Origin of the sequence: Photobacterium chitinilyticum (assembly GCF_004104355.1) — a bacterium.
In the GTDB taxonomy this organism is placed as follows: domain Bacteria; phylum Pseudomonadota; class Gammaproteobacteria; order Enterobacterales; family Vibrionaceae; genus Photobacterium; species Photobacterium chitinilyticum.
Genome location: NZ_RJLM01000001.1, coordinates 633,580 through 864,265, shown reverse-complemented (window position 1 = coordinate 864,265; position 230,686 = coordinate 633,580). Strand labels below are relative to the sequence as shown.

The following is a 230,686-nucleotide window of genomic DNA, read 5'->3' as shown; positions in this document are numbered from 1 at the left end:
TTATGCGCCATAGGCATAAATGCATACTTTACGGGAAAGAAAAAGCCCACTTGAGTGGGCTTTTTGAAAGTCGGATGCGTTAGGCCTATTTAGACATAAATTGTATCACTAGGATGATGGTTTCGCATATAAGCAAGGCTCCCCTTCAGGGCGTGTCTTAAAACGACGGTGAAGCCACATGTATTGCTCAGGCGCTTCCATGATTGAACGCTCGACGGCTTTATTAATATACACCGCTGCAGCCTGTTCATCTTTATGAGGAAAGGCTTCCAAAGGCTCGTGCATTTTCAGTGTATATTGGCCGGAATCTGTATTTCTGACGATTGTAAACGGAACAATTGCACATTCAGACGCATCGGCTAGTAGACTTGTGCCCGTTGTCGTGCAGGCATTCTCAACCGCAAACAGCGGTGCAAACGTTGAGCGACGTCGACCATAATCGTGATCAGGTGCATACCAAACAACTTTACCGGTACGCAAAGCATGGATCATTCCTTTGACATCTCTGCGGTCTATCAATGTGCGGTTTGAGCGAGAGCGCCCTTGATACTGAAAATAATCAAAGCAGGGATTGCTATTCGGGCGATAAACACCCATGCCAGCCTTCGTGATACCAAATGCTCGTGCCCCCAACTCCAGGTTCATTGAATGAACCGCCATCATCAGCATCCCTTTCCCTTCGCTTTCTAGCTTGTATATATGCTCCATTCCTTCGAGGGTCACGTGACGACGAACACGCAGATCAGGCCAAAACCAGGCCATTCCCGTTTCAAACAATGCCAGTCCTGCATTCCTAACATTCATTTCTACCAAGCGGTTGCGTTCCTTTTCTGTCATATCAGGAAAACAAAGCGATAGATTCTTCTCTATTGTCTGGCGGCGTTTTGGCATCAGCCGCATAACCCCCTGGCCAATCCATTGTCCTAGGCGAAACTGTATGAAATAAGGCAGCCAGCTAAGCAGATACATGACCAATACCATCACTAATGTCGGCCAGTAGCGAGGGAGGAGAAATTTATAACTAAAAGATGGTGCTTCAGATTTACTCATAGAGTTTATTGTTCGCTGTTGTTCGCAGTGCTGTTTGTTTTTGTACACACTGTAAAAACAATGGATACCCATACTTAGAGAAGCACAACATTTTATTCCCTTCCTATTACGAGTAATAGCTATATTTCTATTTCCACTCGATAATTGACCAGATATCACCTTTTATTGAGTTGTTCGGAAACATACTGCCACTTTTGACTATTTTTCGCACAAGATGCAGCTTTGCATAAGCGGAAATATCCTTCCGTTGACGCAAAATAAAGCGGGTAACAAGGAGCTTGTTACCCGCTTTACAATAACTCTGTAGGTTTAAGATGACCACGCTTCACAACATCAGAAACCTTCCACGCCATGCATATCCGGCAGCTTGTGAGCGATACCTTTATGACAATCGATACATGTCTTAGAGCCATCTGCCAATGCCGTCGAGTGCTGGTTTGACGCCCGCTGTGACTGTCGCGTAAAGTCCATATAAACAAATTCATGGCAATTGCGGCATTCCAGTGAGTCGTTTTTTTTCATCCTCGCCCACTCTCTATCAGCCATATGCCGACGCCTGTCATTAAACTTATCCATAGTCGAAATCGCACCGGTTATCCAAGCATACACTTCTTTCGATGCCTGCATCTTACGCGCCATTTTGTCTGTCCAATCATGGGGAACATGACAATCAGAGCAGATCGCCCGCACCCCAGTACGATTAGTAAAATGAATAGTACCTTGAATTTCCTGATAGACATTATCTCTATGGCAACTAACACAGAATGGTTCACTATTGGTAAATTCCATACCCGTGTTGAACGCCCCCCAGAAAATAATACCGGCTATAAAACCACCCAAGGTTAAAAACCCCAGGCTAAAGTGTTTCGGCGGGGAGCTGACTAATTTCCACCATTTCTTTATCCAGTTCCACATGCTGGCTACCTCCTCACAGCTCTTGATCAATCAAGGTGTCAAGATCGGTGAAATCAGTACCAACCAGTTGCTTCGCATCGGTTTGTACCACATGGCATTGCTGGCAGAAGTACCTTCGCGGAGAAAGCTCTGCCAAAAAGTTACCATCGCGATCCATATAGTGGGTCACACTGATCATTCTCGCCTGCGTTTCTTCTACTCGACTTCTAGCATGGCAAGACATGCACTTATTCACATTCAGATCCACTTGATAATTATCTATCTTGTGGGGAATAAGCGGAGGCTGCATCGGATAGCTGCGTCTTGGAATATGGTCAGTATTCAAGGGATGGCTCATCACCGGTGGCTCAGGCTGAATATTGAGCGGAGACTTGCGCAGCGTTGCCAACTCATCGTCAACAACAGCCGTCGCAGCAATCACCACTGCAGCTGAAAGCGACAAGGTTGCCGAGAGCAATAGGAGTACGGACATTAAACCCTTCATTATTCGGTCTCCTATACTTTCATTATTTTAATGGCGCATTTCTTGAAGTCAGTCTGCTTAGACAACGGATCCGTCGCATCCAAGGTGACCTTATTAATAAGCTGACTGGCATCAAACCAAGGGACGAATACCAAGCCTTTAGGTGGCTTATTCCGTCCTCGCGTTTCAACCCGAGTAACGATCTCACCACGCCGTGATACAACTTTGACAGCATCACCACGTCTTAAACCACGTGATTTGGCATCCTCAGGATGCATGAAAACCTGCGCATTCGGATAGGATTTAAATAACTCAGGAACACGTTGTGTCATTGACCCAGAATGCCAATGCTCAAGAACTCGCCCAGTCGATAGCCAGAGGTCATATTCTTTATCCGGACTTTCTGCTGGCGGTTCATACGGCAGGGCAAAAATAATAGCTTTGCCATCAGGCTTGCCGTAAAACTCAAAGCCTGCGCCTTTTTTTACATAAGGATCAGTCCCTTCGCGGTATCGCCATAAGGTTTCCTTGCCGTCGACAACAGGCCAGCGTAAGCCCCGAGTTTGGTGATACATTTCAAACGGTGCCAAGTCATGACCATGCCCCCGGCCGAACTCAGCGTACTCTTCAAACAAGCCTTTTTGAACATAGAAACCGTACTCTGTCGCCTCGTCGTTTATCTGGCCTTCAGGCAAGTCAGACAACGGGAATTTATTGACGTTGCCATTAATGAACAGCACATCAAACAGCGTTTTTCCTTTGTAGCCAGGGTTAGCATCAAGCAGTTCTTTCGGCCACACTTCCTCTGTTTTAAAACGCTTTGAAAACTCCATTAGCTGCCACAGATCTGATTTTGATTCTCCGGGCGCTTTTACCATTTGATACCACAACTGAGTACGACGCTCAGCGTTACCATAAGCGCCTTCCTTCTCTACCCACATTGCTGCAGGTAATATCAAATCTGCTGCTTGGGCTGTAACTGTTGGGTATGAGTCCGAAACAACAATGAAGTTATCCGGATTTCGATAACCCGGCAGAGTTTCCTCGTTAATATTAGCGCCGGCCTGCAGGTTGTTATTAACCTGAATCCAATAAACATTGATTTTGCTGTCTTTCAAAAGGCGACTTTGCAATACAGCATGCGCCCCGACTTTGCCCGGAATAGTTCCATCCGGCAGCTTCCAGATTTTTTCCGCCGTTTTACGGTGTTCTGGATTGGCAACAACCAAATCAGCAGGCAAACGGTGAGCAAAAGTACCGACCTCGCGGGCAGTACCACAGGCCGAAGGCTGGCCTGTCAATGAAAACGGACTGTTGCCGGGAGTCGAGATTTTCCCGGTCAGCAGGTGAATGTTGTACACCAGGTTATTGCACCACACCCCACGTGTATGTTGATTGAAACCCATGGTCCAAAACGAAACAACCTTGGTATCCGGATTGGCATAAAGCTCTGCTAACTCAATAAGTTTATCGGTTTTAACCCCTGACAGCTCACTGACTTTTTCTACCGTATACTCCGATACAAACTCTTTAAATTCTTCATACGTCATTGGATCTGACGCACCGCTATCCGGATTCTTGGCTTTTTGCTGCAGCGGATGCTCAGGCCGCAAACCATAACCAATATCTGTCGCACCACGGCGGAAATTCACATGCTTACCCACAAAGTCTTGGTTTACCTTGTTGTTGGTAATAATGTAATTAGCAATAAAGTTCAGGATGGCGAGATCAGACTGAGGAGTAAAAACAATAGGAACATCTGCCAGCTCAAAACTTCGGTGTTCAAACGTCGATAAGACAGAGACTTTTACATGTGGATTAGACAAACGGCGGTCTGTCACCCGTGTCCATAAAATGGGATGCATTTCAGCCATGTTCGAGCCCCAGAGAACAAATGCATCAGCAGCTTCGATATCGTCATAACACCCCATTGGCTCATCGATACCAAAGGTTCTGATAAAACCAACAACAGCAGAGGCCATACAATGGCGGGCATTCGGTTCAATATTGTTAGACCGGAATCCCCCCTTCATCAATTTGGAAGCGGCATAACCTTCATATACTGTCCATTGGCCTGAGCCAAACATACCAATGCCTTCTGGCCCTTTCTCTTTCAGGGTTGCCTTCCACTTCTCAGCCATGATATCGAAGGCTTGATCCCAGCTCACAGGGGTAAATTCACCATTCTTGTCATACTTGCCGCCTTTCATTCGCAGCATAGGTTGGGTTAAACGGTCATCACCGTACATAATCTTGGAGAGGAAGTATCCCTTCACACAGTTCAATCCTCGGTTAACCGGTGATTTGATATCACCATGGGTCGCGACGACTTTGTCATCTTTTATCCCAACGTTAACCGAGCAGCCTGTTCCGCAAAAACGACAGGGTGCTTTCTGCCATTTAAGCTGAGTCTGCGATGCATCCGTAACAACGTTACTGGCCTTCACCGGAATAGTCATACCAATGGCCGCTGCCGCAGATGCTGCTGCCTGCGCTTTAATAAATTTACGTCGTGAACATTTCATTACGACCTCTCTACATACTTTACTATTCAACCATCTCTGTACGCGGCCTGTTCCATCTGGTTATTAGCCTGTAACCACCTGTAAAAACCACACCAAAAAGCCATACCCCCCCACCACGGCTACAGCAAGGATCGGAAACATAATTACGGTTATAAAAAGGAAAGCTTTGAGCTCAGCTTGACGTTGATTGTCATCTTCCATCCGCCCACTCCAAGACTATTGGGTTAATGTTAACTCTAGTCAGCTTCTGAGAAATTGATAACTCTATCAGCTATGAAGATCGCCATATTGCCAGCAAATCGAATAAGCGAATGACGAAAGAGAGCGTTGGGGACTTTCACCTAAGTCAGTGGCACTCTCTCAGTTTACTGTTGCCTACAGTCCTTTAGTGTTACCCTCAAATGATCAAGGATTATTAAGATGGATTTAACCAAACTGCTATGCCTATCAGTAAAACAAAGAGCAGCTTTTATCGCCGCTTATATATTGCACACCTTATCGACAGCGGTGTTTCGACAGTTCCCGCTATTCTTGAATATACCGGCATGCCAAGACGAACGGCGCAAGACACAATTAAGAGCCTGGCTGATCTAGATATCGTTTGTACCTTTGTTCAAACCAAAGGGGAACGGAACCGCAGCGGCCACTATAAGATCAGTGACTGGGGAGCCATTAACAAACAGTGGATCACCGATAATCTGACCGAGATAAAATCGGATCTCGATTACCCGTAAAGTAGCCCTTCATGTAACTAAATGTGTTGGCCCTCTTTACGTACCGGTGGTTGGAAAGCATAATCGCGTTCTTATTGTTACCCCTGTACAGACGGAACTTTTCTTGGAACTACTATCTATTGATTTTCTTGGCCAGCCACTGCGACTGGAAGGGTCGATGGCAGGCTGGCAGCAGCTATTTTGGAATAACACCCTGGTGTCGCAAATCAGTGCCAATGCCGACCATAACAACCAGCATGTCCATGAATTTGAGCTAAGCAACGGCGAAGAAGTCATTCAATGCCGCGTCGACGTATTACTCAGCTGGCAGCCGTTCTTGGTCGAATATCGTCTCTGTGCCAACGAACAGCTCATTGCAGACGGTTCAAGAAATACCAAAGATATCGAACAGCAAACCCCTTCAGTTACCCCCGAATCTGAGCGTAAATTTAGTTTGATTGGTATAGCTTCGCTTGGCTTGAAGCTGCTCAAGAGTGCCAAGGTAATTAAAGGGGTATTAGCCGTCGCCAGCCTAGCTGCCTATTCTTGGCTATTTTCGGTTCAATTTGCCCTGGCATTGGTTGCCTGCTTAGTTTTTCATGAATACGGCCATATCAGGGCAATGAAGTACTTCGGGATGAAAACCAAGGGGATCTACCTGATACCGTTTCTCGGTGGACTCGCGCTGAGTGATGAAAAGATAAATACCCGCTGGCAGGATGTAGTGATTTCAATTATGGGGCCGTTATTTGGCCTCATCATGTCGCTCGTTTGTACCCTTGCTTACTGGGTGAGCGGTGAAATGTTCTTTGCCGGGCTGGCGGTGTTCAACGCCCTGCTGAACCTATTCAATCTGCTTCCGATTCTACCGCTCGATGGCGGTCATGTGCTCAAAAGCATCAGCTTCTCGATGAATAGCAAAGTTGGTATCACCCTGTGCGCTTTGGCTGCCGTAGGCGGTGTCATGCTGAGTTATTCCCTGGGGCTGGCATTATTTGGTTTTTTGCTCATCATGGGATCCATCGAGATCTTGATGGAATGGAAATACCGTCACAATAGCCACCTGCTACCGCTTGATCGCTACGGTCAAGTCGTTTCCTTCATATGGTATGTTGGGCTAGTTGGCGCACTTGTGGGGATCATCTGGTACTTTGCCGGCACTGGCGATGCAATGCTGGGGCTACCATTGCAGGTGTTGGGATCTTAGATTGGAATACTCCTCCCTCTTTTCAAGGGGGAGACTGGGAAGGGGGTTAACATAACAACCCCACCCTAGCCCTCCCCTTAGTAAAGGGAGAGAACAAATGTCTGCTCTTTCCTACTTCTTCTTATCCATCATTGCCTTCAAATCAGCAAATGGATTAAACGTCGCTGCTTCGTGATCATCTTCACCAGCTTTGATCACACTGCCGGTCTGCTGATCATGCTCGGTATATTTTTCGTGCTCATGATCATGGCAAAACAGGCATAGCAACTCCCAGTTGCTGCCGTCTTCCGGATTATTGGTATGATCATGATCGACATGGTGTACCGTTAGTTCACGAAGATTAGAATAAACAAACTCTCTTGTGCAACGACCGCACACCCACGGGTAAAGCTTCAGCGCTTTTTCACGGTAGCCTTGCTCTTGGCGGGCATAAGCGGCACTAGTGCCGTAATAATCTGATGACATAGTTCAACCTGATGGTTTGTTAAAGCAATTACCTAAATCTACCGCAAGTCTACCCAAAAAACACCGCAAAAACCGAATAAACTACACATTACTATCATTTTGTTCTACGCCACAAAGCAGCCCCACCGTGTTCTACCGCATAAATACGCAGCACTGCCCCCTGGAATCATCATGATTCGATTCATTTAGCAAATGTAATAATGGAATACTGACAAAGTCGTGAAAAATAGACTAAAAATGAAAGGAGCAATCAAAGATTTCATGAATCGTCGTATGCGCATAGTGGAATAACATTCAGGCTTAGCTACAATGACAGAGTTATGTCAACCCCTTGATTGGTTGCAAATTAATCTAAGGCAACAATTCTTGCAGTATTTGAAGTAAAAAAATGTCAGCCCTAGATGTAATGCAGGGTGAGTATGTTAGTATTCAGCCCAAATTGTTCATAGTGAATCGATATTTCACTGTAAAGAGAAGACGGATATGGCTTTTGATTTTTCTAAAATGACTGTGGATTTATCGGCAATGCCGACAACAATTGATATGGGGCATGCTTGGTTAGGCGGCCTAGTATTAGTGTTACTGGTTTTATACATCGCCAAAAAAGGCAAATCAGTTGAAGTCGAAAAGATTGTCGAGAAAGAAGTCGAAGTAGAGAAAATCGTTGAGGTTGAAAAACCTATAGAGAAGATCGTTGAAGTTGAAAAGATCGTTGAGAAAATTGTTGAAGTTGAACCGAAGCTGAAAACAGCCACACCGGATGCAGCTCTTCAGCTACTTTCTTTGCTTCAGCAAGAAGCCCGTTTTATTGATTTCATGCAGGAAGACCTAAAAGGTTTTGCCGATGCTGAAATCGGCGCTGCTGCACGTGTTATTCACGAAGGTGGCCAGAAAGTCCTAAACGAATATTTCAGCTTCGCCCCTGTTCGTTCTGAAGACGAAGAAACTCGCATTACCCTGCCACAAGGTTTCAATGCCTCTGAAGTGCGCCTAACGGGTAATGTAGTTGGCGAAGCACCTTTCACTGGAACCCTTATCCATCGCGGCTGGAAAGTGACCGACATTAAACTGCCTAAACTGGCAGAAGGTCATGATGCAAGTATTGTTGCCGCCGCTGAGGTAGAACTGTAATGCAAGATACACAAGAACATCGTTTTAGCGTTGGTATCGACTTAGGTACCACTCACTGCGTACTGTCTTATGTCGATCTGCAAGATGAAGAAGCACAAGTCAACGTCATGCCGATCGCTCAACTTACCACTCCGGGTAACGTTGAAGAAAAAGATCAGCTGCCATCATTCATGTATCAGGCACACGAGTCTGAGCTGGCCGAAGGCGATACCGCCCTGCCGTGGAATGCGCAGCCGAATGCTATCGTTGGTGCCATGGCACGAACAATGGGTAGCAAAACGCCAATCCGCCTTATCGCCAGTGCGAAAAGCTGGTTATGTCACGGCGGTGTTAACCGTCGTGATGCCTTCCTGCCGCTAAACAGCCCGGAAGAAGTTGCAAAAGCATCACCCGTTGATGCAACCCGTAACTACCTTGAGCACCTGGCGGAAGCCTGGAACAATCAGCATCCGGACAGCCCGCTGTTTGATCAGGATGTTACCATCACAGTACCGGCTTCATTTGATCCGGCAGCACGAGAGCTAACCGCTGAAGCCGCTCGTAGCGTCGGTTTCAAGCATATGACGCTGCTGGAAGAACCACAGGCAGCTGTATACAGCTGGCTGAAGAACAACGATGACACCTGGCGTGATCAGGTTTCAGTCGGTGATGTGATTTTGGTCGTAGATATCGGTGGCGGTACAACTGACCTTTCACTCGTTGCAGTAACCGAAGAAGAAGGTAACCTGACTCTGAACCGCGTCGCGGTCGGTGATCACATCCTGCTCGGTGGTGACAACATGGATCTGGCGCTCGCTTATCGCCTTAAGATGAAGCTAGCTCAGGAAGGTAAGCAACTTCAGCCTTGGCAGATCCAGGCAATTACTCACGCTTGTCGTGATGCCAAAGAAGCCCTGCTAAGTGATGCAGAACTTCAGGCTGTCCCTATTGTTGTCCCTAGCCGCGGCTCGAAGCTTCTTGGCGGCACGCTGCAAACAGAGCTGACACAAGAGGAAGTGCAACAAACACTGGTAGAGGGTTTCTTCCCTCGCAATAGCGTTGACGAGCATCCTGTAGAAATGCAGCGTGGTGCCCTGACTCAAATGGGTCTGCCATATGCGCAAGATGCAGCGGTATCTCGCCATGTTGCCGGCTTCCTAAGCCGTCAGTCATCCGCCGTTGACGAGTTATTCGAAAAATACGACCAGCTACATGAAAACTTCATTCGTCCAACCGCAATCCTATTTAACGGTGGCGTACTAAAATCTGAGCTTCTGTCTGACCGCCTGCTTTCGATCATCAACAGCTGGCTAACTACTGGCGGTAGCAATGAAGCGAAGCTGCTGGAAGGCCTGGATCTTGATCTGGCGGTTGCCAGCGGTGCCTCTTACTACGGTTCTGTACGTAAAGGGAAAGGTGTTCGAATCCGCGGTGGTATCGCAAGCAGCTACTACGTGGGTATCGAAAGTTCTATGCCGGCAATCCCGGGGATGGAACCACCTTTAGAAGCACTATGTGTCGCACCATTCGGTATGGAAGAAGGTACTCACGCCGATGTACCTAGCCGCGAGTTTGGCTTGGTGATCGGTCAGCCGGTACAGTTTAAGTTCTTCGGCTCGACGGTTCGCCGCGAAGACCCTGCCGGTACTCACCTTGACTGGTGGCAACCGGAAGAACTGGAAGAGTTACCTGCCATTCAGGTAACGTTGCCAGTTTCTGAAGGTCGTACTGCAGGTGAGGTTGTCCCTGTTCGCCTCTCTTCCCGTGTTACTGAATTAGGCACCCTTTGCCTTGAAGCCATCCCTACGGATGGCGGTCAGAAATGGCAGGTCGAATTCGACGTTCGCGAAAAGTAATCCCTACCCTGTTACGGCGCATCCATGATGCGCCGTAATTTTAACGGAGTAACCAATGTCTTCCCCTCGCTATCTAGTCGGTATCGATTTAGGTACTACCCACACTGTTGTCGCTTATACCCCTATCACCGACGAGCTTGAATCCAGCCCCATCAGTATTTTTGAAATTGACCAGCTTATTGCGCCAGGAGAAGTTGCGCGCAAGCCTCTGTTGCCTTCATTTCGCTATCATCCGGCGGACGATGAAATAAGCCCGTCTGAACTGGTATTACCTTGGGATATCCAGCCAGTAAAAGGTGATTTCAACAATGCTATTATTGGTGAGTTTGCCCGTGAGTTAGGTGCAAAAGTTGAGGGCCGCCAGGTTGTCAGCGCCAAGAGCTGGCTCTCGCATACGGGCGTTGATCGCAGTGAAGCTATTTTGCCATGGTCTTCGAATAGCAGTGTAAAGAAAGTATCACCGGTTGTAGCAAGCGCCAGTTACTTAAACCACGTTCGTCAGGCATGGGACTATCACCACCAAGATGCCAAATTAGCCGACCAAGAAGTGGTGGTTACCGTTCCGGCATCATTTGACGAAGCTGCACGGGCGCTAACATTAGAAGCTGCCGCTATGGCCGGATTACCGAAGATCTTGCTGCTGGAAGAACCTCAGGCAGTCTGCTACGACTGGTATGCAAAAAACAAACAAAATGCCGAAGCACAACTGAAAGATATTCCGCTTCTGATGGTATGTGACGTTGGCGGTGGTACGACAGATCTCAGTTTGATCAAAGTCAGCACAGACAGTGACAAACTCACGTTGGATCGTATCGGTGTCGGTGATCACCTCATGCTAGGTGGTGACAACCTGGATTTGGCTCTGGCTCACAAAGCAGAACAACGCCTGCACGGTGGCACTAAAAAGCTCAGCGCAGCAGGCCTGTCAAAGCTTATCCAGCAAACCCGCAAGGTCAAAGAACAACTCCTTTCAGGCAACGCCCCCGAAACCGCCAAGGTCACGTTATTGGGTAGCGGCTCTCGCCTTATTGGTGGTTCCAAGAGCATTGAGCTCACACGTGAAGAAGTTCATAGCATTGCGCTGGACGGTTTCTTCCCTCAAACAGAATACACTGATCAACCAAGCCAACGTCAGGCCGCTGTCGTTGAATTCGGCCTGCCATATGCTGCCGATCCGGCAATCAGCAAGCATCTGGCTCAGTTTATCGATTTGCATGACACGGCTTGCCGGGATGCACTGTTAAAGAGTGGAACCGATCTCGCCCCAAACTTACCAGCGATTCCTGCCGCTGTACTTCTAAATGGCGGTGTATTCAATAGTCCGCTACTGGCGGAACGTGTACTAACCACCTTCTCATACTGGAAAGGTGACGCTGTCACTGAACTCAAAAACCCTCATCCAGATCTTGCCGTCGCCTATGGAGCCGTTGCCTATGCCAAAGCTCGTCATGGCGCGCAACTAAAAATAGGTGGTGGCTCGGCGCGTTCGTTTTTCCTGACTCTGGAAGACAAGAAAAAGGCCAAGCAAGGGATCTGCATCCTGCCTAAAGGGATTGATGAGGGCACAGAAGTTCATCTAACAGCACGCAAGTTTGCACTGACACTCGGCGAACCAGTCCGCTTCAACCTGGTATCATCTACCGATGACAACCACACTGAAGCCGGTGAACTATTTGCTATCGACTCTGATAGCTTCGTCACCCTCCCCCCGTTCATTGCAACACTGGACAGTGATCGCGATCGTGCCGAACTTGCGGCAAACCAAAAAGATCGTGAAGAAGTCACCTTGGCATGCCAGCTTACTGAAGTCGGTACGTTACAAATAGAATGCGTCAGCGTGACTGATGACAGCAAACGCTGGAAGGTAGAGTTTGCCATCCGTAAAGATCTCGCCAAGCTCAATCGAGGCAGCGATGACTCCACCATGGCGGAATCCATTCTTCCGGCTCGCATCGATGAGGCAATCAGCGCAATTAAACAAGTCTATGGTGGCAGCACGAAAAATGCTGACAACAAAGCTATCAAGACGCTGCGCACTAGCCTTGAAAAGATGCTGGGTAAACGCGACAACTGGGAAACCCCTTGCCTGCGTGAACTCGCCAATGCTCTGCTTGAGAGCAAAAAGCGCCGTAGACGCTCTGATATTCACGAGAGAAACTGGCTAAAGCTCACTGGTTTTGCCATGCGTCCAGGGTTTGGTTACCCTTCTGATGACTGGCGCATGGATCAGATCTGGGCACTGTATCAGCACGGGATCCAGTTCGATATCAAGACTCAGACATGGAGCGACTGGTGGACATTCTGGCGGCGTGTCGCTGGTGGGCTGACCCAAGAGCAGCAGCTCGTCATTTTCAAAGATATCGCTAAGTACATTAGTCCGGGGGCAACACGTAACGGTAAGCTGAACAAAGAACTTCAGGAGCGCAGTTATGAAGATATGGTTCGTCTTGCCGCCTCGCTGGAACACTTACCGTTCGACAAAAAGCTTCAATTAATCGAGTGGATTTTTGGACGCCTGCAAAAGACACAATACTCTCAGGCGCACTGGTGGGCGATTGGGCGTATCGCAAGCAGAAGTCCGTTTTACGGTAGTGCTCATAACCTATTAACACCGCAGCATGTAGCCTACTGCCTGCCTGAGTTAATGGAGTATGACTGGCGGAAAGAACCGAATATCGCTTTTGCTGCCGTTATGATGTGTCGGATGACCGGTGACCGTACCCTTGATATCGATGAGCAAAACCGGACAGAAGTGATCGCCAAGCTTAAATCAAGCAAAGCACCTGACAGCTGGGTTCAAATGGTATCAGAGGTGAAGATCTTAACAGAGGCAGAAACCAAGCGTGTCTTCGGTGATGCGCTTCCGACAGGGCTACGGCTAATCGATTAAGCTTCTGTTAGGGTTCGGCTGGTAATCTCGTTTTATAAAAATATTCCTTATTCTCTGCCGGAGTCTTCCCGCAGAGAACGTAATATAGCTAGTGAGTATTACCATGAACCGTACCCAATATAAGATAATTGCTCATCGGATTTTTAAATCAGAAAATCAACGTGTCGCTGTAGAAGCAGTGGTTTTCGATGGCTTATCCAGCTATGAGGCTGAGAAGCGCTTTGATGTACCGAAGGGCACGCTTTCTCGTAATGTAAGAAAGTACAAAAACGAGGTTGATTACTTACACAACATAGTGGCAGCGTAATCTCGGCTATGTATACCTAGGCTAATCAACAATCAAAAACGGAGAGCATTGCTCTCCGTTTTTTTTAAGTCCGGTGCCAATTTCTGACTAGATAACTAAAAATGCGATCATCTGTCGATCTCTGTTTGCTGCATAAGTAAAACAGAGCGGCGCCTAACAACAATAGAACCAGATGGGTCATAACGCCTAAACTCAGGTATGCTTCAAACGGGTTATCACTGGTCAATATCGTTAGTGGTAGAGAATAGACATCACTCATGAAGTCACCTACTGCACTGGTTCCTAATAATATATAGGTCATCACTTTCGTTGCGATAACCGTCACCACAACAGCCACCATCGGGTAATTTATCAGCTGAGAAACGAACAACAATAAACAGGCAAGCGGCAATAATGACAAGCTAATCATCACAGCTCTTCCGATGAAGCTCATCCAATGCCAAAGCATCGCAGGAAACGTAATAGAAAAGGACACCATAGTGTCATCTGCCATCCACCACTTAGCCAATAGCCAAACAAGCCCATCAGAAAAAAGCAAAAGCAGTGATGTAATTAAAGGGATAACAACAAGGGCAAATAACAATTTCGCCGTAATGGCCAAATGATCGGAAACCGGTACCGCACGCCAAAACATTAAGCTGCCTTCACTGCGTTCTTTACGTAGTGTCTTGGGTATATACACAATAAACAGCGATAGAAAAACAAAACCAGCAACAAGTTCATTGAGCTTACCCACATAGCTGGCAAAACCAGACGAAGCTAAGCTGAATCCCCACTCTCCGGCTCCCGATGTCTGTACAAAAAAACTGACATTGTCACTGCTCATTACCAATGTAAAATTTAAGACGGCAAACAAAGCAATAAAAATCGGGAGCTTTACGACGATTCGATATTCGAGCAATTCTTTTTCGAGCAAATGTAATAGAGGCCTCATAACTTTACCCCCTGCTGTTTGGCAATAAATATATCGGCAAGGTTTGCCTTCGACACCGGCCCTAACGACTCAAGACGAGATCGTTCAGCCCCTTCAAATAACACGACATGATTTTTGCTGCCTTGTCTGTAGTAAAGCGGCGACAAGGCTAATGCATCATCCAATTTCTCCGAGCTAACTGTCAGCGTTGAGAAGCGGGACTCAAGCTCATCGATATTTGCCTTTAATACCGCCTTCCCTTTTCTAAGTACTAACACATCAGTGAGTAAATGCTCTATCTCTGCCACCTCATGACTTGCAATGATCAGGGCGCGCTCGCCTTCTCTGAACCACGACATCAAACTACTATAAAATACCTGACGATACATCAAGTCTAAGCCGAGTGTTGGTTCGTCAAGTATAAGCACTCTGACATTTGTCGCCATCACAATAGCTAGATGTAACTGTACTTTCATCCCTTTGGATAAGCTGGCTATCTTAGCCGATAATTTAATATCTGTTTTTTCCAAATATTGATTGGCTTGGCTTTGATCAAATGAAGGGTGCACCCCCGACATATATTTCACAATCTGCTTTACCGTCATCCACTCGGGCAATACTGCGACGTCCGAAATATAAGCAAGATCACTGACAACTTTTACACGATCCCTTTGCGGATGAAGACCAAATACGGATAATTCACCATCAAATGCCTGTGCACCAAGAATCGACTTGATTAATGTCGACTTTCCAGCCCCATTATGCCCCAATAAGCCAAGGATCTGACCGGCTCTAAGCTCAAAACTAACATCATGTAGCGCCAAATGTTGCTGATACGACTTTTCTAGCCGTTCAGCTTTAATCAATATTTCCACGAAATTTTACCTATTGCGGATTGAATGTATTCACTGTGAAAATGATATCAAACGTGGGGCATTAATAATAAGCGTCAACTGAGTTGCTGACGCATATTTCGAAGAGTATTTAACAGAGGCCGTATAAGATGAGGACAAAGCACGTCATTGAAGTCCTGATACAGGTACTTTTAACATACATAAGGCTAAGCACATACAATCGATACTGAATAAAGACTTAACAATGCTTTCTCATTAGAGCTGAAGTTTCAGAAAACAATACTAAAGGCTAATTGCACTTTTCAATGAAGGGCAATGTTGTTCATGTTAGTTATCACTTTATTCAAAAGAAAGAAAGTTTATGCTTCCCCTGTCAATGGTACTTTTTATGGGCACTATTTCACAATGTCTGATATGTGGCTTTCTTTTTAAAGAGTAAAAAAGTCCTACCACTCAGAACCTCTTGCCGAGTGACTTCTGAATGCCGGATTAATGCCTCACTCGGTACTCGAGCGGTTATGTGTTTTGTTTGATAAATATTTTAACGTTTATTTATGAATTACTCTTCTTTCTCAACGAGCTCTTCTGGGTGAACGCCGTCTTTTTCCATCAACGCAAGGATTTCTGTCATACGAACTTGTCGCGCTTCATCCTTAAACTCATGCAATACCGCAATCAAATCATTAATCTTTTGTAGCGGAATACGTTTAATTACGGCTTTCTGACGACCAGGCACTTCATCAGCGAAATCAATTAGCATCTGACGATAATCAGCACGTTCTTCCTTAATCGTACCTGTCGTTTTATCAACATTCTTTAACATTGCGGTCAGTGCTTTTTCAGCAGCTGCAAAACTATCCATGAAATATACCTCTTAAATCATATACCAGCATGTTATTACTCAGGCCTCTGTATGAAAATCCAATACTAGATTTATTAAGCCTATAAGCAATAAGCCGGACAATTGAAACTTTCAGCTCAAAAAAGAAAACAACCTCAAAGGAATGGTAGAGGCCGACGACTGTCTGTCAATTAACATCAGTAACGATTGCGATATCTATTCACACTCTAATTGTAATGGAAATTGATGGCACTGTGGCCGGCAAGACAGTCTAACAGGCAGATAATACCCCTAGAAGACGATCTTGTGAACTCTAATTTAAACAAAAACATCAATTCCGCGAGCGAAAAGTCTTATCGCAAAGCTGCTATTCAGACTTACTTAGATATTTTGGTTCAACAGCAACAAATTATCAACAGCCACTATTAATAAAAATCACATTTTGACACTAACCAGACATTACGCTTAAGGGCTCATAGAAACGATAATAGTCAGCTATATATAGAAGAAGCCGCTTACGAATAATGCGGGATGCTATAAACCAGATCCAGGCACTGCCCTTTTCTTGTTTCTGTTATACCGGTCAAGCTTTTGATTTTGCGTTGAAAGCACTTTGTTGTTAATCTTACTGCTGTCAATAAGCTCATGAATACAATGGCCTTTTGGCGGACATTAGCGCAGCTTGGTAGCGCACTACTCTGGGGGAGTAGGGGTCGCTGGTTCGAATCCAGTATGTCCGACCAAAAGGTCTTTTTTTATTCTGTATAAAGCACTACCTATAACGAAGACCTTCTCCCTAAACCAGATAAAACCCTCTAACACTTCCACCAACATTCTGTTTGTATATTTTTCAAGTAATTATTGTGTGCTAGCCGTCAAAAACTTGCGATGAATCCAATTTTCTATTTTACAAGATATGCAATTGATCTAACTCACAGTAATATACTTTTGTACGGCTTAGAGGAGATAATAATGATGATCAATCCAACTTGTAGTAAATGTGGGCAGTCTGATGAATTTCTTGTTTCTGAAGATGATACCTATATCTGTATTTGTGGTCACAAGTGTGAAAAGGTTGGCGAGGTTAGCAGCGGTCAAGTCCTTCGGTCTGCCGATGAGCATTATCAAAACCTAGAAAAGCCAACATATGCCCATTAGTAATACTACTATGCTATATATAAGCTGCATGCACCAGTATGAACTCAACCGCTCATCTTAACTTTTCAGCTCCCAACCAGGGAGCTAATCGCCCCATTTAGCTCTTCCTCCTAATCACTATGTCTATTTTATTCACTCACTAAAGCCTACTTTCTAGAGTGTTAACTCGTTAATCGCGCTCAAAAAATAAGCAATTGTTAAATTATCATGAATTTTAGCCGCAATGAAACAGTTAAAATTTCTGACTCTTTCGTTAAATTTGGGTTAATTCGCTGTTTTTGCTCAATTGTACAGCGTGCACAAAAAGAAATTATTCCTGAGACCCTCGCAATCATAAGCTATTGAATTAAAGGGATTAAGTTTGTAAGACAAAATTCCAAATCATGGGCTTACACAAATCTCATTCAAAAAACGTGAGCAAGATCACACTGCACTGGAAGAATTTCATGCTAACTTGCACCGCCTTCATTAGGCAAAACATCCGATTCTATGTTTCACAATTGTAAATGCAACAAGTTACAGATACTGATGCATTTGTGAGCAACAAAAAATATAAATCCAGAATCGTATTCAAGAACTGTCACTTAAATGGACGTTCCGGTTCGCTCAGCCTGTTCTAATTGGTTGAGCCTGATATACAGGAAAAATTTATGAGTGTTACTAACGAAACTTGGTTGACATCGCTAAACGATAGTCTGATGACTGTTATTGGTGCTGTTAATGGTGTTCTTTGGGGCTGGCTACTTATTTACCTGCTGGTTGCAGTAGGTGTATACTTCACTTTACGGCTAGGCTTCATTCAAATCCGCCAATTCAAGCATGCTGTTGCCGTACTTAAAAGCGGCAGAGATGTCGATAATGGCATCAGTTCATACCAGGTATTTTGTACTTCAATGGCTGCCCGTGTCGGTACGGGTAACATGGCAGGTGTTGCCGTAGCCCTAACCGTAGGTGGTCCAGGTGCGATCTTCTGGATGTGGCTTATTGCCCTATTCGGCATGTCAACGGCTTTCATCGAATCGACACTGGCTCAGATTTACAAAACCAAAGACGTTGACGGTCAATACCGCGGCGGCCCGGCATACTACATGGAGAAAGGCCTGGGTATGCGCTGGATGGGTTCACTGTTCTCGGTATGCCTGATCATTGCATTTGGTCTTGTATTCAATGCTGTACAGGCAAACACCATCACCGATGCCCTGAATCATTCTTTCGGGATCGATGAAACTGTAATGGGCGTAATCATTGTTGCCGCATCTGCATTCTTCATCATGGGTGGTTTGCGCAAGGTTGCAGCAGCCTCGGCACGAATTGTTCCGGTAATGGCAGTTGGCTACCTAGCTATTGCGTTGGTCATCGTTGTCATGAACATTACTGAACTTCCGGCAGCACTATCTTTGATTGTTAAGAGTGCATTCGGCTGGCAGGAAGCAGCGGCAGGTGGTGTAGCGTACACAATTGCACAGGCAATGCAGAGCGGTATTGCACGAGGTTTGTTCTCTAACGAAGCCGGTATGGGTTCTGCAGCTAACGTAGCTGCAAGTGCGACGCCAAACCCGAACCACCCAGCTTCTCAGGGCTTTGTTCAGATGCTAGGCGTATTTGCTGATACACTTGTTATCTGTACGGCTTCAGCTGCAATGATCATGTTGTCAGGTGTTATGGATCAACCAGATGCAGCATCAGGTATCGGCCTTCTGCAGCAAGCGCTAACCAATGAGCTAGGTGGCTGGACTACTTACTTCATGGCAGCTGCGATTCTATTGTTCTGCTTCTCGTCTATCATTGCGAACTACACATACGCAGAAACAAACATCATGTTCCTTAACGGTAATACGAAGAAAGGTCTGTTCGCATTCCGTCTAGTCGTTCTTGGAATGGTGATGTTCGGCTCAGTGGCTTCCCTACCTGTTGTATGGAACCTTGCTGATGCTTCTATGGGTATGATGGCGCTTGTTAACATCGTGGCTCTGCTACTGCTTTCTCAGCTGGCAATCAAAGTAATCAAAGACTATGAAGTGCAGCTAAAAGCCGGTAAGACACCAGAGTTTGACCGTTCTAAGTTCCCTGAACTTGATGAGCTAGACGGCGCATGGCACCCTGAAGGTACCGAGCCAGTTGCAGCAGCTGTAACGAAATAACCTAATTTGATAAGATAATTTAATCTTACTTTGAAGACAAAAAAGCCAGCATCTGCTGGCTTTTTCTTTTCTTGTTAACAGCTAATTGGTATCAACTACTCAAACAACACCGTTAGGTTTATTTGTTGCTCTACCGGTAGAGCCGAGCTCTCGATTAGCACCCTGCTCTCTTGCTGTTTCCACCCCGTGATCGCCTTGCCATTGAGTTCCACAGTCTTGACCTTGCCTTCCAAGCCAAACCATTCAATATTTATCGGCCGTGACTTGGGCGCATTTGCATAGTCACCTTGAGAGTTAATCGCTAGCTGAACACCATTGGCTATCTCTTTGGTCGTCAAAGTCGTCTGACGCATTTCTCCCTTAAGATAAGCATTGGTGGCACCATCATCTTCATAGAGCGTAAACTCTCCACCATTGCCATATACTCTAGCAGCTATAACAAGCGGTACGTCGCTAGATAACGGCATTGTCAGCTGTGGATTAACCGGGATAATGGCACCATCACGGGCAAACAATGGCAAGGTAAGTACCTCATTTTGAACAACCGCAAGCTGCTTGAGCCACTGCCCTTTACTGACAATTTGCTTACCGGTGCGATAGTCGAACCACTTTCCACTTGGTAAATACACATCCGTCGCTGTTTGGCCCCGTTTCGCAATCGCGGCACCCATCAGATCTTTACCCATCATTTTCTGGGCTGGAAGGTTAAGAGCCATTGGGTCGTGACCAAAGTAATAATCCATTGACGGGTACACAGGTTCCGCTGCAAGATTTGCACGGTGAGCCAATGAGTACAGGTATGGAATTAACTGGTAACGCAACTTGATACTTGCCTTGTTGCTCGCAAGATCACCGACTCGATCCGGCGCTGTTTCTTTGCAGTTGCACAAGTTTTCTGTATGCGGCCTCACAGGCACCTCAAACAGTGAGCTATAGGCGAACCACTGCGTATAGGTTTCATTTAGAGCCGCATCACGTTCTTCAGGAAGAACACTGAGAGCACGACGATGGAAACCACCGATATCTGAGCTGTAGTAATCAATTCCAGACAGAACCATGTTTGGCTGCATACTGAACTGAGTTGCCAGGCTCTCAAGGTTGGTACCGATATCTGCCGACCACATGGTTGCGCCAAATCGTTGGATGCCCGGAGCACCCGAGCGGGACATCATAAATGGACGTACGTCAGTATCATTACGCTGATAGCCGTTGTAGATACTTTGAAGCCATTTGTAATTGTAGATATTGTGAACATCATTCTGTTTTTTTCCACCGGCATAGACACTCAGTGGGTTATACATCTCTGGCTCGCCCAAATCAGTCCAGTGACCTATTACACCCATTTCAATAAGCGGCTTGCGCTTCCAGTCATGCCACTGATCACCCGCTTCGCTGTTGGTCCAGTCAATCATGCCGCCCTTGCCCCACCAGTAACCATAACCGTTGGGGTCTGAATCAATCGGCTTCCCGGTTTGAGGGTCCTTAACCAGGTACCCGCCTTCAGCGAGTGGGCCAAACTCTTCCAAACCATCGCTGACATAGGATTCTTCAATCAGCATCATGCCAACGCCTCGATTCTTCAGCTCCTTAATTTTTTGCTCAGGTGCAGGAAAGTTTTCTAAATCCCATGTCAGAGTTCCCATCTGGCTGGTTGGGCTAAATGCTTCGACATTGCCGAACCATTGCAAATCCATTACCACACCATCAATAGGAAAGTCCTGTTGCTTCAGCGTCGCAAGCTTGTCGTCAAGTTCTTGCCAGTTGTCAAAGCCGTACTCCGATAACCACATACCAAACAGCTTACGTGGTGGTACCAGAGGATTTCCCACCAGTGCCATGTACTGCTTTCTCAGATCAGGCAGATCATCTCCAGCCATGAACAGAAAGCTTGGCTCGCCGTCTAATTGTGATACTTTCCAAGGTGCCTTTGTGAAATCCCAGCTAGCTGAATACACCGTATCAAGATATAGCGCATAATTTTGTTGTTGCGAGTTCAGTGCATACAAAATAGGGAACTGGGTATTGCCTGTTCCACCACCTTGATACCCCTCCATCTTATTGCCGCCCTGACGTTTAAAACCAAGCCAGTTAGCATTGAGCTTGCCCGGATCATGAAACTCCTGACCCAAACCATTTAGCTGATAATCTCCCTCTGAATTGAGGGTGAAACTGTTATTCTTTTCAGGACAAATTTCACTAAGCCGACCTTTCTCTTTTGATTCGATGGTCATGCATAGGCTTTGCGGATTAATCGCGACCTGAAGATTGGTTGTTTCAAAACCATCTTGGGTTTGGTGTAGTGCCGTCGGGCCTTTGAACTGAGCAAGGCTTATCAGCTCAGTTGTTGGCAGTGCCTTGTTGCTTGGCTGTGCCTTAAATGCGACCTGCAATACATCGTCACTAAGCACATCAACAGCCAGATTGCTTATCGGCAGACGTGCTTTATCGAGAATCTTCGTTTGGTGCTGTGCTAAAACGTCATCACCAAGCTGCTGTGTCAAAGACGAAAGAAAAGCCTGCTGGCTGTAATACGTTTTACCGATAAGAGGCTTTAGCGCTTTGCGTAAATTCACCTCAGGAATTGCCTTTCGCATTCTGAATATCTGAGCAGCTTCTAACCGATAGCTTTCACTGTTCTGGTAGCGAAAATGTGCCACCTCTGCATACGCCGAACAGCTAATCGCCAATAGGCTAGGCACAGCAATCCCCAACATCAGATGCTGTAGTGATTTCTTTCCTGTCATGGTTTTTCCTTCAAATGCTACCAGGCAACAAATCACGCTTAACCCATACTGTCATTGGTTATGCTGATATCAGTGCTCTTGGTATTTTTCAATATAATTATCGGGAATATACGTCGCGGGGGTACACCTGAAAAGTAGTTATTATCAATAGTTTATTTGTTTTGACTGCGTCACTAAATGTGCAAGTAAAAGTAAACCGCAGTCACAGAATGTGATGACGGATATGGTTTATGCTCAATAGCGGGTGAGAACAATTAAAAAAGCCAGCACTCTATGGCACTGGCTTTCAAACAAGAACTATTTCATTCTAGGGCATTAAAAACCGCACAGCTGGCTATTAACTCGCTCTTTATCCCATGCTTTAGGATCAAAATCTTCATCATCCCATCCGCTCCATTCAAGAAGCTCTAAATCATCATCACTACGTCTTTTTAATGCCTTCAGCAGCGTTTCATAACCCGGGATCCCACCACAGTCTTCTGGCGGGCAGCATCTGCTACCGGCTGTCACTTTCGGTGTTAAGCATCTTTTCTTCTGTACCTTCTCCAAGGTAATAGTGTGTGCCCAATAATCACCAAAATCATAAACATATTGCAGCTGATCACCCGGTTCTCTAAGCAACATCCCGACCATTATGTCCTCAAGTTGCTCATAGCCACTTTCTTCATCACCAGCAGGATAAGACTCGTCCCCAGACTCAAATTGGAAAAGATGGCTATCATCCCAACCCATCGCAATCTGAATCATAATATGCAAATCAATTAACGAGGTCTTGCTGCTTATATTTAGCCGACGCCACACCATTGGGCGAGTATGATCCAGTTCGACTTTTACCACATAGCCTACATCGGGTTCAGCCATAACCTCTATTGCCGCAAGCATATTCTGTTCATGTTTTACGGCCTCCAGCGATCGCTTAGCCAACACCTGCAACAATGGCAGCTTCTTGCGAGAAAAGCTGTTGTTCAGAATGTCATAGGCATTCAACAAGAATATTTCCTCATGCTTGCTGATACCTTCTTCTTTTGTTGCAAAATGGCAAAGCAAGCCGCTAAAGACCATTCGCTTGGCCAGAACAGTTCTGTCTTCGAGAAACACCTTATTGATAACATCTCTTGGTGTTTTACAACCCGTTGGCAGTGATGCTTCAAACCATGTATTAACTGCCGGGTAAATCAATAGCGAATCACTAATGGAACGCGCATGTTCAACAACTGAGGTATCTGGATGACCCAATCGGTTGTCAATAATATCGCTCAGTTTAGCAGGCTGAGGCTTGGCCCATTCGGCGGGTAACATGGTTAAAAAAAACAGAGCAGATATATCGAGAGGCGTTTGCGACTTCTGGTTTATCGTCAGCATCCACGGAAGCACATTTTTGATAAATACCGGTTCAACGGCATAAGCATCTGCATCTGCCATTATTTTCTGCTTCAGCGACTGCCATTCAGCTTTAGTGTCCAAAGGTCGATAAACACTTTCCGCAATCCCCATATCCAAACGGATCATCCCATTCCATACCGCATAGCCACTATTATCCTTAACCAAGGCCGTCAGTATGGTTCCTCCGAGTCCATCAGGCATCGTTGCCAGCACTTCAACAACCGATGCTTTCTGTACTTTCGGTTTGTGATAGCGCAAGACTTGACGCTGCCAATAATCAATTTGAGTTTTCAACTCATCGGAAACAAAATGGCGTAAAACAGTTAGATAGCCACTGTTCGTCAGCTTACCCCACTCCTTATCTGGCACACTGGCTAGAAATGACTGCGCTTGCTGCACTAAAACGGGCTCATGATGAGATAGCAGCATAACAGCTGCATCGATGTACCAGTCAAAAGCCGAAAGTGCTTCCAGCATGTTTTCAAGACCAGGAGCCGGGAGCATCGCTAATTCTGCTTCCATCATGAAAACAAAATCTTGTGCGTTATGAATACCCGATGAGCGAATGCCCTGTAACATCGCGCTTGTTAGCTCTTCGACATTGATATTCTCATCTTGGGCAGGCTCGTAATGCACGTGAAGCCATTCCATCACCAGATCGGACACTGGAATTTGCTGGCCCTTCAGGGTTCTTACAACCGCGTACAATTGTTCAGGATCGATCTCCTCATCCTCTACAGCGAAGATAAGACCATCAGAAATTTGTTCTGCAAACTCATTGAATAGCGCAGGATTCATTCGCTTCAAAGGCGCAAAATTTATCGCCGATATCTCCAACCAGCGCAATAGCTCCTGAAACTCATCAGTTTCAACTTCATAAGGGCACGAGATCCCCATGCCTACCAAGGCATCTAGCGCCTGGGGGGTATCTATCAAGTCTACAATCTCATCCGGCAACTCTTCTGGTAACAGTTCATTCTCACCGTCCAAGTGCTCTTCTAGATAGCCCTCAAACACATCAATTAAAGTTGATAATTCCACTCAAATAACCCCTTGTATAACCTACCGTTAGGATACTAACCTACTCATAGCGAACGAAGCTATACTCTCTATTTTGTCGGCTGCCTCACATTATTATCGGCTTAACCGCCCCTTCTCTGTTACCGGCAGCCAATCTGTTCAAATTATCAGCTATCTACACAACAACGACGATAATGTTTGAGTCAATCATAATGCAACTGTATGTATTTGCTAATTGCCCACTCTATCAATCTTGGCTATAGTGCGCTTGCCTCGCTATTTGCGGGGCATTTCTTTATCAAAGTTTTATTTTTTAGGTAGTTATATGACCTTTTCAAAGCCTCTAGTCGCTTTATCCGTCACGCTGGCTCTTGCTGGCTGTGCACAAACATCTATCCAACCGGACAATGCCTTCACACTGACCGTTGCTCATATCAACGACACGCATTCAAATTTTGATCCGGTGAAATCTAGCTTCAAAGCCGACGATACGCTGGTTTATAACGAGTTTGGTGGCTTCCCTCGCCTCCAAACTATGGCAGAAGAATACAAGCTGGCTGCCAAGCAGCAAAACAACAGCTTCCTATTCCTGCACGGTGGCGATGCATGGCAAGGCAGTGCCTATTTCAAACTCAATGAAGGGGCTATGAATGCCGAACTATTGAGCAAAATGGGCCTGGATGCCATGGCACTTGGCAACCACGAATTCGATCTCAACAACACAAAACTGAACCAGTTCATCAGTGATATCAACTTCCCAGTTGTTGCTGCCAATATCGATACCAGCAACGATGCGGATCTTAAAGATCAAACTAACCTGAAACCATTTGTGATCTTCGCATTCGACGGCAATAACAAAACCGTTGTCGAAGACCTGAACAATCTACCTCAGGATAAAGATCTGGTTGCTGTCTTCGGTCTCGCACTCGATGACATGCCAAATCTGGCACCAAATACAGGTAACGTAGAATTCCACGATATGGTGGATTCCGCTCAGGCAACTGTCGACATGTTCAAATCAAAAGGGATCAACAACATTGTTGCCCTCACCCACATTGGCAATGCTGTGGATGTGGACATCGCGTCGAAAGTTAATGGTATCGATCTGATTGTTGGCGGCCACTCGCATACGCTGCTTGGCGATTTCACCAATATTGGCCATGATCACAACGGAACTTATGCACAGATGGTGCAAAACCCGAATGGCCAGAACCAAACATGCGTCGTTCAGGCTGGCCAGTATGCTCAGGCAATCGGCCAACTCGCAGTCAGTTTCGATACCAACGGTGATGTTACTGCCTGTAACGGTCTAAATATCCTGCTAAGTAATGACGAATACTACCATTCGCCAACTCGCGAGACTGAAAGCAAATTCAACTCGGCTGATACTGTCAAAGTGGTTGAGTTCATTGATAGTGAAGAGAACATCACTATCACCGAAGAAGAAGCCGCGATGCGTGGTCTGATTGACAGCAAGTACAAGCCAGCCGTCGACCAAGCCTACGGCAGCGTGATCGCTCAGGTTGCTGACGAGATCACTCACGAGCGCCGTCCGGGTGATCGTGGTACCGACAAACACGGCTCAGATGTTGCCGCCATCATTGCTGAAGGCCAGTACTACTGGACAAATACGGAAGAAGTTCAGCAAGTAACCGGTATGAAAGTGGATTTTTCACTCATTGGCGCAGGCGGGATCCGCACGAATATCGAAGCGGGTGAATACCGTGAAGGTAACGTTGCTCTTGAGATGCTGCCATTCTCTAACTTCATGTCTGTATTGCCAGTCAAAGGAGCTGATATCAAAGCGCTGGTTGAAGGTGCTATTACCGCCACGCTACCTGAAGGTTCTCATGCCGGTAAATTCCCTTACGGCGGCCATATTCGCTACCAGTTCACCGAGACCGCAGCAAACCAGAGCGGCAAGCTAGACTATGTTGAGGTGATGACAGGCACAACAGCGAAACCAGTATGGACTCCGCTTGAAGACAACAAGACCTACCACGTTGCAATCAACAACTACAATGCAACCGGAAACGATGGCTGGACGCCGCTGTTCAAGGCCCAGCAAAACAATTCCGGCCGCGTTGACCTTGCTTATGTCGATGGCAAGCTGACTGGTTTTAACGTGAAGAACATTGAAGAAGTTGGCGGAAAATATAAAGTTCGCTACGAGACTGAGGGGCCGAACTGCAAAGCGGAAAACACCCGCTGCAATACTGATGCCCAGTCTGTCATCGACTACATTTCCAACGAGCGACCGACTCTGACCCCACTTGACTATCAGGTGGTGACTTTCGAGCGCACGCACTAACCTCTATACCGTATAAAGCTATTCCTAATAGGCAATGTTCTGGGGCTTTCTTTTCGAAAGCCCTTTTCTACCCTGCCGCAACGTAACCCTTAGCAGTAACCATGGCTTCTTTTCCAGCTGTCACTCATCTTATCGAGTACACAAGCTGGAAGTGGGCGGTGTGCCCTGGCTGGCTGGGTTGCGATGGTACGATAGCCCGCGGCAATTAAGCGTAAATCGAACGCCTTGTCGATCGGCATTCCAGCACGGCTTAAATCCCAGCGAAATACTCTCAGTGACATGTACTCATGCGGTGCCAATTCACCGCCATATGGATACTTCAACACTTTCCCGTAGGCTTGTTTTGCCAGTTCGAAGTTAACTTCAATCATAAGCGCCCCCAAACACACTGGTTATAATAACAGTAGTTCGTTACAGGGTAGCTTGCAAAAATGATTTGATAAAACACTACCTAGGTCATAAAAATACAGTTATCAACAGCAAATAAATGCTGCATCACCTCCTTATCTACCAACCTATTGGGGCTATTTCGTTTCAATCCGTGATTTATGAACATCTTCTCCTATGCTTAGGCTATGACAAATTAATGCTAACGAAGCAGTGAAGGGACGCAATTTGTTTGTAGATACGCTAAGACGTCATGGTGATCTTCCCGCTATTATCACTGATACGGGCTCAAAACTGAGTTACTCCGAACTTGCTGATCAAGTTGACGCTTTTGCCCACGATTTAGGATCTCGACGTCAATTACTGATCATTGAAACCCTGAATGAAGTCAGCCCTTTAATTGCCTACCTTGGCGCCATGCGTGCGCGTCACCCTGTAATATTGGTAGCGCCAGGAGCAACAGCCAAAGACACCAATATCCTTGATACCTTCGCGCCTTATGCCATATACCGGCAAAACAGCATCAACCAACAAGACAGTACCGGCCAACAGGACAATAGCGACCAGCATGGCTATATCAGCAACTGGACGCTCGAACTGAATCCAGAGCATCGGGAAGTTGCCCTTCACCCCGATCTCAGTGTCCTATTATCAACATCAGGCACTACCGGCAGTGCTAAACTGGTTAGGTTATCGCAAAGTAACATTGATTCGAATGCCCGTTCCATTGCCCAATATCTAGAATTGGATACACACCAAAAGGCCATCACAACACTTCCTTTTCATTACTCCTTCGGTATGTCTGTTATCAACTCGCACCTTGCTGTTGGTGCAACGGTACTGCTAACGGAACACTCAGTCTCTCAACAGGCATTCTGGGCGTTTTTCCGTCAGGCTGAAGCCACCAGCCTTTATGGCGTCCCCTATACGTTTGAGTTGATGGAAAGAATGGGCTTTAGAGACAAGCTCTTTCCTTCACTGCAATATATCGCCCAAGCTGGAGGACGGCTTTCGACAGATATTATTACCCACTATCTCGGCTGGGCTGAGCAACAACAAAAGCGCCTGTTTGTGATGTATGGCCAAACTGAAGCCTCACCGCGCATGGCCTATGTGCCACCGGAACAACTACAGCAAAACCGGGACTGTATTGGAATACCGATACCGGGAGGAAGCTTTAAGCTTATCGATCAGCAAGGGGAGGAAATCGGCGGCCCCGAGCAAAGCGGAGAGCTTGTCTACCAAGGTCCCAACGTTATGATGGGATATGCCACATGCCCGCAAGATTTGGCTAAAGGCAAAGACGTTAAGTTATTGCACACGGGCGATCTGGCTAGCCGTAATTCTGCGGGACTCTACCGCATTGTCGGCAGGATGAGCCGGTTCTGTAAGCTTTTCGGCCTGCGTATCAGCCTTGACGAGGTTGAACTGTTCCTACAACAATCAGGCTTTACCACGGTAGTTGTCGGCAACGATTCCGCACTGCTCATTGCAACATTACAAAAAAAGTCTACCCCTGCGATTGTTGAGGCTCTCACATCCCGTTATCAGCTTGGTTCAAGCGTATTCATCGTCAGAGAAATGGAAGAATATCCACTACTCCCATCAGGAAAAGTAGATAACCGGACCCTGTTATCACTCCTTGAGCCTGGCAAGCAAACAAACGCACCCACACGCTATGGCAACCTCTTCGAGGCTTATAGCACCATCTTCGGCAACAAGGATATCCGTGAAGAGGATAGTTTCTTAAGTCTAGGGGGGGATTCTCTCTGCTATGTTGCTACCTCTGTTGCAATTGAAGACTACCTGACATTTCTCCCCGACAATTGGGAAGCCATGACTGTCGGACAGTTAGAGAGTTACTCAATAACGTCTCAGCAGTCACAGTCACACCGACAACGCGAACCCAGAGCCTGGCTGACTATCTCTTTCATTATTGGCATTCTATTGGTTGGAGAAATCTTCCTTCAGGCCCGTACCTATATTAAAACGGGACGTAACGTATTATCACTACTGACTGATGAAAGTGCCGTCGTGTTCAATAAAGAACTTCAAACACGCACTTATCGTCCAAATCTCATTATCAAAGACACAGAGACCCGGCAAGACCGCATGGTCATTAACTCACACGGCCTGCGCAGTCCGGAAATACCGCTTGAACGTCAATCGAATGAAATTCGCTATGCCGTTGTCGGTGCCTCTACCGTTGCTGGGATCTATGCGGAAACCAATGAACGCACTTTCTCTCAACTTCTCGCCTCGGTTCTAAAGGAAAAGTACAGCCATCGTCCGGTCAATATCATCAATGCCGGAATTGAAGGCAGCTCGTTAAGTGAAACACAGCAAGTCACCGAAAGTATTGTCTATAAGCTGTCGCCTTCCGCCGTTATTATCTATCCCGGATTTAACGATATTAGCCTGCTATGCCCTAACGAAGGTTCCCCAAAGGGCCCCACAGAAACTCAGACGACTGACAAGACTGACACAACTAGCACACGACAGGCGCTGGATTATCCCAAGTTACCTAACTGGCTAATGAGCAAGGATATGATCCAGAAAAATACAATATTTCTCAGGACACCGAAAGTAACAAAAATCAACTCGATAGATCCGGAAACCATTAATCCCACCGATTATAGAGATAGAATTGAGTCTCTGGTGAAAAGCATTATCGCACAAGGGATCAAACCGGTATTGGTTACCGTTGCCCGCTCTTATATCAACGTGCCGAAAGAGCAGCAAGCCAGTCTCGCAGCCACTTCGTTGTATTATTATCACTGCCTCGACTTAAACGGCATCATCCATATCGGAGAGCTCTACAACGATCAAATTCGCTCTGTTGCCCAGCAGTACAACACACCTTTCGTCGATCTCGCAGAAGCAATGCCCGGTGGCAGCCAATACTTCGTCGATGGAGGACATTTCACTTTCAAAGGTGAACAGTTTGTCGCTGAAACACTAAACAACGAATTAACAAGCCAGTTAATGGAGCGATAAAATGGTAATTACCTCCCTGTCCTATTTTATTTTTGCACTCTTTGCTTTGATCGGGTGTGCGGCATTGCAGCACCACAACGAGCACAAAAAAAGCTTCCTTCTGCTTATTAGCTATTACTTTTATATGACGTTCGACTGGCGCTTCTCTGCCCTGCTTATAGCCCTTACTGGAATGAACTATATTGCCGGGCACATTATAATTACCCACCCGCGAATGGCAATCAGAAAACTAGCCCTAGCGGGAGCTATCGGCTTTAGTTTACTCATTCTGTTCTATTTCAAGTACAGCAACTTTTTCATCGACTCTTTGTATGATTTTCTGCATATGTTCGGAGTCTCCGGCCGCAGTCCATTTGTCGATGTGATCCTACCGATTGGCATATCCTTTATGACCTTTCAGGCCATTACCTACCCAATAGACCTCTATCAGCAGCGATTAACAAAATCTTGCACCATCAAAGATTTCGCATTGTTCATGGCGTTTTTCCCCCAGTTGCTCTCAGGCCCTATCGTCAGAGCCTCCTACTTTATGCCGCAGCTGGAATCAAACAAGAAGCTATCCGGTCAGGCGATGATGGAAGGCCTGACACTGATTATTCGCGGGCTAATCAAAAAGATCATGATTGCCGATATTCTCGCGCTGCATATCGTCGACCCGGCCTTTAGCGAACCGTCTGAATTTTCCTCGCTCTTTCTCGTCATCGCATTGTTCGCCTACAGCTTTCAAGTCTATATGGATTTAAGCGGTTATACCGATATTGCCATTGGTGTCGCTAAAATGATGGGCTTTAAATTGCCCATCAATTTCAACCGGCCCTATATGGCAACCAGTGTGGCCAATTTCTGGCAACGCTGGCATATCACCATGTCCTCTTTCTTTCGCGATTACTTATACGAAGCGATTAAAAACTGGCACTGGAGCAATATCTATTTCAACCTACTGCTTGTGTTTGTGGCCATCGGTATCTGGCATGGTGCAGGCTGGAACTTCGTCTTATATGGTGTGATCCACGGCAGCCTTGTCAGTATCGAGCACTACCGCAGCCTCATTAGAGAAAGAAAAGGTCACCCCCCGCTAATATTCCGCGGCATAACCCTAGCCGTACGTATTCTGCAAATTTTCACCATCATTACCCTCACCCGCCTACTCTTCAGAGCCGAAGATCTAGCAGCCAGCTGGCACTACTTACACGCTATCGCCAATGCAACAACCAGTGACTTACCGATCTCGCCCATAGCAGGCGGTGCGCTTTTCCTTGCCGCCTTACTTCACTTCACGCCGGTTCGCTGGCGTGATCGGTTAATGCAAACCGCCGTCAGGATCCCTGAATACGGCTACGCGACAGTAACAGTAACGCTTATTTACCTGATGGCGGCCTTGGGCTCTGATAAGGCTGCATTTATTTATTTCCAATTTTAAAGGGCTAGCAATAATCCTATCCAAAGCCATAAACGTTTACTTTTTGCTCAGCCAACCACCAGAGTAAATGTTATGGCTTTAAACTCACCCGTCGCTCCTTTACTATTCCCTCTCCTCAAAACCCCAAGGACAAACACCCGATGCAACAAGTAAACATCGCTCCAAATCCACAAATCGCTGTCATCTTCAAAGGTTGGGCTGCTGACTGGGCAAAAGAAAGCCAGGCAGACAAGAAAGACATGGCAACGAAGTTTCATACTGTTTATAGCATTGCGACTAAGGTATTTTCCGAGGGCGGTGAAGTAGAGATGACATTCCTTTCTGCACTGTTTCAAGACTGTAAGCAGAAGCTAGAAATGGCCGAAGCCATGAACGAAAAAGTAAAGGCTAGCCTGAAAGATGATGACGAACGCGCACAGGCTATCATTGCCAAGGTAAACAGCGCCGCACAAGACGCTGCACATGTTGTTCGCTACCTAGGTCAGCTGTTGATGCCAGCGGCATAAGGTCACCATCCGAATAACCATACCCAAACCACTCAAGGTGCTAGTTTCAGCAATGACGGTTTGGGTATACGTTATCTCATTTTGAATATTTCGGTATGAAAGCGCTCGCTACCTATACCTACAGAGGCTAAATCCGTACGCAAAGAATCACCAAATGCTGCTGGCCCACAAAAACTGACATCAAACTCTTTGCTGCTTGTTGTGCTAACTATCTGCTCTGCACTTAGGAACTCCCCTTTATCAGCATCGAGAACTTCAAGTTCAATGCAATCTAATTGTCCTAAAATAGCGAGGATTTCCTTTTCAAAGAACGCTTCCTTCCTCGAGTTGACACAATAGAAGAGGTGGATTTTTTTATACTTAAGATTTTCCTTGCTGGCTTTTCGCTCTAGCCAATACAACCTGGAAATAAATGGAACAATACCTATCCCTGCCCCAACCCAAACTTGCATTGCTTGCTGCGGTATCTGGAAATACCCATACCCACCTTCAACAGTCACACTTTGACCAACCGTTAATTGATTAACCATTTGATGGGTATAATCGCCTAAATCTTTAATACCAAACTCGATAAACTGTGTTTCCTCATCGTAGTCTAAAATTGAGAAAGGATGCGGGGCTTCTCCATCATGAAAGTTCAAATAGGCGAACTGGCCTTCTTTATAATGAATTGTTGAATCTAATTTAATACCAACCCGAATGACGCTATTACTTTCTGTACCGGCTTTAAATCGCTCAGCCGACACCACCTCTCCCGTGGATTTATTACTGGCGCCAATTTTCCCAGTTAACGACAAGTAGCTGCACCAAATACCGACAACAGAAACACCAGCAATGGCAATATTCATCAATATTGACTGGCTATTCCAATCAAGTAATAAGACAGTATGGATAACACCGGCAATAACCAGCAAGCCACCTATTTTATGCGTGAATTTGAACTTCTTATAGCTAATGGCCTGTACCAAGCTAATGACGCTAAAGAGTAAGAAGATATAGAAAGTAATCTCTCCTATCTCACTGGCAATATGGTGCCAGTTAACCCCTTCAATTGCAGGTCTGCTTCCGTTGGGCCTGGCTAGCAGCCCCGCTTGTACAAGCCACTTTGCACTTTGTACACATAGCCAGTGCAAAACTAAAACCACCGTCGCACCTATACCGAGGTTTTTATGCAACGCATAACCTTTATCTAACCCATTCAACCGGCTCTCAACCCAGCTAAACCTTGCAGCGATCAGTACGGCAAAGCTCATATACCCAAGTCCAATTATGCCCGTCAACATAGTTAGCTGATGACGCCAAAAAAAGAAGTCACCCATTTCGTCATAGCCCATCAACAGGGCTGGGGACCATAGCAATACGAGTATCAGTGTAAATTTCAACATAGCGGTAGCTTCTAATAGTAAAGTGAAAAACAGTCATAACCTGTACCTATGAAATACATGATATTCGCTCTCCAGCGTTATAAAAGCGACTTTACTTAGCTTCAAACAAGTTTACGCTTGTTTACATAACCACACGTAAACAATGGCTATATTACATCTGAAAACACCCCACTCTTACTATGCATTATGACGATCGCAACCATCACCTTACCAAGGTGCATCAATATACGATGTGCAAATTACATCTTTTTCCATAGAAATCGGGCAGTTTTGACATTCCCCTGAAATTCACCGCCTCAAAAAATGATTAACTATCCTCATAGACAGATATCACTATGCATCTTTATCAACGTTAATCGGCGAGGTAACTATGGCTCAAGTACTAGAGGATCAAGCAAGCGGACTCAGAGATGCTTTCTTACGGCAGCAATGTCTCAGCCGGGTTAGAAACTACCAAACCAGAGTCCGTAAGGCCATAAGCCACAACAGAATAGACGATGCCTCGTTCTTGCTGACACGGCTGGAAATCGCACAGCAGCAGCTTGAGGCAACATATAAGTATATATAAGGCTCGCTATACCTTTCCAACAGCACTATCTATTTGGCATGAGTAGACAGTATAATGTGCGCTGATCCCGCCACATGCACCTGTTTTAGGAATAGCAATGCTAGAAGAACAACAAAATAACCCGCTACACGGCCTTAAGCTAGAAACGTTACTGACCGAGCTTGTCGATTTTTACGGCTGGGAGATACTCGATACTGCATTGCGTTTAAACTGTTTTCATACGAACCCTAGCATTGCAGGCAGCCTTAAGTTTCTTCGCAAAACAGAGTGGGCCCGAGAAAAACTAGAAACGTTTTATTTGTCCCGTTTCAAGCGTATGCCAAAGCCTAGCGAAGAAGAGCTAGAATTACCCCCTCGTAAACGCACTTTCGCTGTCGGTATTGTGCCACGGGAGCCAATGGAGCTGACCGTTGAATCTATTCTGCTTTCTCAGGCAAAAGCGGCATCTGCCTATAAAGCAAGATCATCACACAAGCACCCTCGCCGCCGATAGGCGTTTAACATATAACCGCTGTAAGGTTTGAACAAAAACACTTGCTCGGGAGGGTGAAGGCTCTTTGCTAAATCACCACTCCCTCACCAGCAATCGACTCTTCACTCCTTTGACTTGCAATCCCATTGCATCAAAAACATCATCAAAGTTTCGACATTGTGGCGGAAGGTTTGGCAATGATAATACAGCCTCATCGAAAAAGCGGGTTTGCTCTTGATCGCTTTGCCAGGCAGTTTGCCACCAGTCCAAAATCAACTCCCTTGAATCATGAAGACGTTTGGATGTCGGTAGCCTGTCTTTCTTTTCCTGGTTTTCGTTAGTCGTGGTTGGTAACAAGTTCCATCGATCATTATTTGGCCAGTATGCGAACGGCAGGCAATGATCCACATGATATTGATTGCGCAATTTTTTCCCACTCCAGACACTGTGTATTTCAGTGCCACACTGGCGCAGGACATCTACTTTTTTTCGCACCTCACGAGTATCATGATCTTTATCTATCCAAATCAAGCAGTCATGGTAAGTCTCTAACGAAATATTTCGCTCCACATTTCGACTGTAGCTTTGCATCTCCCTAATCCATTGATTAACTACCAATGGCTCAATCCATGAGTGGTATAGCCGGAAGCAATCCCATAAGCTCTCATCCAGAACCAACTCACCATAACTCGCAAGAAACGCTGAATCGAGTAGCAAAGATGATTGCTTTCGTTTAGTTTTACGAGCAACGCCAAATATACGATTATCTTTATTCCCAATATAAGTAAACTTTATCGGATTTTGAATAATGGTATCTAACGTGTCCTTAAGTGTTTCCTGCAAAACAATTGCGTCTTCACCGGTAAATAAAGAACCAACGGACAAGTCATCTGCCCCCAGATGTTTAAGCTTGCGCCAACCGTTAGGCTTGACAAAACCAAGTCCCAAATTAGGATTGGAATTCTGTTGAATATCACCAATATCAATTAAACGCTTAAACTGACGAATCCAATATAGTCCGACAAGACCAAGTGGAATAGCTATCTTACCGTCTGTTCTATCCAACACAGCACCGGGATGGGCGTCAGCAATTCGCAGCAAAGTTCGCAGTAGCGCTAATTTGTAGGTCGCAGATTTACTGTCATTGACAATGATATGGCGAACTTTCGTTAAATCTCCCGAACCATCATCCGGCAGGTTGAAAACTATTGTTTGCCACTGGACATCGTCTCGCCCCATTGCATCTTTACTAAGTTCACTTTTGTAGCAAACATGTAACGCATGTTCTGTCGCAAGCTTCTCAAGTTCCTCAACAGAAACACCATGGGTTGTGCGGCCATCATCAAAATCGCCATGACGCAGTGAGATAACTAATTTTCCATTTGCAGCCAGTAAATTAGCCAACTTTCGGAATGCTCGTTTACGCTTAGATATCGCTAAATGCATCCAGACCGCAGACACAAGAATCAAATCAAAACGCATCCCCAAATCAGTCACTTTCTTCAACTCAGGAAGAACATCATCCAGCCAAGTCACCTCTAGAGCGTCTGTATACTTACGACCTAAAAGACTCAAGGATTTAGCAGGTTCAATTGCAAAGACCTCGCAACCGCACTTGGCAAACCATCTAGCATCACGGCCAGAACCGGCTCCCACATCCAAAACACGAACAGGTGGCTGTCCATCACCCGCCACTGGCCAATATGGCTTCCAGTTTGCGTGGACATCTTCAAAGGAAAGCTGCTGATAACTATCAGCAAGGCTTGAGGCATTTTGATGGTAAAAGTCAATATTTTTGTTCACAGCAAGTACGCTTACTTTATGCAATGGCGCTCATTTTAATCCCAATAATTATTAATTGCATCAAAGAGATAGAGAGAGCTTTAACAAGCGCACACTTTAGCCCTGCCGCTGTATAAACAGAGGAAGATGACAGATGGGATATAAATACAACTTGAGAGTAACCTACGCCACACCCAGCAAACCATCATGACAGCAACCACATACCTGCTCGTCATCAAGATAGCCTGCAGGTCGAATCGTGTTACAGGTTTTACACGGGTTGAAATAGGCTCCGTTGCTGAGGGTTTCCAGTAGTACGTGGATAGCACTAATAATATCATCACATCGATATGTGCCAACCGTGTGCCAGCGATGAACGGGTTTATGACCACCTTGGAGAACAGTACAGACCTTCAGACTAATAGGCTTGAAGTTTTCATCATTGCAGGCCGTAATTAAACCTAGGTTGTCAGCGTTGAAAAAGTCGATAGGCATGTAGGAGCCCATACAAACATAAGGGTAATGGCTGTGAAGATCCTCAAGCGACAGATATTTGTCTCGTTGAATACCCTGCTCTAGCAACAGGCTTTCAATATAAACCAATACGCCCTGTCGCAAATTGTCATCAAGGCACACGACTCCCTGAATCAACACGTCATACGCCCGCGCCAGCTGTTTTTTTGAAAACGTCACTTTCTACCACTACCTAATCTACCGCGCCCTCAATAACCATCTCTATGGTATAAAGGCAATTGTCTACATATCACACTGTTTGTTTACGTCGTACAGCAATGAATCTCATTCGCCAGCACATTTTCCATATTTACAGCAGTATTTCACTACTCATCTGACTTTTATCTCAAATACTTCGACGGCATCGACTGCGATTATCCAACTGACGACACGACCTGTACGCTCACAATGCAACTGAACTCACAAAGAGTCGCTGCATAATATCTACTGATTGTGAGTATGTAAAGCACCCAATTTGAACTGCCGTTGATTTGAATATCTATGCAGCCATACATCAAGGAGAAATTATAAGCATTTGATAATCTGCACAAATTAGAAAATTCGCGTTCATCATCACCTAAGAAAAATGATGAATGGTGGTTTCAGGTCTTGCTTCTACTTATTTTCGCGATATATTAGTCTGCATATGGAATACTGGATAAATAACCATGTCTTTACATCAAAACGATCACATTGCGGATATAACAAAGAAGCTGGACGCTATCGGTTCGGCCCAGCGCGAACGGCTTGCTTTCATCGACTTTGCACTCTATTTCCTGGGTGAGCTAACCCGCAAAGATTTGATTGATCGCTTTGCTGTCGGACACGCGGCAACCACACGAGACTTTGCTTTATACAAAGAGATTGCACCAGACAACCTAAAGCTGGACATGCGTTCGAAGAAATATTACAAGCAGCCGGCATTCAAGCCGTTGTTTAATCTGGACCTGAAAAAAACACTCGCCACTGTATCACTTGGTTATGGTGATGGCTTTTCAGGTTTCCAGGAGTTTCCAATCAGCTGCGAATCACCGGAACCGCTTACCATTCCGAAAACGGCCATTATGGCGGTACTGTGCGAAGGGATTTATCGAAACAAAGCGGTCGAGGTGGAGTACATATCAACCTCTAGCGGAAAAGGTACCCGTGAAATCGTGCCACACAGCTTGGTAGATTCGGGGAACCGCTGGCATGTGCGTTCCTTTGATCGCAAGAATGCACGGTTTATGGATGTTATCTGTAACCGAGCCGTTTCAGCGCGTATTCTCGACGATTCCCCAAGCAGCCATGAGCAAGCGGGCGAAGATCGCCAGTGGCAAAAATTTATTGAACTTGAGCTGATCCCCCACCCTCATCAAGAGAATCCAGAGGCGATTGAGCTTGATTACGAGATGAAAGGCGGCAAAAAAGTCATCGAAGCCCGAGCTGCACTTGCAGGCTATCTATTGCGCAAATGGGAAGTCGATTGCAGCAAAGAAAGGCACTTGCACAAATGTGTCGGTTACCAACTGGCATTGGCCAACCCGCAGGCGCTCTATCAAGTCAATAGTGCCCAGCTGGCACCGGGCTATGAAGTTAATTGAGTTCAATTGAGCAGACCGGAGTAATGCAAGGGTTTACGTTGGATGTTTCGATCAAAAACGCCCTGTTTGTTTACACTGACAAACAGGGCGATTTAATTCATTTTGAAGCGACAAGTAAGCAGTCCCAATGTTACCTATTTAGGGATATTAAAGCTTTTCTCATCCTTGCAGGTAAATGTGTAGTAGTTACTGCGCTCGTTAAATACAGAGAAACCTTTGCCATAGCAATATGCACCGTTTAACTCGTTCATATAGGCTAATGTTTCTTTGTCCTTCACCAGGAAATAACTGTCATTGTCACAAATTACCCTAATCTTGCCATCATCGCCCTGAGAGTATGTTTTTACTTTGGCGCCACACAACGTGAAGCTCAAATCAACATATTCATCGGCACGCTCGTCCACTGATTGTGAACAGCCAGCAAGAAGCAATGGTAGTAAAATAATGCTCAGTAATGGTTTCAAAGGAAATCCTTGACAAATAAAGTTTTATTATCACTGTAATAGCAATATTATGCTGAATTATAGCACTAACTGCAATACACTTCAGAGAGTGATAATGCTTACTTTGTCGATATACTTCGAAGAACTTCCATTCACCGTTTTTTCTTGCGCGGTTTCTCATCAATGCGACGACGATGCCAGATAGAGTAATGCCGTAAACCCGCAGGCCCATGAGCAATCAACACCGACATCAATAAGATTGTGATAAACAACATCGGTTTATGTTGGGGAATAATAAAGAACGAGCCTAGCAACGTCAGCTTAACAAGAGTGAGCACACCTTTAAGCTGAATCAGCCATAGCTTTGATCGACTGATTTCCAGTGTCATCAAAATAACACCTGTAACCATTGCCAAAATCCACCAGTTGAGCCATAACTCACGCTCTACCCCATACAGGATACCGCCAGCAGAGCCTGAAATACCCAAAATATGCAGGGCTCTAACCCCTGTTTTACTTAAGCGCTGGATCCAAAATCGGGTCTCCGAAATAGGATATTGCTCTTTCGAGCTTAGGCTTTGCTTGGAATGCTTTTTTGCGGAGTGTACTTGTTCCAGTTCTGCTGCAGATTTCTTCATGTTGCCATCAGGGTATTCATTCAATGCAAGGAAGAATACCCTTTCTACACACAGGTGTAATCTGATTCTTTTAGTGATTATTCGCTTTCGTTAAAGTTGTGATCTCGCCATCAACCACCAGCACACAATCCATTCCGGCGGCCAGTGCGGCCGTTTTTCCCAACTCCGTATCTTCAAATACCAAACAGTGCTGTGGCTCCAGCCCAATCCGCATCGCGGCCTGAAGGAATGTATCTGGGTTGGGTTTGTGATTATCGACATCGTCGGCTGTAACCAGTGCATCAAGCAATGGTAAAATTCTCGCTTCATCAAGTAACGGCAACGCATTCATCTGGCGACACCCGGTACCGACTGCAATTTTCTTTGACGGTTTGTTATCGACAAGAATTTGATATGTTGAGGGGATCACACCGCCTTTGAAGTCCAACGTCTCAAAGAACTCACTTTTAGTGTTGGCCAAACGCTTGGTATCTAAATTCTGATGGTAGCGATGGTTAATCGCCTGCGCCGTCTTGATGGTAGGCATACCACCTAAGCTATAAAACCACTTTTCATCGAACGGAATCTCATATAACTCGCATGTTTTCTTCCATGCCTGTACATGGGCTGGCATTGAATCTATCAATGTACCGTCCATGTCGAAGATTAGTCCTTGATAGGCTGATAAGTCCATACTGCTCCTTATGTTAATGAATTCAAAAGCTATATTTTGATTTCAAGCTTTTGATCTTCCCTGAAACCTATCAAACCACCATGTCATTTTTATTACACATGTTCAACTGTGTAACTCACCAAACACTATCTATTACAATAAGCAATCGTTTCAATAACAATCTAGCGCTATCAATTAGCGGATATCAAGCTTAACCAGCCCCCACTTTCTGGCAATACGATCAAAAAAGCCCTGAGTTTTCTTTAACTCAATCCAATGATTAATGTAGTTAATCCAAATCTGATCTTCCTTTGGGAGTAACATGGCCACAGGTGTCGGACGTCGCATGCCTTTCACTTTGGCAACCGTAAGCTGGGGAAATCGATTCGTTATGGTGGCAGCTTCAATATTCGATGTCACAATCACCGTCGACTTATTGGCCAGCAATTGCTGATAACCACGAACCGGGGCCTGAATAACATTATGGCGGGCGTTGGGAAACAGCTCTTTTACCATCGATTCCTGAACCGTCCCCTTGGCCGATGTGATAGTGACAGTGCTGGAATTAAAATCACTCCACTTACGAAATCGTTTGAAGTTCTGTTTTTGAATAACCGGTACAAAGGCCAAATTAAAATAAGGCTGACTATATCCCGCTACTCGTGCTCGCTTCATATTTAAAGCCGCACTGCCTGTCATATCATATTTATTGGTAACAACACCGCTGACCAACGCCTTCCAGTCAGTTGCAACATATTCAACGGTAACACCAAGATCTTTTGCCAGCTCGGTGGTGATATCTATGTCAAAACCTTTGTAAAAGTTCGTGGCCGGATCACGGATGGTCATTGGATTCCAATCACCCGTAGTGCCGACTCGAAGCACTCCACGATCAATAATTTGCTGTAAGCGACTGGGGGCTGCGAAGGAGGGACTAGAAAACACCGACACCAAAACAACAACTACAATGATAATACTCTTCAGGGCGTACAACGCTCTCATAGATACCTCTCCCCCAATATACCTGCATACACAAGTGTGTACGTTTAAAGATAGCAGTTATTTATCCATGCATTTCGCAAAGAAGTGATATGGGGGATTATGGCGGTTGCCGAACACAAAGCGAAAATTGAAGGCTTCCTAGGCGATCTATAACCAGATCAAGCAAATAAAAAGGCACAATCTTGTGCCTTTTTTATTAAAATGTACAAATCTGCTCTAGGCGTTGGTATGCATCAGCAAACCCTTCGTTCGGGAAATACTCCCTGTTAATCAGTAAGCTCTTGCTCTCTGCCCAGTTACCGGCAAATGAACCATTGCCATAGGGAATATTATAAACGAGAAAATGACGCTCCTTGCGGTCGAAAATCAAATTTGCTGCCAGTCGCCCCGAGCGAAGATTTGAATTGCGGTAGTACTGAAATTTTGTATCGCAGCCTTTAACAATATAGGAGCCCTTCTCACTGCGTACAGCAATGTAAGGATGATTCTTGTCTTCAAAATACCGAAGCTGCCATACACCGACTGTTCGCTCTAGCAGGATGCGCTGGACGGGCTGAGGCTTATCGGGGGCCGCACTCACTGTCAGCACAGCAGGTTGGTCTGGTGATTGGAGGTTATCATCCGGGTGGCTATTTAAAATCGTGACCCTAACCTCTGGTTCCGGCTGTGGCTCGTCAAACAACGCCAAGATAGCAAGCCAAGGCTCTCTGCCTAAAGTAAATAGCAAACCAACAATAAGCATCGGTACCATTAACATGAAACCAATACGACGTAGATTAATTCCACCAATCGCTTTTATCTGACTGATGACCTTGGGAGATATCTCACCCAATGGTGAAGATACATCTTCCCTATCAGGTACGGCAGATACCGTTCTATTGGTATCGCTCAATTTCCAACGCGCTTCATCAAGCTGTTTAGTCAATCGTCGATTCTCTCGGCGCAACCATTTCAGCTCATCTTCCGAGGCGCCCATATAACGCTCGCTTTCCTCGGCTAATAACCTGTTTTTCTGGAGTTCAAGCTTATACTGCCGATCAAGTTCTTCGTTAGCGCGCTTGAGAGCCAGACAATCACGTTCAAGCTGTTGTAATTTCTGCTTGTCACTTTCTGGAGTGGCACTTTTGGAATAGACAGTGCGAACGGCTTCTTCATGTCCCTTGCCCTGACTTATCTTGTCATAAGCTTGAACAAGCAATTGCATGATCGCTTTTGAACCGCCTTTATCGGGATGAAGCCGACTTGATAGTAACTTATAGCGACGCTTTATATCAGCGCCTGACGTGTTTTTATCTGTGCCTAAAATATCGTGAAAAGATGTCATTCTATCTGCAGATGCCGTTAACTACTTATTGTCTGCGCTATATCGCGCACGTCCTGATCAGTGTGCCGCTTATCTTGAACCATATGCAGTTAATATAGTATAAATGCATCAATGTGAACTAATAATATACAGGCATGCAAACCGTATGTAATTTGTTATCGGCAGATTTCTGTTAACTTGATACCTCTAGTGTATAAATTTGATTAAAAACAAAAATATAATTCTCTACTCAAACGCTTTAGGTATTGAGATTGTGCTTTCTCATCCTAAATTCTCCCGGTGAGCACCCCATATGCTTCTTAAATACACGAGAGAAATAAGACACGTCTTTAAAACCAGCCGAATTAGCAACCTGAGAGATTTTTTCCCTATCAGAGCTCAGTAGACCGCAGGCTAAATCAAGCCGCTTTTTAATGATGTATTGCTTTAACGTCACTCCCATTATGCTGTGGAACAACCGGGAAAAATACGTCGGCGAGTAATGACAGGCATTGGCGAGATCTTCCTCGCGCAGTGGCGCACTTATATTTTCATCAATAATCCTCAATGCAGGTCTAATCGAAAGCTCACGGTGCTCAAGTCCTGTATCTACATCACTCTCCACATGGTGGGTATGCAAACGACTAAAACACTCATCAAGCTCTTGCCTCGTCGCACTGGCTTCAATCACATCTTCCCCACCGGCCCGAAGTACATTCAGCGCCAAATTGGCATCTAGGCTGTGATACACAACAACAACCTTAGCTAGCGGAAAACGGGTTTTGATAGATCGCAATAGCTCAAAACCTTCCGATGATGAATCAACAACTTCGAGGAAAATTAATTCCTGTCCTGTCATTGTCGAAAGTAACTCAAAAGGCGAAACATCAACGACGCTATGTGATAACTTAAGATTCTCTCTGGCATCTGCCAATTTGTCATAATGACTGCAACTAACCCAAATCACAAATTCACCTTACTACTAGTGTCATAAGTACATACAAAAACTCTGTATGATGTGGTGAAACACTCCTTGTCGATGAATGCATAAGCCTTTATAAGAATTGTTATGAAAGCAACGTCAAAAAATTGACTTGCTATAAATAATTAACGTTCAGAAACCTAAATAAATCCAGCACACCGCTTTTGTTTCAAATTTAAGCAATAACTTTTAAATTCTATGCTAGCTTAGGTACATCAATGAGTTAGTCGAATGTGATGAGTAAAAATACTTTTCTGATATTACATATGGGAATTAAAATCGTTTTTTAATTTCAATTTATTCTATATTTCCTTCGCCTCTGACTGCCTACAAAATAGTATAGGTGAGCATAAAAAAATAACACTGCAACATTTTAGCCTTCTTTTGGGGTAGGACGAGAGTGGGAAGTAATGTGATTATGGTGCCACTCATTAGTCAACTAAATGTCACGCCTTCATTTCTATAAATGTTTTTATCTTTTTTGTGTGAATTTTTTGCAGACAATCACATTTTTATCATTTAGTATGTCGTTCGAAAATGAGTTCCGATGAAGACAGCAGGAGAGTGGCAAGATACGTTATTGTATCCGCCCGCCGAAGAAGTAAGCAGTTCAACTAACTAGAATCTTTCAGTTATTGAGTTGTAAATCTTTCAGGCACCGCAATGTCAGTTCCTTGAATTGACATTATGGTATGGACTGTTGTTGGAGGAGCCTCTGGAGAGATCCGTTAAATCGGACGCCGAAGGAGCAAACTTTCCCCTATCTGTCTCAGGCAGAAACGGGTGAGTGAAACTCTCAGGCAAAAGGACAGAGGAGATAAGATCAACAGCTCAGAAAAAATCTGTAACCAGCTTTTCTGTAACACCACATTTCTGTTGTTTTTTATCTCTTCCTTTGATGTTTAAGGGGAGAATAATGAATCCACTACACAATTTACTACAAGCTATAGATAACCTTATTTGGGGACCACCCTTACTGATCCTACTGGTTGGTACAGGTCTTTACCTAACCGTTCGCCTTGGGTTTATCCAAATTCGTCACTTACCGCTAGCACTGAGCTATGTGTTCTCAAACAAGAAAAATAGCAATGGCAGCGGAGATGTTTCCAGTTTTGCCGCGCTATGTACTGCCCTTTCGGCCACAATCGGTACCGGTAATATTGTCGGTGTCGCCACTGCAATCAAGCTCGGCGGACCGGGTGCCCTACTCTGGATGTGGCTGGCAGCACTGTTTGGCATGGCAACCAAGTACGGCGAATGCCTACTGGCAGTCAAGTACCGAGATACTGACTCAAATGGCCAGATGATTGGCGGCCCAATGTACTACCTTGAAAAAGGTGTCGGAAGTAAGTGGCTGGCAAAACTCTTCGCTATCTTTGCACTTGGTGTTGCCTGCTTCGGTATTGGTACTTTCCCGCAGGCCAACGCGATTGTCGATGCTGCCTATCTGTCGTTTGAAGCACCACGAGAACTAACCGTGATTATTCTCACCGTGTTAGTAGCAACAGTGACCCTCGGGGGCATCAAGTCTATCGCAAGCGTGGCCAGTAAGGTCGTTCCGATCATGGCTGGTTTCTATATTTTGGCTTGTCTCACCGTGCTGACCACTCAGGCCGAAGCACTGCCTGCGGCGGTCGAACTTGTGATCACCTCTGCTTTTACCGGTCATGCTGCAGCAGGTGGCTTTTTCGGTGCCGGTATTATGCTGGCTATTCAATCAGGTATTGCCCGCGGTGTATTTTCAAATGAATCTGGCCTGGGTAGCGCACCTATGGCTGCCGCTGCGGCAAAAACAGATTCTTGTGTAAAACAAGGCCTGACTTCAATGACAGGTACCTTTTTCGACACCATTATCATTTGTACCATGACGGGGCTAACACTGGTTGTTACCGGAGCATGGCAAAGTGAATATGCCGGTGCTGAAATGACGACATTTGCATTTGCAAGTGGTCTGGACTCAGCTTACTGGGGACCGTTAATGGTGTCTGTGGGGCTTATGTTCTTCGCTTTCACGACGATTCTTGGCTGGAACTATTATGGCGAACGCTGTGTTACCTACCTATTTGGTGTAAAGGCAATCCTTCCATATAAGCTGTTCTTCCTGGTTCTTGTGGCTGGCGGGGCTTTCCTAAAGCTGGATATGATCTGGTTGATTGCAGACATCGTCAATGGGTTAATGGCTGTTCCTAACCTGATAGGCTTGATACTACTGCGGGAAGTGATAGTTACAGAGACTAAGCAGTTCTTTGAGCAACTAAAGCTCTCTCACGCTCAAAGCGCTCAAACTGCCTAAACGTGTAGTTATACAAAAGGCATATTGCTGAAATCACATGAAAGCGGTATCTTCGGATGCCGCTTTTTTCAGTTCTAAACATAAAGACAATGCTAATCGAGATATCGCGTTAGCTGTTGGTACAAATCAAAGCTGCTGTCTTCCAACCAACAGTCAGTAATCTTTCCTTGTTCTCGCTTAAAAAATACCATCCCAGTCATCTTTACATTCTGCTTTCTTGCTGGAATTCTTGCCCAACCGCCGTTATAGGTAGCGCTGCATTGATAGAGAGCAACAGTCTTCTCGCCGTCATTTATCACATCCTTAATAGTAAAATTGACGTTCTTAAAACGCTGGCACCAGATAGTAATAAAATTCAGGTACTCTACATGACTAAGACTTAAAATCCTGCCTCCGGGCAGGTAAAAATTAAAAGGATCAGCAGCATATTCCGCGAGCAAACTTCCATCCGCCCTCCCCCAAACATCTTTAAACCAGCGAACAACCCATTCATTATCATTCATCATGCGCGATATCACTCCAACTGCACTTTCATGCGCTTTCATAAGCAAGATTAGACAAAAAAATGACACTTTGCGTCCATCTTGCTAAATAATGAATGGATAGCCCCTGCCCAGCGGCACAGACTATCAATTTAGGAGTGGAGGTGAGTATTAAGAGCGGTTACTGCAATGCCAACTGAGAAAAAGCTGCCTGATAGTGGACCAAATTGGGAATGTGATGGTGGTGCTGGCCATTATTACCCACCTCAACAAAATCGTAACCCAGCTCTTGAGAAGCATGCTTGTTCCACACGCCATGACCAAACAGAACACGGCGATCGAAAGTGACACCTGAGTCTTGCTTGGCACGAAACGCCGCCAGCGCCATGATTTCAGTTCGGCTCATGGCGTCAGAAGATGAGGCAAATGTCATATTGGTGATATCAATACCCGCTGCACGCAATTTCAGCTTCGCTGCAGATTCCCACCCGCCAGTAGCAATCGCAACATGCGTATCTTCACGACTACGCATTTGCTCAATAAACTCTTTGGCTCCCTGAATTTGACTGACGTCCGTCGGGTGTTTTGCCAAATAATCCCGAATCAATTGCAGATAACGGCTTTCAACTTGTCGGTGGATCAGTGAACGACTAGCAATGATCTGATGCTTAGTAATGATTTCATCAAGTACTCCGGAATCTGTGACATTCTGATATTGGCTCCAATCAGCCTCAATATGAATACCCAGAACATCTTGTACAGCCTGGGTGTAGCATTCTAGATCTACAGTTTCCGAGTCAACCAGAGCGCCATCAATATCGATAAGAAATAAATTCATTTTCTCGACCTTTGTTATTTTCATCGTTGGTAAAGCGGTCATAGCATGCGCTTGTAAATAAGATGTTGCAACAGCATGAGCGCTATAATATGTAATTTTTTTGCTCAGACTCAAACCTTTGACAGTCAAAGACTTAAAGTTGCCGTTACCATGACTGCGTTGTTGGGAAATTGTTAATCTTTGTAATCCATTGCAACCCTGTCTGGGCTTTCCTACCGCCAAACTGTCTTTGGGCTAACTATTTACAACCATTCGCAAAAAGAAAAATGACGGCAGGCTATTTGCCTTCCAAACTTAGGAAGCCAACTTTGTTTGGCTTCGCTGAACACTGATGTGCGGCCTCTCATCTTTAGTAAACAGCGTGAAAATAACTAAAAAGCAATGTCGATTAATACAAGAGGAAGTAGCAATGAATGATCAATCGAGTAGAAGAAGGTTCTTAAAGCTCAGTGTCGCGGGTGTTATCGGGATGACGTTGGGTGGGAAGACACTGGTCAATCCAGCTCAAGCATCAGATCTCCCCCACCTTGAAGAGGATGATGCGCAAGCATCAGCGCTCAAATATACCCATAAATCACCTTATGAGGACAGAAACTGCTCTACTTGTGTCTTGTTACAAGGTGAAAAGGGTGACAGATGGCGTCCATGTCAATTATTCCCAGGGAAGTTAGTCTCTTCCAAAGGCTGGTGTTCAGCCTGGGCTGGCTAATATAAAGGCTCAGAGAAACTAGCTCAAACCGACTAACGATAACAAGCCCGCATATAACGGGCTTATTACTACTAAGCGGCTTGTTAAGCAAAACAATGCTCGGCCCATCTAGCCAAACCAGCGGTAACCGAACCAAAGTAGCTGCCACTGACCACAGGTACATCCGGTAGTTGTTGTTCAATACAAGCTCTTAGAATCGGTGAACGGGCTGTTCCGCCAGTCATGTATACAACATCGGGCTTTATACCACTTTGCTGTATAGCCTCTGTTACGAGTTGGCTCATTTTGACTCTCGGCGACTCAATGGCCGCAGCCATATCTTGCTGCGTGACCGAGACTTCAAGTAGCTCAGACAAACCGTCAAGCTCAACATGGTAAGAAGCTGCATCCGACAAGGCAATCTTGCACTCTTCCGCTTTCCTGACAAGTTGGTAACCCAGCGTCTCATGATAAACCCGCAGTAAATGAAGCAACTTCTCCGGATCTGCTGCATCACGCCGAAGCTGATCAAGCGCTGAAAAGTTGGAGGCACTGTAGAACTCGGTCTGGGCAACGATATTATTGATAGCTATCGGGTTCCAAAACTGACTGATTGGCATATCAATACCTTTATGGGTTTTGCTACCAAGGCCAAGCATTGGCATCAGCTGACGGAATGCAAGATGGATATCCAAATCATTACCACCGACCCGAAGGCCACTGTGGGCGAGCAAACTTGCCTGACGATCCGCTTTCCCCTGCCAGTCCGGCCCCATTTCAATAACAGAGCAGTCTGTCGTACCGCCACCGATATCAACCACCAGCACGGTTTTGTTCTCCGTCAGCGTGCTCTCATATTCAAGACCGGCTGCTACCGGCTCATACTGAAATTCAATATTCTTAAATCCAGCCCGCTTTGCTGCCTGAGTCAGAATCATCTCAGCCTGCTGGTTGGCCCTTTCTCCACCAGTCCCCTGAAAGTTAACCGGGCGACCTATCACTGTACTACTAATCGCCTTGTCCAATGAGCGTTCTGACTGGGTTTTGATGTTACTCATCATGGCGCAGACTAGGTCTTCAAAAAAACTAATTTGAACATCGCGTAAGCCATTTGCACCCAGAAAGGATTTCGGCGACTTAACGTAATACACCTCTTCCGGATCCTCAAGGTATAGGTCAAGCGCAGCCTGGCCAAACAGTAGGTCACCTTTCTCGACAGGAATATCTTCTTCACGGTTAAGAGAAATGGCTCGACGTAGGACTTGCTCCCCAACCTTGTCTCCCGGTGTTACTCCCATATGGCGATATAGGTATTCGCTAACAGCTTCCCGCGTTGGTGCGCAAAGTGTGGATGGTATGTACTGATTGCTATTTTCTAACGATAGCAACTGCGGTTTTCCATGCTCCATCATGGCAACAGAGCAATTCGCGGTTCCGTAATCAAAGCCTATGTACATACTGTTCCTCCACCCAGAAAAAAGCTGGTCATCATACAGAAATTAAATAATTCTTCAAATACTTAAGGATGAATCTAGCAATTGCTCATTAATCACTCTGCAGAGGTAAAACTATGTAAGTTTTGACTAAATACCACGAATTTTTCCAAGCACTCAGCCATAATTAAGGGCAATTATTACTAGATAGTGTCTCAAGCATGTTTAAATCCATAGTCCCTCTATTTATTGCTCTACTTGCTCTTGTCGGTTGCAACGATGCCTCCACTCCGAAAGAAGGCGACAAATACAAAGTTGTCGCTGAGGCTGCCGATGCTGCACCGGTCGTTGAAGTGTTTTCATTGGCTTGCGGCCACTGCCGTAGCATGGAAACGATGTTGCCTGAAATCAAAAAAATCGCCGGCGTTGAAATCGACAAGGTCCACGTAACCTTCAACCAAAGCGCTCAGGTTGCTGCCTATATTTTTTATACCGCGGCAATTCAGACAAACGGGGCGCCTGAACCTGCGTTGATGGAAGCATTATTTGCCTATGTACAAGATACAAGTGACACTGTCACTGAGGAAGAGCGTAAATCCCAGCTGACTGGTATATTCAAAACGTACAACTTGGCGAGCCCTTATGAACTAACTGAAGATCAACACAAGCAAATCTACCAAAAGCTTAGCGAAGCCGAGCAGTTAGTCTCCAGCGCCGAGATTGCATCGGTTCCCGCTTTCTTGGTTCAAGGTAAGTATCTGGTTGAAAGCAGTGCTCATGAAAGTATTGAAGATATGGCAAATACCATCAGCTACCTTTCAAAGCTAGAAAGCAAATAAACCTTCTGCAGCAAAGCCTGATAACCTTAATGACAGCCTCATACGGGGCTGTTTTTGTTTCAGTTAATTATCTCAATCTACATAGAAATTCGATCATTCTTGCGACTACAGTTCAAGTTTGAAGGGGCATCGTAGATTTAGTTGCTGAGCACATCAGAAATAGATAGACAAATCTAGCTCTGACCGAACAACCAATACGTTTACTGTTGCCTTATCCCAGTTCTCCTGCCTCATGAAATTGGTTTTCAAACCATTGCAAAACAACTTTCACACATCTCGATCTTTATACTTAACACTAAACTTACATAGGTAGATAATGTAGCTGTCAAGACTTGAAGATCATCATATATAGTGGTTTGATCTGCCACTTGCCACAACATGTTACGTATACGCTCACTTTTCGTGATATGGATATAAGGCAGTTTTTTATGAATCTGAGTTATATCAATCGTGCTGGAATAAATGACAAACATTAAGGTGCATTCATAATGGCGAAAACCCCAACAGCTTCTGAAGTCTCTCAGGCAATCGATATTGCATACCAGTCTACCTCGATGGAGATCTGGGACAGCAAGTATCGCCTCAAGTCAAAGCATGGAAAAGCTATTGATGTGACGCTTGACGATACCTTCAAACGTGTTGCTCGCGCGTTAGCTGATTTAGAAAAAGATAAAGTCAAAGAATACTGGTACAACGAATTCCTATGGGCTCTTCGTAACGGTGCTATCCCGGCTGGTCGTATTACCTCCAATGCCGGCGCATTCGAACACAAACCCGCAACGTCGACGATTAACTGCACCGTTTCAGGCACTATCCAGGATTCAATGGATGATATTCTCGGCAAGGTTCACGAGGCAGGGCTTACGCTGAAGGCTGGATGTGGTATCGGTTACGACTTCTCTACCCTGCGTCCACGCGGTGCATTCGTATCAGGTGCAGGTGCATACACCTCCGGTCCGCTGTCGTTCATGGATATCTATGACAAGATGTGTTTCACCATCTCGTCTGCCGGTGGCCGCCGCGGCGCACAGATGGGTACGATGGATATTCGTCACCCTGACATTATCGACTTTATCCGCGCCAAGCGTGAAGATGGCCGCCTGCGTCAGTTCAACCTCTCACTGCTCATTACCGAGAAGTTTATCGAAGCGGTTAAACACGATCGTGAGTGGCAACTGATGTTCCCTGTTACGGCAATTGAAGCTAGGCAGGATGGTCTTGACCTCTACAATAACGAATCTATTGTGTGGGCTGACTGGCCGACAAAAGAGGATCTCGTCGAAGACAGCGAAGGTCGAGTTGCATGTAAGGTATTCCGCACCATGCCGGCTCGCAACTTGTGGAACGTCATCATGACGTCAACCTATGACTACGCTGAACCTGGCTTTATCCTGATCGATAAAGTCAACCAAATGAACAACAACTGGTTCTGCGAAGAGATCCGGGCAACCAACCCATGCGGTGAGCAGCCGTTACCGCCTTATGGTGCCTGCCTGTTAGGCTCTGTAAACCTGACCAAGTTTGTCCGTGAACCATTTACGGATAATGCTTGCTTCGACTGGGATGCCTACCGCCGGGTTGTGGCTATTTTCACCCGCATGCTTGATAACGTCGTTGAAATCAACAAGCTTCCGCTCGAAAAGCAGCGCCATGAAATCGAGCACAAACGCCGCCATGGAATGGGCTTCCTGGGGTTAGGCTCTGCAACAACCATGCTGAGGCACAAATACGGCAGTGCTGCTTCTGTCGCTTTCACTGAGCAGATCGCCCAAGAAATGGCAATCACCGGCTGGAAAGAAGCACTTAGCCTGGCCAAAGAGAAAGGCGTAGCACCTGTGATGGACGAAGTATTTGAGATCACCGCTAAAATGATGCGTCTACGTCCGGAAATGGCAGCAGACGGTATCAAGATAGGCGACAAGGTAAAAGGAAAGATACTGCACGCAAAGTACAGCCGTTACATGCAGCAAGTCGCAGAAGTTGAGCCAGAACTCGTAGAGGAGTTGGCCAAGCACGGGGCTCGTTATACTCACCACAGTTCAATTGCACCGACAGGCACAATTTCACTGTCTCTGGCTAACAATGCCAGCAACGGTATCGAACCAAGCTTTGCCCACCACTACACCCGAAATGTGATTGTGACGGGTAAAAAGTCAAAAGAAAGTGTTAATGTTTATAGCTTTGAACTACTTGCCTATCGTGAACTCATCAACGATAAGGCTATGCCGTACAGCACCGAGGAAGAATCCAGACTACCGGAGTATTTCATCACCGCCGATGATATTACCCCAAGCCAACATGTCGACGTTCAGGCTGCTGCACAGCGTTGGATCGACTCTTCTATCTCTAAAACGGCAAACGTACCGACGGACTTCCCGTTTGAAGACTTCAAAGACATTTACATGAATGCCTACGACAAAGGTCTGAAAGGCTGTACTACATTCCGCTTCAACCCTGAAGTATTCCAGGGCGTGTTAGTTAAAGAGCAAGATCTTGAGAACACCACTTACGTGTTCAACTTGGAAGACGGCACAACATTCGAAGCCAAAGGCAACGAAGAGATCGAATATGACGGCGAAACCCATACTGCTGCGAACCTCTATGATGCGCTGAAAGAAGGTTACTACGGTAAATTTTAAGGTCTAAAACAGGTTAAAAAATCATGGTCAAAAAAATTGACAGTAAAATTGTTGGTTTCAAAGTGAAAAACCAAGAGCAAGATGCCCAACCGGAAGCGCCAGCAAAAACTGAAGTTGAAGTTGTGTACATGCATGAAGATATGCCGCGGCCAGAAAAGCTGCTTGGTACAACTTACAAACTAAAAACCCCAGAACATATTTCTGAGCACTCGCTGTTCATTACCCTCAATGATGTTGTTTTGAACGAAGGCACTGAACATGAGGTTCGTCGTCCGTTTGAGGTGTTCATTAACTCCAAAAGCCTTGAGCACTACCAGTGGATTGTTGCCCTGACTCGGATAATGTCAGCCGTATTCCGCAAAGGCGGTGATTGCACCTTCTTGGTAGAAGAGCTGCGTTCAGTTTTCGATCCTCGTGGTGGCTACTGGAACAAAGGCAAATACGTACCTTCTCTGATTGCTGAAATTGGCAACGTCATTGAACAGCACCTAACGGGAATCGGCATGTTGGGAAAACCTGAAGTTGATAAGCACCAGCAGGCCTTTCTTGATGCCAAGAAAGCCGAACTAGCGGCATCTGAAACAAAGGAAGAAGATACCGGCAACTTCCCGCCAAGTGCTACCCTTTGCTATAAGTGCCACGCCAAGGCAGTTATCGTCAAAGATGGCTGCCAGACCTGCCTTAACTGTGGAGACTCCAAGTGCGGCTAACTTGCCCACAGTGATGAAACAGTAATATATAGCTGGAAAGCTAACGGCTCACACTGTTCTACATAGGAATAGTGTGGGCTGTCTATCAACCAAGGTTAATCAGCAGTGCAGATTGCGCCAACACACCCAGAATAAATACTTGTCGTTTCACTTCCTTCGATAAATACTCACGTATACATAAATATTATTTTGTAGAGCCAACTCGCAGAAATAATTTATTTTCATCACTCAAACCCTTTTAATTTTATTATTAAGATGAGCTAACTAAATTATCTAGTTATCTTATGAATATGCTTCGCAAAATTACATCCATCATTGTAATTAACAATTATGATATTAACCAGTTCAACGGACATACACTATCTCTGAAGCACAGAAAACTAATTAAGACCTATTCTCAACATTAGAATTCTTTGTTTAACAATAATCATTTGATGCAGCTATGAGCATTGCTTGCCATGCATTTGTCACACAATTATTACCCATGATTAACAAACACTTATCGTCATAATTCTTTAATCAGGCGCACTGCACACTTTTGCGTATTGGTTGTTAAATCCTTATTTCATTTAAGGTATTACTATTTATCAAGTTAAGGCAACATCCCCAAAGGGCATACTACATCGATAATTCTAATCGTACAAAAATACACAATTCGATTTCTCAATGTGGTATGAAAAAATGAATACGATGAGATTCCACCAGCTGTAGACAATACTCCCTAACCACTCCTTTCGTTATCTGTTACGAAATCAGTCTTTACTGAGTCCATTAGCCTACCCCTGGCGTTACAATACCGTCCCTACGGATTGTTGCCACACACCGAAATAGGTGGATAAAGATTTTTTATTAATCAGGAGACTCACCATGAGTGACATTGCGCTCTCTATCAGCATTCTTGCGCTGGTAGCGGTGCTTGGGCTATGGATTGGGAATTGGCGCATCTATGGCGTTGGTTTAGGGATCGGGGGGGTGCTGTTTGGTGGCATTTTCGTCGGTCACTTTACCGGTACCTGGGGCATCGATCTTGATTCAAACACCCTGCACTTTATTCAGGAGTTTGGACTTATCCTCTTTGTTTATACAATCGGGATTCAGGTCGGGCCGGGCTTCTTCGCTTCCTTGCGAAGCTCGGGGCTTAAGCTTAATGGCTTTGCCGCCCTTGTCGTATTGCTCGGCTGTATTGTGACAATTGCCTTGCACCACCTCTTCGATGTGCCCTTGCCTGTTATTCTTGGCGTCTTTTCCGGCGCGGTCACCAATACACCGTCACTCGGTGCCGGACAGCAAATTCTTTCAGAGCTTGGTGCCCAGGAAGGTATGTTGGATCTTACCGGTATGGGTTATGCCGTTGCCTATCCGTTCGGGATCTGCGGCATCTTGCTAACAATGTGGATCCTCCGCCTCGCCTTTCGCGTCAACGTTGATAAAGAGGCCGATGAGTTCGAAATCCACAACGGCCACAAGAAGGAAAGCCTTCACACCATTAATGTGGCGGTCAAAAACCCCAACCTAAATGGACTGAAACTCAAAGATGTGCCGGCACTCACTGAAGGCGATATAGTGTGCTCGCGTTTAAAGCGCGAAGACCACTTGTACGTCCCGAAGCAAGATACCCATATTGAAACCAATGATCTGCTGCATTTGGTGGGTGATAAAGCCGCTCTCGAAAAAGCACGCTTGGTCATTGGTGAAGAAGTCGATGCTTCTCTATCTACCCGAGGTACGGAACTTCGTGTTCAGCGTCTGGTGGTTACCAACGAGATCGTCCTCGGTAAAAAGATCCGTGATTTGGATTTGAAAGAGAAATACGATGTGGTGGTATCCCGTCTCAACCGTGCCGGTGTCGAGCTGGTTCCGACCAGCCAATCTACCCTGCAGTTTGGGGACATTCTCAATTTGGTTGGCAGACAGGATGCAATAGAAGCGGTTAGTGGCATCGTGGGCAATGCCCATCAGAAACTCCAGCAGGTTCAGATGCTGCCAGTCTTCGTTGGTATCGGCCTTGGCGTATTATTAGGCTCGATCCCTTTTTATCTCCCGGGTTTTCCGGCAGCAATCAAACTTGGCTTGGCTGGCGGACCGCTGATTGTCGCCCTGATCCTCGCCCGTATCGGTAGTATCGGCAAGATGTACTGGTTCATGCCACCGAGTGCCAACCTTGCCCTACGGGAGATCGGCATCGTCCTTTTCCTAGCGGTAGTCGGCTTGAAGTCCGGAGGCGGATTTATCGATACCCTTGTCAACGGTGACGGGTTAAGTTGGATGGGATACGGAATCGTGATCACCGCGGTCCCGTTGATCACAGTTGGTTTCATCGCCCGAATTTTCGGCCAGCTAAATTACCTCACCATTTGCGGAATGTTAGCCGGATCGATGACCGATCCACCGGCTTTGGCCTTTGCCAATGGCCTACACCCAACTAGCGGCGCATCGGCACTATCCTATGCCACTGTCTATCCGCTTGTAATGTGTTTGCGGATCTTATCTCCTCAGCTTCTCGCCATACTCCTCTGGGCGATGTAGCACTCCGGCAAGCCACTCTACCGAGTGGCTTGCCGTTTTTTACCTATCATTCACAAAGCATGACTCGTCTACTGCGCTATCAGCCGGATAGTATCACCGTCAACAACCCGCAGAGCATCTGCCATTTCAGGTGAAATACGCGCAAGGGTACGATCGGTGTTCACATCAACCGTACCTGCAACTGCCCTGAAGTTACGAAACTCAGTATTACTGATCAAATACTCATGCGAGCTGGTATGTTCGCTTACCTCAACTGAACAATGAAACGCCTGGTAGACAGATTTAATATTGACTACATCGCACTCAACTGTCGGGCCTGCATCGAAAATAGCGACATATCCACGATTGGTAAAACCTTCCTTTTCCAGCAGGCGAAGAGCCGGTCGAGTTTTTTCATGCACCTGCCCAATAACCTCCTGCGCTTCGCTACTCAGCAAACTGACATATATTGGCAACTTCGGCATAAGATCAGCGATAAAGCCTTTATGGCCAACGCCCACCAAATAATCGGCATGTGTAAATTCAATCGAAAAGAAATGATCTTTAAGCCACTCCCAAAACGGAGAGTGGCCTTCTTCATCCGAAACCCCGCGCATTTCTGCAAACACCGTTTTAGAAAAACGCTGCGGATACTCGCCCATCATCAAAAAGCGGCATTTAGACAATAGGCGCCCATTGGCCCCCTCGCGCCACTCCGGGCGAAGAAACAAAGTACAAACCTCACTGCACCCTGTGTAGTTATTGCCGAAAGTTAACAGCTCAACGATGTTATGCACCCCCAGCTTACGCGAAGCGTGTACAACTTTACTGATATGGTAACTGTAAAACGGCACATCGAGCCCGACCGTGGCTTCAATGCCTGTGGTACCAACCACTTCTCCTGTTTCAAGATCCTCAGCAACCATCAGGTAACCTTCCGTACCGGGAGAGCTTACCTCTTTGGCAAAGCTCTCTACCGAATGGTGAATTTTTCCTCGGATCAGTTTTTCGTTTACCGGAAGTGAAGTGAATCCATGACCTGATTCTTCCGCACAACGCATAAGCGCCGGATAATCAGCCTCGGTAATAGGACGAATTACTAGCATCGAACATCCCTCCTGATGCAGGTAGCGGCCTCCTGGCCACTATTTTTTGGCGAAGCGCCTTTCATCAACTTACACAACAATAGTCACGAGATATTAACAAGCCAGGCGTTTACGGTCTGTTATGTCCATTGCACATTTATGACACCACAGGCCATCACCAGACCGTATAACCTATCCTTCCACTATTTTTGCCTGCATTTCTTTGCTTTCACTATCAACAAAGCACACTAAATGTGAGCTTCAGCCCACTTCCTATTAACAACAGTATAAATAACGTAACACTCGATAAAGTATTCATCATCATCGCCGACACACTATTTGGGAAGATTGTAAAAACCCAACATTATAATTATGAATGTAGAAGAGTCCGAGTCGTTATGAATAGATTACAGTTGAAGAGCAAACTACTGCTACTGAGCATATTGCCGGTGTTTGTCATTATGAGTGTTGCGATAGGGATTATTGTAACGCTTGAGAATAAAGCCGTTGATGAAGAGGTTATCCTTTATAAAGAACGTCTGATACATGAACGAAAAAGTCAGCTTAAAGATGCTACAACCATCGCCCAGCATGCTGTTGACGGCGTTATAGCAAACAATACCAACCCTAGCGTTGCACTAGATAAAATCCGTGCACTGCTTACTCCCCTTAGGTTTGCAAACGATCGCTCAGGTTACTTTTTTATCTATGATATGAAAGGCACCAATCAGGCGCATGCAACGGCTCCTGCCAATCATAACCAAAACCGACTTAACAACACTGATGTTAACGGTGTCGCCTATATCAAGGGCTTAATCAAGGCGGCCCAGAGCGGCGGCGGGTTTGTTGCCTATAGCTACCCCAAAAGCAGTGGTGGCCAGCCACAACCTAAATTAAGCTATGCTGCCAGTGTTAATGACGGCAAATGGTTTATCGGCACTGGTTTGTATATTGATGATATTGACACCCAGGTCGAAGCTTACCATACCCAGGCAGCAGCAAGCATGGCCGAAAGATTTAAGCTTGTATTGCTAAGCTCTTTGGTACTGGGCGCGCTTTCTATTCTTTGTATCTTGTTCATTGCCAACCGTATGACGCGTCCAGTGCAGAATATGGCGAAGACCCTTAACGAAATTGCCGATGGTGAGGGTGATTTGACCCGCCGTCTGGAAGTTCAGGGACATGACGAAATTGCCCAGCTTGGTGACTCGTTCAACCGCTTTGTTGCCAAGTTACAGGGCATTATCACTCAGGTTTCCGATGTGACCGATAATGTTACTGGTGCGGCCAACAATATTCATGACCAGACTATCCGCCTGACTCAGCAGCTTCAGGAGCACAACAACGAGACTGAACAGGTTGTTACCGCTGTAACTGAAATGAGCTCAGCAGCTAGCGAAGTGGCCATGAATGCCAACGAGGTTTCCACCGCCACCAGCAACGCCAGTGAAGACTCTCATGTTGCTCAGCAGCGTGTTGATACCTCAGTGGTCTCCATCACAGCTCTAGTTGATGAAGTGGACCAAGCGGCTCAGCACATTGATTCTTTGAATCAACAGTCACAAAAAATCGATAACGTTCTGAAGGTCATTGGTGAAATTGCCGAACAAACTAACCTGCTGGCACTGAATGCGGCCATTGAGGCAGCACGAGCTGGTGAACAGGGGCGTGGTTTTGCCGTTGTTGCCGATGAGGTACGCGGGCTTGCTAGCCGTACCCAATCCAGCACCAAAGAAATCAAAGAAATGCTTGATGAGCTCCATACCTTAGTTTCTCAGGCAGTATCGTCAATGACCCATAGCCAATCGACTTGTAGCGAAGCCGTTGGTGCCGCTAATTCGATCACCGAAAGCCTGTCATCTGTTACCGGCGCTGTTGAAGCCATCAATGATATGACCAGCCAGATTGCCACGGCAGCAACCGAGCAAAGCTCAGTCACGGATGAAATTAACCGCAACATGGTGGCAATCCAAGATATCGTTACTGATCTGATCCACTCCAGCAGTAGCTCCGAGCAAGTTGTCAGCGAGCTAAACCACGCCGGAACCGAGCTAAAGCAGCTGGTCGGTCAGTTTAAAACTAGTTAATACCCTCGCCTCGGCTCTATTAATACTTCAACAACGGCTACCTAGGGAAAGGTAGCCGTTTTACTTTCATAAAAAACTAACCTTATTTACATCACTAATTGCTTGCTGATCACAGGTTTCAATACTATTGAGAGCCGCAACTACTTTGTCTTTATTTGATAGGCTATGCGTTTTTCCCCTGCTGAAAGATGGCTTGTGCACGCCGAGCATACAAGCACCGTTGTAGCCAATACGGTAGTTAGTCCTTTTTTCATGTCGTTACCTCTTTACTCTGGGAGGCAAACAAACACCTTGATATTACTTGAGGATAAATTGCTTCTGAAATCGAGAAGGTGTAATTAGAGTATGCTTTTTAAAGTACTTTACAAAGTTACTGGCATCCTCAAACCCTAACTCATAAGCAAGTTGCTGGGTGGGCAATCCGTCTAACACCAACCGCCTCTTTGCCTCCAGAATGGTGTAGGCATCAATCAATTGCTTCGCTGTTTGATTGGTCGCCAATTTACAAATCAGGTTCAACGTTTTATAGGTTGAATGTATTTTATCGGCATAATGCGTGGCATCGCGGGTACGATGAAAATTTTGTTCCAGCAATTCAACAAAACGTGAGAACTTTCCTAGCTGATCTTTGCTTAACCTATCATGGTGATTTTCGGGCATCACACGACGCAACATCAGCGACAGAGATGAAAAAAGAAACATAACAATTAAAGAGTTGGATTCCGGATGCCGCAGCTCTTTGACTATCTCGGCAAGAAGCTGTTGTGTGCTGCTCAATACTTCAGGCGTGGGAACAAAAACGGGCTGATAGGTATCGCCTAAATGAACAGGGCTAAATTCAGGCAATCGCATATTTGCCAAAGCCTGATCGATAAAAGTCTGGGTAAAAAGCAGTACTTTTCCTTTCGGCTTGTGACTAAAATCGAATGCGTGAACCTGGTTCTTTTGGATGGTAATGAATGCACCGGATTGATAAGAGTGACTGACAAAGTCAATCAAATGCTCCCCTTCTCCTTCTTCAATATGAATAAGGAGATAGAAGTTGACACGATGTGGCAAGGTAGGTGTATGGTTTAGAGATTCTTTACGCTGGTAAATCTCTTCTAAGTCAATAACCTCTATTTCACGGTTTGCCGTTTTATTGTGATTAAAACCCACTTCAGGAATATTCATACAACCGAAAACTTCTAATAATTTCGTTAGCTAGAAGTTTAATTTAGCTTAATTAAATACACTACATATTTAACGTCTGGCAAAGAAACCGACCACAAGGTAGAACACGAACGACAACAAAGCCACTGTCAAAGTGTAAGGCAGCTGAGTAGCAAAATGTTTTTCTGGGGAACAATCTGCTGCCGATGACGCGACGATCACTGAGTCTGATATGGGCGAGCTTTGATCGCCAAACACGGCTCCGGATATCATAGCAGCAATCGCAATCGGAACCGCAACACCAATACTAACAGCCAATGAAACAACAATCGGAGTCATGATACTGACAGTCGCGCCCGAACTACCCGTCGAAAATGAAATCAATATACAAAGCACAAATATAGAAACAGGAACAAACGTCAGAGGGAGTTCACTTGAAAAAATACTGGCCAGATATTTCCCCGTGCCAAGCTCGCTTGACACTCGACTTAATGAAAAAGCCAATGTCAAAATGATCACCGCTGGCAACATATCCTTCATACCCTGTATGCACCAATGAATATATTTATCTACAGTTACTTGGTTTAGACGAAAATAAACACCCGAGCCAATCAGTGAGATAAAACCGCTTAAGTACACCGCTGAGCTAATATCGCCTGAGAAAATATCACCATCACCCGTGACGTAAGTAATGATACCGATAGACACTAATAGAATCAAAATTGGTACTAACATGAAAAGGCCACTAGCTTGCGGGTTAGTTTCAGGCAAGTGATTCCGACTCTCATTTTCCGGTTTATTTTTAAGCAGGTCGAAACTATCCTTTTTTTTAAAGGCAAGTAGCGGAACTAGAGCAAGTATAACAATCGTATAGAATTGATACGGCAAAGCACTGAGTACATAACTCATTGGCTGATCTGGCAGAGTACCACTTTCAACCTCAGATGCAATTAGACTGGTAAGAAACACCCCTGCACCACTGAAAGGCATCAACCAGGCCAGAGGGGCACCGGTACAATTTGCCACCAATGCCAGTTTTTCGTTAGAAAGGTCAAACTTATTGAAGAGTGGCCTGCCAATCACACCGACGAGCATCATCGAACCAATACCTTCTAGACACATTAAAAAACCGAAGCCGAACGTCACAAGCTGGGCACTCACCTTCGATTTCACAATATTTCGTTGTTGGGAAAGATAATGGATAAGCGCCTCTACCCCGCCAGATTTTTGCATCACGTTGATAATTGCACCGATCATCAAGATAAAAATCAGACTTTTCACCGCACTTGGTGACTGAAAAGTTTCGGCAATGGCATTGAAACTATCTGCCATACCATTTGATACGCTCTGCGAAAGTAAAATTGAGCCCGTCATGATTCCGGCAAAAATGGCCACATAAACTTGCCGTGTAGTAATCGCAAGCAATATTGATAAACATGAAGGTAATAAAGTTAGCCAGGAGTCCATAACACGACCTGTTCAGAGTAAATCGGTGACAAAAACACAAAGAGATAACCCGGAAGTTATCTCTTCGTCATCAACTTAAATTAGAGGCTCAGCCCTCAAAAACAAATTGGGCGTCGCTCAACACTTCTTCTGGTCGTTTGCAAACATAATCAGGATATAGCTCGCTGGTACGTAAGGTTTGCTCGTTAAATACGGCAAGTTTACCAATCACATAAATAGCGTAATTTATCCCCCAGCGTTCTTTGTCTGTTTCTGAGCCTTTTTTCGCCGTAACCTCATCGCCGGCACTCTCTTTCATAGCACTAATATACTCAGATGAGAAATGCTCATATTCAAACGAATAATCAGGCCAGTTACGCTTAAGCTGAGCCAGCATTTCATGTTGGGAAAGGGCATTGTAATCAACTTGAACGCACATGTTCAGCGTACGATCATCAGTTACCGCCAAGGCAGCAAGGTAGCCGATATCGTCAATATCATGAGTATAAATTGGCAGGTCAAGATCACCAAAGGTGGTGATTTTTCGGAAATAACGCAAGTTCGGCAGAAAGTAATCAAATATTCCACCATTGTAGAATAGCGTCCAGCCTATGCCTGAGTTCATTAACAAATCGTGAAAACGTTTCTTATTATCAAATACTTCACCATCCCCCATTTCAATTGCCTGGGTATGACAACCAAACTCTGTCGGGACAAATCGCTTTACCCCGGCTTTCATTGCAGCGTTCAGCCAAATTGGTTCAGATTGTTCAATGATTGATTTTGAAGCCGGCACACTGGCAACCAAGGTATCAACACCTTGAAGAATATCAGCCATTAGCTCTGTATCGTGCATATCGGCGCAGAATGAAATCTTGGCGCCAAGCTGTTCAAAGTCCGCCAACGTCGTATCTTGTTGCTTCTTACGAGTAATAATTGTGACATCATGCCCTAGCGACAATAAACCTCGCGTCAAAGGCACCCCAACTTGGCCTGCAGCACCAATGACAGCAACGTGTTGTTTTCCCATATCAAGCTCCTTTAGCTTCATAAGATGCAATTTGATAGGAAGGGAAATTCAATCAGTTCAATTCGTTTGAACGAAACCCAGCCTGTCTCTACTGGCTCAATAGTAAATACGCCAAGATTACATTTCATGGTCAGAGCCTGTCTTAAAATGGTAAATATCGAACCTTCAATAGTCACTAGGCGAATCGACGTAACCGTTACACGTAACGGACGACAGCTTTCAATGTGCTTCTATAAAGAGGCTATAACAGGCTTTGGCTTTCGTTTATAAAATACTATTGCCTATACGTATAAGGCTGTTTATTCTCCCAAGATGAATTCCCCGATAACAACGATAATCTAAGGCAAAGTAATGAGCAGTTCACACCGTTACCCAATTGGAATCTCTGGACAAAAGTGGAGTGATAAGGAAAGAGCGACATGGCTTGATCAAGTCACCATCAAGCGCTCTTATCAAAAAGAAGTGGTCACGAAACTCACCCCGCTTGGGCAGCATTTTGACTTGCTCCAGTACGGCGCACTTTCTTATGACACCGAAAGGTACCCTCTCTTTGCCATTAAAACCCGCAACTGGGATAGCAACAAACCGACAGTCTTAATCACAGGCGGTGTACATGGCTATGAAACCAGCGGTGTTCATGGTGCCATTCAGTTTGCCGCAACCGAGGCTGATAACTACAGCGACACGTTTAATATCGTTGTTGCTCCCTGTGTCAGCCCTTGGGGGTACGAGACAATCAACCGCTGGAACCCCAATGCCGTTGATCCGAACCGCTCTTTCTATCAAAATAGCCCTTCGGAAGAATCTGCTGGGTTAATGCAGTTAGTCGAATCGCTGGGTGGCGATATTCTTGCCCACATCGACCTGCACGAAACAACCGATACCGACGAATTGGAATTCAGACCAGCCCTAGCGGCACGTGACGGCATAGACTACGACAAAGGCATGGTACCGGATGGCTTTTACCTCGTAGGCGATACCGACAACCCTCAAGATCAATTCCAGAAAGCCATCATTGAATCGGTAAGAAAAGTCACCCACATTGCACCACCGGATGGGGAAGGGAAAATCATTGGCGAAGCAATCACCCAAGAAGGTGTGATTAATTACCCAACCAAGAAACTGGGGCTGTGCAGTGGTTTAACAAATTGTACTTTCGGTACCACGACTGAGGTTTATCCTGATAGCCCACGAGTCACTGCACAAGAGTGCAATGATGCACAGGTAGCAGCAGTAAAAGGTGCGCTTGATTACATGCTGAGCGTAACGCAACGCCAATGAAGCTATCCCAACTCAATGCATTCAAAGCGATTGTCGAATGCCAAACTGTCACAGCAGCGGCTGAACGACTGAACCTTAGTCAACCAGCGGTCAGCCGATTACTGTCTGGACTTGAACAACGTCTGGGTTTTAACTTATTTATCCGTAAGGGGAACCGGTTAGTACTAAGCGACGAAGGACAGGCATTCTATCTGGAAGTCGCCAAAGTATTTGACGCGGTTACCGGCCTTGACCATGCAGCCGAATCTATCAGATCCAGCCACTTCGGTAGCCTGAATATTGCGGCAATGCCGTTGCTGTCAAATGCCTATCTCCCGCGCATTCTGGCTACGTTCCTCAAGAATGCACCGAGAATGAAGGTGGGGTTTAAGACCTATCGTTCCGAAGAAGTCATTCGTCGCATTCAGAGCCAGACAACCGATATTGGTTTTGCCTTTGTCGATGAATACCTAGCCGGGGTAAAAGCCCAGAAAATTGAGTGTGAGTGTGTCTGTCTGATCCCCGCTGACAGCCCGCTAGCCAAACGCTCGGTGATAGATATTTATGATATCGCCGACCAAATGCTGATCCGTCATGAGAAAGATGCCATCCAGCGGCGTATTGACGCCCTGCTACGCCGCTACAACCTATCAACCGTTGAACAGATTGAGGTTTCGCTGGCCAGCACTGCAGCAGCTCTGGTACGGGAAGGGATCGGAATAGCCATTACAGACCCTTTTACCGCTCATATGGAAAGTGAGCATCCGCAGGTTGTAATGCGTCCGTTGGTATTTAGCCTCCCCTTCGAGTTCGATATTATCTACCCGGCACTCAAGCCTATTCATCGGCATGCTGAACAATTTATCGAGCAGTTCCTGCTCCTTGCCGACGAACTGGATATTTACCTAAAAATCGGCCCGATGCGTGACCTTGATGAAGACACAGATGCGTAAGCTCACAGATAGCCAGAGACTGGAAATAATGTAACAAGAAGGTATTAATCAATAACTATCAATAATTTAAACCATGCAAAAACAGAGAGTATGATATTTTTGCATGGTAGTTTGCATCTTCGTCATTGGCGCTGAAATCAGGTTCTTCCTTAATCTGAAAACACGAAAACACGTTACAAAAAGGAAGAACTATGACATCTCGTGTATCTGTTATCGGCTCAGGAAATGCCGGACTAACAGCAGCATATCACTTCACGCTTCATGGGGCCGAAGTCTGTTTGTATGGCGCACCAGGATTTGACCAGCCTTTGGCGGATATCGAAAAGCGTGGCGGTATCGAAGCACTACCAAGCTTTAACGATGTGCCGCTGACATATTCAGGTTTTCAAACTATCGATAAAATTAGCCGCGATCTTGAAGAGACCATCGGCTATTCTGACCTGTTAGTCCTACCAGTGCCTTCGTTTGCTCAAGAGCCGTTATTCACTAGCATGTTGCCGTATTTACGTGACGGTCAGATCATCATGCTGATGCCCGGCAACTACGGCTCACTAGTATTAAACCGAATTAAAAACGAACAAGGCTACGGCGATCTTAAGCTCACCTTTGTCGATGCTATTTCTATTCCCTGGGCAACCCGAATTGTCGGTCCTGCCGAACTGGCCATTCTTGGTATGAAAGAGTACCTGCCGGTATCAGCCTTTCCTGCCAGCCAAACTAATAAAGCTATCGAAGCATTGCAATCGGTTATGCCACTACCACTGACACCGCTGGGCAGTGTCATTGAAGCCGGACTGGAAAATATCAATTTCGGTGGTCACCCGCTGCTGACAACGCTCAATATGGGATTGCTAGAAAACTTTGACGGCCAGTTCAACTACTACAAAGACTGCTGTTCAGTCTCGACAGCCAAGGCCGCTGCAGTTATGGAGCAAGAACGCCAGGCAATAGGACAGGCATTTGGCGTAAGTTTGCTCCCGGAGCTAGAGGCGATGAACGCCCTGTATGCCATGGACTGCGAGAGCGTCTACGAGGTAAACCGTACCTCGGAAACACACGGAAAGCTAAACAGTGCCCCCAATTCGGCCAGCAACCGATACATCACTGAGGATGCGGCCTACCTGCTGGTGCCATGCTATGAGCTTGGCCAGTTGGCAGGAGTTGAAACCCCGCTGATCACATCCTGCCTGCATATTGATAACGCCTATAACGATACCGATTATTTTACCAGTGGCAGAACACTGAAAAAGATGGGACTGGCCAATCTGTCACCACAAGAAATTATCGACTTCGTGGCTTAGATTACGTTGCACAGCTTTCGTTGCATCTATTAGAGGTGGTTACCACCCGCACATGGGGCATTTTGCCCCATCTGAAAAGGACATCTGTATGACTAGAATAAAATTTCCCTCTGCCTACACCATTTTGATGTTGCTTACCGTATTGATGGCAGTGCTGACCTGGGTGATCCCGGCAGGACAATATCAAATGGAAAACAACGAAGTACTGGGCCGCATGGTTCCATTGGTGGGCTCATACCAAACTGTCGATGCCAACCCGCAGGGGATCGTTGATGTACTGATGGCCCCCATCCAGGGCTTCTACGATCCGGCAAGCTATGCGGCACGCGCAGTCGATGTCGCCTTGTTTGTCTTGGTTATCGGTGGCTTCTTGGCCGTGGTAACTGAAACCGGTGCGATTGATGCGGGAATAGCGGGCACCATGAAGCGCCTTGCTGGCCGTGAGAAGTGGATGATCCCAATCCTGATGGGTCTGTTTGCCCTCGGCGGTACAGTTTACGGTATGGCTGAAGAAACGATCCCATTTTATGCCTTGTTGATCCCGGTGATGATTGCAGCAGGCTATGACAGCATAGTCGGTGTAGCCATCATCATGGTTGGGGCCGGTATTGGTTGCCTGGGCTCAACAATCAATCCCTTTGCAACGGTTATTGCCTCCAACGCTGCCGAGATCAACTTCATGGAGGGCTTCGCGCTTCGTGCCATTATCTTGGTTCTGGGCTGGTTGGCGTGTGTTATCTATGTAATGCGCTATGCCGAGAAAGTAAAACGAGATCCGATGCAGTCCATTGTCGCTCATCAGAAAGATGAGAACCTGAAGCATTTCCTCCACAGCAAGGAGCAGCAAGCCCCTGAACTTACCGGAAAACGCAAGGCGGTACTGGCTATTTTCGGACTGACCTTTGCTGTCATGATGTGGGGAGTCTCCCTTGCAGGCTGGTGGATGGCTGAACTATCGGCACTGTTTATCGGCTCCAGCATTATTGTCGGCTTCGTTGGTCGACTCTCGGAAGTTGAGATCACCGACAGCTTTGTTAACGGTGCCCGTGACTTGCTCGGAGTGGCCTTGATTATCGCCATCGCCCGCGGTTTAGTCGTCGTAATGGATAACGGTAATATTACCCATACCATCCTCAACTATGCAGAAGGTCTGCTTGGCGGGCTGCATGAAGTCGCATTTATCAATGCTATCTATTGGGTTGAAGCTGTTCTTTGCTTAGTTGTTCCATCGTCTTCGGGTCTGGCAGTCCTGTCGATGCCGGTACTTGCTCCGCTCGCTGACTTTGCCGGCGTGGGACGAGAACTGGTAGTAACAGCATTCCAATCAGCTTCTGGCCTACCTAACCTCGTTACTCCAACTTCTGGTGTGGTAATGGGCGGGCTGGCAATTGGCCGAGTCTCCTACTCTTCCTGGCTGAAATTTATTGGCCCACTGCTTGGCTTCCTGACCGCAATGGTAATGGTATTGCTTAGCCTAGGTGTTGTCTTCAGCTAACAGAGAACCATATACAAGATCCACAACAAAGACTCCACAACGATATTCAAAAGGGTAAACCTCTTTCAATATCAAAACAAAAGCCAGACGATAAGTCTGGCTTTCTCACTCATTTAAGAAGCAACTGGTATCTTTATAGACACCCAATATCTTAACGCTATTTAGTTGTTTTTAATAAAGACTCAATACCATAATCCTTGCCGTAATTCTCTACGACAAAATCAATGTCTTTATCACCCCGGCCCGACAAGTTAATCAGTATTGCCCCTTTCTCACCCTGTTTGGCCAGTTTCAATGCATAAGCCACGGCATGGGCAGATTCAATCGCTGGAATGATCCCTTCACAGCGAGAGAGTTCGAAAAAGGCATCAATGGCTTCATCATCATTCACGGTGCCATATTTCGCCCGACCCGTATCTTTAAGATAACTATGTTGCGGGCCAACTGACGGATAATCCAAACCACTGGCAACCGAGTAGACTTCCTGCGGCTCACCCTCTTCGTCCTTGAGCATATAAGACTTAAAGCCATGCATTACACCCGGCTCACCCAAAGTTAACGTTGCTGCGTGCTCACCTTCTTCGGTTAACGAGCGACCGGCAGGCTCGACGCCATGAAGTGCAACATCGGTATCACCTAGAAATGCGGTAAATAACCCCATCGCATTTGAACCACCGCCAACGCAGGCAACTAAGTTCTCAGGCAGGTTGCCTGTCATTTCCTGAAACTGAACGCGAGCCTCGTTACCGATGATTGACTGAAAATCCCGTACCATCATTGGAAACGGGTGAGGACCAACAACAGAACCTATCGCATATAGCTGATTAATTGGATCTTTAAGATAAGCCTCAAACGCTGCATCTACCGCTTCTTTTAATGTCTTTCGACCGTGGGTGGCCGGAATTACATTGGCTCCGAGGATCCGCATTCGGACGACATTAGGATGTTCTTTGGCAATATCTACCTCTCCCATGTAGATATCACATTCCAGCCCTACCAAGGCTGCGGCGGTAGCAAGAGCCACACCATGCTGACCGGCCCCCGTTTCCGCAATGAGTTTCTTCTTGCCCATTTTTTTAGCAACCAAGGCTTCACCCAAGCAGTGGTTAATCTTATGGGCACCGGTATGGTTAAGATCTTCACGTTTCAGGTAAATAGGGGCGCCATATTTAGCTGACAAGTTTTCTGCATGAAATATCGGACTCGGACGCCCGACAAAATGCTTATATAAGCGTGCAAGCTCGTCCTGGAAAGCCGGATCCTGACGGCACTCGTCATAAGAGGCTGTGATCTGAAGCATTATTTTCTGTAGTTCTTCAGGAATGAAACTACCGCCATATTCACCAAAATAGCCTTCTGCATTCGGCAGAGCATGGTCAAACGTATTCTTCATGGCATTCCTTGTCCTATTCAATGAGTACACCCACCTATCATAAAGGCTTACTGTTACTGATTGAATAGAAACCATACGAGCATCAAGGATAAATGTGATCCCTGTTATTTAGCCTGCTTCGATTAATCTTTCAAACTCTTTAATCTGAGCAGAGCCCGTATCACGCAGCAGCGCTTTGTCGTCAGCATAGAATTGTTTGCCCTTTACAGCTCGCTGGGCATAGATGCCCTTACTAAACAGGTAACCCAAAAGATACGGATTAACCGCTTGCTCAAATTCCGAGAATAGCTTGTCTACTTTTCCGGCTAGCTTTAAAGTCATATAACCACTTCTATCAGTTGAGCAGTCTAGATTGCTCGAAAAAAACAGAGTGCTGCAATTGGTGAAAATGATGGTGTGATTTCTGAACATTTGCCAACTCCTGCATCCAGTCAGCATTTCTCTGCGCAACACAGAAGGCACTGATATGACGAAACAGATCTTCGCTATGATTATGCAATACTGGGTTTATTGTATTCACTATCACATGAGATTCCAGGGCCAGGAATTGAAAGTAACTGTAAGTATGTGAGAGCAACGTGAACGCTTCTTCCTTTCTTCCCAAATTATTCAATATTTCAGACTGATTAATGCAAGCATTACGAAAACCATCCAGCATACATCTGAGCTGACAAGGTCTTGTCCTCTCGCAACTTACAGCATTCTGAATATGGGCGGGTAAATGTGACAACACATCACTATACAAGTAGTGCGCCTCAGGCCAGTGGCCTTGCTGAATCAGTTCTTCTGCCTTTATATAGTGCGACCAACATTGTTCGAGTTTCATCTTTACACCCATCTCTATTACAGAAAGGTATTATTTAAATGAAAATAGCCATAAATGCAAATGATTATCAATCGCCAACCTGCAAGGTAACAACATCCGCCTGTGCCGCATTGACGCTAAACCCCGCGGATAATTCTAGCAACGGATCGCCAACAGCAAGGTTTTGCTGCGCGTAGCAATTTGAAGTACTTGCGCCGTTTGTTGGAAGTTCACACCCTCAGTGGTACTAATACCCAATATCATGGGTGAAACAATATATAGATGAAGGCGTTAAGGCGGGATTAATATAATCGCGTTATTAATCACGCACTAATATATTCAACAAAAGGAATAACACTTAACTGAGTATGAGTAAATTAGAATCTGATACTATTTGTAATAGTAGCTACAATTGTTAATTGCTTGTAATGATTATTAATTAGACACAATATATTAGAACTCATCAATACTATATTCCATTCAAATTAATTCGCAAAACCCAAACAATAAACCACAACCAAAACAGATACCCAAATAATCCTCCACCCACTTAGAAACAATCACCACACAGCCCTTACGTTAACAAACGGTTACCAACACATTACCGGCCAGTTACTCACCATTAGTTTGCACAATTAAAACAAGCAACTATGTAAAATATAAATCATTCAAACCTTAACAAGATAAAAAATAAAACATTTGTAATATAAAAGTTTCTTATGCGCATTCTGTATATATGTTTACGTTGATTATGAGACTTATGTCAAATTACACATCTAAATATATTTCAATGTATATGTAAATATTTCAGACTTATGAGACACCTCTTTAGTAATATAATCATCATTAGCACTACGGTGCATATATCTTATTAATTTTTTGGAGTTGACATGAGTGTAGATCAAGAGACCTACAAACAACGCCGTAAAAAATCTAGTGAATTTGAATCGAGGGCCGCTTATTTAGAGCATGAGCTCTCTATTATGGATCTTAAGCGCTGGCGAGTTCATTTGCCCTTTCGCGATTTTGGTATCGAGATTGAAGACTGGGTACCGGCCATTGCCGCCACCATAGGTAAAGTTGTAATGGTTACCGCCATGGTCGCCGCATTTGCAGCACAATTTGGCCTATCACAAGAATTTGTTGCTGAGAATGTCCGTTTTGAATTACTTATTGCAGGACTTATTTTTGTTGTTTTCTTTTCTGCTATTTTAAATCCATTATCTAATTTAGCAGGCACTCATGGACCAATGATCCCATTGATACCTTTAATTGCAGCAGCTGGAGGGCACCCTCTCGCGTTAGGTATTATGGTAGGTATATTCGGTTTAATATTAAGTGCAACCAAAGGCGGTTCAAGACTCGTTAATTTAACCGGTGAAGGTGTTCGTGGCGGGCTATTAATATATCTCGGTGCTGTTGGTCTTATTGGACAGCTAAATAAATTTGAATCTTGGTCGGTAAGTTCCGGCTTAGATGCGGTTTCATTTATTGTTATTCTTACAACTATTGTTATTTATGCTTATTTAGCTAAAGTAGAGAAACGTTGGCTAGCCATTCCACTTTGCTCATTAATAGCTGGTGTCGTTGCATATATAATGGGTGTACCTTTTGAGTTTGTGACTGAACCAGGTTTACCTAATATGAGTCCATTCTACTGGTGGGGAGAAAATACTGGCTGGCAACTAGGGTGGCCTCAGTTAGAGCATTATATTGCAGTTATTCCTTTTGCAATTCTAGCTGTTGCGATGTGGTCTCCTGATTTTCTAGGCCATCGAGTATTCCAAGAATTAAATTATCCCAAAAGTGCTAAGGGCGCACTGATGAACGTGGATGACACAATGGCTGTGTGCTCTATTCGTCAGATGATCGGTGCGGGCCTAGGGGGCGGTAATTTAGCCTCATCCTGGGGTACTTACATGATCCCGGCAGCCATTGCTAAACGTCCTATTCCAGGAGGCGCATTATTAACTGGTTTGCTTTGTGTCGTAGCAGCAGTATTAGGTTTCCCAATGGATCTCGCCATGTGGGAACCGGTTCTGCGCGTTGCGCTATTAGTCGGCGTGTTCTTGCCTTTGCTGGAAGCCGGCATGCAAATGGTGAAATGCTCGCGTAATTCCCAAAGCGCAGGCATCTGTATGTTTGCCTGTGCACTAGTCAATCCTGTATTTGGCTGGGCGCTAACTATGCTGCTGGATAACCTAGGATTAATCGGCAATAAAGAACGAGCTGAATCTCTGTCACGAACTGATAAACTGATTATTCCAGCCACAGCAGTGATCGTTTGTGTCGGTGCCCTGGCCCTTGTGGGGCAATTGCCGGGTATTCCTGCGCTGTTAGGTTAACCAATACTATGACGTGCAATAGATCAATACACCGATCTATTGCACCTCACGCACTAGAAGCACTGAGAAACACAACAAGCACAAATAAGCATTAAAATGCTTTGAAGCTTTTACACACCTCAGTTGATTAATATGTCCATTTATCTCGGTTAATAATATGCGATTGACAGACATGGATTCAAACCATGCCCTGAGAATACCTAAACAAGGATTGTATTCTTTACTCTTCAACCTAAAATCTTTTTTCTTTCTCATCTACCCGATGCTGCAACTACTGTGCGGCCTGGGCATTGGTATTGGCCTTCTACTCAACTATACGTCTTCTGATGTAACAACAAGCGGCTGTCTTGTTGGACTGGCATTCACCAGTTTTAGCCTGTATTTGTATTTACAAAAAAAATACTACCAGAGCCTTTTAGCATGGTCAGATCCCCGCACAAGCAACGTTGTGAGAATAAACAATAATTCCGCCTAATCGGTAAACAGCAAGCAAGATTTCCCGTCATGCTCAATACGCTGTACACGAGTCACAAATATTTTCTCAAGCTGATCTACTGTCATGACATCTTTAGGCCTGCCTATAGCCACACATGAGCCATTGTTCAATAACAGCACTTTATCAGCTTCTCGCAAGGTACGATTCAAATCATGATTGGCCATCACAACAGCAATCCCCTGTTCGGCCATCATGCGGATCAGCTTGTACATTGCCGCTTCTTGACCAATATCCAATGCCGCAGCAGGCTCATCAAGTAATAACAATTTTGCTTCAGGGTTCAACGAAGGCCAAACTTGGAGACACGCCGCAGCAAGACGCACTCGCTGCCATTCCCCGCCAGATAACTGCTGAGTATTTCGGGTCAACTTATCGGCTATGTTCAAAGCGCTACACACTTTGTCCAGTGCTGCCTGAACAGTATCGGTATCTAGTTCACCAAGTGCTGACAGTGCCAGGGAAAGGTAATGGTAGACGCTGACAGAAAAAGCGGGACGGTCTTGTTGAGCCAAATAACAGCGTAATTTCGCCAATGATTGCAAATCATAATCATCCAAGGATTTACCAAGGAACAGCACTTCGCCTTCTCCCGGAAATAATCCGGATAGCATCGAAATGGCCGTACTTTTACCGCTGCCATTAGGGCCTATCAGGTGAACAATTTCCCCAGCTTCAATCGAGAATGAAACCGGCAGTAATCGTGGTGGCATGGCCAAATTCTTAGCATCTAAAATCATCACACTCTCATTTATTGCTTGTTCTTCTGCTGCCATGTTCTTCTACTATATGGTCTTCTATTACATAGATCATCATCTGGCCGGAGGTTAATCAATTTGAGAACGCAACAGCATCCAGATGAAGACCGGAGCGCCGATACTTGTAATAACAACGCCTACAGGAAGTTCGGCCGATGGCAGGATAATTTTTGATAAGGTGTCGGCAATAGCGAGCAACAATGCACCGCACATAGCTGCCAGCGGCAGCAGAAAGCGATTTTCGGTACCAAGAGCAAGGCGCAATAAATGCGGAACCACAAGACCAATAAACCCGATGACTCCTCCCAAGGCAACAGATGCCCCAACCAGCAGAGAGACAATCAAGATCAAACGCCATCGAAAGGCTGAAACATCGAGCCCTAGCTGCTTTGCCTGCCCTTCGCCCAGCATAAGAAGATCGAGCTTTTTCCCCTGCGAACACAGCCATAACAGTACGGGCAACACCAGCAACAACAATGAGAGCTGTGACCAACTCACGCCTCCAACGCTGCCCATCAACCAGTACATCAACTGCCTGAGGTTGAGATCGTCACTAAAGTAAAAGGCCCAAGTCACTACCGCCCCCGATAAGATCCCAAGAGCTACGCCTATTAGCAGTAACCTTGCCGTTGAAACCTTTCGTCGCCGGGACAGACCAACCAGAATAAGCGTAAAGCACAGCGCTCCAAGCATAGCGGCTAACATTGTCAGCATCGGATTAGGAGCAAAAGGCAAGACAAATAATAAAACAACCAAGGCGAGGCTGGCACCACCGGAAATGCCGAGTACTCCAGGCTCTGCCAATGGATTACCAAGCAAGACTTGCAATACCGCCCCGGAAGACGCCAGAGAAGCGCCTATTGCCAATGCTGCCAACAATCGAGGCATACGCAGCTGGAGTAATAACTGCTGTTCCAAGCTGCCATCAGGCGACCATGGCCAGATAAAGATTTCGCCCACAGAGAGAGAGAAAAAACTAGCAGCCAGCAGCACTATCGTGATCAGAATAAAACTGAATTTCCACCTAGCCTGCTGGCGTAAAATAAGGTCATTTAAATGCATGGGACGAACACGGTAAAAAGAGAGCGTTTACAATACCTTTTCACCAGAGCAATGAAAAGAAGGCCACCGAAAGAATAATCGATAAATAGCCAAACTATCCAGCCTCATTTAACGGTGACTTGTTCACCAAAGCGAACCTCTGTCTTTTTGACCAATAGGCATGCTCGCTGGCCACGCGCAACATTCGGATTAGGGAACACTACCGACTCCCCGCCCTCCAGCGAGAAATACTCAACGCCCTCGTCACTCCCTAGCAATTTACCCTGTTCAAAATAAGTGAAGTTAGCTTGGTTCGCAGGAAAGGTAAATCGGAAAGCATCGGTGTGTTTTACCAAGGTGCGTGTCACTTTATAAACACACAATCTGTCACCTTCCCATTCCATGGCAAGTTCTGGCTCAGTGACTAATGACAACATCGCAGCACTAAAAGCATTGAGGCGTTCTAGATCATTCTCACCAAACTTAGCCACTTTACCGAGCTCCATCGTAAAAGCCTGCGCCCCGAAATATTCCGCGCTATACCAACTGAATGTCGGTGATGGAGAGTTAGACAATAGTGCGGCTTCTATTTTTGCACGCTGCAAAAAAGCAAATAACCGATTACTCCGGGTAGGATTATCACTATGCGGACTAACAGCAAACGTATAGTGATCAGAATCTCGAATGGCGCAATGAAGGTCTAAATGCCAACGATCTTTCGTGCTGGCTTTAGAGCCGGAATAGAAAAAGCTCACCGCCTTTTGCAGTTGGTTGGCAACGATACAGTCAACGTTGCGCTCTTCATTGTGCCCTTTAAAAAGGCGGTTCATATTCTCATCAATAAAGCGAGTATGTGCGTTGATTGCCTCCGGGTGAGCGATGATTAACAGCAAACGATGCGCAGGAATAATATCTCCTTTTACAATTCCTTCTGCCAAACCCTGGATCAGTTCAATAGGGCTGGTTTCATCGCCATGAACGCCTGACGACAGCACGATATCTTTTTTGTTACCGCTTAGGTCTGCCGGTGTCACCTGAAGCACACCACGCATTAACAGCTGGCAATGAACACCAGATGCCATAGTCCATTCACCACGCTCAAATGCTAACGATAAATCAAGAGTCGCTTCAAGAAACTTCCCTTCTTTCACCTGCTGCAGAAACGCCATTTACAACCTCCGTGTCTATACGATTAAACGGTGAGTTGCTGCACAGCACTAAGAGACTTAATCATTTGATATAGAATCAATCGCAGTGGAACCCACCACAACCAATATACAAGCTAGCTACATATTTGTAACGAACTTGTTTCAGAAGAAGATCGCAAAAAAGAACAAACAGAAAGATGTAATGTATGGAAAGCAAATTGTTACAGCGGAAAGGGCCGTGGTCCTTTTAACCCCCTTAAAAAAGAAAACCCAAGTGAGTCTACACATCTCACTTGGGTTCTTTTATCTTACTTAAAACTGCTACTTTTCGATTTCGATACTTTCTACGCGAGCTTTAAGTTTTTGACCTGGGCGGAAAGTAACAACACGGCGGGCTGAAATTGGAATATCTTCGCCCGTTTTAGGGTTTCTTCCTGGTCGCTCATTCTTGTCACGCAGATCAAAGTTACCAAAACCTGATAGCTTAACCTGTTCGCCACTTTCAAGAGCTTTCCTGATTTCTTCAAAGAAGACTTCCACCGTATCCTTGGCGTCCCGTTTGCTTAATCCAACATTCTCAAACAGGTTCTCAGCCAGATCGGCTTTTGTGAGCGCCATAGATAATTCCCTCAAGACTATGTTGAATGGATAACAGATATAAACCAATTTATATCTGCGCGAATTAGTTACGTAAGGAGTAAGCTATTTATCAACGAATCTGTATGCATTTTATATCGCATAACAAATGCCCTTCCTTAACTAGAGACAAGTTTAAGCCAACTTGCTGATTTCCGCCAACTTTTTTAATTAAAGTTATCATCAAATTATTGATTTTTAGTAGCAAGAAAAGGCTAATTGCATGCATACTGTTGTGCTTCAAATTCACACACCCCAAAAATAAGTACTGTTAAATCATAGTGATACCGGATAACTCTCTAAAATAAGACAAAGAATCAGTAAATACCGCTATCTATCAGAATGTTAGATATTTTTAGATATAGATCAAAAAAAAGCAGCCGTTTCCGGCTGCTTTCATAAAACAATGACTTAAATAACAAAAAACTGCCTACCTAAGACATGCCGTTTATCAGTTAGTCACGCAGGCTTGCACCAAAACGATCAGCAAGAGCAGCAACGATCGCTTCAACTGCATTAGCAATATCTGCTTCTTCTAGCGTGCGTTCAGCTGATTGTAGTGAAAGCGCGATAGCAAGGCTCTTCTGACCTTCCTCGACACCTTTGCCACGATAAACATCAAACAGGTTAACACCCGTTAGCAATTCACCACCGTTTGCACGACAAGCATCTACAACATCACCAGCAGCAACATCGTCGTTGACTACGATTGCGATATCACGACGGTTCGCAGGGAACTTAGAAACAGCAACGGCTTCAGGAAGTACACGAGTATTAATCGCATCCCACTCAAGTTCAAACACAACAGTACGGCCGTTAAGGCCAAACTTGCGCTCAAGCTCTGGGTGAACGGTACCAATGACACCAATCTCTTTGCCATCAACAACAATAGCTGCTGTTTGGCCAGGGTGAAGTGCTGGGTGCTTCGCTGGTTTGAAACCAAATGCTACATCGTTAGCTGTTAGTTCAAGAACAGCTTCCAAGTCGCCTTTTAGATCGAAGAAATCAACAGTGTTGCTTTCAATGTCCCAGTGCTCGTCACTACGGTTACCCGCTATAACACCAGCAAGCATAGGTTCTTGACGCATGCCATTTTCAGCAGTTTCACAAGGAATGAAACGTAAACCGTATTCAAATAGACGAACACGTGGTTGCTGGCGCTTCTGGTTGTGAACAACAGTATTTAGCAGGCCTTGGATTAGACCAAGACGCATTGCTGACATGTCTGCCGAAATTGGGAACGGCAGAACAAGAGGCTCAACACCAGGAACAATCAGAGTTTGCTGCTCTGGCTCAACGAAGCTGTAAGTGATCGCCTCGTGGTAGCCACGATCAACAAGAAGGTCACGTACACGCTTAAGCGGTAGATTAGCTTCTTTATGATCGTTCATGCTAAGTGCAGCAACAGGTGCTTGATTTGGAATATTGTCGTAACCATAGATACGGCCAACTTCTTCAATCAGATCTTGCTCAATAGCAATGTCGAAACGCCATGTTGGTGCTGTCGCAGTCCAACCGTCCGCTGTAGTTTCAACAGTCAGGCCTAGACGCTCTAGAATTTCGACCACGTCAGCATCAGCAATATGGTGGCCTAGCAAATTGTCTAATTTAGTACGACGCAGCGCAACGTTGTTCGGCTTAGGCAGCTCAGCTTCAGACTCTACCGCCACAACCGGTGCCACTTCACCACCACAGATTTCAACGATCAGCTGAGTTGCACGCTCCATTGCACTTGTCTGCAACGCATAATCCACACCACGCTCGAAACGCATTGAAGAATCAGTGTGCAAGCCATAGCTACGCGCGCGCCCACGGATGTGGTCAGGAGCAAAGAAAGCACACTCCAGCATGATATCTGTAGTACCAGACATAACACCAGACAGCTCACCACCGAAGATACCAGCGATAGCCAGTGCCTTGTTATGGTCGGCAACAACAAGTGTATCTGCATTTAGCTCAGCTTCTGAACCGTCTAGAAGAGTCAGCTTTTCGCCCTGCTCTGCCATACGGACGACAATACCGCCTCCGATCTTAGAAAGATCAAATGCGTGCATTGGCTGACCTTGTTCTAGAAGAACGTAGTTAGTGATGTCAACAACAGGATCGATAGAACGAATGCCACAACGACGCAACTTCTCTTGCATCCATAATGGCGTTTCAGCTTTAACGTTCACATTCTTAACGACGCGGCCAAGGTAGCGAGGACACGCAGCAGGCGCTTTAACTTCAATCGAAACAGTATCGTCAATTGAAGGCGCAATAGCTGCAACAGATGGCTCTGTTACGTCCACGCGGTTCAGAACGCCCACTTCACGAGCAAGACCACGAATACTGAAACAATCAGCACGGTTCGCCGTTAGATCAACGTCTACAGTCACGTCGTCTAGCCCAAGGAATTCGCGGAAATCCGTACCCAGTACTGCGGTTTCTGACAGCTCAAGGATACCGTCAGACTCAACATCGATACCTAGCTCAGAGAAAGAACAAAGCATACCGTGAGATGGTTGACCACGCAGCTTCGCTTTCTTTATTTTGAAATCGCCCGGCAATACTGCACCAACAGTCGCAACTGCGACTTTGATACCAAGACGGCAGTTAGACGCGCCACAAACGATGTCTAGTAGCTCTTCAGCACCAATATCAACTTTAGTTACGCGCAGCTTGTCGGCATCTGGGTGCTGTTCACATGAAACAACCTGACCCACTTTAACGCCAGTAAATGAACCAGCCACAGGTAGTACGTCGTCTACCTCTAGGCCTGCCATTGTAATTTGATGTGTTAGTTCGTCAGTAGTAACCGCAGGGTTAACCCACTCACGAAGCCATGATTCGCTGAATTTCATTGTGATTAAACCTCTGGATTACTTGAACTGTTTTAGGAAACGAAGGTCGTTCTCGAAGAACGCACGTAGGTCGTTTACGCCATAACGAAGCATGGTTAGACGCTCAACGCCCATACCAAATGCAAAACCAGAGTATTTCTCAGGGTCAATGCCGACACTGCGAAGTACGTTCGGGTGAACCATACCGCAGCCAAGAACTTCTAACCATTTGCCGTTTTTGCCTTTCACGTCTACTTCTGCAGAAGGCTCAGTGAATGGGAAGTAAGACGGGCGGAAACGAACTTCCACTTCTTCTTCGAAGAAGTTACACAGGAAATCGTGCAAGATACCTTTTAGCTGTGCAAAGTTAACGTTTTCGTCAACTAGCATACCTTCCACCTGGTGGAACATTGGCGTGTGTGTTTGATCGTAATCATTACGGTAAACACGGCCTGGTGCGATAAAGCGTAGAGGCGGCTGGCTTTCTTCCATAGTACGGATCTGAACGCCAGAGGTGTGCGTACGAAGCATCAAATCTGGGTTAAAGAAGAAGGTATCGTGATCCGTACGAGCTGGGTGATCTTCAGCAATGTTCAATGCATCAAAGTTGTGGAAAGCATCTTCAATCTCCGGACCAGCTTCAGTGGTAAAACCAAGCTCACCAAAGAAACTTTCGATACGTTCGATCGTACGAGTAACAGGGTGAATACCACCGTTTTCGATACGACGACCAGGCATAGTCACATCAATCGTTTCTGCAGCAAGCTTTGTTTCAAGTTCAGCTCGTTGTAGTGCGTCTTTACGCTCTACTAGAAGGGCCTGAACAGCTTGCTTCGCTTTATTGATTTCCTGGCCAGCGGCACGACGCTCTTCTGGTGGTAGTTTACCTAGCTGTTGTAATTGAAGGGTTAGGTGCCCTTTTTTACCTAGGTACTGAACTCGGACTTCGTCCAGAGCGACTAATGAATCAGCCTGCTCAATAGCTGCCGTTGCGTTGGCAATGATCTCGTCTAGATGTTGCATCATTTCCTCATCCACCCACAGGTGGCGTCCATAAGGGAGATATAAATTCGCGTAACGATACATACTAAAGAAACAAACGTCTAAATCCAAATCGAATCGCAATAAAAAGAGGGAATTGAACAAAAATAATGCCGCTTCGTTAATAGACGGCTTAACACCGTCATAAACAAGCAATCAATCGCGTGAAGTAATGAAAAATGATGAAACATCATGTTCTGGCTTGAATATGAAAAGCAATAAACTAATTATTGCGAACAATATGAAACAATTAGCTTAACCAATGTAAATTGAGTCACATTTAACAAGTTATACAAACCTGACATTAACCATTACATAACCCGAGATTGCGAACTTAGCGGAGTACACAATGAAAAGAGTTTACGCATTTGATAGCCTCAAAGTACTGGCTATCATGGCAATATTCGTCATTCATTACCCAATTTTTTATGCTTACGGTGGCGAAGTCGAAAATTCTATTCATCTCAGTCTGAATATCCTTGCTCGTTTTGCCGTACCGTTTTTCTTTGCCGTTGCAGGCTACCTTTATTATTTCCAAAGCATAAATAACTGTAGAAGTTACACCACACGCTACCTTACCAAACTGAGCAGGATGTATATCAGCTGGACCATGATCTATCTGCTTATTACCGGTATGGTCTACCAATCCTGGTACCCAGTTACATTTTCAGCTCCTTTTTTTTACGCCACTTTCTATCACGGAAATTTAGGTTCTGAGATCATGTGGTTCATGCCAGCACTTATAATTGCTGTACTACTGCAATTTGTTGCCAAGAAGTTCAATCTAAGCTCCGCGTTGTTTGCAATTGCCTGCGCCCTTCATCTTATCGGCCTAAGCGGTCAATCCTATCAGCCCCTCGTTCCATTTGAGATTTTCAACCCGGAAACAAACACCTTCTTTATCAATTCCCGTGATCCGCTCTTTTTTGGTCTTTTCTATGTGACCCTCGGGTACCAACTCGCAAGAGTCAATGCCGTTAGTCTCATCAAGCGGTTTCCATGGCCGGTATATCTGGTAGGGGTAATTTTATTTTCCGGGCTATCGATAGCTGAAGGCATATGGCTCGTCAAAGGATACGGTGGAATTGTTGCCGACTACTATTTAATGACGATACCTGTCACACTCTCATTCATGGCACTCGCTTTAACATTGCCTACGGTAACAAAGCCATCTATTTTCGCCAAAACCGGAGAGCATAGTGGAGAGATTTACCTCAACCATGGCGTACTAAACATTGCCGTAATGTCAGTATTCTGGCATATGGGAGTCTATTCCGATCCCAAAATAAGTGCTTTGGTTGATAATAATTTTGCACTACAAGCTCTTCTCGTCCCTCTCGCTTTTGCGATCAATTTAACGTTATATTTCTCTATCCGTGGCATTTTCCTTGGTTGTTTTGGCAAGCAAACTCTCAGTAACTTCCGTGAATCTGCAATAGTGACCGGTGCATTCTGGTTGCTATTCATTTATACCAAAAACGACCAGGGCGAAAACTTATTCAACAGCCAGAACCCGATGACACTAATTGCCGCCACATCGGTATGCTGCATGGTTTATTATACTTTTCTTCGTTTTCTGTCCTCTTCCCGCGAACAACAGTCAATTCCTATTCTCAAGCATATTATTGTCGGCACAGCAGTTTCTGGTTATTGGATCGCCCTTTCTGCAAGCGGAATTCTGGATTTTCTTACAGGAATTTATCAAATAGAAGCAAACCCGTATATTGCTGTACTGTCTAGCCCATTAATGACTTTTAGCCTGATCTTTATTGTATCAACAGGCATAACGCTAGGCCTTCAAAGGTGGGTATATACGCCAAGCGTAGAGGCAAAAAAACAAGCAAGCCATTACTATTAGAGGCCGTTCAACAACTTTATTCGCTATCCCTTACGGTAGAATTGAATTTAACGCTGAATTAATAATATTAAATTCGGCATGAACTGGAAGAACAAGCCAAGCATCATCTTGGCTTGTTCCGTTTCACTATCGCTGCGAGCCATAACATCATTAAAAGGCTACACAGTTACTTGGGACAAGTCGCTAGACCTACTTCTTGCCAAACACCCCATGATCCAGACTCTGACGGGTTATCACCTTGAGTCCACCACTGTGCTTGCCACACCTTGCTGGCCCAACTGACTCGGTCACCACTGTTGTACACCTTACTTGGCTCCCATGTCCCTTCACACGTACCAGGCGTTCCAGATGCTGAAACGACAGCACTTACATTAGCGGTATATACCGTCGTCCCCTTATCTGTCGAGAAGTTTAAGGCTACCTGCGCCGTTCCCGCAGCGGATGCTCCAAACTCAATAGCAACAGAGCAACTTTGCCTAGGACTTAATGTTGCTACTGAACATGTATCTGTGCTGATAACAGGTCGCTGGGCTGTACCACTGTAGGCTAAATCAATATCAGTTAGAGTAAAGCTTGTGGTGCCGGTATTATTAATGCTGAAGGTATGGGCTTTTATCTCGCCGACCTTAAATCCTGGCAATATTTGGCTTTTGATATAACCCACAGAAACATTGCCGGCCGGGTTGGCAACTATCCCATCAACCCAACGACGTAAGGCCGCTATATCGCTATAGACACCGTATTTTCCAGGCCTGGCACATCCGATTCCCCAGCTGACAATCCCCAATTGTGTAACCGTTCCGGAGCGGTTTAGCACAATAGGGCCACCACTATCTCCCTGACAGGAATCTTTGCCTCCCTGTGGCAATCCGGCACAGAAAGAAACTTCACCGACGTTACTATAACTACCACCAACAGCACGGCATGTCGCATCCGAAATCAATGGCACGTCCACCTCCATTAATACTGAAGGTGTACTTCCTCCTTCTTTAATCCGACCAAGCCCAGCTACAGCTAACCAGTCACCGACAGTAGCATACTGAGTCAATGCACCTTGAGCTATCTCAACCGATTGAGCACCGACAGGCGCATGGTCAAGCTTCAATAGTGCAATATCGTTAGCCAAATTTTGGGAATTGAAGTTCGGGTGTACATAAATATTTGTCACATTGGCTCTTTGACCATCAGTGCCGTTATATTTCATCCCACCAATTTTAACCGCTATTTGATTGGGTGAATCACCATTAACACAATGTGCCGCTGTTAGCACATAGCCGTCGCCCAAATAACTCGCGCCACAATATGAACGGTTACTGTTTCGGCTGACTATTTGGGTATAGAACCCCCAATCAGCCGCATTGGCAGGCTTACCGCCAACAATACGAGGTTCGTTTTTCGGAGAGACACCATTCCCATGCTCAGCAACAGCCGGTACAGAAAACAACATCGCAGCAGCTAACGTTAAACTTCCTATTGATTTCAATTTGTCGCCCTCTTGATTAGTGATTGATATGTAAATAATTCAATTGCTTACACCACATAACAAACCAAGCAGATAAATGTGAAATTCCAAATATGAAACTAGCTAGCCACAGAAAATATCGAGAGAAATCCCATTAAAACATTCGGCTGTACATCAATTATCAAACAAAAGTGACACACATCATCATGATTTCTTGGCTGATATCTAACAACAAATATCAACATAGGGAAGAGACAGGAAGGTAGTTTGCTTAACGAATCATAACGTCATAGAGGGAGGGACGAGACAAAACAGCACATAAAAAAAAGGAGAGCCGAGGCTCTCCTTTTCCATCAAACTGGACTGAAATTACAGTGCAGCTTTCGCTTTTTCAACTAGTACTGTGAAAGTAGCTTTGTCGAATACTGCGATATCAGCAAGGATCTTACGATCGATTTCGATAGATGCTTTCTTAAGACCGTTGATTAGACGGCTATAAGACATGCCATTCTGGCGTGCTGCAGCATTGATACGTGCAATCCAAAGTTGACGGAAAGTACGTTTCTTGTTGCGACGGTCACGGTAAGCATACTGACCAGCTTTAGTAACAGCCTGGAAAGCTACGCGGTAAACACGTGAACGTGCTCCGTAGTAACCTTTAGCTTGTTTAAGAACTTTCTTGTGACGTGCACGTGCTTGTACACCACGTTTTACGCGAGGCATAGGAGACTCCTAACTAAATTAAAATATAAAACTAAAAACTATTAAGCGAACGGAAGCATACGTGCAACTGCTGCAACTTCACATGCTGGAAGAATCGCATTTGGACGAAGCTGACGCTTGTTCTTAGTAGTACGTTTAGTAAGGATGTGACGCTTAGTCGCGTGCTTAAACTTAAAGCCACCAGCAGTTTTCTTGAAACGCTTAGCAGCACCTTTGTTGGATTTCATCTTTGGCATGATGAGACTCCGCATTGTTGATAGTTAATAAACATAGTAATCAGGCGAACAAAAGCGCTGCCTAAGCAGCGCTTTTAGCTACTTGAATGCCGTAATTACTTCTTCTTTGGAGCAAGCATCATAGTCATTTGGCGACCTTCAACTCGGTTCGGGAAGCTCTCGCAGACCGCTAGGTCTTCAAGCTCTTTCTTAATACGGTTCAAAAGTTCAATACCAAGATTCTGATGGGCCATTTCACGACCACGGAAACGTAGTGTGACTTTACCCTTATTGCCCTCTTCTAAAAAGCGAGTCAGGTTGCGCAGTTTTACCTGATAATCGCCTTCGTCTGTACCAGGTCGGAATTTAACTTCCTTGATCTGGATTTGTTTCTGCTTTTTCTTTTGCTCTTTAGCAGCCTTCGCCTTTTCGAACAGGTACTTGCCATAGTCCATCACACGACAAACAGGTGGCTCGGCATTCGGGCTGATTTCAACTAAATCCACACCAGCTTCATTAGCAATACGAGTCGCTTCATCAAATGAAACAACACCAATTGATTCACCATCAATTCCCGTTAGACGCACTTCGTTAACACCGCGAATTTCACCGTTTAGACGATGCGCATTTTGTTTAACTGGTGCTTGAGTTCTTCTTCCGCCTTTAATACCTTAGTCCTCCAAAACATTAAGCGTACGACTGCTAATCTCTTGCTGCAAGAATGCAACAAGGTCATCAATCTTCATTTTACCCAAATCTTTACCCTTGCGAGTACGAACTGCTATTTCGCCTGCTTCGACTTCTTTGTCGCCGCAAACAAGCATGTAAGGCACTCGCTTCAAAGTATGTTCGCGGATTTTAAAGCCAATCTTCTCATTTCTCAAGTCCGCATTGACTCTAATTCCACTTTTTTGCAGTTTTTCTACTACTTCTTGTACATATTCTGACTGACTGTCAGTAATATTCATCACGACAGCTTGCTGAGGCGCCAACCATGTAGGGAAGAAGCCTGCGTATTCTTCAATCAAAATACCGATGAAACGCTCTAGTGAGCCAAGAATAGCACGGTGGATCATAACAGGAGTGTGACGTTCGTTGTCTTCACCCACGTATGTTGCACCTAAACGCTCAGGCAGAGCAAAGTCTAGCTGAACAGTACCGCACTGCCAAGCGCGATCTAGACAATCGTGCAAGGTAAATTCGATCTTAGGGCCGTAGAATGCCCCTTCGCCCTCTTGAATCTCAAATGGAATTTCCATCGACTCAAGAGCTAGCGTAAGGTCAGACTCCGCTTTATCCCACATTTCATCAGATCCTACACGCTTTTCAGGGCGAGTAGATAGCTTCACAACAATGTTGTCGAAGCCAAATGTCTGATAAGTATCATAAACCATTTTAATGCAAGATGTAACTTCTTCTTGCACCTGGGCTTCAGTACAGAAGACATGAGCATCATCCTGTGTGAAACCACGTACACGCATAATGCCATGTAGTGCACCTGATGGCTCATTACGGTGGCACGAACCAAACTCAGCCATACGCAATGGCAGATCACGGTATGACTTCAGGCCTTGGTTAAAGATCTGAACGTGACCCGGGCAGTTCATCGGCTTGATAGCATATTCACGGTTCTCGGAGCTTGTTGTGAACATCGCTTCGGCGTATTTGTCCCAGTGACCAGAGCGTTCCCAAAGAACACGGTCCATCATTAATGGGCCTTTTACTTCCTGGTATTTGTATTCCGTCAACTTCTGACGAATGAACACTTCTAGCTCACGGAAGATAGTCCAGCCATTGTGATGCCAGAACACCATACCCGGTGCTTCTTGCTGCATGTGGAACAGATCAAGATGCTTACCAATCTTACGGTGATCACGCTTTGCTGCCTCTTCAAGACGAGTAAGGTGCGCTTTTAGCAACTTCTTATCTTGGAAAGCTGTACCATAGATACGTTGAAGCATCTTATTATCGCTGTTACCACGCCAGTACGCACCAGCAACACTCAGCAGTTTAAAATGCTGGCAGAAGCCCATGTTAGGTACGTGAGGACCACGACACATATCAATGTATTCTTCGTGGTGGTACAGACCCGGACGATCGTCTTTAGAAACGTTCTCGTCTAGAATTTCAATTTTGTAAGTCTCACCGCGCGCATCAAACGTATCACGCGCTTCTTGCCAACTTACCTTCTTCTTAACAACGGCATACTTCGTTTTCACAAGCTCTTTCATGCGCTTTTCGATCGCATCAACGTCTTCTTGTGTCAAAGATTGCTCAAGGTCAATATCATAGTAGAAACCATTGTCGATCGTCGGACCGATCGCCATTTTGGCTTCAGGATAAAGTTGCTTAATAGCGTGGCCCAGAAGGTGCGCACAAGAGTGACGGATGATTTCCAAACCGTCTTCGTCTTTTGCAGTGATGATTTCTAGGCTGGCATCATTTTCAATCAAATCGCACGCATCAACACGCTCACCGTCAACACGGCCAGCAATACATGCTTTCGCAAGACCCGGACCGATTGATAGTGCAACATCCATAGTTGATACAGCATTGTCGAATTGACGTTGGCTGCCGTCAGGAAGAGTAATTACAGGCATGAATATGTCCTTTCACAGTGGTGCCACACACCAAGTAGCACATGTTGAATTTATATAAGCTTTGAGAAGCTTAGATGAATGAATAAAAGCTTCTGAACCGGTTCCGCAATACAGAGCAGCACAGTGAACAGAAACGAAGGCGAAACTATATCAAACGGTTGTGGCCGATTGCAAAGGCACTGACAAAATTAATTGCTATATCAGGAAATAACCTGCACCTTCCTCTCAACTCTCCCCTTTATCCCGCAATATTAGTTCTACAGCCCTTTTGTACCCGATTGTAACGGCAGGAACGACATTCTCTGACAAAGCGTTGCTAGAGATCACAAAATTTATTTTGTACAGTGTGCACAATCTAATCATTTATACCAAAACAACTACATAGACGGATTTCAACAATGAAAAAGCTAGCACTGGTAATCGCCGTATCCCTTCTTTCAAGCCAAGCTCTTGCAGGCGAAACTTACATTCGCAATGGTAATATTTATTCTAACGAGGGTGACGGTTTTGTAGAAGCTGGCGTTGTTAGCGGCAGTGAACTATATAAAGGGCAAGATAAAACAACAGCCATCGTTCTAAATGGTGGCTATCACGGCGAAGACTTCAACGTTGACCTTAGCGGTATTAACTACCGCTTCATCGGTAGTAACAGCGACTTTGTTAACATCAGTACTTATTTTACAGCAGGCGGTATTAGTTACGATGCAGGTGATGCGGACGCACTAAAAGGAATGAAGGATCGCAAGATGAGTGGCGATCTTGGCATCAACGCTGACTTCCAGCTTGATCAAGGTACTGTATCAACCTACTTACAACACGATGTAACTGGCGCTTATAAAGGGTTCATCGGCGGCGCGAAGTATTTCCATGTAATGGACTTCGGGGTTGCTGACTTCGTCCCATTCGCTGGCGTTAGCTATCTGAGCAAAGACTTTGTCGACTATTACTATGGCGTGAAAGCATCAGAAGCGACGGCAACGCGAAAAGCATACTCTGGTGAGGGTGATTTTGCTGTAAATGTCGGCTACAAGCTCGTTGTTCCAGTCACCACAAATATCGACATAACTCAAAGCACGGCCTACACCCGTTTAGGTTCAAAAATTTCTGACTCACCTATCGTTGATAGTGCTAACCAATGGCTGATCGGCGCAACTGTCGCTTATCACTTCTAAGCCTCTGCTTGTCACTGATTATGAGCAGCGTCCAATACCGCGGACGCTGCTCTTGTACGCAATAAAAAAGGAATCTTCTCCACTTTTAGATGTTTCTTATCATCCCAGTTAAAACAAACTTGAAATGCTGAGAAAAAATTGCTTTCATTTGTATAGGCAATTATGGAAAAACAGCAATGGCTCAGTCACCGCGATATCTTCAGATCAAACACTATCTCAGCGAAAAAATTCAGTCTCGTACTTGGCCTCCCGGCTTCAGGATCCCAACAGAAATTGAATTATCAGAACAATTCTCTGTTAGCCGTATGACGGCAAACAAAGCTATACGCGATTTGGTCAAAGATGGCTTCTTGGAGCGGACACCTCGCTTAGGAACCTTTGTCTGCCAAAAAAAAGCTGAGTCCCCTCTAATGGAAATTCGCAACATTGCTGCTGAAGTAAAGAATCGAGGCCATGATTACGCCACTAAGGTGATAAGCCAAATAATGGTAGAAGCCAATGATGACATTGCACTTCAGCTCGGAGTGCGCCACGGAACCAATGTTTACTTTACCCAAATCGTCCATTTTGAGAACGATGCTCCCATTCAACTAGAGGAACGATGGGTAAACCCTGACTTTGTACCCGACTATATTGAGCAAGACTTTACCCGCCAGACCCCAAACGAGTACTTGGTTCAAACCTGCCCACTCAGTGATATTGAACATACTGTCGAGGCCATCTTGCCGACTAAACGGATTTCAGACCTGTTGAGGATGGCATCCAGCTCCCCATGCTTGCTGTTAAACCGCCGTACCTGGAGCGATAAAAACCTGATCAGCACCGCCCTGCTGTATCACCCGGGAGACAAATATAAGTTAAGTTCAAGAAGCAAAGTTTAAGATCGAGGAAAAAGAAGCTTATTGAGCATCCTAGAAACTATGATCTAGGCACTCGTTGCTTCTTTTTTATGCTTCTTTTGCATAGTACCTCAAAGCCGCAATACCACTTCTAATTACGATCTTTCCAAAGCAGATTCTTTCTCGAGTCTAGGGCTTTATTATCTAAAAGCCGACTTTTGTCTTCCCGATCAAACACCAACTTTTTACCCACTGTCAGCTAATAATTACAATTATGATCACATTTTCTTTACATACCGTCTTGAGTTTCACGCCATAATTGGCTATTTATTTGTATATACATAATCAGCATTGAAGATGAGCGTCCATGGATCGAGTACTGACAAATCTAAAAATGGTCACCATGCAGCCAGGCACAGATTACCTAATCATAGAAAATGGAATGATTGGCATCCAAGACGGTAAAATCATGCTGGCCGGTCATGCTAGGTACGATGATCTGCACGGTCACCCTGATGTCGTCGACTGTCAGGGAGCGTTAGTCACTCCGGGGTTGATCGATTGTCATACTCACCTCGTGTTCGCAGGCAACCGTGCCAACGAATTCGAGCAACGTCTCAACGGCGTTCCATACGAAGAAATAGCCAAAGCCGGTGGCGGCATTATCTCGACAGTTCATGCCACACGGACAGCGTCGGAGGATGAATTGTACGAGCTGGCGGTGCAGCGCCTGAATGGACTAAAGCAAGACGGTGTTACTACCATAGAGATTAAATCTGGTTATGGCCTTACTCTGGCCGATGAGCTAAAAATGCTGCGTGTCGCCCGTCGAATTGGTGAAATGGAAGACATCAAGGTATCTACAACCCTGTTAGCCGCCCATGCCTTGCCACCTGAGTATGCAGGCAGAGCTGATGATTACATTGATTTTGTTTGCCGAGAAATCATTCCTGCCGCCACCAAGGAGAAACTGGCGGATGCAGTGGATGTTTTCTGCGAAGGTATCGGCTTTAGTACTGAGCAATGCCTGCGAGTTTTTACCGCTGCGAAACAACATGGCCTGAACATTAAGGGCCATACCGAACAACTTTCCAACCTTGGTGGAAGTGCGTTGGCAGCCCGGATGGGGGCAACCTCGGTTGACCATATTGAATACCTAGACAGCGAAGGTGTAACAGCACTCGCGACAGGTAATACGGTAGCCACCTTATTGCCAGGTGCCTTTTACTTCCTGCGCGAATCGCAGCAACCGCCTATCAAACTGCTGCGTCAGAACAATGTACCGATGGCCATCGCCACTGATTTTAATCCGGGCACCTCTCCGATTGCTTCGCTGCGCACCGTAATGAACATGGGTTGCACCCTATTTAGGCTAACTCCCGAAGAGTGCTTACGGGGCGTCACCGCCAATGCTGCCCAGGCTCTAGGACTTCATGACACCCGAGGTCAAATTCGCGTTGGCATGGAGGCAGATCTTGCTATCTGGAACCTCGAAACACCTGCCGAGCTGTCATACCGCCTTGGTGTTCCCGACCTTATAGCCCGTGTCGTAGACGGCCACCTATTTCCTTCTAGCGGAGAGAAGCATAATGCCAATTGATATGAGCTCATGGCAAGGGCGTACAGATCCCGAAGACGGCGATCTGGGTCTACGCTGGCACCAGAAAATACAACCGGCTGATCAGGCTAACGAAGAAGGGATCATGTTACTTGGTTTTGCCTGTGATGAAGGGGTTTCTCGCAACAAAGGGCGTACAGGTGCTTACGGGGCCCCGGTGGCTATTCGAAAAGCACTGGCAAACTTAGCCTGGCATCATACCGGCCCAGTCTATGATGGTGGTGATATCGGCTGTAATGATGGCAATCTCGAGCTTGCACAGCACCGCTTGGGCGAAGATGTCAGCAAAGCACTGCGCCAGCGTCATAAAGTCATCGTTTTCGGTGGCGGTCATGAGGTCGCATGGGGAACTTTCCAAGGTATTGGAAGCTACTTGGTACAAAAGCAGTACGTCGCCAGTCCAGAAGATGACTCAAGTTTAAATGAGCAAACTGCCGAGCCGGCACCAAACGTAGGAATCATCAACTTTGATGCTCACTTCGATCTCAGAAACCCGCCTGCCGGCCAACAATCAGAGATGGGTAGCTCGGGTACCCCCTTTCATCAGGCGGCCCGCTTTTGCCAGCTACAAGGCTGGCCGTTTAAATACGCCTGCCTTGGCTTGAGCCGCACAGGCAATACTCAGGCGCTTTATGCAAAGGCAGATAGCCTTGGTGTGCTCTATAAAGATGATACCGAGCTCACTCACCAGCAAATAGAGCAAACAGTAACTGAGCTACAACATTTTATTGATCTGTGTGACTACCTCTATCTCACTATTGATCTTGATGTCTTTCCCGCCACCGTTGCACCAGGTGTTAGCGCACCAGCCGCACGCGGGGTTCCTTTCGATATCGTCGAGTTGCTGCTTGAGCCAATACTTGCAGCCAAAAACCAGAAAGGTGAGTCAAAAATTCTGGTCGCGGATCTCGCCGAGTACAACCCTCGTTTTGATATCGACAACCAAACAGCACGGCTAGCCGCAAGGTTAGCCTGGACAATCGCCCGTGCCATTCGATAACGAATCGGTACTGCAAGGAGAGCCAAATGACGCAACCTACGTCTCAACACCAGTCAAACCCACGTTTAGATGAAACCAGAACAGTTAAAGCCCCTACCGGGACACAGCTAAACGCCAAGTCATGGTTAACAGAAGCTCCGCTTCGGATGCTGATGAACAACTTGCACCCGGATGTTGCCGAGCACCCTCATGCGCTTGTGGTATACGGCGGTATTGGTCGCGCAGCCCGTAACTGGGAATGCTATGACAAGATTGTTGAAGTATTGCAACGTCTGGAAGACGATGAAACGCTACTGGTTCAATCCGGGAAACCTGTAGGGGTATTCAAGACTCATAACAACGCGCCGCGAGTATTGATTGCGAACTCAAATCTGGTTCCGCACTGGGCAAACTGGGAGCATTTCAACGAGCTCGATAAAGAAGGCCTGATGATGTATGGCCAGATGACAGCGGGTAGCTGGATCTATATCGGCTCACAAGGCATTGTTCAGGGTACATATGAAACTTTTGTCGCTATGGCTCGTCAGCATTTCAATGGTGATGCCAAAGGTCGCTGGATCCTAACTGGTGGCTTGGGTGGTATGGGCGGCGCTCAGCCTCTGGCTGCAACGATGGCTGGATTCTCTATGCTTGCTGTCGAGTGTGATGAATCGCGCATTGATTACCGTCTGCGTACTGGCTATATCGATTGCAAAGCGACCAGCCTTGATGAAGCGCTGGCCATTATCGAAGAATCGAAACAAACCGGTAAGCCTATTTCTGTTGGCCTGTTGGCAAATGCTGCAGATGTCTACCCGGAACTAGTTGAACGTAACATTGTTCCAGATGCAACGACTGACCAAACATCCGCACATGATCCACTCAATGGCTACCTGCCTAAAGGCTGGAGCATGGAGTATGCCGCCGAAATGCGAACCAAAGACGAGCCGGCCGTCATAAAAGCGGCTAAGCAGTCGATGGCTATTCAGGTACAGGCGATGTTGGATCTGCAAAAAGCCGGCTCGGCAACAGTTGACTACGGTAATAATATCCGTCAGATGGCATTTGAAGAAGGCGTAGAAGATGCCTTTGATTTTCCGGGATTCGTACCGGCCTATATCCGTCCATTATTCTGCGAAGGCATTGGTCCATTCCGTTGGGCGGCACTATCTGGTGACCCGGAAGATATCTATAAAACCGATCAAAAAGTGAAAGAGCTGATCCCAGATAACCCTCATCTTCACAACTGGCTGGATATGGCACGCGAGCGAATTCAGTTCCAGGGGCTACCGGCTCGTATTTGCTGGGTCGGCTTGAAAGATCGAGCCCGTCTAGGTAAAGCATTTAACGAAATGGTCAAAAATGGCGAGCTGAAGGCACCAATCGTCATCGGCCGAGACCACTTGGATTCAGGCTCTGTTGCCAGCCCTAACCGCGAGACCGAAGGCATGATGGACGGTTCGGATGCTGTATCTGACTGGCCGCTACTGAATGCGATGCTAAATACCGCATCAGGTGCAACCTGGGTATCATTACACCACGGTGGTGGCGTTGGTATGGGCTTCTCTCAGCACTCGGGGATGGTTATCGTGTGTGACGGTAGCGACGAGGCTACAGAGCGTGTCGGTCGAGTGCTTCGAAACGACCCTGCAACCGGAGTAATGCGCCATGCCGATGCTGGTTACGACATCGCCATTAACTGTGCAAAAGAGCAAGATCTTGACTTGCCAATGATCACCTCCCCGTCAGCATCAAAATAATCAACGGTAGCAAGAAGGAAGTTGTATGTACCTATTAGAAATTAATCCGGGAAAACTATCTCTTAAGCAACTCCGTGAAATCAGCCGCCAACCTGTCGAGCTGTCTCTGCATGAATCAGCGCAGGAAGGCATGCTGGCAAGTACCCAGGCGGTTGAGCAAGTTATTGCCGAGGATCGTGTTGTTTATGGTATTAACACCGGTTTTGGTCTGCTCGCCAATACCCGTATCGCCGTTGAAGATCTTGAAACATTGCAGCGCAGTATCGTTCTGTCACATGCCGCCGGTATCGGTGAATTTATGGACGATGCAACCGTACGCCTAATGATAGCTCTGAAAGTAAACAGCCTTTCTCGTGGCTATTCAGGCATTCGTCCATTAGTCGTGAATGCGCTAATGCGGCTTGTTAACTCAGAAGTTTATCCGTGTATACCCAAGAAAGGCTCTGTCGGCGCATCGGGCGACCTCGCCCCTCTAGCCCATATGAGTACGGTGTTGCTAGGTGAAGGTCAGGCCCGCTACCAAGGTGAAGTCATTAGCGGTGCGGCAGCACTAAAAATTGCAGGCCTGGAGCCTGTTACGCTGGCACCGAAAGAAGGGCTGGCTCTGCTCAATGGTACGCAGGCTTCTACGGCCTTTGCTCTCGAAGGCTTGTTCGCCGCAGAAGATCTCTATGCTTCTGGTACGGTATGTGGTGCCATGTCCGTTGACGCGGCCCTAGGAAGTCGCCGTCCGTTTGATCCTCGTATCCACCGTGTACGTGGTCATCGCGGCCAGATTGATGCCGCAACGGCATACCGCCATATGTTGAATAAAGACAGCGAGATTGGTCTGTCACATCAGCAGTGCGAAAAAGTACAAGACCCTTATTCGCTTCGCTGCCAGCCACAGGTAATGGGTGCCTGTCTGCAGCAAATCCGCAACTCTGCTGACATTTTGGTAATTGAAGCCAATGCTGTTTCGGATAACCCGCTGGTATTTGCCGACGATGGTGACATCATCTCGGGCGGTAATTTCCATGCAGAACCTGTCGCTATGGCGGCTGATAACTTAGCCCTGGCCATTGCTGAGATTGGTAGCCTTTCCGAGCGTCGTATGGCACTGCTTATCGACAGCGCCCTCAGCAAACTACCCCCTTTCTTGGTTGATAATGGCGGCGTTAACTCTGGCTTTATGATAGCTCAGGTTACATCAGCAGCGTTAGCCAGCGAAAACAAGACACTGGCACACCCCGCTTCTGTCGATAGCCTGCCAACATCTGCCAATCAGGAAGATCATGTCTCTATGGCAACCTTTGCTGGCCGGCGCCTGACAGACATGGCTGAAAATACCCGTGGTATCTTGGCCGTCGAACTACTGGCTGCTGCTCAAGGGCTAGATTTCAGAAGCCCGAACAAGAGTTCTGAGCGTATTGAACTGGCCAAGGCTCAATTACGTGAGCGTGTTAGTTTCTACGACAAAGATAGATACTTCGCCCCGGATATTGAAAAAGCAAACCAGCTGCTTAAAGAGGCTACACACAACACACTAATGCCAGCGCAGCTACTACCAAGCGTATAAAACTTGCCAAATCAAAAGCCGGAAGAGTTTTTTTCCGGCTTTTTCACTATTTTGTCATCATTTTAAATCATCTTTTTAATATTGATTTGACTATTATTTAAGTGTCGTCACCTGTTCGGACAAGCTAAAACCTTGATAAGCGCACAGTAATTTGTGCAATAAATAGACTAAGATGTTGATGAGACAATTATAAAGTTTCATCTCGTACTATCTTGATCAGCCGTGGAGGGTGCTATGTGGCAAGCGATTTCTCACCAGCTTTCAGACGTTTTAGGTAAACCATTCAAAATCACAGAAAAGGAACCTCTTGAAGGCGGTGATATTAATGAATGCTACTGTATTGGCGATGACAATGATCGCTTCTTCTTGAAGCTCAACGATCGTGACTTGCTCATGATATTCGAGACTGAGGCCGAAAGCTTGCGTATCCTCAACGAGGCTGATTGCATTCAGGTACCTCAATTCCTTCATCTCGGGACCAGCCGAGACAAGTCCTTCCTGGTTTTAAATTACCTACCGACAAAAGTTCTCGATAATGATGCGGCTTATACGCTCGGGCAAGAGCTTGCCAGATTGCACTCATGGGGAGAGCAAGCTGAATATGGCTTTGATTTAGATAACTACATCGGGTTGACCCCGCAACCGAACAAGTGGCGTCGCCGCTGGTGTCGTTTCTTTGCCGAGCAGCGTATTGCCTGGCAATTGCAGATCTGCCAGGAAAAAGGCATAGATTTAGGCAATATAGATACGATTACCAGCCGTGTTATCGACATTTTGATGCACCACCAGCCTAAACCTTCCCTACTACACGGTGATCTCTGGCATGGCAATACCGCCGTTACTGTGACCGGCCCTATTATTTTTGATCCGGCCAGTTACTGGGGTGATCGTGAGTGTGATATAGCGATGACCGAACTCTTTGGCGGCTTCCCTCAAACGTTCTATGATGGCTATCAATCTGTTTGGCCCTTGGATGAGGGTTATCAGGAACGTAAAGAGCTTTATAACCTCTACCATGTACTGAATCACTGTAACCTGTTCGGCGGAAGTTATATTTCCCAAGCCGAACACTCAATAAAGAAACTCGGTCTGCTTAAGTAACGAACACCTTCAGGGTTACTCTCAACCAAGTATCTATGGTATCTTCGGTGCAAAATAACAAGCTGAGCATTTAGCTAATAATCCAGCTAAGTGCTCAGCTTGTTATTGTTAATACTTTTGTTGAGATAAAGCGATGTTACAAGCTGCTGTTTTTGATATGGATGGCCTACTGGTCGATTCAGAACCCTTCTGGCAACGCGCCCAAGTTGATATTTTTTCTTCGATCGGTGTACAAATCAAGCAAGAAGATACCCTGCAAACCATGGGGTTACGTATCGACCAAGTCGTTGAGTTCTGGTTTGCCAAGCAACCTTGGCAAGGAGCTGACTGTGCCACGGTAACGGAAATGATTGTTGCTCGAGTAGAAGAGCTGGTCAAAGAGCACAAACCAATGCTACCTGGTGTGCTAGAAGCTTTAGCAACCTGCGAGCAGTTGGGTTTAAAAATTGCCCTAGCCTCGTCTTCCCCAATGCGTCTGATTCGGGCAACGCTGGAAGCACTATCATTGGAAAGTAAATTCTCTGCCGTGCTCTCTGCCGAGCACTTGCGTTATGGGAAGCCTCACCCCGAAGTCTACATTAATGCCGCCGACGAGCTAGGCGTCCCGCCACAAGCTTGTGTGGCTTTTGAAGACTCGGTTAATGGCCTACTCGCAGCCAAAGCGGCTCAGATGAAAGGGATCGCAGTACCGGAAAAAGCCTATGCCGATGATGCGCGCTGGGCGATTGCCGATAAGAAACTTTCCTCGCTTCACGAAGTAAATCAACAGCTAATCTCTAGCTTATAGCACGCGAGTTATACTCAAGTGAGATGAAGACAAACCGACTTGTCTTCACCTCTCGTTTTGTATGTGCTTTCTTGGTTGAAATGAACCCAATCCAGCATTTTATCGAACAACGTAGATCTTATAAAATAAGAAATATCCAACCAATAAATAACATCCCTAGCAAATTATCTATTATTTATCCAAAACTTCATGCTCAATCAAACTTTACAGTTAATTCTCTGCAAAAACGAATACACGGCGCTAAAGTTTAGGTATATCGATTATTCCAATAAATCAGTAAATATGACTGTTTTATGTGCTCGGCACCCTACAGGAGTACAAAATGAAAAACTATTCAGAACAAGGTGTTATCTGCCCTCATTGCGGACATCATATCAGAATTACACTCGATGCCAGTGCTGGAAGCCAAGAGTTCTACGATGATTGTCCGGCATGTTGCCATGCCATACATTTAACGATGGAAGTTGATGAGCTGCATAAAACGATTAATTTGTTTGTCGACGCTGATGACGAGCAAATATTTTAATCAATAACATTGGAATAAAGCAGACTAACAGCTGAACATAATACCCCTGCTGTTTTAACCGCAGGGGATACATTTCTAAAAACGTCAATAGTTACTCTGTTCTGGCCGCCAGTACACGCTCCACCGTATCAACGATCGCCTGAGTCTGGGGATCAATTTCTATATTGACGATATCTCCGACTAGACGCTGACCAAATAGAGTCCGATTCAGGGTTTCAGGGATCAAATGCACACAGAAACTATTTTCTTTCACATCCCCAATCGTTAATGAACAGCCATCAATACCGATATACCCCTTACGTAAGACATATTTGGTGTAAGCTTCTGGCAATTGAAACCAGATTGTACAATTGTTAGGTGTCGTAATGACATCACAGATTCCGGTTGAGAAATTGATATGCCCCGACATTGAATGGCCGCCTATTTCATCGCCGAATTTTGCTGCGCGTTCAATGTTAACGGCATCACCGATTTCCAGCAGGCCAAGGTTGGTGACTTTCAGCGTCTCCTGCATCAAATCAAATGATACCTTGTCGTCATTGAACTCGGTTACGGTCAAGCAACAGCCGTTATGCGCGACTGATGCTCCGATCTCAAGCCCAGACAGCAACTGCGAAGGCATCCGGATAACATGAGTCTGAAAATGCTCCTTCTTAATGAGCTCGATGACTTCTGCAGTCCCCTGAACAATCCCGGTAAACATAATTTCTCCTATATACTTTTTAGACGCCACATAATAAAGGCATTGCATACGCATGCCGTAAATCATCCAGAAAGCCCTACAACTGAAGCAAAAACCTTATAAAACACTGTTATAACATTTGTAACATCCAACAGGAGGATATATCCTTCGATGCATTCAATGTCGGTATGCCTATTCCTTAAAAGTCCAAGGAAATAAAATGTTAAGCAAGTTATCTAAAAACCTTGGCCTTCGAATTCAGTTAACCTTGACTCTGCTTGTATTATTAACAGCGGTTCCTATCGGCCTCTTATGGTATCACAGCTCGGAACAGGTCCGTTTGCAGACCGTCGAAAAACTGTACCGCCACTCCAGCGAAACCATATATAACCAACTGGACAGTTTCTTTTCTGAGGCTAAAATCGTCTATCAACACCAACAAAGAATAGAGAAAGATCTCCCCGATATTGTTCAGGATCGTGACCGACTAATTGCTCACCTGGCCAATGTTTTAAACCACCACTTTAATATCGATTATTTCTATTTCGCCAATACAGAGGGAGGACTTGTTTCTCTTGGCCACGATTGGGACAGGCACTTCATACGACTAGAATCTGATGATAGTAGTGCAGGTATGTTAACCAGCTATGAAGCACAGTATGACGGAAAAGGCGGAAATATTACTGCACAGGCAGAAAATTTTGATGCACGAAATAGGCAGTGGTACCAAAGTGCACTAAAGTCAGAGCAACCAGTATGGAGTGACATTTACTCAGGCGCTATCGATCACAATCTACTTGGTATTACTCTGTCTAAAGCCCTACGAGATGAAAAAAATCAGGTTATCGGGGTATGGGGGCTTGATATCACTCTCACCAGTGTTGCCAAAGAGCTAATAAAAGCCAAGCCAAGTGAAAATAGTACTGTCGCACTAGTTAATGAAAAGGGGCAAATTCTTGCTAGCAGTAACCCCCAACATAGCCCGAAACAAGGGATGCTCGTTACTGTTAATTCATCACAAGCGCACGCATTAGGTAAGCTGTGGAAATTAATAAAACCACATGCAAACCAATCCCGTAACGAACAAGCACATGATGTGACTCAAACCTTTCAGTTCCAAGGCCAATCTTGGCTTAGCTACCATACTCAATACCCACTGAGTAAAAGCCGTCAAATGCGAATCGTGATTTACTCGCCAGTATCAGATCTTACTCAAGACTTCCTGCAAGCTAAGCACTATGCCATCATCATTACCGTTTTGATGATTGTCCTTGCAGCATACTATGGCGCAATAGGAACCCAATATACGTTAACCCCCATCCGCCAGCTAACCAAAATTGCAGAAGAGATTAGCCAGGGAAAGTGGAACAAAAAAATTACTGTCGAACGAGATGATGAAGTCGGTCAACTTGCAAAGTCATTCAATAAAATGACAACACATTTGGAATCGACCATTCACCAACTAGACCAGCAGCAACAGGAAACCAAAAGGTTAAATGCGTTACTCGAAGAGCAAAACTCTCGGCTGGAAGAACGGGTAAAAGCCCGTACCGAAGAATTGAGCCAACTCAACAAACGACTCCGTCAGCTCGCCGATATCGATCCTCTCACCGGAATAGCAAACCGCCGTCTTTTTTGGGAACAATTCGAGAATACCATCGGAGATACCCACGGATGGTTACTGATCCTCGATATTGATAATTTTAAACAGCTAAATGATAGCTATGGCCACATAACTGGTAATCTAGCACTTCAACACTTTGCCAAACTCTGCCAAAACTGCTTGTCTGATAATGATTATATCGGCCGAATTGGTGGAGAGGAATTTGCTATCTGGTCTGAAAGCAGCAGCGTCAAACACGTACAACAACTCACTGAACACATTTTTGATACCCTCAAAAAATCACCACTGAACATACAAGGAAAACCAATTTTCATCACTACCAGTATTGGTGGTACTAACTGCTTCCCAGGGAAATTGAGCTGTTACGCCATTGCTGATAGGATGCTCTATAAAGCCAAACAGACTGGCAAGAATAAAGCCGTTATCGACACTAGCTTAACTCGCCTAACCTGATTGTAATTTCATCGACAGCAATTGTATCCGCGCCTCGAAGCGCTATAATCCACGCTCGTTCCATTTGTATTACTATTCTCTGCTTCAGGAGCACTCTGTGCATAATTACAGGCGTGAAACACGCCACTTACTAAAGCTCGCAATACCTGTTCTCATTGCTTCTGTCGCTCAGACATCCATGGGCTTTGTTGATACCGTCATGGCTGGCGGTGTCAGTGCCACCGATATGGCTGCAGTTTCTGTGGCAGCAAGTATTTGGCTTCCCTCGATCCTATTTGGTGTCGGCTTGCTTATTGCTTTAGTCCCAATCGTAGCAACGCTTAACGGTTCAGGTAAAAAGCAGAAAATCCCATTCGAAGTACAGCATGGCTTTATGTTGGCAGCAATCGTATCCTTCCCAATAATTTGGGTGCTATACAATGCAGGCTCCCTTATTGACATGATGGATGTAGAACAAGCACTGGCTGAGAAAACTGTTGGTTATCTCCATGCAGTATTGTTTGCTGTTCCTGCCTTTCTCTTTTTTCAGACTCTTAAAAGTTTCTCTGAGGGCTTGTCACTCACCGTACCAGCTATGGTTATTGGCTTTATTGGCCTTGCCGCTAACATTCCGCTTAACTGGATCTTTGTTTATGGTAAGTTCGGGGCCCCTGCATTGGGTGGCGTCGGTTGTGGCGTCGCAACAGCCATCGTATATTGGCTCATGTTCTTCTCCATGCTGATATACATTAAGCTGAACAAGCGACTAAACTCGATTGGACTGTTTGCCCACTGGCATAAACCGCAGCTTTCTGCAATTTTACGCTTGTTCAAACTAGGGTTACCTATTGCTGCATCTATCTTCTTCGAAGTATCGCTGTTTGCTGCTATCGCACTACTGATTTCGCCACTGGGTTCAATTACCGTCGCAGCCCATCAGGTTGCCAGTAACTTTTCTTCATTAGTCTTTATGATCCCGATGAGCCTTGGTGCAGCATTGAGTATCCGTGTGGGCCACTTATTAGGTCGAAAAGATCTTGAAGAAGCTAAGATTGCTTCTCACTGCGGTTTGCTTGTCGGACTGATCATTGCCATGTTCACAGCACTGGTGACCGTAATGTTTCGGGAACAAATTGCGCAAATGTATACGGACAATCCCGAAGTTATTCTTATCGCAGGGCAACTCCTGTTCTTAGCTGCTATCTACCAGTGTACCGATGCTATCCAGGTCGTTGCGGCAGGAGCGCTACGCGGGTACAAAGATATGCAGGCAATATTTGTTCGCACCTTTATTGCTTACTGGATCCTTGGCCTGCCTATTGGCTATACCTTAGGAATGACGGACTGGATTGTTGAACCAATGGGGCCTCATGGCTTCTGGTACGGAAATATCATTGGCCTGACATCTGCCGCCATTATGCTGGGAGCCCGAATGCACTGGGTTCACAAGCAAGATGATGAGTACCAGATCACTATGTCACTGCGATAAGGCTGGCACAGTATCTCATGGACAAAGGCGACGATAAGTCGCCTTTTCTTTTTTCCATCACATTCACCATAATAAGAGAAAACAATCAGCCAATGTGATGCCTTATAGACAGCTGTTAGTAGTCATACTCGTTTTCACTTTCCTCGCTCTTATAGGTTGCGAAGATAACTCGGCCGAAGATAGCCTGAAAACGTACAACGAGCGACTGGCCAATGTGTTGGATGTTTCACCTTCGCAAGCGCCTGACACTGACATCCCTCAGCTAGCCAAAACTCGGGAGTTGGCTCTGCCGATTGAAGATATTCGTATAGGCTTGCTTGATGCCTACGAGCTGCGGAAATGTGGCTTATTTCAGTTAATCGCTGAGCGAAACTCGGTATTGGGCAAAGTACAAGATAAAACTCACCGTTTTCGTTACGAGCTTCTGTTTATGGACGGTCTAGAAAACTGTTTAGAAACTCTGCCTCAAGACGCTGATATTCTTGTAGATATCAAACAACTTCATCAGCTCAAGCAGCAACAGTTGCCAATTTACCTATGGAATATGCTTACCACCGGTGAAGAATGGCGAAAGCAGTTCCGTATCTATCGCCGTGCTTTTACTCTGGGGAATTTTCCGGGTTCTGTTGAAAACCAAGAAGCAATGCGATACTTGCTAGCCATTCATACCGCCCTCATGAATGGTGAAACTGTCCCTCCGAAGCAAGCTGAACGTTTGCTAGTCTTTCAACAACAAATCCATACCCACCGCTATTTTGGGCAACTCGTCTACTCTATTGCACGATCTCGAGATTGGCTGAATAGCTCCACTCGCCTCTTGGAATCCAACGAATCACGCATCATATGCGGCACTAATCGCAACCAACAAAAAGCGATTTACCTCAGTAATGTCTTTCACCGTTTTTTTGCCAGCGATATTCAGCCCTATTTCGCAGAGCTAGACTCCCAATACCGACAGATTCAGATTTCGTTGCAAGTACTGCTACAACCACCATCAGCTGTATCAACCAAGTTTGCACCTTATTATCAAAGTTACATTGCAGGCGAGCTTCATTCCAGCTTCAGGGAAGCTATCATTAACCACGTTAAATTCTGGCAGCGAACCTTCAAACGATGCCAAATCAAATTAGGCGTACAAATTGAGTAAAAGCACAGTATTCAAATAGAATCATACTGTTAATTCACCTCAATTGGCTCTAAGATGAAGCCTTGGTAATACCTATTCGCTAAGTTCATCCTGCTGTGTGAACTTAGCAAATCCGTATTGCAAGGAGCAAACAATGAAGAAACACAAAAATGAAGCCAAACTGCTTAAAAAAGCTCTTGAGCTAGGCATGGCGTTTGCTAAAAAGCAAGGATATGGCGATCTCGATAAAACTGTCTCGCCGAAAGATAAAGTCGAATGCATTTACCGCCTTCTGGTTGATGCGAAGCAAATCACCCCGCTTGCGACCAACCAGGAAGATGGCCCTAATATGAAGCACAAGTTAGTGCTGTGGATTTCAAGATTACTACCTTCGGATCACGAGTTACTTAAATAAGCATTGCGACTCATAATAGCGTCATGTAACGTATTCTAAATACACATATTCCAAGGTAGGAAACAATGCGTCGGGTAGTATTCAATCAAAAAGGCGGAGTGGGAAAATCAAGCATAGCAACAAACTTGGCCGCTTTGAGTGCAGCAAATGGCTATAAAACATTGTTGATTGACCTCGACGTACAAGGCAACAGTAGCCATTACCTCGGTTATGATATTAACAGTGAGAGCAATAGAACTGTTGCCGATTTACTCAGTCAGACTGTTGGCTGGTTTTCTGTCTCAACACCAGTAAAAGACTTTCCGCAGCCGACACCTTTCTCCAACCTGGAGATTATCCCTTCTAGCCCGAAACTAGAAAAGATTGAATCAGAGCTCGAGCGACGTTACAAGATCTATAAACTGAGAGATGCGTTAGATGAACTGGAGAAAAGCTATGATCGTATCTACATTGATACCCCACCCAACCTGAATTTCTTTAGTAAAGCCGCTCTGATAGCCGCCAAACGTCTGTTGATCCCCTTTGATTGTGATAGTTTTTCTCAGCAAGCTCTTATCACTCTTCTCAACAATGTGGCCGAGCTCCGAGAAGATCACAATCCCAAGTTGGAAGTCGAAGGTGTGATCGTCAATATGTTCAATGCTCAGGCCAAGTTCCCTTCTCAAATCATTGCCGATCTGAGTGATCTCGAATTACCTATCCTGGAACCTTATCTCCCCCTTTCGATCAAAATGAAAGAGTCGCACTACCATCAACAACCGCTAATCCACTTACTGCCAACTCATAAGCTTACTCAAACTTTCGAAAGGCTGTTTCACACCCTCGAAAATACCACAGAAACAGCAGTGGAAACTGAGCAATAACAACCAATTATATTCGCACTAACTAACAATAAGTTAGTGCGGAAATCACTAAAAACTGCCGATTCGACTCGCGCTTTGAGCAAAGTGTAAGCAAACAATCTCTTTTTTCTGATTTTATGGATACTTGCACTTGCACCGTTAGAATGAAGTGTTTAATATCAGTTTTGTTCTCAGGAACATTCAATAGTACGACCGTAGCTCAGCTGGTTAGAGCACCACCTTGACATGGTGGGGGTCGGTGGTTCGAGTCCACTCGGCCGTACCAATTCTCGAATGAGAAATAGTAATAATTTGCCCGCTTAGCTCAGTTGGTTAGAGTACTTGCATGACATGCAAGGTGTCACTGGTTCGAGTCCAGTAGCGGGCACCAAAATTTAGACGATATGCAACAGCTTATTGTCACGCAATACAATTTGCTCGCTTAGCTCAGTTGGTTAGAGTACTTGCATGACATGCAAGGTGTCACTGGTTCGAGTCCAGTAGCGAGCACCAAATTTAGACAATGCGCAATAGCTTATTGTCACGCGGTACAATTTGCTCGCTTAGCTCAGTTGGTTAGAGTACTTGCATGACATGCAAGGTGTCACTGGTTCGAGTCCAGTAGCGAGCACCATATTAGAAAAGCCTGTTCTCACGAGCAGGCTTTTTTGTTTTTCCTAAACAATAGAAATTCAACATCATACTAACAAACTACATATTTAATCATGTTCGATATGGCTCTCAACTTCACTTAAAATAGTCGCTCTGGATATAGAAAATTACCATCTTATAAGTCAGGAAAATCTAGTATTTCAAATACAAATAAATCTCGATTCCTCTTTCCTCTATAAAATTTTTTCCTAAGCTTCGCGCCATTAGCCTCAAAAGTAACAAGTAATCCACTGACTTCATACATTTCCCTCTGTAATTCGTATTATCAACCGATTTAAGAAGAGAATCTTCAGTTACGTTAACTAAGCAGCATATGCACCAGATGGAAATGCTAATACTCATACGAAGTGGAGAATAGGATGCCTCATGATCAAAAGTACAATTTACAATTAGGAAAAGCACAATTTGAAAATGCACATTTCAAAGAGGACTTTAACGACATAAATCAATGGGGGGAATTTTTATCCTCTCAACAACCTTTGATGTCTTTGGCCGAAATCACTTCTCCCTCAGTAGCCCCTCCCCCTATCCTTGGTAATTCTGTTGCGATAAAAAAAGTAAAAGATCAAATTAGGAAAGCCGTCAAATCACAATTTCCAGTCATCATTTATGGTGAACCAGGGTGTGAGAAATTCACTGTCGCAATGAATATTCACGCCTCCGAACTATCAAGGCCTGGCGAATTTATCGAAGTCAGTGCACAAATTAACAGCGATAAAAGATTTCAACGCAATCTAGCCTATGCATTAATGGCTGCTAAGGATGGTACGTTATACCTCAGTAATTTAGAATATCTCAACAAAGAGAAGCTAGACATCCTGATTACACTCTTCACATTAAAAGGTTTAGGAGACCAGTTAAAAAGCAATAATATACGTTTGATATTATCATCAATTGAAGACCTCAACTATCGTGTGAATAATAAATTCTCTTCCAGCCTTTCACTCTACCTCCCTCACATTTTGGATATCTACATTCCACCTCTTAAACAAAGAAATCATGATATCAACATTCATGTTAAATATTACATTGAGAGTAATAGCCAAGGGGTCTCCCCTACAAGTATCTCTGTTGATGCAGTAAAACTCCTAAGTAACAAGCAATGGCCAGGCAATAGCCAAGAACTTGAACGCTACATTGTCCGCTTAATTACATTTTGTGACAAACAGCATATTGGCAGCAATGAAATTATTGCTTTTGACCCAACATTAAAAAAGCAAGAAAAAAAAGATAATAATATTGCCATATCAATCATAAATGGCGATATCGATAAGTTTGAGCATACCCACTTAAGCGTAAAAAAGGCCATTGAGTATATCTCCTATAACTACCACCGAGAAATCACGCTCAATGAACTTGCCGAGAGTTCCTTTGTTAGTGCTTCTCACCTGTCATTCCTATTCCGAAGCATATTGAAGAGAAGCTTTAAACAACTATTAACAGAAGTTCGTATTGAAAAAGCAAAGTCTATTATCAACAACAAACCTTTATCAAAAATAACAGATGTCGCTTATAGCGTAGGGTTTGGTGATCTGAGTCACTTTGAGAAAAAGTTCAAACAACTAACCAAATTAACACCAAGACAATATAGAGACAGATGTAGAAAAGAAAACCAGCTGATTGAATAAATAATTATGCACAGGGTCAACACTCTGAAATTACCGTATTGTTCCGATTTAAAAAATGAAATTAATTTAAATCACCTTATAAAACATATTTTTCGCCAATTTATAGCAATAGCAAATCACTATGATATTCACATACCAACAACAAGGGCTTTAAAGAAACGTCGGCACCACGCTGTACGTTTTTTGAAGAAACAACTGCAAAGCAGTTTCCACGATGAAAAAGGAGCATTTTATGCCTGTTAATGATCAAGTCACGGATTCCGTGACGCAAGTGAATACCAAAGTACTCGGTGACGTACCGGCAATGGCTGGTGGCAACTTATTGATGTCTACCAGCCAGGCTCTCAGCACCGCCGCGCTGAATGTCACATCGGCTAACCAGCAGGCAGGGTTAGTTATGCAGGCGGCGACAGTACAAGGAATCAATTCAATTATGGCAACTGGCACTGCTGTAATCGGACGTGGCGCAGAAGCCATTTTGCAGAAAGGTTAATTTATTCATCTGGCAATAATTAAGGAGAAATTATGCCTGTAAATGAGCAAGTGACCGACTCGGTCACACAAGTGAACACCAAAGTCGTTGGCGACACACCAGCAATGGCAATGGGCAACTTATTGATGTCCACCAGTCATGCACTAAGTAATGCGGCACATAATGCCACCGCAGCACAGCAGCAAGCCCATATCACGATGCAAGCGGCAACAGTACAGGGGGTGAACTCCCTGATGTCGATTGGTAGTTCCATCGTCGGACGAAGCGCTGAAGATATTATCGAAAAAGGCTAATCGCACTAACTCAATTTAAATAATAATCAATGAAAGGAAATAACTATGCCAGTAAATGAGCAAGTAACAGATTCTGTCACTCAGGTTAATACTAAAGTTGTTGGTGAAACACCTGCGATGGCAATGGGTAATCTATTAATGTCGACCAGCCATGCTCTGAGCAATGCGGCGCACAATGCCACCGCAGCACAGCAGCAGGCTCACATCACGATGCAAGCCGCAACTGTTCAGGGAGTCAATTCCCTGATGTCGATTGGTAGCTCCATCATCGGACGCAGTGCCGAGGGTATTATCGAGAAAGATTCGAAATAATATCGCTTACCCCAGTAGCCTTTGTCAGCCCCCTGGCAAAGGCTTTAATCTCGGTTAGGAGACATGTATGTCGCAATATAATAAACCACCAGAGCCTGAGTACTCTGCGGCAAATACCGCCCAACAGTCTATAGCTCAATCCACGGCTTTGGCGCTATCAGATGCCACCGATAACTTGCGCAATATAAATACACTGAGCACAACAGCTATTGGGGTTGCCCTTAATCAGCTGCTTGAAACTGGCGATCCAAAATACTATAACGTTATCGAGCAAGCCCAAAAACTTGTTGCAAATGGTGCAGATAACTTCGGTATTGTCGGTGAAAAAATAGCGACTGTACTTCAGGATGAAAGCAATAACTGACCTTTAGGGAAGTTAGGTGCTTCCCGTTATAATAACCTCAAAGAGTTCTGCATTTCATCGCTATTCACTTTATGTCCATAACACCAACTATTATCCAAAATAAACCCATTCATCATTTCAACGGCAATAAAGCGTAATTACTCCGATTCGAAACCCTAGGCATCCTTTAAGCTGGATATATTCTTGTTATTAACCCAACGTAAAGGTATCCAATATGAGTACAGATCAACGTAACACCATCGAAAATGAGGGGCCTCTAACCACACAGCAGGCCTTCTCTTCCCAACCGACAGAGTTAGTTGAAACGACATTTGCTGAAACCATCGGCTTGTCAATGCACAATGCCGTCGCCAACCAACAGCAGTCACAAATGACAACAGCAGCATCAGTCACCAATGCCTGTGCACGTCTTTTGCAATCCCAAGCCCAGCCTTCAGCTTCCAATATTAAAGATGTCGCGCCTCCTAGCATTACAGATGTTCCATCGCCTCTTGCAAACCGTGACATTGAACCAATCTACGTCGAACCACAGAACGGCCAAAGCGTCCCTAGCAACAAGAAAAGAAAGTTAAATATCTTCAACTTTTTACGACGGAATAGCGACGGAGAGAAGAACGAATGAACAAACTTGACGATGTGGCGGCTCAGTCACGCGATCAACTCGCATACATCGAAAAATTCACACAGGACAAGCAGCTTGAGGTCGCTTCTATATTTGAGCAAAACCAACAACAGCTAAACAACCTTGAGCCTTTTCAAAAAGCCAGCGAAATTGAAAACCAAGTGAGCGAGATGATGGATTCCGTCAGTAAGGAGCTTGCTAGCGCGATGAAAGCCATCAACCAGCAGATCTCCGATCTATAACCCTTCCGATTGATAAAGGAGCACCAAATAGACAATCTTTTTCTGCAATGGAGCAAGTGAGCAAATAAAGTGCTGGCACTCACTCTGTATACAAGGAGGCAAGCGTGGAAGAAAATACTGCTATCACCGAAATAATTAACCAACTTAGCGAAGCCGCTATGGCCGATTCCGTCGGATTGCTTATGCAAAACGCTGTCGCAATACAGCACGGGATGCAAGCTGTCAGTAACGGATCTACATCCTGCTCGCTGATCTTACGCCACTCTGGTGGCTAAGTAATCATTGTTATGGTCAGTGATGCCGCAACCAATAAAGCAAGACAATCGGTCGCTCAATCTACTGCCATTGCAGTTCAAGATGCGACCGATAACCTTCGCAACCTCAATACAATCAGCACAACGGCTATAGGCGTTGCCTTATCACAGCTGCTGGCTACCGGTGATCCTAAATACCTGGAAGTTATAGAGCAAGCACAACAGATTATGGCAAAAGGCACCGACAATTTCGCAACGCTCGGTGAGAAAGCAGCCATGGTAGCCAAGCAATTTGAATAATCAAACGAGCAAGCCGCTATTGTGAAGGATTAGTCCCGGATCGTTCCCCTTTAGGTAGGGAGCGCTTAACGCTATCAATAATGCGATCTAGCAAGGCAAAAAGCAGTTCGATGCTATAACCGGCAACAAAGGCAATCGCCATTGGAGATAGGGTTATCACTTCCATTGCGGCATCTGGTTTAAACAGCCAGCCTGTGATCATGCCCGCAAGAGATCCTAGCGTCAGCCGTAAACGAAACCCTACTTCTCGAGCGTTTGTGTAGGTCAACGATTTGATTTGTTGTAACAGATTACGTAAAACAAAAATAAAAGCCCCTAAAAGGCCATATAACAAAGGAAGCAAGTAGTTTTGCAGCATAGTCAGCACCGCTTCGGCAGCTAAGACATGGGCAAAAAAAGCGATTCGAAACTGGTGAAGTTTTTGTTCCGGCAAATCAATTGATAGTGTTCCACCCAAAGACCATATTCGATTCCACTGTTGTAATAGCCGATAGTTCGCATCCAGCCTTTGGTCAATCTGCTCAAACTCTAGTTGTTTCTTCCTCTCGCTCGTATCAGTAGCCTGCTCCAAGGCCAATTGAGCCTGGGTCCTTGCTTCAAATGCCGTGGTTAGGTTGTGTTTAATATCATGCCCAAATAAATAATACACCTGGAACAACAGTAAAAAAATTAGAGTGGCAACAGTATACCGCCGATACCACGCAACAACTTTTTCTGCCTGAGTTTTGTTGCACTTTGTTTGGTCTGCTCTAGGAACAACCGCTTTGATGCTTTCAACCGTGACAGGATAAACATGAGTCGCCAGACAATCGAAACTAACAAGAAGGGCTACCTCATCCTCAACAGACCAATCTCCCCGAGCTATTTTATCCTGAGCATCAATGATGATTTGAGCAGCGTCGGAATCTAACCTTTGATGACCATGGCGAGCAACGAAGTGCAATAAGCGTTGACCATCTTCGACAATCTGCAGAACCTCTTGAGTCGCAACAACCTTCTGGTGGCTACTATGTTGTGGATCCTTTAGACGTTTCATTCTCACAATCAAAATACCATCACAATAGAAAAAGGGGGAAATCCCCCCTATAAACACATTGAATTACCGACTAATAATTGTGACTCAAAGCCACGATTCATCGCTGCGGCTCAAAGCCGTAATGGTATTCCGATACTATCATCTGCAGGTGATCAAGTAGGTTTCCTCCCCCACCCGTGTTGTTCCATATCGCACGCTTGCAGTTAAAACTTAGCTCATTGGCATTGAGATCCTGCTTATTGGTATATATTCGAAGCTTACCGTTAGGCTCAATATAAGTACCAACATCAAAAGTAAAACTGTTTCCACTTGAGGCGTTAATCTGCCAACCGCTGAGATCGACACGATGTTTACTGAAATTTGTAAGTTCGATATATTCGTCGCCTTCGGATCTCTCCTGCTCACCATCAACATTAATATACGAAATATCAACATACTGGTGCGCCTTGTTTCCATAACACCAGGAACTTACGAGCTCCATATTGTGATCATAAAGCAAAGCCTCATCACCACGATTATTCCAAATTGGCCTCTCACTACCGAAATAGTAGCTGCCTCTCTGAGCGGTGTAGATCCGTATCATCGATAGAGGCTGGATCAACGAACCAGCAGGAAAAACAAGGCGCTGATCTGGCGAACCCGCTTCTAATGTCCAGCCGCTAATATCCAAGATGGCAGGCCCTTTATTAAATAATTCAATAAACTCGTCATTAAGCTGATCATCACCTGCATAATTAAGAGCAGAAATTGTCATTTGTAACGGAGCAAAAAGATTAAAGCTCTTTTCCCATATTTCGGACAATCCCAAACCTCGATCCGCCGCATCTCCTTTGAACAAGTAGTTTTCCAGAGTTGCTCTCAGCTCATACAAATTCGCCTGCGTGCCTGCGTCTGCGATTTTTTCCCTGATCATATGTATATTTTCCATGTCATTTCTCCATCATCGTAATTAAGCAATCGAGTGTTTCTCATAGGCTTGTCGCAATTTTTCATCATAGTGATTGGTTTGATATGAAGGGCCGTTGTAATGCCTGGCAAAAGCTTCCCATTGATGGTTTTGAATTGCTGATAACAAGTGTCGATCTGACTTGATGAAGTATACAAATGCGATCAGGTGATTGCGTTCTGACTCAAACATCGCTTGAACATAGCTCTCTACATCGAGGTATCCTGCACTTTTATGGTTGAAGCCCATAATTTGATAGCGCCCCCACGAGGCAGACTTCAATGCCGCCGTTCTATCAAGCTGTATTGCTTGTTTTAGACGAGGATATTCCGCCTCGCCGCCCTTATATAGACTGCGATTCCACTTGCGTGATGAAATAGCAGGTTGACTGCTATCGTATTGGTGATCAGTAAATTTGGAAAACTGATGGGCTTCAAATAAAATACACGGCAACCCATCAGGCAAGAACCCCTTCCCCGCCGACTCTACGTCCGATACCGCTTTAATGGCTGCAATATCACAACTTAGCAACTCGGCTGCATGTTGATAATCGCTTTCTGCCAAACCAACCTGAGGCTCAACCTTCGAAGGAAAAAACCATTCAGCTTTATTATCACTCCCCTGAAGAAGTTCATTAATCGCCTTATGGGTACTTTCCCAGCAATCGACACGCCCATCCGGCCTTGAAAACCCCATGATTTTACGTTGAAAACTACAGATAGCCTTCACCGTATTCGAGTTCGACGGAACCTGACCAAGAGAACCATCAACACTCAGCAATTCACTCAAGCCAATGTGATTTTTCAGGCAGTTCAACGCCTGCTGGATTGCACGAATATCTTCCTGTTTATTGACGCCACCGTCGCCGACAGAGGCTGAAAGTGCTAATTGTTTCATCCTTCACTCCATATTCTTGTCTTTATGTTGATGGGTTAATTACCAATTTAATCAGTAAAAGCACCGCGTATTACCATCAACACAGAATAGAAAGTTAGCCAGGAAAAAACTCATTCCTATCAACTTAATATACAGGCAGATAGATGAACAAAAATCTGAGCACTTCCCCTATACATTCAGGTTATATTTACTGAAGTAAATTAAGATCAATGCCGCAACTAATAGAACAATCAATAAGAGGTGAGTATATTAGGTTTTTATATAACCTGAACGAATGGAGCAAGTTGGATGAAAAAAATTTGAACCCTGCTGGAGTTTCAGAAAAATCATTAAGTCTAAAATGCTTATATTCTAATAATAAGAAACCTAAACCAAATACATGTTCATACTGTTAATTTATCAATCGTGAACAGTTACACATCAACGATTATACAACGATGATAAAATAACCAACAACAATACAGCTACTGAGCAAATATTACGGCAGTTAATATTCAACGTTACTATTGCCTCACTCGCCATACAAGGATTGCGATACATGATTTCAGTTCGCCGGTTTCTTTCTCAAAAACCTTGGATCATCTCGGTTGCCATACTACTGTCTATTGGATTATGGCTGCTCAGTGGTGCATCAGATAGCGAAAATGCACTCCAGCATGAGGAGGAACAACAATCAGCGCCGCTTGCCAAGGTGATTGTAACCAACTTTAAATCACAGCCTACACACCGCTCCGTATCACTATACGGACGAACGGCCCCGGATAGACAGGCAAACTTAGGCGCAGAGGTATCGGGAACCGTGGACAAGCTCCTTGTTCGTAAAGGGCAGCGTGTCACTGAAGGCCAAGCTTTAATCCGACTCAACAAAGCTGACCGAGAACTGCAACTTAAACGCGCCGAGGCATTATTGCGAGTCCGTGACAAAGAACATAAAGCGGCCAAATCTCTTCGAGAGCGTGGTTTGCAGGGTGAAGTCGCATTAAGCCAGGCAGAAGCGGCGCTGATCGAAGCCAAAGCATCAGTCAGGAACCTGGAGCTGGCACTGGAAAATACCCTTATCAATGCCCCTTTCGATGGGATTGTCGAAACACTGCACGTTGAGAAAGGGGACTACCTGGGTATTGGAGATCCAGTTGCGACAGTTGTGGACCTTGATCCACTAGTGATCAATGCCGATGCCAGTGAGCGCCACATACAGAAAATCCATACCGGACAGAAAGCACATATTACCCTACTAAATGGCTTTAGTACCGATGGTAAAATCAGATATCAGGCAAGCGTTGCCTCTGCACAGACCAATACCTTCGCAATCGAAGTCGAAATCCCGAACCCAGGTATGAAAATGACGGCCGGGATCAGTGCTGACGTCGAGTTAAGTCTTGATAAACAATCGGCTATCAAGGTCACACCTTCGATGCTTGCTCTGGATGAATCAGGAAACTTGGGAATTAAAACCCTTGGTAATAATGATCGTGTTGCTTTCGTCCCAATCGCTATTGTCAAGGTAGAGCCCGACGGTATATGGCTTAGCGGTGTGGGTGATCAGGTTGATGTCATTACTGTCGGTCAAGGTTTTGTGCGTGAGGGAGATAAAGTCATTCCTGTACACCAAACGGAGAATGAGTAATGTTCGCTATTATCAATGCGGCATTAAGTCGCTCCCGGACCATGATCACCTTGTTAATACTCCTCTTGATCGCTGGTGCCATCATGTATCAGGTAGTACCTAAAGAATCTAATCCTGATGTCACTATTCCGATTATCTATACATCTGTTTCGCATGAAGGTATCAGCCCCGAAGACTCAGAGCGTTTGCTAGTTCGTCCTCTCGAAAAAGAACTGCGTTCAATAGAAGGCATCAAAGAAATGAAAGCAACTGCCGCGGAAGGCTATGCCTCTGTGGTACTTGAGTTCACTGTCGGCGTTGATCTCAAAGAAGCGCTGGCTGACGTTCGTGAAGCTGTCGATATAGCCAAAACAAAACTGCCTGCTGATAGTGACGAACCAATCGTAAAAGAGGTCACCATTGCAAGTTTTGACCCTGTTCTATCGATGGTACTTTACGGCACAGTTCCTGAAAGAACAGTGGTGCAAATTGCCAAACAACTTCAGGACAAGCTCGAGAGCTACCGACAAGTACTCGAAGTTGATATTGCCGGGGATAGGGAAGATGTCGTCGAGGTTGTCGTCGAACCCCTGCTGATGGAGAGCTATGGCCTCGATCAAAACGATGTATTCAATCTTGTTTCCCGCAACAACCGTGTAGTTGCTGCCGGGTTTATTGACAGTGGATACGGCCGTTTTTCAGTAAAAGTACCCTCGGTTTTTGACTCGCTGAAAGACATTCTCGAACTACCTATCAAAGTAGACGGAAACAAGGTCATTACCTTTGGTGATATTGCGACGGTACGTCGCTCGTTTCGTGATCCCAACAGTTTTGCCCGCCTCAACGGCCAGCCCGCAGTTGTCCTGGATGTAAAAAAACGAAGCGGTGAAAATATCATCGAGACCGTTGAGATCGTAAAAACGGTGGTAAAAGAAGCGCAGCAGATGGCAATGTGGCCTGACAACCTACTGGTTGAGTACACGCTAGACCAGTCGAAAGAAGTCAAAAGCAACCTCGTAGACCTGCAAAACAACATCTTATCGGCGATTATCTTGGTGGTGGTGGTTATACTGGCAATACTTGGCTCCCGTACCGCCTTTCTAGTCGGAATATCGATTCCCGGGTCTTTTTTGACCGGTTTGCTCATACTCGCCATCAGCGGGCTTACCGTTAATATTATTGTCCTGTTTGGTCTGATCATGGCGGTGGGGATGCTTGTTGACGGCGCCATTGTGGTCACCGAGTATGCCGATCGCCGGATGCAAGAAGGAATTCACCGCAAGCAAGCATATCAGGAAGCCGCAAAGCGAATGGCATGGCCTATCACGGCATCTACAGCAACAACATTGGCAGCCTTCGCACCAATGTTATTCTGGCCAGATATCACTGGTGAGTTTATGCGCTACCTACCTCTGACCCTGATCGCCACGCTAAGTGCCTCCTTGATTATGGCGCTGTTATTTGTACCGGTTTTAGGTAGTGTCATTGGCAAACCTCAACAGGCCAACAAGGAAGAACATCAGCGTAAATTGGCACTTGAAAGAGGACAGTTCGACCAGGCCAAAGGGCTTACTCGGTTATACCTTAATAGCCTTGCCATCGCTATTCACCATCCTCTGAAAATTCTTGTTGGTGCCCTACTGTTCGCTGCCCTGGTTGCTTTTGGCTATGCAAAAGCCGGGTTGGGCGTTGTTTTCTTCCCAGAAGTTGACCCTTCCCACTTTTCGTTAAAAGTCCGCTCACACGGTGATCTGTCTATCTATGAAAAAGATAAGCTGATGCGAGATATAGAAACGAGGATCATCGGAACAGAAGGGATCAGCAGTGTTTACACCCGTACTGGCGGTGATGACCAAATAGGCTATATCCAGCTTAATCCGCTAGACTGGCAATATCGCGCCCCTATCAAAGATATCATTGCTGAACTACGCACAAAGACACACGACTTGGCCGGTGTCGAACTGGAGTTCAAGTTTCCGGAAGCGGGTCCTCCGAATGACCACGACCTTATCATCGAGGTAGCCGGCACAAGTAATGATGAAATGTCTAACGCAATCCAGCAAATTCGCCACTGGGTTGAGTCTCAGGCTGCCTTTACCAATATTTCAGACTCAGGCAACAAGCCTGGGATCGACTGGGAAATCAACATTAGTCGCGATGATGCGGCCCGATATGGCGGTGATGCGACACTAGTTGGCAATACCGTCCAGTTCGTGACAAATGGACTCAAAATTGGCGAATATTTACCCGATGATACCGACGAAGAAGTCGACATTCTTGTCCGCTACCCTCAAAACAAACGGGACATCGGACGCTTTGACGAACTCAGAATCAAAACCCAGTATGGGTTAATACCGATTACCAACTTTTCCAGTATCGCCCCAGCTCCCAAGCAACACACGATCAGCCGTATTGATGGAAAACGAGTACTAGAAGTCATGGCTGATGTGGCTCCCGGCTACAACCTAAGTCTTGAGCTTCCCAACGTTCAGGCAGCTATAGATAGCATGACGATGGCTGATTCCGTCAATGTTAGACTTCGCGGACAAAACGAAGAACAAGATAATTCTTCCCGCTTTCTCCAGTCGGCATTTATTGTTGCACTGGCTGTAATGGGACTGATCCTCGTGACTCAGTTCAATAGCTTCTATCAAGCCTTATTGATACTAAGTGCCGTACTCTTTTCTACAGTCGGCGTCTTCTTGGGTCTACTTCTATTCCAGCGGCCATTTGGCATCATTATGTCGGGAATTGGTGTCATCGCCCTTGCTGGCATTGTGGTGAATAACAACATTGTATTAATCGATACCTATAACCAATTACGGCAAAAAGGCTACGAAAAAACGGTAGCGATTATGCATACCGGCTCCCAGAGGTTACGTCCCGTTATGTTAACGACAATCACTACAGTATTGGGGTTAATGCCTATGGTACTGGAGATGAACATTGATCTTATCAGTAGAAAAGTCGAGTTTGGTGCACCAAGCACCCAATGGTGGTCACAGCTTGCAACAGCAGTTGCCGGCGGCCTTACCTTTGCTACCTTATTGACTCTTATTCTGACACCTTGCCTGCTTATGCTAGGGCGCGATCAGCCCCCCAAAAAACAACAGAAAGCGACTTTCAAGCCAGTAGATAATCTTGAAATTTTGGAAGAAAGTACGATGAAAGAAGAAGTCTAGTCATTTTTCAGCTCTTTTTTCACCATCAAGCACCTTGTCACAGTTAGGTGCTTGATAATTACGGGCTAGAGGTTAGCCAATGTTCAATACCCAACGGAGCAGTAACGAAACCAACGTTTAAAGCATGGATTGACCATCAGTGGTAACCCTCACCTTCATTTAGCATGCAGCGGAAAACCCAATACGAGTATGCCGTATAGGCAATAATGATATACATCCATGGATAGAGTTGAGCTGAAACACATAATAAAAGTACAGCTAAGCAATACCTTCGACAAAAATAATCGGGTCCTGGTAGCTAATCGTCACCCCTTCGTCCATTAACTCCTCAATGACATCGTCGTTCATTTCTACAAATGCCTCGCTTAAAATATCACAGATCGCCTCGCCCCCGGGAGTCAATGCCAACGCTGAAAACCAAGGTTTAAGCCTTATATTTGCCTCTAGCAGCAGGTGGTGGAGCTGAGTCATATCTACACGAGCTATATTAACAATACTATTGGCCAAGCATGTCGCGATCCCCATACCACGGAAATCAGGCGCCACATACACAGTATGGAGAGAGAGTTCATAGCAAAGCTCCGACAGATGAAACGGAAAACGATGATCTTCGATATAGCGGCTAAAATATGCTGTGGCAATCAGCTCATCATGGCAATACACCAATAAAGCAACATCATTATCCGAGTGTTGATGGCGAGTAAACGGAGCCTCCAATACACTGGACTTCATTGCAAGATCCGTCGTAATGCTAACCTGTCCGTTTAGTGATTGGATTTCATAGCAGGCCTCCGACAGCGGCTTTAACACCATCACACCATCCGTTATTGCCAGAGGTTCAATTGCCCCCTCAAGCGTTAAAGTGGATAGCGGTGATAACTTCACTTGCTCATAAAGGATTCGAGCAAGATGGCCTGTCGCTATCAGACTCCCTGAATCATCGACTCGAAAGATATCTTCGCAATTACAATCAGCTTGTGTATCAACAATGTACGCTTTCTTTTTAGTATTCAGCGGCTGCCTCAAAGCAAATTCAACCACCTCTTGCCAGCAGCTGTAAGATTGAGTCAATTTGAACGATGTGTCTTCTTGACGATAAATTTGGTAGCGATTATGTAGCATGAATTAGAACCTTGCCAATAAAAAAGCAATCACTTGGTTGCGTATATAATATCAAACTTACTCAAATTCAGTGTAAGCGAGTATCTAAACTTGTGACGAATGAATTATTCGGTAAGACAGATGTTCTGGCTTATTGCCTATTTGTCGTCAAAATGACGTCAACATTTTGACGACAAAAAAGTGACGAAATAAAACACATTTGTAGGCAAAATAATTAATATATTCATTTCAATACATTGAAATTAAAACACTGAATTTGGGATCAACATCACCTCATAAAAAGCACAATCAAGGTTGATAATTAATATTGTATTGACTAAAGTCAGCCATGTCAGAGCAATGTCAAAAACGATAAAAACATATGCAAAGCTAATTCAATTTCACTCGTAATAATGGCGGCAAGGATGCTTATGAAGTAATGAAACATATCTCTTATTCGTTATTTAAGACTTCAATTAATTTACTCAATAAATATATAACAATATTAAGCAGTTAATGAAAACTTTACTTTTTATATTATTAGTTATCGCATCTCAGAGTGTGATGGCATTCAGTGATAGACCTACCGCCGACCTTGTTCTGGTAAAAAAGTCTGAAAGAAAGATGTTCCTTATTAAGAATAATACTGTGTTCCGAGAATATAGTATCAGTTTGGGTAAGCAACCTGTTGGACATAAACAACAAAGAGGAGACTACCGGACTCCTGAAGGATTATATACAGTTGATTTTAGAAATAGAAAAAGTCGATATCACTTAAGTTTGCATATCAACTATCCCAACCAGCAAGACAAACTCAGAGCACAGCAGCAAGGTGTTGATCCTGGTGGTGATATTTTTATACATGGCCTGCCAAACGGAAAAAATTTGCCTCTCGTATATAAAGGTGTCGATTGGACCCGCGGTTGTATTGCCGTCAACAACCCACAAATTAGAGAAATAGCCCAATATGTATCAGATGGCACCCCAATACGGATTGCCCCATAAACGATACCGGTTATTGGATTAAAACAACAAGTTTACGTTTCTATTGCCCGTCTTACTGGATCACCAAATGGATGGGCTTTAACCTGTATATCCGACTAATGCAGCTTTCAGGCTCTCTTGATAAGACATTGGTGTATAAAAATAATACCCTTGAAGCTCTTCAACATTTAGTGCCTGCAAGGCGAGTTTTTGCTGTTCAGTTTCAACGCCTTCGGCAACCATTTTGAGCCCCAATGCTTTAGACATACTAACAACACTACTGATCAGTATCTCCCCCTGATAATCGACACCAATACGCTTAACAAAGCTCTGATCTAACTTCACCACATCCAACGGAAACTCACACAAAGAATTCAAAGCAGAATAACCGGTTCCAAAGTCATCCAGTGCCAACTTAACTCCCATATTCTTTATTACCTGCATGCGGTGAATAACCTGTTTTGTAGAACCGATCAGCATACTCTCCGTAATTTCAATTGTCAGATTCTCTGGTTCAATCTGATGCCGAGTAAGTGCAGACTGAACTTGGGGAAGCAACTGGGAATGCGAAAAATGAGGACTAGACAAGTTCACATGTACGGATAGAGGCCCTAGCCCAACTTCCCGACGCTGACTATTTACTTGCGCCAAAAACTCACAAGACTTATCCAAAATCCTGTTCCCCAGTGCAATTATCAGCTCTCGTGATTCCGCCATTGGAATAAACTGGGCCGGAGACACTTCCCCCAATTCCGGATGATACCATCGAGCCAATGCCTCAAAGCCAGAAATTTCTTCCGTGGTACCACAAATAAGAGGCTGGAACTTTGGATAAATACTTCCATCACGGATAGCATTGGATATATCTCTCTGAATTAGGATATGTTTCTTTTGTTGTTCCGCTATACGGTCGGTAAACAACTGAATCCTTGACGTTTTCAATCCTGCACAATAAGTCGCATACTCTGCCGCATTCATCATCTTCTCAGCTGATAAGGCCTGCTTTGTTGTTAACACCAACCCCACAGAAACACTCAGGCGGACTTCGACACCTTCAACCAATATAGGTTTATCTAAAGCCTCAATTATCGCCTTGGCATAACGATAAGGAGTAAATCGGCTTCCTTCCGTTAATACGAATGCAAATTCACTATCCGCAACTCGCCCCAAGCTTCCTTTGCCCACGACACGCTTCAGCTCTCGAGCAATCGCCACCAGCACCTCATCAGCCATTTGATGACCAAATGCGCCTGCTACAATATTAAATCGTTCTATCCTGATGTAGAGCAGCGATGGCGAGGTAGATGTAAGATATTGTTTATCAGTCAGTTTATACTCTAGCAATTTAAACAGCGTTTGACGGTTCACGAGCCCCGTAACCGTATCGTACTTTTCCAGTTGCTTAATCAACCCTTCCTGCATTTTCTGCTGACTGACATCTTTAACGGACAACATCAGTGCCTCACCATTTTGCTGCTTAATTGGCGTCACTTCCAATTTACAGGCAACCCAGCTACCGTCTGCTGCTAACATGTCGGTATCAAAGTGCCTTTGCCCAGCTAAAACAGCCTTATACATGGCTTCGATCTTACAACTCTGTTCACCGGATTCCGGACAGAGATTCAAAAGAGGCTGGCCAATAAGTACCCTGCCCGACGGATAATGTAATATAGAGGCTAACGTATCATTTGCATCAACAATCTGGCCATCAAGCACAATGACTAAACCAAGATTGCTCGTGCTATACAGGGCTTCAAACTTTTGGGCTACATCATTGAGTGCAGAATCGGTATGGGATGACTTAGTCAGAATTTGGTTAATCACCTCACCCACCATCGAGAACTCATCGTTACCATCAACAACCATACGCGTGCTGTATTCATCTCGAACCAGTGCTTCTAGCCCTTTTTCCAAAGCAATAAAACGACTTCCCACTTTTCGTCGAAAAGCAAGCAATGTCAGGATCCCTGTAAAAATGGCTGCAACCAGCATAGCAACGGCCAACCAGCTAATAAGCTGATTCCCCTCCTGGAAAATAGTGCGTGCTCTACTGCTCTTCAAAATAGCCAACGGCTTGCCATTGAAATCATTCAGAACAACGCATGCAGCCAGGTCTTTCCCGTCATTCTCGATCTGGGTTAGCGGTATAGATTTACTCTCAATGCTGTCTTGAGGTGTTACTGCAACCAAAGTATTTTCTGCGGAAAGTACCTCACTATAGTAGCTAGGGAAAACAGCTGAGAGATAACGCCCCCATATTAGCCAACCGCCAACTGGGCTATCTGAAAGACTATTTCGAATTGGTGTGACGCTGACAATTAAGACTTTACCGGAGACCGAAATAAAACCGGACTGAGCCTGAACATCTGGGATTCGACCGCTAATAAGATCATTCAGGTACTCACCAGTGCCTTGCAAAGACAATATCTGCTCAATAACTTCTGTCTGTATGGATGAAGAGTGCCCTTGCGCTGTAGCCATCGAACTTTCGATAACCTCTCCTTCTCGATTCAGAAAGAGCATCATATCAAGGTCTAGATTCTTCAAACCATCATAGTAAAGGTTTCGATCTCGATAGGCTTCATCACCTTTAGTTACTAGGTAATAACTCTCGTCCCAGTTAGCCCAATCGTACGAACGCTCCCCCTGACTGTGAACGAGTATGTCGATGATGGCTCTAGCTTGGTGACTGTGCTTAAGAATTTGCTGTTGCTCAATATCATTGAGATTCATCAGAAAAAAATAGCGGGCACAAAACAAACATATAGCAGCAATAGCAAAAAGACCGGCTCCAAACAAAAGAGCTGTTCTTGTACTTAGCTTGGCAGGAGCAAGATTCTTTATTCTCATTATCCACTAACAGTCACAGTTTCATTCCATCAAAGAATATCAATTTACCCTTTGTAGAAGCAACAAATCATGAGTTTTACTAGCAGAAATATAGATTTTAAATCTACAATCGGGATCTGCAACCACAGCATTCAACTTTAGCATGTGACGAGTTTAAAACCATTTCTGCCTGCCGATTTAACACTGTACAGCGCTTTATCAGCGGCAACCAATATCGACTCCCATTCACTTTCCAGCTGTTGCGGAGACCGGATGAAAACCGCTCCCATTGACACTGTCACTGTTACCTCTCCGACATTGGTTAAAAAAGGAGTTTCGGCTATCGCCAAGCGTAAACACTCCAGCACGCTATCAGCCTCATACTCAGTAGTATTGAGAATCAACACAAACTCCTCGCCCCCCCAACGAACGTTCAGGTCTCCGTTGCATGATGCATTTTTCAGACGCTGAGCAAGCAAGATAAGCACCTGATCCCCCACATCGTGTCCCAGTTTGTCATTAATTGATTTGAAATGATCTATATCGAGCAACACAGCCAAAGTCGTTTTCAGTGCTGGTTGTGACGAGGCTGTTTTCAGCCACTTTTCTAGATAACGACGATTATAAAGACAGGTCAAGGGATCTTGCATTGATTGAGTGGCTAACTCAGCATTCGACAGCTCAAGTGCGACATTATTCCGGCTAATACTTGTGTATCGACGATAAAGAAAATACAAAATAAACAGAATAAATGCAGTACCAATCTTAAGCATATTTTCACTGGCCTCCTGCTCTGCTAACCGTGCTGATTTTAAGGAGTTTTCCGTTTTCAATAGAATAATTTCGTGCTCTTTTTCCTTTGCTTCAAACCGTTCTTGCAAATCAAACAGTTCTTTCCTGCGTACATCAAACAAGTATTCTTTGCCATCCACCGCATACTGTTTGTAATACTTCAGCGCCAGCTTGTAGTCTCCCGTTATCTCATAAATATCAGCAATAATGTTGCTAACATAGATGTAGCGTTTACGGTTTCCACGCTGCTCATAAGTATCCAATGCCAAAAAAGCATGCTCCAGAGCTTTATCCGTTTGATTTAGCTGTAAATAAGATTCAGCAAGACTTTCATTACAGTTCGCAATTCCCCGAGGTTCATTGAACGATTCAGCCAATCTTAAACATGCTAAAGAACTCTCGAGTGCCTTCTGCGGTTTATTATGGTCAAGCTGTGTCGCCGCTAAGTTCATCAACGCCGTCAGTTTTACTCTATAGGAACTGGTTTTGGCAGCCAGTACCATCGCCTCACGGATATGTGCTAAGCGTTTCTCAGGCCTCTCAAGGTACTTATCGATAACACTTGCATTGATATGGAGTATCGCCTCGGCAAATGGGTTTGAAAACGCCTGTTCATGATATAAATCAATCGCTTGATTGATGTAATGATCAGCCTTTGACCACTCTTCCATACGAATATAAACAGTTGATATATTTGATAATACGCGAGCGATTTGCAACTTGTCGCCACAACTAGAAAAAATCTCGTACGCGTTCTGATAACTTTGTAACCCCAGCTTGTAGTCTGAACGATCAATATAAATATTCCCTTGCCACTTTAGCGTCCGGGCCAACAACGAGTGATAACCTATCTCCCGAGCTAAGATCTCGACACGTGATAGCATTGATTCTGCCAACTCATAGTTGCGTTTATCTACCAACTCGGCGGCTTCGGCCAATACCGCCTCAGCAATCATCCATTTACTGTTGGTCTGCTCGCCAAGCTGTTTCAACTGACTGATATAACCCATTGCCTTAGCATCATTATCCCCTTCGGCTTGTTCAATGTTGTACTGAATCAACAGATACAAAGCCTGTCGAGCAGTTGAGTGGGCTGGGTTTACTTTTCTTGTCAGGGATAGCAGTCGCTTTTTTGCTTCATCGGGAGTAATTACAGACTGTATATACAAGTCTAACAACGGTTGATCGTTATCTGCCGCAATAGACTTCAAAAACTGAATGCATGGCTGGTAACTCGTTTGAGCAGCAACAGAACTGTATGGAAAAGTCACAGCAGTGACTAGTAGTAGTGCTCTCAAAAAACACATGATCAACTTGGGAGGTTTAGGCATAAAACTCTTTGCAGGTTAATAATCGTAGTGGGGCCCTGACGACATTCCATCGCGGCTATTAGTACCAGATATTATCTTACAAATACAATATCAATCGTATTTATTTATACGTCAATATTCAGAATATGCTAATAACATCATTGACCTAATACCTTAACATCATAAAGTTAACCAAAATAGAATAATCACCCTAAAAACACCCTTTCTAACAACATCAAGAGTAACGGAAAGACAGCAACACTGATAAATAGTAATCGTTACTTAAACTATACAGGTTGCTAATAAAACAACTCAGTACTATCAATTAAAGATATTTAATTACCCCTAGATTCATAACTCACACAGCAATTTTCGCCATTTTAATCAGCGAGAATAATCAAACACGGGTGTAGATTGTCATAATACCTAAGATATTAAAAATGCCCGCTAAAGACGGGCATTCGCTATTGATAATATTGTAGGGCGAGAGACTGTTATTAAGCAACCATGGCTTCTTGATCTTGATAATTATGGGCAATGTGCACAAACTCTTCTTCACATTCTAGAAAAGCCTCAACCACTTGCGGATCAAAGTGCGTCCCGTTTCCTTCCAAAATAATCGACTTCGCTTTCTCATGACTAAATGCAGGTTTATACACTCGCTTCGAGATCAGGGCATCATACACATCGGCTAATGCCATCAAACGACCAGATAGAGGGATTTCCTCGCCAACAAGCCCTGCCGGATAACCGCTTCCGTTCCACTTTTCATGATGAGTTAATGCAATTTCGCGGGCTAGAAACAGGAAACTAGAACTGCCCATTTGTTTCTCGGCTGTCGCTATCGACTCAGCACCAATCAAGGCATGGGTCTTCATTGTTTCAAATTCTTCATCCGTCAACTTACCTGGCTTAAGCAAAATCGCATCAGGAACACCCACTTTGCCTATATCATGGAGCGGAGCGGATTTATACAGCAAGTCAATCCTCTCTTCTGTCAGGTAGTCACTAAAAGCATCACAATACTTGAGCCGATTGGCTAACGCGCGAACATACTCCTGGGTACGCAGTATATGAGCACCGGTTTCATTATCCCGCGATTCTGCCAAGGCTGATAACCCAACAATAGCGACATCACGAGTCAGGTTGACTTCATCGTAGCTCTTTTCCAGCCGGATCAACATTTCATTGGTGTAATGCGCAATCGCGCCCATCTCCCCGTGCTGAACAACAGGCACCCGAACAGACAAGTCTCCTTTTGCGGCATCTTCTAATACCTGCTGCTGATTTACCAACAATAAACGCAATAACTTTAGCCACTGGTACATAATAGAGACGGTATAGGCGACAAGTACAACGGCAACATACGCAAACTCTTTAACGATACTGACTATCGCTGACTGCGGGCCCGTAACAGTAATATTCTCAGCCAGCCAACGTACATCTTTGAGCATGATCATACCCAATATTGTTGTCAGTAAGACAACAACAAAGATCACCATTGCTGCCATTTGAAATGCCAGAGAATGGCGGTAATTCTGGATACCAGCCAGCTCCGAGGCATTAATCTGCTTAGGGTAATGCAGGATCTGACTATATAAAGAAAGATCCAGGCTGATCAATACCCCAAGGCTGCCTATACCAAACAACACCTTGAAACTGCTCTCGATAGGAAAATCATGGAAAAGGTTATACCAAACGGACAAGCCTATCGCCCCTATGGCAAAAATCGCCAGGTTTTTCACGACAAAGTGGATGCTATCACCACTTTTTATCCAAAGTGAGCGTAATACAAACATCAGCGAAAAAGTCACAAATGCGTAAAATCCGGCCTGCCAAGCCGAAAGCGTATCGAGAAACGGGCATACTCGCCCGCCATACAGACTAAAGATCCCGGCAGCAAGAAGGTAATGAAGCGCAGCCCGTTTTGTCAGTTGCTGTTCTGTATTCATCGTTGTTTATTATTAATATGAGATTGATTCAGTTTAACTAAATGTTGGAAACATTTCATTTACTTAAATCATCTCGAAACAACACAGCATTCACAACAACAATAAAATTTAGATGCCACCCATCAGCATATATTTTACTTCGACATAATCCTCGATGCCATAACGAGAGCCCTCGCGCCCTAGGCCTGATTCTTTGACCCCACCAAACGGAGCAACCTCGGTCGAAATGATACCTTCGTTGATCCCGACAATACCGGACTCAAGCCCTTCAGCTACCCGCCAGACTCGGCCAATATCCCGAGAATAGAAATATGCCGCCAACCCGGATTCAGTAGCATTTGCCAGCTCTAACACTTCCTCTTCCGAACTAAAACGATAACAAGCCGCTACCGGGCCAAATGTTTCCTCGCTGGCGATGCGCATCGCATGATGGGCATTGGCAATCACCGTCGGCTCGTAGAAGTTACCGCCTAACGGGCTGTTCTTACCGCCCACAAGTACCACACCACCATTAGCAACCGCATCCTGAACATGACTTTCGACCTTCTCTAGTGCCAACGCATTAATTAACGGTCCTTGCGTCACCCCTTCTTCGAAGCCACTTGCAACCTTGAGATTGCTCACCGCTTTGGCAAGCTTGGTTGTAAACTGTTCATAAACACTGTCCTGAACATAAAAGCGGTTGACACATACGCAGGTTTGACCGGTATTGCGAAACTTCGAGGCCATCGCTCCCTGCACTGCGGCATCAATATCCGCATCATCGAACACAATAAATGGCGCGTTGCCACCCAGCTCCAAAGACAGCTTCTTCACCGTATCGGCAGCCTGACGCATCAATAGTTTGCCTACACGAGTCGAGCCGGTAAACGAGATTTTACGCACTGATTTTGCAGCCATCAGTGCGCCACCAATTTCGGCAGCATTCCCTGAAACCACGTTAAAAACGCCGGCAGGAGCACCCGCCTTCTCGGCCAAAACAGCCATTGCCATCGCGCTCAGCGGTGTTTCTTCCGACGGCTTCAATACCATAGTACAGCCGGCAGCAATCGCTGGACCGGCCTTGCGAGTGATCATTGCCAAAGGAAAATTCCACGGGGTAATCGCCCCTACAACACCAATGGGTTCTTTGGTCACAAGAATTCTCGAATCTGGCTTGTGGGTCGGGATCGTTTCACCATAAATACGCTTCCCTTCTTCGGCAAACCATTCAAAAAAGCTTGCCGCATAACCGACTTCCCCAAGCGCCTCAGCATAAGGCTTACCTTGCTCGGTTGTCATAATAGTAGCGAGGTCGTGCTGATGCTCCATCATCAGCTCCCCCCAACGGCGAACCACCTGCGAGCGCTCTTTGGCGGTTTTCTTTCGCCATAGTTTGAATGCAATAGTTGCTGCATCAATGGCTGCACTCGTTTCCTGCTCACCGGCTGAGGCCACATCAGCAATCTTTTTATTTGTTGCGGGATTTATGACAGCGTAACATTTCTCATTCTGCAGCCAGCTACCGTTAATGTAGAAACCGGTCTGAAGTAAATCAGTTTGTTTAATATCCATCTGTGTTCCTGCTAAATCATTCGTTCAAAATCAAAGTGAATGCAATTACGAAAAAATGATGGACAACCTCTGTGCTGCCCATACCGTTTGATTTCTGCTTTAAAGTCCAAGTATAAGAAAATACTTACAAAGCAAGCAAACATATAAATAGCTTCCTCTTTGCCGAGGAGAGCAACAGAAAATGAAACCTATTTGATAACAGCATATATCTGTATCATTCACTGTATATACATACAATAATCATTGGAGATAATAACTTATATGTACAAGTTGTATTACTATCCCAACAATGCCAGCCTCGCTCCTCACTTTCTTCTCCACGAAATGAAACTCGAGTATGAGCTACTACTTGTCGACCGAAAATCAAATGAACAGAAATCCTCGGAATATTTGAAACTGAATCCCGCAGGACGAATACCGACCTTGATTGATGGTGAAATCACCTTATTCGAAAGCCCTGCGATCTGTATTCATCTGTGTGAACAGCACCCTGAAAAAGGCCTGATCCCACCATTAGGAAGCCAAGCAAGGCCTATGTTCTTTCAATGGCTAACGTATTTGAACAACACGCTACAAGCTGAACTCATGGTTCGCTACTATCCGCATAAACATACAACAGCTGAAAGTGCAATTCCGGCGATTGCTGAGGCTCAGGATGAACGTATCGCTGAGTCTTTGTTAATTATTGATGAAGCATTAACCGACAAACAATATCTTCTCGGCGATAAGATTTCAGCCTGTGACTTCTTCTTGTTTATGCTTTTGAAATGGTCTCTCGGCGTTAAAAAATCACCCATGTCATTTCCTCATTTAAACGCGTATTTGAAACGCTTGGCACAATATCCAACTATTCGTGAGGTCTGTGAGTTTGAGAAAATAGACCTTCGCCCCTTTGAGTAACGACTAAAAATCATTGTAAACAAAGACAGTTCAGAGGAAGGAGGAAAGTGTGTATTTAGAAGTTCAGCTTTAGCTTTTGATAGAGAGCTTGTATGAATCGGTTTTTTGCGGTGAGCAGGGACGACCTTAACAACAGAAACCGGCAGTACTTTGCCGGTTTTGTTGCACTATTAAGTCAAAAGAAACTTGCTGAATAATCAGTAAATATAAACTGCACCAGCATTAGGCCATGAACGGTCACTCCAATCGAGCGTAGGATCCGACGGATGACCAGGAGCCCCTACGGCCAAAGTGTTAGTGCCAGGCTTAAATTTCAAGGAAGCACCGAACTCTTCATTTACACCAGAGACACTATCTCCGGTAATCGCTCCTTCCCAAGCATAATTACGGTTACCGTAATCATTCAAGCGATAAATATAGACCGCACCATCAAGGTCACCACCTCGTTCCAATGTATCTGCACTGGTGTGGAAACCAAACCCACGCCATGGCGCTGACGGTGCCGAAACAGCCAAGAAACCTTTATCACTGAGTGCCAACTGGCTGCCAAATTTCTGCCCTGCCGAGGCCTTCACCGGAGTAATTGCATCAATTTCACTCCAAAAGCCTCTCTGCTCATCGTATTTATAAGTCAACACACGATCTATACCCGGTGCACCAACCAAAACAAGGTTCGCAGCCTTATTGATCACAACAGAACTTCCAAAGCCACTGTTCTCTTTTGAATAGCCATCAGGCAAAGTCAGTACCGTTTCTAGCTGCCAGATTTCATTATAATTTCTTGGTGCTAATGCCTTACGATACACATAAACTGCGCCACCATGCTTAATTTCACTTGCTGAACCTTTAAGCAACGAATCCATCGGAGCACCAACGACCAATACCTCATCCTTGGCAATTGCAACACTAGCACCAAATTTTGCATCTGCAGCCAAATCATTCGGACGGTTAACTTTAAACTCACCCGGAGATGAAATGCTCTTCATATATTGCTCAGGGGCAGCAGGAAAACTCAGGTCTTTAAAGAAATAATATGAAACCTCACCGCTCGTATTTTTCGTCGGGTGCCCCATCATAATCATGCCACCATCTTCACCTGAGCTGGCCAATGCTGCACCATAGCTGTCGCTCACAGGCCCACGCGGCGCTGTATGCCCTTGAAGCCAGCGCTCAGGGTTACCGTTGTTCATAGTGTCCATTGTTTTGGCCATATAAACAAAAGCTTCATCTTTACCTTGCTCACTTGGAAGCGTGGCCGCTGCAAGGAAAAAATCATCAAAGCTGCTGCCAGCTGTCACTATACTATTTGCTCGAGTTGCGTGACGGTCGGCTGTCCTTAAATAGGATTTACGCAGCAGACTCTCATCAATCTGATACTGCCCGTCACCTTGAGCAGAATAAAGCTGAACAATACCATTTGAATCATCTGTTATATTGGTAACAAGATAATCCTGTTGCCACGCGACAGCACTACCGAAACGAACACGATCAGAATCATAGCGATTAAGGTTAGTTTTTACTTTACCGATAGCTTGTTCCAAGTTTTCAAGTCGGAATTTTGCCGATTTAGTGAAGCAATAATCTGAGCTATCACATGCTAATAGCTCATAATCTGCTGTAGCGGCATCCATATCAACCAAATCAAGAACCAGATTCAACGAAGTACCAGTTACGTGAGTCGCGACTACTTCATCAGTCAAACGCTGCCTTGTCTGACGATATCTAAGTAATTTGTAATGATCTGCACCACTCACCTGATTCCAACTAAGAGCTATAGCTCCTCCTTTCTGTACCGCTGGTGTAACCGTAACAAACTTACCTTTCTCCTGAGCGGCAGGTGTTGATGAAACATCGCTTCCGCCACCACTGCCGCATGCAGACAAACCCACAGCAATACATAAAGGTAACAACAGTTTTTTAGTCATTATTAAACTCAACAGATATTTGATCATAAAACGAACAGCGCTGCAAATGAACGCTGTATTTTTGCAGCGGAGTGTACCCGGCGTAACAAAATATTGCAAATCAAGAATAAAATTACATAACTGATGCTGCTTGGGAATTTATTGAGGAGCATCGAATGATGCCAGCTTCTTCATGTTTTACACAAATAAAGGCGTTGCATACTTACAGAACGGTTTGGCTGGCATACAGGCTTTAAGAGAGTTTGATTCTGCTAACCAAAAAATCAATAAAAACGCGCACTCTTGGACTTAATGCCCGCTCTGAATAGAACACGGCATTAATGGGTATATTCTCTTTCTCCCAAAAACTCTTTAGCACCGGCTCAAGTAAACCGGACTCCAGCTCCTGTTGAACAGTAAAATTAGACAAACAAGCGATCCCCAAGCCATTTACCGCCATCTGTTTTAGTGTTTCACCACTATTACTGCTCACCTGCGGAGAAATACACAATCTTTCGCCGTTATCATCCTTAAGCGGCCAAATATTAAGAGATTTATATTGGTCAAACCCCAAGCATTGATGCTTGGATAACTGTGTAATGCAATCTAGGTAACTAACACGCTTAAGGTAACTCGGGCTTGCATATAATCCGCGTTGAGTCACTCCTAACTTGCGAGCCTTGAGCGTCGAATCACTAAGCAGCCCTACTCTAATCGCGACATCTACCTTTCTTTCGATTAAATCAGAGATTGAGTCATTGCTGACAAGAGTCACTTCAACATCGGGATAAAGCTGAGTAAATTCCGCTAACAAAGGGACTATCGCATGTAGAGCGAATGATGATGCCGCATCTACGGTTAAACGTCCTCGTGGCTGTTTGTGCTTCTGAGTGAAATGGTGCTCGATAGCAACAACATCCTCAGAAACATGTCTTGCTTTATCAAGAAGCCACGCACCTTCACCCGTTAAGGTGACACGTCGTGTCGTTCGATTAAACAAAGTTGTTTCCAAGTCAGCTTCCAGCTTTTTGATGCTCCTGCTTACCACCGAGCTTGCGATGTCCAGCCTGTCTGCCGCTAAGTTAAAGCTGCTGGACTCTGCCACTGCGACGAACACTTCCAATTCACTGAGTTTAAGTTTCACGACGCCTTCCCAATTAATGCAATTTTGCTATTAGTTACTTAGCAAAATGTACATTTATGTCAACAAAGGAAGTTCCTATATTTGGGTCATGCACGTATTTACCCTAATCACCGAAGGATCTTCACATGTCTCGAGTCAATATCTACGCAACTCAGCCTGAAGCATACAACGCGATGTTTACCTTAGAAAAATACATCAAAAATAGTAAGCTCCCACCTATTCTTGAAGAACTTATCAGGGTTCGCACTTCTCAAATTAACGGCTGCGCCTACTGTATTCAGATGCATACTAAATCAGCATTGCAACAAGGCGAGACTCACGAACGGCTATTCTTGCTATCAGCATGGAAACAGTCGTCACTGTTCACCCCTGAGGAGCAAGCGGTACTTGCACTGACAGAAGAGGTGACACAAATCTCAAATGACGGCGTCAGTGATACGACATACAAACAGCTGGAGGAGCACTTTGACAGGAAACAAATTGCCCAACTTATCATGTTGATATCAACAATGAATATATGGAACCGGATAGCCGTTGCGACCAACGTTCACGAGTCTTAACTTATTACACATTCTCTCTAGATACACTCTCCAGATATACCCTATAGAGATACCACCGAGCACCGCTGCAACCAGTCACTTTACGTGACTGGTTTTCTCTCGCAATGAAGTTGATTTTCACCCGTCAAAATACATTCAGCACAAATAATTAGAGATCAAAGCATTTGATCAATCCCAACCCCTGCCAGAACCAACCCAACCACTAAAAAGTCATGCCAAATGAAGGAATTTAAACACTCACTTGTGATAACCCTGCTCTAATGTTAACATTTTGCCGATTTTTTTAATTTGAAGTCTAAGCATTTTTCATTTCAGCGCTGTTTTACTGATATTTATCAGAAGAAAATACTTAGAGGACAAAACGTTTGAGAGTTACTATGGATAGCGTATTTAATAAATACAGCATAAAAACAACGGATTACGAAGTTGGGCAAGACAACGTTCAAAAATGGGGGTTTGACGTTCACAACCCTGTTTTTGGTATCAGTGCAGGTCTTATTATTCTATTTTTGACCGCACTATTGCTTGTTGACCCAAGCACTGCCAAGGCCGCTCTAAATGGCCTCAAGGTGCAAATTATTGAAAACTTTGACCTTCTATTTATGTGGTCTGGGAATATTTTCCTGATTTTTTGCCTTGGTTTAATCATCTCACCACTTGGCAAAATTAGACTTGGTGGCATCAATGCCAAACCTGAACACTCCAATATTTCATGGATAGCAATGCTCTTTGCTGCTGGCATGGGGATTGGTCTTATGTTCTGGGGAGTGGCAGAGCCAACCGCCTACTTCACAGGTTGGTATGAAACGCCATTGGCCGTTGAGGCATTTTCCCCTGAAGCAAAAAAGGTTGCTCTGGGTGCGACTATGTTCCACTGGGGGATTCACGCATGGTCTATGTATGCGGTTGTAGCCCTTTCTTTAGCCTTCTTCACATTCAACAAAGGGTTGCCACTTTCTATTCGTTCCATTTTCTACCCTTTGCTCGGCGATCGAACTTGGGGATGGTTTGGGAACGCCATTGATATTATGGCAGTACTTGCCACCCTATTTGGCCTTGCAACCTCGTTAGGGCTTGGTGCACAGCAAGCAACCAGCGGTATCAACCATGTTTTCGGCACCGAAGGTGGCCTTGGCATGCAGCTAGCTGTCATTGCTTTTGTAACAGCCCTCGCAGTTATCTCTGTTGTTCGAGGCATTGAAGGCGGCGTTAAGGTATTAAGTAACATCAACATGCTATTTGCTGTTGCTCTTCTTGTCTTTGTTGCCTTGGTTGGGTTTGCTATTGCGAAAGGCTCCCTCCCTGCAACCTTGATGGGCTACATCGAAAACATCATTCCACTGAGTAACCCTCACGGACGCGAAGACGTTGCTTGGATGCATGGCTGGACAGTATTTTACTGGGCATGGTGGATTTCTTGGTCACCATTTGTAGGAATGTTTATTGCACGTGTCTCTAAGGGCCGAACCGTTAGAGAGTTCTTGATCGCCGTTATCTTTATCCCAACATTGATTACTCTGATTTGGATGTCTGTTTTCGGTGGCATTGCTATCGACCAGGTCGCAAACAAGATTGGTGAATTAGGCGCAAATGGATTAACCGATATTTCCCTGACACTATTCCATGTATTTGATGCAATGCCATTTGGTTCGGTTATTTCCGTTTTGTCGATTGTGTTGATAATGGTGTTCTTTATCACCTCATCAGATTCTGGCTCTCTCGTTATTGATAGCATAACAGCAGGCGGTAAAGTCGATGCTCCTGTCCCGCAGCGTATCTTCTGGGCAACGGTTGAAGGTGCTATTGCAGCAGTAATGTTATGGGTTGGTGGAACTGAGGCCATTCAGGCCCTACAGGCAGGAACCATCACAACAGCCCTGCCCTTTACCATTATTCTTCTGTTAATGTGCGTGAGCCTAGTTAAAGGTTTGAGTACGGAAAAAAGTCTGTATAAAAAAGCGTAACACTACAAATAATGCACTCAACAAAAATGGTCAGCTCAACGCTGACCATTTTTATACCCATCCAATAACGCTGAGAGTATTAGCAACTATTTAACAGCTACTGCCCTTCGGGGATCACATTACCGTTTTCATCATAGGCTTGCACGTTGAAGTGGTACTCGACACACTTCTCATAGTCACCTTTAAAGAATGCGTTAAATGCATACTGATAAGGTACGAGCTTACATGCAAAACTATGATTCCCTGGTGTATTTGGATTCCAACCCCAATCCTTGTCCCAGGTGATCATCAGTGCTCCGGCACCATCGGTATCAAATGGCTTCATATCTGCACATCCCAGCTTCTCGCCGGTAATATCAAGGTTCAGCTCTTTAGCAAATAAGCGGTAATAATCAATCCGATTTTGCGCTAGTGCGGTTTCAGCGCCTTTATTGCACTCATATGCGCCATTGATGATCTGAATCGTCGCACCAAATCCAGATTCGATTCCAGCGGCCTTGTCCGACGCATTCGGCTGCCAGGTACCATCAATAACATGCAGCATGCTTGGCTTCGGTGGCTGAGGATAGACGTAGAAAAATACCGCTGAAGCAAGGTTCAGCCAAGTATCAGCAACCAGTGCTGGATTTTCCAGCAGAATACTTTGATCACCGAACATTGCCTCCGAGAACGGGCCATAGTTGTAGTTCCAGCTCAATTGCTTCGCACCACGACCAAAATAACTTTTGCCCGGAGCACAAGGCCACTTCTCACCTTGCCAACCACTACATTTACTATAAGTACCGTCAGGTTTATCTTCAGACTTATACATCTCGCGGAGGTAATACAGTCCCTGCCGCCACTCAGGCACACCTTTCGATGTCTCCCAGCTTGGTGCATGAGCTCCAGTTTCCTGAGTAAAGTGGGCAAACATCGTAGTAATAGAACGCTTACAAATATCGTCTGAGTTGCGACCATCATTATACGTTCGGCAGAAAGCCGGGAACTTAGCAATTGCTTGTAGGAAGCGAGTATAGGTATACATTTCGTTACGCAGCGGGAACAGGTAGTTCCACATCGCTTCATTTACGATTGACTCGACACGGCGAACATTGTCCGGATTGCTGATACTGAGCGGAATAACGGCCTCAACCAAAGCATTATCAAGAGTCGCGACATCAGAACGTATTAACTTGAAAAGATCCGTACTGGTTAGCTTAGTTTCAATCGCTTCCAGCTCGCTACGTGGCATTAAGTAGCCGCCTTTACCATCAGGAATAACGGTAAAGCCAGGAGCAGGGTTAGGATTAGGAGTTGGCCCCGGACCTGGTACTACAGGGCCCGTAGTACAATCAGATAGCTTCCAAAACCAGGATGACGATGCCGACGGTGTATCCCATACTCCTGGATTATTCTGGGCAACAAAACAGCTTCCGTTATAACTAACCAAATCACCATCTACGACCGATGTTTGGCCTGGGACCCATTCAACTGGCTGGACATTAGCAAACGTTGCCCCACTCACACAAACACCGAGCGCAATACCAATTAAGTAGCCAATTTCTTTCGCTTTAGTTCTGTTCAACATAAATAACTAGCCTCCGTTCTATATTCGGGTTCTGGTTATTATTTGTTCAACTAAAACAAGCTGCGATGTGATTCAAAAACATATTGGCAAGCACTCGAGTGTAATCACATAATTTTTGATACTGAAATTATTCCGACCACAAATAATCGATATCGCTCGAAGTAATTACCCACCTCTCGAACAAGAGAAACAGCGCTAAGAAAAAAGCGCTTACCGCCTTACTCGACTTCTTGCATTGGCAGCAACAATCAATCGGTTCACCAGTACTTTTTTCTTAGTCTCTGACGCTGCACCCAATTCCCGAATCACCCGGCTAATTTCGGAATCAAGGTACTTGGCCGTTTTGGTGCGGACCATCGCACTAATAACCTTATCCGCATTAACGGGTAAAGGTTGGCGTAACGCCCACTGATAGCTGTAGTTCGAGTTAGTGTCCGAACCAATACCTGAATCTATATCGTTGATGTTTATTTCCAATGGGGCTTGCACATCTTCTTCACGCCCCAGCTTTTTATAGTACTCACAGACAATCGGTGAGCGGTGATGAGGTAGCTCGCCGCTTTGATAAAGTTTAGGGCCCAGATCTTTGGCCAGTTCAGCCTTAGCCTCCAGTACAAACCTACTGGCATTGGTTGCTTTGGCCGACTTTTTCTCCGGTTCGGTAAAATAGACCCTCGCCTGTTCCTTTGCCCGCGTCAGACCGACATAAGCCAACCTGCGCTCTTCTTCAACATCAGCAGCAATACTTCCCGCCGACTTATTCATATAAGGAAAGGCATCCTTGTCCCAAAACGGTAGGTGGACACAATTATATTCACAACCCTTGGCACGGAAAATAGTGGTTAACTGCACTCCAGCAGCCTCATCGTTCGAGGCGGCAGAAAGCTGGGTCGATTTCTGGGCCGATTTTTGAGTGTAGTATTCAAAATATTGCAACGCCTTATCGCAATTTTGATCCATGGATTCAAGCACTGTCGCGACACTATCGAGCCTTTCAACCGACTCTTCAATTTCTGTCGCAGTAGCTTCCGTCTTCCAAATCCAGCTATCAAGTCCGCTTTCATTTCGATATTGGTTATAGACTTCAAGCGCCTTAAAGCTACCTTTTCGCTGTAGCCTCACCAGCAATTCTAATCGCTCAATAAGATTATCCAGCTTCAGGCTACTGTTTGCTTTGTCATATCTGGTGATGAACACCAACCAATTTGACGTTTCCATTCCAGCCAACTGATCACAGAGCGGACGCAGCGCTTTATTCGGCACGTAACAATGAGGAAAACAGAGAAAATTAAACAGCAGCAATGACTTTTGCTGCTGGGGCATCTGCTCATATCTGCCCGTTGCCAACGACATCAGCTCAATTAGCAACTTGACTTCACGGCTGTTGGCCAACACCGAAGGCACCGGCATTTGGTAAGGCACCTGCTTGCTCAGAAATGCCAACTCAAACAGCAACGTTTGCGACCAGCGCCGCACCAAAATAGCAACTTCCGACGGATTTCCCCCTTCGTCAATATATTGCTGTACCGACTGGGCTATTTCTCCGACCTGCCGCGAGGTGCCGGACACCTCAATTGCAGTATCGCTAATGCCTTCGTCAGAAATAGTCAGGAAATCACTGAAACGTTGCTTGTTGTTGGCAATAAGGTGGCTGGCAGACAAAGCCAGGCTATGACCGAACCGAAACGTTCGTGACAATGTATAAGTACTGGCAGGTGCAAAATCATTGTCAAAATCAAGCATGAACTGCGGCGCACTGCCACGCCATTTGTAGATGCACTGATCGACATCCCCGACAGCCAACAATTGCGTCTGTGGCCCCAACAACTGCTTGATCAAGCGGTATTGGGCAGTGTTAATATCCTGAAACTCATCGACCACCACAAGCTTGCAGTGCTGATGGTAATGCTGTCGAATAGCATCTGAGCCTTCCAGCATTTTCACCGACTCCACTAGCCAGTCGTCAAAGAACAAGATCTTGTGCTCTTTGCGCAAGGTTTCAAACTGCTCGTAGGCATCAAGGATAAACAAATAGTCACGGCTAATTTCCGACATCTGAAAAACTTCACGCGGCGGCAGCATGTACGCCTTAACAAGACCGGCAAAGCTCAGCAGCAATTCGATAGTCTTGGGATCCTTAATCATTTGCTGACGCTGAAAGCTTTTCTCCTGCCCGGCAACGGTCCGCAGCACTGTTTTCACCAAAGACTTATCACTTTCTCCACTTTGATAGTCGACACGGAACCCTGTTTCGCGAAGAAAGCCGGTTTGGTTAAGTAGCTTTAGGCAAAAGCTATGAAAAGTATGTACCGGCACATTTTGCTCGATTCCCGTTGCCTGCAGTTTCTGCTGAAAATCGGTGCGAATATCACGGTTGAACATCATCACCAGCATCTCTTCGGCGGGTACCTGAGCTAGCTTTTTTTCAATCAAACCAACTAAGGTCGTGGTTTTTCCCGTACCGGCGCCAGCGATGCAGAGTGCGTTACCTGTTTGGTGATTTATAAATGCTGTCTGCTCGGAGGTATAGCGCATCATAGTGGGAGTTGAACCTGAAAAGCCGAAAGGACGATGATTTTGCCACAACTCGCCCCTCTTCGCTTCTCAAAATCTACAGTAAAGCGTTAAAACCAAGTTCTCTCGACCATATAGGTAAAATCAAATTACGCAAACGTTTGCTTTATTTGCTGAAAGCTGCAATCGCTTCTGCTATTATCTGCCTCAGTTACAGGCTGGGCCCCTGTTTTGAATACAAATACGGCTTAGCCTGCATGGTTTTATCTTTGTCTCGACTTTTGAAATAGGAATTCACCATGAGCCTTGCTGATCAAGTTCTCGCTGTAAATGACGACCTCCCAATCCGTACTGACAAACCCGTTCATAGCGGAAAAGTACGTTCTGTGTACTGGTTGACTGAAGCTGACAGCCGCCGTCTGATCAAAGAAAAAGGCTATAACGTTCAGCCTGATGCCCCATTGGCCATTATGGTGATCAGTGATCGTATCTCTGCTTTTGATTGCATTTGGCATGGCGAAGGCGGGATGAAAGGCGTTCCCGGGAAAGGGGCCGCACTCAATGCTATTTCTAATCATTGGTTTAAGCTGTTCCGTGACAACGGGCTGGCTGATAGCCATATACTTGATATTCCTCATCCCTTTGTATGGATTGTGCAAAAAGCCAAACCGGTAAAAATCGAGGCAATCTGTCGCCAGTACATCACAGGTTCAATGTGGCGTGCCTACGCCAACGGTGAACGCGAATTCTGCGGAATCAATGTCGCAGAAGGCCTCGAAAAAGATCAGAAACTGCCAGAGCTGCTAATTACCCCGTCTACCAAGGGGATCTTGGAAGGTATTCCGGGCGTTCCTGCTGTCGACGATGTCAACATCAGCCGCCAGAACATCGAAGACAACTTTGCAGCGTTTAATTTCAGTTCACCTGATGACATTGCGCGCTATGAAACGCTTTTAAAAGAAGGGTTTGGCGTAATTAGCGAAGCGCTTGCAAAAATTGACCAGATTTTTGTCGATACCAAGTTTGAATTTGGCTATGTGACCGATGCGCAAGGCAACGATAAACTTATCTATATGGATGAAGTGGGGACACCAGATTCGTCTCGTATCTGGGAAGGAGCCGCTTACCGTGAGAATAAAATAGTCGAGAACTCTAAAGAAGACTTCCGACAGCTATTGCTTAACCACTTCCCTGATCCGGATATTTTGCTCAACAAAGACCGTATGGAAGAACGTTCGGCACTTGCTCGTAACAATGCCCTTCCTCAAGATGTACTGATGCAAGTGTCCAAGGTATACACCAGCATCGCCGAAAAAATCACAGGCAAAAAAATCATACTGAGTGAAAACCCTAAAGCAGAAATAATTAATATTCTCCGAGAAAAATATAATTTAATTGTCTAACAAAATAATACCGTATATTAAAAGGCGGCAATCCAGCCGCCTTTTTTAGTCATGCAAATTAAAGATAGTCATTGGTGTTATAATCACCATATTCAACTCGGCTTATATTTAACCCACTATATTTATCCATGTTTCATAATGAAAATTTTATAAACTTAATAAACAGCAAAAAAACACATTTCTCGATCACATATTTACACAACCACTATTAACAATCCTGTTACCCAGCCGACACAATGACTATCAAACCTATAAATATACGTGTGCTTGTCGAGGTCTCATAATATGAAGTTCAGCCATAAAGTTGTCGCCACATCATCCGCGATATTGCTTGCAGCATTAGCACTGCTTTCTGCCAATCAATATTTCAATACTAAGTCCCAGATCCAGTCTTTGGTCATGCAAAGCATCGATGAGATCGTATCGGGGATGGGTAATACCGTAAATGCTGAGATTAGCAGCCGTAAAGCGCTTGCCAGCTACGCAACAAGCTTGATTGAACAAGATCTGGCGCTAGACAATATCCAAACCGTCATTAATCAACCTATCATTAAAAACGCATTCCTCCTGACCGGCCTTGGCTTTGAAAAGGATGGAAGCTATACCAGTAATGACCCAAGTTGGGATCCAGGCAGTAGTTGGAACCCGCGAGCTCGTCCTTGGTACATAGATGCAAAGCAAGCTCGTGAACTGATCATCACCGCACCGTACGCCGATTCAGCCACCAAGGAAATCTTGGTGTCAATAGCAACTCCTGTGTTTGCTCATGGAGAGTTTACCGGTGCTATTTTCTTCGATGTTAGCCTTGGCGGCCTGGCAGAACTTGTCAATCAAGTTTCGCTATTCGATGCGGGCTACCTGTTTATTGTCGCCGGTGACGGTACCGTTATTGCGCATCCGGAAGAGAAATACAATGGTAAGCCAATGTCTGAATTCCTTGGTAATCAGACATTATCCAGCGAAATGGTGACGACAGAACTCGATGGCAGGGCTGTTAAACTCTCCTTTACCCAAGTAGAAGGCCAGAACTGGTATATCGGTACGGTACTTGACGAAAGCCTAGCATTTGCCGCAGTCGATAAGTTAAAAACAGATTCCATTATCTACTCGGTTGTTGCACTCTTTGCCGGCATTATTGCCCTGCTCCTGCTGATCAAAATCTTGATGCGTCCACTGCAAGACTTAAATATCGCAATTCAGGATGTTGCATGTGGCCAAGGTGACCTAACCCGTCGGTTGGAAACCAACACCGATGCCGAGTTTGCCGAACTAGCAACAGGATTTAATGCCTTTACTGAAAAACTACAGAGCCTCATTATCCAGTCCAAATCGCTGAGTCATGACATCATGCAGGGTACAGAGATGACAGCTGATGGTGCGAAACAATCTGCCAGTGCAATGTCCTCACAGTTGCAAGAGTTAGACCAACTCGCGACGGCAATGCATGAAATGGCAACGACATCTTCTGATGTGGCTGGCAATGCGCAGGGAGCCGCTTCTGCCGCTCAGGCAGCAGATGTCGCCGTCACAGAAGGTAGTAACGTTGTGTCTCATACTACTGGAGCCATTTCAGATCTGTCAGAACAAATCGATGAGGCCGTTGAGGTTGTTAGGCAACTTGAAACCGCGACAGGCAACATTGAATCCATCCTTAAGGTTATCAATGAAATTGCCGATCAAACTAACCTGTTGGCATTGAATGCAGCAATTGAAGCGGCCCGTGCTGGCGATTCAGGCCGTGGTTTCGCCGTGGTTGCAGATGAAGTCCGTACCCTTGCCCAGCGCACTCAGGAATCAACAACAGAGATCCGTCAGATGATTGAGCAACTACAATCAGGTGCCAGCTCTGCGGCGAATGTAATGGGCCTCAGCAAGGAAACAGCAGCAAATACAGTGGTGAAAGCCCAGGAAGCTGATGAAGCCTTGGCGCGTATTAGTAACGCCATTCAGCAAATTAACGATATGAACCTACAAATTGCTTCCGCGGCTGAAGAACAGAGTTTAGTCGCGGAAGAAATCAATACCAACACTCTCAATATTAAAGAGCTTTCGGTACAAGTTGCTGATGCAGCCAATGGAGCCAACGAGGCTATGGAAGTACAGATCAATAAGGTACGCGAACAAGACAGTGTTATGAACAAGTTTGTTGTTTAACAAACTCAGCTGCCTTTAACAGACTCCAAGTCCAATAGAGCACACATCAAAAAAAGGGTTAGCTGATGCTAACCCTTCGTCCATTATGGCAACTTTTGCTATTGTGATATTGAACTACTAACTAGCTTCAAGTTTAAACTTTCTCACAATGGCAGAAAGCTGGGTGTTTGCAGAGGCCAAAATTTGGCTACTCGCTACATTTTGTTGGCCATTTTCAGCAAGCGTGTCTGCCATTTGCCTGATAGAAGCCATGTTCTTACTGATTTCTTCAGACACTGAGCTTTGCTCTTCGGCAGCCGTTGCGATCTCAACCGCCAAGTTATTAACTTCAGTGATCGAATCTGCCATCGTATCGAGATCCTGATTTACCTGTTTGGTATTATCAGCTGTATGATTACAGCTTTCCTTAATCACATTCATATTGACGACGAGGCCGTCAGCACCAGAGGTTAGCTTATTCAACATTTGCTCAATTTCAGACGTACTCTGCTGGGTACGTGCAGCCAATGCACGAACCTCATCAGCAACAACGGCAAAACCTCTCCCCTGCTCTCCCGCACGGGCCGCTTCAATTGCGGCATTCAGCGCTAGCAGGTTGGTCTGATCAGCGATATCACCAATCACTTTTAATACACCTGCAATATCAAGGCTATTGCGATTCATCTCGTTGATATTGTTTGCCATCGATTCTACGTCATCAACCAGAGCCGATACCGAAGAGACCGCATTAGAAACAATCGTTTTCGACTGCTGTGCTTGATCATTGGTGTTCTGAATATGCGAAGACGTTTGCGCGGCGTTTGCCGATACCGTTTCAGCGGTAATGCTCATTTCATGAATAGCAGTGACGACCTGATCAGCCTCATCGACATGCGATTGCAATACAGTCGCATTTTGCTCCGACTGCGAGCGAAGATCTTCGACACTGCTTGAAATATGGTTCGTTGCCTGAGAAACCTCTAGCATCATCTGTTGCAGGTTACTAATAAAAGTATTGATCCCGTCAGCAATTTGCCCCAGATCATCATGGCTATTCACCTCCAGGCGGCGAGTTAGATCACCATTACCCGCAGAAAGATCAATAACCGTTTCTTTCAGTGCAACAATAGGACGGTATAACTTGTTCAGGACCACAATAACGATTAACAAGGCAAAAGTAAGTATGGTCACAGATGTAATAATCGCTTTGTTAAATGCCGTTTCGATATCAGCATACACTACCGACTTGTTGACCCCGACATACAAATACCACTTATTACCATCAACTAAGGAAATATCTGAAAAATAAGCTCTTTTATCGACACCTGCCCATTGGTAATCAGCCGCTCCTGATCCTTGAGCTGCCATTTTTTGTTCCAGCTCGGGAAGATCGAAATAAATGCCTAACTCATCACTCGGATCCGTCGAGGCCAACTGAGAGAAGTTTTCGCTGAGGATCAAAATGACAGCGCCAGGGAAATCAACACGCCGAATCGTTTCATTAAGACTGTTTAGTGACACATCGCCCACAACCACGCCATCATTGTTAATTGGCGTCGCAATGCTCACCATCAGATCACCTGTCGTTGCATCACTGTAGAAATCAGTAAGTATCGTTCTCTTTTTTGCCGAAGCCAGCTGATACCAATCCCGGGTTCGCGGATCATAATCACTGACATCAAAGACACCATTGTCACCACCTGAGTCACCGTATGCACGGCCATCACTGTATCCTGCAGTGAAACTTGCATAGTTAGCTGCTTTGGTAATCATTTTAGCAACTTCTACATACTCACTATCAGAACGTGAACCCTGGTAGAAGGCTTTAGTCGACTCAAGCGCATCCACGCCCTTTTGCATGGAAAGTTCAACCTCTCGCTTGGCACTATCAACGATGAGTCGAGACTTCTGTTCAATTGTTGCTATTTTGTCATTTTTGAAATTGTTGTAAGACAGCCAATTGGTGATCGACAGTGCAACCGCAACCAATACAGCAACTGTCATGATGATGCGCTGCTTGAAACCAATACGTTGTAATGAAAGGTGCATGATCTTTGTCTTATATGATAAAAGTTGAGTATTAGATATTTGTTCAGCGTCAAGTCTAATCATGCAAATTTGGAATGTGGAGAGTAAATAAATTGACAGGCGCGTCTAAAAGTTGACGCAATGAAAAAGTAATCTAGCAGGCTATCTGGCTAATAGCAGACCAATTTGCTCTTATTTCGTGTTTTATCCCTCTTTGAGCAGTAGTTTTGTACACAACATGAATGCAAGAGAAAAGATACATTTACGCAGCAGATGAAAATATATTTAACCAATCTGCATATCGCATCATACTGTGATTTTTCTTTCAACATCTGTATTTGTGACAGCTATCACATGCATATATACAATAGAGACATAAGGAACCTGCTTTCGATGCCAAAATCGAAAAAGGGTTAGCCTAAACTAACCCTTTGGTTTTTAATTTCTACAAAATTCTGTTAGGCCATCGGTTTAACCGGCTCACCTTCAACATCATCCAGTTGAGCTGCTGGCTTACCAGAAGACTTTAGCCGCTTCTCCCAGTAGTCCGCATTTTTAATACCTAGCTTCACAGGGTCAAAAGTAAACTCTGTCACACCCGCTTTCTGCTGCTCTTCATAATCTTTCAGTGCTTTCAGTGCAGGTTTTGACAGGAAGAAGATAGTCAAAATACCGACAATATTCAGCCATGCCATCAGACCAACACCCACATCACCCATTGCCCAGGCAAGATTTGCAGCTTTTACTGTGCCGTAGAAGACTGCCACTATCAGTACAACCTTCAGTACGAACATCATACCCGGCATTTTTAGCGAGCGACGGATGTAAGCAATGTTTGTTTCCGCAATGTAGTAATAAGCAAGAATAGTGGTAAAGGCAAAGAAGAACAGCGCAAATGCGATGAACGGCTTACCGATACCAGGCATTGCACTCTCGATTGCCATCTGAGTAAACACAGGACCGTTTGCACCAATATCTGCTGCTAGGTTCTGTACCAGGAATGTACCTTCCGCGCCACCGTGAACGTTGTAAGCACCAGTGATAATAATCATGAATGCTGTTGCAGAACATACTAGCAGTGTATCAATGTAGATAGAGAATGACTGAACCAAGCCCTGTTGTGCTGGGTGATCAACATCTGCCGCTGCAGCTGCATGAGGACCCGTACCCTGACCGGCTTCGTTCGAGTAAACACCACGTTTTACACCCCAGCCGATTGCAGCACCAACACCAGCCATAGGTGTAAATGCATCACCAAGAATCATACCGAAGACCATTGGAACCTGGTTGATGTTCAGTAGGATAATGATGAAAGCGATGATGATGTAAGCCAATGCCATAAATGGAACGACAATCTGGGTAAAGTTTGCGATACGCTTAACACCACCAAAGATGATGAATGCCAAGATAATCGAAACAACGGTACCTGTTACAATTTTAGCCAGACTGATAGTACCGATAGTCGTTTCAATCATGCCACCTGTACCAAACGCAGCTTCAACTGCATTGCCGATACTGTTTGACTGAACACCAGGAAGAAGAACACCGCAGGCAAAGATAGTTGCAATGGCAAAAATCCATGCATATGCCTTATTACCCATCGCTTTTTCGATGTAATAAGCCGGACCACCACGGAACTGGCCGTCTTCATCTTCTTCTTTATAAATCTGTGCAAGTGCGGATTCGCTGTATGCAGTCGCAGCGCCCAAGAAGGCAACAACCCACATCCAGAATACCGCACCTGGACCACCAAAACCGATTGCTGCAGCAACACCCGCAATGTTACCGGTACCTACACGTCCTGATAAAGAAACGGCTAGTGCTTGAAAAGAGGAAATACCTTTATCAGAACTCTTACCTGATAACAGCAGGCGCCACATTTCTCTGAAGTGACGAAGTTGAACAAAACGAGTGGTAATGGAATAAAACAGACCAGCACCAAGGCACAAATAAATCAGTACCGGGCTCCATATTATTCCGTTTAGAAAATCTACTAACGACTGCATTAAAATCTCCCTGTCTTATAGATTATGGTTAATGCTCGGGCAGTATAATAAGCAGATTGTAAGTTAAATGTTAAGAGTTTTATTTCATCAGTCAATTAACCGTGAGCAATGGCACATAGCAGCAACAACAAATTAACATCTGGTTGATTCATCTATTCGTGCTCACGATGCATAGTTATTCACACTGTTAGTTACTTACTTGCCTCACCTTTGTTGAACAACAAACGGACAAACAAGCCAATATTTATGTTAGTGGTCACACATTTTGCGGGATAATGAAGCAGACATATTCAGGCACGCTAACGATAGCGCTTAATTATTCACCAATAAATAAAGCTAAGGTGGATATGTATTTCATATAGAAAAAGTTTTAGCACGCTTACTAACCGGAGTTATTAACAAGTCGAGCACCTCTCACTGTCCCCTTGTCAAAGTTAACAAAACATTAACCACTATGATAACAATGAACCAGAAGCAATAGCCAAGAAGCAGTAACCAATAATATGATCTACTTAATATCCGCCAGAGGCTGACTCTATCCCCCTTTTATCCAAAAAGAAAACCAGCTAGACCGATGACAGGTTCACTAATTCACGGGTATAGGCATGCTGTGGTTCGCTAAAAATTCGCGCCGTGTCTCCTTGTTCAACCACTTGGCCATTTCTAAGCACTAGGGTGTAATGACACAAAGATTTCACCACATGCAGATCATGACTAATGAACAAATAACTGAGTCCATACTTCTGCTGCAAGGATTTTAGCAAACTCAATACTTGAAACTGCACCGTTCTATCAAGTGACGAGGTTGGCTCATCCAGCAAAATAAACTCCGGTTTGAGTACCAATGCACGAGCAATTGCAATTCTCTGTCGCTGTCCGCCAGAGAACTCATTGGGGTATCGGTGGCGAGTTTCCGGATCCAATTCCACCTCACGCATCGCCTCACAGATGACATTTTCCTCTTCCTCCGGTGTCAGCGACTTGTGGATTTTCAATCCTTCGCCAATTATCTGTGCCACTGACATTCGTGGGTTAAGCGCGGAAAACGGATCCTGAAAAACCACCTGCAACTTGCTCCGATACGGAAGCATTTGCTTGCGGCTAAGATCCGAGATATCGATACCATCAAAATAAATGCGCCCTTCACTATTGAGCAGTTTCAATACAGCCATACCGGTTGTTGATTTTCCGGAGCCGCTCTCTCCTACCAGACCGACACTGTGTCCTTTGCGCAATATAAAGCTGACATCGGTTACTGCTTTAATATGACCTTTTACCCGTTTAAGTATCCCGCCAGTAATTGGAAACCATACTCGCAAATCATTAATATCGAACAAAGGCTCGGCATTGGATGCGACAGGCACCGGACTTCCGCTGGGATCAGAGTTAATCAGCTTAATGGTATAAGGATCGGAAGGATTGGTAAAAATCACCTCCCGGGTATCTGTCTCGACCAATCTGCCGAGCTGCATCACTGCCACACGGTCGGCAATACGGCGAACAATACTCAAATCATGGGTAATGAACAACATTGCCATGCCCATCTCCTGCTGAAGATCTTTGAGCAGCTCGAGAATTTGCGCCTGCACCGAAACGTCCAATGCTGTCGTCGGTTCATCCGCAATCAATAACTCAGGTTCATTTATCAAGGCCATCGCAATCATTACCCGCTGACGCTCACCACCCGATAACTCGTGCGGGTAAGCCGTCAGGCGCTTCTCTGCATTACGAATACCCACCTTTTTCAACCAGCTCAAAGCGCGCTTTTCCGCTTCTTTCTGGCGTGTCCCACGATGGATAGCCAATGTTTCACACAATTGACGACCAACCTTGTGCAACGGGTTGAGTGACATCATTGGTTCCTGAAATATCATCCCAATCCGATCACCGCGCATCCTACGCATTTCACGTTCACTACAGGTCATCATATCAGTGCCATCATACATGACATGACCACCAATATACCGAGTGGACGACTTCGGCAACAAGCGTAATATCGCATTGGCCGTCACCGACTTACCTGAACCACTTTCTCCCACCAGCGCCAGTGTTTCTCCCCGGCGAATGGCAAGGCTTACGTCATACGTTACCTGGTTTACACTCTCGCCACTCTGAAAGCCAACCGATAAGTTTTCAATTGTGAGTATTGGTTTAACCATAACTTATCTCTGATGATGGGGATCAAACGCATCCCGGACTGCTTCACCAACAAACACCAGCAGGCTTAGCATAATTGACAATACAACGAAGGCAGACAGCCCGAGCCATGGTGCCTGCAAGTTAGTTTTACCCTGTGCCAACAACTCACCTAACGAAGGCGAGCCCGCAGGCAGACCAAAACCAAGAAAATCAAGAGAGGTTAAGGTCGTCACCGAACCACTAAGAATAAACGGCATCATAGTGAGCGAGGCAACCATGGCATTTGGCAACATATGCCGCAGCATAATGCGACTGTCGCTAACACCCAGTGCCTGTGCCGCACGGATGTAATCGAAATTTCGGCAACGGAGAAACTCTGCACGTACCACACCGACAAGCCCCATCCAGCTAAACAGCACCATGATCCCGAGTAACCACCAGAAATTCGGCTCGACAAAACTGGATAAGATAATCAATAAGAACAGTGTCGGCATACCCGACCACACTTCGATAAAGCGCTGTCCGAATAAATCTACCCAGCCTCCGTAATAGCCTTGGCACGCCCCAACAATGACACCGATAATGGTCGAGATAACGGTCAGTGCAAAGCCAAACAAGACTGAGACCCGAAAACCATAAATGATCCGGGCCATCACATCCCGTCCCTTATCATCAGTACCCAACCAATTGACCCGATCCGGGGGCGATGGTGCCGGTCCAGTCAGATCATAGTTAATGGTATCGTAGCTAAAACGGATGATCGGCCAGAGAGTAAAGCCTTTAGCCTCGATCAGATCTGCGACATAGGGATCGGTATAGTCCGCTTCAGATTCAAACTCCCCACCAAACTCCGTTTCTGTATATTGCTCAACAATCGGAAAATACCAGTTGCCGTCAAAGCGGATCAGCAACGGCTTGTCATTGGCAATCAGCTCAGCGAACAAGCTGATAAAAAACAACAATGCAAAGAGCCATAATGACCAGTAACCCCGTTTGTGTGCACGGAACCTCGCCAGCCTCTCCTTTGTTAACGGATTCATTTTCACTAGCGCGCCTCAAAATCAATGCGTGGATCAACAAAGGTATACGTCAGATCCGAAATAATATTCAGCAATAATCCCAGCAACGTCATTATATACAGTGAACTAAATACAACCGGATAGTCACGCTGAATCGTCGACTCAAAGCCCAGCAAGCCAATCCCTTCGAGCGAGAACATTACCTCTATCAGCATCGCGCCGGTAAAGAAGATACTGATAAATGCGGCAGGGAATCCGGCAATAATGATCAGCATGGCGTTACGGAATACATGGCGATAGAGAATGCTGCGCTCATCAAGCCCCTTGGCTCTGGCAGTGACGACATACTGCTTGTTTATTTCATCTAGGAAAGAGTTTTTGGTCAACATCGACAGCGTCGCAAAACCACCGATCACCATCGCCAAAATAGGCAGAGTCAGATGCCAAAAATAATCGATGATCTGCTGATACCAAGTCAGCTGGTCGAAATCTGACGAGACCAAACCACGAAGTGGAAACCAGCTAAAATAGTTACCGCTAGCAAAGAAAATAATCAGCAAAATAGCAAACAAAAAGCCAGGAATGGCGTAGCCGACAATCACCAGGGCACTACTCCAAACATCAAACCGAGAACCATGGTTAATAGCCTTGGCGATCCCAAGCGGAATGGAAACAAAGTAGATAATCAGGGTGCTCCATAGCCCTAGAGAGATAGATACCGGCAAACGGTCGATAATAAGGTCAATGACATTACCTCCCTTAAACAGGCTTTCGCCGAAATTAAAAGTGGCATAGTCCTTCAGCATATCGACATAACGCTCAAGCAGCGGTTTGTCGAACCCAAACTGGACTTTAATAGCTTCAAGCACTTCGGGATCCAACCCGCGTGAACCCCGATAACCAGTACCATTATCTCCGAGCTCAACGGCCTGTACTTCTTGCCCTCCGCCGGTAAAGCGCTCCATAATTCCGGAAGAATGCCCTTCAAGCTGGGCAACTGCCTGTTCCACCGGCCCTCCCGGAGCTATCTGAATCACAAAAAAGTTAATTGTGATAATTGCCCATAGTGTCGGGATAACCAGTAACAAACGACGAATAATATAAGCTGACATCTTTCCCTATGCCTTATTGATACTTCCCAAGGCGAGCTCGTATTAACGAAACTCAGCGCTGGATGCTTAGTGATAAGCACTACTTGCTAGCGGCGCTTTTCCGGCAACTTAGCGGCTTTAACCGGGTCAATCCACCAGGTATCTTTGCCGAGTGTATATTTGGGCCTTACCGTCGGGCGCGAGAACTTGTTCCAGCTGGCAACACGAAACTGGCTGATATGCCATTGCGGGATCACATAAAAGTTCCACTGCAGTACCCGATCCAATGCTCGACCATAGTTCAGCAGTGCCTCTGGATCTTGTTGGTTTTCTGCGATCTTTTCGGTCAGGTAATCAATCGCAGGATCTTTGACACCTGCCGTATTGTAGGTACTGTCAATAAAATTACTGTTCCAGGCAATCAACAGGTTAGGCTTCGGGTACGGGTTGGCTCCGTAACCTGCTGAAACCATGTCAAAATCACGGTCACGAAGCCGCTTAATGTACTGAGTCGTATCAACGGTACGGATCTTCATATCGATCCCCATTAATTTAAGGTTCTTCTGTACAGGAATTGCCAAACGCTCGGTTGTCGGGCTGTAGATCAACAGCTCGAATACAAACGGCTCTCCGGTTTTGGCATTACTCATTACCTTATTTTTCAATACCCAGCCAGATTGTTTCAATAACGCGATGGCTTTGCGCATCTGGTTTCGAATTCGCCCCGAGCCATCGGTGACTGGTGGCTGGTAAGCCTCAGTAAATACTCTGGGCGGCACTTTGTCTTTAACCGGCTTAAGTACTTGCAACTCGGCGTCAGAAGGCAGACCGCTTGCTTCATACTCGGTGTTCTGGAAATAGCTTCGAGTTCGCTTGTACTGGTTATAGAACAAGCTTTTATTCATCCATTCAAAGTCCATCGCATAGGTCAGCGCCTCACGGACTCTGGCATCTTGAAAATATGGGCTTTCAGTATTAAAGACAAAGGCCTGCATCGACTGCGGGATCTGGTGAGGGATTTCTTCTTTTAGAATATAGCCCTGCTCAAAATTCGGCCCCTGGTACATGGTGGCCCAGAACTTGGCAACATTCTCTTCTCGAATATCGTATTCTCCTGCCTTGAAGGCTTCGAGGGTAACGGTTTCATCACGGTAGTAATCATATTTAATGGTCTCAAAATTATGACGACCAATATTCACCGGCAGATCTTTGGCCCAATAATCATCAACCAACGCGTAAGTCACGCTCTGACCTGACTTATAACCAGACACTTTGTAAGCGCTGCTTCCAAGCGGTGGCGTATTCAGCGGCTCACTAAGATTCTTATCTTTCCAGTAGTGCTCCGGTAACACGATCATTCCCTGTACGAGAGAGAACAGGATTTCACGATTTGGTCTGATCATATCGATACGAGCGGTGAGCTCAGATTTGGCTGTCACCGACTTCACGTCTTTATAATAAACCTTATATTGTGCTACCCCTTCCTTTAGAAACTTATCAAACGTAAAAGCGACATCAGTCGCCAAGATGGGGTGGCCATCATGAAAACGGGCATTGGGATTGATGTCTACTTCCATCCAAGAGTAATCATCGGCGTAGCGGACTTTTTCTGCAATGAGCGGATAATGACTGTCAATTTCGTCTGAAGAAGCAATAAACAACGTATCGTAAATAGCATCAGCACCCGCAGCCGACACTCCCCTGCTGGCATAGCGATTAAAGCTATCAAATGTGCCTACCTGGGCATAGGTAACTTGCCCGCCTTTAGGCGCCTGAGGATTTACGTAGTCGAAATGCGAGAAATTACTGGAGTATTTTGCATTCCCGAACCCAACCAGGCTGGTCGACTCAATAACCTCGGCAGCATGAACATCAGCGACTTGAATCGTACCGATAGCGAACAACATTGCCACGAGAAGTGGCACTTTTTTATTCATTAGCATCTCCCTGCTTACCCTCGGATTCCCAGCTTAAGGATAAAAATGTTCAAATTATCATTATTCTACGATAGGACAGTAATCGCCATTCGACAATGTCGTAACCTCGGCTACATCATTATGTGTTCAGCACGCCTAACGTTCTCAGCACGTTGAACAAAGCTTGTTCACTGGGGTGGTCTATTACTTGCAGGCAGCAAGGTTAGCCGTTAACATCCCCTCCCTCTCCGCAGGTGCGGAATACGTTATTCAGGATTCAGTTATGTCTAAATTTTTCTTTAAAGGCCGCATCGAGAAAAAGCCCAAGCATGAAAGCTTTGGCTACAACACCAAACGAGCAGCCAAGCTAGGTACCGAAGCCAACCCACTTCCGCTTACGGTAGCCAGCAACGAACGTAAAGCCGAAGTTGAAGCAATCCTTGCCGAAAACCAGTTATTTGCAACGATTACGGTGAATGTTGAAGCACAAGAAGATCTGGTTGAACTGGATACTATCCTGAACAAGCCGACAACCACTGTGTTTGAGAAGACGCCAAACCGTAACGATCCATGCTCATGTGGCAGCGGCAAGAAATACAAAAAATGCTGTGGCTAACACCGCATTCCACAACAGCCGTATTACCCCAATAGGGCTGTTGTCTTATCTATATACCCAAGCTACCCGCATTTTTTGCCACTGCAATTTTATAGAAAAATCCGTATAATCCCGCCTCAATTTTAATTTTGAAGATGTGCGTGATATGAGCAAAGGTTACTCCTGTGTAGGGTTATTCAACCCCAAGACCCCTGAAAATGTTGGTTCGGTGATGCGTGCAGCTGGCTGCTATGGCGTGAACTCGGTGTTTTATACAGGTACACGTTACGACCTTGCCAAGAAGTTTTGCACGGACACCAAGAATGCCTACCAAGACATCCCTCTCATTGGGGTGCAAGAACTAAAAGACATCATTCCGCATGGCTGTGTACCCGTTGCGGTTGATTTGATTGAGGGCGCGAAATCACTGCCGGACTACAAGCACCCTAAGCGTGCCTTTTATATTTTTGGCCCAGAAGACAACACGCTAAAAAAAGAGATCACTGACTTTTGCCGCGAAACCATTTATGTTCCAACCAAAGGCTGCATGAACCTGGCCGCAGCCGTAAACGTTATTCTTTATGATCGTATGGCGAAGGGTGAAAACTTTTCTAACCACAAATAAATGATATAGAAGACCAATCGTCTGCTTTATATAACAAGCGGAATAACGCCTTATCCAACTCGTTATTCCGTTTGCTAATTAATTACTGCTCAAGAGGCACTTTCCAAGCTAACCGGACAACTTCCTTGGCATTTTGGTCGATTAAATCACCATGAGAAATAATCACTCGCTCAAAATTCCAACCAAGTATTTGTAATAAAGACTGCCTTGCCGCAACTTTGTCCTTCCATCCCAACTGATACTCAGGTGCAGGTTTCGGCCGATTCCACATCCGAAACACCAGCTTCCACCAGAACTTCAATCCCCAACCGACTCCTCTCGTTTTATCGCCAATGTTTTCAATCAAATCGACTAATATAAGGGTCCGGCTTGGTTTATGGAAAAAAGCCACCTCCCACATGTATTTCGCCCCTCTGACCAAAACGAGATCAAAGTCATCTAACCAGCTGTCAGGCACCTTGTCGCAAAGGAACTCGCTAAACTGTAAGTCAGGTGCTTTCTGTTCGACTCCCGGGCAAATCATCGTTTTTGCTAGCGGATAGGCATCTTGCGCCGAGACAACATGGAAGTAATGATACGAACCCGGCGCTACGATATACGCCACTTCCCCCACCCGGTCTAACTGCTCTTTCATGGCTTGGTCGATATGACACGGAGAATGCAGAAGAAGCCTATTATCGATGAGCCGAATGACGGTCATCCTAGAGAAGAAATCTAAACCGGCATAATGCACCGGATAATCAGCAATCCATATCATACCCGGGGTATGTTCGGTGAGTAATGGGCTCATATCACTTCTCCGGTTTATTAAGGAAAAGTCTAGCACTTATGGCACCTATCAAGCTCAGCACCTTGTGATCGTTGTAAAATGGAAGGAATTGTCAGGTCATAACTCTTGTTGCAAACAGGACCAGAAAATATAAGCTCACTACTGGTGTGTAAGGCCTAACCGGACTAGACTTAACCCGATTTAAGTCTTATATAACATCTCCAGAGCCAAACAAAGTTGAGGACAACCTCAAAATTGTCAGCCAACAATATGACCCTTCACGGTGAGATAAGCATCTTATGCTTGGACGATTTCCAAGCAGATTACCTTATCAGCTTGTTAGGCCTGTGGTTTTATTGTGCGTTTGGCATAGAAATGAAGAAAAGGCGAAGCAAAAACAAGCAAATGTGTATTTTATAGTGCATGGGCTATGTAATCTTTGTTTGAATCAGTGATATACTCCCGCCCTAACATGTGACCGTAATTGTTGATAGAGAAAAACAATGACAGATTTATCTAAGTACAGAAACATTGGTATTTTCGCGCACGTTGATGCGGGTAAAACCACAACGACTGAGCGTATCCTTAAGCTTACTGGTAAAATCCACAAGACCGGTGAAGTTCATGATGGCGAATCAACTACTGACTTCATGGAACAGGAAGCTGAGCGCGGAATAACTATCCAGTCAGCAGCAGTAAGCTGTTTCTGGAATGATCACCGTTTTAACGTTATCGATACTCCGGGACACGTTGACTTCACAGTAGAAGTTTACCGTTCTCTTAAAGTACTTGACGGCGGTATCGGTGTATTCTGTGGTTCTGGTGGTGTTGAGCCTCAGTCAGAAACTAACTGGCGTTACGCGAACGACTCAGAAGTAGCACGTATTATCTTCGTTAACAAACTGGACCGTATGGGTGCAGATTTCTTCAGCGTTGTTGACCAGATCAAAAAAGTACTGGGTGCTGTTCCACTAGTTATGACTCTGCCAATCGGCCGTGAAGACGATTTCGTAGGTGTTGTTGACGTACTAAGCCGTCAAGCTTACGTTTGGGATGACACAGGTCTTCCTGAAAACTACGAAATCAAAGAAATCCCTGCGGATATGGTTGATGACGTAGAAACGTACCGTGAAGAGATGATCGAAACTGCTGTTGAGCAAGACGATGATCTAATGGAAGCGTACATGGAAGGTGAAGAGCCTACTATCGAGCAAATCAAAGCTTGTATCCGTAAAGGTACACGTGATAACTCGTTCTTCCCTACATACTGTGGTTCTGCATTCAAAAACAAAGGTATGCAGCTAATCCTAGACGCAGTTGTTGACTACCTACCGTCTCCAACTGAAGTTGACCCACAGCCGCTAACTGATCCAGAAACTGGTGAGCCAACGGGCGACGTTGCTACAGTATCTGTTGATGAGCCACTAAAAGCGCTAGCGTTCAAAATCATGGACGACCGTTTCGGTGCCCTTACTTTCATCCGCATCTACTCAGGTGTTATGAAGAAAGGTGACACAATCCTTAACAGCGCAACAGGTAAAACTGAGCGTATCGGCCGTATGGTTGAGATGCAGGCTGATGAGCGTAACGAACTTACAAGCGCACAAGCGGGTGACATCATCGCTGTTGTTGGTATGAAGAACGTTCAGACTGGCCACACTCTGTGTGATGTTAAGCACGAATGTACTCTTGAAGCAATGATCTTCCCAACTCCAGTAATCTCAATTGCTGTTACGCCTAAAGATAAAGGCGGTTCTGAGAAAATGGGTATCGCGATCGGTAAAATGGTTGCAGAAGATCCATCTTTCCAAGTTGAGACTGACGAAGAAACTGGCGAAACCATCCTTAAAGGTATGGGTGAGCTTCACCTAGACATTAAGGTTGATATCCTTAAGCGTACTTACGGTGTTGACCTAGTTGTTGGTGCTCCTCAGGTTGCTTACCGTGAAACAATCACTCAGCCTGTTGAAGATAGCTACACACACAAGAAGCAGTCTGGTGGTTCTGGTCAGTTCGGTAAGATCGACTACGTGATGAAGCCGGGCGAAGTAGGTTCAGGCTTTACGTTCACATCATCTGTTGTTGGTGGTAACGTTCCTAAGGAATTCTGGCCTGCAATCGAGAAAGGCTTCAAGGGCATGATGGATACTGGTGTTCTTGCTGGTTTCCCTGTTCTTGACGTTGAAATCGAACTTCTTGACGGTGGCTTCCACGCAGTCGATTCATCTGCAGTAGCATTTGAAATCGCAGCGAAAGGCGCATTCCGTCAGTCTATGCCTAAAGCTGGTGCTCAACTTCTTGAGCCTATCATGCACGTAGACGTGTTCACTCCAGAAGATCACGTTGGTGATGTTATCGGTGACCTTAACCGTCGTCGTGGCATGATCAAAGACCAAATGGCTGGTCTAACTGGTTCACGTATCAAAGCTGACGTACCACTTTCAGAAATGTTTGGTTACATCGGTCACCTACGTACTATGACTTCTGGTCGTGGTCAGTTCTCTATGGAGTTCTCACACTACGCACCATGTCCAGCAAACGTTGCTGAAGCAGTTATTGCTGACGTTAAAGCAGCTAACGAGAAGAAGTAATTCTTCCCTGAGCTTTAGCTGATAATAACCCCGATGATGTAAATCATCGGGGTTATTTTTTTACGCTACACTCCGTGAGATAACGCATAATACCGTACTGTCGCAACCACCTGAGTTGCTCAGGCCGTTTTACCAAAAATCGACCGCTGTAGTTAAGCGCATTGGCAAATACGCCCTCAATATTATTGACTGTTCTCGGTACCACCAGCATCCACCGCGCTGTAAGTAAGATATTGTATGGGAGACACTCGCCCTCACCATCATCCAACGCCAATGAATCTAGCGCATTAAGATAGCACTGATACAGATCGGCACTCTTCAATTCTGAAAATAAAGAAAGACAATGCCTAAACGGCAACGAGCCTGAGTTGATCACCGACTCCAATGGGATCTCAGCTTTTACTACCTGCATATGACGATGCGGCTGACTGGCCCCGGCAAGCGGACCACTATTATAAAAACCAAGTACGTTGCTATCGTCGAAACCAAGCAACCAGGCATCAAAGTCAACTTTACACAATCTGGACGACTGCGAAACAAAGGTCTTTGAGCAGATCAGCAGGTGAGGAGACAATACAGGAAATTTGTTAAGCAGGCAGACATGCCTCTCTCCGGCCTCGCCGACATACATCGACGGCTCGTAGGGAAGAAACGGATTCGCTTGAGGCGTCTCTGCTATCGGTTTTTTACTGGCATTGGCGGTAACGATATAGCCGAGGTAACTCACATTCTGCTCCGTCATCACCTCGGCCTCTGTTGTTATCGGCATCAAGTAACCATCAACAAGTGCTTGCCGAGTCACCCGCGCTGCATCATTCCAAAACATCAACTCTTCCTTTTCCTGAAAACCAAGACGGATGTAACCAACGAGACTACAGCAAACTGCCTACTTTTCAATCATGTGTATTATCTAGTTTACACTTCAAATCAGATACTGATAACCATGAATACCGTGGTTCTATAGCCGAACACAAAGAAAATTTGTATGATCAACCTGTTGAATGAGTACGGCTTCCCCCCCCTATTCCCTTGTTTTACTCCAAAGGGAAGCTGGAGATATCTTTGTTCGGTCAATCAAAGTTTATCAGCTCAGAGCACTAGCGTTCGGTCAAACAATAATGCTCCTTTCAAGTTCAACAATTATCTCTGGAAAAGAAAAAGGCGTTTACCCCTCAGGTAAACGCCCTTTTGTCGTCGACAGAATTAGTCTCTGCTGAATGAATTATCGCCGGTAAACAGCCTTACAGCTGTAAACTGCTCATATTCAAGTTAGCCTGATTAAACCAACTCTGCAGCCAGCAGAAAGCAACCGAACAAAAAGCTCATCGCCAATGCAAGTTGGCCACCGCCTACCTGATAGCACTCAGCACCAGCTCCTTGGACAGAATCCTGATTATCCTGCTGCTTACGTACCTTGATGGTCATTGCCATCGGAACAAAAATAGCGAGGAAAACCAATATAATACCGGCGTATCCCAGAACAGACAGGAATTGATCAGCAGCCCATAACGCTCCCATCAATGGAAAAATAAACGTCAGCACATATGTTACGGCACGATTTTGTTTAAAGGCATCGGCATTTTGGTCAAATAGCGCCATCGCGACTCCCAAAAACGAAGTCAGTAGGGCAAGGCCAGTAAAGACTGATAGTACAACGTTGATCATGCTGTGGTTCGCCCCCAGCGCAGCAATCAATTCAGAAACATTGGCAAACGTCACCATTTGCTCAGATGATAAGTTACCCATCGCAGCATATAGCCACAGAAGATAACAAACCAAAGGAATGCATGAACCACCGATAATCATATTACGTAGCTGCTTATGCGTTACGCCCTCGTTGTAAGTCACCAGTGAAGGAATGACAACAACAAAACCGAAACTTGTAAACAGAACAGAACTTGTTTTGATCAGATCGAGCTTACTATCACTGGATGCCTCTAACAGGTTATCGACAGAGATAGTCGGTACCAGGGATACCAATGTCAAACCCAGCATTACAACCATAATGGCAAATAGCGCTCGATTTAGCTTATCCACCGCAGCAGTACCTGCCGAAACGACAATACCGGCAATAAGGGCAAAGGCGATTTGACACTGCATCATGGTCAACTCAATACCTAGGCCACTCAGCATTTTCTTAACCAAATCACCAGCACCGATGATGTAAGCCATCAACAGACAAACAAGCAAGGCATATAAAAGGCCGTTTGTAACTACCTGACCGCCTTTCCCCAGTGTTTTACGGGCAATGGTATTCATTCCCAGACCACCACCGGCTTTAATACTGGCTTCTAACAACAACAAGGCCGCATAAGTCGTTCCCGACCAAATGAAGAGCATCATTAAAGTGCCCCATAGCAGCCCGAATTGTGCCAATACCATCGGAATTGCCAGCATTCCCGCACCCAGCGCTGTACCCGCAACGATCAGCGCACTTCCTAATAACTTCAAATTCAAAACAATTATCTCTGAAAAAATAGATTTTAATCTGCTTCTCGGCTTCACCTTGGGCTTGGTCCGCAAACAGAAATGGAGCATTTGTCTATAAAGCGATCTAACTCAGTATCAGCTGTGGTCAGCAGCAAAAATAGTAAAAAAACAGTCTATGAAGAAAGATCGTCCTCAAAGGACAGACAAGAATTAATAGCTAAAAAAGCTAAATCGGAAAAAGGCAAAAAAGCCGTAATACTGAGAGGCAAAGGCAGGAGAGCTGGCAGAATATTGGTGAGTGGTTTTCGCAGAGCTTAACACCTGCGATAAGCAGTTTACGGCTGAATGTGGCAGCCCTGCTAAATTAAGTTTCATTTATCGTACTCCAAAAAACGATATTTCCCTGCTAGTAAGGATAATCATCCATTAATTATCCTGTTTTTGTTCGGTCATTTAGCAACTTAAAGTTCTAGCAGATAAATCACAACAACCATATCTGGAATCTTTGATCTCATATTTGATAGCTGGATTTACACAGAAATATTAAGAGCTAATCCCTGCCAGATAACGGTGCTCCAAGAAGGCTCCCGTCATCAAACTGAATACCATCATAATAATCAGCCCCCCCAAGACAAACACACACAATAAACAACCCATTGCATTTGCAACCAATCAAACGATCGCATTTATTCGTAATATTCCTTCATTTAATATCACGCAAAAATCACAACTCAACCATAAGTTATTGATATACAGAGAAATACCACTTTAGAGGTATTTGATAGTGTAGTTGATTTACGTCATATTTATTCACAACCTGTCTTATTACTATTGCCGCAGATTTAACGCCTGTTGTTAAGAGGATCTTATGAGCAAAGTCAGAGTGGCGATTATCGGTAACGGTATGGTCGGCCATCGCTATATCGAAGAATTAGTCGATAAAGCAGACATGGAAAACTATGAAGTAACTGTTTTCTGTGAGGAACCAAGAATAGCCTATGACAGGGTCCACCTGTCTTCATACTTCTCCCACCATACTGCTGACGAACTTTCTTTAGTCAAAGAAGGCTTCTACGAAAAACACGGCATCAAGGTTCTTCTCGGTGAACGTGCAATCACTATCAACCGCGCTCAAAAAATCATCCACTCCAAAACAGGCCGTGAAATTCAGTATGACAAGCTCATCATGGCTACCGGCTCATATCCTTGGGTTCCACCCATTAAAGGCAATGAAGGCAAGGACTGCTTCGTATACCGTACTATAGAAGATCTAAAAACCATCGAGGCAACGGCGAAACGCAGTAAAAGCGGCGTGGTTGTCGGCGGTGGTTTACTTGGCCTTGAAGCTGCCGGCGCCCTTAAAGCCCTCGGTGTAGAAACACACGTTGTTGAATTTGCGCCTGTACTAATGGCCGAACAGCTTGACCCGCAAGGCGGTGAACAACTTCGAAAGAAAATCGAAAAGCTCGGCGTTAACGTTCACACTGGCAAAAACACCAAAGAAATCGTAGCGGAAGGCACCGATGGTCGTAACACCATGCACTTTGCAGACGGTACCTCGCTAGAAGTTGATTTCATTGTTTTTTCTACCGGTATCCGCCCGCAGGATAAGCTAGCTATGCAATGCGGCCTGGCTACTGGCCGCCGAGGCGGGATCGCCATAAATGATCATTGCATAACCTCTGATGAAGACGTTTATGCGATAGGCGAATGTGCTTCATGGAACGAGACGTTCTATGGCCTTGTTGCCCCTGGCTACAAAATGGCTCAGGTCGCTGTAAGCCACCTGATTGGCGGTGACAACACCTTTGAAGGTGCCGACATGAGCGCCAAGCTCAAACTACTGGGCGTCAAAGTAGGCAGCATTGGTGATGCCAACGGTCGCACGCCTAACTGCAAGAGCTATGTCTATCTCGACGAAAACGAAGAAGTATATAAGCGCATTATCGTCTCTGAGGACGGTAAAAAACTACTGGGTGCAGTGTTAGTTGGCGATACATCTGACTATGGCGATCTACTTCAGCTGATGCTGAACGAAATCGACCTGCCTGAACACCCTGATACTCTGATCCTTCCGGCCCATGCTGGCGCTGAAAAACCGGCTCTCGGCCCAGATGCTTTACCTGAAAGTGCTGTGATTTGTTCTTGCTTCGACGTCACCAAAGGCAAGATTGCACAGGCTGTCGCTGATGGTCACCATACACTGGCAGACATCAAAGCCGTCACCGGTGCAGGTACTGGCTGTGGTGGATGTATTCCTCTGGTCACGTCTGTACTCAATGCAGAACTGGCAAAAACAGGTATCGAAGTGAAAAACGATGTCTGCGAACACTTTGCCTACTCTCGTCAGGAGCTGTTCCATCTCATCCGTATCGAAGAGATCAAAACATTCGATGAGCTGCTTGAAAAATACGGAAAAGGCTACGGTTGTGAAGTCTGTAAGCCTTTAGTTGGCTCGATTCTCGCCTCTTGCTGGGGAGAGCACATCCTCAAGCCACAGTTGGTCAAACTGCACGATACCAACGATAACTTCCTAGGCAACATCCAGAAAGACGGTACCTACTCGGTCATTCCACGTATGGCCGGTGGTGAAGTGACACCACAAGCACTGGCAAAACTGGCCAATGTAGCTGCGGAATACAACCTGTACACCAAGGTAACAGGTGCCCAGCGTATCGGCTTGTTCGGCGCCCAGAAAGATGACCTGCCTGAGATCTGGCGCAAGCTCATCAATGCTGGCTTTGAAACTGGCCAAGCCTACGCTAAAGCCCTGCGCATGGCCAAAACCTGTGTCGGCTCGACCTGGTGTCGTTACGGCGTGCAAGACTCTGTGGGGCTGGGTTCATATATCGAAAACCGTTACAAAGGCATCCGTACGCCGCACAAAATGAAATTCGGCGTATCGGGCTGTACCCGTGAATGTGCGGAAGCTCAGGGGAAAGACCTTGGCATTATCGCCACCGATGCAGGCTGGAACATGTATGTATGTGGTAACGGCGGTATGAAACCTCGCCACGCTGATCTTCTGGCCACCGATCTGGATCAGGAGACGCTAATCAAATACATCGACCGTTTCATGATGTTCTACATCCGCACTGCTGCACCACTTCAGCGCACATCAGTATGGATGGATAACTTGGAAGGCGGTGTGGACTACCTGCGTGAAGTTATTGTCGAGGACAAACTTGGCATCAATGCTCAGCTGGAAGCCGATGTTGCACGTCTGGTTGATGAATTCCGCTGTGAATGGAAAGACACGATTGAAGACGAATCCCAACTGACCCGCTTCGCTCACTTCATCAACTCAGATATGCGTGATGATAACGTTGTGTTTATTCAGGAGCGTGACCAGCATCGTCCGGCAACGTTCACCGAGAAGCATCCTGAGGCTAAAGGCGACATCCTGCACGTGGAACTGGAGAACTAATCATGGCTTTTGAACAAGTTTGCAATATCACCGACATCGCCCCGGGTACTGGCGTTTGTGCACTTATCCAAGGTCAGCAAGTAGCGATTTTCCGCCCAAGCGAAGCAGAGCAAGTCTTTGCCATCAGCAACATGGACCCATTTGCCCGCTCTAACGTGTTATCACGCGGCCTAATTTGTGAGCACCAAGGTGAGCTTTGGGTAGCCAGTCCGCTAAAAAAGCAGCGCTTCAATCTGGTCACTGGCGTATGCATGGAGGATGAGCGTTTCAATATCAAAGCGTTCAAAACTCGTGTTACTGACAGCAAGGTAGAAATTGCTGCCTAAGGTGTGACCCTTAAAGTGGCATACGCCGAGATTTAATAGCTAAAAGGCTTCTTGCTCCGAACTAATTTTTACGGAGAGAAGGTGAGGTACAGGGAGCCTTTGTCTATTCAATCTTAACTTTTAATTTATAAACTTTGTGTAATAAGGATTATTATGTCTTACAACAAACCTGCTGAATTCGTTCAGACGATGATCGACACTGGTGAAGCAAAAGTGCGAACATCTACACGTGACCTGATCTTACGCGGCACGATGGCAGGTATTATTCTTTCTCTAGCCGTTGTTGTTGCGATTACAGCTATTGTACAAACAGGTGTTGGCATTGTCGGTGCTTTAGTCTTCCCTGTTGGTTTCTGTATTCTAAGCCTGATGGGTTACGACCTGCTTACCGGTGTTTTCGGGCTGGCGCCGCTGGCTAAATTTGAAAGCCGCAAAGGCATAACTTGGAGCAGTATCCTGCGCTGTTGGGGTTATGTTGGTCTAGGCAACCTTCTCGGCTCTCTACTTGTTGCTTTCCTTATTGCTCTCACATTCACAATGAACTTCAGTGTAGAAGCAGGTGCAGTAGGCCAAAAATTCATTGGCGCGGCAACAGCACGTACTGTGGGTTACGCGGAACATGGTATGAATGGTTGGATCACAGTGTTCGTTAAAGGCATTCTTTGTAACTTGATGGTTTGTCTGGGTGTTATTGGTAACATGACAGCGCGTTCTGTAGCAGGCAAAATTGCAGCGATGTGGCTACCAATCTTTATCTTCTTCGCACTAGTGTTTGAGCACGCAGTCGTCAACATGTTCCTATTCCCATTAGGAATGATGTTAGGTGCTGATTTCAGTATCGCGACTTGGTTGAATTGGAACCTTATCCCAACAGTTCTGGGGAACTTAGTTGGTGGTCTTCTATTTACGTGTGTTCCTCTGTACCTGACTCACACAAAAACGGCTCCTGCAATTGACGTTGAAAACGATGCTGAAATTTATGCTGAACCAGCACTAAGCACTAAATAACCATCTTGTCTGGCCTCTGTGCAAAAAGCTCGGGGCCAAATTTGAACAAATAGGCGTTGCTATGACCACCAATCACACATCATTAAACCGCGGCTTTGTTTCTCTTGTTGGTGCAGGTCCGGGGGATCCCGATCTGCTTACAGTCAAAGGCCACCGCGTAATACAACAAGCTGATGTCGTGGTCTATGACAGGTTGGTATCGCCAGAAATTCTGGCATTGGCAAGCCCTGAGACAGAAATGATTTATGTTGGTAAACAGCTCGACTTCCACTGTGTACCGCAAGATCAGATTAATCAGATTCTGGTCGATAAAGCGCAGGTCGGAAAACATGTCGTTAGGCTAAAAGGCGGTGACTCGTTTATTTTCGGGCGTGGTGGTGAAGAGCTGGAAGAGCTGGCCAATTATGGCATCAAATATGAGGTTGTACCGGGTATTACAGCTGCCGCAGGAGCCACTGCCTATGCAGGGATCCCGCTCACTCACCGTGATCATGCACAAAGTGTTCAATTTATTACCGGCCATGTGCAAAAAGATGGCCGGGAAATTAAGTGGCCCTCATTGGCACAGTCAAACAATACACTGGTGTTCTATATGGGGTTAAAGCAAAGTGGTTACATTAGCGACAAGCTCATCACACACGGTTTAGCCGCAGACACCCCTTGTGCCATTATCGAAAACGGCACTCGCAAGGAGCAACGGGTACTCACAAGTAGTTTGGCTAACCTACCAGTAGTAGCAAAAAGCGCCCAAAGCCCTGCTTTGATTGTTATCGGCAGCGTGACGACATTGAGCGAATCATTGCAGTGGTTCAATCAAGAGTAATCGAGTTAGTTTGTTAATTTAAGGGGCACTTAATTGTGCCCTTTCACTGGCTTCTATACCGTCTTAGCTTCGTGCGGTGACTCCAACCTTTTCTGGCTTAGTCTTTCCGTACTTATTGACCGCTAAATTAGCAATCACCATACCCAACAGCATTGCAGCGATAAACACCAGCATCGACGGATTCAGCCCTGATATTGATGTGACAGCAGGCCCCGGACATATCCCCGCAATCCCCCAGCCTAAACCGAACAATACAGCTCCACCCACCAGCTTCTTATCAATCATATGATTATTGGACAACCTGAAGCGTTCGCTACACACAGGAGCAGTACGTTTTTTTATCACCAATAAATAGATGGGCATAAATACTGCCAGTGCCCCGCCCATCACAAACATCAAACTCGGATCCCATGCGCCGGTAATATCTAAAAAACCAAGAACCCGGTTCGGGTCGACCATACCCGAAATCATCATCCCCAAACCAAACAAGGTTCCGGACACGAGTGCTATTAACTGTGAGGTAACTACCTGTGACAAGTTTTTCATTATCAATCTCCGAGTAAAGGTGAATTAGAGCAAATGCAAACGGACAAACACGGTTGCAACAGCCACGGCCATAAATACGCATGTGGCAACAATCGAGCGTCCTGACAAACGCCCCATTCCACAAATGCCGTGTCCGCTGGTACACCCGTTACCGATTTTCGTCCCTATCCCGACCAATAGCCCTGCGATTCCCACCCAAAAGAAAGAAGAGACAGGTAGTGACTGGGGTAATTCAAAACCCAACTTGGGAGCCAACAGTGCGCTAAAAACCATGCCGATAACAAACAAGACTCGCCATAACACTTCACCATTTTCTGGCTTCAGCAGGCCTGAAACAATACCGCTGATCCCGGCAATTCTACCGTTTAACAACAACAACAGGCTTGCGGACAGACCTAACAGCACCCCTCCGAACAAAGCATCCCACGGAATTTCAAACTCCATCACACTCTCCTCCTGTTTCGCTTTATACAATTAAAAAGCGCTCTTTAAATTAGAGATTACTAAAGTATGATTTTTAGTCAAGAGTAAATTAGATAAAATTAAATTAGACTTTGCTAATTAATGGTTTTATAGTGATATCTATTGCTAAAGCACAAGGCAAATTGTCACTTTTCCAGCCCAGCGCTATTTCCAGCATTATCAATTCTTACAGGAGAGTGTAATGACCAAAATCCTCATCGTCGGTGGCGTGGCTGGCGGCGCGTCAGCAGCTGCACGCGCTCGTCGTCTCAGCGAAGATGCACAGATCATCATGTTTGAACGAGGCAACTTTGTGTCGTTTGCAAACTGCGGCTTGCCTTACCACATAGGCGGCGACATCAAAGATCGAAGCAAACTGCTGCTTCAGACTCCAGAAAGTTTCCTAGCCCGCTTTAATGTTGATGTTCGGGTAATGAACGAGGTAGTTGGCATTAATCGTTCTGAAAAAACGGTAACTGTCCGCAATACCCTTGATAACAGTGAGTATGTTGAAGCTTACGACTTTCTACTATTAAGCCCCGGTGCCGCACCTATCGTTCCGCCAATTCCAGGTATTGATAACCCGCTTACCCACTCCCTACGTAACATTCCAGACATGGATAAGATCCTTAAAACGATCGAAATGAATAAGCCTGAACACGCAACGGTCGTTGGTGGCGGATTTATTGGCCTGGAAATGATGGAAGCATTTCACCAGTTAGGCATCAAAACATCGCTAATTGAAATGGCCGATCAGGTAATGACGCCAGTTGATAGAGAAATGGCAGGATTTGCGCATCAAGAAATCCGCGATAAAGGCATTGATCTTCGCTTAGGTGTCGCTCTTGAATCTGTCGAATACATCCCTAGCGATTCTGTCGCCAACGAGGATGCAGGTGAGAGCGCCGAACATCAGCACCTATGTGGTGAGCTTACGCTTAACCTGAATAATGGCGAGTCATTCAACACCGACATCTTAATCATGGCCATCGGCGTACGCCCTGAAACCACATTAGCTTCTGAAGCGGGATTAAAGATTGGTGAACTAGGCGGTATCTATACCAACGAATCAATGCAAACCAGCGATCCCTCGATTTACGCGGTGGGTGATGCCATAGAAGAAGCCGATTTCGTGACCGGCAACCCAACTCTGGTTCCGCTTGCAGGTCCGGCAAACCGCCAAGGGCGTATGGCGGCCGACAACATGCTTGGTCGCAACGAAACCTATCAGGGCACACAAGGAACCGCAATTTGTAAGATCTTCGATCTGGCCGTTGCCTCAACCGGTAAAAATGAAAAGACACTCAAGCGTGAAGGCATCCGCTTTGAGAAGGTTTACGTTCATACCGCAAGCCACGCAAGCTACTACCCTGGAGCTGAGATCGTATCGTTCAAAATGCTGTTCGATCCAGAAACAGGCAAGATCCTTGGTGCGCAGGCTGTTGGTAAAGATGGCGTAGATAAACGCATCGATGTCATGGCCGTTGCCCAACGTGCAGGCATGACCGTAGAGCAACTTCAGCACCTTGAGCTGACTTACGCGCCTCCGTATGGCAGTGCGAAAGATGTGATCAACCAAGCTGCATTTGTCGCAAACAACATCATCAAGGGTGACGCAACGCCAATCCACTTTGATGAGATTGATGAATTATCTGATAACCAATTACTGTTAGATGTACGCAACCCAGCTGAACTTGAGAATGTTGGTTACATCAAAGGCTCAATAAACATTCCGGTCGACAGTCTGCGTCATCGCATGCATGAGCTGCCTAAAGACAAAGAAATCATTGTGATTTGCCAAGTTGGGTTACGCGGTAACGTCGCCTATCGCCAGCTCGTCAACAACGGTTATAAGGCACGTAACTTAATTGGCGGGTATCGAACCTATAAGTTTTCGAAAGCATAAACATAGAAAATATTTTCAATAGACACCATTGCTGTGCTCCAGTCGTACAGCAATGGTGGCGAGTTCATTACCACTTAGTGCAAAAACGTATCCTTTTCACTGGCACTGAACGCAGTTAAATCACCTGCAGGGTTTATAAGGTGAGGCAGGATTTTCGGTAAGGCCAGTTCAATATCTTCATCTTCTACCTGATTGATTGTCGCGTTATACCATCCCAGCAAGCCAAGTACGGCATAACCGATTGCATCATCGCTATCACGGTGTTCAAGGATAGTCTGCAAGAAGCGTAAAATCGTTTTATCGTTGGATTTCGTCTGTTTAAGAGCCTCGTTGTAGATAACCGATGCCTCGTCCACTAGCCCTTCAAATTCAGTTTCAACCGCGACCTTGAAGGAGCCACCATCAACAGAAATTTTCATATCAATATCACCAGAATAAATCGTGGAACGATAGTAACTAAAAAGTGGAAAATTGTCGTTCTAAGTACTAGTAATTGTTTGATAAAAGCCTAAAGCAAATTGCTTTAGGCTTTTTTAAACACAGTTCCACCAATAAATGCTAGCGATTAGCGCCAGTAGCCAGAGTGAGAACCATAACCTTTATGTTTGTCTGAGCTATCATCCTCATCTTTCTCATAATCGTCCGATGAATCGCTGTCATCCGATGAGTCATAATGACGGTGACTATGATGCTTCCAGTTGTAATCTCTTCCGTAACGTTCTTTGTACCAGTCATACCAATACGGACGCTTGAACTCTATCTTTTCCAAGTTAAGGACAAATAGGCAATCAAAGAAAATAGGTTCTCCAACTCCCCCACCGAAATCAGTTAAGTTCACCATTCCCGACAACCTAACGGTACCTTGGTACCAGGCGAAGTCACCTGACGTTTTGATCACCGCGTTCTCGTCACTGGATGCACCTGTAATGTGTGTTATTTTCTCACCATCCGGTGTCACTATCGGCTCGTTTGCTTGTTGGACCGTTGTGTTACCACGGGTCACAATTTGGCCATTGGGGAAATTAAAGAAAGTAGTCCCAACAAGTTGAAGCCCCCCGTTTGGACCGTTATCAATGTTGGACAAACAATCTGTTGCCGTACCCACAAGCTCACCCGTCGCGATTTCTTTCAAATCGACATCAAAACAAAATGCAGGATCTGGCTGCTCGTCTCCATCAATGTCGGGAACATCCATTTCGTACATTTCACCCTTACCTACCAAATTCAGGGCTAAGCGCTGTTTACTGTCTGCGTCATCTTCATCACCAGAATGCTCTTTCTGCTTGTAGTCAGAATGTTCATCCTTGGTGTCATACTCTGTATTATCATCGCCTGCATCGTCTTCATCTTTATAGGAATCATCAGAAGAGTCTTCAACAGATCCATCATAAGAGTTGTATTCATCACCACTATCATTATCAGTATCGGTGTTCGTATAGCTGTCACTTTCATATGACGAGTAGTCATATGAGTCATATTCATCATCTGATGCGACGGCAAAACCAGAAAAACCAATACATACCGTCAGCACTGACAATGCTACCTTATTCATTTTCATCACGATTCTCCACGAACCTCTAGTGATATCTTTGATATTTATATGGCCAACTAAAATAACAAAGCGACGCCATTTAACTCCTTGCCATTAATCTACTTTTTCAGAAAAAACCACTCCTCCTCCAAACACAATAATATGGAAGTAAATAGGTTAGCTTTGTTCAGACTAATTGTAGATGTAATTGAACCATCTGATGATGTTCTATATTAGGGGCGATTTTTTACAACGCACTGAATAAACTAGTCATTTGCTCAGATAGAATAAAAATAGATGCTAACTATCTATTCTCAGTTCTCATTATTAAGAATGACTAGATATAAACAACTGAATTACAAGCAATAATTAAAACCTGATAAATCCGAGCCTTCCCCCTACATCACTTAATTACGTTCAGTGCTACAACATATACTTTTTTGATTGGATAATAGAACCACCCCAGTGAAGAATAATACCAAATATGAGTACAAAAAAGACTAAAAGCTTATATAAGTGAACTAGAAATAAAAGTTAAGCATTATCACGGCATAAGCCGACTGCGCTTTTATATTCCTGGTCAGAAAGCATCTGCTTCTTGACGCTGGAATCTGCCAATTAAAAGCACTAGTGACTATCTATAGTAATGGGACACTAACAGCAAAACTCTGCACTCCAGACAAGTCTCCCTTGGGGATCTATGAAAGCCAATCGACTGTTGATGCCACAACAAAGTGCTCATACCTTAAACTGCCCAACGGAATCAGAGTCAATATCCTTAGGGTTTAATCCGTATTCATTGCTGCCGGGATGGCTGTCCTGAGCAAAGAAATAAATCAGTACCAACGCACCGATCAGCGGGATCAAACCAAGCAACATCCACCAGCCATTGCGCCCTGTATCATGCAGACGTCGTACTCCTACTGCAATGCTTGGAATAAGGATAGCCAAAGAATAAAACGTACCCAGAACGCCGGCTCCCTCACCCGCACCTGGATTCCCCATCGCATTATCGATAAAGGCAAGAGCAATACTGATAATGATGTTGATGAGGAAGAAGTACCAATATTCTTGCCTGCGTGCCCTTCCCCTAAACACGGCATAATTTTTCAGGACATGGAAATACCAATTCATGATTCAACCTTCATATAAATAATTACTGAAAGTATATCCACTGCTTTCAATTCTGTTTTCTCTGATATTGAACAAACCCCTTATGACGTAGTCCTAAACTTAGAGAGGACAGATATAAGGAGCTAACTTGTGACCATGAAATTACTCGCTACTGCAACACTGATTTGTTGTACATATTCTGCTGAAGCTAATACCAAGCTTGACGAGCATATATTCTCCCCTGATCAAGGCGTCATTTGCGATCACAAAGCGGGATTCTGCGTCGACAGTTACGGTATCTCTATGGCCTTCACCAAAGAGTTTCTCGGACAGGCAGCACAAGACAAGATGATGAAAATGATCAATGACGTGGGCACGAAGAATTTCGATACCAGTCGGTATTCATTAAGCAATAAGGTCTATTGCGACTCCGCCCAGAAAGCCTGTTTTACCGATCGGTACCAAAAGCAGCCACAAGAGAATTACAGCCAAATCCTGTTCAATTAGTCATGATTTGCGAAAATCACTGGCGACTAGATACATCTTTAAAAGAACTGGCTCATCGACAAGTAACGATTACGGATGTGATCTATCAGCAAGCGGATCTTCTGCGATGGCTGGCGGGTATACGGGTAGACAGCATAGATCCCAAGCTTCTTTCCTACCTTGTCAGGAAAGAGATCAAGCAACTTACCGTCAATCAAATCGTGGTAAACCAGACAACGGGGAACATAGGCAATGCCATACCCACCTAATGCAGCTTTACGGAGTGCCGTGGCGTTATCGGTCGAAAAATTACCTTTAACATGCAAAATGTAATTCCCCTGCTCACCGAGAAACTGCCACTCCGCTGCACCTGTCGTCTGATAGGCATATTGAAGACAATTATGGTCAACCAAATCCTCTGGCTCCATCGGCCTGCCCAGCCGGGCAACATAAGCCGGGGCTGCACATATAACCCATTGGGAATCGAGTATATGCCTCGCAATCAAGCTTGAGTCTTCCAGATAACCAGTACGGATCACCAAGTCATAACCATCTTCGACCAAGTCAACAAAACGATTATTCAGCGACATATCAACCGTCATACCGGGATGAAGCGTACAGAATTCGGCCACGGCATCAGCCAACAAGAGGTCTCCGGAGATAGTCGGCACTGACATTTTGACATGCCCACTGACTTTTTCACCGTAACCACTGACCGCGTCAACGGCTTCTAATGCTGCCTGCTTCACATTTTTAGCACCGAGGTAAAGTACTTTCCCCGCTTCACTAACGGTTAACTTTCTGGTTGTCCGGTACAAAAGCTGCACGCCAAGATCGTCTTCTAACCTTGCGATACGCTTGCTAACCACTGAGTTTGTAAGGGAATTTAATTCAGCGACTTTGCTGAATGACCCACATTCCACCACTTGGGCAAAGAGGATCAAGTCATCGGTTTTAGCCATCATTTATCAACTTTTGGAATTAATCTTTTTCATTATTTCCCTATATCAAAAAAAAATAAAGGGTTATTGTCACACGACATTAACAAACACCCTACAATCCATAACAAGACCTGAGAAGGTCTGAAACGAAACAGCTGTACGAAGGATGTACTACCATGAATGATACCCTACTTGCGTTACTCGCTTTTTCACCCATAGTGGTCGCTGCAGTTTTGCTGGTCGGCCTTAACTGGCCAGCTAAACGAGCTATGCCTGTGGCCTTTCTGCTCACTGTCGGCATTGCCCTTTACTTCTGGGATATGTCTGCCAACCGAGTTTTCGCTTCAACCCTACAAGGACTTGCTATTACCGTTGCGGTACTCTGGATTGTCTTTGGTGCCATTTTCTTGCTTAACACCCTTAAGCACACTGGCGCTATAGCCACAATCAGGAGTGGCTTTACCGATATTTCAACCGACAGGCGTGTACAGGCAATCATCATCGCCTGGTGCTTCGGTTCATTTATTGAAGGCGCCTCTGGTTTCGGTACACCTGCTGCTATCGCCGCCCCTCTTTTAGTTGCTATCGGTTTCCCGGCACTTGCTGCAGTTGTTATGGGTATGATGATCCAATCTACTCCGGTTTCTTTCGGTGCCGTCGGTACCCCAATCATTGTCGGTGTGAACAAAGGTCTTGATACGCACAATATCACCGAGAGCTTAGTTGCAAACGGTTCAACCTGGGATGTTTACCTTCAGCAAATTACCACCAATGTTGCTCTTATCCATGCCACTGTCGGTACATTAATCCCAGTGTTCATGGCAATGATGCTGACCCGTTTCTTTGGTAAAAATAAGAGCTGGAAAGAAGGTCTAGAAATTCTGCCATTCGCCATCTTTGCCGGTCTAGCGTTTACTATTCCTTATGCACTGACTGGCGTGTTCCTCGGTCCTGAATTCCCGTCTCTAATCGGTGGTCTGGTTGGTCTGGCTATCGTAGTAACTGCTGCCAAGAAAGAGTTTTTGGTACCGAAAAACCATTGGGACTTCGAGAGCGAAGATAAGTGGCCTTCCGAATGGTTGGGCTCATTGAAAATGGATCTGACTGCCAGTGAGAAAAAGCCGATGAACATGGCTCTTGCTTGGGCACCATATGTTCTATTAGCCGTCGTACTTGTTGCTAGCCGTGTAAATGCAGACTTCAAGAACTTCCTGAAAAGTGTCAGCCTGTCCTTTGGTGACATCCTCGGTGAAGCTGGCGTTAGCGCTGCAATTCAACCCCTATATCTACCAGGTGGGATCTTGGTATTTGTTGCCCTATTAGCTGTACTACTTCAATCTCGCCAAGTTTCACCGCTAGTGAAAGCCTTTGGAGAATCAAGCAAAACGTTAATCGGTGCAGGTTTCGTATTGGTATTCACCATTCCAATGGTACGCATCTTCATCAACTCAGGCGTCAATGCTTCTGACCTTGCAAGTATGCCGGTAACAACAGCAAATTTTGCATCAGGTCTGGTTGGTGAATTCTTCCCGGCGCTAAGTGCAACTATCGGTGCTCTGGGTGCGTTCATCGCAGGCTCGAATACGGTATCAAACATGATGTTTAGCCAGTTCCAGTTTGAAGTAGCACAAACGCTAACCATTTCGAGCGCAGCCGTTGTAGCATTGCAGGCAGTCGGCGCTGCGGCAGGTAACATGATTGCAATTCATAACGTGGTCGCCGCTTCGGCAACCGTAGGCCTACTGGGTCGCGAGGGTGCCACCCTACGTAAAACAATCATCCCGACATTCTACTACCTCATCGCTACCGGACTGATTGGCCTTGCCATCGTCTATGGCTTCCACATTACCGACGCGTTGATGACGAAGTAACTCACTTGCTAATTAGTACACGGATAAGTCACTAACGACCAGCAATACAGCTATTTCATTCGGCGCAGTGAGAAAGAGACGCTTCCCAGGGCAATCTCTCGCTGGACCGGATGGAATAGCTAACTGCTTTCAAGGAGTTCATGATGCGAATCTACCCTGCCAAGCCGGAGAAAGTTTATTTCTACGCAACCTGCCTGGTCGACATGTTCGACCCAGAAGCCGGTCTTGATGCCATTACGCTGTTGGAACAGCAGGGAATCGAGGTTATTTTTAAAAAGAAACAAACCTGCTGCGGCCAGCCAGCCTATAGTTCAGGCTATGATAGCGAAGCCAAGCAAGTCGCCCTCAGCCAGATGGAGCTATTTGAGGAGCAATGGCCGGTCATCGTTCTTTCCGGTTCCTGTGGCGGAATGATGCACCACCACTATCACCGCCTATTCAAGGGAGATGAAAAACAGCAGCAAGTCGATAGCTTCTGTGACCGCGTTTTCGAACTGACCGAGTTTCTGGTGAATGTCTGCCGTATCAAACTCAATGACCACGGAGAGTCAACCTCTGTCGTCATGCATACCTCCTGCGCAGCTCGTCGCGAAATGAATGTCCATGTTACGGCAACTCAACTGCTCAATCAGCTTAAAAATGTAAAACTGCGAGAGCAAGACTACGAAAGCGAGTGCTGCGGCTTTGGCGGCACCTTTGCCGTTCGTCACCCCAACATCAGCCAAGCTATGGTTGAAGACAAAACCCTCCACCTTTCAAATACCCAAGCCGAAGAACTGGTCAGTGCCGACTGGGGTTGCCTTCTGAATATAAACGGGGCGCTTGAATACCAAGGCAAGCCAATGCGCGGCCGTCACCTCGCCAGCTTCCTGCTGGAAAGAACAGGAGGGAAATAATCATGAAACAGGAAAACGCGCAAGGACCCGAATTCTTCCATCCCCAAGCCAAAACGGCATTGGCCGATCAACAGCTGCGACAAAACTTCCGCGGGGCGATGGATTACCTGCGAGACAAACGTAAGACTGCATTTGCCAATAGCAATGAAGAAGAAAATATTCGCGATCTGTCCGAAGCTATCCGTCAACGTTGCCTAAGCAAGTTACCTGATTTGCTCGAACAGCTCGAAACAAACTGCAAGCGCAATGGGATCCAGGTGCACTGGGCCGAAGATGCCGGTGAAGCCAACCGCATTATTGCCGACATTGCCCAATCCCATAACGCCAGCACCATCGTCAAAGGGAAATCCATGGTCAGCGAAGAGGTCGAGCTGAACCACGAAATGGAAAAACTGGGTATCGAATGCCTTGAGAGTGATATGGGTGAGTATATTGTCCAGCTAGATGGTGATAAGCCCTCTCACATCATCATGCCGGCTATTCACAAGAACAAGCAGGAGGTGAGCGATACCTTCGAGCACAACCTTGATGATTTCACTCCGACCGTAGACGTCGATGAATTAATTCAGACCGGTCGCAGCAGACTACGTCAAAAATTTCATGATGCCGATATTGGCCTGTCCGGCGTCAACTTCGCTGTCGCCGAAACGGGGACACTATGCCTGGTTGAAAATGAAGGCAACGGCAGGATGTGTACCACAGTACCCAAGGTACATATTGCGATTACCGGTATCGAAAAAGTCGTCGAGTTTCTGTCTGATGTACCACCTCTTTACAGCGCACTGACTCGGTCGGCAACGGGCCAGGCGATCACAACCTACTTCAATATGATAAGTTCACCACGCCGTGAAGGTGAACTGGACGGTCCGGAAGAAGTTCACCTTGTTCTGCTCGATAACGGCCGCTCGCAAGCTTACCGCGACGAAGAGATGCGCAAAACGCTACAATGTATTCGCTGCGGCGCATGTATGAACCATTGTCCCGTCTATACCCGGATTGGTGGCCATGCCTACGGAACAGTTTATCCGGGGCCTATCGGCAAGATCATTTCCCCACACATGATGGGACTGGAGAAAACCAAGGAGCTCGTCACTGCATCCAGCCTATGTGGCGCTTGCAGCGAGGTTTGCCCGGTACGTATACCTATTCCCGAACTACTTCAACGACTGCGCCATGAAGCCAAAAACCCGCCCAATAAAGGTACCGAAGCCATTGACGGCCAGCAAGCGGCTGCCAACAAGGCAGAGAAACTGGCCATGCAGGGCTTCGCCTATGCCGCTACCCATCCAACGCTTTATCACACCGGAACGCTTGTAGCGACAAAACTCAAAGCACTGATGCCAAGCAACCTCGGGGCCTGGACCCAATGCAGAACCGCCCCTAAACCGGCGGATAAAACCTTGCATCAGTTGCTTAAGTCGCGCAAGTAAAAAGAGGGAGAGAACAATGAGCACAACACGTAATTCAATTTTATCTCGCCTTCGAGGAGCTGAAGCAAGCCCGAAAGGGTCTGATGAGTATATCTATCAACCTTGGACAACAGCGTCAAAAGGCGAGCTCCAACAACGGTTTATCGAAGGCATAACGGCCAGCCATGCCGACGTCATCAAAACAAATACCGAGCAACTAGGCGAAGTATTACAGCAACTGATCGCAGACAAGCAGCTCAATCGCATTGCGGTTGGTACTGACGGTGAGTTTCAGCCAGCCATAAAGCAGGCGACGGAACATGTCGAGCCCGTGGCCTTTGATCGTGATATCAGCGAATGGAAAACCGAGCTATTCGATCAAATCGATGTCGGTATCACCCACTGTCTGGCAGGTATTGCCGATACCGGTACTCTGGTACTCTGGCCTAATAGCAACGAACCGCGTACTTTGTCACTGGTACCGCCAACACATATTGCTCTAATCAAGCGCTCCACTCTGGTCAGCAACTTTGTCGAACTCATGATAAAACAAGCCTGGCATATCGGCATGCCGACCAACGCTATCTTAGTGTCGGGACCATCAAAAACCGCAGACATACAGCAGACACTGGCCTACGGTGCCCACGGGCCAAAAGAACTGGTTGTGATACTGATTGAAGATTAGGGTAAAGCTATAGTTGCAGACGAAATAGCGCTCACCTCAATTACAATCATCAACTTTGGTCATCGTAATTGAGGGAGTTAACCGTATACCGACTCTGGCAGCCAGGTAGCCAAAGACGGCCAGTATGCCAACATTCCAATCACAAACAATTGAATCACTATAAAGGGAATAACACCGCGGTATATTTGCTGGGTTGAAATGGTATCCGGGGCAACGCCACGTAAGTAAAATAGCGAAAAGCCAAATGGCGGCGTCAGAAACGACGTCTGTAGATTCAGTGCAATCATGATCCCCAACCAGATCGGGTTCAGATCCATACTGAGCAATATCGGTGCGACAATCGGGATCACAACGAAAGTGATCTCAATAAAATCGAGAAAGAAGCCCAATAAGAACATGACGATCATTACCAGCAGTACAGCACCAAATACCCCACCCGGCAAATCAGTCAAAAAATCCCGAACCAGATCATCGCCACCGAATCCGCGGAACACAAGCGAAAACACCGAAGCGCCAATCAAAATCATGAAGACCATGGCAGTCACTTCAGTTGTGCTGTGCATGACATCACGTAAAATTTGAATGGTGAAGGTTTTCTTTATCCAGGCAAGAATAATCGCTCCGACAGAACCAACAGATGCCGCTTCGGTCGGGGTCGCGATTCCCCCGAGAATTGAACCTAACACGAGTACGATCAGTAAAATAGGTGGAAACAACACGGTTAATACCTGCATCCACAGCTCTTTTCTGACCTTGCGCTCTTCTTCGGGAATTGGCGGCACTTTTTCTGGGGCGACAGCCGCTATTATGATCAAATAAACACAGTACAAACCGACCAATATAAATCCTGGGATCAAGGCACCAAGGAACAGATCACCGACGGTAATGCTTTCCGGAGCGAAGATCCCCTGATCGAGCTGTGCCTGCTGATAAGATGACGAGATCACATCACCAAGCAAAACAAGTACAATCGACGGAGGAATGATCTGCCCTAGAGTACCTGATGCACAGATCGTCCCCGTCGCGACCTCCGCAGAATACCCCCGCCGCATCATCGTCGGCAGGGAGAGCAATCCCATCGTCACTACTGTCGCCCCAACGATCCCGGTGCTGGCCGCCAACAACATCCCGACCAGAGTCACAGAAAGTCCGAGCCCTCCCGCCAAACCACCGAACACCTGCCCCATGGTATCAAGCAACTCTTCAGCAATTTTAGACTTCTCGAGCATCACGCCCATAAAGATAAACAGCGGTATTGCAATCAACAGCTCATTGGACAATATACCCTGAATCCTATTGGGTATTGCTTCAAGAAAGACAGGATCAAATGTCTCGGTAAAATAACCTATGGCAGCAAAGATAAGAGCCGAACCCGCCAGAGAAAAGGCGACGGGGTAACCGGCTAGCAAAACAATAAAAACCACAATAAACAGGAGTAATGGCAGTAGTTCAATCATAATCCGTGCTCCTCGACATGTTCATCTAAAGCAGCAACAGCCGACTCATGACCACTGAGTACCAATACACATTTCAAAGTTTCTGCGCCCCCTTGCAAGAGCATTAAGGCAGGCATTAGCAATATTGATGTTTTGAACAAATAACGGGCATCGATTCCCCCGGCCTCCTGGGAGCCTTCCAGCATCTGCCACGAAAAAGCCACATACTCCCACGAGATGTAGAATATAAAACAGCAGGTAGGAAGCATTAGGATAAAGAATCCTAGCAAATCAACCCAAGCTTGCTTCCGGACGGATGCCGGGCGATAAAAGATATCAACCCTGACATGTGCTCCTTTGAGCAGGGTATAGGCAGCTCCCAGCATAATCACGTAATTATGAAAGTAGGTAATTGACTCTTGCATGAAAACAGAGCCGATATTGAAGATATAACGCATCACGACCACGACAAATGTAATTAGCACGATGGCCAGTACAAACCATGACACGATCCGCCCGGTTATATCGGTAAAACGATTAATGCCCCGAATAAGGCCTATCAAAAAAGGAGAAGGTGTATCCATACAACGCTCACCTAGTTATTGAATTTCCAAGCCTGTCTTTGTTATTCTGGATTTCTTGAATTCAGGTAAGATTGTTCCGAAATCTTATGCCAATCAACAGCTTGCTCTCGGAAAGTTGTATATGACGCATAGACTTTCTTGCTCATTGGATCTTTTTGAGCTTCCTCTTTAACTACCTGTTCAGAAAGACTCTTAAGCTGTTCAAGTACCTCGGTAGGATACGGGCGCAAATCAACCTTGTGCTCCTTAACCAAGCGCTCCAAAGCCGCATTATTTCGAGCCGTATATTCTGCCAGCATGTTCGCATTGGCAACACGAGTGGCATTCAACACGATAGACTGTAGATCCTTAGGCAGCTTATTGAAGGCTTTTTTGTTGATTAATGCCTCCAACGTTGTTCCTGGCTCGTGCCAGCCCGGATAATAGTAGTATTTTGCCGCCTTGTGCAGGCCAAATGCCATATCGTTATACGGGCCGACCCACTCTGTCGCATCTATTGCGCCAGACTGTAGCGCTGGGAAAATCTCACCACCGGGTAGCAATACTGGAGTCCCTCCAGCACGCTTGAGCACTTCGCCCCCCAAGCCGGGGATTCGCATCTTCAGCCCTTTTAAATCACCTAATGAATTAATTTCTTTATTAAACCACCCGCCCATCTGAACACCAGTATTACCACCTGGCATAGGTATGATGCCAAATGGTGCATAGGCTTCTTGCCACAGTGCCAGTCCACCACCACTGTATATCCAGCTATTCATCTCCTGTGCTGTCAGACCAAAGGGGACGGCAGCAAAGAACTGCCCTGCAGGTACTTTCCCTTTCCAGTAATACCCTGCACCATGGCCCATCTCTGCGGTACCTCTCGATACGGCATCGAATACTTCCAACGCCCCAACCAGTTCTTTGGCACCATAGACTTTCACCTGAATACGACCATTACTCATATCACCAATCAGCTTTGCAAGATCATTGGCACCGGTACCTAGGCCCGGAAAATTTTTAGGCCAAGTTGTTACCATCTTCCATTTGTATTCGGCTTTGGCTGCATTGGCAAAAAAGGGGGGTAAAAGCGCACTGACAATCGTGACTGATATGACCAGCGTCTTGACGACATCCTTGAGATACATCTTCCTCTCCTTGCATGATTATCACTCTATAGTTGTAACGAGTTTGTTAATCAGCTTTTACTATAGATTCATTTCAAGGTGGGCTTCATAAATTATTGATAAGTTTGAGCCCGCTCATAAAACAACCAAGGGGATTAGCGTTATTACGAAGAGCCCAAATACACTCAGAATGACTAAGACAAAAGTTCTATTGCGCATGGTTATAGCTAAAACTAATCTACTAGATGCGGGAGTAAGAAGAAGTATACAAAATACAAGGAAGGACACCTGTTATGTCGACTAAATTACCCGGAACCAACATTCATTCCATTCATTTTTCTGGAACGTGTAAACATTGTGGCAATGCGACCTTATTACACACTATTGAACTCAACATCCATTCATGTGCTTTTTGCCATCAGTCAGAACCTGACATCGCCACTACTTTTAGTCATCAAAAATCGAGTCATGAAAATGTGCTCATTTCAAAAGCAAGTTAATAAAGCTTAATACGAACCACTTTCATCACTTCAATGTCAAAACCAGCAACAACCTCAACTGTTGGGTAATATGTCATATTCACCTTCGCCCCTTTCAGGCTCTTGTATTTTTTCTTGCGCTTAAACTTAAACGGCGCATCACAACCTTCAATCATCAAAGTATGCAGTACCCACTCTTCCTCTCCGTCGCCATCTTCGCGCTGAGTGTGGGATACGACTTTCACCCCCTCAGAATGGACAAGGTTATCATGGCTGTGCAGTAACTTATCAACGGGCGACTTCATGGTTTGTCTCGATAATGTGTGATACAGAAATGCTAAATGAATTTACAGATGCAAGCAACTATACTCGCTATCAACGATTATCTGATAATAGTTTTTAAGACAGCACCTTATATAGTTCAAAAGGTTAAATGAAATACGACTAACACCCATTCAGTATCAATATTAAGACAAAGTCGCCATAGTCATCCCACTACTATTAACTTGTCCTTAGGTCTTAAATACAGTTTCAGAGTAATTCTGCTCAGGTGGTTTTTCTTTGAATACTTGTTTCAATGTCGCAAACAAAAACAGAGAGCTAATGCTCTCTGTTTTTGTGCGTTCTTGGTAAATTCGTTAGAACGATAAGAAAATACCGGCTAACGTTGCACTCATTAAGTTTGATAATGTTGCTGCGAAAATTGCCTTCAAACCAAGGCGGGCAATATCAGGACGACGACTTGGCACCACCCCTCCTAGCCCACCCATCATCATGGCAATAGACGTTAGGTTAGCAAAACCACACAGTGCAAAAGTAACAATCGCTTGCGAATGTTCACTCAGCTGGTCTTTCACGGCCATCAAATCAGCAAATGCTACAAATTCGTTAACCGCAATCTTTTTACCAATCAGGCTCGCAGCCACTGTTGCTTCTGACCAAGGAACACCGATTAACCAGGCAACAGGAGCAAATAGATAACCAAACAGCAATTCCAAGCTCAGATTCTCGATGCCGACCCAGCTACCAACATGAGCAAGGCCACCATTGAGCAATGCAATCAAGCTGATGATAGCAAGCAAGCTTGCACCGACAGCCATCGCAATTTGTAGACCACTAAGTGCCCCCTGCGACGCTGCATCAATAATATTAACAGGTGCAGTTTCATCTTCCTCATCGACTTGCGGCTCATCGCTCAACGTTTCGGTTTGTGGAACCAGAATTTTTGCCATCATCAGGCCAGCAGGTGCAGACATGAAGCTTGCTGCAATCAGATAACTGATATCAACGCCAAGACCGGCATAACCCACCAGCGTACCACCCGCGACGGATGCAAGGCCGCCCACCATAACAGCAAACAGTTCAGAACGGCTCATTTTGGCAAGGTAAGGACGTACAACAAGTGGTGCTTCAACGGAACCAACAAATATATTGGCTGTTGCTGACATCGATTCGGTACGGCTAGTACCCAGCAGGCGCTGGAGTCCACCGCCCAGACAGCGGATCACCCATCCCATAATGCCAAGATAATAAAATACAGAGATGAGGGCGGAAAAGAAAACAATCGTTGGCAACACATTTACGGCAAAAATAAAGCCAATTTTGAACTTAGCCAAATCACCAAAAAGGAACTCAGAGCCAATCCGACCATAGCCAATAACACCAGAGACGGCAGTAGACACCGTATTCAGTACTTCACGTCCAACAGGGACATACAAAATGAAGCCTGCGAATAAGATTTGAATAGCAAACGCACCGCCTACAGCGCGCCAGCTTATCGCTCGGCGATTTTCTGAAAATAGTATAGCAACCGCAAATAGCGAAAAAATGCCTAAGATGCTGACCAAATGGCCCATGGTCATTCTCCAATGTTAGTCTTTTAGTAAACGATTGCGGCGGCATTGTAGGGACTTTAAAAACTGTGACAAGGATCAAATTGTTACACCTATTTACACTTAAGAAACACTATTTGAGAAAGTTGCTGCCTTTCTCATCAAAGCAAACGAAATCGGCAGATTAGTTCCCTCTGCGGATACAGTTATTACTATGCGTGACAATGATAGCTAAATAACCATGAACTTTATGCAACTTTCCTCCCCATAGTTTTTCATTCATCTTCTACACTTGTCACTACGGTACTCATTCTCGAGTTGTCATCAGCAGGTTGGCACAGTGTTTATACGGAGTGATCTTCCATGAACAGCCATAAGATACTAACAATGTTAATTATCGTGTTTGGACTCGTCGGTTGTGAACAAGCATCTACAGGCTTTAGCCTACCCGTAGGCGATCCGACACAGGGCAAAGACGTATTTCTGAGTATGCAATGCCTAAGTTGTCACGAAATGGAGGGGTTCGAGCGACCAGATGGGACAGAAGACAAGCTGTCGGTCACGCTCGGGGGAAAGGTTCAAAGTCTTAAGACCTATGCCGAGCTTGTGACTTCAGTCATAAACCCGTCGCATCAGCTCGCTAAAGGCTATGCGCTGTCAGAAATCCAAGCCTCGGGAAAATCTGTTATGCCTGTTTATAACAACATTATGACAGTAGAACAGCTCATCGATCTCATTACCTTTCTCGAATCGCAATATGAACTGGAGCCCTATACTCGGACTGAGTACATAATATACCGCTAAACAGATCGATTCTGACATCGCCACTGTATGTTCAAATCGTTCATACATTGGCGCTATCAAAACAAGTCGCGATCCCAGACTGCAGGCTTTCCGATATGATCCCGCACAAAATCGATAAATACCTTTACCTTGGCTGGCAAAAATTTATGACGGGGATAAATGGCGTACAGAGGCATCTGCTGACTAAGCTGCCAATCTGGTATTAGCCGGATCAGCCGCCCTTCCCTGAATTCATTTTTAAGCAGATACGTAGCCAGGTAACCAATCCCGTTCCCGGCCAGCGTCGCATCCCGAATAGCATCAGCAGAGTCGACTCGATAGTTACCTCTGACTTTCACTTGCAAGTCGCCTTGTTCGTTACTAAAGCGCCACGAGGTATCTTTGCGCTCACGGCTGTAATAGGTAATGCAATTGTGCTGCTTCAAATCTTCCGGATGGTAAGGTACACCATGTTTGGCCAGATAATCAGGGCTAGCCGCCAATACAAACTGGCAGTCGGCCAAATGCCTTGCGACAAACCCTTCCGGCGGCGACGCCATGATCCCAATCCATAAATCCAACTGTTCAGTAATCAGATCGACCCGATGATCAAACAGGCTCATTTCCAGATCCAGCTGCGGATATTGCTCGTGAAACTCTGAAATATAGGGGCCAATATGGTTAAGGGCAAAAGACTGGGCAATACCGACACGTAGAGCACCGTGCAAGGTGTCTGCATCAAGCACCAGCTCGCTCTCGGCTTCATTGATCTCGTTAACAATATTGGCACAATGAACGGCAAACTGACGGCCAGCTTCAGTAAGAGCAAATGAGCGTGTTGTTCGTTGGACTAGCTGTACCCCCAGCCGCTGCTCAAGCTGTTGCACCAGCTTACTCACCTGAGTTCTGGATATATCAAGTATCTGCGCTGCACGGGTAAAACTTTGCTGTTTTGTCAGGGCATTGAAAACAACCATTTGCTGGGCTTTTTTTAGCATGTACACCTTCAAGTTCTGGGCTCGTGCAAACGCGCAACAATTAACTACGCGAGAAAACAAAAAGACCTGTCAATGACAGGTCTTTTGGATAGAGTGTGCCCCATAAGTTATGTGGCACATTCTAGATATTGTAAGCCAGGTTACATTTTAAAGAAAGAAAGCTGCTGCTTTTGCTTCTCTGCTAGCTGAGAGAGCTCATTACTTGCAGCGGCGCTCTGGCTAATACCTGCGACATTTTGGTTGATGATTTCCGACATATTGGTGACATTACGATTAATATCTTGTGTCACCTGCGACTGCTGCTCGGCAGCGGTCGCTACTTGGGTGTTCATGTCGCTGATTTGTACGACAGATTCAGTAATACCAACCAGAGCCTGATTGGCTCGGGTGGTCAGCTCCTGGTTACGCTCAAGCATCTCGAGGCTCAGCTGCATACTGTCATTGGCGTTATTAGATTGCGATTGCAGCTCTTCGATAATCGTCTGGATTTCCTGAGTCGAAGCTTGAGTACGTGCTGCAAGCATACGTACCTCATCGGCAACCACGGCAAAACCACGTCCAGATTCTCCAGCACGCGCTGCTTCAATTGCGGCATTCAGTGCCAGCAGGTTTGTCTGCTCAGAAATACCCTGGATCACTTCAATCACTTTGCTGATTTGCTCTGATTGCTCTTGAAGACGTGTCACTACACCCGCAGCATCAGACAAGGTCTGTGTCATCTGGCCACTAGCAGCATTACTTTGCTCAAAGATATCCAATCCTTCTCGCGCAAGCTCATCTGTCTGTTTTGCCGTCGAGTCGGCCGCCGTCGCATTGTCACTCACATTATCAGCCGTGCTCGACAGTTCATTGACCGCTGAGGCAACCTGATCAATTTCATTCAATTCTGATTGCGCATTCGCTTCAGATTGAGTCATGACGGCTGCAAGTTCAGTCGATGCCGAGGCCACATCTTCACTAATACGTACCAGTGCATCCACAGTTTTGTGAAGCTGCTCGACGGTCGTATTCACATCACCGCTTAGCTGGGCAATCTCGTTAGTTCCGTCTTGTTCAGCATGCACACGCAGGTTACCACCTGCCACTTCACGCATTACCGACTGCAGTTTCACTATTGGATTCACAATCAGGCCCGACAACCACCAGGCAACAGCAAAAACAATAACGAAAACTAATAGAATTGCCATTGAAGCCGTAGACATCAACATTCTATTATTCTCGGCACTCTTCATCATAGTCTGCGTCGAGAACGCATTCACGCTTTCCGATAACTGGTTGATCGATCCAACCATTGCATTACCGACCTGACGATATTGCGCAATAAATGCGTCAAATTCTGAATCACTCACTTCACCACGATCGTGGCGAGTAAGAACATCAACGGCACGGGTCGAGTAATTAATGTAATCATTGATCGCACTATGGACGCTTTGAGACTCAACTTTAAACTCAGGTACCCGCTCAAGTAGCTGCAATTCACCAGTAACATCCCTTGCTGTCGTTTTTAGCTCGTCAAGAAACGAGCTACGGCGTTTTGCATCATAAATTGCATAAACTGCACTTATACGAATGGGATAAATACGATCATCAATATTGGCAATGGTATCTTTATAGTCAACAAGATTTTCCGTGTTAGTTGAAACGATCTGTTGTTCAGTTTCGAGCTTCGTTTTTGTTGTCAGCAAAGATACCAGCAAAACAACTGCCATCAGCATAACAGGCAATAAAACCTGATATCGAATTGATAAATTTTTCAATGAAAATTGCATTACAGCCTCAAAGAGATAGAAAGAGAGATATGCATCCATGCACAAAATAATGGCGGCATTATTACCTTAAAAACCCCAAAAAGATAGACCTGCGTCACAAAAAAATAGCAAAAGCAATGCAACCACACGCATAATGTGGCCATTTCCTATAAGAGAGACATATGGCACAGTGCCAAATAAGCTCCTTTCGTTATATTTTTTATACCTATTAAGCATTTATGACTATCGTCATAGAGTGTTCAAACTTCTGAAACATGATTGTCATAAAACTCTCCTAATCTTGGCTTCGTTCATTCAAACCTATTGGCAATAAGGCCAAGCTTTTTAAGGATTAGGAAAATGAAAACACAGGTTATTGGTGCACTAGCCCTAGCAGGTTCAATGGTATTCAACACTGCGGTAGCAAATGAGACTATTTCTGTTGTAGGCTCAAGCTCCGTATCACCAATCATGGAGGTTCTTGGTGAAACCTATGCTCAATCCAATAATGTGACCATCGAGGTTCAGGGACCTGGCTCTTCTGCTGGTGTACGTGCTGCACATGATGGTTCATCTGATCTTGGTATGAGCTCACGTAACCTTAAGTCTTCTGAAAAAGCAGACAACATTAAAGAAGTTGTTATTGCCCGCGATGGTATTGCCGTTGTCGTTCACAACAACAACTCAGTCTCAGACCTCTCTAAAGAAGACGTTGCTAAAATCTACAAAGGCGAAATCACTAACTGGAATCAGGTTGGTGGCGAAAACAAGCCAATCGTTGTTGCAACACGTGATACTGCATCTGGAACACGTGGTGCATTCGAAGACATCATGAAGCTGAAGAAGAAAATCAACGGCATTAAAGTTTCTGCCATCTCTCAGCGGGCGCAGGTTGCCAGCGGCAACGGCCAGCTAAAAACAATTGTCGCCAACAACCCGTTTGCTATCGGTTACATCTCACTGGGCTCAGTTGACGGCTCAGTGAAACCTCTGGCTATCGACAACCACCAGCCATCTGTTGAAGCCATTAAATCAGGTGAATACGGGGTACAACGCCCATTCCTCGTTGTGTACAAGGAAGGTCGCCCGTCTAAGTCGGCACTTGAATTCCTTGCATGGGTTAAGAGCCCTGAAGCTCAGAAAATCGTTGCTAACAAAGGTTTCATCTCAGTTAAGTAATAACACTGAATGTTTTTGTCCGGTCAGCGTCATAACGACGATGGCCGGTCTTTATTGATTCCTCGGTATTTGAACAAGCCTTTTGCTTGATCAGTATCTGGAGTAAACACTATGACCATCGCAAATAATATAGAAAACCCAACCAAAGGATCTTCGCTAAAAGCCAAAGATAAAATCGACTGGCGCGAAATATTCTTTAAATACCTATTTTTGAGCAGTGCTGCCCTAGGTATTTTATCTCTTATTACTATCGGCTATTTCATCTTCCGCGAAGGTTACGCCGCCATCGAACATTCAGGCATTAGCGGTATCGTTTTAGGTACTGACTGGTTGCCACCAGCGCTATACGGCATCGCTCCGATGATAGTAGCCTCTGTCGTCTCAACGGCAGGCGCAGTTGTTATCGGTGTGCCAATCGGTGTACTCACCGCTATTTTCATTGCTGAAGTCGCGCCGAAGCGCCTTGCAGATATTATTCGCCCAATGATTGAATTACTGGCTGGCATCCCGTCTGTGGTTTACGGTTTCTTCGGTCTGGTTATCATCGTTCCGCTGATTCAAGACTTCTTCGCCGTTCCTGCCGGAAACACCGTACTAGCAGGAATCATTGTTCTGGCAATCATGATATTGCCAACGGTTATCACGGTTTCTGAAACCTCTATTCGTGCTGTACCGCGTACCTACAAAGAAGGCTCTTTGGCGCTGGGGGCATCACATATGTTTACTATCTTCAAATTACTCGTACCTGCTGCTCGCTCAGGCATCATGACCGGTGTCATTCTTGGTGTCGCTCGCGCCCTTGGTGAAACCATGGCCATCATCATGGTAATGGGTAACTCCCCCGCCATGCCTGAAGGCCTGCTTGAATCGGCACGAACACTGACAGCGAATATCGCTATTGAAATGTCATATGCAACCGGCATTCACGCAAGTGCGCTTTACGCAACAGGTATTGTCTTGCTTGTCTTCATCATGATGCTAAATGCCGCACTTCTTTATCTGAACCGTGAGCGTGCGAGGTAATCACCATGACTTTAAAAGCTACCAATGCTGCCAAGCAGCAATTGAAAGATAAAATTTCTCTGGGTGTTATCTGGCTGTCTGCCGGTATCACGGTTGGTTTTCTACTGTGGGTTGTCTGGTACATCCTGAGCAATGGCCTGTCACACGTAGACTGGACATTTATTTCCAGCAACTACACCACTATTGGTCAGGAGTCCGGTATTTGGCCAATGATTGTATCAACCCTATATATGGTTGCCGCCTCTATCGCCGTGGCGGCACCACTGGGTATCATGACGGCTATTTATTTGACTGAATATGCCAAAGTCGGTAGCAAGCTAGTGAAAGTCATTCGCTTTTGTACCGAGTCATTAGCGGGTATTCCGTCAATTATCTACGGCCTGTTCGGTATGACCTTCTTTGTGGTTGTACTTGGCTTTGGCTACTCGATACTGTCGGGGGCTCTGACTCTTAGTATTTTAATTCTTCCGGTAATTATCCGTACAACAGAAGAAGCATTAATGGCTGTACCACAAACCTACCGTGAAGGTTCTTACGGTTTGGGAGCCTCTAAAATCTACACCATCTGGAGACTTATTCTGCCAAGCGCGATGCCGGGTATTGTCACCTCCATCATCCTCAGCGTAGGTCGTGTAATCGGTGAATCAGCACCGGTATTCATGACAGCAGGTATGGTTGCCCGTATTCCAGAGAGCATGCTTGACTCTGGTCGAACGCTAACCGTCCACCTGTATAAGCTAACGCAGGAGCTCTACACCATTCATGAATGGAATCAGGCGTATGCAACCGCCACCGTTCTGATTGTAATAGTTCTTGTAATTAACATGCTTACCAAATTGATTGCCAGCCGATTCAACACTGCGACTTACTAATTTTGAGGAAGAGAGCAATGAATAAATTCAATATCAAAAACCTAAACCTTTTCTACGGGGAAAATCAGGCATTGAAGCAAATCTGCCTGCCGATCCCTAACCGTCAGGTAACAGCACTCATTGGTCCGTCGGGCTGTGGCAAATCTACCCTCCTTCGCTGCCTGAACCGCATGAACGACCTTATCGAAGGCGTTAAAATTAACGGCCAGCTAAGCATGGATAACGAAGATGTCTATGGCAACGTCGATGTTGCGCAGCTTCGTATCAAAGTGGGCATGGTATTCCAAAAACCAAACCCGTTCCCGATGAGCATCTATGAAAACGTCGCTTACGGCCTACGTGCCCAGGGGATCACCGACAAGAAACGCCTTGATGAAGTGGTCGAAAAATCACTGCGCGGCGCAGCGCTGTGGGACGAAGTCAAAGACCGCCTCAAATCACACGCATTTGGTCTGTCTGGTGGCCAGCAGCAGCGTCTATGTATTGCCCGTACCATTGCGATGGAGCCGGAAGTGATCCTGATGGATGAGCCGACCTCGGCGCTGGATCCAATTGCAACCAAGAAAATTGAAGATCTGATGGAGTCGCTAAAGAAAGACTTCACCATAGTAATCGTTACCCACTCTATGCAGCAGGCCAGACGTATTTCTGATCGTACCGCCTTCTTCTTGATGGGCGAACTGGTCGAGCACGACGATACACATGCATTATTTAACAGCCCACGCGATGATCGCACCCGCGGCTACGTAAATGGCGACTTCGGCTAAGCGAGCAAACAACAACACTTCCTCAGCTCGCGGCCATATAAGCGAATAATAAAAAGCGATGGTACTATTGCCCCCTTCTTGTAAGGGGGCTTTTTTGTTTATTTGCAAAAAAAAACGATTATCGAATACAGTCACCCAATTTCCACGAAAATATAACTGTAGGTATAAAAATAATTCGATTTAATGTGAGTGTTGTTTTATATTTACAGTTGTTATCTATATGGCATATGCCTTATTACTTGATGAGATCTGCATGTTGACTTATTAATATCGTCATATTAAACCTGTTGAGCATCAGATTCACTTTGATGTATGATCTTGTAATAAAATCACAGATTAATAATATATCCATATGATAAATTGCAATTGCATTCATAAAGAAAGAGTTAAACGTACTTTTTGGCAACGATTATTTATTAAATCGATTTACCGATGTAAAAATTGCGGTAAGATATTTAAGGTATGAATAAAGATACAACATTAATTCAGTCGAATATAAAATCTAAATCTCAGGCAATTTTAGCAAACACAAGAAAGCATTTTTTAAAAAGATATGACGTAATTCGTTTAAATAACAATCACAATGCACTTGGCAATAAAGGCGTCAAAGAGACAATAGACACCTCCACATGATAGCCAAAGAGACATAACCAGTAATGACTACTCCAACAAGGTTATCCTACCAAGGATGGAGTATCACTACCCTAAAGTATCAAATTGACATTCCGCGGATGTCCCCTTCTATATTTTGACAAATGCCTATTTGCTCGGCTTCCGTAAGCATATGATCAATGAAGGTGCGTACCGTCAGCGAAAGGTACTTACGAGACGGATAAACCAGCCAACCATAACTCATCGACGGCTCAATATCTGCAAAGAGCCTAACCAACATTCCCCTCTCGATATAATAATCAGCCAACGGCTCCGGTAGCAAAATAATACCGCGATCTTGCAGACATGCCTCTACAATCAGCGGAACACTGTTCATGATCAGGTTACCAGAACCTTCGATGATCTTATCTTGGCCCAAAGGCATCTTGGTATACAGATGACCATTGGGATAACGAAAACGAATGAAGTTATGATTTATCATATCTTCAGGTTTTTTGGGCATACCATTCTTAGCTATATAACTTGGTGTTGCATAGTAACCAAATGATGCGGATAAGAACGGGCGGGCAATTAAGCTTGAATCTTCCAGCTTATCACCAATACGAAATGCTACATCTATATGGTTTTCAATTAAATCTGTCTCAACCGAACCGGTAATAATTTCCACTGTCACTTTCGGGTATAAATCCATAAACTTAAAAATCGCCCTACCGAGATCAATAATACCCGGTAACGGCAGGATCTGGACCCGTAAATGCCCTGACAATTCATAAGTAGGCGCCGTGATCTCCTGAATGCTCAATTCAAGTTCATCCAGAATTAATTTGGTCCGCTCGTAGAATTTCTCGCCGGCTTCAGTGAGCTGCATCGAGCGATTGTGGCGATGAAAAAGCTGAATTTGGAGCTCCTCTTCCAGCGATTTAATCCGTCGGCTGAGATTCGACTTTGGCAAATCAAAGATTTCAGAGGCGCGAATAAGACTTCCTGCGTCCACAATTTGATGGAATAACTTAATATCTTCCGTTTTCATCTCTCACCTGAGTGTTCAGAAACTGTAACTATTGTAAAGGCAATTAATGCCTATATCAGTTGCAAAAAACAGAACCTCTATTTCCGAAAAGTTTGGTTTTTTGCAACACTAGCAAAGGTTATAGTTTTCCGTGAGTTATAACAACAGGAAATACCATAATGAAACCGGCATCACTCAGCCTGCTTGCAATTTTGCTCTCCACCGTATTGACGGGATGTGACGACGCAGAAAGTGCAATCCAACAATCAGCCGTCGTCCGCCCAGTCAAACTCATGACAATCGACGACAGCGTATCGCAGCAAATACGTATCTTCCCCGCTAAAATTGCCGCAAGCCAACAAGCTGATCTGGCTTTTCGTATTAATGGCGAGCTGGTGAAGCTGGGACTAACCGAAGGTCAGCACGTGACAAAAGGTCAGTTACTTGCCCAACTTGATGACCGCGATGCTAAAAATGCATTATTAAATGCAGAAGCGAATCATGACTTAGCTGATGTTGACTTCAAGCGAAAGCAGGAACTCTACAAGCGCCAGCTGATCTCAAAAGCTGATTTTGATACAGCCAAGGCAACACTGAAATCTGCTAAGGCGTCCCTGTATTCAGCCCGGGATCAGCTTGCCTATACCCGTCTGGAAGCACCGTTCTCTGGAACAGTTGCCAAAGTGAACCTGGATAATCATCAAATGATCCAGGCAACCCAGGTCGTTCTGACACTGCAGGGAAACAATCAGATTGATGTGCGGATCCAAGTTCCGGAATCTCTATTGCTGACGCTTAAGAATGTCTCTTTCGACGAAGCATTCAAGCCGACAGTACGTTTTCACGCCCCTCAGACTCTGGCGCTAAAAAACGGCTTTACTCCAACGCTAACAACAGCAGATCAACAAGGTGCCTACCCGGTGCAATATAAAGAACACGCCAGCACGGTTAGTCCAGGAAGCCAAACCTATGAGGTTGTGTTCAGTCTTACGCCCCCTGAAAACCTGAATATTCTGCCGGGAATGAGCGCCGAATTACTGCTTGATATGTCTAAAGTCAACACATCCGGGCAGGCCATTACAGTATTGCCACTCACTGCGATTATGCGCAGTGACGACACAGGTGAAACCAATGTGTGGCGCTATCACTCTGACAACAGCACACTTGAACCCGTATCAGTAATACTCGGGCAGGTCCGTGCAAACGGTATTGAAATCTTATCTGGATTAGAGCTCGGCGATGAAGTGGTTGCCGTCGGAGCTACTGCAGTCAAACCCAACATGGAAGTTAAACCTCTTCGCTGGGAACGAGGCGTTTAATTGATGAATGTTGCACACTACAGTATTAATAATAAAGTAATCAGCTGGATGTTCGTGCTGCTGATGTTGATTGGCGGCGCGGTATCATTTACCGGCCTTGGACAGTTAGAGTTTCCCGAATTTACGCTTAAGAATGCTCTGGTAATCACCCCTTACCCAGGAGCCTCTCCCGAACAGGTCGAAGAAGAAGTCACCCTGTCGCTTGAAGATGCCATTCAGCAAATGCCCCAGATCAAGCATATTACCTCGATTAACAATGCAGGCCTTTCTCAAATCGAAGTCGAGATGAAAGAGCAGTACGATGCCAGTGAGCTTCCACAAATTTGGGACGAACTTCGCCGCAAGGTTAACGACACTGTCGCCAATTTGCCCCCCGGCACCATGCAGCCGCAGATCATTGACGACTTTTCTGATGTATTTGGCATTTTGCTGAATATTCAGGGCGAGGGTTATAGCTACCGAGAGCTGGAAAACTACGCCAATTATCTGCGACGTGAGCTGGTTCTCATCCAAGGCGTCAAGAAGGTCTCTGTCGTAGGCGCACCAGAAGAACAAGTCGTTGTTGAAATCAGCCAACAAAAACTCTCTGCACTGGGGCTTGACCAGAACTACATCTACAGTCAGATCCAAAACCAGAACGTCGTCTCCAACGCCGGTAAGATCCGTATAGGTGATGGCCGGATCCGTATTCACCCAACCGGTGAGTTCGATGACGTATCAGAAATGAATCGCTTGCTGGTAAGCCCTCCAGGCAGTGCCAACTTGGTCTATCTGGGTGATATTGCCACTGTTTATAAAACAACAACAGAAACGCCAACCCTGCTTTATCACAACATGGGACATAATGCGCTGTCATTGGGGATCTCATTCACCGCTGGCGTCAACGTTGTTGATGTGTCCAACGCTATTTCAGCCAAAATTACCGAGCTGGAATCACAGCTGCCGTTAGGCATGAACCTGAATACCGTTTATGACCAAGGTGCTGTTGTTGATGTCTCTGTCACTGGCTTTCTAATCAACCTAGCTGAATCTGTCGCGATTGTTATTGTAGTTCTGTTGGTATTTATGGGACTACGTTCAGGGTTGTTGATGGGGGCGGTGCTGTTACTTACCATTTTCGGCACCTTCATCGTAATGAATGTTCTGGGGATCCAGCTTCAGATCATCTCGCTCGGCGCACTGATCATCGCACTCGGTATGCTGGTTGATAACGCCATTGTTGTTACCGAAGGGATCTTAATTGGTATCCAGCGAGGCCAAACGCGTTACGAAGCTGCCGGACAGGTGGTAAAACAAACCCAGTGGCCGCTGCTCGGTGCGACGATCATTGCTATCATTGCCTTTGCACCCATTGGCCTGTCTCAAGATGCTACCGGTGAATTTTGTGCATCTCTATTTCAGGTATTGTTAATCTCGCTGTTTATCAGCTGGATCACAGCCATCACTATCACACCGTTCTTCTGTCACCTGTTGTTCAAGGACGGCAAGAGCAGTGGCGAACCGCAAGAACTTTATCAAGGCTGGTTCTTCAACCTCTATCGAGGCTTGCTGTCGGCAGCAATGCGATTTAGAGTTGCCAGTCTTACTCTGGTTATTGCAATGCTCGTAGCTGCTATTATCGGCATGGGTCATGTGAAGAATGTGTTCTTCCCGCCATCAAGTACTCCGATTTTCTTTGTTGATATCTGGCTTCCGGAAGGAACAGATATTCGCGGTACGGAAAATTTCGTCTCAACAGTCGAGCGCGATATTCTGAACTACGAACAAGAAAACAAAGTGGGACTGAAAAACCTGACATCGGTCATTGGTCAAGGGGCGCAGCGATTCGTTCTTCCCTATGTGCCGGAAAAAGGCTATGACGCCTATGGCCAGCTCATTATTGAAATGGATAGCCTGGAAGCGCAAAACGCAAACATGCCGAAGCTAACAGCGCACCTTCGCGAAAGCTACCCAGAAGCCGAGTTCAGAGTGAAGTTCTTAGAGAACGGCCCTTCACCAGCGGCCAAAATTGAAGCACGTTTTTATGGTGAAGATCCTAAAATTCTCCGTCAGCTCGCCCATCAGGCAGAACAAATCTTCCTGGCTGAACCAACGGCAGAGAATATCCGTCACAACTGGCGTAATCAGGTAACGGTTGTTCGACCGCAGATGAACTTTGCCCAATCTCGCGAAGTCGGGATCAGCAAGCAAGATCTCGATACGGCACTGCTGATCAACTTCAGCGGCAAAGCTATCGGTACCTACCGTGAGCAATCGCATCTAATGCCGATACTGGCCCGAGCACCCGAGCAGGAGCGACTCGATGCAAACAGCTTACTGAAGCTGCAAGTCTGGAGCGGTGAAAACAACACCTTCGTTCCTGTTACCCAGTTAGTTTCTTCGTTCGATACCGAATGGGAAAACCCTATCATCATGCGTCGTGACCGTAAGCGGATGCTGACTGTATTAGCCGACCCGATTCTTGGAAGCGGCGAAACGGCCGATTCAGTTCACCGGAAAATACGGGGCAAAATCGAAGCCATCAAGCTTCCGGATGGATACACCTTGGAATGGGGCGGAGAATACGAGACATCACGTGACGCACAGGCAAGCATTTTCAGCTCACTACCTTTGGGCTATCTGGCAATGTTCCTGATCACGGTAGTGTTGTTCAACTCTGTTAGGCAGCCTTTGGTAATTTGGTTCAATGTGCCACTTGCGATTATTGGTATAGCATCAGGCCTATTGCTACTTGATGCACCACTGAGCTTTATGGCGATACTCGGCATGCTTAGCCTAAGCGGCATGATCATAAAAAACGGTATTGTTTTGGTTGATCAAATCAACGCCGAGATTCAATCAGGAAAACACCCCTACGACGCAGTATTTGACTCTTCTGTCAGCCGTGTAAGGCCGGTTGGTATGGCAGCAATTACCACCATGCTCGGCATGATCCCGCTTCTGTTTGACCCATTCTTTGTGGCGATGGCAGTAACGATCATCTTCGGCTTAGGATTTGCTACGCTACTGACACTGGTTGTGCTGCCCGTCAGCTATACCCTGATATTCCGCATTCCAACTGAGACGACACAATCAGTTCAGGAGAATCCAGCCACCGCATAATTTATGCAAATAGTGCGCTAAAGAGTACGGTGAATAGCACTGTAAAAAAGTACTAACTTGTGTGTTCATTTAACACGCTTTACACCCAAGCCACTCGTTTACTTGGGTTCATTACTCTCGCGACTTTGCCCATACCTCTTACTCCTTCGAGTAAAGAGTGTATGGGCTTTTTTAGTCCCATCATTTGACCTTATGCTGACATTATTCCTAAAACGCATCCCTAATATAAAAACACTGTTTTCAAAGTCATCATTATTGACTATTTTTAACATGCACATGGACGACTTTTATTTTCGCTGAATTATAGGGTGATGTTATGCAGAGATGTAAAGAGTTCAAGCAGGCAACGACATGGATTAACCTACTAACCAAACTTGAGAAGCAGCCTAGGTTAGTCGGCATCCTACAGTCATCAACATCTCTTGCCAAACAGCTCATCTCATGCTGCCAGAACCAAAACCTCATGTCGTTCTGCAAAACAAAAGGGGCCGAACAACAACTCATGGCCGAGACCATTGCGGTTTCTGCCTGTGACACTCTCATCTGCGACCGCCAGCATTATAATGATCTAATCTACATTTTGAGCCTCCGCCACCAACCTATGACGGTTATCCTTAATCAGGAGAATTACATGCCAGACTGGTGCTGGCAGCTTCCCCAGCACCAGTTTTTATGTCAACAAGACATAATCTGATATTGGGTATCATGCCTCAACAGTTTCGGCTCTTGGCCTGATTAACCTCTTTTATAAATCAGGTAGCAAGAGTGAACAGTAACATGCGCATACTGATGATCATCCTGTTATTCATCTCATCTGTCGTGGTGGCTGAACAACATAAAGAACAAACACAACAACTAGCATCACTCGAAAAGGAGATAGCCGCACTCCACCAGGAGTCTCTCACCAAAACTGGCTCAGCAAGAAGTGTTGTTGAAATGCAACTGCTCAACAAAAATGACGAACTACGCAGCGTCATCAAGAGCTTAATCGACAACCGTACAGATGAAACCGTTACAGTACTGCTGAAATACGTAAATCAGCAGGTCATTTTCATTTCACAGGCCTCTGAGTTTCTTGAGGAAAAAATTACTGCTGAAGAAATAATGCTCGACGAGGCAGTACAGGAAGAAAAGTTATCGGTACAAAATACACTCGATGATGCCCGCCGATTCTATACCCGATTGCTGGCTGAGCAGTGGATAAATTACGAATGGCTTGAACTACTTGACTCTCCGGATCCCAGTAGTGCTGACGCTCTCACTGATGACATCAGCCACCGGCTTGAGTTCATGTCTGCTTCACTCTCCTTCAATAACCAACAAGAAGCACTGTTGCTCAAACAATTGAAGACTGCATCCGAAGGCGAAAAGCCCTCGGTTCAGCTTGAACACCTTTTAGCTCAGAGAAATATAGCCAGTGATATCGAAAACCTAAAATTTCTCGTCGAGCTGGCCGACACAATGGAGATAGAGACCACCCAATACACCCAGCAAATTTTCGAAGTAACCGGAGAGCTGACCGACGAGCTGCTAAAACCTAAAGTGCTCATTTCCTTATTTTCCAGTTGGATAAAAAACGTTGTCCAATGGCTTATCGACAATACCCCTCAAGTCCTGTTCAAGCTGTTTATTTTCGCCTTTATTATTTTTATCTTCCGGATCTTAAAAAAGCTCACACGGAAAATGGTGACCAGGGCGGTATCATCACCTAACCTGCGAATGTCTCAACTGATGCAGGACTTCTTTATCTCGATGAGCGGCAAAGGAGTCTTCATCATTGGCCTTCTGATCGCCCTGTCGCAAATTGGCCTCAACTTGGCTCCTATACTGACCGGTTTCGGGGTTGCCGGAGTGATCATCGGCTTCGCTCTTCAAGATACCCTGTCCAACTTTGCCTCTGGCATGATGCTATTGATCTATAGGCCTTTTGACGTCGGCGACTTTGTCGAGGCCGGTGGCGTTTCCGGCAAAGTGAGCCATATGAGCTTGGTCAGCACCACAATCAAGACTTTTGACAACCAGATCATGATTGTTCCTAACAGTAAAATATGGGGCGATACCATCAAAAACGTCACCCATGAACGTGTCCGCCGGGTTGATATGGTATTCGGAATTGGCTACAGCGACAGTGTCGAACACGCCGAGCGGGTACTGAACGACATCATTAATGCACATCCGGCAATACTGCGCTCACCGGAAAAAACTATCAAGTTACAAACCCTGAACACCTCATCAGTCGACTTCATTGTTCGCCCCTGGGTGAAAACAGAAGACTACTGGGATGTCTATTGGGACATTACCCGTGAAGTAAAAATTCGCTTTGACAAAGAGGGGCTATCCATCCCCTTTCCTCAGCAAGATGTGCATCTGCATGTGGTCGATAAAAAGAAGGAGTAATTGATGAAAACCGAATGTCATACAGTCAATTATCAAGCAAACTAATATCACCTACTTATTGGGCATATATTAATTGTTACAAAGCGCAAAAATGACATTGCCTTAACAGAAATCAAGGTTACATTTGGCAAACTATTGTCTATAAATAACATGCTGAGATTAATGAGTAGCCATAAGGTCACTATTTTTCAATCGATAAATGTTACGAAGTGTTCACGAAGATGAACTCTTGCTCGTTATTAAAGTCACAACAATAATAAACGGCGTACAATCGGTAATATAAGCGATTAACCTAATATTCAGGAAACTTATGTTCGAATGGGCGCAGTATAATAAATAAACTCCGGGAACCATATTATGAGAAAGCGTTTTTTAACAATTTTAGCCTTACCCGTTATTCTTGCAGCTTGTGCTGCCAACAATAGCAGCACTTCACAGGTCATCGCCGAAGCCGATCTGGCAACCCATAACTGGGTATTAACCAAAGTCGATAACAAAACCGTTGATTTACCGGAGCCGTTCAAAGCGCCAAACCTTGAGCTAAGCACTGACTTTTCTGCCAATGGTCATTCTGGCTGCAACCGTTACTTTGGTCAGGCAGAACTAAAAGACGGTAAGCTACGCGTAGAAAAAATGGGGATGACTATGATGGCCTGCCCAGAGCCAGCGATGGAAATGGAACGGGTAATGAGCAGCACCCTAATGGAATGGAGCGATGCCAACATTACCGGCAATGAGCTGACGCTTACAAATGCTGACCATACTCTCACTTTTAAACGTACAGAAACCCAATAACAGAGAAAAGAGCGCAAATTGCGCTCTTTTTTAATTACAGACAGGCTAAACCGCTTTCGCCTGCCATTGTTCTCTGAGCGCCTTAGCCGCCGCCACCAAACTGCGTAATGCTGCTTCAGTTTCTTCCCAGTTACGGGTTTTTAATCCGCAGTCTGGGTTAATCCACAAGCGTTCTGTAGGAATGAGTGTTTCGGCTTTTTCTACCAGCTGAGTAATATGCTCGACATCCGGGATATTCGGCGAGTGGATATCGTACACACCCGGGCCTATCTCATTCGGATAGTCAAACTCTTCAAACGCTTTCAGCAGCTCCATATCCGAACGCGACGTTTCGATGGTGATCACATCGGCATCCAGCGCAGCAACAGATTCTATAATGTCGTTGAACTCGCTATAACACATGTGGGTATGGATCTGGGTTTGCGGATCAGCACTGGCTGCTGAGATCTTAAACGCATTCACCGCCCATTTCAGATACGCCTGCCACTGCGACGCTTTAAGTGGCAGACCTTCGCGAATAGCAGGCTCATCTATTTGAATAACCTTAATGCCAGCAGATTGAAGATCGGTAACTTCATCTCGCAGTGCCAGTGCAATCTGGTTCGCCACTTCTTCACGAGTCAAGTCTTCACGCGGGAAGGTCCAACCGAGGATAGTAACCGGCCCGGTTAGCATGCCCTTCACCAGTTTCTTCGTCAGTGACTGGGCATAGCTTGTCCAGTCTACTGTCATTGGTTTGGCCCGGTAGATATCAGAAACAATCACCGCCGGTTTAACACAGCGAGAACCATAACTTTGTACCCAGCCAAAACGAGTTACCGCAAAACCTTCCAATAACTCGGCAAAATATTCCACCATGTCGTTACGTTCAGCTTCACCATGAACCAAAACATCAAGATCAAGTTTTTGCTGACGCTCAATCGCATCGGCGATATGGCCTTGAAGCGCCGTATTGTATTCGGCTTCTGTTAGTCGGCCAGCCTTAAAATCTCGTCGCTGGGCACGGATCTCATTGGTCTGCGGGAACGAGCCAATCGTCGTCGTTGGTAGCAGTGGCAAATTAAGTGCAGCGCGTTGCTGTCTTGCTCGCTCGGCGTATGGAGCCTTTCTCTCTGCCAATGCAGGCGTAATTGCCAGGGTACGCTGGCGCACTTCAGCATTGTTCACCAACTTACTTGTTGCACGGGCCTTAATCGGCGCGCTGTAGTGCAGGCACTCCTGCAGAGCTAATTCGCTGCCATCAAGAGCCTGAGCAAGCAAGGTCACTTCACGGCATTTTTGCTTGGCAAATGACAACCACTGACGTACCTCGGGCTTGATCTCAGTTTCCAAATCCAAATCAATCGGGCTATGCAGGAGAGAACAAGAACTCGCCAACCACAGACGAGATCCTAGTTGCTCCTTAACGGGTTGCAAGGTAGTCAGTAGCTGAGCCAGATCAGCACGCCACACATTACGACCATTAATGACGCCGGCTGAAAGTACCCAATCTTGAGGCAAAGCAGCCACTACATCACTCAGCTGCTCAGGCGAAGCTGACAGGTCAATGTGCAAACCATCCACTTTCAGCGAGACAATTTTTTCCAAATGGTGAGTAATGTTGTCAAAGTACGTGGTCAGCAGTAACTTCGTACTGCCATTTAACACTTGGTAAGCCAGCTTGAATGACTCAGCCCACTCCTTCGGCAACTCTAGGGTTAATACCGGCTCATCAATTTGCACCCATTCAACGCCAAGTCCAGCCAGCTTGCCGAGGATCTGCTGGTAGGCTGTCAACAATCGAGGCAGTAATGACAGACGGTCGAAACCAGCATCTTTTTCTTTACCAAGCCACAGATAAGATATAGGCCCAAGTAATACAGGTTTCACCTCATGACCAGATTTTTTAGCTTCTGCCACTTCCTCGAATAACTGCAGCCAACTAATATTGAACTGATCATCGGCACTAAATTCCGGCACGATGTAATGATAGTTGGTGTTAAACCACTTAGTCATGTCCGAGGCAGCACAAGCACACCCTGTCGGAGCCTTGCCACGGGCAACACGGAATAAGGTATCGAGATCAGGAAAGCCGTTATTATGGCGCTTAGGAATGTGGCCCAACAGCATACTGGTGCTCAGTACATGATCGTACCAAGCAAAATCTCCTACTGAAACATAGTCCAAACCAGCACCGACCTGATCGCCCCAGTGGCGGTGGCGCAGCAAACTGCCGACTTCTTTTAGCTCGTTCTGCTCGATTTCGCCTCGCCAGTATTTTTCCTGGGCAAATTTCAGCTCTCGCTGGCTGCCTACACGTGGATAACCAAGAATGTGGGTCGTTGTTTTATCTAAGGTCGAAGTTTTATTCGAGGCCAATGTTTTATTAGAATTCGTTGTCATTTTGCAGTCTCTCTCATGCTGGTAACTGTCGATGACTAAACAATGGCTTAACCGATAAACATGAACAATTTCTTATCATTCACATTGATTATGAGAAAAATTAATAATGAAAAGTTCTCATTCATCACACTTCATTTAGACGTCTAGATGTTTACACCGCTTAAGTTAGCAGGTACATTGGCGTTATCAACTCATCCGGCAGCTATCTGAAATTGGCTGTATTTCAATGGATAAAAAGGATGAGTATTTTGCGACAGGGACGGTAAAAGAAGCCATGATTGAAATTAAACACCTAAGAACATTATCGGTACTACGGGATACCGGCTCGCTGACAGCAACAGCCAACACCCTATGCCTGACACAATCCGCCCTATCCCACCAGTTGAAAGATCTAGAGCAGCGGCTTGGCGGCCAGCTATTTTTAAGAAAAACCCGACCGGTAAAATTCACCGCCGAGGGCGAGATTCTCCTCCGGTTGGCAGACGACTTGATCCCTCGTATTTCTAAGGCCGAACATGAGCTTGCCAGTTTGAAAGAAGATGCCCATGGTCGCTTACATATGGCCATCGAATGCCATTCCTGCTTCCAATGGTTAATGCCTGCTCTGAAGGAATATCAGATCCATTGGCCTAGCGTGACATTGGATTTTTCTTCTGGTTTCGGTTTCGAGCCGCTGCCGGCGTTGAGTGCCGGTGAGCTCGATCTCGTGATCACCTCCGACATCCAGGCCCGTAGTGAAGTCCATTTCGAGCCACTGTTCGACTTTGAAATGCGATTGATCGTTTCGCCGCAATCACCACTGGCTAATAAAGACTATATATCTCCGGAAGACCTAGCCGATCAGACCATGCTCAGCTACCCGGTTCAAAAAGGACGATTAGATGTCGTAAAACACTTTTTGCAACCGGCAGAGATAGAGCCTCAGAACTGGAAGCAAGCGGACAATACCTTGATGCTGGTACAAATGGTGTCGGCTGGATTGGGCGTTGCGGCACTACCAAACTGGGCAATCTATGACTTTGCCCGTCAAGGCTTAATTGTTAGCAAACCGCTTGGAGATGGGTTGTGGCGACGACTGTTTGCCGCTATTCGAGCTTCCGAGCGGGAAAGGCACTACCTGCAAGCCTTCTTTGCAACAGCCAAGCAGCAATGCCAGACCCACCTAGAGGGAATTAAAAGCGCCTGATGTTCAGGTAATTACATAGTATTACGCTTTTATTTAAATTGATTAGAGATGGGATCGTAGTGATAACCCAGCGCTTCCATCTTATCGTTCAACTCATCGGTATCCAGCTCGTAACGGCTAACCAGCTCTTCTATTGTCGAGCATTCCAAGCGGAGCCTTTCGTTCACAATACCAAGAACGATAGTGCCATCCATATTTAATAGATTACTAATTTCCATACTCACCCCTTAGATCACCTGCATCGGTAACAGTGCCTGTATCTAAAGATAAGCATAGCCATTCTCCGGTAGCCTGCTACAAAAAGCCCTTCCAATCGGAAGGGCTTTTTCGCTTATGTGACTGTGAGCTTAGAATAATGCCAGCTGCATACTCCCCGACGCCACCAGCAACAAAGAAGCCACCAATAACTGCCAGCGATTTACTGTCTTAGTCAGCAGAATATGTCCAGCCCAAACAAGCAGCGCCAATACCAGTAACACCAACGAACCGACAACATCAGAAATCATCGATTGTAGAGTTGACTCATCCATACCAGTAAATAACCACAGCATCAGCAGCACGCTGATAATTGCACTGATAAATCCGGTAAAAGGTAAGATTCGGTGAAAAGCCTGCAAACGAGTGCGAGCTTGAGTCAGCAGCAAATGAGCCAGGGAGCTGCCAAACAGTGCCACAGCCATGAAACTCAGGCCAATTTGAGGAATATTCATTGCCGGCAGCAATAGCAACCAGCTAAGCATCGCCAAAACATCTGCAGTATAGAGAGCTTTCAACGGGCCCGCATTACGTGTTTTCCCCGTTTTGACCTTGAAGGTGAAAAACCCCAGTGTCAGTAATGGTAGCAAGGCTACCGGATGGCTAATAACAGCAACAACCCAGCCAACCAAAATTACAGGCAACATTTTGTGCACCCTGCCACGCTGGCCCGGACATATCTCCCCCTTGGTTAACACCAAAGTAAAAATCAATTGCGCACCCAACAAAGCGGGGATCAGAAACGTCAAATAACCTGTAAACATGCTCAAACTTGTATCAATAAAAATGAGGAGGGATCATAGCAAGTTCACTGATTGATTGCACAATCAAGTCCGCAGTAAAAAAGCCTGACGGTAAATTTTCCAACCAAAATTAGGTTACCCATTAATAAATTCATCCAATCACATTAGAAATACCAATCAATATACAGGTTCAAGGTCGCTGCTTGTTTATTTACAATAACCAAATTCAACAGCCAGCAAACTACAAATCACCGCTTGTATCGGAATCTCAACGTTCTCTGATGGCGATACACTATCATCTATGATTGAACGAGCAGATCGCGCGTTATATGAATGCAAGGATTCTGGTCGTGATTGCTGTCGCTTCCACCCTGTAGGCTTCCAATACCAAGGCAATGAGCGCCGCAGAACATTTGCCTGATCTTCTCGTCTTTCTCCCTTGCCAAAAGAGCCTATTGGCTCTTTTTTTGTGTGGTTTTCACTCAATCAAACCAGTTATAGCGCGAACGAATGCTCGTTCGCTCATTTATGTGTATTAGATCAAATAATACCCGCAACAAAAGTGGCATATTTATTCCTATAAGATAGGGAATCAAACAGTTCCTGAGTAACTTACCAAAACAATAAGCGAAAACGAACATGACTAGTTGGTTTGAAACAGACGTTGTTATCATCGGTGGGGGCGCAACCGGCACGGGCATCATGCGAGACTGCGCGTTACGAGGGATGGCGTGTATTCTGGTTGAAAGGGATGACCTTGCTTCGGGCACGACCGGCCGCAACCACGGCCTACTCCATTCAGGCGCTCGTTATGCCGTTACGGATCAAGAATCCGCTGAAGAATGTATTCAAGAAAACCGGATACTAAAAAAAATTGCCCGCCACTGCGTTGAAGATACGCAAGGGCTGTTCATCTCACTGCCGGACGATGATCTCGACTTTCAGAAAACTTTTCTGTCGTCCTGCCAGCGAGCTGATATCGATGTCGAACAGTTAACGCCGCAGGAGGCATTGCGCCTCGAGCCCAATTGTAACCCCGACCTCATTGGTGCCGTCAAAGTACCTGACGGAACGCTGGATCCGTTTCGCCTTGCCGCCTCCAACGTACTCGATGCCGTCGAGCATGGTGCCCGTCTGTTCAACCACACAACTGTTACCGGACTGATCCGAGACGGACATACCGTGAAGGGCGTCAATTGCCTGAACATGAAAACTGGCGAGCATTTTGCTGTTCACGCCAAGCAGGTAGTCAATGCCGCCGGAATCTGGGGTCAGCAGATCTGCGAATATGGCGATCTGAATATTAAGATGTTCCCGGCAAAAGGATCACTTCTGATCCTCGATTACCGTATCAACAATCTGGTGATAAACCGCTGCCGTAAACCGTCGGATGCCGATATCTTGGTACCCGGTGACACCATATCTCTGATCGGAACCACATCAGAGCGCATTGATTATGACAAAATCGACGATTTACACGTAACCAGCAGAGAAATCGACGTACTACTCGAGGAAGGTGCCAAGCTCGCGCCTATTATGGCCAACACCCGAGTGCTTCGGGCCTATGCCGGCGTACGTCCTCTGGTTGCTGTCGATGGCGATACCAGTGGCCGTAACATCAGCCGTGGCATCGTACTGCTTGACCACGCCGAACGTGATGGCATGGATGGCTTTATTACCATTACAGGTGGCAAGCTGATGACTTACCGCATGATGGCAGAATGGACCACAGATCTGGTTGCCAAAAAGCTGGGTAACTCACAACGCTGTATCACCCATGAAAAGCCCCTTCCCGGCTCGGAGCAAGCTACCGAGAAAACCAAAAAAACAGCTAGCTTGGCGAAACCCGTTTATCAATCAGCCTATTACCGCCACGGCGAACGAGCAGAGAAGTTCCTCAAGGGTGACAAGAAGAGTCAGGCCGTTATCTGCGAATGCGAAATGGTGACCTGTGGCGAAGTGGAATACGCCATTAAAGAACTCGATGTCCATAACCTTATTGACCTACGCCGCCGTACCCGTGTTGGGATGGGACCTTGCCAAGGTGAACTCTGCTCCTACCGCGCAGCAGGCTTATTCTCGGAATATGGCAAAACATCCGGCACCGAAGCAAGCCACTTGTTAGGTGAATTCCTTGAAGAACGTTGGAAAGGTATCAAACCCGTATTCTGGGGAGATGCACTACGTGAAGGTGAGTTTACCTACTGGATCTATGAAGGCTTGTTTGGTGTCAGTGATCTCCCTGAACAACAAGTGATAGCTTCAACAAATCAAACACTCAGTTCCACAACGAATACCACAACCAGCGAAACATCAGACGAGGTCGAGCATGAAATTTGATAGCATAATTATTGGTGGTGGTGTTGCAGGCCTAAGTTGTGCGATCCGCTGTGCCGAGGCCGGTTTAAAAACCACGGTTATCGCTGCTGGCCAGAGTGCACTGCACTTTTCATCAGGCTCTATCGACGTATTGAGCCGTTTGCCTGATGGACAGCCGGTGGCTAATCCCTTCGAAGCCTTTAATTCTCTGAAGAGCCAAAGCCCAGAGCATCCCTACAGCAAGTTAGGTGAGCAAGCAACACGTGACGCACTGGCCTGGTACCAGGCTATGATGGATGAGCGTGGCGTATACCTGACAGCACAAAACGATGATTCGAATCATCTACGTGTCACACCGATGGGAACATTCCGTTCGACATGGCTATCACAGCAAACGGTACACCAGTTCCCACTGTCTGACGTGGCGCAAGGATTAGACGCCGTCGCTCTTGTCACTATTGATGGTTTCCGCGACTTTCAACCCAAGTTGGCTGCCGATAATCTAGCAAAACTTCCTCAGTTTAAAGGTGTAACCATCAAAACAGCAGCCGTCGAACTGCCCGATTTCGACACCATGCAGCGCAACCCCTGCGAATTCCGCTCAATAGATCTGTCTCGGGTTCTGCGTGATGAAACCAAGCTCCATGCCTTCGCCAAGTCAATGATCCACCAAGTCGGCAAGGTTGATCTTGTCATTCTACCTGCAATATTCGGTAATGGTGACGGCGCTGCCACCATAAAACTTCTTGAAGGTTTAACTGGTTATAAAATTTGTGAAATCCCGACAATGCCACCTTCCCTACTCGGCATCCGTCTCGAGGAAGCAATGAAATCCCACTTCAAGGCACTGGGCGGCCTGATCCTTGCCGGTGACGAAGTACGACGTGGTGATTTCGAAAACGGTGAACTAAAGCGTATTTACACCAAAAACCACCTCGATATGCCACTCATCGCAGACCATTTTCTGATCGCCAGCGGCAGTTTCTTCAGCCGCGGTATGAGTGCCCAGCGACACAGCATTGAAGAGCCAATCTTCGGGCTTGATATGACTGATCTCCCACACCGCGATCACTGGTATCAACCTGAATTCTTTGCCAAGCAAAGTCATCCGTTTCTCAAAATGGGGGTGACTTGCAACTCACAGTTACAGCCATCCCTCCACAACCAGACGATCAGCAATCTTTACTGTGCCGGCGCCCTACTCGCACATTATGATCCGGTCTTCGAAGGCTGCGGCAGCGGTGTTGCCATCAGCACCGGCCATTATGTCGCCGAGCAGATGATTAAAGCGCAACGCCAAACAACAGATGACAAACAACAAGAAAGGACTTTCGCATGAGCCTTCTAAAAAAAGACACCAGCTTTGATCAATGTATCAAGTGCACTGTATGTACAGTTTATTGCCCTGTCGCAAAAGCAAACCCGCAATACCCTGGCCCCAAGCAATGTGGTCCAGATGGCGAGCGCCTGCGCATTAAAAGCCCTGAGTTTTATGATGAAACACTGAAGCTGTGTACCAACTGCAAACGTTGTGAAACCGCCTGCCCTTCCGGGGTAAAAATCGGTGACATGATCGCCGTTGCTCGTGACGAGCATGCAAAGATGCCATTGAACATCAAAACAATCCGTGATTTTGTTCTCAGCCATACGGATTTAATGGGTACTGCAGCGACACCATTTGCTCCCGTCGTCAATGCCATTACGGGTATGAAGCCGGTCAAAAAAATCATGCACAAAACCATCGGAGTGCATGATCATAAGAGCCTGCCCAAATACTCTCACGGTACTTTCCGCCGTTGGTACAAACAAAACTGTACCAGCCAGGCCCTGTACCCGCAGCAGGTTCACTACTTTCATGGCTGCTATGTAAACTACAACAACCCTCAGCTCGGCAAAGACTTTGTCAAAGTGATGAATGCGATGAGCATTGGTGTCCAGTTGCTCGATAAAGAAAAGTGTTGTGGTGTACCGCTGATCGCCAATGGCTTTTTTGATAAAGCGAAGAAAAATGCCAAGCTGAACGTAAAGAACTTTACCGATGCCATTGAAAAATATGACGCACCAATCATCTCTACCTCGTCAACTTGTTCATTTACGCTCCGGGAAGAATACCCCGAGGTATTGAAAGTAGATAACAGCCAGGTAGCCGACAAGCTAGAGTTTGTTACTCGCTTCCTGCTAAAAAGCTTCATGAATGGCAATGTTCCCAAGATGAAGCCAATCAATAAAAAGGTGGTCTATCACACGCCCTGCCACCTAGAACGTACCGGTGGCAGCCTGTATACCATTGAACTGCTCAAGATGATCCCGGGCCTGGAGCTCGTCGTCTTGGACAGCCAGTGTTGTGGCCTTGCCGGGACTTATGGCTTCAAAACTGAAAACTATGACACTTCAATGGCTATCGGTAGCAAACTATTCAAGCAAATTCGCAGTGAAAATGCTGACTTCGCCATTACCGACTGTGAAACCTGCAAATGGCAGATTGAAGAAAATACCGACCTTGAGACCATTCACCCCGTCTCTGTATTAGCCATGGCTATCGCATAAATTAAAAAGGGCCGAATAGGCCCTTTCTTCTTTTTATTACAAAATTCCTGATATAGATCCTATAGTTATTTATGTGCCAGAAGAAAAGCCGTCAATGCTGTCCGAATTAATGGACGATGGAGAAAGCGAAATTCAGGGAAGCATCAGGATACCTATCCTATAGCTGAAGTATGCAGTAGCTAGCGCTGGTAACAGCCGATAGCAGCCCTCTGGAGGCCCGTGTGGACACGGTGCCTATATAACTAAGGGAGTAAATAATGCGCATACTGTCTGTTCAGACTATCAAAGCAAAGCTATACCTCATCAGCTTCATCCTTGTCGTCTCGATGCTTGCTTTCGGCTTTTTTGAAATGGTCTCTTTCAGGAAAATTGATAATTTACAGTTTGCTGCGCAAGAAACCGCACACAGTAAAGCTGACTTGCTGAAACTGCGCCGCCATGAAAAAGACTTCCTTGCCCGGCTCGATGTCAAATACATCAAGCAATTCAATGCTGACCAAGTAGCGCTGACCGATCGCATAAACCGAGTCAAAGAAATCCTTCGTCAGTACAGTAACCAGCACGAGAACAGCTTTGACTATGCTCTAGAGGTGCTTGATCAGTACTCGACCCAATTTAATGTTATTACCGATCAAAGCATCCTGATAGGTCTGACGATGAAAGACGGGGTGCGCGGCAATATCAATAATGCCGCAAATATCGCTGAAGAGAAAATACTAGCAACAGGTGACGAACAACTCTACCGCATGCTGCTCAACCTCAGGCGCAACGAAAAAGACTTCATCATCACCAATAAACCTGAGCACCTGACATACTTCAATAACAACCTCGACACCCTGCAGCAGACGCTAAGAGACAAGCCCTACAGTCGTACTGAACAAAAAGGACTTAGACGAAGCCTGATCATGTATCAAATGATGTTTGAAGAACTGGTTGAGGGCTACACCACTATCGGTCTCACATTCACCGAGGGACTATACGGTGAACTCAGAAAAAAAGTCCACGTGGTAGAAAATGAAATTGACAGGCTTGAGCTTGCAATCGTAAATGATATCAATAACCAGCAGCAGCAAGAAAAACTCACATTAGTTATCAGCGGTGTAGTACTAACCCTGCTGATGACGCTAGTCTTACTTGCGTTCAGCCGCCAAATCACAAAGCGCCTATCGACTGTTAACCACATGATGAAAGACATTGCAGAAGGCAACGGTGATTTAACAGTCAGAATGAATGACAGCGGACATGATGAGCTAGCTGAACTCAGCCATTCCTTCGACAAGTTCACTTCCAAGCTACAATCGATTATTACCGATATCGCTGGCATATCGCAGCAAGTATCTAGTGCTGCCGCCGAGTCAACCTCTGCATCTGATCACAGTTTGGAAAACGCTGAGCAGCAACAGGCTGAATCTTCCAATGTCGCCGCTGCAATCAATCAGCTGTTAGCCACCAGCAGTGAAATCGCCAGCAATATCAATGATGCGGCCAACTCTGCTGAAAAAGTGAAACTAGAGGCTCAGAGCAGCCTTCAAACCAGTCAGCAGGCCGGTGAATGTATCCAGGCACTGGCCACGGATATTGCCGAATCACAAACACTTATTGAGCGCCTTGAAACAGAAAGTAACAACATCAACAAAGTGATAGCCGTGATCCGTGATATTACCGAGCAAACCAACCTGCTGGCTCTCAATGCCGCCATTGAGGCTGCGCGAGCAGGAGACCATGGCCGAGGCTTTGCCGTTGTTGCGGATGAAGTCCGCCAGCTTGCGCAGCGTACACATAGCTCTACCCAGGAAATAGAGCACACCATAGAGCGGCTGCACACCGGTGTAGAAGAGAGCGTGGCCATTATGCAAAAGAGTCAATCACAGACAGAGCTAACCGTCACCCAAACCAATCAGGCAACAGATTCTGTCAACCGCATCGTGGAAGCAATTACTGAAATTTCTGATAAGAACCTGCAGATAGCCTCGGCATCGGAGCAACAAACTATGGTTTCAGCAGAAATAGATAAGAACATCACGCGTATTTCGGAGCTGGCGATAAATACCGCATCAGCCGTTAACCAATCATCAAAAGCCAGCCAAGGCGTCTCCGTCATGGCCGAGCAGCTTGATGACGTTGTCGGCCAGTTCAAATTCTAGATAAACTCGAACTTTCCTCAAGCCGCAGGCTGCCCCCCTTCGACTGCGGCTTTTTCTTTATTCATTAACTGCAAACATAGCAAGTAGATCACACCATAAAATACCATACCGCCGACGAGCACAGCTGGCCACGCACCATATTGCCAGCAGGCAATCAAGTAGAATCCCCCAAGGCTGCCACCGACATAATAGTGGACGAGATACAACGCGGTGGCCGTCGCTTTGGCTATGGTCGCTTTCTGACTCACCCAGGCGTAAGCCAGTGAATGAGTAAAAAAGGCTCCCGAGCTTATGAGTATGAGGCCGAGCATCATCGCAGGAATCGCCTCTATAGCAGCGACCCATAGTCCAACCACACTAACCGTTGTCCCAATGATCATTCCGGTGATAGGGTTATGTGTCTGGCTCCATCTACCACTGAACTTGGCGCTCAGGGTACCACTGAGATAACATAAGAAAATCATAGAGGCCCAGCTGACCGGCACCGAATAAGGCTCAGCGACCAAGCGAAAGCCCATCACCGTGTAAAGGTTAACGAACAAAGCAAAATTCACCCCGCCGATCATCATCGCATACCACAGAACGGGCTTTCGCAGGTGCTGGAGCACACTCTGGGAATGCATTCTCAGTTGGCCTTTTCTGGCAACAAAATGTTGCTGCGGGGGCAGCAGTTTCCAAACAAGCAAGGCAACCACCAAACTGAACAGCGCCATACTGATCACCGCGGTTTGCCATCCCCAGTGATCTGAAATAAATCCCCCCGACAAACGACCGACAATGCCTCCGAGCGAGTTAGCGCTGATATAACCGCCCACGGCAACCATTAAGGCTCTTGGCGTAAACTCTTCAGCCATATAGGCAACAGCGACAGCGGCAAACCCGGCCAATGCCGCCCCCATACAAGCCCGTGCGAGGCTCAGCATGAACAAATCATCAGCCCCTAGCATCAATAACCCTACAATTGGTAGTAAAAACAGACTAATGAGCATTACCCGGCGACGGCCTATGATTTCCGAGCCAACCGCCCAGGGCACCAACATGACTGCCAGTGACAACGTACCTGCCGCCAACAACCAATTGACTTCTGCCGCGCTGGCAGAAAACTCATTGGCCATCAACGGCAGCATTGGCTGAAACAAATAGAGATTGCAAAACACCAGGAAGGATCCCAAAGCAAGGGCAAAACTTGCTCGTTTATAAGCGGGGGTTTTTAAATCAATCATTGCGCGACAGCCATACCGTTGAAGACTAATTATTCGAGAACTATTAAAACGGTAGCAATTCAAGTGTAATAATGAAAATATATTAAAAATATAGAGATGATAAATTTTGTTTATAGCTATGAATATACGTCAACTTACCTACTTTGTCAGGCTTGCAGAAACGGGAAACTTTACCCGTGCAGCGGAGCAACTGCATATAGCGCAACCCGCGTTAAGCATCGCAATCAAAAAGCTTGAAAGTCAGCTCGAGCTTCCTCTTTTTCATCGCAATGACAGAAAAGTTGTGCTTACCCATGAAGGCGATATATTGCTTGAACACGCCAGATTAATTCTCCAGCAGATGGAAGACGCCAAAATCGCGATGGCCGAGTTGAAAGGGCTTGAAAAGGGTGAAGTACGCCTCGGTCTGCCGAGTATGCTCGGTTCGTATTTTTTCCCCGACATCCTGATGGACTTCAAAAGCCAATATCCCAATTTGAAACTCACTATCGTTGAAGCCGGCACACAATCCATTCGAAAAATGCTGCTTAACGGCGAGTTGGATCTCGGTATCATCCACAATGCTGACGTCCCCGACAGCCTGGCGACTGAACACCTCATCACCTCACAAATGGTTGCAGTGGCTAGTGAAGGAAGCCCGTTATCCCAGCAGGAAACAATCAGTTTCAATGATTTTTTCAAACATGAGTTAGTTATGTTCAAGCAAGGCTATTTTCATCGTGAGTTCATCGATGAAGTGTGCCATCAGTATCAGTTAACGCCTCGTATTGCTTTTGAGACTAATCTACTGCCAATGATATTAAAAATTGTCCGTAATGATTTTGCCATTACTGCCTTGCTGGAAATGGTGACTCAACACGAAAAAGGCTTGGCTCCTATCCCATTTAGCCAACCTATATTTCTTGATATTGCAATCGCTTGGCGGAAAAATGGCTACCTTTCCGTTGCCGATCGCGCCTTTATGGAATTTGTTAAAAAACATTGCCAATAAATCAGTTTCATTACATTTTAAATTGTTTTTCATCTCACCGGACTCAGCAATACCGTCTGAAAATAACACTCAAGGGCGGTTGACCGACATATCGCTCAAAACAGCAGTTAACCTTTTATTTTCAGATTTCCCCACCAAAGAAAACATCACGATAGCATCATAACAACACCTAAATAAAAATCCTGCTTTAGATCATAGTAAGGCCAACATTATGTCGTCTATCAATCAGCTATTAGGTAAATTGACCACAAACAATGTGTAACAAAGCATTTTTAAGCGGACACATTTCTTCATCCCCCGTCTCATTTTGGTTTTAAAGGATTTTTCCATGTTGGAACTACTAATTGGTCTTCTGGTCGCTGTGGTTGTCGGCCGATACATTTTCAAAGGATATACTGCAACTGGAGTGCTTTTAACTGGCGGTATTATTTTACTAGCCATCACTGCTGTATTGGGTAAAAACGTATTGCCTACAGGTGTAACATCTACCGGTAATGCTGCCACTGACGTGTTTGAATATATCAAATACCTACTAAGCTACCGTGCAGGCGGCCTTGGTATGATGATCATGGTACTTTGTGGTTTCGCAACTTACATGACAAAGATCGGTGCCAATGACATGGTAGTTAAGATGGCATCAAAGCCATTGAAGTTTATTAAATCACCTTACGTACTAATGGTTGCGGCCTATTTTGTTGCCTGCCTAATGTCGTTAGCAGTGGCTTCTGCTACCGGCCTAGGTGTATTGCTTATGGCCACCCTGTTCCCGCTAATGGTTAATATGGGTATCAGCCGCGGAGCGGCTGCTGCTATCTGTGCTTCACCGGCAGCGATCATTCTAGCTCCGACATCGGGCGACGTTGTTGTTGCTGCCGAAGCATCAGGTATGGAACTTATCGACTTTGCCTTCAAAACGACACTGCCGATTTCTATTGTTGCTATTATCGCTATGGCAGCAGCGCACTTTTTCTGGCAGCGCTACCTCGATAACAAAGAAGGCGTTGTTCACGAGAAGCTGGATGTTAGCGAGCTGACTGTTGATGCGCCGAAATTCTTCTGCATCCTGCCTTTCACTCCTATTATTGGCGTATTACTGTTCAGCGGAAAGCTATTCCCAGAGCTGCACATCGTTACCATTCTGGTGATTTGCATGTTCATGACTGCCATTATCGAGCTAATTCGCCATCGTAACTCCAAAGCCGTTTTTGAAGGCTTGGATGCGGCTTATAAAGGCATGGCCGATGCGTTCTCAAGTGTGGTTATGTTGTTGATTGCTGCCGGCGTATTTGCCCAGGGCCTGAAATCAGTCGGCTTCATCGACAACCTGCTTCACCTTGCAGAGATTGCAGGTGCCGGAGGTATCTTCCTAATGATCCTTTTGGTTGGTATCACAGCCATTGCTGCGGTTACCACAGGTTCTGGTAATGCGCCTTTCTATGCCTTCGTCGAGCTAATCCCTAGTCTGGCAGCCAAAATGGGCATCAACCCGGCATATCTCGTTATTCCTATGCTCCAGGCATCAAACCTTGGCCGTACGATTTCTCCGGTATCTGGTGTTGTCGTTGCCTGTTCGGGTATGGCGAAGCTATCTCCGTTCGAGGTTGTGAAACGTACCTCTGTTCCGGTGTTTGTGGGTATCATTGTGGTGATCATCGCCACCCAAATTATGGTCCCAGCAGTTTAACCAAACACATTAATACTCTCAAAGCCCACATTTATTGTGGGCTTTCCTTTATAAACAAACACTTAAAAACAATAACCTTCTAATTTTAAAACTCAGCGTCCGAGATAAACTCCCTCCAACACCACTTCCCAGCTAATATATTTTATAAAACAAAGCTTCTTGAAATTTTATATCGTATTTGAGCTCGACACAGCCACCACGCCCGCAATACGTATCATAAGCAACAAATAGAAAGAAGAATCGAACAATATCAAGGAAAATACGCTGTTTCATTATAAACCGCGTAAAAATCAATTAGGTACATGAGTCAGATCCCATCTACATTTGATTTTAAGCGGAGTTATACCGCACTGTTTGTAATGGCACTTTTGTCGTTATAAAAGCCGTTTTATGACTTGTGGAGCTTGTGGTACCGCTTCTGTCGTCAAGCCATGACTTTTGATGTAGAGAGGGAATATCTATGCGAAAGAATAACCATGTCACTGATAACGAAACTGTACTGCCTCCTAATGCCCAACTTGTAACTACAACCGATCTTAAAGGTGTCATCACTTACGCTAACGATGAATTCGTTGACACCTGTGGTTACTCCGCTGACGAGCTTGTAGGGCAGCATCACAACATAATCCGACATCCAGATATGCCACCGCAAGCCTTCGCTGACTTATGGCAACACCTCAAAGCAGAACAGCCTTGGCGGGGGATTGTCAAAAATTGCTGCAAAGACGGTAGCTACTATTGGGTAGACGCATACGTCACACCACTGTATGAAAACAATCAAGTGTGTGGTTACCAGTCGGTAAGGCGAAAAGCCAGCAATGACATGATCAGTACGGCAACTCATATCTATCAACAACTCAACCAGAAGAAGAACCCGTATTCTTTCCAATTGTCCATATCCCAAAAATTGATTTTGTGCGCGCTGATTACAATCCTAACTATTGCTGGTGGACACTTCTTGATTCCTGAGTACGCCGAATTCAGCCCCCTACTTCCTCTTGGCTTTGTTTTCTTACTGTACCGCAACGAGCTCCTGGGCACTCCTTCGTTCTTGCAGCAGCTGACAAACAAGTATGATAGCCTGACCCGTATTATCTATAGCGGAGACTCAAAAGAGTCTATAGCCAAGTTTCACATACAGCTGGGCGATGCTAGACTCAAAACGGTATTAGGCCGGGTTGATGACGCCTCTATTGCGTTAAAGGATGTTGCCGATACGCTACAACAAGCTTCCACTTCCACTAAAGCTTCTATCACCGAACAAGATCAAGAGACACAAATGATTGCCTCGGCAATCACCGAATTATCAGCAGTGTCTAATGAGATTGCTCAAAATACCCAGCTAACGGCTGATAAAGTTACTAATGCACAACAACAGTGCATTAAGACTACAGAGGCGCTCAACTTAACCCAGCATGCTATCAATGAACTGGAGCAGGAAACGGAAAATACCGCTGAAACAGCCAAATCTCTCGTTAGAGTCTCTGATCAGATAGAAACAATGATGGTTGAAATTCAGGGGATAGCAGAACAGACCAACCTACTGGCACTTAACGCAGCTATTGAAGCTGCACGCGCAGGTGAGCAAGGGCGCGGGTTTGCCGTTGTCGCCGATGAAGTACGCGCGCTCTCTCAACGAACCCATGGTGCAACGGAAAAGATACAACACGGCATCAGCGACATTAACTCAACGCTGAATCAATGGCAGGTGCGGACAAGCATGAACATAGGAAAAACCAAACAATGTGTCGTAAACACTGAAGCAACAGCACAGAGCATTCGGGAAGTTGTTTTCATGGTCGACGAAATGGCTGAAATATCCACCCAGATTGCAACGGCTGCTGAGGAGCAAGGTGTGGTCTCAGCTGAAATCAGCAACAATGTTAACCTAATATCATACTCTTCGACAAAAAACCTAGAACAAGTAGAAAAAATGGAAAGATCATCCATTTTAATGCGCGAAAAGGTTACCATGCTCAAAGGGCTTGGAAAATCCTTCGGCTAATCAGACGAACACGCTACCGAACGGGTATTCTTTCCAGTTCGTTATACCTGCATCTTATTGCTTAGGAGTTTGAACTATATCATAATTAGCTCGTCTATAACTTCATCATGATACATTCACCAAAGTACTGAAAAACCAATATGGCAAAACAGCTCGACGATAATATCAACTATATTAGCCTTCAGAATCTGAAGGTATCGCTAGCCGATATGTCGATCACGAACACCAATGATAATGCTCAATCTCAGTTACGTGTCAAAGAGGCTGAGTTACTCAAGTATTTATGTCAGCGATATCCGAACGTTGCTCTTAGAACCGATATTGCGGAAAACGTGTGGGCAAATACCTATGCGTCTGAATTTACAATCAATCAAACGGTAAACAGCTTGCGCTCAAAACTCTTTAACCAAGGCAAAGCAGTGATTCTTACCGTTCCCAAGCGTGGCTACAAGTTAGGTGTAAAGCCTGAGTTTCATACCAGTGCTCCGCCTATTTCTGAAAGTCTCGGTGCTACAACCAATATAAAGCTGAATGAGAATTCCGATACCATCACGCCAACTTCTCTGAACAAGGTGAAAAAACAGGCCTTTAAACTGAGCAACCCTGTTTTATTCCTAATCAGTATCATCATTAGCGTGCTAATCGTGTCAGGTGTCAGTCTTGTCCAGCCGGATGATACCAAAGCTATACGTATAAACGAGACATACGTACTCTTTACCCCGACCGAGAATGAACTTGAACTGATCCACTCAACATTACAGTTGACCCACTATCACTACATCGACAAAGTTGGTACCACTATTTATGGGTGTGAAAAGGATAAGCAATGCGTAAATATCACCCCCTAGTAAAACTACTGATTAGCGTAAGCCTACTCTCGCTGGTTTCCTTTTTTCTTAAAGAGAAGTACACCCCTGCCTTCTACGGAATCAATGGCTTTTGGCAGGCCGAAGCTCAAGGAGGTGAGGCGTTTTATTTTGAGTTTGACGGCAATACGATGAACGTCTTCGGACAAGATCAGCGTGCAAAAAAATTCAATGTTCGCTATGACGCTCAATATCAAAAAAATAGTGATGGTCGAATAATTTTAATACAGGTAGCTGCTGATTCAGATAGCCAGTCACTTAAAGATAAGTTGGATAAAAAAACCAAGATATTCAGCTCACTTCGCCTTCGGAAGATAAACGATAACATTATTACTAGCTTCTATACTGATGAAAACCTGATAGTCTACAAACTAAAGCGCATAGAATAACCATATTTACATCGGTGAACCTTTTTCACCGATGTAGCCCCCTTAGCTATCGGAGAAATCGTGAACATGCTACCCCCATACGGTTTAGATGCTGACTTCTCTGTAACGCTTTCATCAATACAGCAAAAACCTATTTATGGTATACCGCACCATTTATAGAACAACCGATTTCGTATTTGTACAGCAAGCATCAGAGCTGTTTTTCTGGCTCAGATATACTGTTAGCTCAAAGTAGAAGTCCCCTCTTTTTACAGTATAAAAAGCAGCAGGTTTACTGATATTCAAGCTAAGATTAATCCACATTCGTTTTATCCCCTATTGGCAAGTCAAGCCCAGAGAATATAAGGGCTAGCCAGTTATTTACCGAGCGGCTATAATTCCCGCCTTCTAAGATTGAGGCCAATGTATGCACACTGATGTAACACCAATAACTAGCTATCCCAAATACTGGGCGGAATGCTACGGCACTGCGCCATTCCTACCGACAACACGTGCGGAAATGGATGCACTTGGCTGGGATAGCTGCGACATTATTATCGTTACCGGTGATGCCTATGTTGACCACCCAAGCTTCGGTATGGCGATTATTGGCCGTTTGCTCGAATCGCAAGGTTTCCGGGTCGGGATCATTTCCCAGCCAGAATGGAACAACAAAGATGCCTTTATGACACTGGGCAAGCCGAATCTGTTTTTTGGCATTACAGCCGGTAACATGGATTCGATGATCAACCGTTATACGGCTGACCGCAAGCTGCGTCATGATGATGCGTATACACCGAACAACGAAGGCGGCAAGCGTCCTGACCGTGCGGTTTTGGTCTATTCGCAGCGCTGTCGTGAAGCATACAAAGAGGCTCCGATCGTTCTAGGCGGCATCGAAGCCAGCCTGCGCCGACTGTCACATTACGACTACTGGTCAGACAAAGTTCGTCGCTCTGTTCTGTTTGATGCCAAGGGCGATATTCTGCTGTTTGGTAATGCCGAGCGTGCACTGGTTGAAGTTGCTCACCGTCTGGCCAAAGGTGAGGACATTACGACATTAACCGACATTGCCGGTACGGCAGTGATCATGAAAGAACTGCCTGAAGGCTATAAGGAAATCGATTCCAGCCGCATCGAGAAACCGGGCAAGGCAATGGCGATGCCAAACCCTTATGCAACAGAAGAAAACTGCGAAACCAATAAGGCAGAAAAAAAGACCGAGGTTGAAGCAAAACCGGTTCAAATCCAACCATCTCGCCATGACTCCAAAAGCACGGCAATTCGCTTACCGTCTTTTGAAAAGCTACGCAACGACCGCATTCTGTATGCTCATGCCAGCCGGGTTATGCACCTTGAAACCAACCCGTACTCATCGCGTGCCCTCATCCAGAAGCATGCTGATCGCGAGCTGTGGATAAATAAGCCGCCAATTCCACTGACTACAGAAGAGATGGACTTTGTATTTGGTTTACCTTATGCGCGTGTTCCTCACCCTTCATACGGTAAGGCCAAGATCCCAGCCTATGACATGATCAAAACCAGTGTAAATATCATGCGCGGTTGTTTTGGTGGGTGTTCTTTCTGTTCGATCACCGAGCATGAAGGCCGTATTATTCAAAACCGATCTCACGAGTCAATCATAAACGAGCTGGAAGACATCCGTGATAAAGTACCGGGCTTTACTGGTACCATTTCAGATCTAGGCGGACCGACAGCTAACATGTACCGCCTAGGCTGCTCGGATCCTCGAGCAGAAGCCAACTGTCGTCGTCCGTCATGTATCTTCCCAGAGATTTGCAAGAAACTCGATACCGACCACAAGTACACCATCGACCTTTACCGCAAAGCTCGTAATGTTGACGGCATCAAAAAGATCTTGATTGCTTCTGGTGTCCGCTATGATTTGGCTATCGAATCTCCGGAATATATTCGTGAACTGGTCACCCATCATGTTGGCGGTTATCTGAAAATTGCCCCTGAACATACAGAAAAAGGCACGCTGGACCTGATGATGAAGCCAGGTATGGGCAGCTATGACCGTTTCAAAGAATTATTCGAGAAATACAGCAAAGAGGCTGGCAAGAAACAGTATCTGATCCCCTATTTCATTTCGGCGCACCCAGGCTCGACCGACGAAGATATGCTGAACTTGGCCCTTTGGCTCAAGAAGAATGATTTTCAGTGCGATCAGGTACAAAACTTCTACCCGTCTCCGATGTGTAATGCGACGGCTATGTACCACTCAGAAACAAACCCGCTCAAGCGCGTTAAATATAAAAAACGTGAAGATTTGTTTGTGGCCAAAGGGGATCGCCAACGCCGACTGCACAAAGCGCTGTTGCGTTACCATGATCCGCTAAACTGGGCGGTGATCCGCGAGGCACTTATCTCGATGGGTAAAAAATACCTTATTGGTGATCGACCAAATTGCTTGGTGCCAGAAGAAGGCAGCGACGCTGAACTAACTCCGGCACAACGCCGAGGCTCAGGCCGTCACGGTGCAAAACGCTTCGCGACCAAGCACCCGAATCAGCCAGATATTCGAAATGATGGCAAACGCAAACCAGGTAGCCGAACCAACGGCAATAAAAATGGCAACCAAAGCCAGCAAGGTAACAGAAACAAGACTGGCAGTAAGGCAGCAGGACAATCGGCTGGCAATCGTAACGATAAGAGCTCTGGTCGTCCGAATCGTAATGGCAAGCCGACATCCGGTCAACGCCAAGGTCAAGGACAAAGCCAAGGCGGAAAGCCAAACCGTAGCCGAGCTAAGGCACGCTAACCACCAATACCGTATTTATACGTAAACAATAAAGCCCGCTACGATAGCGGGCTTTGTTATATCTGGGTGTCTTATCTTGAGCTAGCCTCTACAGGCTTAGCTCAGCGAAATAACTCAGAAGCCATAAAGAAAACAACAGAGCAACCAATAACAATACCAAGCCCTATCAATACTTTCTTCTGGGCGTTGTCATCTAAATACTTGGTCGCCAGAAAAGCCAGTAGCAACAAGACAATGATAACGGCGATTTTTAACATATTCTCACCTTCGATAGCGAACTGACCATATGTCACTACCCTAACACACTTAAGAAATTAATTTTGCTCGTTAAATCAATAGGCTTAACAAACGGTATTAATCTCTTAGCCATTTTATCATTGCCGGAAACACAATCATCTCCCCGCCCAAGGCTCGGGTCGGCTCATTGCTCATTCCTGCCCACTGTAGTAGCGGCACTCCCCAAAAACGACCTGTATTAAACTTGTCGATGACCTCTGTGGGACACGAACTATTTCGATTATAAAAGATGAGTTCGGGAGATAGGTTCAGGTGAATTAACGCTGCCCAGCACCAGGCTATGACCATCATTTCATCAGATGATTCATGTACGTTTTCATTATTAAGCTGAACACGTTGAGCAAAGGGAACAACTGCCATCTGCCCCGCTTTAAAAAGTATCTCCCCCGGATATAACAACTTATCTCTATCGACATAAAGCTTCCCATCGGCAAGAAAAACACCTGATATGGGCGAATCATCAATTGATATATATTCGACGAAGAGCCCTATCTTGTTTAGAAATGCAACTATCAAAGAAATAGTTTCGTACTCCTCATTCTCGTACACCTATAGCCAACCTATTTGTTTATACTTATCTTATATGGCGTATATCAATAACAATTAACCATTTTGTAATCAATAACTTCACCACATAATCATGATGTAATAAGAGGAATATTTACAGGCTAGTACGTTGAGGCATTAGTGGAATGGATAAACGACGCGAGAAGAATGCTATTCAATGAACATGAACAGCATTCCTTACTGACAATGTTATTCTTTAATTACAATACAAAATAATGGCAAAACCTAAATTTCGAACATCTGGTAGTCTTTCAGTGCCGGAACTACGCGGTGCAATTCTTTTTCTTCTTCAGCAAGCCCTTTTATTGAGTCACATAAATCGTTGGCTTTTGTTGTTATCTCACCAGAACGAGCACGTACTTTTTCTTCAATCTTCACCTTTAGTTCGGAAAATTGCTCCTGAAGCTCAGAAAAATTTAACTCACCGTTTTTCATTTCTTGAGATAAAGCAGAAAATAAACCTGACAGAGACTCGATACTGACATGTTTCATTGCTTGTTCAAATTCTTGCTTCCAGTCGGAATCAACATTTTCAAACATATCAGCTGGCATCACAAATTCACCACCTTGGTAAAATTTTTGCTGCGCCTTTTGACTATAGTCATCAATCAAGGTTTCTACCTTGGCAAAAGATTCTTTCGAATCAAAACGAGCTGAAATCTCATTCAATATGTCAGAAGCAATACCGACACCATCATCGGCAATATCAGCCATCTTAGGCAGGTACTCTTTGACTCCCTGGCTATACGCATCAACAGCTTTCTGTTGAATTTCATCCAACTCCAGACGCTTACCATTGATGTAGACCTGATTGTTTTCATCAATCATCATCTTAGGCTCACCACTTTGATAAACCGACACCTGCTCACCAGCAATATGGATATCATTTTGCACATCGACAGGACAACTCTGAGCAAAAGCAGTCGTAGAAGCAAGTAATAGGCTAGCCGCCAGGGTTTTCTTCATCATCATCGTCTTATTCAAAAGTGTTAATCATCAGCTATGACTTGTCATTGGGTTTACTGTCACATGTTTCTACCTTATCTACAAGTACTAACAATATTGCCAGATCTAATCTTTCTGGCTTGAGTTTTTATTCGTAAATAGGCACTCTGTGTGTTGTCATTCATATGGTCAGAGTTATTGTGGAAAAAGTCGCTATTTTCGTTGATGTGCAAAACATCTACTACACCGTCAAAGACACTTATGGTTGTAACTTTGATTACAACGCATTTTGGGCTGAAGCTACCCAGGGGCGGGAGGTCGTTGCTGCCTATGCTTATGCGATTCACCGAGGTGATGAAAAGCAGCGCCAGTTTCAGAATATCCTGAGAGGTATTGGCTTTGAAGTGAAACTAAAACCGTTTATTCAGCGTAGCGACGGGTCAGCAAAAGGTGACTGGGATGTGGGTATCACCCTTGATGTGATTGAGCATGTTCCGGATGTCGACCGGATTATTCTGCTTTCTGGTGATGGTGACTTCGATCTTCTCGTTGATAAAGTACAGTCAAAATTTAATGTTGATGTCGAAATATATGGTGTACCGGCGCTGACAGCGACTTCACTCATCAATACGGCGAACTACTTCCGAGAAATTGAAGATACTCTACTGCTTGGCCGTAAATAGAATTTGAACGGGAAGCCCTTCCCAGCTTCCCTTCCACTTTATTCTTACTTTGCGGTTACCTTCGCTCGTACTTAGCGATTATTTGGCAACTACACCAATGGCACCCTCATTTTTTGTTCAGCGGAAAGAGCTCGAAGATCGTTAACAGCGCCGTAAACCATTCTCAGCGGCACGATAACGAAATAGATAGATGCGAGCACTACCATCACAGGATCAGCATAGACAGCATATTGCGCGTAATCAGTATTTTTCATGATGGTTGCGATAATAAATCCGCCCATAACAGCTCCGCTAATAATAGTATCCATAACCCATTGTTTAACTTCCGCTTCCACCAGCGCTGAATTGGCCTGCTTTCCTTTCTTGGTCATCACCCAGATTGTTGCCAGACACCCAACGATATTAACCACTCCAAAAAGAAGCGCAAGTCCGGTATCGACCTCACGACCGCCGTTAAATATGGCCATAACAGCTGTACCAAATGAGATACAGCACATCACGGTGATCACAATCCCTTTAAAAGCGATCACCGATGGCTCTATTTTAGCGACTTGCTGTGGTTTCATTGTGATTTCAGGTTGGCGGATATAAATAGCGGCAACAAGAGACACCAGTGTCAATGCCAGACTTATAAACGAATATGCTCCGTCAAAAACAATTACCAGTGACCCCATCCAGACCCCAAGCCCAATCCCCATTATGGCAAATAGGAACGAGGAAAAGGTCGAAAACTGAAGCAGCCGACGTTCAAGCTGCACATTACAAGTCATATTCACCTCTATCATCCGACACTTTTTTCGTCGGTTATTCTTTTCTTAATCCAGTTATAGCCATCATAACCTGCCATTCTTACTTGCTATAATCACTCAGCGACGTTTTTTTCGTCGACAAGGCTAAAACGGTAAACGACATAAAGCATCAATAAGGCACTTTCGTGAAAATCAACCAAATAGAAATGTTCATTCTTATCAGCCAAAGCGGCTCTATTGCCGAAGCCGCCCGAAAACTCAATAAAAGCCGCACTACCGTTAGTGCTGCTTTAAGCGCGTTCGAAGATGAGTTAGGTGTCAGGCTGTTAGACCGAACAGGAAACAAAGTTCAGCTGACTGATATTGGAGAAGCAATAGCCAACGACTGTGAGCGTCTTCTGATGATTGCCAGTGATATTCAAACTAAATGCGCCCAGCACCTTGGCGGTGTTGAATCGTCATTACGTATTGCCAGAGATGATGCCCTGCCAGAATCGCTCTGGCGTCAATTAGTTCAGCAAATGAGTGAGCGGTTTCCGGGCACAAGTATATCGATTTATGTTGCTCCACCACCTGAGCTAGAACAAATGGTACAGCAAAACATTATTGACGTCGCATACAGTCTTCTACCTGACGACCACCGGATCCCACAGGTACATCACCACGAACTTGGGCAAATACATATGATGTCAGTCGCCCACAAAGATCACCCGCTGAGCCGCTTACGGAAGGTGAATTGCTCAGATCTGGAACGTTATACTGAGATCGCACTTGCCTATGTCGATGATGAAAGCCTGAAAGCAGCAACGCCACGTTCCAGTAATTTTATCGCCCTTCCCTTTTATGAGCATCTTCGTGATGCTGTTCTTGACGGCTCTGGATGGTCCTATGTACCTGCTTTATTAATCAATAAACACCTACGAGAAGGGGCTATCACGGTTCTTAAGCACAACAAAGCAATGAATTGGCAGCCTTATGGTGAAATTGTAGACAGTGATACTCAGCGGGGAGCTGTAATTGAATGGCTATCTGATCAGCTTGAAAGTTATTTGTTGGAAGCCAATCGCTAGATAAACCTATTATTCACGACTTTTTCCATTTTTGAGCCTTTAATCAGCCAGTTCCATTTCTATACTCTGACAAACACTTCCCCATCCTGTGAGGATAGTAACAATGATTAAAAAGCTTGTGGCTGAGTTTATCGGAACATTCTGGTTAGTGTTGGGGGGCTGTGGCAGCGCTGTATTAGCTGCAGCATTTCCTGACGTCGGAATTGGGCTACTGGGTGTTTCTTTTGCCTTTGGTTTAACCGTTGTCACCATGGCTTATGCCATTGGTCATATTTCCGGTTGTCACCTAAATCCAGCAGTCACTGTCGGTCTATGGTCAGGCGGTCGCTTTCCTGCTAATGAAATCGCCCCATACATCATTTTTCAGGTTCTCGGCGCAATGTTCGGCGCCTTCATTCTCTATATCATTGCCAGCGGGCAAGCCGGGTTCGATCTCGCTGGCGGGCTAGCCTCGAATGGCTATGGCGATCATTCTCCTGGCGGCTATTCTATGCTGTCCGGCTTTCTTACCGAATTTATCATGACCTTCATGTTCCTTATTGTGATCCTCGGTGTCACCCACAAGCTGGCAAGCCCCTCGATGGCTGGGTTGGCAATCGGTTTAGCCTTGGTATTAATTCACTTAATCAGCATCCCGGTCACCAATACTTCCGTTAACCCCGCCCGCAGTACAGGTCCCGCCGTAATAGTCGGAGACTGGGCCATGGCTCAGCTATGGCTCTTCTGGGTGGCACCGATATTGGGAGCTATGGCAGCGGGAGTTGTCTACAAGTGGCTAAGTCCGGACGACTAACGCATATATCGCGTATTATCCAAGCGATAGTCCAAAAAAAAGCGAGAGCCTTGGCTCTCGCTATAACGTATTACAATATGTCAAACTTCGATTAATTCAGATTATTGACTACCTGCAGCAACACCTGAACCGGATGCTTCATTTTAATATGTTCGAATCGTTTGACCTGACTTCGGCAAGAGTACCCCGTTGCCATGCATCTTTCGGTATCCAATTGCTCAAGGTTTGGCTGCCAACTCAAATCATATACACCACGGGACATTTCCAGCTTGTCTTTCTCATGGCCAAAGGTACCAGCCATACCGCAACATCCAACAGATACAGGCATCAGATTGGCCCCGAACTGAGCAAAGATTTCAGCCCATTCTTTCTCGGCATTGGGCATTTTTGTTTTTTCCGTACAATGAGCGAACAGATACCACCTGTCGTCTTCTCGTAACGAATAGGAAGGTAGCGAAGGCAATAACGGCTGAAGCCATTCATGTGCCGTCTGGACATGAAATTCTCCCCGTTTATCACCGAGCACTTCCTCATATTCATCCCGGTAACACAGTACCAGTGCCGGATCGACTCCCACCAGCGGAATTCCCAAGCTCGACAACTGGTTTAAGAAGTCGGCGGTATTGCGGGCCGTCTTGGCAAACTGACGCAAGAAACCCTTAACATGCTGCGCCTTGCCGTTAGGTTTGAACGGAACCAGCATCGACTTTTTGCCTAGTTTCTCAATTAAGTAGACAAAGTCCCGCACCACATCAGCATCGTAGAAGCTGGTAAACGGATCCTGGACGATCAGTACATAGTCCTGACGCTCATGATCAGACAGGGCCTGTAACCACTGCAAATCGAAACGCGTTGCATGATGACCATCCAAGCCTTCCACTAAGGTAGGAACCGACAACGCCGGCATATCCACATAGCCAATGGCTTTCTCTGTCAGCTTTTTCGACCATAACGGGCGCATAACCGCATTGAAAGTGACAGGGGCTTTTGCCATCAAGGGTAGATAGCTTTCGACATAAGCGACCAAGTAGTCTTTCACCGGACGCTGATATCGGCTGTAATAAAGGTTCATGAAGCGCGAACGGAAGCTTGGGACATCCACTTTGATCGGGCACTGGCTGGCACACGCCTTACAGGCCAGACAGCCGTTCATCGCTTCCATTACTTCATGAGAGAAGTCATAGTCACTTTTGGCCGAACCAAACGTGTTTCTGAAGCGATCAATGATTTGCTTCACCGTCGGTGACTGACTCATCAGCTCCGTTTCGAGCTTAATCGGATCAATCCCCAGCTCAGACAACTGACGTAACCATTCTCGAACCAAACCGGCGCGGCCTTTCGGAGAATGACGACGATCAGCCGTGATCTTCATCGATGGACACATCGGCGAGTTAACATCGTAGTTAAAGCACAAGCCGTTTCCATTACATTCCATCGCCTGCTTGAAGCTATCGCGAACTTTCACCGGGATCTGACGATCATAAAACCCCCGTTTCAGACCATCGACTTTCACCAGTTCTGCATCACTATCAAGCGGTGTACAAATCTTCCCTGGATTCATCCGGTTATCCGGGTCGAATGCAGCTTTGATTCGTCTCAGTTCAGCAAACAGTTCATCACCAAAAAATGCCGGGCCATATTCTGAGCGAAAACCTTTTCCATGCTCGCCCCACATCAAACCACCATATTTCGCCACCAGAGCAACAACCTGATCGGAGACTTCCTTCATCAGGCGCTCTTGTTCCGGATCACACATGTCCAACGCTGGGCGAACATGAAGCACCCCGGCATCCACATGGCCAAACATGCCGTAATCAAGCTGCTTTTCATCAAGTAACTGACGGAATTCCGTAATAAAGTCAGCCAAATTTTCTGGCGGAACACATGTATCCTCGGCAAAGGCTACCGGTTTTTTGCTGCCTTTCGCCGCCCCCAGCAGACCGACTGCCTTTTTGCGCATCCCATAGATTTTCTGGATACTGGCAAGATCATCACAGACCTGATAGCCAATCACCCCACTCATCTCTTTCGCTATCAATTCATCAAGCTGTACGCAAAGTCCTTCTACCTGTCGCTGGTTTTCTTCTGGATCGTTGCTGGCAAACTCAACCATATTGATGCCCAGCAGATCTTTGCCTGGCACGTCTGTCAGAAGATCGCTGACGGTATGCCAAACAATATCCTGCTTAGCCAGATTCAATACCCGCGAATCAACCGTTTCAACCGATAGCGCCTGCGCGTCAACCATCATGGGCGCATTACGCAGGGCCGAATCAAAACTGTCGTATTTGATATTAACCAAGGTACGGGATTTAGGAATTGGCGTAATATTAAGCTTCGCTTCAGCAATAAAGGCCAACGAGCCTTCCGCGCCACAAAGCAAGCGAGCAATATCGAACTCAGTAAGCTCTTCATCGAACACGTTATTGAGATCGTAGCCAGTAAGAAAACGGTTTAACGGCGGGAATTTATCAATAATTTGCTGACGCTTGTCGCGACAAACCTGAGATGACACCCGCATCGCCGTGCTGGCCAAGTCATCTCCGTGAGACGAAGCGAGCAGCGCTTCCTCAGTAAGAGGCACAGTATCGAGTACCGAGCCGTCAACCAAAACGGCTTTCAACGAGATTACATGATCAGAAGTCTTGCCGTATTTTAGCGAGCCCTGCCCTGAAGCATCAGTATTAATCATTCCACCAATGGTGGCGCGATTACTGGTCGAAAGATCCGGCGAAAAGAAGTAACCATAAGGACGTAGGGCGTCGTTAAGTTGATCCTTTACAACTCCGGTCTGAACTCGCACCCAGCCTTGCTCGGGATCCACGTCAATAATCTGATTCATATGACGAGACAGATCAACGACGATCCCCGACGTCAGTGACTGACCGTTAGTTCCAGTACCGCCGCCACGGGCGGAAAAAGTCACTTGCTTAAAATTAGGATTCTGGCCGACTTGGCCAATCAAGATGAGATCATCCGTGGTGCGAGGGAGAACCACCGCCTGTGGCAACTGCTGATAAACACTGTTATCAGTCGCCACTGCCAATCGGCTGGCATAGTTTTGCTCGATATCTCCGGTAAAACCGGCATTCTCCAACTCGCTCAGATATGACAGCACGACATCGTCGATACTATTCTGATGTGTTAGTACAGGTAACATTGCTCTCCTTGTCCAGTAGTACTGCCGTATCCTACGGCTACTGGGCTCTCTTATAAATCGTTTGCATTCACTTTACCTCACTACGAATATGAAACAAAGTGTGACAGAGAGCAACAACATAAAACCCTGCTTAACGTCGGTATTTTATTTCAATCTTTTCAAGAGAGACGAAGAACCAGCAATAAGCCAAATTGCACCAAGCGTCCACCCAGTACCTCGAATAACCAAAACAACCAAGCTCACCGACGATAAATCCGCCAACAGTTCAACGCTGGTACCTATAACGACCAAACCTACCAGTATTATTCCCACCATCTTCAAACGCACCATATCCGTTGTGGCAACGACGCTTTTCGGTACAGCTTCGACACTCAAGACAACCCCTAACAAAATAGCAAAAATATAGGTATGCAAAGGTGCCAAGCTAAGCCCCGCCACTATGCCGACAACGAGGGTTACCGATAACCAGAACCACCGGTTTATAATTGCTTCCTGCAAAGAAAACCTTGAAGCAGAGTGCCAAACAATCAAAGCCGCCACAAATATCAGCCCCAATAGGACACTGGCCAAGGTATCGCTGAAAAAATGAACGCCATACCAAACTCGAGCAACTGCCTGACCAACAATAAGCGCCAAGACAAGCGACAAAGAGAGCCATTTAACTACCTTGCTGACCCGTTTGCCCAGTGCATACCAGCACAATCCCCATAGCATGGTAGCGATAAGAGTGTGCCCGCTGGGGAAGCCAAAGCCATAAGCATTGATTTGCTGTAGCTCAGGGATAATGTCTGACGGGCGTGGCGACGCAACCCCCAGCTTGATTAAACCGCTAGTGAAAGTTGCCAACAACAGCACAAACGTCAACTGAAGCAAGCCTATCGGCCCATACAGTCCGGTGACAACAATAACAAGAAAAGTAATAAACAACGGCTCACCCGGTAGATTCACCACAGCCATGATACCGTCAAATACGGTTTGGTAGTTTTCTGGCCATGACCTTACTGCCTGCTGTAACTGAATAACCCATTCTAGCTCTAACCGGTGCAGTGAATTTACCTGGCCGCTCAGATCTGAATATATCTCAATATCGCTCGATGGTGTCTTTGCCATCCAATCAGCAAGCAACAAGGCATCTTTTCTATAGCGGTATTCTTGGGGATCTATGGAGTTAGGATCAATCAGATAGACACGTCGAACTTCCGTCGCGTAATGCTTGGCAAACCATGAGGCCACAATCGGATAACCTGTCTTGTCTTCAAACGACGAAACCAAGATCGGAGAATCGGCAACGCAGCTAAAAATCGCAGCACGGCCACGATATTGCAGCAAATCTACGACCTTCACATTAATACCTGTTTCTTCCAACGCTTCACGTACTGCAGCCTGCCTCGGGGTATCTCCTTTATCAATATAGCCTCCGGGCAGCGACATCTTTTTAGTGATAACCTCAGATAACATGACCATTTTATTATCATGACGGATAACACAAACCGCGCCGACTATATCGTCGGGAATATTATCGAGAATAGCAGACTCATTTGCCACAGATGTATTTGCTGACACAGGAAGAGCAACGCAAACAAGAAAAAGTACAATACAAAGACGATAGATGATTTTTAGCAAAGCAAACACAGCTGACCTTAACAACAGTAATATTGATAACATCATATCAGCAGTGCATGATGTAAACCATTGAAGGAATTATAAATGCGCATAGCGTATAAACTTAAGCCATGAAGCCGATTTTACTCGCACCAGATTACTATCTTCACAACTTCCACCAGCTAATCAACTCGGTCAGCCAACGGTACGGTGATCTGCTTTGCACGGAAGAGTCGGCCTGGATAGTGACCTTTCACCGATTACCAGAGAACGCACAGATGCTCTGTATACGCTTGTTATCGAGGAAGGGGCTGCTCTTTCGCTGCGACAAGCTGAGTTATAGTGAGATAGACGACATTAGTCTGGCAGCCAATGAACTGTGCAATGTTGGTTTTATCAAGATCAATAGCTCCGATTGGCCACTGGAAGAAATCGTTGCACTGTTTACAAAACCAGAGTTGTTGAAACTGTTTCCAGTCTTGTCGCCTTACAAGTCATACCGCAAGCCGGAACTTGTCCAAGAGCTCATCAAACATACTCCTGCGCTGGATGCATTCAAACAAGATATATTACAGATCTGCCACCAGGAATATCTCGATACATTCCTGCTTTTATTCTTTGGTAACCGTCATCAGGATCTTAGCCAATTTGTCCTCTCGGATCTTGGGCTGAACCAATTTGAATCTTATTCTGTTGACAAAGATAGCCGCCTTTTTACCGACCGTGACCAGATCCGGCAATGGCTAGAGCTGTCAGCGCTAAGTGATCACTACTGGCAAGCCAAGGAAAACAAAGATCAACCTGAGATCGTTACTCTTGCCAAGGAGATCCCACCGGCTTATCACTGGCCGCCCCTTGAACGAAAACGCCAACAGCTAATCAATCACATTGCCCGCGATTTGGAACGCTTTGAGATGTCCGAAAAAGCACTCGAACTGTTTGAACAAAGCCAGCTCCCATCATCAAGGGAGCGTCAGGTACGCATTCTAGACAAGCTTCAGCATTTCGATCGAGCCCTTAAGCTCACCCTAACTATCAAACAATCACCACACAATGAAGAGGAAGCGGAAGTCGCAGAACGGCTGGAAAAGAAATTAAGCCGTACTCTAAAGCGGACATACCAGCCAACAGCCAAGCCCGTCTTCAATGAAAACCACCT

183 protein-coding genes, 5 tRNA genes, 1 pseudogene and 2 riboswitches (1 of these 191 cut by a window edge) are annotated in these 230,686 nt (G+C 45.5%); of the genes and pseudogenes, 102 read left to right on the top strand and 87 right to left on the bottom strand.

The window, feature by feature from the left end; translation table 11 throughout:
• Positions 1–108 precede the first annotated feature (108 nt).
• The 5 genes from lpxL to EDI28_RS03640 all read right to left on the bottom strand — a co-directional run bounded on the left by lpxL (position 109) and on the right by EDI28_RS03640 (position 5,154).
• The gene (gene lpxL / locus EDI28_RS03660) at positions 109–1,050 is read right to left on the bottom strand and encodes an LpxL/LpxP family Kdo(2)-lipid IV(A) lauroyl/palmitoleoyl acyltransferase (protein ID WP_128782456.1); all 942 of its coding nucleotides are present in this window, start codon (positions 1,048–1,050) and stop codon (positions 109–111) included.
• Between the two features lie 333 nt (positions 1,051–1,383).
• The gene (locus EDI28_RS03655) at positions 1,384–1,965 is read right to left on the bottom strand and encodes a NapC/NirT family cytochrome c (protein WP_128782455.1); all 582 of its coding nucleotides are present in this window, start codon (positions 1,963–1,965) and stop codon (positions 1,384–1,386) included.
• A gap of 13 nt (positions 1,966–1,978) precedes the next feature.
• Positions 1,979–2,449: a nitrate reductase cytochrome c-type subunit gene (locus EDI28_RS03650; protein ID WP_233353260.1), complete on the bottom strand. Its 471-nt coding sequence runs from the start codon at positions 2,447–2,449 to the stop codon at positions 1,979–1,981.
• 11 nt (positions 2,450–2,460) lie between these two features.
• Entirely contained in the window at positions 2,461–4,953 is a 2,493-nt protein-coding gene (gene napA / locus EDI28_RS03645) for a nitrate reductase catalytic subunit NapA (protein WP_128782454.1), read from the bottom strand.
• 63 nt (positions 4,954–5,016) lie between these two features.
• Positions 5,017–5,154 (bottom strand): periplasmic nitrate reductase, NapE protein, encoded by a 138-nt coding sequence (locus EDI28_RS03640; protein WP_128782453.1) that lies wholly within the window; start codon positions 5,152–5,154, stop codon positions 5,017–5,019.
• 239 nt (positions 5,155–5,393) lie between these two features.
• Between EDI28_RS03640 and EDI28_RS03635 the strand changes: the two genes are divergently transcribed.
• Both EDI28_RS03635 and EDI28_RS03630 read left to right on the top strand, forming a co-directional pair.
• Positions 5,394–5,687: a winged helix-turn-helix domain-containing protein gene (locus EDI28_RS03635; RefSeq protein ID WP_128782452.1), complete on the top strand. Its 294-nt coding sequence runs from the start codon at positions 5,394–5,396 to the stop codon at positions 5,685–5,687.
• A 103-nt stretch (positions 5,688–5,790) separates the two neighbouring features.
• Complete coding sequence (locus tag EDI28_RS03630) at positions 5,791–6,873, top strand: site-2 protease family protein (protein WP_128782451.1); 1,083 nt, start codon at positions 5,791–5,793, stop codon at positions 6,871–6,873.
• A gap of 111 nt (positions 6,874–6,984) precedes the next feature.
• Here the strand turns inward: EDI28_RS03630 and EDI28_RS03625 are convergent, their stop codons facing one another.
• Entirely contained in the window at positions 6,985–7,338 is a 354-nt protein-coding gene (locus tag EDI28_RS03625) for a YajD family HNH nuclease (RefSeq protein WP_128782450.1), read from the bottom strand.
• Between the two features lie 483 nt (positions 7,339–7,821).
• Here EDI28_RS03625 and EDI28_RS03620 point away from each other — a divergent pair, with 483 nt between their 5' ends.
• The 4 genes from EDI28_RS03620 to EDI28_RS03605 all read left to right on the top strand — a co-directional run bounded on the left by EDI28_RS03620 (position 7,822) and on the right by EDI28_RS03605 (position 13,501).
• Complete coding sequence (locus tag EDI28_RS03620; protein ID WP_128782449.1) at positions 7,822–8,469, top strand: DUF2760 domain-containing protein; 648 nt, start codon at positions 7,822–7,824, stop codon at positions 8,467–8,469.
• The gene (locus tag EDI28_RS03615; RefSeq protein WP_128782448.1) at positions 8,469–10,304 is read left to right on the top strand and encodes an Hsp70 family protein; all 1,836 of its coding nucleotides are present in this window, start codon (positions 8,469–8,471) and stop codon (positions 10,302–10,304) included. The genes EDI28_RS03620 and EDI28_RS03615 overlap by 1 nt, the downstream gene beginning before the upstream one ends.
• A gap of 55 nt (positions 10,305–10,359) precedes the next feature.
• Positions 10,360–13,194, top strand: a complete 2,835-nt coding sequence (locus tag EDI28_RS03610) for an Hsp70 family protein (protein ID WP_128782447.1) — start codon at positions 10,360–10,362, stop codon at positions 13,192–13,194.
• A gap of 103 nt (positions 13,195–13,297) precedes the next feature.
• A complete protein-coding gene (locus tag EDI28_RS03605; protein ID WP_128782446.1) occupies positions 13,298–13,501 on the top strand; it encodes a helix-turn-helix domain-containing protein in 204 nt (67 codons plus the stop codon).
• 64 nt (positions 13,502–13,565) lie between these two features.
• Here the strand turns inward: EDI28_RS03605 and EDI28_RS03600 are convergent, their stop codons facing one another.
• The 3 genes from EDI28_RS03600 to EDI28_RS03590 all read right to left on the bottom strand — a co-directional run bounded on the left by EDI28_RS03600 (position 13,566) and on the right by EDI28_RS03590 (position 16,130).
• Positions 13,566–14,435, bottom strand: coding sequence for an ABC transporter (locus EDI28_RS03600; RefSeq protein ID WP_128782445.1), 870 nt, complete (start codon positions 14,433–14,435; stop codon positions 13,566–13,568).
• Entirely contained in the window at positions 14,432–15,289 is an 858-nt protein-coding gene (locus tag EDI28_RS03595) for an ABC transporter ATP-binding protein (protein ID WP_128782444.1), read from the bottom strand. The genes EDI28_RS03600 and EDI28_RS03595 overlap by 4 nt, the downstream gene beginning before the upstream one ends.
• Positions 15,290–15,827: 538 nt before the next feature.
• Positions 15,828–16,130, bottom strand: coding sequence for a hypothetical protein (locus EDI28_RS03590; RefSeq protein WP_128782443.1), 303 nt, complete (start codon positions 16,128–16,130; stop codon positions 15,828–15,830).
• 645 nt (positions 16,131–16,775) lie between these two features.
• On the opposite strand from EDI28_RS03590, the gene EDI28_RS03585 reads away from it, so the two are divergent.
• From EDI28_RS03585 to EDI28_RS03575, 3 genes are all read left to right on the top strand, one after another.
• Positions 16,776–16,852, top strand: a tRNA-Pro gene (locus EDI28_RS03585).
• A 229-nt stretch (positions 16,853–17,081) separates the two neighbouring features.
• Positions 17,082–17,267 (top strand): hypothetical protein, encoded by a 186-nt coding sequence (locus EDI28_RS03580; RefSeq protein ID WP_128782442.1) that lies wholly within the window; start codon positions 17,082–17,084, stop codon positions 17,265–17,267.
• Between the two features lie 650 nt (positions 17,268–17,917).
• Entirely contained in the window at positions 17,918–19,408 is a 1,491-nt protein-coding gene (locus EDI28_RS03575) for an alanine/glycine:cation symporter family protein (RefSeq protein WP_128782441.1), read from the top strand.
• Between the two features lie 95 nt (positions 19,409–19,503).
• Here the strand turns inward: EDI28_RS03575 and EDI28_RS03570 are convergent, their stop codons facing one another.
• A complete protein-coding gene (locus EDI28_RS03570) occupies positions 19,504–22,152 on the bottom strand; it encodes a TIM-barrel domain-containing protein (RefSeq protein WP_128782440.1) in 2,649 nt (882 codons plus the stop codon).
• A 315-nt stretch (positions 22,153–22,467) separates the two neighbouring features.
• A complete protein-coding gene (locus EDI28_RS03565; protein WP_128782439.1) occupies positions 22,468–24,576 on the bottom strand; it encodes a plasmid pRiA4b ORF-3 family protein in 2,109 nt (702 codons plus the stop codon).
• 304 nt (positions 24,577–24,880) lie between these two features.
• Here EDI28_RS03565 and EDI28_RS03560 point away from each other — a divergent pair, with 304 nt between their 5' ends.
• On the top strand, positions 24,881–26,866 hold the full coding sequence (locus EDI28_RS03560) for a bifunctional metallophosphatase/5'-nucleotidase (protein ID WP_128782438.1): 1,986 nt from the start codon (positions 24,881–24,883) through the stop codon (positions 26,864–26,866).
• Positions 26,867–26,955: 89 nt separating this feature from the next.
• On the opposite strand, the gene EDI28_RS03555 is transcribed toward EDI28_RS03560, so the two are convergent.
• Entirely contained in the window at positions 26,956–27,237 is a 282-nt protein-coding gene (locus EDI28_RS03555; RefSeq protein ID WP_128782437.1) for a hypothetical protein, read from the bottom strand.
• Between the two features lie 244 nt (positions 27,238–27,481).
• Between EDI28_RS03555 and EDI28_RS03550 the strand changes: the two genes are divergently transcribed.
• The 3 genes from EDI28_RS03550 (at position 27,482) to EDI28_RS03540 (ending at position 32,176) form a co-directional block, all read left to right on the top strand.
• Complete coding sequence (locus EDI28_RS03550) at positions 27,482–30,250, top strand: AMP-binding protein (protein ID WP_128782436.1); 2,769 nt, start codon at positions 27,482–27,484, stop codon at positions 30,248–30,250.
• A 1-nt stretch (position 30,251) separates the two neighbouring features.
• Positions 30,252–31,670 carry an MBOAT family O-acyltransferase gene (locus tag EDI28_RS03545; protein WP_128782435.1) on the top strand — a complete coding sequence of 473 codons (1,419 nt, stop codon included), beginning with the start codon at positions 30,252–30,254 and terminating at the stop codon, positions 31,668–31,670.
• 140 nt (positions 31,671–31,810) lie between these two features.
• The gene (locus EDI28_RS03540) at positions 31,811–32,176 is read left to right on the top strand and encodes a hypothetical protein (protein ID WP_128782434.1); all 366 of its coding nucleotides are present in this window, start codon (positions 31,811–31,813) and stop codon (positions 32,174–32,176) included.
• A 71-nt stretch (positions 32,177–32,247) separates the two neighbouring features.
• On the opposite strand, the gene EDI28_RS03535 is transcribed toward EDI28_RS03540, so the two are convergent.
• A complete protein-coding gene (locus tag EDI28_RS03535; protein WP_128782433.1) occupies positions 32,248–33,561 on the bottom strand; it encodes a ferredoxin reductase family protein in 1,314 nt (437 codons plus the stop codon).
• A gap of 665 nt (positions 33,562–34,226) precedes the next feature.
• Here EDI28_RS03535 and EDI28_RS03525 point away from each other — a divergent pair.
• The gene (locus tag EDI28_RS03525; protein WP_128782431.1) at positions 34,227–34,622 is read left to right on the top strand and encodes a VF530 family DNA-binding protein; all 396 of its coding nucleotides are present in this window, start codon (positions 34,227–34,229) and stop codon (positions 34,620–34,622) included.
• Between the two features lie 72 nt (positions 34,623–34,694).
• On the opposite strand, the gene EDI28_RS03520 is transcribed toward EDI28_RS03525, so the two are convergent.
• Positions 34,695–36,404: a class I SAM-dependent methyltransferase gene (locus tag EDI28_RS03520; RefSeq protein WP_128782977.1), complete on the bottom strand. Its 1,710-nt coding sequence runs from the start codon at positions 36,402–36,404 to the stop codon at positions 34,695–34,697.
• A 162-nt stretch (positions 36,405–36,566) separates the two neighbouring features.
• Positions 36,567–37,076 (bottom strand): hypothetical protein, encoded by a 510-nt coding sequence (locus tag EDI28_RS03515; RefSeq protein ID WP_128782430.1) that lies wholly within the window; start codon positions 37,074–37,076, stop codon positions 36,567–36,569.
• A gap of 488 nt (positions 37,077–37,564) precedes the next feature.
• On the opposite strand from EDI28_RS03515, the gene EDI28_RS03510 reads away from it, so the two are divergent.
• Complete coding sequence (locus EDI28_RS03510) at positions 37,565–38,479, top strand: BrxR family transcriptional regulator (protein WP_128782429.1); 915 nt, start codon at positions 37,565–37,567, stop codon at positions 38,477–38,479.
• A 134-nt stretch (positions 38,480–38,613) separates the two neighbouring features.
• On the opposite strand, the gene EDI28_RS03505 is transcribed toward EDI28_RS03510, so the two are convergent.
• From EDI28_RS03505 to EDI28_RS03480, 6 genes are all read right to left on the bottom strand, one after another.
• Positions 38,614–38,943: a hypothetical protein gene (locus tag EDI28_RS03505; RefSeq protein WP_128782428.1), complete on the bottom strand. Its 330-nt coding sequence runs from the start codon at positions 38,941–38,943 to the stop codon at positions 38,614–38,616.
• 131 nt (positions 38,944–39,074) lie between these two features.
• On the bottom strand, positions 39,075–39,560 hold the full coding sequence (locus EDI28_RS03500) for a hypothetical protein (protein ID WP_233353259.1): 486 nt from the start codon (positions 39,558–39,560) through the stop codon (positions 39,075–39,077).
• A 70-nt stretch (positions 39,561–39,630) separates the two neighbouring features.
• Positions 39,631–40,233 (bottom strand): beta-phosphoglucomutase family hydrolase, encoded by a 603-nt coding sequence (locus EDI28_RS03495; protein WP_128782427.1) that lies wholly within the window; start codon positions 40,231–40,233, stop codon positions 39,631–39,633.
• Between the two features lie 174 nt (positions 40,234–40,407).
• Positions 40,408–41,214 carry a transporter substrate-binding domain-containing protein gene (locus EDI28_RS03490; protein WP_128782426.1) on the bottom strand — a complete coding sequence of 269 codons (807 nt, stop codon included), beginning with the start codon at positions 41,212–41,214 and terminating at the stop codon, positions 40,408–40,410.
• A gap of 196 nt (positions 41,215–41,410) precedes the next feature.
• Positions 41,411–42,538 carry a J domain-containing protein gene (locus EDI28_RS03485; RefSeq protein ID WP_128782425.1) on the bottom strand — a complete coding sequence of 376 codons (1,128 nt, stop codon included), beginning with the start codon at positions 42,536–42,538 and terminating at the stop codon, positions 41,411–41,413.
• 238 nt (positions 42,539–42,776) lie between these two features.
• Entirely contained in the window at positions 42,777–43,484 is a 708-nt protein-coding gene (locus tag EDI28_RS03480; protein ID WP_128782424.1) for a helix-turn-helix transcriptional regulator, read from the bottom strand.
• Between the two features lie 562 nt (positions 43,485–44,046).
• A riboswitch (glycine riboswitch) is annotated at positions 44,047–44,172 on the top strand.
• A 32-nt stretch (positions 44,173–44,204) separates the two neighbouring features.
• A riboswitch (glycine riboswitch) is annotated at positions 44,205–44,321 on the top strand.
• A gap of 94 nt (positions 44,322–44,415) precedes the next feature.
• Between EDI28_RS03480 and EDI28_RS03475 the strand changes: the two genes are divergently transcribed.
• Positions 44,416–45,792 carry an alanine/glycine:cation symporter family protein gene (locus EDI28_RS03475; RefSeq protein ID WP_128782423.1) on the top strand — a complete coding sequence of 459 codons (1,377 nt, stop codon included), beginning with the start codon at positions 44,416–44,418 and terminating at the stop codon, positions 45,790–45,792.
• A gap of 92 nt (positions 45,793–45,884) precedes the next feature.
• Here EDI28_RS03475 and EDI28_RS03470 read toward each other — a convergent pair whose 3' ends face one another.
• Together EDI28_RS03470 and EDI28_RS03465 are read right to left on the bottom strand one after the other, a co-directional pair.
• Positions 45,885–46,298 carry an ester cyclase gene (locus EDI28_RS03470; RefSeq protein ID WP_128782422.1) on the bottom strand — a complete coding sequence of 138 codons (414 nt, stop codon included), beginning with the start codon at positions 46,296–46,298 and terminating at the stop codon, positions 45,885–45,887.
• Positions 46,299–46,455: 157 nt separating this feature from the next.
• Positions 46,456–47,112 (bottom strand): HAD hydrolase-like protein, encoded by a 657-nt coding sequence (locus tag EDI28_RS03465; RefSeq protein ID WP_128782421.1) that lies wholly within the window; start codon positions 47,110–47,112, stop codon positions 46,456–46,458.
• Between the two features lie 409 nt (positions 47,113–47,521).
• On the opposite strand from EDI28_RS03465, the gene EDI28_RS03460 reads away from it, so the two are divergent.
• The gene (locus tag EDI28_RS03460; RefSeq protein WP_128782420.1) at positions 47,522–47,821 is read left to right on the top strand and encodes a high-potential iron-sulfur protein; all 300 of its coding nucleotides are present in this window, start codon (positions 47,522–47,524) and stop codon (positions 47,819–47,821) included.
• 83 nt (positions 47,822–47,904) lie between these two features.
• Here EDI28_RS03460 and yegD read toward each other — a convergent pair whose 3' ends face one another.
• Entirely contained in the window at positions 47,905–49,257 is a 1,353-nt protein-coding gene (gene yegD / locus EDI28_RS03455) for a molecular chaperone (RefSeq protein ID WP_128782419.1), read from the bottom strand.
• A gap of 197 nt (positions 49,258–49,454) precedes the next feature.
• On the opposite strand from yegD, the gene EDI28_RS03450 reads away from it, so the two are divergent.
• The 4 genes from EDI28_RS03450 (at position 49,455) to EDI28_RS03435 (ending at position 55,947) form a co-directional block, all read left to right on the top strand.
• Positions 49,455–50,072 carry a thioredoxin domain-containing protein gene (locus EDI28_RS03450; RefSeq protein WP_128782418.1) on the top strand — a complete coding sequence of 206 codons (618 nt, stop codon included), beginning with the start codon at positions 49,455–49,457 and terminating at the stop codon, positions 50,070–50,072.
• Positions 50,073–50,560: 488 nt separating this feature from the next.
• A complete protein-coding gene (locus EDI28_RS03445) occupies positions 50,561–52,711 on the top strand; it encodes an adenosylcobalamin-dependent ribonucleoside-diphosphate reductase (RefSeq protein WP_128782417.1) in 2,151 nt (716 codons plus the stop codon).
• Between the two features lie 23 nt (positions 52,712–52,734).
• Positions 52,735–53,421 carry a TSCPD domain-containing protein gene (locus tag EDI28_RS03440; protein ID WP_128782416.1) on the top strand — a complete coding sequence of 229 codons (687 nt, stop codon included), beginning with the start codon at positions 52,735–52,737 and terminating at the stop codon, positions 53,419–53,421.
• 867 nt (positions 53,422–54,288) lie between these two features.
• On the top strand, positions 54,289–55,947 hold the full coding sequence (locus tag EDI28_RS03435; RefSeq protein WP_128782415.1) for a putative transporter: 1,659 nt from the start codon (positions 54,289–54,291) through the stop codon (positions 55,945–55,947).
• Positions 55,948–56,015: 68 nt separating this feature from the next.
• Here the strand turns inward: EDI28_RS03435 and astA are convergent, their stop codons facing one another.
• On the bottom strand, positions 56,016–57,032 hold the full coding sequence (gene astA, locus EDI28_RS03430; protein WP_128782414.1) for an arginine N-succinyltransferase: 1,017 nt from the start codon (positions 57,030–57,032) through the stop codon (positions 56,016–56,018).
• A 377-nt stretch (positions 57,033–57,409) separates the two neighbouring features.
• On the opposite strand from astA, the gene EDI28_RS03425 reads away from it, so the two are divergent.
• Positions 57,410–59,098 (top strand): methyl-accepting chemotaxis protein, encoded by a 1,689-nt coding sequence (locus EDI28_RS03425; protein ID WP_128782413.1) that lies wholly within the window; start codon positions 57,410–57,412, stop codon positions 59,096–59,098.
• A gap of 297 nt (positions 59,099–59,395) precedes the next feature.
• Here EDI28_RS03425 and EDI28_RS03420 read toward each other — a convergent pair whose 3' ends face one another.
• The 3 genes from EDI28_RS03420 to EDI28_RS03410 all read right to left on the bottom strand — a co-directional run bounded on the left by EDI28_RS03420 (position 59,396) and on the right by EDI28_RS03410 (position 62,726).
• The gene (locus tag EDI28_RS03420; RefSeq protein WP_128782412.1) at positions 59,396–60,271 is read right to left on the bottom strand and encodes an AraC family transcriptional regulator; all 876 of its coding nucleotides are present in this window, start codon (positions 60,269–60,271) and stop codon (positions 59,396–59,398) included.
• Positions 60,272–60,340: 69 nt separating this feature from the next.
• Positions 60,341–61,624, bottom strand: coding sequence for a Na+/H+ antiporter NhaC family protein (locus EDI28_RS03415; RefSeq protein WP_233353258.1), 1,284 nt, complete (start codon positions 61,622–61,624; stop codon positions 60,341–60,343).
• 181 nt (positions 61,625–61,805) lie between these two features.
• Positions 61,806–62,726 carry an NmrA family NAD(P)-binding protein gene (locus EDI28_RS03410; RefSeq protein WP_128782410.1) on the bottom strand — a complete coding sequence of 307 codons (921 nt, stop codon included), beginning with the start codon at positions 62,724–62,726 and terminating at the stop codon, positions 61,806–61,808.
• 351 nt (positions 62,727–63,077) lie between these two features.
• Between EDI28_RS03410 and EDI28_RS03405 the strand changes: the two genes are divergently transcribed.
• The 4 genes from EDI28_RS03405 to EDI28_RS03390 all read left to right on the top strand — a co-directional run bounded on the left by EDI28_RS03405 (position 63,078) and on the right by EDI28_RS03390 (position 67,735).
• Positions 63,078–64,007: a M14 family metallopeptidase gene (locus tag EDI28_RS03405; protein ID WP_128782409.1), complete on the top strand. Its 930-nt coding sequence runs from the start codon at positions 63,078–63,080 to the stop codon at positions 64,005–64,007.
• The gene (locus EDI28_RS03400; RefSeq protein WP_128782408.1) at positions 64,004–64,939 is read left to right on the top strand and encodes a LysR family transcriptional regulator; all 936 of its coding nucleotides are present in this window, start codon (positions 64,004–64,006) and stop codon (positions 64,937–64,939) included. The genes EDI28_RS03405 and EDI28_RS03400 overlap by 4 nt, the downstream gene beginning before the upstream one ends.
• A gap of 191 nt (positions 64,940–65,130) precedes the next feature.
• Complete coding sequence (locus tag EDI28_RS03395) at positions 65,131–66,240, top strand: NAD/NADP octopine/nopaline dehydrogenase family protein (protein WP_128782407.1); 1,110 nt, start codon at positions 65,131–65,133, stop codon at positions 66,238–66,240.
• Between the two features lie 88 nt (positions 66,241–66,328).
• Positions 66,329–67,735, top strand: coding sequence for a YfcC family protein (locus tag EDI28_RS03390; RefSeq protein ID WP_128782406.1), 1,407 nt, complete (start codon positions 66,329–66,331; stop codon positions 67,733–67,735).
• Positions 67,736–67,892: 157 nt separating this feature from the next.
• On the opposite strand, the gene trpB is transcribed toward EDI28_RS03390, so the two are convergent.
• Both trpB and EDI28_RS27150 read right to left on the bottom strand, forming a co-directional pair.
• Positions 67,893–69,128, bottom strand: coding sequence for a tryptophan synthase subunit beta (gene trpB / locus EDI28_RS03385; RefSeq protein ID WP_128782405.1), 1,236 nt, complete (start codon positions 69,126–69,128; stop codon positions 67,893–67,895).
• Positions 69,129–69,236: 108 nt separating this feature from the next.
• Complete coding sequence (locus EDI28_RS27150; protein ID WP_128782404.1) at positions 69,237–69,449, bottom strand: hypothetical protein; 213 nt, start codon at positions 69,447–69,449, stop codon at positions 69,237–69,239.
• 1,374 nt (positions 69,450–70,823) lie between these two features.
• Between EDI28_RS27150 and EDI28_RS03370 the strand changes: the two genes are divergently transcribed.
• A complete protein-coding gene (locus EDI28_RS03370; protein ID WP_128782402.1) occupies positions 70,824–72,278 on the top strand; it encodes a DUF3360 family protein in 1,455 nt (484 codons plus the stop codon).
• Positions 72,279–72,749: 471 nt separating this feature from the next.
• Here the strand turns inward: EDI28_RS03370 and btuD are convergent, their stop codons facing one another.
• The 6 genes from btuD to pheS form a co-directional block, all read right to left on the bottom strand.
• Positions 72,750–73,511: a vitamin B12 ABC transporter ATP-binding protein BtuD gene (gene btuD, locus EDI28_RS03365; RefSeq protein WP_128782975.1), complete on the bottom strand. Its 762-nt coding sequence runs from the start codon at positions 73,509–73,511 to the stop codon at positions 72,750–72,752.
• 87 nt (positions 73,512–73,598) lie between these two features.
• On the bottom strand, positions 73,599–74,591 hold the full coding sequence (gene btuC, locus EDI28_RS03360; protein WP_128782401.1) for a vitamin B12 ABC transporter permease BtuC: 993 nt from the start codon (positions 74,589–74,591) through the stop codon (positions 73,599–73,601).
• Between the two features lie 104 nt (positions 74,592–74,695).
• Positions 74,696–75,739 (bottom strand): succinylglutamate desuccinylase, encoded by a 1,044-nt coding sequence (locus EDI28_RS03355; RefSeq protein WP_128782400.1) that lies wholly within the window; start codon positions 75,737–75,739, stop codon positions 74,696–74,698.
• A gap of 300 nt (positions 75,740–76,039) precedes the next feature.
• A complete protein-coding gene (gene ihfA, locus EDI28_RS03350) occupies positions 76,040–76,336 on the bottom strand; it encodes an integration host factor subunit alpha (protein ID WP_075763434.1) in 297 nt (98 codons plus the stop codon).
• Between the two features lie 473 nt (positions 76,337–76,809).
• The gene (pheT, locus tag EDI28_RS03345; RefSeq protein WP_128782399.1) at positions 76,810–79,197 is read right to left on the bottom strand and encodes a phenylalanine--tRNA ligase subunit beta; all 2,388 of its coding nucleotides are present in this window, start codon (positions 79,195–79,197) and stop codon (positions 76,810–76,812) included.
• Positions 79,198–79,215: 18 nt separating this feature from the next.
• Positions 79,216–80,199, bottom strand: a complete 984-nt coding sequence (gene pheS / locus EDI28_RS03340) for a phenylalanine--tRNA ligase subunit alpha (RefSeq protein ID WP_128782974.1) — start codon at positions 80,197–80,199, stop codon at positions 79,216–79,218.
• Between the two features lie 367 nt (positions 80,200–80,566).
• Here pheS and EDI28_RS03335 point away from each other — a divergent pair, with 367 nt between their 5' ends.
• A complete protein-coding gene (locus tag EDI28_RS03335) occupies positions 80,567–82,075 on the top strand; it encodes an acyltransferase family protein (RefSeq protein WP_128782398.1) in 1,509 nt (502 codons plus the stop codon).
• Between the two features lie 166 nt (positions 82,076–82,241).
• Here EDI28_RS03335 and EDI28_RS03330 read toward each other — a convergent pair whose 3' ends face one another.
• The 5 genes from EDI28_RS03330 to thrS all read right to left on the bottom strand — a co-directional run bounded on the left by EDI28_RS03330 (position 82,242) and on the right by thrS (position 87,075).
• Positions 82,242–83,522, bottom strand: a complete 1,281-nt coding sequence (locus EDI28_RS03330) for a trypsin-like serine protease (protein ID WP_128782973.1) — start codon at positions 83,520–83,522, stop codon at positions 82,242–82,244.
• Positions 83,523–83,906: 384 nt separating this feature from the next.
• Positions 83,907–84,260 (bottom strand): 50S ribosomal protein L20, encoded by a 354-nt coding sequence (rplT, locus tag EDI28_RS03325; protein WP_048897216.1) that lies wholly within the window; start codon positions 84,258–84,260, stop codon positions 83,907–83,909.
• Between the two features lie 41 nt (positions 84,261–84,301).
• Positions 84,302–84,496, bottom strand: coding sequence for a 50S ribosomal protein L35 (rpmI, locus tag EDI28_RS03320; protein WP_007469870.1), 195 nt, complete (start codon positions 84,494–84,496; stop codon positions 84,302–84,304).
• A 95-nt stretch (positions 84,497–84,591) separates the two neighbouring features.
• The gene (gene infC / locus EDI28_RS03315) at positions 84,592–85,143 is read right to left on the bottom strand and encodes a translation initiation factor IF-3 (RefSeq protein ID WP_128782397.1); all 552 of its coding nucleotides are present in this window, start codon (positions 85,141–85,143) and stop codon (positions 84,592–84,594) included.
• A 3-nt stretch (positions 85,144–85,146) separates the two neighbouring features.
• On the bottom strand, positions 85,147–87,075 hold the full coding sequence (thrS, locus tag EDI28_RS03310; RefSeq protein ID WP_128782396.1) for a threonine--tRNA ligase: 1,929 nt from the start codon (positions 87,073–87,075) through the stop codon (positions 85,147–85,149).
• A gap of 398 nt (positions 87,076–87,473) precedes the next feature.
• On the opposite strand from thrS, the gene ompV reads away from it, so the two are divergent.
• From ompV to EDI28_RS03265, 9 genes are all read left to right on the top strand, one after another.
• Positions 87,474–88,247: an outer membrane protein OmpV gene (gene ompV / locus EDI28_RS03305; protein ID WP_128782395.1), complete on the top strand. Its 774-nt coding sequence runs from the start codon at positions 87,474–87,476 to the stop codon at positions 88,245–88,247.
• Positions 88,248–88,423: 176 nt separating this feature from the next.
• Positions 88,424–89,128 (top strand): histidine utilization transcriptional repressor HutC, encoded by a 705-nt coding sequence (gene hutC / locus EDI28_RS03300; protein WP_128782394.1) that lies wholly within the window; start codon positions 88,424–88,426, stop codon positions 89,126–89,128.
• 325 nt (positions 89,129–89,453) lie between these two features.
• Positions 89,454–90,686, top strand: a complete 1,233-nt coding sequence (gene hutI / locus EDI28_RS03295) for an imidazolonepropionase (RefSeq protein ID WP_128782393.1) — start codon at positions 89,454–89,456, stop codon at positions 90,684–90,686.
• Positions 90,676–91,704: a formimidoylglutamase gene (hutG, locus tag EDI28_RS03290; RefSeq protein WP_128782392.1), complete on the top strand. Its 1,029-nt coding sequence runs from the start codon at positions 90,676–90,678 to the stop codon at positions 91,702–91,704. Before hutI ends, hutG begins: the two co-directional genes overlap by 11 nt.
• A gap of 26 nt (positions 91,705–91,730) precedes the next feature.
• A complete protein-coding gene (gene hutU, locus EDI28_RS03285; protein WP_128782391.1) occupies positions 91,731–93,443 on the top strand; it encodes a urocanate hydratase in 1,713 nt (570 codons plus the stop codon).
• Positions 93,444–93,468: 25 nt separating this feature from the next.
• Complete coding sequence (gene hutH, locus EDI28_RS03280) at positions 93,469–95,001, top strand: histidine ammonia-lyase (protein WP_128782390.1); 1,533 nt, start codon at positions 93,469–93,471, stop codon at positions 94,999–95,001.
• Between the two features lie 234 nt (positions 95,002–95,235).
• The gene (locus EDI28_RS03275) at positions 95,236–96,102 is read left to right on the top strand and encodes a fructosamine kinase family protein (protein ID WP_128782389.1); all 867 of its coding nucleotides are present in this window, start codon (positions 95,236–95,238) and stop codon (positions 96,100–96,102) included.
• 133 nt (positions 96,103–96,235) lie between these two features.
• Positions 96,236–96,889 (top strand): hexitol phosphatase HxpB, encoded by a 654-nt coding sequence (gene hxpB, locus EDI28_RS03270; protein WP_128782388.1) that lies wholly within the window; start codon positions 96,236–96,238, stop codon positions 96,887–96,889.
• A gap of 322 nt (positions 96,890–97,211) precedes the next feature.
• Positions 97,212–97,415, top strand: a complete 204-nt coding sequence (locus EDI28_RS03265) for a CPXCG motif-containing cysteine-rich protein (protein WP_128782387.1) — start codon at positions 97,212–97,214, stop codon at positions 97,413–97,415.
• Between the two features lie 91 nt (positions 97,416–97,506).
• Here the strand turns inward: EDI28_RS03265 and EDI28_RS03260 are convergent, their stop codons facing one another.
• Positions 97,507–98,118, bottom strand: coding sequence for a riboflavin synthase subunit alpha (locus EDI28_RS03260; protein WP_128782386.1), 612 nt, complete (start codon positions 98,116–98,118; stop codon positions 97,507–97,509).
• A gap of 199 nt (positions 98,119–98,317) precedes the next feature.
• Between EDI28_RS03260 and EDI28_RS03255 the strand changes: the two genes are divergently transcribed.
• The 18 genes from EDI28_RS03255 to EDI28_RS03170 all read left to right on the top strand — a co-directional run bounded on the left by EDI28_RS03255 (position 98,318) and on the right by EDI28_RS03170 (position 109,205).
• Positions 98,318–100,174 (top strand): sensor domain-containing diguanylate cyclase, encoded by a 1,857-nt coding sequence (locus EDI28_RS03255; RefSeq protein WP_128782385.1) that lies wholly within the window; start codon positions 98,318–98,320, stop codon positions 100,172–100,174.
• 97 nt (positions 100,175–100,271) lie between these two features.
• Complete coding sequence (locus EDI28_RS03250) at positions 100,272–101,642, top strand: MATE family efflux transporter (RefSeq protein ID WP_128782384.1); 1,371 nt, start codon at positions 100,272–100,274, stop codon at positions 101,640–101,642.
• 97 nt (positions 101,643–101,739) lie between these two features.
• Complete coding sequence (locus tag EDI28_RS03245) at positions 101,740–102,789, top strand: DUF3080 domain-containing protein (protein ID WP_128782972.1); 1,050 nt, start codon at positions 101,740–101,742, stop codon at positions 102,787–102,789.
• A gap of 133 nt (positions 102,790–102,922) precedes the next feature.
• The gene (locus tag EDI28_RS03240) at positions 102,923–103,183 is read left to right on the top strand and encodes a DUF5062 family protein (protein ID WP_128782383.1); all 261 of its coding nucleotides are present in this window, start codon (positions 102,923–102,925) and stop codon (positions 103,181–103,183) included.
• Positions 103,184–103,248: 65 nt separating this feature from the next.
• Positions 103,249–104,046, top strand: a complete 798-nt coding sequence (locus EDI28_RS03235; RefSeq protein ID WP_128782382.1) for a ParA family protein — start codon at positions 103,249–103,251, stop codon at positions 104,044–104,046.
• A 188-nt stretch (positions 104,047–104,234) separates the two neighbouring features.
• Positions 104,235–104,311 (top strand) — tRNA-Val (locus EDI28_RS03230).
• Positions 104,312–104,339: 28 nt separating this feature from the next.
• A tRNA-Val gene (locus tag EDI28_RS03225) sits at positions 104,340–104,416 on the top strand.
• A gap of 45 nt (positions 104,417–104,461) precedes the next feature.
• A tRNA-Val gene (locus EDI28_RS03220) sits at positions 104,462–104,538 on the top strand.
• A gap of 44 nt (positions 104,539–104,582) precedes the next feature.
• Positions 104,583–104,659: transfer RNA gene (locus EDI28_RS03215), tRNA-Val, on the top strand.
• A gap of 397 nt (positions 104,660–105,056) precedes the next feature.
• Positions 105,057–106,325 (top strand): helix-turn-helix domain-containing protein, encoded by a 1,269-nt coding sequence (locus EDI28_RS03210; protein ID WP_128782381.1) that lies wholly within the window; start codon positions 105,057–105,059, stop codon positions 106,323–106,325.
• 232 nt (positions 106,326–106,557) lie between these two features.
• The gene (locus tag EDI28_RS03205) at positions 106,558–106,818 is read left to right on the top strand and encodes a RebB family R body protein (protein WP_128782380.1); all 261 of its coding nucleotides are present in this window, start codon (positions 106,558–106,560) and stop codon (positions 106,816–106,818) included.
• 32 nt (positions 106,819–106,850) lie between these two features.
• The gene (locus tag EDI28_RS03200; RefSeq protein ID WP_128782379.1) at positions 106,851–107,111 is read left to right on the top strand and encodes a RebB family R body protein; all 261 of its coding nucleotides are present in this window, start codon (positions 106,851–106,853) and stop codon (positions 107,109–107,111) included.
• A gap of 45 nt (positions 107,112–107,156) precedes the next feature.
• A complete protein-coding gene (locus tag EDI28_RS03195; RefSeq protein WP_128782378.1) occupies positions 107,157–107,423 on the top strand; it encodes a RebB family R body protein in 267 nt (88 codons plus the stop codon).
• Positions 107,424–107,490: 67 nt separating this feature from the next.
• The gene (locus EDI28_RS03190; RefSeq protein WP_128782377.1) at positions 107,491–107,787 is read left to right on the top strand and encodes a hypothetical protein; all 297 of its coding nucleotides are present in this window, start codon (positions 107,491–107,493) and stop codon (positions 107,785–107,787) included.
• A gap of 214 nt (positions 107,788–108,001) precedes the next feature.
• The gene (locus EDI28_RS03185) at positions 108,002–108,409 is read left to right on the top strand and encodes a RebB family R body protein (protein WP_128782376.1); all 408 of its coding nucleotides are present in this window, start codon (positions 108,002–108,004) and stop codon (positions 108,407–108,409) included.
• Positions 108,406–108,651, top strand: coding sequence for a hypothetical protein (locus EDI28_RS03180; RefSeq protein ID WP_128782375.1), 246 nt, complete (start codon positions 108,406–108,408; stop codon positions 108,649–108,651). The genes EDI28_RS03185 and EDI28_RS03180 overlap by 4 nt, the downstream gene beginning before the upstream one ends.
• Before the next feature lie 104 nt (positions 108,652–108,755).
• Positions 108,756–108,926, top strand: a complete 171-nt coding sequence (locus tag EDI28_RS03175) for a RebB family R body protein (RefSeq protein ID WP_233353257.1) — start codon at positions 108,756–108,758, stop codon at positions 108,924–108,926.
• 12 nt (positions 108,927–108,938) lie between these two features.
• The gene (locus tag EDI28_RS03170; protein ID WP_128782374.1) at positions 108,939–109,205 is read left to right on the top strand and encodes a RebB family R body protein; all 267 of its coding nucleotides are present in this window, start codon (positions 108,939–108,941) and stop codon (positions 109,203–109,205) included.
• 16 nt (positions 109,206–109,221) lie between these two features.
• Here the strand turns inward: EDI28_RS03170 and EDI28_RS03165 are convergent, their stop codons facing one another.
• The 3 genes from EDI28_RS03165 to EDI28_RS03155 form a co-directional block, all read right to left on the bottom strand.
• Positions 109,222–110,241 (bottom strand): hypothetical protein, encoded by a 1,020-nt coding sequence (locus EDI28_RS03165; RefSeq protein ID WP_128782373.1) that lies wholly within the window; start codon positions 110,239–110,241, stop codon positions 109,222–109,224.
• Positions 110,242–110,338: 97 nt separating this feature from the next.
• Positions 110,339–111,169, bottom strand: coding sequence for a lamin tail domain-containing protein (locus EDI28_RS03160; protein ID WP_128782372.1), 831 nt, complete (start codon positions 111,167–111,169; stop codon positions 110,339–110,341).
• A gap of 21 nt (positions 111,170–111,190) precedes the next feature.
• On the bottom strand, positions 111,191–112,084 hold the full coding sequence (locus EDI28_RS03155; RefSeq protein ID WP_128782371.1) for an N-acetylmuramidase family protein: 894 nt from the start codon (positions 112,082–112,084) through the stop codon (positions 111,191–111,193).
• Between the two features lie 538 nt (positions 112,085–112,622).
• On the opposite strand from EDI28_RS03155, the gene EDI28_RS03150 reads away from it, so the two are divergent.
• Together EDI28_RS03150 and EDI28_RS03145 are read left to right on the top strand one after the other, a co-directional pair.
• Positions 112,623–113,711, top strand: a complete 1,089-nt coding sequence (locus EDI28_RS03150) for an efflux RND transporter periplasmic adaptor subunit (protein ID WP_128782370.1) — start codon at positions 112,623–112,625, stop codon at positions 113,709–113,711.
• Positions 113,711–116,872, top strand: a complete 3,162-nt coding sequence (locus EDI28_RS03145) for an efflux RND transporter permease subunit (protein WP_128782369.1) — start codon at positions 113,711–113,713, stop codon at positions 116,870–116,872. The genes EDI28_RS03150 and EDI28_RS03145 overlap by 1 nt, the downstream gene beginning before the upstream one ends.
• A 258-nt stretch (positions 116,873–117,130) precedes the next feature.
• Here the strand turns inward: EDI28_RS03145 and EDI28_RS03140 are convergent, their stop codons facing one another.
• Positions 117,131–117,994: a GNAT family N-acetyltransferase gene (locus tag EDI28_RS03140; protein WP_128782368.1), complete on the bottom strand. Its 864-nt coding sequence runs from the start codon at positions 117,992–117,994 to the stop codon at positions 117,131–117,133.
• Positions 117,995–118,489: 495 nt separating this feature from the next.
• Here EDI28_RS03140 and EDI28_RS03135 point away from each other — a divergent pair, with 495 nt between their 5' ends.
• Positions 118,490–118,978 (top strand): L,D-transpeptidase family protein, encoded by a 489-nt coding sequence (locus EDI28_RS03135; protein WP_128782367.1) that lies wholly within the window; start codon positions 118,490–118,492, stop codon positions 118,976–118,978.
• Positions 118,979–119,056: 78 nt separating this feature from the next.
• Here the strand turns inward: EDI28_RS03135 and EDI28_RS03130 are convergent, their stop codons facing one another.
• The 4 genes from EDI28_RS03130 to EDI28_RS03115 all read right to left on the bottom strand — a co-directional run bounded on the left by EDI28_RS03130 (position 119,057) and on the right by EDI28_RS03115 (position 127,394).
• On the bottom strand, positions 119,057–121,807 hold the full coding sequence (locus EDI28_RS03130) for an EAL domain-containing protein (RefSeq protein ID WP_128782366.1): 2,751 nt from the start codon (positions 121,805–121,807) through the stop codon (positions 119,057–119,059).
• A 137-nt stretch (positions 121,808–121,944) separates the two neighbouring features.
• The gene (locus EDI28_RS03125; protein WP_128782365.1) at positions 121,945–123,909 is read right to left on the bottom strand and encodes a GGDEF domain-containing protein; all 1,965 of its coding nucleotides are present in this window, start codon (positions 123,907–123,909) and stop codon (positions 121,945–121,947) included.
• 476 nt (positions 123,910–124,385) lie between these two features.
• Entirely contained in the window at positions 124,386–125,840 is a 1,455-nt protein-coding gene (locus EDI28_RS03120) for an HD-GYP domain-containing protein (protein WP_128782364.1), read from the bottom strand.
• A 108-nt stretch (positions 125,841–125,948) separates the two neighbouring features.
• Complete coding sequence (locus tag EDI28_RS03115) at positions 125,949–127,394, bottom strand: NAD-dependent succinate-semialdehyde dehydrogenase (protein ID WP_128782363.1); 1,446 nt, start codon at positions 127,392–127,394, stop codon at positions 125,949–125,951.
• A gap of 261 nt (positions 127,395–127,655) precedes the next feature.
• Here EDI28_RS03115 and EDI28_RS03110 point away from each other — a divergent pair, with 261 nt between their 5' ends.
• A complete protein-coding gene (locus EDI28_RS03110) occupies positions 127,656–128,294 on the top strand; it encodes a glutathione S-transferase family protein (protein ID WP_128782362.1) in 639 nt (212 codons plus the stop codon).
• Between the two features lie 197 nt (positions 128,295–128,491).
• On the opposite strand, the gene EDI28_RS03105 is transcribed toward EDI28_RS03110, so the two are convergent.
• A complete protein-coding gene (locus EDI28_RS03105) occupies positions 128,492–130,219 on the bottom strand; it encodes a hypothetical protein (protein WP_128782361.1) in 1,728 nt (575 codons plus the stop codon).
• Positions 130,220–130,451: 232 nt separating this feature from the next.
• Positions 130,452–131,342, bottom strand: a complete 891-nt coding sequence (locus EDI28_RS03100; RefSeq protein ID WP_128782360.1) for a LysR family transcriptional regulator — start codon at positions 131,340–131,342, stop codon at positions 130,452–130,454.
• A 125-nt stretch (positions 131,343–131,467) separates the two neighbouring features.
• Between EDI28_RS03100 and EDI28_RS03095 the strand changes: the two genes are divergently transcribed.
• Entirely contained in the window at positions 131,468–131,902 is a 435-nt protein-coding gene (locus EDI28_RS03095; protein ID WP_128782359.1) for a carboxymuconolactone decarboxylase family protein, read from the top strand.
• 377 nt (positions 131,903–132,279) lie between these two features.
• On the top strand, positions 132,280–133,866 hold the full coding sequence (locus EDI28_RS03090; protein ID WP_128782358.1) for a BCCT family transporter: 1,587 nt from the start codon (positions 132,280–132,282) through the stop codon (positions 133,864–133,866).
• 97 nt (positions 133,867–133,963) lie between these two features.
• Here EDI28_RS03090 and EDI28_RS03085 read toward each other — a convergent pair whose 3' ends face one another.
• The gene (locus tag EDI28_RS03085; protein WP_128782357.1) at positions 133,964–135,433 is read right to left on the bottom strand and encodes a chitinase; all 1,470 of its coding nucleotides are present in this window, start codon (positions 135,431–135,433) and stop codon (positions 133,964–133,966) included.
• A gap of 210 nt (positions 135,434–135,643) precedes the next feature.
• Positions 135,644–137,971: an ATP-dependent helicase gene (locus EDI28_RS03080; RefSeq protein ID WP_128782356.1), complete on the bottom strand. Its 2,328-nt coding sequence runs from the start codon at positions 137,969–137,971 to the stop codon at positions 135,644–135,646.
• A 275-nt stretch (positions 137,972–138,246) separates the two neighbouring features.
• On the opposite strand from EDI28_RS03080, the gene EDI28_RS03075 reads away from it, so the two are divergent.
• Together EDI28_RS03075 and EDI28_RS03070 are read left to right on the top strand one after the other, a co-directional pair.
• Entirely contained in the window at positions 138,247–139,350 is a 1,104-nt protein-coding gene (locus tag EDI28_RS03075; RefSeq protein ID WP_128782355.1) for a phosphoribosylaminoimidazolesuccinocarboxamide synthase, read from the top strand.
• A 285-nt stretch (positions 139,351–139,635) separates the two neighbouring features.
• Positions 139,636–141,504: a methyl-accepting chemotaxis protein gene (locus EDI28_RS03070; protein ID WP_128782354.1), complete on the top strand. Its 1,869-nt coding sequence runs from the start codon at positions 139,636–139,638 to the stop codon at positions 141,502–141,504.
• A 117-nt stretch (positions 141,505–141,621) separates the two neighbouring features.
• Here EDI28_RS03070 and EDI28_RS03065 read toward each other — a convergent pair whose 3' ends face one another.
• The 6 genes from EDI28_RS03065 to EDI28_RS03040 form a co-directional block, all read right to left on the bottom strand.
• Positions 141,622–143,532, bottom strand: a complete 1,911-nt coding sequence (locus EDI28_RS03065) for a methyl-accepting chemotaxis protein (protein ID WP_128782353.1) — start codon at positions 143,530–143,532, stop codon at positions 141,622–141,624.
• A gap of 437 nt (positions 143,533–143,969) precedes the next feature.
• Positions 143,970–145,517, bottom strand: a complete 1,548-nt coding sequence (locus EDI28_RS03060) for an alanine/glycine:cation symporter family protein (protein ID WP_128782352.1) — start codon at positions 145,515–145,517, stop codon at positions 143,970–143,972.
• A 566-nt stretch (positions 145,518–146,083) separates the two neighbouring features.
• Complete coding sequence (locus tag EDI28_RS03055; RefSeq protein WP_128782351.1) at positions 146,084–147,676, bottom strand: ABC transporter ATP-binding protein; 1,593 nt, start codon at positions 147,674–147,676, stop codon at positions 146,084–146,086.
• 3 nt (positions 147,677–147,679) lie between these two features.
• A complete protein-coding gene (locus tag EDI28_RS03050) occupies positions 147,680–148,696 on the bottom strand; it encodes an ABC transporter permease (protein WP_128782350.1) in 1,017 nt (338 codons plus the stop codon).
• A gap of 5 nt (positions 148,697–148,701) precedes the next feature.
• Positions 148,702–149,787 (bottom strand): microcin C ABC transporter permease YejB, encoded by a 1,086-nt coding sequence (locus tag EDI28_RS03045; protein ID WP_128782349.1) that lies wholly within the window; start codon positions 149,785–149,787, stop codon positions 148,702–148,704.
• A gap of 86 nt (positions 149,788–149,873) precedes the next feature.
• Positions 149,874–151,673: an extracellular solute-binding protein gene (locus tag EDI28_RS03040; protein ID WP_233353289.1), complete on the bottom strand. Its 1,800-nt coding sequence runs from the start codon at positions 151,671–151,673 to the stop codon at positions 149,874–149,876.
• A 292-nt stretch (positions 151,674–151,965) separates the two neighbouring features.
• Between EDI28_RS03040 and EDI28_RS03035 the strand changes: the two genes are divergently transcribed.
• Positions 151,966–152,298 (top strand): PBPRA1643 family SWIM/SEC-C metal-binding motif protein, encoded by a 333-nt coding sequence (locus EDI28_RS03035; protein WP_128782347.1) that lies wholly within the window; start codon positions 151,966–151,968, stop codon positions 152,296–152,298.
• A gap of 145 nt (positions 152,299–152,443) precedes the next feature.
• Positions 152,444–152,902 (top strand): RNA methyltransferase, encoded by a 459-nt coding sequence (locus tag EDI28_RS03030; protein ID WP_128782346.1) that lies wholly within the window; start codon positions 152,444–152,446, stop codon positions 152,900–152,902.
• Positions 152,903–152,984: 82 nt separating this feature from the next.
• Here EDI28_RS03030 and EDI28_RS03025 read toward each other — a convergent pair whose 3' ends face one another.
• Positions 152,985–153,692, bottom strand: a complete 708-nt coding sequence (locus EDI28_RS03025; RefSeq protein ID WP_128782345.1) for a DUF4336 domain-containing protein — start codon at positions 153,690–153,692, stop codon at positions 152,985–152,987.
• Positions 153,693–154,174: 482 nt separating this feature from the next.
• Here EDI28_RS03025 and fusA point away from each other — a divergent pair, with 482 nt between their 5' ends.
• Complete coding sequence (gene fusA, locus EDI28_RS03020; RefSeq protein ID WP_128782344.1) at positions 154,175–156,262, top strand: elongation factor G; 2,088 nt, start codon at positions 154,175–154,177, stop codon at positions 156,260–156,262.
• Positions 156,263–156,314: 52 nt separating this feature from the next.
• Here fusA and EDI28_RS03015 read toward each other — a convergent pair whose 3' ends face one another.
• Complete coding sequence (locus EDI28_RS03015; RefSeq protein ID WP_128782343.1) at positions 156,315–157,088, bottom strand: ATP adenylyltransferase family protein; 774 nt, start codon at positions 157,086–157,088, stop codon at positions 156,315–156,317.
• 452 nt (positions 157,089–157,540) lie between these two features.
• On the bottom strand, positions 157,541–158,719 hold the full coding sequence (locus EDI28_RS03010) for an amino acid permease (RefSeq protein ID WP_128782342.1): 1,179 nt from the start codon (positions 158,717–158,719) through the stop codon (positions 157,541–157,543).
• Between the two features lie 841 nt (positions 158,720–159,560).
• Here EDI28_RS03010 and nirB point away from each other — a divergent pair.
• The 4 genes from nirB (at position 159,561) to cobA (ending at position 164,276) form a co-directional block, all read left to right on the top strand.
• Positions 159,561–162,119 (top strand): nitrite reductase large subunit NirB, encoded by a 2,559-nt coding sequence (gene nirB, locus EDI28_RS03005; RefSeq protein WP_128782341.1) that lies wholly within the window; start codon positions 159,561–159,563, stop codon positions 162,117–162,119.
• Positions 162,120–162,121: 2 nt separating this feature from the next.
• Entirely contained in the window at positions 162,122–162,445 is a 324-nt protein-coding gene (gene nirD / locus EDI28_RS03000; RefSeq protein ID WP_128782340.1) for a nitrite reductase small subunit NirD, read from the top strand.
• Positions 162,446–162,598: 153 nt separating this feature from the next.
• The gene (locus EDI28_RS02995; protein ID WP_128782339.1) at positions 162,599–163,453 is read left to right on the top strand and encodes a formate/nitrite transporter family protein; all 855 of its coding nucleotides are present in this window, start codon (positions 162,599–162,601) and stop codon (positions 163,451–163,453) included.
• A 61-nt stretch (positions 163,454–163,514) separates the two neighbouring features.
• Positions 163,515–164,276, top strand: a complete 762-nt coding sequence (gene cobA, locus EDI28_RS02990; RefSeq protein ID WP_128782338.1) for a uroporphyrinogen-III C-methyltransferase — start codon at positions 163,515–163,517, stop codon at positions 164,274–164,276.
• Positions 164,277–164,339: 63 nt separating this feature from the next.
• Here cobA and EDI28_RS02985 read toward each other — a convergent pair whose 3' ends face one another.
• The gene (locus EDI28_RS02985; RefSeq protein ID WP_128782337.1) at positions 164,340–164,822 is read right to left on the bottom strand and encodes a YeeE/YedE family protein; all 483 of its coding nucleotides are present in this window, start codon (positions 164,820–164,822) and stop codon (positions 164,340–164,342) included.
• Between the two features lie 24 nt (positions 164,823–164,846).
• Entirely contained in the window at positions 164,847–165,266 is a 420-nt protein-coding gene (locus EDI28_RS02980) for a YeeE/YedE family protein (protein WP_128782336.1), read from the bottom strand.
• A gap of 220 nt (positions 165,267–165,486) precedes the next feature.
• On the opposite strand from EDI28_RS02980, the gene EDI28_RS02975 reads away from it, so the two are divergent.
• The gene (locus tag EDI28_RS02975) at positions 165,487–167,190 is read left to right on the top strand and encodes an FAD-dependent oxidoreductase (protein ID WP_128782335.1); all 1,704 of its coding nucleotides are present in this window, start codon (positions 165,487–165,489) and stop codon (positions 167,188–167,190) included.
• A gap of 74 nt (positions 167,191–167,264) precedes the next feature.
• Here EDI28_RS02975 and EDI28_RS02970 read toward each other — a convergent pair whose 3' ends face one another.
• The 3 genes from EDI28_RS02970 to EDI28_RS02960 form a co-directional block, all read right to left on the bottom strand.
• Positions 167,265–167,609, bottom strand: a complete 345-nt coding sequence (locus EDI28_RS02970) for a hypothetical protein (RefSeq protein WP_128782334.1) — start codon at positions 167,607–167,609, stop codon at positions 167,265–167,267.
• Between the two features lie 146 nt (positions 167,610–167,755).
• Complete coding sequence (locus EDI28_RS02965) at positions 167,756–168,748, bottom strand: hypothetical protein (RefSeq protein ID WP_128782333.1); 993 nt, start codon at positions 168,746–168,748, stop codon at positions 167,756–167,758.
• A 711-nt stretch (positions 168,749–169,459) separates the two neighbouring features.
• Positions 169,460–169,855 (bottom strand): DUF805 domain-containing protein, encoded by a 396-nt coding sequence (locus EDI28_RS02960; RefSeq protein ID WP_128782332.1) that lies wholly within the window; start codon positions 169,853–169,855, stop codon positions 169,460–169,462.
• Between the two features lie 135 nt (positions 169,856–169,990).
• Here EDI28_RS02960 and EDI28_RS02955 point away from each other — a divergent pair, with 135 nt between their 5' ends.
• Positions 169,991–170,341, top strand: coding sequence for a YcgJ family protein (locus EDI28_RS02955; RefSeq protein WP_128782970.1), 351 nt, complete (start codon positions 169,991–169,993; stop codon positions 170,339–170,341).
• A gap of 38 nt (positions 170,342–170,379) precedes the next feature.
• Here the strand turns inward: EDI28_RS02955 and EDI28_RS02950 are convergent, their stop codons facing one another.
• The gene (locus EDI28_RS02950; RefSeq protein WP_128782969.1) at positions 170,380–171,282 is read right to left on the bottom strand and encodes a LysR family transcriptional regulator; all 903 of its coding nucleotides are present in this window, start codon (positions 171,280–171,282) and stop codon (positions 170,380–170,382) included.
• Between the two features lie 155 nt (positions 171,283–171,437).
• Between EDI28_RS02950 and EDI28_RS02945 the strand changes: the two genes are divergently transcribed.
• The 4 genes from EDI28_RS02945 to EDI28_RS02930 all read left to right on the top strand — a co-directional run bounded on the left by EDI28_RS02945 (position 171,438) and on the right by EDI28_RS02930 (position 176,122).
• Positions 171,438–173,132 carry an L-lactate permease gene (locus EDI28_RS02945; RefSeq protein ID WP_128782331.1) on the top strand — a complete coding sequence of 565 codons (1,695 nt, stop codon included), beginning with the start codon at positions 171,438–171,440 and terminating at the stop codon, positions 173,130–173,132.
• A 143-nt stretch (positions 173,133–173,275) separates the two neighbouring features.
• Positions 173,276–174,028, top strand: a complete 753-nt coding sequence (locus EDI28_RS02940) for a (Fe-S)-binding protein (protein ID WP_128782968.1) — start codon at positions 173,276–173,278, stop codon at positions 174,026–174,028.
• A gap of 2 nt (positions 174,029–174,030) precedes the next feature.
• Complete coding sequence (locus EDI28_RS02935) at positions 174,031–175,458, top strand: LutB/LldF family L-lactate oxidation iron-sulfur protein (protein ID WP_128782330.1); 1,428 nt, start codon at positions 174,031–174,033, stop codon at positions 175,456–175,458.
• A 16-nt stretch (positions 175,459–175,474) separates the two neighbouring features.
• Positions 175,475–176,122 carry a LutC/YkgG family protein gene (locus EDI28_RS02930; RefSeq protein WP_128782329.1) on the top strand — a complete coding sequence of 216 codons (648 nt, stop codon included), beginning with the start codon at positions 175,475–175,477 and terminating at the stop codon, positions 176,120–176,122.
• Positions 176,123–176,199: 77 nt separating this feature from the next.
• Here EDI28_RS02930 and EDI28_RS02925 read toward each other — a convergent pair whose 3' ends face one another.
• The 5 genes from EDI28_RS02925 to EDI28_RS02905 form a co-directional block, all read right to left on the bottom strand.
• The gene (locus tag EDI28_RS02925) at positions 176,200–177,579 is read right to left on the bottom strand and encodes a TRAP transporter large permease (RefSeq protein ID WP_128782328.1); all 1,380 of its coding nucleotides are present in this window, start codon (positions 177,577–177,579) and stop codon (positions 176,200–176,202) included.
• Positions 177,576–178,142 (bottom strand): TRAP transporter small permease subunit, encoded by a 567-nt coding sequence (locus tag EDI28_RS02920; protein WP_128782327.1) that lies wholly within the window; start codon positions 178,140–178,142, stop codon positions 177,576–177,578. Before EDI28_RS02920 ends, EDI28_RS02925 begins: the two co-directional genes overlap by 4 nt.
• Before the next feature lie 41 nt (positions 178,143–178,183).
• On the bottom strand, positions 178,184–179,269 hold the full coding sequence (locus tag EDI28_RS02915; protein ID WP_128782326.1) for a TRAP transporter substrate-binding protein: 1,086 nt from the start codon (positions 179,267–179,269) through the stop codon (positions 178,184–178,186).
• Between the two features lie 475 nt (positions 179,270–179,744).
• A complete protein-coding gene (locus EDI28_RS02910; RefSeq protein ID WP_128782325.1) occupies positions 179,745–180,032 on the bottom strand; it encodes a hypothetical protein in 288 nt (95 codons plus the stop codon).
• A gap of 333 nt (positions 180,033–180,365) precedes the next feature.
• Positions 180,366–181,583, bottom strand: a complete 1,218-nt coding sequence (locus EDI28_RS02905) for a NupC/NupG family nucleoside CNT transporter (protein WP_128782324.1) — start codon at positions 181,581–181,583, stop codon at positions 180,366–180,368.
• Positions 181,584–181,946: 363 nt separating this feature from the next.
• Here EDI28_RS02905 and EDI28_RS02900 point away from each other — a divergent pair, with 363 nt between their 5' ends.
• A complete protein-coding gene (locus EDI28_RS02900; protein WP_233353256.1) occupies positions 181,947–182,363 on the top strand; it encodes a c-type cytochrome in 417 nt (138 codons plus the stop codon).
• A 56-nt stretch (positions 182,364–182,419) separates the two neighbouring features.
• On the opposite strand, the gene EDI28_RS02895 is transcribed toward EDI28_RS02900, so the two are convergent.
• Positions 182,420–183,340 carry a LysR family transcriptional regulator gene (locus tag EDI28_RS02895; RefSeq protein WP_128782323.1) on the bottom strand — a complete coding sequence of 307 codons (921 nt, stop codon included), beginning with the start codon at positions 183,338–183,340 and terminating at the stop codon, positions 182,420–182,422.
• Between the two features lie 140 nt (positions 183,341–183,480).
• On the bottom strand, positions 183,481–185,109 hold the full coding sequence (locus EDI28_RS02890; protein ID WP_128782322.1) for a methyl-accepting chemotaxis protein: 1,629 nt from the start codon (positions 185,107–185,109) through the stop codon (positions 183,481–183,483).
• Positions 185,110–185,448: 339 nt separating this feature from the next.
• Between EDI28_RS02890 and EDI28_RS02885 the strand changes: the two genes are divergently transcribed.
• From EDI28_RS02885 to pstB, 4 genes are all read left to right on the top strand, one after another.
• Entirely contained in the window at positions 185,449–186,267 is an 819-nt protein-coding gene (locus EDI28_RS02885; protein WP_128782321.1) for a phosphate ABC transporter substrate-binding protein, read from the top strand.
• Between the two features lie 111 nt (positions 186,268–186,378).
• Entirely contained in the window at positions 186,379–187,290 is a 912-nt protein-coding gene (gene pstC, locus EDI28_RS02880; RefSeq protein WP_128782320.1) for a phosphate ABC transporter permease subunit PstC, read from the top strand.
• A 5-nt stretch (positions 187,291–187,295) separates the two neighbouring features.
• Positions 187,296–188,162 carry a phosphate ABC transporter permease PstA gene (gene pstA / locus EDI28_RS02875; RefSeq protein ID WP_128782319.1) on the top strand — a complete coding sequence of 289 codons (867 nt, stop codon included), beginning with the start codon at positions 187,296–187,298 and terminating at the stop codon, positions 188,160–188,162.
• A 17-nt stretch (positions 188,163–188,179) separates the two neighbouring features.
• On the top strand, positions 188,180–188,929 hold the full coding sequence (pstB, locus tag EDI28_RS02870) for a phosphate ABC transporter ATP-binding protein PstB (RefSeq protein ID WP_128782318.1): 750 nt from the start codon (positions 188,180–188,182) through the stop codon (positions 188,927–188,929).
• 712 nt (positions 188,930–189,641) lie between these two features.
• Here the strand turns inward: pstB and EDI28_RS02865 are convergent.
• Positions 189,642–190,571 (bottom strand): LysR family transcriptional regulator, encoded by a 930-nt coding sequence (locus EDI28_RS02865; RefSeq protein ID WP_128782317.1) that lies wholly within the window; start codon positions 190,569–190,571, stop codon positions 189,642–189,644.
• Positions 190,572–190,729: 158 nt separating this feature from the next.
• On the opposite strand from EDI28_RS02865, the gene EDI28_RS02860 reads away from it, so the two are divergent.
• The 5 genes from EDI28_RS02860 (at position 190,730) to EDI28_RS02840 (ending at position 198,163) form a co-directional block, all read left to right on the top strand.
• A complete protein-coding gene (locus tag EDI28_RS02860; RefSeq protein WP_128782316.1) occupies positions 190,730–191,869 on the top strand; it encodes an efflux RND transporter periplasmic adaptor subunit in 1,140 nt (379 codons plus the stop codon).
• Between the two features lie 3 nt (positions 191,870–191,872).
• Positions 191,873–194,971, top strand: coding sequence for an efflux RND transporter permease subunit (locus EDI28_RS02855; RefSeq protein WP_128782315.1), 3,099 nt, complete (start codon positions 191,873–191,875; stop codon positions 194,969–194,971).
• Positions 194,972–195,287: 316 nt separating this feature from the next.
• Complete coding sequence (locus EDI28_RS02850; RefSeq protein ID WP_128782314.1) at positions 195,288–195,665, top strand: hypothetical protein; 378 nt, start codon at positions 195,288–195,290, stop codon at positions 195,663–195,665.
• Between the two features lie 83 nt (positions 195,666–195,748).
• Positions 195,749–197,368, top strand: a complete 1,620-nt coding sequence (locus EDI28_RS02845) for a mechanosensitive ion channel family protein (RefSeq protein WP_128782966.1) — start codon at positions 195,749–195,751, stop codon at positions 197,366–197,368.
• Between the two features lie 357 nt (positions 197,369–197,725).
• Positions 197,726–198,163 carry an META domain-containing protein gene (locus EDI28_RS02840; RefSeq protein ID WP_128782313.1) on the top strand — a complete coding sequence of 146 codons (438 nt, stop codon included), beginning with the start codon at positions 197,726–197,728 and terminating at the stop codon, positions 198,161–198,163.
• A 45-nt stretch (positions 198,164–198,208) separates the two neighbouring features.
• Here EDI28_RS02840 and metE read toward each other — a convergent pair whose 3' ends face one another.
• Entirely contained in the window at positions 198,209–200,545 is a 2,337-nt protein-coding gene (gene metE, locus EDI28_RS02835; RefSeq protein WP_128782312.1) for a 5-methyltetrahydropteroyltriglutamate--homocysteine S-methyltransferase, read from the bottom strand.
• Positions 200,546–200,819: 274 nt separating this feature from the next.
• Here metE and metR point away from each other — a divergent pair, with 274 nt between their 5' ends.
• The gene (gene metR, locus EDI28_RS02830; RefSeq protein WP_128782965.1) at positions 200,820–201,731 is read left to right on the top strand and encodes an HTH-type transcriptional regulator MetR; all 912 of its coding nucleotides are present in this window, start codon (positions 200,820–200,822) and stop codon (positions 201,729–201,731) included.
• A 29-nt stretch (positions 201,732–201,760) separates the two neighbouring features.
• Here the strand turns inward: metR and EDI28_RS02825 are convergent, their stop codons facing one another.
• Positions 201,761–201,949 (bottom strand): DUF4250 domain-containing protein, encoded by a 189-nt coding sequence (locus EDI28_RS02825; RefSeq protein ID WP_128782311.1) that lies wholly within the window; start codon positions 201,947–201,949, stop codon positions 201,761–201,763.
• A 129-nt stretch (positions 201,950–202,078) separates the two neighbouring features.
• On the bottom strand, positions 202,079–202,750 hold the full coding sequence (locus tag EDI28_RS02820; protein WP_128782964.1) for an HI_1241 family integral membrane domain: 672 nt from the start codon (positions 202,748–202,750) through the stop codon (positions 202,079–202,081).
• Between the two features lie 223 nt (positions 202,751–202,973).
• Here EDI28_RS02820 and EDI28_RS27615 point away from each other — a divergent pair.
• The 5 genes and pseudogenes from EDI28_RS27615 to EDI28_RS02795 all read left to right on the top strand — a co-directional run.
• Positions 202,974–203,150 (top strand): annotated as a pseudogene (locus EDI28_RS27615) (GGDEF domain-containing protein); the annotation flags it as partial.
• Positions 203,151–203,368: 218 nt separating this feature from the next.
• Entirely contained in the window at positions 203,369–205,069 is a 1,701-nt protein-coding gene (gene glpA / locus EDI28_RS02810) for an anaerobic glycerol-3-phosphate dehydrogenase subunit A (protein WP_128782310.1), read from the top strand.
• The gene (glpB, locus tag EDI28_RS02805) at positions 205,059–206,387 is read left to right on the top strand and encodes a glycerol-3-phosphate dehydrogenase subunit GlpB (RefSeq protein ID WP_128782309.1); all 1,329 of its coding nucleotides are present in this window, start codon (positions 205,059–205,061) and stop codon (positions 206,385–206,387) included. The genes glpA and glpB overlap by 11 nt, the downstream gene beginning before the upstream one ends.
• A complete protein-coding gene (gene glpC, locus EDI28_RS02800; RefSeq protein WP_128782308.1) occupies positions 206,384–207,595 on the top strand; it encodes an anaerobic glycerol-3-phosphate dehydrogenase subunit GlpC in 1,212 nt (403 codons plus the stop codon). Before glpB ends, glpC begins: the two co-directional genes overlap by 4 nt.
• Before the next feature lie 257 nt (positions 207,596–207,852).
• Positions 207,853–209,739, top strand: coding sequence for a methyl-accepting chemotaxis protein (locus tag EDI28_RS02795; RefSeq protein ID WP_128782307.1), 1,887 nt, complete (start codon positions 207,853–207,855; stop codon positions 209,737–209,739).
• 17 nt (positions 209,740–209,756) lie between these two features.
• On the opposite strand, the gene EDI28_RS02790 is transcribed toward EDI28_RS02795, so the two are convergent.
• Positions 209,757–210,962, bottom strand: a complete 1,206-nt coding sequence (locus EDI28_RS02790; RefSeq protein WP_128782306.1) for an MFS transporter — start codon at positions 210,960–210,962, stop codon at positions 209,757–209,759.
• Between the two features lie 118 nt (positions 210,963–211,080).
• On the opposite strand from EDI28_RS02790, the gene EDI28_RS02785 reads away from it, so the two are divergent.
• The 6 genes from EDI28_RS02785 to EDI28_RS02760 all read left to right on the top strand — a co-directional run bounded on the left by EDI28_RS02785 (position 211,081) and on the right by EDI28_RS02760 (position 219,661).
• Entirely contained in the window at positions 211,081–211,953 is an 873-nt protein-coding gene (locus EDI28_RS02785; RefSeq protein ID WP_128782305.1) for a LysR family transcriptional regulator, read from the top strand.
• Between the two features lie 328 nt (positions 211,954–212,281).
• A complete protein-coding gene (dcuC, locus tag EDI28_RS02780) occupies positions 212,282–213,637 on the top strand; it encodes an anaerobic C4-dicarboxylate transporter DcuC (protein ID WP_128782304.1) in 1,356 nt (451 codons plus the stop codon).
• Between the two features lie 460 nt (positions 213,638–214,097).
• The gene (locus tag EDI28_RS02775; protein ID WP_128782303.1) at positions 214,098–215,642 is read left to right on the top strand and encodes a methyl-accepting chemotaxis protein; all 1,545 of its coding nucleotides are present in this window, start codon (positions 214,098–214,100) and stop codon (positions 215,640–215,642) included.
• 140 nt (positions 215,643–215,782) lie between these two features.
• Positions 215,783–216,490: a winged helix-turn-helix domain-containing protein gene (locus EDI28_RS02770; RefSeq protein WP_128782302.1), complete on the top strand. Its 708-nt coding sequence runs from the start codon at positions 215,783–215,785 to the stop codon at positions 216,488–216,490.
• The gene (locus EDI28_RS02765) at positions 216,469–216,897 is read left to right on the top strand and encodes a hypothetical protein (RefSeq protein WP_128782301.1); all 429 of its coding nucleotides are present in this window, start codon (positions 216,469–216,471) and stop codon (positions 216,895–216,897) included. The genes EDI28_RS02770 and EDI28_RS02765 overlap by 22 nt, the downstream gene beginning before the upstream one ends.
• A gap of 406 nt (positions 216,898–217,303) precedes the next feature.
• Complete coding sequence (locus tag EDI28_RS02760; protein WP_128782300.1) at positions 217,304–219,661, top strand: YgiQ family radical SAM protein; 2,358 nt, start codon at positions 217,304–217,306, stop codon at positions 219,659–219,661.
• 101 nt (positions 219,662–219,762) lie between these two features.
• On the opposite strand, the gene EDI28_RS26850 is transcribed toward EDI28_RS02760, so the two are convergent.
• The 3 genes from EDI28_RS26850 to EDI28_RS02750 form a co-directional block, all read right to left on the bottom strand.
• Positions 219,763–219,918, bottom strand: a complete 156-nt coding sequence (locus EDI28_RS26850) for a hypothetical protein (RefSeq protein ID WP_164918463.1) — start codon at positions 219,916–219,918, stop codon at positions 219,763–219,765.
• 97 nt (positions 219,919–220,015) lie between these two features.
• Complete coding sequence (locus EDI28_RS02755; protein WP_128782299.1) at positions 220,016–220,507, bottom strand: hypothetical protein; 492 nt, start codon at positions 220,505–220,507, stop codon at positions 220,016–220,018.
• Between the two features lie 243 nt (positions 220,508–220,750).
• Entirely contained in the window at positions 220,751–221,497 is a 747-nt protein-coding gene (locus tag EDI28_RS02750) for a YggN family protein (protein ID WP_128782298.1), read from the bottom strand.
• A gap of 173 nt (positions 221,498–221,670) precedes the next feature.
• Between EDI28_RS02750 and EDI28_RS02745 the strand changes: the two genes are divergently transcribed.
• Positions 221,671–222,153: a LabA-like NYN domain-containing protein gene (locus EDI28_RS02745; protein WP_128782297.1), complete on the top strand. Its 483-nt coding sequence runs from the start codon at positions 221,671–221,673 to the stop codon at positions 222,151–222,153.
• A gap of 89 nt (positions 222,154–222,242) precedes the next feature.
• Here EDI28_RS02745 and EDI28_RS02740 read toward each other — a convergent pair whose 3' ends face one another.
• The gene (locus EDI28_RS02740) at positions 222,243–222,923 is read right to left on the bottom strand and encodes a cation efflux transmembrane domain-containing protein (RefSeq protein WP_128782296.1); all 681 of its coding nucleotides are present in this window, start codon (positions 222,921–222,923) and stop codon (positions 222,243–222,245) included.
• A gap of 164 nt (positions 222,924–223,087) precedes the next feature.
• Here EDI28_RS02740 and EDI28_RS02735 point away from each other — a divergent pair, with 164 nt between their 5' ends.
• The gene (locus tag EDI28_RS02735; protein ID WP_128782295.1) at positions 223,088–223,972 is read left to right on the top strand and encodes a LysR family transcriptional regulator; all 885 of its coding nucleotides are present in this window, start codon (positions 223,088–223,090) and stop codon (positions 223,970–223,972) included.
• Between the two features lie 106 nt (positions 223,973–224,078).
• A complete protein-coding gene (aqpZ, locus tag EDI28_RS02730) occupies positions 224,079–224,765 on the top strand; it encodes an aquaporin Z (protein ID WP_199287373.1) in 687 nt (228 codons plus the stop codon).
• Between the two features lie 91 nt (positions 224,766–224,856).
• Here the strand turns inward: aqpZ and ydiJ are convergent, their stop codons facing one another.
• Together ydiJ and EDI28_RS02720 are read right to left on the bottom strand one after the other, a co-directional pair.
• On the bottom strand, positions 224,857–227,925 hold the full coding sequence (gene ydiJ, locus EDI28_RS02725) for a D-2-hydroxyglutarate dehydrogenase YdiJ (protein ID WP_128782293.1): 3,069 nt from the start codon (positions 227,923–227,925) through the stop codon (positions 224,857–224,859).
• Positions 227,926–228,069: 144 nt separating this feature from the next.
• Positions 228,070–229,470, bottom strand: a complete 1,401-nt coding sequence (locus EDI28_RS02720) for a bifunctional NUDIX hydrolase/phosphatase PAP2 family protein (protein WP_164918462.1) — start codon at positions 229,468–229,470, stop codon at positions 228,070–228,072.
• Positions 229,471–229,658: 188 nt separating this feature from the next.
• Here EDI28_RS02720 and EDI28_RS02715 point away from each other — a divergent pair, with 188 nt between their 5' ends.
• Positions 229,659–230,686, top strand: the 5' portion of a protein-coding gene (locus EDI28_RS02715; RefSeq protein ID WP_128782291.1) for a VRR-NUC domain-containing protein. Its footprint extends 589 nt past the window's final position; 1,028 of the gene's 1,617 nt are visible here — the first part of the coding sequence; it begins with the start codon at positions 229,659–229,661; its stop codon lies off the right edge, out of view.

What these genes read in the sequence shown, in the direction of transcription:
- lpxL (WP_128782456.1), bottom strand. Translation starts at nt 1,050, where the DNA reads ATGAGTAAATCTGAAGCACCATCTTTTAGTTATAAATTTCTCCTCCCT.
- EDI28_RS03655 (WP_128782455.1), bottom strand. Translation starts at nt 1,965, where the DNA reads ATGTGGAACTGGATAAAGAAATGGTGGAAATTAGTCAGCTCCCCGCCG.
- EDI28_RS03650 (WP_233353260.1), bottom strand. Translation starts at nt 2,449, where the DNA reads ATGAAGGGTTTAATGTCCGTACTCCTATTGCTCTCGGCAACCTTGTCG.
- napA (WP_128782454.1), bottom strand. Translation starts at nt 4,953, where the DNA reads ATGAAATGTTCACGACGTAAATTTATTAAAGCGCAGGCAGCAGCATCT.
- EDI28_RS03640 (WP_128782453.1), bottom strand. Translation starts at nt 5,154, where the DNA reads ATGGAAGATGACAATCAACGTCAAGCTGAGCTCAAAGCTTTCCTTTTT.
- EDI28_RS03635 (WP_128782452.1), top strand. Translation starts at nt 5,394, where the DNA reads ATGCCTATCAGTAAAACAAAGAGCAGCTTTTATCGCCGCTTATATATT.
- EDI28_RS03625 (WP_128782450.1), bottom strand. Translation starts at nt 7,338, where the DNA reads ATGTCATCAGATTATTACGGCACTAGTGCCGCTTATGCCCGCCAAGAG.
- EDI28_RS03620 (WP_128782449.1), top strand. Translation starts at nt 7,822, where the DNA reads ATGGCTTTTGATTTTTCTAAAATGACTGTGGATTTATCGGCAATGCCG.
- EDI28_RS03615 (WP_128782448.1), top strand. Translation starts at nt 8,469, where the DNA reads ATGCAAGATACACAAGAACATCGTTTTAGCGTTGGTATCGACTTAGGT.
- EDI28_RS03610 (WP_128782447.1), top strand. Translation starts at nt 10,360, where the DNA reads ATGTCTTCCCCTCGCTATCTAGTCGGTATCGATTTAGGTACTACCCAC.
- EDI28_RS03605 (WP_128782446.1), top strand. Translation starts at nt 13,298, where the DNA reads ATGAACCGTACCCAATATAAGATAATTGCTCATCGGATTTTTAAATCA.
- EDI28_RS03600 (WP_128782445.1), bottom strand. Translation starts at nt 14,435, where the DNA reads ATGAGGCCTCTATTACATTTGCTCGAAAAAGAATTGCTCGAATATCGA.
- EDI28_RS03590 (WP_128782443.1), bottom strand. Translation starts at nt 16,130, where the DNA reads ATGGATAGTTTTGCAGCTGCTGAAAAAGCACTGACCGCAATGTTAAAG.
- EDI28_RS03580 (WP_128782442.1), top strand. Translation starts at nt 17,082, where the DNA reads ATGATGATCAATCCAACTTGTAGTAAATGTGGGCAGTCTGATGAATTT.
- EDI28_RS03575 (WP_128782441.1), top strand. Translation starts at nt 17,918, where the DNA reads ATGAGTGTTACTAACGAAACTTGGTTGACATCGCTAAACGATAGTCTG.
- EDI28_RS03570 (WP_128782440.1), bottom strand. Translation starts at nt 22,152, where the DNA reads ATGACAGGAAAGAAATCACTACAGCATCTGATGTTGGGGATTGCTGTG.
- EDI28_RS03560 (WP_128782438.1), top strand. Translation starts at nt 24,881, where the DNA reads ATGACCTTTTCAAAGCCTCTAGTCGCTTTATCCGTCACGCTGGCTCTT.
- EDI28_RS03555 (WP_128782437.1), bottom strand. Translation starts at nt 27,237, where the DNA reads ATGATTGAAGTTAACTTCGAACTGGCAAAACAAGCCTACGGGAAAGTG.
- EDI28_RS03545 (WP_128782435.1), top strand. Translation starts at nt 30,252, where the DNA reads ATGGTAATTACCTCCCTGTCCTATTTTATTTTTGCACTCTTTGCTTTG.
- EDI28_RS03540 (WP_128782434.1), top strand. Translation starts at nt 31,811, where the DNA reads ATGCAACAAGTAAACATCGCTCCAAATCCACAAATCGCTGTCATCTTC.
- EDI28_RS03535 (WP_128782433.1), bottom strand. Translation starts at nt 33,561, where the DNA reads ATGTTGAAATTTACACTGATACTCGTATTGCTATGGTCCCCAGCCCTG.
- EDI28_RS03525 (WP_128782431.1), top strand. Translation starts at nt 34,227, where the DNA reads ATGCTAGAAGAACAACAAAATAACCCGCTACACGGCCTTAAGCTAGAA.
- EDI28_RS03510 (WP_128782429.1), top strand. Translation starts at nt 37,565, where the DNA reads ATGTCTTTACATCAAAACGATCACATTGCGGATATAACAAAGAAGCTG.
- EDI28_RS03500 (WP_233353259.1), bottom strand. Translation starts at nt 39,560, where the DNA reads ATGAAGAAATCTGCAGCAGAACTGGAACAAGTACACTCCGCAAAAAAG.
- EDI28_RS03495 (WP_128782427.1), bottom strand. Translation starts at nt 40,233, where the DNA reads ATGGACTTATCAGCCTATCAAGGACTAATCTTCGACATGGACGGTACA.
- EDI28_RS03490 (WP_128782426.1), bottom strand. Translation starts at nt 41,214, where the DNA reads ATGAGAGCGTTGTACGCCCTGAAGAGTATTATCATTGTAGTTGTTGTT.
- EDI28_RS03485 (WP_128782425.1), bottom strand. Translation starts at nt 42,538, where the DNA reads ATGACATCTTTTCACGATATTTTAGGCACAGATAAAAACACGTCAGGC.
- EDI28_RS03475 (WP_128782423.1), top strand. Translation starts at nt 44,416, where the DNA reads ATGAATCCACTACACAATTTACTACAAGCTATAGATAACCTTATTTGG.
- EDI28_RS03470 (WP_128782422.1), bottom strand. Translation starts at nt 46,298, where the DNA reads ATGATGAATGATAATGAATGGGTTGTTCGCTGGTTTAAAGATGTTTGG.
- EDI28_RS03465 (WP_128782421.1), bottom strand. Translation starts at nt 47,112, where the DNA reads ATGAATTTATTTCTTATCGATATTGATGGCGCTCTGGTTGACTCGGAA.
- EDI28_RS03460 (WP_128782420.1), top strand. Translation starts at nt 47,522, where the DNA reads ATGAATGATCAATCGAGTAGAAGAAGGTTCTTAAAGCTCAGTGTCGCG.
- yegD (WP_128782419.1), bottom strand. Translation starts at nt 49,257, where the DNA reads ATGTACATAGGCTTTGATTACGGAACCGCGAATTGCTCTGTTGCCATG.
- EDI28_RS03450 (WP_128782418.1), top strand. Translation starts at nt 49,455, where the DNA reads ATGTTTAAATCCATAGTCCCTCTATTTATTGCTCTACTTGCTCTTGTC.
- EDI28_RS03445 (WP_128782417.1), top strand. Translation starts at nt 50,561, where the DNA reads ATGGCGAAAACCCCAACAGCTTCTGAAGTCTCTCAGGCAATCGATATT.
- EDI28_RS03440 (WP_128782416.1), top strand. Translation starts at nt 52,735, where the DNA reads ATGGTCAAAAAAATTGACAGTAAAATTGTTGGTTTCAAAGTGAAAAAC.
- EDI28_RS03435 (WP_128782415.1), top strand. Translation starts at nt 54,289, where the DNA reads ATGAGTGACATTGCGCTCTCTATCAGCATTCTTGCGCTGGTAGCGGTG.
- astA (WP_128782414.1), bottom strand. Translation starts at nt 57,032, where the DNA reads ATGCTAGTAATTCGTCCTATTACCGAGGCTGATTATCCGGCGCTTATG.
- EDI28_RS03425 (WP_128782413.1), top strand. Translation starts at nt 57,410, where the DNA reads ATGAATAGATTACAGTTGAAGAGCAAACTACTGCTACTGAGCATATTG.
- EDI28_RS03420 (WP_128782412.1), bottom strand. Translation starts at nt 60,271, where the DNA reads ATGAATATTCCTGAAGTGGGTTTTAATCACAATAAAACGGCAAACCGT.
- EDI28_RS03415 (WP_233353258.1), bottom strand. Translation starts at nt 61,624, where the DNA reads ATGACGGGCTCAATTTTACTTTCGCAGAGCGTATCAAATGGTATGGCA.
- EDI28_RS03410 (WP_128782410.1), bottom strand. Translation starts at nt 62,726, where the DNA reads ATGGGAAAACAACACGTTGCTGTCATTGGTGCTGCAGGCCAAGTTGGG.
- EDI28_RS03405 (WP_128782409.1), top strand. Translation starts at nt 63,078, where the DNA reads ATGAGCAGTTCACACCGTTACCCAATTGGAATCTCTGGACAAAAGTGG.
- EDI28_RS03400 (WP_128782408.1), top strand. Translation starts at nt 64,004, where the DNA reads ATGAAGCTATCCCAACTCAATGCATTCAAAGCGATTGTCGAATGCCAA.
- EDI28_RS03395 (WP_128782407.1), top strand. Translation starts at nt 65,131, where the DNA reads ATGACATCTCGTGTATCTGTTATCGGCTCAGGAAATGCCGGACTAACA.
- EDI28_RS03390 (WP_128782406.1), top strand. Translation starts at nt 66,329, where the DNA reads ATGACTAGAATAAAATTTCCCTCTGCCTACACCATTTTGATGTTGCTT.
- trpB (WP_128782405.1), bottom strand. Translation starts at nt 69,128, where the DNA reads ATGAAGAATACGTTTGACCATGCTCTGCCGAATGCAGAAGGCTATTTT.
- EDI28_RS27150 (WP_128782404.1), bottom strand. Translation starts at nt 69,449, where the DNA reads ATGACTTTAAAGCTAGCCGGAAAAGTAGACAAGCTATTCTCGGAATTT.
- EDI28_RS03370 (WP_128782402.1), top strand. Translation starts at nt 70,824, where the DNA reads ATGAGTGTAGATCAAGAGACCTACAAACAACGCCGTAAAAAATCTAGT.
- btuD (WP_128782975.1), bottom strand. Translation starts at nt 73,511, where the DNA reads ATGATTTTAGATGCTAAGAATTTGGCCATGCCACCACGATTACTGCCG.
- btuC (WP_128782401.1), bottom strand. Translation starts at nt 74,591, where the DNA reads ATGCATTTAAATGACCTTATTTTACGCCAGCAGGCTAGGTGGAAATTC.
- EDI28_RS03355 (WP_128782400.1), bottom strand. Translation starts at nt 75,739, where the DNA reads ATGGCGTTTCTGCAGCAGGTGAAAGAAGGGAAGTTTCTTGAAGCGACT.
- ihfA (WP_075763434.1), bottom strand. Translation starts at nt 76,336, where the DNA reads ATGGCGCTCACAAAAGCCGATCTGGCTGAGAACCTGTTTGAGAATGTT.
- pheT (WP_128782399.1), bottom strand. Translation starts at nt 79,197, where the DNA reads ATGAAATTCAGCGAATCATGGCTTCGTGAGTGGGTTAACCCTGCGGTT.
- pheS (WP_128782974.1), bottom strand. Translation starts at nt 80,199, where the DNA reads ATGCAACATCTAGACGAGATCATTGCCAACGCAACGGCAGCTATTGAG.
- EDI28_RS03335 (WP_128782398.1), top strand. Translation starts at nt 80,567, where the DNA reads ATGAAAAGAGTTTACGCATTTGATAGCCTCAAAGTACTGGCTATCATG.
- EDI28_RS03330 (WP_128782973.1), bottom strand. Translation starts at nt 83,522, where the DNA reads ATGTTGTTTTCTGTACCGGCTGTTGCTGAGCATGGGAATGGTGTCTCT.
- rplT (WP_048897216.1), bottom strand. Translation starts at nt 84,260, where the DNA reads ATGCCTCGCGTAAAACGTGGTGTACAAGCACGTGCACGTCACAAGAAA.
- rpmI (WP_007469870.1), bottom strand. Translation starts at nt 84,496, where the DNA reads ATGCCAAAGATGAAATCCAACAAAGGTGCTGCTAAGCGTTTCAAGAAA.
- thrS (WP_128782396.1), bottom strand. Translation starts at nt 87,075, where the DNA reads ATGCCTGTAATTACTCTTCCTGACGGCAGCCAACGTCAATTCGACAAT.
- ompV (WP_128782395.1), top strand. Translation starts at nt 87,474, where the DNA reads ATGAAAAAGCTAGCACTGGTAATCGCCGTATCCCTTCTTTCAAGCCAA.
- hutC (WP_128782394.1), top strand. Translation starts at nt 88,424, where the DNA reads ATGGCTCAGTCACCGCGATATCTTCAGATCAAACACTATCTCAGCGAA.
- hutI (WP_128782393.1), top strand. Translation starts at nt 89,454, where the DNA reads ATGGATCGAGTACTGACAAATCTAAAAATGGTCACCATGCAGCCAGGC.
- hutG (WP_128782392.1), top strand. Translation starts at nt 90,676, where the DNA reads ATGCCAATTGATATGAGCTCATGGCAAGGGCGTACAGATCCCGAAGAC.
- hutU (WP_128782391.1), top strand. Translation starts at nt 91,731, where the DNA reads ATGACGCAACCTACGTCTCAACACCAGTCAAACCCACGTTTAGATGAA.
- hutH (WP_128782390.1), top strand. Translation starts at nt 93,469, where the DNA reads ATGTACCTATTAGAAATTAATCCGGGAAAACTATCTCTTAAGCAACTC.
- EDI28_RS03275 (WP_128782389.1), top strand. Translation starts at nt 95,236, where the DNA reads ATGTGGCAAGCGATTTCTCACCAGCTTTCAGACGTTTTAGGTAAACCA.
- hxpB (WP_128782388.1), top strand. Translation starts at nt 96,236, where the DNA reads ATGTTACAAGCTGCTGTTTTTGATATGGATGGCCTACTGGTCGATTCA.
- EDI28_RS03265 (WP_128782387.1), top strand. Translation starts at nt 97,212, where the DNA reads ATGAAAAACTATTCAGAACAAGGTGTTATCTGCCCTCATTGCGGACAT.
- EDI28_RS03260 (WP_128782386.1), bottom strand. Translation starts at nt 98,118, where the DNA reads ATGTTTACCGGGATTGTTCAGGGGACTGCAGAAGTCATCGAGCTCATT.
- EDI28_RS03255 (WP_128782385.1), top strand. Translation starts at nt 98,318, where the DNA reads ATGTTAAGCAAGTTATCTAAAAACCTTGGCCTTCGAATTCAGTTAACC.
- EDI28_RS03245 (WP_128782972.1), top strand. Translation starts at nt 101,740, where the DNA reads ATGCCTTATAGACAGCTGTTAGTAGTCATACTCGTTTTCACTTTCCTC.
- EDI28_RS03240 (WP_128782383.1), top strand. Translation starts at nt 102,923, where the DNA reads ATGAAGAAACACAAAAATGAAGCCAAACTGCTTAAAAAAGCTCTTGAG.
- EDI28_RS03235 (WP_128782382.1), top strand. Translation starts at nt 103,249, where the DNA reads ATGCGTCGGGTAGTATTCAATCAAAAAGGCGGAGTGGGAAAATCAAGC.
- EDI28_RS03210 (WP_128782381.1), top strand. Translation starts at nt 105,057, where the DNA reads ATGCCTCATGATCAAAAGTACAATTTACAATTAGGAAAAGCACAATTT.
- EDI28_RS03205 (WP_128782380.1), top strand. Translation starts at nt 106,558, where the DNA reads ATGCCTGTTAATGATCAAGTCACGGATTCCGTGACGCAAGTGAATACC.
- EDI28_RS03200 (WP_128782379.1), top strand. Translation starts at nt 106,851, where the DNA reads ATGCCTGTAAATGAGCAAGTGACCGACTCGGTCACACAAGTGAACACC.
- EDI28_RS03195 (WP_128782378.1), top strand. Translation starts at nt 107,157, where the DNA reads ATGCCAGTAAATGAGCAAGTAACAGATTCTGTCACTCAGGTTAATACT.
- EDI28_RS03190 (WP_128782377.1), top strand. Translation starts at nt 107,491, where the DNA reads ATGTCGCAATATAATAAACCACCAGAGCCTGAGTACTCTGCGGCAAAT.
- EDI28_RS03185 (WP_128782376.1), top strand. Translation starts at nt 108,002, where the DNA reads ATGAGTACAGATCAACGTAACACCATCGAAAATGAGGGGCCTCTAACC.
- EDI28_RS03180 (WP_128782375.1), top strand. Translation starts at nt 108,406, where the DNA reads ATGAACAAACTTGACGATGTGGCGGCTCAGTCACGCGATCAACTCGCA.
- EDI28_RS03170 (WP_128782374.1), top strand. Translation starts at nt 108,939, where the DNA reads ATGGTCAGTGATGCCGCAACCAATAAAGCAAGACAATCGGTCGCTCAA.
- EDI28_RS03165 (WP_128782373.1), bottom strand. Translation starts at nt 110,241, where the DNA reads ATGAAACGTCTAAAGGATCCACAACATAGTAGCCACCAGAAGGTTGTT.
- EDI28_RS03160 (WP_128782372.1), bottom strand. Translation starts at nt 111,169, where the DNA reads ATGGAAAATATACATATGATCAGGGAAAAAATCGCAGACGCAGGCACG.
- EDI28_RS03155 (WP_128782371.1), bottom strand. Translation starts at nt 112,084, where the DNA reads ATGAAACAATTAGCACTTTCAGCCTCTGTCGGCGACGGTGGCGTCAAT.
- EDI28_RS03150 (WP_128782370.1), top strand. Translation starts at nt 112,623, where the DNA reads ATGATTTCAGTTCGCCGGTTTCTTTCTCAAAAACCTTGGATCATCTCG.
- EDI28_RS03145 (WP_128782369.1), top strand. Translation starts at nt 113,711, where the DNA reads ATGTTCGCTATTATCAATGCGGCATTAAGTCGCTCCCGGACCATGATC.
- EDI28_RS03140 (WP_128782368.1), bottom strand. Translation starts at nt 117,994, where the DNA reads ATGCTACATAATCGCTACCAAATTTATCGTCAAGAAGACACATCGTTC.
- EDI28_RS03135 (WP_128782367.1), top strand. Translation starts at nt 118,490, where the DNA reads ATGAAAACTTTACTTTTTATATTATTAGTTATCGCATCTCAGAGTGTG.
- EDI28_RS03130 (WP_128782366.1), bottom strand. Translation starts at nt 121,807, where the DNA reads ATGAGAATAAAGAATCTTGCTCCTGCCAAGCTAAGTACAAGAACAGCT.
- EDI28_RS03125 (WP_128782365.1), bottom strand. Translation starts at nt 123,909, where the DNA reads ATGCCTAAACCTCCCAAGTTGATCATGTGTTTTTTGAGAGCACTACTA.
- EDI28_RS03120 (WP_128782364.1), bottom strand. Translation starts at nt 125,840, where the DNA reads ATGAATACAGAACAGCAACTGACAAAACGGGCTGCGCTTCATTACCTT.
- EDI28_RS03115 (WP_128782363.1), bottom strand. Translation starts at nt 127,394, where the DNA reads ATGGATATTAAACAAACTGATTTACTTCAGACCGGTTTCTACATTAAC.
- EDI28_RS03110 (WP_128782362.1), top strand. Translation starts at nt 127,656, where the DNA reads ATGTACAAGTTGTATTACTATCCCAACAATGCCAGCCTCGCTCCTCAC.
- EDI28_RS03105 (WP_128782361.1), bottom strand. Translation starts at nt 130,219, where the DNA reads ATGACTAAAAAACTGTTGTTACCTTTATGTATTGCTGTGGGTTTGTCT.
- EDI28_RS03095 (WP_128782359.1), top strand. Translation starts at nt 131,468, where the DNA reads ATGTCTCGAGTCAATATCTACGCAACTCAGCCTGAAGCATACAACGCG.
- EDI28_RS03090 (WP_128782358.1), top strand. Translation starts at nt 132,280, where the DNA reads ATGGATAGCGTATTTAATAAATACAGCATAAAAACAACGGATTACGAA.
- EDI28_RS03085 (WP_128782357.1), bottom strand. Translation starts at nt 135,433, where the DNA reads ATGTTGAACAGAACTAAAGCGAAAGAAATTGGCTACTTAATTGGTATT.
- EDI28_RS03080 (WP_128782356.1), bottom strand. Translation starts at nt 137,971, where the DNA reads ATGATGCGCTATACCTCCGAGCAGACAGCATTTATAAATCACCAAACA.
- EDI28_RS03075 (WP_128782355.1), top strand. Translation starts at nt 138,247, where the DNA reads ATGAGCCTTGCTGATCAAGTTCTCGCTGTAAATGACGACCTCCCAATC.
- EDI28_RS03070 (WP_128782354.1), top strand. Translation starts at nt 139,636, where the DNA reads ATGAAGTTCAGCCATAAAGTTGTCGCCACATCATCCGCGATATTGCTT.
- EDI28_RS03065 (WP_128782353.1), bottom strand. Translation starts at nt 143,532, where the DNA reads ATGCACCTTTCATTACAACGTATTGGTTTCAAGCAGCGCATCATCATG.
- EDI28_RS03060 (WP_128782352.1), bottom strand. Translation starts at nt 145,517, where the DNA reads ATGCAGTCGTTAGTAGATTTTCTAAACGGAATAATATGGAGCCCGGTA.
- EDI28_RS03055 (WP_128782351.1), bottom strand. Translation starts at nt 147,676, where the DNA reads ATGGTTAAACCAATACTCACAATTGAAAACTTATCGGTTGGCTTTCAG.
- EDI28_RS03050 (WP_128782350.1), bottom strand. Translation starts at nt 148,696, where the DNA reads ATGAATCCGTTAACAAAGGAGAGGCTGGCGAGGTTCCGTGCACACAAA.
- EDI28_RS03045 (WP_128782349.1), bottom strand. Translation starts at nt 149,787, where the DNA reads ATGTCAGCTTATATTATTCGTCGTTTGTTACTGGTTATCCCGACACTA.
- EDI28_RS03040 (WP_233353289.1), bottom strand. Translation starts at nt 151,673, where the DNA reads ATGTTGTTCGCTATCGGTACGATTCAAGTCGCTGATGTTCATGCTGCC.
- EDI28_RS03035 (WP_128782347.1), top strand. Translation starts at nt 151,966, where the DNA reads ATGTCTAAATTTTTCTTTAAAGGCCGCATCGAGAAAAAGCCCAAGCAT.
- EDI28_RS03030 (WP_128782346.1), top strand. Translation starts at nt 152,444, where the DNA reads ATGAGCAAAGGTTACTCCTGTGTAGGGTTATTCAACCCCAAGACCCCT.
- EDI28_RS03025 (WP_128782345.1), bottom strand. Translation starts at nt 153,692, where the DNA reads ATGAGCCCATTACTCACCGAACATACCCCGGGTATGATATGGATTGCT.
- fusA (WP_128782344.1), top strand. Translation starts at nt 154,175, where the DNA reads ATGACAGATTTATCTAAGTACAGAAACATTGGTATTTTCGCGCACGTT.
- EDI28_RS03015 (WP_128782343.1), bottom strand. Translation starts at nt 157,088, where the DNA reads ATGTTTTGGAATGATGCAGCGCGGGTGACTCGGCAAGCACTTGTTGAT.
- nirB (WP_128782341.1), top strand. Translation starts at nt 159,561, where the DNA reads ATGAGCAAAGTCAGAGTGGCGATTATCGGTAACGGTATGGTCGGCCAT.
- nirD (WP_128782340.1), top strand. Translation starts at nt 162,122, where the DNA reads ATGGCTTTTGAACAAGTTTGCAATATCACCGACATCGCCCCGGGTACT.
- EDI28_RS02995 (WP_128782339.1), top strand. Translation starts at nt 162,599, where the DNA reads ATGTCTTACAACAAACCTGCTGAATTCGTTCAGACGATGATCGACACT.
- cobA (WP_128782338.1), top strand. Translation starts at nt 163,515, where the DNA reads ATGACCACCAATCACACATCATTAAACCGCGGCTTTGTTTCTCTTGTT.
- EDI28_RS02985 (WP_128782337.1), bottom strand. Translation starts at nt 164,822, where the DNA reads ATGAAAAACTTGTCACAGGTAGTTACCTCACAGTTAATAGCACTCGTG.
- EDI28_RS02980 (WP_128782336.1), bottom strand. Translation starts at nt 165,266, where the DNA reads ATGGAGTTTGAAATTCCGTGGGATGCTTTGTTCGGAGGGGTGCTGTTA.
- EDI28_RS02975 (WP_128782335.1), top strand. Translation starts at nt 165,487, where the DNA reads ATGACCAAAATCCTCATCGTCGGTGGCGTGGCTGGCGGCGCGTCAGCA.
- EDI28_RS02970 (WP_128782334.1), bottom strand. Translation starts at nt 167,609, where the DNA reads ATGAAAATTTCTGTTGATGGTGGCTCCTTCAAGGTCGCGGTTGAAACT.
- EDI28_RS02965 (WP_128782333.1), bottom strand. Translation starts at nt 168,748, where the DNA reads ATGAAAATGAATAAGGTAGCATTGTCAGTGCTGACGGTATGTATTGGT.
- EDI28_RS02960 (WP_128782332.1), bottom strand. Translation starts at nt 169,855, where the DNA reads ATGAATTGGTATTTCCATGTCCTGAAAAATTATGCCGTGTTTAGGGGA.
- EDI28_RS02955 (WP_128782970.1), top strand. Translation starts at nt 169,991, where the DNA reads ATGAAATTACTCGCTACTGCAACACTGATTTGTTGTACATATTCTGCT.
- EDI28_RS02950 (WP_128782969.1), bottom strand. Translation starts at nt 171,282, where the DNA reads ATGGCTAAAACCGATGACTTGATCCTCTTTGCCCAAGTGGTGGAATGT.
- EDI28_RS02945 (WP_128782331.1), top strand. Translation starts at nt 171,438, where the DNA reads ATGAATGATACCCTACTTGCGTTACTCGCTTTTTCACCCATAGTGGTC.
- EDI28_RS02940 (WP_128782968.1), top strand. Translation starts at nt 173,276, where the DNA reads ATGCGAATCTACCCTGCCAAGCCGGAGAAAGTTTATTTCTACGCAACC.
- EDI28_RS02935 (WP_128782330.1), top strand. Translation starts at nt 174,031, where the DNA reads ATGAAACAGGAAAACGCGCAAGGACCCGAATTCTTCCATCCCCAAGCC.
- EDI28_RS02930 (WP_128782329.1), top strand. Translation starts at nt 175,475, where the DNA reads ATGAGCACAACACGTAATTCAATTTTATCTCGCCTTCGAGGAGCTGAA.
- EDI28_RS02925 (WP_128782328.1), bottom strand. Translation starts at nt 177,579, where the DNA reads ATGATTGAACTACTGCCATTACTCCTGTTTATTGTGGTTTTTATTGTT.
- EDI28_RS02920 (WP_128782327.1), bottom strand. Translation starts at nt 178,142, where the DNA reads ATGGATACACCTTCTCCTTTTTTGATAGGCCTTATTCGGGGCATTAAT.
- EDI28_RS02915 (WP_128782326.1), bottom strand. Translation starts at nt 179,269, where the DNA reads ATGTATCTCAAGGATGTCGTCAAGACGCTGGTCATATCAGTCACGATT.
- EDI28_RS02910 (WP_128782325.1), bottom strand. Translation starts at nt 180,032, where the DNA reads ATGAAGTCGCCCGTTGATAAGTTACTGCACAGCCATGATAACCTTGTC.
- EDI28_RS02905 (WP_128782324.1), bottom strand. Translation starts at nt 181,583, where the DNA reads ATGGGCCATTTGGTCAGCATCTTAGGCATTTTTTCGCTATTTGCGGTT.
- EDI28_RS02900 (WP_233353256.1), top strand. Translation starts at nt 181,947, where the DNA reads ATGTTAATTATCGTGTTTGGACTCGTCGGTTGTGAACAAGCATCTACA.
- EDI28_RS02895 (WP_128782323.1), bottom strand. Translation starts at nt 183,340, where the DNA reads ATGCTAAAAAAAGCCCAGCAAATGGTTGTTTTCAATGCCCTGACAAAA.
- EDI28_RS02890 (WP_128782322.1), bottom strand. Translation starts at nt 185,109, where the DNA reads ATGCAATTTTCATTGAAAAATTTATCAATTCGATATCAGGTTTTATTG.
- EDI28_RS02885 (WP_128782321.1), top strand. Translation starts at nt 185,449, where the DNA reads ATGAAAACACAGGTTATTGGTGCACTAGCCCTAGCAGGTTCAATGGTA.
- pstC (WP_128782320.1), top strand. Translation starts at nt 186,379, where the DNA reads ATGACCATCGCAAATAATATAGAAAACCCAACCAAAGGATCTTCGCTA.
- pstA (WP_128782319.1), top strand. Translation starts at nt 187,296, where the DNA reads ATGACTTTAAAAGCTACCAATGCTGCCAAGCAGCAATTGAAAGATAAA.
- pstB (WP_128782318.1), top strand. Translation starts at nt 188,180, where the DNA reads ATGAATAAATTCAATATCAAAAACCTAAACCTTTTCTACGGGGAAAAT.
- EDI28_RS02865 (WP_128782317.1), bottom strand. Translation starts at nt 190,571, where the DNA reads ATGAAAACGGAAGATATTAAGTTATTCCATCAAATTGTGGACGCAGGA.
- EDI28_RS02860 (WP_128782316.1), top strand. Translation starts at nt 190,730, where the DNA reads ATGAAACCGGCATCACTCAGCCTGCTTGCAATTTTGCTCTCCACCGTA.
- EDI28_RS02855 (WP_128782315.1), top strand. Translation starts at nt 191,873, where the DNA reads ATGAATGTTGCACACTACAGTATTAATAATAAAGTAATCAGCTGGATG.
- EDI28_RS02850 (WP_128782314.1), top strand. Translation starts at nt 195,288, where the DNA reads ATGCAGAGATGTAAAGAGTTCAAGCAGGCAACGACATGGATTAACCTA.
- EDI28_RS02845 (WP_128782966.1), top strand. Translation starts at nt 195,749, where the DNA reads ATGCGCATACTGATGATCATCCTGTTATTCATCTCATCTGTCGTGGTG.
- EDI28_RS02840 (WP_128782313.1), top strand. Translation starts at nt 197,726, where the DNA reads ATGAGAAAGCGTTTTTTAACAATTTTAGCCTTACCCGTTATTCTTGCA.
- metE (WP_128782312.1), bottom strand. Translation starts at nt 200,545, where the DNA reads ATGACAACGAATTCTAATAAAACATTGGCCTCGAATAAAACTTCGACC.
- metR (WP_128782965.1), top strand. Translation starts at nt 200,820, where the DNA reads ATGATTGAAATTAAACACCTAAGAACATTATCGGTACTACGGGATACC.
- EDI28_RS02825 (WP_128782311.1), bottom strand. Translation starts at nt 201,949, where the DNA reads ATGGAAATTAGTAATCTATTAAATATGGATGGCACTATCGTTCTTGGT.
- EDI28_RS02820 (WP_128782964.1), bottom strand. Translation starts at nt 202,750, where the DNA reads ATGTTTACAGGTTATTTGACGTTTCTGATCCCCGCTTTGTTGGGTGCG.
- glpA (WP_128782310.1), top strand. Translation starts at nt 203,369, where the DNA reads ATGACTAGTTGGTTTGAAACAGACGTTGTTATCATCGGTGGGGGCGCA.
- glpB (WP_128782309.1), top strand. Translation starts at nt 205,059, where the DNA reads ATGAAATTTGATAGCATAATTATTGGTGGTGGTGTTGCAGGCCTAAGT.
- glpC (WP_128782308.1), top strand. Translation starts at nt 206,384, where the DNA reads ATGAGCCTTCTAAAAAAAGACACCAGCTTTGATCAATGTATCAAGTGC.
- EDI28_RS02795 (WP_128782307.1), top strand. Translation starts at nt 207,853, where the DNA reads ATGCGCATACTGTCTGTTCAGACTATCAAAGCAAAGCTATACCTCATC.
- EDI28_RS02790 (WP_128782306.1), bottom strand. Translation starts at nt 210,962, where the DNA reads ATGATTGATTTAAAAACCCCCGCTTATAAACGAGCAAGTTTTGCCCTT.
- EDI28_RS02785 (WP_128782305.1), top strand. Translation starts at nt 211,081, where the DNA reads ATGAATATACGTCAACTTACCTACTTTGTCAGGCTTGCAGAAACGGGA.
- dcuC (WP_128782304.1), top strand. Translation starts at nt 212,282, where the DNA reads ATGTTGGAACTACTAATTGGTCTTCTGGTCGCTGTGGTTGTCGGCCGA.
- EDI28_RS02775 (WP_128782303.1), top strand. Translation starts at nt 214,098, where the DNA reads ATGCGAAAGAATAACCATGTCACTGATAACGAAACTGTACTGCCTCCT.
- EDI28_RS02770 (WP_128782302.1), top strand. Translation starts at nt 215,783, where the DNA reads ATGGCAAAACAGCTCGACGATAATATCAACTATATTAGCCTTCAGAAT.
- EDI28_RS02765 (WP_128782301.1), top strand. Translation starts at nt 216,469, where the DNA reads ATGCGTAAATATCACCCCCTAGTAAAACTACTGATTAGCGTAAGCCTA.
- EDI28_RS02760 (WP_128782300.1), top strand. Translation starts at nt 217,304, where the DNA reads ATGCACACTGATGTAACACCAATAACTAGCTATCCCAAATACTGGGCG.
- EDI28_RS26850 (WP_164918463.1), bottom strand. Translation starts at nt 219,918, where the DNA reads ATGTTAAAAATCGCCGTTATCATTGTCTTGTTGCTACTGGCTTTTCTG.
- EDI28_RS02750 (WP_128782298.1), bottom strand. Translation starts at nt 221,497, where the DNA reads ATGATGATGAAGAAAACCCTGGCGGCTAGCCTATTACTTGCTTCTACG.
- EDI28_RS02740 (WP_128782296.1), bottom strand. Translation starts at nt 222,923, where the DNA reads ATGACTTGTAATGTGCAGCTTGAACGTCGGCTGCTTCAGTTTTCGACC.
- ydiJ (WP_128782293.1), bottom strand. Translation starts at nt 227,925, where the DNA reads ATGTTACCTGTACTAACACATCAGAATAGTATCGACGATGTCGTGCTG.